Origin of the sequence: Fluviicola taffensis DSM 16823 (assembly GCF_943372375.1) — a bacterium.
GTDB lineage: Bacteria > Bacteroidota > Bacteroidia > Flavobacteriales_D > Crocinitomicaceae > Fluviicola > Fluviicola taffensis_A.
Window position 1 is genome coordinate 2,501 of record NZ_CALRYJ010000003.1, and the last position, 230,686, is coordinate 233,186.

193 protein-coding genes (2 of these 193 cut by a window edge) are annotated in these 230,686 nt (G+C 40.1%); 89 read left to right on the forward strand and 104 right to left on the reverse strand.

The window, feature by feature from the left end:
• The 4 genes from AAG807_RS05830 to AAG807_RS05845 form a co-directional block, all read right to left on the reverse strand.
• A protein-coding gene (locus AAG807_RS05830) for a hypothetical protein (protein ID WP_341901549.1) crosses the window boundary here: on the reverse strand, nucleotides 1-426 show its 5' portion. 168 nt of this gene lie to the left of the window's left edge; the window shows 426 of its 594 coding nt (coding positions 1-426); its start codon is at nucleotides 424-426; its stop codon lies beyond the left edge, outside the window.
• A 22-nt stretch (nucleotides 427-448) separates the two neighbouring features.
• Nucleotides 449-2,101, reverse strand: coding sequence for a peptide MFS transporter (locus AAG807_RS05835; protein ID WP_341901550.1), 1,653 nt, complete (start codon nucleotides 2,099-2,101; stop codon nucleotides 449-451).
• An 18-nt stretch (nucleotides 2,102-2,119) separates the two neighbouring features.
• Nucleotides 2,120-3,841, reverse strand: coding sequence for a peptide MFS transporter (locus AAG807_RS05840; RefSeq protein ID WP_341901551.1), 1,722 nt, complete (start codon nucleotides 3,839-3,841; stop codon nucleotides 2,120-2,122).
• Nucleotides 3,842-3,969: 128 nt separating this feature from the next.
• Nucleotides 3,970-5,871 (reverse strand): peptide MFS transporter, encoded by a 1,902-nt coding sequence (locus AAG807_RS05845; protein ID WP_341901552.1) that lies wholly within the window; start codon nucleotides 5,869-5,871, stop codon nucleotides 3,970-3,972.
• A gap of 90 nt (nucleotides 5,872-5,961) precedes the next feature.
• Between AAG807_RS05845 and AAG807_RS05850 the strand changes: the two genes are divergently transcribed.
• The 4 genes from AAG807_RS05850 (at nucleotide 5,962) to AAG807_RS05865 (ending at nucleotide 15,036) form a co-directional block, all read left to right on the forward strand.
• On the forward strand, nucleotides 5,962-6,612 hold the full coding sequence (locus AAG807_RS05850; RefSeq protein WP_341901553.1) for a TatD family hydrolase: 651 nt from the start codon (nucleotides 5,962-5,964) through the stop codon (nucleotides 6,610-6,612).
• Nucleotides 6,605-7,342: a tRNA threonylcarbamoyladenosine dehydratase gene (locus AAG807_RS05855; protein WP_341901554.1), complete on the forward strand. Its 738-nt coding sequence runs from the start codon at nucleotides 6,605-6,607 to the stop codon at nucleotides 7,340-7,342. Before AAG807_RS05850 ends, AAG807_RS05855 begins: the two co-directional genes overlap by 8 nt.
• 48 nt (nucleotides 7,343-7,390) lie before the next feature.
• Nucleotides 7,391-9,310 (forward strand): M1 family metallopeptidase, encoded by a 1,920-nt coding sequence (locus tag AAG807_RS05860; RefSeq protein ID WP_341901555.1) that lies wholly within the window; start codon nucleotides 7,391-7,393, stop codon nucleotides 9,308-9,310.
• A 179-nt stretch (nucleotides 9,311-9,489) separates the two neighbouring features.
• On the forward strand, nucleotides 9,490-15,036 hold the full coding sequence (locus tag AAG807_RS05865; protein ID WP_341901556.1) for an MG2 domain-containing protein: 5,547 nt from the start codon (nucleotides 9,490-9,492) through the stop codon (nucleotides 15,034-15,036).
• A 130-nt stretch (nucleotides 15,037-15,166) separates the two neighbouring features.
• Here AAG807_RS05865 and AAG807_RS05870 read toward each other — a convergent pair whose 3' ends face one another.
• The gene (locus AAG807_RS05870; RefSeq protein WP_341901557.1) at nucleotides 15,167-15,460 is read right to left on the reverse strand and encodes a hypothetical protein; all 294 of its coding nucleotides are present in this window, start codon (nucleotides 15,458-15,460) and stop codon (nucleotides 15,167-15,169) included.
• Between the two features lie 14 nt (nucleotides 15,461-15,474).
• Entirely contained in the window at nucleotides 15,475-15,759 is a 285-nt protein-coding gene (locus AAG807_RS05875; RefSeq protein WP_341901558.1) for a hypothetical protein, read from the reverse strand.
• Between the two features lie 853 nt (nucleotides 15,760-16,612).
• Between AAG807_RS05875 and AAG807_RS05880 the strand changes: the two genes are divergently transcribed.
• A complete protein-coding gene (locus AAG807_RS05880) occupies nucleotides 16,613-17,077 on the forward strand; it encodes an Mpo1-like protein (protein WP_341901559.1) in 465 nt (154 codons plus the stop codon).
• 114 nt (nucleotides 17,078-17,191) lie between these two features.
• Here the strand turns inward: AAG807_RS05880 and AAG807_RS05885 are convergent, their stop codons facing one another.
• Nucleotides 17,192-17,935 (reverse strand): LytTR family DNA-binding domain-containing protein, encoded by a 744-nt coding sequence (locus AAG807_RS05885; RefSeq protein WP_341901560.1) that lies wholly within the window; start codon nucleotides 17,933-17,935, stop codon nucleotides 17,192-17,194.
• The gene (locus tag AAG807_RS05890; RefSeq protein ID WP_341901561.1) at nucleotides 17,936-20,968 is read right to left on the reverse strand and encodes a two-component regulator propeller domain-containing protein; all 3,033 of its coding nucleotides are present in this window, start codon (nucleotides 20,966-20,968) and stop codon (nucleotides 17,936-17,938) included.
• Nucleotides 20,969-21,127: 159 nt separating this feature from the next.
• On the opposite strand from AAG807_RS05890, the gene pbpC reads away from it, so the two are divergent.
• Together pbpC and AAG807_RS05900 are read left to right on the forward strand one after the other, a co-directional pair.
• Nucleotides 21,128-23,458 (forward strand): penicillin-binding protein 1C, encoded by a 2,331-nt coding sequence (gene pbpC / locus AAG807_RS05895; protein WP_341901562.1) that lies wholly within the window; start codon nucleotides 21,128-21,130, stop codon nucleotides 23,456-23,458.
• Nucleotides 23,459-23,590: 132 nt separating this feature from the next.
• Nucleotides 23,591-23,896, forward strand: a complete 306-nt coding sequence (locus AAG807_RS05900) for a hypothetical protein (RefSeq protein WP_341901563.1) — start codon at nucleotides 23,591-23,593, stop codon at nucleotides 23,894-23,896.
• Here the strand turns inward: AAG807_RS05900 and AAG807_RS05905 are convergent.
• The 4 genes from AAG807_RS05905 to AAG807_RS05920 form a co-directional block, all read right to left on the reverse strand.
• A complete protein-coding gene (locus AAG807_RS05905; protein WP_341901564.1) occupies nucleotides 23,858-24,436 on the reverse strand; it encodes a transposase in 579 nt (192 codons plus the stop codon). The two genes, AAG807_RS05900 and AAG807_RS05905, sit on opposite strands and share 39 nt — an antisense overlap.
• 128 nt (nucleotides 24,437-24,564) lie before the next feature.
• Complete coding sequence (locus AAG807_RS05910; RefSeq protein WP_341901565.1) at nucleotides 24,565-26,019, reverse strand: hypothetical protein; 1,455 nt, start codon at nucleotides 26,017-26,019, stop codon at nucleotides 24,565-24,567.
• A gap of 3 nt (nucleotides 26,020-26,022) precedes the next feature.
• Nucleotides 26,023-26,307 carry a hypothetical protein gene (locus tag AAG807_RS05915; protein ID WP_341901566.1) on the reverse strand — a complete coding sequence of 95 codons (285 nt, stop codon included), beginning with the start codon at nucleotides 26,305-26,307 and terminating at the stop codon, nucleotides 26,023-26,025.
• A gap of 205 nt (nucleotides 26,308-26,512) precedes the next feature.
• Nucleotides 26,513-29,143 (reverse strand): valine--tRNA ligase, encoded by a 2,631-nt coding sequence (locus AAG807_RS05920; protein ID WP_341901567.1) that lies wholly within the window; start codon nucleotides 29,141-29,143, stop codon nucleotides 26,513-26,515.
• Nucleotides 29,144-29,342: 199 nt separating this feature from the next.
• On the opposite strand from AAG807_RS05920, the gene AAG807_RS05925 reads away from it, so the two are divergent.
• Nucleotides 29,343-30,026, forward strand: a complete 684-nt coding sequence (locus AAG807_RS05925) for a TIGR02117 family protein (RefSeq protein ID WP_341901569.1) — start codon at nucleotides 29,343-29,345, stop codon at nucleotides 30,024-30,026.
• A gap of 196 nt (nucleotides 30,027-30,222) precedes the next feature.
• Here AAG807_RS05925 and AAG807_RS05930 read toward each other — a convergent pair whose 3' ends face one another.
• Complete coding sequence (locus tag AAG807_RS05930) at nucleotides 30,223-30,693, reverse strand: hypothetical protein (RefSeq protein ID WP_341901571.1); 471 nt, start codon at nucleotides 30,691-30,693, stop codon at nucleotides 30,223-30,225.
• Between the two features lie 39 nt (nucleotides 30,694-30,732).
• The gene (locus AAG807_RS05935) at nucleotides 30,733-32,844 is read right to left on the reverse strand and encodes a Tex family protein (RefSeq protein ID WP_341901573.1); all 2,112 of its coding nucleotides are present in this window, start codon (nucleotides 32,842-32,844) and stop codon (nucleotides 30,733-30,735) included.
• A 255-nt stretch (nucleotides 32,845-33,099) separates the two neighbouring features.
• On the opposite strand from AAG807_RS05935, the gene AAG807_RS05940 reads away from it, so the two are divergent.
• The 3 genes from AAG807_RS05940 to AAG807_RS05950 are packed head-to-tail and all read left to right on the forward strand — an operon-like array spanning nucleotide 33,100 to nucleotide 35,003.
• Nucleotides 33,100-33,480: a septal ring lytic transglycosylase RlpA family protein gene (locus AAG807_RS05940; protein WP_341901574.1), complete on the forward strand. Its 381-nt coding sequence runs from the start codon at nucleotides 33,100-33,102 to the stop codon at nucleotides 33,478-33,480.
• A 21-nt stretch (nucleotides 33,481-33,501) separates the two neighbouring features.
• On the forward strand, nucleotides 33,502-34,563 hold the full coding sequence (locus tag AAG807_RS05945) for a CoA transferase (RefSeq protein ID WP_341901575.1): 1,062 nt from the start codon (nucleotides 33,502-33,504) through the stop codon (nucleotides 34,561-34,563).
• On the forward strand, nucleotides 34,560-35,003 hold the full coding sequence (locus AAG807_RS05950; RefSeq protein ID WP_341901576.1) for a GNAT family N-acetyltransferase: 444 nt from the start codon (nucleotides 34,560-34,562) through the stop codon (nucleotides 35,001-35,003). Before AAG807_RS05945 ends, AAG807_RS05950 begins: the two co-directional genes overlap by 4 nt.
• Here AAG807_RS05950 and AAG807_RS05955 read toward each other — a convergent pair.
• Nucleotides 34,986-36,488, reverse strand: coding sequence for a histidine kinase dimerization/phosphoacceptor domain -containing protein (locus tag AAG807_RS05955; protein ID WP_341901577.1), 1,503 nt, complete (start codon nucleotides 36,486-36,488; stop codon nucleotides 34,986-34,988). The genes AAG807_RS05950 and AAG807_RS05955 overlap by 18 nt on opposite strands.
• A 298-nt stretch (nucleotides 36,489-36,786) precedes the next feature.
• Between AAG807_RS05955 and AAG807_RS05960 the strand changes: the two genes are divergently transcribed.
• Nucleotides 36,787-38,565, forward strand: a complete 1,779-nt coding sequence (locus AAG807_RS05960; RefSeq protein ID WP_341901579.1) for an acyl-CoA dehydrogenase family protein — start codon at nucleotides 36,787-36,789, stop codon at nucleotides 38,563-38,565.
• Nucleotides 38,566-38,768: 203 nt separating this feature from the next.
• Nucleotides 38,769-41,132, forward strand: coding sequence for a choice-of-anchor J domain-containing protein (locus AAG807_RS05965; RefSeq protein WP_341901580.1), 2,364 nt, complete (start codon nucleotides 38,769-38,771; stop codon nucleotides 41,130-41,132).
• Nucleotides 41,133-41,270: 138 nt separating this feature from the next.
• On the opposite strand, the gene AAG807_RS05970 is transcribed toward AAG807_RS05965, so the two are convergent.
• Entirely contained in the window at nucleotides 41,271-41,630 is a 360-nt protein-coding gene (locus AAG807_RS05970; RefSeq protein ID WP_341901581.1) for a hypothetical protein, read from the reverse strand.
• A gap of 87 nt (nucleotides 41,631-41,717) precedes the next feature.
• Between AAG807_RS05970 and AAG807_RS05975 the strand changes: the two genes are divergently transcribed.
• The 3 genes from AAG807_RS05975 (at nucleotide 41,718) to AAG807_RS05985 (ending at nucleotide 47,019) form a co-directional block, all read left to right on the forward strand.
• Entirely contained in the window at nucleotides 41,718-42,326 is a 609-nt protein-coding gene (locus AAG807_RS05975) for a ribonuclease HII (protein ID WP_341901583.1), read from the forward strand.
• A gap of 81 nt (nucleotides 42,327-42,407) precedes the next feature.
• Nucleotides 42,408-44,576 carry a hypothetical protein gene (locus tag AAG807_RS05980; protein ID WP_341901585.1) on the forward strand — a complete coding sequence of 723 codons (2,169 nt, stop codon included), beginning with the start codon at nucleotides 42,408-42,410 and terminating at the stop codon, nucleotides 44,574-44,576.
• A gap of 10 nt (nucleotides 44,577-44,586) precedes the next feature.
• Entirely contained in the window at nucleotides 44,587-47,019 is a 2,433-nt protein-coding gene (locus AAG807_RS05985) for a DUF5723 family protein (RefSeq protein WP_341901586.1), read from the forward strand.
• A 71-nt stretch (nucleotides 47,020-47,090) separates the two neighbouring features.
• On the opposite strand, the gene AAG807_RS05990 is transcribed toward AAG807_RS05985, so the two are convergent.
• Nucleotides 47,091-47,429 carry a helix-turn-helix domain-containing protein gene (locus tag AAG807_RS05990; protein ID WP_341901587.1) on the reverse strand — a complete coding sequence of 113 codons (339 nt, stop codon included), beginning with the start codon at nucleotides 47,427-47,429 and terminating at the stop codon, nucleotides 47,091-47,093.
• 116 nt (nucleotides 47,430-47,545) lie between these two features.
• Here AAG807_RS05990 and AAG807_RS05995 point away from each other — a divergent pair, with 116 nt between their 5' ends.
• The gene (locus AAG807_RS05995; RefSeq protein ID WP_341901589.1) at nucleotides 47,546-47,941 is read left to right on the forward strand and encodes a DoxX family protein; all 396 of its coding nucleotides are present in this window, start codon (nucleotides 47,546-47,548) and stop codon (nucleotides 47,939-47,941) included.
• 55 nt (nucleotides 47,942-47,996) lie between these two features.
• Here AAG807_RS05995 and AAG807_RS06000 read toward each other — a convergent pair whose 3' ends face one another.
• The 4 genes from AAG807_RS06000 to AAG807_RS06015 form a co-directional block, all read right to left on the reverse strand.
• The gene (locus AAG807_RS06000) at nucleotides 47,997-50,414 is read right to left on the reverse strand and encodes a PKD domain-containing protein (RefSeq protein ID WP_341901590.1); all 2,418 of its coding nucleotides are present in this window, start codon (nucleotides 50,412-50,414) and stop codon (nucleotides 47,997-47,999) included.
• A gap of 23 nt (nucleotides 50,415-50,437) precedes the next feature.
• Nucleotides 50,438-50,791 carry a hypothetical protein gene (locus AAG807_RS06005; RefSeq protein ID WP_341901591.1) on the reverse strand — a complete coding sequence of 118 codons (354 nt, stop codon included), beginning with the start codon at nucleotides 50,789-50,791 and terminating at the stop codon, nucleotides 50,438-50,440.
• A 177-nt stretch (nucleotides 50,792-50,968) separates the two neighbouring features.
• A complete protein-coding gene (locus tag AAG807_RS06010; RefSeq protein WP_341901592.1) occupies nucleotides 50,969-57,859 on the reverse strand; it encodes an Ig-like domain-containing protein in 6,891 nt (2,296 codons plus the stop codon).
• Between the two features lie 2 nt (nucleotides 57,860-57,861).
• Nucleotides 57,862-58,221, reverse strand: coding sequence for a hypothetical protein (locus AAG807_RS06015; protein ID WP_341901594.1), 360 nt, complete (start codon nucleotides 58,219-58,221; stop codon nucleotides 57,862-57,864).
• Nucleotides 58,222-58,423: 202 nt separating this feature from the next.
• Here AAG807_RS06015 and lnt point away from each other — a divergent pair, with 202 nt between their 5' ends.
• Nucleotides 58,424-60,022, forward strand: a complete 1,599-nt coding sequence (gene lnt / locus AAG807_RS06020; RefSeq protein ID WP_341901596.1) for an apolipoprotein N-acyltransferase — start codon at nucleotides 58,424-58,426, stop codon at nucleotides 60,020-60,022.
• 6 nt (nucleotides 60,023-60,028) lie between these two features.
• On the opposite strand, the gene AAG807_RS06025 is transcribed toward lnt, so the two are convergent.
• Together AAG807_RS06025 and purB are read right to left on the reverse strand one after the other, a co-directional pair.
• Nucleotides 60,029-61,441: a hypothetical protein gene (locus AAG807_RS06025; protein WP_341901598.1), complete on the reverse strand. Its 1,413-nt coding sequence runs from the start codon at nucleotides 61,439-61,441 to the stop codon at nucleotides 60,029-60,031.
• Nucleotides 61,442-61,606: 165 nt separating this feature from the next.
• The gene (purB, locus tag AAG807_RS06030) at nucleotides 61,607-62,959 is read right to left on the reverse strand and encodes an adenylosuccinate lyase (protein ID WP_341901999.1); all 1,353 of its coding nucleotides are present in this window, start codon (nucleotides 62,957-62,959) and stop codon (nucleotides 61,607-61,609) included.
• A 243-nt stretch (nucleotides 62,960-63,202) separates the two neighbouring features.
• On the opposite strand from purB, the gene AAG807_RS06035 reads away from it, so the two are divergent.
• The 4 genes from AAG807_RS06035 to AAG807_RS06050 all read left to right on the forward strand — a co-directional run bounded on the left by AAG807_RS06035 (nucleotide 63,203) and on the right by AAG807_RS06050 (nucleotide 69,718).
• Nucleotides 63,203-64,054, forward strand: a complete 852-nt coding sequence (locus AAG807_RS06035) for an EI24 domain-containing protein (RefSeq protein WP_341901599.1) — start codon at nucleotides 63,203-63,205, stop codon at nucleotides 64,052-64,054.
• A 184-nt stretch (nucleotides 64,055-64,238) separates the two neighbouring features.
• Complete coding sequence (locus tag AAG807_RS06040) at nucleotides 64,239-65,600, forward strand: hypothetical protein (RefSeq protein ID WP_341901601.1); 1,362 nt, start codon at nucleotides 64,239-64,241, stop codon at nucleotides 65,598-65,600.
• 67 nt (nucleotides 65,601-65,667) lie between these two features.
• Nucleotides 65,668-67,680 carry a mucoidy inhibitor MuiA family protein gene (locus tag AAG807_RS06045; protein ID WP_341901603.1) on the forward strand — a complete coding sequence of 671 codons (2,013 nt, stop codon included), beginning with the start codon at nucleotides 65,668-65,670 and terminating at the stop codon, nucleotides 67,678-67,680.
• 37 nt (nucleotides 67,681-67,717) lie between these two features.
• Nucleotides 67,718-69,718: a mucoidy inhibitor MuiA family protein gene (locus AAG807_RS06050; RefSeq protein WP_341901604.1), complete on the forward strand. Its 2,001-nt coding sequence runs from the start codon at nucleotides 67,718-67,720 to the stop codon at nucleotides 69,716-69,718.
• A 362-nt stretch (nucleotides 69,719-70,080) separates the two neighbouring features.
• On the opposite strand, the gene aroA is transcribed toward AAG807_RS06050, so the two are convergent.
• Together aroA and AAG807_RS06060 are read right to left on the reverse strand one after the other, a co-directional pair.
• A complete protein-coding gene (gene aroA / locus AAG807_RS06055) occupies nucleotides 70,081-71,322 on the reverse strand; it encodes a 3-phosphoshikimate 1-carboxyvinyltransferase (protein ID WP_341901606.1) in 1,242 nt (413 codons plus the stop codon).
• Complete coding sequence (locus tag AAG807_RS06060; RefSeq protein ID WP_341901607.1) at nucleotides 71,319-72,401, reverse strand: chorismate mutase; 1,083 nt, start codon at nucleotides 72,399-72,401, stop codon at nucleotides 71,319-71,321. Before AAG807_RS06060 ends, aroA begins: the two co-directional genes overlap by 4 nt.
• A gap of 397 nt (nucleotides 72,402-72,798) precedes the next feature.
• Here AAG807_RS06060 and AAG807_RS06065 point away from each other — a divergent pair, with 397 nt between their 5' ends.
• The 8 genes from AAG807_RS06065 to AAG807_RS06100 are packed head-to-tail and all read left to right on the forward strand — an operon-like array spanning nucleotide 72,799 to nucleotide 80,249.
• Entirely contained in the window at nucleotides 72,799-74,178 is a 1,380-nt protein-coding gene (locus AAG807_RS06065; protein ID WP_341901609.1) for an anthranilate synthase component I family protein, read from the forward strand.
• Nucleotides 74,175-74,741 carry an aminodeoxychorismate/anthranilate synthase component II gene (locus tag AAG807_RS06070; RefSeq protein ID WP_341901611.1) on the forward strand — a complete coding sequence of 189 codons (567 nt, stop codon included), beginning with the start codon at nucleotides 74,175-74,177 and terminating at the stop codon, nucleotides 74,739-74,741. Before AAG807_RS06065 ends, AAG807_RS06070 begins: the two co-directional genes overlap by 4 nt.
• Nucleotides 74,738-75,718 (forward strand): anthranilate phosphoribosyltransferase, encoded by a 981-nt coding sequence (gene trpD / locus AAG807_RS06075; RefSeq protein WP_341901613.1) that lies wholly within the window; start codon nucleotides 74,738-74,740, stop codon nucleotides 75,716-75,718. Before AAG807_RS06070 ends, trpD begins: the two co-directional genes overlap by 4 nt.
• Nucleotides 75,715-76,488 carry an indole-3-glycerol phosphate synthase TrpC gene (locus AAG807_RS06080; RefSeq protein ID WP_341901615.1) on the forward strand — a complete coding sequence of 258 codons (774 nt, stop codon included), beginning with the start codon at nucleotides 75,715-75,717 and terminating at the stop codon, nucleotides 76,486-76,488. Before trpD ends, AAG807_RS06080 begins: the two co-directional genes overlap by 4 nt.
• Nucleotides 76,485-77,084: a phosphoribosylanthranilate isomerase gene (locus AAG807_RS06085; protein ID WP_341901617.1), complete on the forward strand. Its 600-nt coding sequence runs from the start codon at nucleotides 76,485-76,487 to the stop codon at nucleotides 77,082-77,084. Before AAG807_RS06080 ends, AAG807_RS06085 begins: the two co-directional genes overlap by 4 nt.
• A complete protein-coding gene (trpB, locus tag AAG807_RS06090) occupies nucleotides 77,081-78,271 on the forward strand; it encodes a tryptophan synthase subunit beta (protein WP_341901619.1) in 1,191 nt (396 codons plus the stop codon). Before AAG807_RS06085 ends, trpB begins: the two co-directional genes overlap by 4 nt.
• Nucleotides 78,268-79,011, forward strand: coding sequence for a tryptophan synthase subunit alpha (trpA, locus tag AAG807_RS06095; protein ID WP_341901621.1), 744 nt, complete (start codon nucleotides 78,268-78,270; stop codon nucleotides 79,009-79,011). Before trpB ends, trpA begins: the two co-directional genes overlap by 4 nt.
• Before the next feature lie 35 nt (nucleotides 79,012-79,046).
• Nucleotides 79,047-80,249 carry an MFS transporter gene (locus tag AAG807_RS06100; protein ID WP_341901623.1) on the forward strand — a complete coding sequence of 401 codons (1,203 nt, stop codon included), beginning with the start codon at nucleotides 79,047-79,049 and terminating at the stop codon, nucleotides 80,247-80,249.
• Here AAG807_RS06100 and tsaB read toward each other — a convergent pair.
• Both tsaB and AAG807_RS06110 read right to left on the reverse strand, forming a co-directional pair.
• A complete protein-coding gene (tsaB, locus tag AAG807_RS06105; RefSeq protein ID WP_341901625.1) occupies nucleotides 80,246-80,917 on the reverse strand; it encodes a tRNA (adenosine(37)-N6)-threonylcarbamoyltransferase complex dimerization subunit type 1 TsaB in 672 nt (223 codons plus the stop codon). The genes AAG807_RS06100 and tsaB overlap by 4 nt on opposite strands.
• A 22-nt stretch (nucleotides 80,918-80,939) precedes the next feature.
• Nucleotides 80,940-81,632 carry a response regulator transcription factor gene (locus tag AAG807_RS06110; RefSeq protein ID WP_341901627.1) on the reverse strand — a complete coding sequence of 231 codons (693 nt, stop codon included), beginning with the start codon at nucleotides 81,630-81,632 and terminating at the stop codon, nucleotides 80,940-80,942.
• A gap of 584 nt (nucleotides 81,633-82,216) precedes the next feature.
• On the opposite strand from AAG807_RS06110, the gene AAG807_RS06115 reads away from it, so the two are divergent.
• Entirely contained in the window at nucleotides 82,217-82,888 is a 672-nt protein-coding gene (locus AAG807_RS06115) for a response regulator transcription factor (protein ID WP_341901629.1), read from the forward strand.
• A gap of 58 nt (nucleotides 82,889-82,946) precedes the next feature.
• Here AAG807_RS06115 and AAG807_RS06120 read toward each other — a convergent pair whose 3' ends face one another.
• On the reverse strand, nucleotides 82,947-84,161 hold the full coding sequence (locus AAG807_RS06120; RefSeq protein WP_341901630.1) for a porin: 1,215 nt from the start codon (nucleotides 84,159-84,161) through the stop codon (nucleotides 82,947-82,949).
• Between the two features lie 381 nt (nucleotides 84,162-84,542).
• Between AAG807_RS06120 and AAG807_RS06125 the strand changes: the two genes are divergently transcribed.
• The 19 genes from AAG807_RS06125 to wecB all read left to right on the forward strand — a co-directional run bounded on the left by AAG807_RS06125 (nucleotide 84,543) and on the right by wecB (nucleotide 102,910).
• Nucleotides 84,543-85,190, forward strand: coding sequence for a DUF47 family protein (locus AAG807_RS06125; protein WP_341901631.1), 648 nt, complete (start codon nucleotides 84,543-84,545; stop codon nucleotides 85,188-85,190).
• Between the two features lie 25 nt (nucleotides 85,191-85,215).
• The gene (locus AAG807_RS06130) at nucleotides 85,216-86,691 is read left to right on the forward strand and encodes an inorganic phosphate transporter (protein WP_341901632.1); all 1,476 of its coding nucleotides are present in this window, start codon (nucleotides 85,216-85,218) and stop codon (nucleotides 86,689-86,691) included.
• 104 nt (nucleotides 86,692-86,795) lie between these two features.
• Nucleotides 86,796-87,698, forward strand: coding sequence for an SUMF1/EgtB/PvdO family nonheme iron enzyme (locus AAG807_RS06135; protein ID WP_341901634.1), 903 nt, complete (start codon nucleotides 86,796-86,798; stop codon nucleotides 87,696-87,698).
• 119 nt (nucleotides 87,699-87,817) lie between these two features.
• A complete protein-coding gene (locus AAG807_RS06140) occupies nucleotides 87,818-88,210 on the forward strand; it encodes a nucleoside triphosphate pyrophosphohydrolase family protein (RefSeq protein ID WP_341901637.1) in 393 nt (130 codons plus the stop codon).
• Between the two features lies 1 nt (nucleotide 88,211).
• Nucleotides 88,212-88,646 (forward strand): NUDIX domain-containing protein, encoded by a 435-nt coding sequence (locus AAG807_RS06145; RefSeq protein WP_341901639.1) that lies wholly within the window; start codon nucleotides 88,212-88,214, stop codon nucleotides 88,644-88,646.
• Between the two features lie 446 nt (nucleotides 88,647-89,092).
• Nucleotides 89,093-90,070 carry an SDR family oxidoreductase gene (locus AAG807_RS06150; protein WP_341902001.1) on the forward strand — a complete coding sequence of 326 codons (978 nt, stop codon included), beginning with the start codon at nucleotides 89,093-89,095 and terminating at the stop codon, nucleotides 90,068-90,070.
• 3 nt (nucleotides 90,071-90,073) lie between these two features.
• The gene (locus AAG807_RS06155; protein WP_341901641.1) at nucleotides 90,074-90,670 is read left to right on the forward strand and encodes an acyltransferase; all 597 of its coding nucleotides are present in this window, start codon (nucleotides 90,074-90,076) and stop codon (nucleotides 90,668-90,670) included.
• The gene (locus tag AAG807_RS06160; RefSeq protein WP_341901643.1) at nucleotides 90,657-92,087 is read left to right on the forward strand and encodes a lipopolysaccharide biosynthesis protein; all 1,431 of its coding nucleotides are present in this window, start codon (nucleotides 90,657-90,659) and stop codon (nucleotides 92,085-92,087) included. The genes AAG807_RS06155 and AAG807_RS06160 overlap by 14 nt, the downstream gene beginning before the upstream one ends.
• The gene (locus AAG807_RS06165; RefSeq protein ID WP_341901645.1) at nucleotides 92,084-92,797 is read left to right on the forward strand and encodes an acyltransferase; all 714 of its coding nucleotides are present in this window, start codon (nucleotides 92,084-92,086) and stop codon (nucleotides 92,795-92,797) included. The genes AAG807_RS06160 and AAG807_RS06165 overlap by 4 nt, the downstream gene beginning before the upstream one ends.
• Complete coding sequence (locus AAG807_RS06170; protein ID WP_341901647.1) at nucleotides 92,794-93,906, forward strand: glycosyltransferase family 4 protein; 1,113 nt, start codon at nucleotides 92,794-92,796, stop codon at nucleotides 93,904-93,906. The genes AAG807_RS06165 and AAG807_RS06170 overlap by 4 nt, the downstream gene beginning before the upstream one ends.
• Complete coding sequence (locus AAG807_RS06175) at nucleotides 93,899-95,053, forward strand: glycosyltransferase (protein ID WP_341901649.1); 1,155 nt, start codon at nucleotides 93,899-93,901, stop codon at nucleotides 95,051-95,053. The genes AAG807_RS06170 and AAG807_RS06175 overlap by 8 nt, the downstream gene beginning before the upstream one ends.
• Nucleotides 95,050-96,336, forward strand: coding sequence for a hypothetical protein (locus AAG807_RS06180; protein WP_341901651.1), 1,287 nt, complete (start codon nucleotides 95,050-95,052; stop codon nucleotides 96,334-96,336). Before AAG807_RS06175 ends, AAG807_RS06180 begins: the two co-directional genes overlap by 4 nt.
• On the forward strand, nucleotides 96,333-97,274 hold the full coding sequence (locus AAG807_RS06185) for a polysaccharide deacetylase family protein (protein ID WP_341901653.1): 942 nt from the start codon (nucleotides 96,333-96,335) through the stop codon (nucleotides 97,272-97,274). Before AAG807_RS06180 ends, AAG807_RS06185 begins: the two co-directional genes overlap by 4 nt.
• Nucleotides 97,271-97,900, forward strand: coding sequence for a hypothetical protein (locus tag AAG807_RS06190; RefSeq protein WP_341901655.1), 630 nt, complete (start codon nucleotides 97,271-97,273; stop codon nucleotides 97,898-97,900). Before AAG807_RS06185 ends, AAG807_RS06190 begins: the two co-directional genes overlap by 4 nt.
• Entirely contained in the window at nucleotides 97,887-98,861 is a 975-nt protein-coding gene (locus AAG807_RS06195; RefSeq protein ID WP_341901657.1) for a GNAT family N-acetyltransferase, read from the forward strand. Before AAG807_RS06190 ends, AAG807_RS06195 begins: the two co-directional genes overlap by 14 nt.
• Entirely contained in the window at nucleotides 98,861-99,934 is a 1,074-nt protein-coding gene (locus tag AAG807_RS06200; protein WP_341901658.1) for a glycosyltransferase family 4 protein, read from the forward strand. Before AAG807_RS06195 ends, AAG807_RS06200 begins: the two co-directional genes overlap by 1 nt.
• A complete protein-coding gene (locus AAG807_RS06205; RefSeq protein ID WP_341901660.1) occupies nucleotides 99,927-101,132 on the forward strand; it encodes a delta-aminolevulinic acid dehydratase in 1,206 nt (401 codons plus the stop codon). Before AAG807_RS06200 ends, AAG807_RS06205 begins: the two co-directional genes overlap by 8 nt.
• Nucleotides 101,122-101,817 carry a WecB/TagA/CpsF family glycosyltransferase gene (locus AAG807_RS06210; protein WP_341901662.1) on the forward strand — a complete coding sequence of 232 codons (696 nt, stop codon included), beginning with the start codon at nucleotides 101,122-101,124 and terminating at the stop codon, nucleotides 101,815-101,817. The genes AAG807_RS06205 and AAG807_RS06210 overlap by 11 nt, the downstream gene beginning before the upstream one ends.
• A gap of 1 nt (nucleotide 101,818) precedes the next feature.
• Complete coding sequence (gene wecB, locus AAG807_RS06215; RefSeq protein WP_341901663.1) at nucleotides 101,819-102,910, forward strand: UDP-N-acetylglucosamine 2-epimerase (non-hydrolyzing); 1,092 nt, start codon at nucleotides 101,819-101,821, stop codon at nucleotides 102,908-102,910.
• A gap of 43 nt (nucleotides 102,911-102,953) precedes the next feature.
• On the opposite strand, the gene AAG807_RS06220 is transcribed toward wecB, so the two are convergent.
• The 4 genes from AAG807_RS06220 to rsgA form a co-directional block, all read right to left on the reverse strand.
• Nucleotides 102,954-104,147 (reverse strand): hypothetical protein, encoded by a 1,194-nt coding sequence (locus tag AAG807_RS06220; RefSeq protein WP_341901664.1) that lies wholly within the window; start codon nucleotides 104,145-104,147, stop codon nucleotides 102,954-102,956.
• Between the two features lie 72 nt (nucleotides 104,148-104,219).
• Nucleotides 104,220-104,549 (reverse strand): nucleotide pyrophosphohydrolase, encoded by a 330-nt coding sequence (locus tag AAG807_RS06225; protein ID WP_341901665.1) that lies wholly within the window; start codon nucleotides 104,547-104,549, stop codon nucleotides 104,220-104,222.
• Nucleotides 104,549-105,001: a D-aminoacyl-tRNA deacylase gene (gene dtd / locus AAG807_RS06230; protein WP_341901666.1), complete on the reverse strand. Its 453-nt coding sequence runs from the start codon at nucleotides 104,999-105,001 to the stop codon at nucleotides 104,549-104,551. The genes AAG807_RS06225 and dtd overlap by 1 nt, the downstream gene beginning before the upstream one ends.
• A 212-nt stretch (nucleotides 105,002-105,213) precedes the next feature.
• Nucleotides 105,214-106,176, reverse strand: a complete 963-nt coding sequence (rsgA, locus tag AAG807_RS06235; RefSeq protein ID WP_341901668.1) for a ribosome small subunit-dependent GTPase A — start codon at nucleotides 106,174-106,176, stop codon at nucleotides 105,214-105,216.
• 269 nt (nucleotides 106,177-106,445) lie between these two features.
• Here rsgA and gldA point away from each other — a divergent pair, with 269 nt between their 5' ends.
• Nucleotides 106,446-107,348: a gliding motility-associated ABC transporter ATP-binding subunit GldA gene (gene gldA / locus AAG807_RS06240; RefSeq protein WP_341901669.1), complete on the forward strand. Its 903-nt coding sequence runs from the start codon at nucleotides 106,446-106,448 to the stop codon at nucleotides 107,346-107,348.
• 77 nt (nucleotides 107,349-107,425) lie between these two features.
• Here gldA and aqpZ read toward each other — a convergent pair whose 3' ends face one another.
• The gene (aqpZ, locus tag AAG807_RS06245) at nucleotides 107,426-108,136 is read right to left on the reverse strand and encodes an aquaporin Z (protein ID WP_341902003.1); all 711 of its coding nucleotides are present in this window, start codon (nucleotides 108,134-108,136) and stop codon (nucleotides 107,426-107,428) included.
• A 277-nt stretch (nucleotides 108,137-108,413) separates the two neighbouring features.
• Entirely contained in the window at nucleotides 108,414-109,091 is a 678-nt protein-coding gene (locus AAG807_RS06250) for a queuosine precursor transporter (RefSeq protein WP_341901671.1), read from the reverse strand.
• A gap of 165 nt (nucleotides 109,092-109,256) precedes the next feature.
• Between AAG807_RS06250 and tyrS the strand changes: the two genes are divergently transcribed.
• The gene (gene tyrS / locus AAG807_RS06255; RefSeq protein ID WP_341901673.1) at nucleotides 109,257-110,537 is read left to right on the forward strand and encodes a tyrosine--tRNA ligase; all 1,281 of its coding nucleotides are present in this window, start codon (nucleotides 109,257-109,259) and stop codon (nucleotides 110,535-110,537) included.
• Between the two features lie 63 nt (nucleotides 110,538-110,600).
• Here tyrS and AAG807_RS06260 read toward each other — a convergent pair whose 3' ends face one another.
• Nucleotides 110,601-112,643 carry a transglutaminase-like domain-containing protein gene (locus tag AAG807_RS06260; protein ID WP_341901674.1) on the reverse strand — a complete coding sequence of 681 codons (2,043 nt, stop codon included), beginning with the start codon at nucleotides 112,641-112,643 and terminating at the stop codon, nucleotides 110,601-110,603.
• A gap of 170 nt (nucleotides 112,644-112,813) precedes the next feature.
• Nucleotides 112,814-113,572, reverse strand: coding sequence for a tRNA pseudouridine(38-40) synthase TruA (gene truA, locus AAG807_RS06265; protein ID WP_341901675.1), 759 nt, complete (start codon nucleotides 113,570-113,572; stop codon nucleotides 112,814-112,816).
• Nucleotides 113,573-113,739: 167 nt separating this feature from the next.
• Here truA and AAG807_RS06270 point away from each other — a divergent pair, with 167 nt between their 5' ends.
• Entirely contained in the window at nucleotides 113,740-114,429 is a 690-nt protein-coding gene (locus AAG807_RS06270; protein ID WP_341901676.1) for a response regulator transcription factor, read from the forward strand.
• Nucleotides 114,426-115,511, forward strand: coding sequence for an ATP-binding protein (locus AAG807_RS06275; protein ID WP_341901677.1), 1,086 nt, complete (start codon nucleotides 114,426-114,428; stop codon nucleotides 115,509-115,511). Before AAG807_RS06270 ends, AAG807_RS06275 begins: the two co-directional genes overlap by 4 nt.
• A 98-nt stretch (nucleotides 115,512-115,609) precedes the next feature.
• On the opposite strand, the gene AAG807_RS06280 is transcribed toward AAG807_RS06275, so the two are convergent.
• Together AAG807_RS06280 and AAG807_RS06285 are read right to left on the reverse strand one after the other, a co-directional pair.
• Nucleotides 115,610-116,512, reverse strand: a complete 903-nt coding sequence (locus AAG807_RS06280) for a hypothetical protein (RefSeq protein ID WP_341901679.1) — start codon at nucleotides 116,510-116,512, stop codon at nucleotides 115,610-115,612.
• A 3-nt stretch (nucleotides 116,513-116,515) separates the two neighbouring features.
• Entirely contained in the window at nucleotides 116,516-118,504 is a 1,989-nt protein-coding gene (locus AAG807_RS06285) for a KUP/HAK/KT family potassium transporter (RefSeq protein ID WP_341901680.1), read from the reverse strand.
• A gap of 111 nt (nucleotides 118,505-118,615) precedes the next feature.
• Between AAG807_RS06285 and trmB the strand changes: the two genes are divergently transcribed.
• Entirely contained in the window at nucleotides 118,616-119,296 is a 681-nt protein-coding gene (gene trmB / locus AAG807_RS06290; protein WP_341901681.1) for a tRNA (guanosine(46)-N7)-methyltransferase TrmB, read from the forward strand.
• Between the two features lie 67 nt (nucleotides 119,297-119,363).
• Here the strand turns inward: trmB and clpX are convergent, their stop codons facing one another.
• From clpX to topA, 13 genes are all read right to left on the reverse strand, one after another.
• On the reverse strand, nucleotides 119,364-120,584 hold the full coding sequence (gene clpX, locus AAG807_RS06295; protein WP_341901683.1) for an ATP-dependent Clp protease ATP-binding subunit ClpX: 1,221 nt from the start codon (nucleotides 120,582-120,584) through the stop codon (nucleotides 119,364-119,366).
• A 77-nt stretch (nucleotides 120,585-120,661) separates the two neighbouring features.
• A complete protein-coding gene (clpP, locus tag AAG807_RS06300) occupies nucleotides 120,662-121,330 on the reverse strand; it encodes an ATP-dependent Clp endopeptidase proteolytic subunit ClpP (RefSeq protein ID WP_341901685.1) in 669 nt (222 codons plus the stop codon).
• Between the two features lie 107 nt (nucleotides 121,331-121,437).
• A complete protein-coding gene (locus AAG807_RS06305; RefSeq protein WP_341901687.1) occupies nucleotides 121,438-122,235 on the reverse strand; it encodes a DUF2797 domain-containing protein in 798 nt (265 codons plus the stop codon).
• Between the two features lie 85 nt (nucleotides 122,236-122,320).
• Complete coding sequence (locus tag AAG807_RS06310) at nucleotides 122,321-124,258, reverse strand: ABC-F family ATP-binding cassette domain-containing protein (protein WP_341901689.1); 1,938 nt, start codon at nucleotides 124,256-124,258, stop codon at nucleotides 122,321-122,323.
• A gap of 104 nt (nucleotides 124,259-124,362) precedes the next feature.
• Nucleotides 124,363-126,105: a hypothetical protein gene (locus AAG807_RS06315; RefSeq protein ID WP_341901691.1), complete on the reverse strand. Its 1,743-nt coding sequence runs from the start codon at nucleotides 126,103-126,105 to the stop codon at nucleotides 124,363-124,365.
• Nucleotides 126,106-126,201: 96 nt separating this feature from the next.
• Nucleotides 126,202-127,200, reverse strand: a complete 999-nt coding sequence (gene gldN, locus AAG807_RS06320) for a gliding motility protein GldN (protein ID WP_341901692.1) — start codon at nucleotides 127,198-127,200, stop codon at nucleotides 126,202-126,204.
• A 117-nt stretch (nucleotides 127,201-127,317) separates the two neighbouring features.
• Nucleotides 127,318-128,328 (reverse strand): gliding motility protein GldN, encoded by a 1,011-nt coding sequence (gene gldN / locus AAG807_RS06325; protein ID WP_341901693.1) that lies wholly within the window; start codon nucleotides 128,326-128,328, stop codon nucleotides 127,318-127,320.
• A 29-nt stretch (nucleotides 128,329-128,357) separates the two neighbouring features.
• Entirely contained in the window at nucleotides 128,358-130,094 is a 1,737-nt protein-coding gene (locus AAG807_RS06330) for a GldM family protein (RefSeq protein WP_341901694.1), read from the reverse strand.
• Nucleotides 130,095-130,168: 74 nt separating this feature from the next.
• Nucleotides 130,169-130,993: a gliding motility protein GldL gene (gldL, locus tag AAG807_RS06335; protein ID WP_341901696.1), complete on the reverse strand. Its 825-nt coding sequence runs from the start codon at nucleotides 130,991-130,993 to the stop codon at nucleotides 130,169-130,171.
• A 59-nt stretch (nucleotides 130,994-131,052) separates the two neighbouring features.
• On the reverse strand, nucleotides 131,053-132,597 hold the full coding sequence (locus AAG807_RS06340) for an SUMF1/EgtB/PvdO family nonheme iron enzyme (RefSeq protein ID WP_341901698.1): 1,545 nt from the start codon (nucleotides 132,595-132,597) through the stop codon (nucleotides 131,053-131,055).
• Nucleotides 132,598-132,711: 114 nt separating this feature from the next.
• Nucleotides 132,712-133,689, reverse strand: a complete 978-nt coding sequence (locus AAG807_RS06345) for a PorP/SprF family type IX secretion system membrane protein (protein ID WP_341901700.1) — start codon at nucleotides 133,687-133,689, stop codon at nucleotides 132,712-132,714.
• Between the two features lie 188 nt (nucleotides 133,690-133,877).
• Entirely contained in the window at nucleotides 133,878-135,035 is a 1,158-nt protein-coding gene (locus AAG807_RS06350) for a formimidoylglutamase (RefSeq protein WP_341901701.1), read from the reverse strand.
• A gap of 162 nt (nucleotides 135,036-135,197) precedes the next feature.
• Nucleotides 135,198-137,705 carry a type I DNA topoisomerase gene (topA, locus tag AAG807_RS06355; protein ID WP_341901703.1) on the reverse strand — a complete coding sequence of 836 codons (2,508 nt, stop codon included), beginning with the start codon at nucleotides 137,703-137,705 and terminating at the stop codon, nucleotides 135,198-135,200.
• A 249-nt stretch (nucleotides 137,706-137,954) separates the two neighbouring features.
• Here topA and miaB point away from each other — a divergent pair, with 249 nt between their 5' ends.
• The 7 genes from miaB (at nucleotide 137,955) to groL (ending at nucleotide 144,754) form a co-directional block, all read left to right on the forward strand.
• The gene (miaB, locus tag AAG807_RS06360) at nucleotides 137,955-139,394 is read left to right on the forward strand and encodes a tRNA (N6-isopentenyl adenosine(37)-C2)-methylthiotransferase MiaB (protein WP_341901705.1); all 1,440 of its coding nucleotides are present in this window, start codon (nucleotides 137,955-137,957) and stop codon (nucleotides 139,392-139,394) included.
• Between the two features lie 23 nt (nucleotides 139,395-139,417).
• A complete protein-coding gene (locus AAG807_RS06365; RefSeq protein ID WP_341901707.1) occupies nucleotides 139,418-140,659 on the forward strand; it encodes a sigma-54 dependent transcriptional regulator in 1,242 nt (413 codons plus the stop codon).
• Nucleotides 140,656-141,168: an LPS assembly lipoprotein LptE gene (lptE, locus tag AAG807_RS06370; RefSeq protein WP_341901709.1), complete on the forward strand. Its 513-nt coding sequence runs from the start codon at nucleotides 140,656-140,658 to the stop codon at nucleotides 141,166-141,168. The genes AAG807_RS06365 and lptE overlap by 4 nt, the downstream gene beginning before the upstream one ends.
• On the forward strand, nucleotides 141,168-142,334 hold the full coding sequence (locus AAG807_RS06375) for a hypothetical protein (RefSeq protein ID WP_341901712.1): 1,167 nt from the start codon (nucleotides 141,168-141,170) through the stop codon (nucleotides 142,332-142,334). Before lptE ends, AAG807_RS06375 begins: the two co-directional genes overlap by 1 nt.
• Before the next feature lies 1 nt (nucleotide 142,335).
• Nucleotides 142,336-142,641, forward strand: a complete 306-nt coding sequence (gene secG / locus AAG807_RS06380; RefSeq protein ID WP_341901713.1) for a preprotein translocase subunit SecG — start codon at nucleotides 142,336-142,338, stop codon at nucleotides 142,639-142,641.
• A 158-nt stretch (nucleotides 142,642-142,799) separates the two neighbouring features.
• Nucleotides 142,800-143,078, forward strand: coding sequence for a co-chaperone GroES (locus AAG807_RS06385; RefSeq protein WP_341901715.1), 279 nt, complete (start codon nucleotides 142,800-142,802; stop codon nucleotides 143,076-143,078).
• A gap of 44 nt (nucleotides 143,079-143,122) precedes the next feature.
• The gene (groL, locus tag AAG807_RS06390; RefSeq protein ID WP_341901717.1) at nucleotides 143,123-144,754 is read left to right on the forward strand and encodes a chaperonin GroEL; all 1,632 of its coding nucleotides are present in this window, start codon (nucleotides 143,123-143,125) and stop codon (nucleotides 144,752-144,754) included.
• Nucleotides 144,755-144,836: 82 nt separating this feature from the next.
• Here groL and AAG807_RS06395 read toward each other — a convergent pair whose 3' ends face one another.
• Complete coding sequence (locus tag AAG807_RS06395) at nucleotides 144,837-146,234, reverse strand: hypothetical protein (RefSeq protein ID WP_341901718.1); 1,398 nt, start codon at nucleotides 146,232-146,234, stop codon at nucleotides 144,837-144,839.
• Nucleotides 146,235-146,446: 212 nt separating this feature from the next.
• Nucleotides 146,447-147,889 (reverse strand): hypothetical protein, encoded by a 1,443-nt coding sequence (locus AAG807_RS06400; RefSeq protein ID WP_341901719.1) that lies wholly within the window; start codon nucleotides 147,887-147,889, stop codon nucleotides 146,447-146,449.
• An 82-nt stretch (nucleotides 147,890-147,971) separates the two neighbouring features.
• On the opposite strand from AAG807_RS06400, the gene AAG807_RS06405 reads away from it, so the two are divergent.
• A complete protein-coding gene (locus AAG807_RS06405) occupies nucleotides 147,972-148,295 on the forward strand; it encodes a 2Fe-2S iron-sulfur cluster-binding protein (protein WP_294860907.1) in 324 nt (107 codons plus the stop codon).
• Between the two features lie 73 nt (nucleotides 148,296-148,368).
• Here AAG807_RS06405 and AAG807_RS06410 read toward each other — a convergent pair whose 3' ends face one another.
• The 4 genes from AAG807_RS06410 to AAG807_RS06425 form a co-directional block, all read right to left on the reverse strand.
• A complete protein-coding gene (locus AAG807_RS06410) occupies nucleotides 148,369-149,193 on the reverse strand; it encodes a hypothetical protein (RefSeq protein ID WP_341901721.1) in 825 nt (274 codons plus the stop codon).
• Nucleotides 149,183-151,438 carry a M48 family metallopeptidase gene (locus tag AAG807_RS06415; protein WP_341901723.1) on the reverse strand — a complete coding sequence of 752 codons (2,256 nt, stop codon included), beginning with the start codon at nucleotides 151,436-151,438 and terminating at the stop codon, nucleotides 149,183-149,185. Before AAG807_RS06415 ends, AAG807_RS06410 begins: the two co-directional genes overlap by 11 nt.
• Nucleotides 151,435-152,211 (reverse strand): NAD(+) synthase, encoded by a 777-nt coding sequence (gene nadE, locus AAG807_RS06420; RefSeq protein WP_341901725.1) that lies wholly within the window; start codon nucleotides 152,209-152,211, stop codon nucleotides 151,435-151,437. Before nadE ends, AAG807_RS06415 begins: the two co-directional genes overlap by 4 nt.
• An 81-nt stretch (nucleotides 152,212-152,292) precedes the next feature.
• Complete coding sequence (locus AAG807_RS06425) at nucleotides 152,293-153,162, reverse strand: outer membrane beta-barrel protein (RefSeq protein WP_341901727.1); 870 nt, start codon at nucleotides 153,160-153,162, stop codon at nucleotides 152,293-152,295.
• Between the two features lie 67 nt (nucleotides 153,163-153,229).
• Here AAG807_RS06425 and AAG807_RS06430 point away from each other — a divergent pair, with 67 nt between their 5' ends.
• Both AAG807_RS06430 and gldC read left to right on the forward strand, forming a co-directional pair.
• Nucleotides 153,230-154,255, forward strand: coding sequence for a hypothetical protein (locus AAG807_RS06430; RefSeq protein ID WP_341901729.1), 1,026 nt, complete (start codon nucleotides 153,230-153,232; stop codon nucleotides 154,253-154,255).
• An 89-nt stretch (nucleotides 154,256-154,344) separates the two neighbouring features.
• Nucleotides 154,345-154,695, forward strand: coding sequence for a gliding motility protein GldC (gldC, locus tag AAG807_RS06435; RefSeq protein WP_341901731.1), 351 nt, complete (start codon nucleotides 154,345-154,347; stop codon nucleotides 154,693-154,695).
• 116 nt (nucleotides 154,696-154,811) lie between these two features.
• Here gldC and AAG807_RS06440 read toward each other — a convergent pair whose 3' ends face one another.
• A complete protein-coding gene (locus AAG807_RS06440) occupies nucleotides 154,812-156,932 on the reverse strand; it encodes a S46 family peptidase (RefSeq protein ID WP_341901733.1) in 2,121 nt (706 codons plus the stop codon).
• 160 nt (nucleotides 156,933-157,092) lie between these two features.
• On the opposite strand from AAG807_RS06440, the gene AAG807_RS06445 reads away from it, so the two are divergent.
• Nucleotides 157,093-157,671, forward strand: coding sequence for a hypothetical protein (locus tag AAG807_RS06445; protein ID WP_341901735.1), 579 nt, complete (start codon nucleotides 157,093-157,095; stop codon nucleotides 157,669-157,671).
• A 256-nt stretch (nucleotides 157,672-157,927) separates the two neighbouring features.
• On the opposite strand, the gene coaE is transcribed toward AAG807_RS06445, so the two are convergent.
• The 7 genes from coaE to AAG807_RS06480 all read right to left on the reverse strand — a co-directional run bounded on the left by coaE (nucleotide 157,928) and on the right by AAG807_RS06480 (nucleotide 163,927).
• Complete coding sequence (gene coaE, locus AAG807_RS06450; RefSeq protein ID WP_341901737.1) at nucleotides 157,928-158,503, reverse strand: dephospho-CoA kinase; 576 nt, start codon at nucleotides 158,501-158,503, stop codon at nucleotides 157,928-157,930.
• Between the two features lie 37 nt (nucleotides 158,504-158,540).
• Nucleotides 158,541-158,924, reverse strand: a complete 384-nt coding sequence (locus tag AAG807_RS06455; protein WP_341901739.1) for a DUF1987 domain-containing protein — start codon at nucleotides 158,922-158,924, stop codon at nucleotides 158,541-158,543.
• An 8-nt stretch (nucleotides 158,925-158,932) separates the two neighbouring features.
• Entirely contained in the window at nucleotides 158,933-159,490 is a 558-nt protein-coding gene (locus tag AAG807_RS06460; protein ID WP_341901740.1) for a SiaB family protein kinase, read from the reverse strand.
• Nucleotides 159,491-159,730: 240 nt separating this feature from the next.
• Nucleotides 159,731-160,903: a hypothetical protein gene (locus AAG807_RS06465; RefSeq protein WP_341901741.1), complete on the reverse strand. Its 1,173-nt coding sequence runs from the start codon at nucleotides 160,901-160,903 to the stop codon at nucleotides 159,731-159,733.
• Nucleotides 160,904-160,915: 12 nt separating this feature from the next.
• Nucleotides 160,916-161,839, reverse strand: coding sequence for a glycosyltransferase family 2 protein (locus AAG807_RS06470; protein WP_341901743.1), 924 nt, complete (start codon nucleotides 161,837-161,839; stop codon nucleotides 160,916-160,918).
• A 1-nt stretch (nucleotide 161,840) separates the two neighbouring features.
• Nucleotides 161,841-163,100, reverse strand: coding sequence for a hypothetical protein (locus tag AAG807_RS06475; protein WP_341901744.1), 1,260 nt, complete (start codon nucleotides 163,098-163,100; stop codon nucleotides 161,841-161,843).
• Between the two features lie 2 nt (nucleotides 163,101-163,102).
• On the reverse strand, nucleotides 163,103-163,927 hold the full coding sequence (locus AAG807_RS06480; RefSeq protein ID WP_341901745.1) for a hypothetical protein: 825 nt from the start codon (nucleotides 163,925-163,927) through the stop codon (nucleotides 163,103-163,105).
• A 201-nt stretch (nucleotides 163,928-164,128) separates the two neighbouring features.
• Between AAG807_RS06480 and AAG807_RS06485 the strand changes: the two genes are divergently transcribed.
• The 7 genes from AAG807_RS06485 (at nucleotide 164,129) to AAG807_RS06515 (ending at nucleotide 171,152) form a co-directional block, all read left to right on the forward strand.
• A complete protein-coding gene (locus AAG807_RS06485; protein ID WP_341901746.1) occupies nucleotides 164,129-164,944 on the forward strand; it encodes a methyltransferase domain-containing protein in 816 nt (271 codons plus the stop codon).
• Nucleotides 164,941-165,678 carry a ZIP family metal transporter gene (locus tag AAG807_RS06490; RefSeq protein ID WP_341901748.1) on the forward strand — a complete coding sequence of 246 codons (738 nt, stop codon included), beginning with the start codon at nucleotides 164,941-164,943 and terminating at the stop codon, nucleotides 165,676-165,678. Before AAG807_RS06485 ends, AAG807_RS06490 begins: the two co-directional genes overlap by 4 nt.
• Nucleotides 165,679-165,740: 62 nt before the next feature.
• A complete protein-coding gene (locus tag AAG807_RS06495; protein WP_341901749.1) occupies nucleotides 165,741-166,397 on the forward strand; it encodes a hypothetical protein in 657 nt (218 codons plus the stop codon).
• Nucleotides 166,398-166,491: 94 nt separating this feature from the next.
• The gene (locus AAG807_RS06500) at nucleotides 166,492-167,598 is read left to right on the forward strand and encodes a helix-turn-helix domain-containing protein (protein WP_341901750.1); all 1,107 of its coding nucleotides are present in this window, start codon (nucleotides 166,492-166,494) and stop codon (nucleotides 167,596-167,598) included.
• Nucleotides 167,599-167,742: 144 nt separating this feature from the next.
• On the forward strand, nucleotides 167,743-168,735 hold the full coding sequence (locus AAG807_RS06505) for an alpha/beta hydrolase (RefSeq protein WP_341901752.1): 993 nt from the start codon (nucleotides 167,743-167,745) through the stop codon (nucleotides 168,733-168,735).
• The gene (locus AAG807_RS06510) at nucleotides 168,732-169,397 is read left to right on the forward strand and encodes a hypothetical protein (protein ID WP_341901754.1); all 666 of its coding nucleotides are present in this window, start codon (nucleotides 168,732-168,734) and stop codon (nucleotides 169,395-169,397) included. Before AAG807_RS06505 ends, AAG807_RS06510 begins: the two co-directional genes overlap by 4 nt.
• A 141-nt stretch (nucleotides 169,398-169,538) precedes the next feature.
• A complete protein-coding gene (locus AAG807_RS06515) occupies nucleotides 169,539-171,152 on the forward strand; it encodes an ice-binding family protein (protein ID WP_341901756.1) in 1,614 nt (537 codons plus the stop codon).
• A 195-nt stretch (nucleotides 171,153-171,347) separates the two neighbouring features.
• Here AAG807_RS06515 and hemH read toward each other — a convergent pair whose 3' ends face one another.
• Nucleotides 171,348-172,367 carry a ferrochelatase gene (gene hemH / locus AAG807_RS06520; protein ID WP_341901757.1) on the reverse strand — a complete coding sequence of 340 codons (1,020 nt, stop codon included), beginning with the start codon at nucleotides 172,365-172,367 and terminating at the stop codon, nucleotides 171,348-171,350.
• Between the two features lie 212 nt (nucleotides 172,368-172,579).
• Nucleotides 172,580-173,983: a dihydrolipoyl dehydrogenase gene (lpdA, locus tag AAG807_RS06525; RefSeq protein ID WP_341901758.1), complete on the reverse strand. Its 1,404-nt coding sequence runs from the start codon at nucleotides 173,981-173,983 to the stop codon at nucleotides 172,580-172,582.
• Between the two features lie 425 nt (nucleotides 173,984-174,408).
• Here lpdA and AAG807_RS06530 point away from each other — a divergent pair, with 425 nt between their 5' ends.
• From AAG807_RS06530 to AAG807_RS06545, 4 genes are read left to right on the forward strand one after another with little or no spacing between them, the layout of a single operon-like run.
• Nucleotides 174,409-175,095, forward strand: a complete 687-nt coding sequence (locus tag AAG807_RS06530; RefSeq protein WP_341901760.1) for a TetR/AcrR family transcriptional regulator — start codon at nucleotides 174,409-174,411, stop codon at nucleotides 175,093-175,095.
• Nucleotides 175,076-176,698, forward strand: coding sequence for an ABC transporter ATP-binding protein (locus tag AAG807_RS06535; RefSeq protein ID WP_341901762.1), 1,623 nt, complete (start codon nucleotides 175,076-175,078; stop codon nucleotides 176,696-176,698). Before AAG807_RS06530 ends, AAG807_RS06535 begins: the two co-directional genes overlap by 20 nt.
• Complete coding sequence (locus tag AAG807_RS06540; RefSeq protein WP_341901764.1) at nucleotides 176,695-178,011, forward strand: HlyD family efflux transporter periplasmic adaptor subunit; 1,317 nt, start codon at nucleotides 176,695-176,697, stop codon at nucleotides 178,009-178,011. Before AAG807_RS06535 ends, AAG807_RS06540 begins: the two co-directional genes overlap by 4 nt.
• On the forward strand, nucleotides 178,011-179,378 hold the full coding sequence (locus tag AAG807_RS06545; RefSeq protein WP_341901765.1) for a TolC family protein: 1,368 nt from the start codon (nucleotides 178,011-178,013) through the stop codon (nucleotides 179,376-179,378). The genes AAG807_RS06540 and AAG807_RS06545 overlap by 1 nt, the downstream gene beginning before the upstream one ends.
• Before the next feature lie 22 nt (nucleotides 179,379-179,400).
• On the opposite strand, the gene lipA is transcribed toward AAG807_RS06545, so the two are convergent.
• A complete protein-coding gene (gene lipA, locus AAG807_RS06550; protein WP_341901768.1) occupies nucleotides 179,401-180,282 on the reverse strand; it encodes a lipoyl synthase in 882 nt (293 codons plus the stop codon).
• Nucleotides 180,283-180,419: 137 nt separating this feature from the next.
• A complete protein-coding gene (locus tag AAG807_RS06555) occupies nucleotides 180,420-181,028 on the reverse strand; it encodes a hypothetical protein (protein WP_341901769.1) in 609 nt (202 codons plus the stop codon).
• A 164-nt stretch (nucleotides 181,029-181,192) separates the two neighbouring features.
• Between AAG807_RS06555 and AAG807_RS06560 the strand changes: the two genes are divergently transcribed.
• The 3 genes from AAG807_RS06560 to AAG807_RS06570 all read left to right on the forward strand — a co-directional run bounded on the left by AAG807_RS06560 (nucleotide 181,193) and on the right by AAG807_RS06570 (nucleotide 183,041).
• A complete protein-coding gene (locus AAG807_RS06560) occupies nucleotides 181,193-181,597 on the forward strand; it encodes an OsmC family protein (RefSeq protein ID WP_341901771.1) in 405 nt (134 codons plus the stop codon).
• The gene (rlmB, locus tag AAG807_RS06565) at nucleotides 181,590-182,417 is read left to right on the forward strand and encodes a 23S rRNA (guanosine(2251)-2'-O)-methyltransferase RlmB (protein WP_341901772.1); all 828 of its coding nucleotides are present in this window, start codon (nucleotides 181,590-181,592) and stop codon (nucleotides 182,415-182,417) included. Before AAG807_RS06560 ends, rlmB begins: the two co-directional genes overlap by 8 nt.
• Nucleotides 182,418-182,489: 72 nt before the next feature.
• The gene (locus AAG807_RS06570; RefSeq protein ID WP_341901774.1) at nucleotides 182,490-183,041 is read left to right on the forward strand and encodes an RDD family protein; all 552 of its coding nucleotides are present in this window, start codon (nucleotides 182,490-182,492) and stop codon (nucleotides 183,039-183,041) included.
• A 99-nt stretch (nucleotides 183,042-183,140) separates the two neighbouring features.
• Here the strand turns inward: AAG807_RS06570 and AAG807_RS06575 are convergent, their stop codons facing one another.
• The 7 genes from AAG807_RS06575 to AAG807_RS06605 all read right to left on the reverse strand — a co-directional run bounded on the left by AAG807_RS06575 (nucleotide 183,141) and on the right by AAG807_RS06605 (nucleotide 191,479).
• The gene (locus tag AAG807_RS06575; protein ID WP_341901775.1) at nucleotides 183,141-184,718 is read right to left on the reverse strand and encodes a C1 family peptidase; all 1,578 of its coding nucleotides are present in this window, start codon (nucleotides 184,716-184,718) and stop codon (nucleotides 183,141-183,143) included.
• A gap of 192 nt (nucleotides 184,719-184,910) precedes the next feature.
• On the reverse strand, nucleotides 184,911-185,672 hold the full coding sequence (locus AAG807_RS06580; RefSeq protein WP_341901777.1) for an SDR family oxidoreductase: 762 nt from the start codon (nucleotides 185,670-185,672) through the stop codon (nucleotides 184,911-184,913).
• 171 nt (nucleotides 185,673-185,843) lie between these two features.
• The gene (locus AAG807_RS06585) at nucleotides 185,844-186,761 is read right to left on the reverse strand and encodes a helix-turn-helix transcriptional regulator (protein ID WP_341901779.1); all 918 of its coding nucleotides are present in this window, start codon (nucleotides 186,759-186,761) and stop codon (nucleotides 185,844-185,846) included.
• A gap of 152 nt (nucleotides 186,762-186,913) precedes the next feature.
• Nucleotides 186,914-188,644: a DUF885 domain-containing protein gene (locus AAG807_RS06590; protein WP_341901781.1), complete on the reverse strand. Its 1,731-nt coding sequence runs from the start codon at nucleotides 188,642-188,644 to the stop codon at nucleotides 186,914-186,916.
• A gap of 31 nt (nucleotides 188,645-188,675) precedes the next feature.
• Nucleotides 188,676-189,542: a DUF6265 family protein gene (locus AAG807_RS06595; protein ID WP_341901783.1), complete on the reverse strand. Its 867-nt coding sequence runs from the start codon at nucleotides 189,540-189,542 to the stop codon at nucleotides 188,676-188,678.
• Nucleotides 189,543-189,815: 273 nt separating this feature from the next.
• The gene (locus AAG807_RS06600) at nucleotides 189,816-190,265 is read right to left on the reverse strand and encodes a KTSC domain-containing protein (protein WP_341901785.1); all 450 of its coding nucleotides are present in this window, start codon (nucleotides 190,263-190,265) and stop codon (nucleotides 189,816-189,818) included.
• Between the two features lie 71 nt (nucleotides 190,266-190,336).
• Entirely contained in the window at nucleotides 190,337-191,479 is a 1,143-nt protein-coding gene (locus AAG807_RS06605; protein ID WP_341901787.1) for a DEAD/DEAH box helicase, read from the reverse strand.
• Between the two features lie 183 nt (nucleotides 191,480-191,662).
• On the opposite strand from AAG807_RS06605, the gene AAG807_RS06610 reads away from it, so the two are divergent.
• Nucleotides 191,663-192,343 carry a hypothetical protein gene (locus AAG807_RS06610; RefSeq protein WP_341901788.1) on the forward strand — a complete coding sequence of 227 codons (681 nt, stop codon included), beginning with the start codon at nucleotides 191,663-191,665 and terminating at the stop codon, nucleotides 192,341-192,343.
• 4 nt (nucleotides 192,344-192,347) lie between these two features.
• Here AAG807_RS06610 and AAG807_RS06615 read toward each other — a convergent pair whose 3' ends face one another.
• The 4 genes from AAG807_RS06615 to upp form a co-directional block, all read right to left on the reverse strand.
• Nucleotides 192,348-193,295: a hypothetical protein gene (locus AAG807_RS06615; RefSeq protein ID WP_341901789.1), complete on the reverse strand. Its 948-nt coding sequence runs from the start codon at nucleotides 193,293-193,295 to the stop codon at nucleotides 192,348-192,350.
• Nucleotides 193,296-193,392: 97 nt separating this feature from the next.
• Nucleotides 193,393-194,109: a YjjG family noncanonical pyrimidine nucleotidase gene (locus AAG807_RS06620; RefSeq protein ID WP_341901791.1), complete on the reverse strand. Its 717-nt coding sequence runs from the start codon at nucleotides 194,107-194,109 to the stop codon at nucleotides 193,393-193,395.
• The gene (locus AAG807_RS06625) at nucleotides 194,109-194,579 is read right to left on the reverse strand and encodes a hypothetical protein (protein WP_341901792.1); all 471 of its coding nucleotides are present in this window, start codon (nucleotides 194,577-194,579) and stop codon (nucleotides 194,109-194,111) included. Before AAG807_RS06625 ends, AAG807_RS06620 begins: the two co-directional genes overlap by 1 nt.
• An 11-nt stretch (nucleotides 194,580-194,590) precedes the next feature.
• Nucleotides 194,591-195,238 carry a uracil phosphoribosyltransferase gene (gene upp, locus AAG807_RS06630; protein ID WP_341901795.1) on the reverse strand — a complete coding sequence of 216 codons (648 nt, stop codon included), beginning with the start codon at nucleotides 195,236-195,238 and terminating at the stop codon, nucleotides 194,591-194,593.
• A gap of 166 nt (nucleotides 195,239-195,404) precedes the next feature.
• On the opposite strand from upp, the gene AAG807_RS06635 reads away from it, so the two are divergent.
• Both AAG807_RS06635 and AAG807_RS06640 read left to right on the forward strand, forming a co-directional pair.
• Nucleotides 195,405-197,171: an ABC transporter ATP-binding protein gene (locus AAG807_RS06635; protein ID WP_341901796.1), complete on the forward strand. Its 1,767-nt coding sequence runs from the start codon at nucleotides 195,405-195,407 to the stop codon at nucleotides 197,169-197,171.
• Entirely contained in the window at nucleotides 197,168-198,034 is an 867-nt protein-coding gene (locus tag AAG807_RS06640; RefSeq protein WP_341901797.1) for a substrate-binding domain-containing protein, read from the forward strand. Before AAG807_RS06635 ends, AAG807_RS06640 begins: the two co-directional genes overlap by 4 nt.
• Nucleotides 198,035-198,124: 90 nt before the next feature.
• Here the strand turns inward: AAG807_RS06640 and AAG807_RS06645 are convergent, their stop codons facing one another.
• A complete protein-coding gene (locus tag AAG807_RS06645; protein WP_341901798.1) occupies nucleotides 198,125-198,400 on the reverse strand; it encodes a hypothetical protein in 276 nt (91 codons plus the stop codon).
• A 26-nt stretch (nucleotides 198,401-198,426) separates the two neighbouring features.
• On the opposite strand from AAG807_RS06645, the gene AAG807_RS06650 reads away from it, so the two are divergent.
• Complete coding sequence (locus AAG807_RS06650) at nucleotides 198,427-198,849, forward strand: hypothetical protein (protein ID WP_341901799.1); 423 nt, start codon at nucleotides 198,427-198,429, stop codon at nucleotides 198,847-198,849.
• A 104-nt stretch (nucleotides 198,850-198,953) separates the two neighbouring features.
• Here the strand turns inward: AAG807_RS06650 and AAG807_RS06655 are convergent, their stop codons facing one another.
• The 3 genes from AAG807_RS06655 to AAG807_RS06665 form a co-directional block, all read right to left on the reverse strand.
• Nucleotides 198,954-200,456 carry a glycosyltransferase family 39 protein gene (locus AAG807_RS06655; RefSeq protein ID WP_341901800.1) on the reverse strand — a complete coding sequence of 501 codons (1,503 nt, stop codon included), beginning with the start codon at nucleotides 200,454-200,456 and terminating at the stop codon, nucleotides 198,954-198,956.
• A gap of 181 nt (nucleotides 200,457-200,637) precedes the next feature.
• Nucleotides 200,638-201,951, reverse strand: coding sequence for an adenosylhomocysteinase (ahcY, locus tag AAG807_RS06660; protein WP_341901802.1), 1,314 nt, complete (start codon nucleotides 201,949-201,951; stop codon nucleotides 200,638-200,640).
• Between the two features lie 96 nt (nucleotides 201,952-202,047).
• Nucleotides 202,048-202,824, reverse strand: coding sequence for a hypothetical protein (locus AAG807_RS06665; RefSeq protein WP_341901803.1), 777 nt, complete (start codon nucleotides 202,822-202,824; stop codon nucleotides 202,048-202,050).
• A gap of 71 nt (nucleotides 202,825-202,895) precedes the next feature.
• Between AAG807_RS06665 and AAG807_RS06670 the strand changes: the two genes are divergently transcribed.
• The gene (locus tag AAG807_RS06670; protein WP_341901804.1) at nucleotides 202,896-203,507 is read left to right on the forward strand and encodes a TetR/AcrR family transcriptional regulator; all 612 of its coding nucleotides are present in this window, start codon (nucleotides 202,896-202,898) and stop codon (nucleotides 203,505-203,507) included.
• On the opposite strand, the gene AAG807_RS06675 is transcribed toward AAG807_RS06670, so the two are convergent.
• The 5 genes from AAG807_RS06675 to ftsA all read right to left on the reverse strand — a co-directional run bounded on the left by AAG807_RS06675 (nucleotide 203,508) and on the right by ftsA (nucleotide 208,743).
• On the reverse strand, nucleotides 203,508-204,212 hold the full coding sequence (locus AAG807_RS06675) for a hypothetical protein (protein ID WP_341901805.1): 705 nt from the start codon (nucleotides 204,210-204,212) through the stop codon (nucleotides 203,508-203,510). It abuts the gene before it with no gap.
• Between the two features lie 62 nt (nucleotides 204,213-204,274).
• Complete coding sequence (locus AAG807_RS06680; RefSeq protein WP_341901806.1) at nucleotides 204,275-205,117, reverse strand: alkaline phosphatase family protein; 843 nt, start codon at nucleotides 205,115-205,117, stop codon at nucleotides 204,275-204,277.
• Nucleotides 205,118-205,309: 192 nt separating this feature from the next.
• On the reverse strand, nucleotides 205,310-205,762 hold the full coding sequence (locus AAG807_RS06685) for a GatB/YqeY domain-containing protein (protein ID WP_341901807.1): 453 nt from the start codon (nucleotides 205,760-205,762) through the stop codon (nucleotides 205,310-205,312).
• Between the two features lie 84 nt (nucleotides 205,763-205,846).
• Complete coding sequence (gene ftsZ / locus AAG807_RS06690; RefSeq protein WP_341901808.1) at nucleotides 205,847-207,385, reverse strand: cell division protein FtsZ; 1,539 nt, start codon at nucleotides 207,383-207,385, stop codon at nucleotides 205,847-205,849.
• A 71-nt stretch (nucleotides 207,386-207,456) separates the two neighbouring features.
• Nucleotides 207,457-208,743: a cell division protein FtsA gene (gene ftsA, locus AAG807_RS06695; RefSeq protein ID WP_341901809.1), complete on the reverse strand. Its 1,287-nt coding sequence runs from the start codon at nucleotides 208,741-208,743 to the stop codon at nucleotides 207,457-207,459.
• A 457-nt stretch (nucleotides 208,744-209,200) separates the two neighbouring features.
• On the opposite strand from ftsA, the gene AAG807_RS06700 reads away from it, so the two are divergent.
• The gene (locus tag AAG807_RS06700; RefSeq protein ID WP_341901810.1) at nucleotides 209,201-211,096 is read left to right on the forward strand and encodes a tetratricopeptide repeat protein; all 1,896 of its coding nucleotides are present in this window, start codon (nucleotides 209,201-209,203) and stop codon (nucleotides 211,094-211,096) included.
• A complete protein-coding gene (locus AAG807_RS06705) occupies nucleotides 211,097-211,756 on the forward strand; it encodes a response regulator transcription factor (protein ID WP_341901811.1) in 660 nt (219 codons plus the stop codon).
• Between the two features lie 103 nt (nucleotides 211,757-211,859).
• On the opposite strand, the gene AAG807_RS06710 is transcribed toward AAG807_RS06705, so the two are convergent.
• The 13 genes from AAG807_RS06710 to mraZ all read right to left on the reverse strand — a co-directional run bounded on the left by AAG807_RS06710 (nucleotide 211,860) and on the right by mraZ (nucleotide 228,309).
• Nucleotides 211,860-214,997: a hypothetical protein gene (locus AAG807_RS06710; protein WP_341901812.1), complete on the reverse strand. Its 3,138-nt coding sequence runs from the start codon at nucleotides 214,995-214,997 to the stop codon at nucleotides 211,860-211,862.
• A gap of 156 nt (nucleotides 214,998-215,153) precedes the next feature.
• Entirely contained in the window at nucleotides 215,154-215,960 is an 807-nt protein-coding gene (locus tag AAG807_RS06715) for a hypothetical protein (RefSeq protein ID WP_341901814.1), read from the reverse strand.
• Nucleotide 215,961: 1 nt separating this feature from the next.
• Nucleotides 215,962-217,326 carry a UDP-N-acetylmuramate--L-alanine ligase gene (murC, locus tag AAG807_RS06720; protein WP_341901815.1) on the reverse strand — a complete coding sequence of 455 codons (1,365 nt, stop codon included), beginning with the start codon at nucleotides 217,324-217,326 and terminating at the stop codon, nucleotides 215,962-215,964.
• Between the two features lie 176 nt (nucleotides 217,327-217,502).
• Nucleotides 217,503-218,606, reverse strand: coding sequence for an undecaprenyldiphospho-muramoylpentapeptide beta-N-acetylglucosaminyltransferase (gene murG, locus AAG807_RS06725; protein ID WP_341901817.1), 1,104 nt, complete (start codon nucleotides 218,604-218,606; stop codon nucleotides 217,503-217,505).
• Entirely contained in the window at nucleotides 218,603-219,778 is a 1,176-nt protein-coding gene (locus AAG807_RS06730; protein ID WP_341901818.1) for an FtsW/RodA/SpoVE family cell cycle protein, read from the reverse strand. Before AAG807_RS06730 ends, murG begins: the two co-directional genes overlap by 4 nt.
• 3 nt (nucleotides 219,779-219,781) lie before the next feature.
• Nucleotides 219,782-220,249: a hypothetical protein gene (locus tag AAG807_RS06735; RefSeq protein ID WP_341901820.1), complete on the reverse strand. Its 468-nt coding sequence runs from the start codon at nucleotides 220,247-220,249 to the stop codon at nucleotides 219,782-219,784.
• A gap of 11 nt (nucleotides 220,250-220,260) precedes the next feature.
• On the reverse strand, nucleotides 220,261-221,604 hold the full coding sequence (murD, locus tag AAG807_RS06740) for a UDP-N-acetylmuramoyl-L-alanine--D-glutamate ligase (protein WP_341901822.1): 1,344 nt from the start codon (nucleotides 221,602-221,604) through the stop codon (nucleotides 220,261-220,263).
• Nucleotides 221,604-222,854 carry a phospho-N-acetylmuramoyl-pentapeptide-transferase gene (mraY, locus tag AAG807_RS06745; RefSeq protein ID WP_341901825.1) on the reverse strand — a complete coding sequence of 417 codons (1,251 nt, stop codon included), beginning with the start codon at nucleotides 222,852-222,854 and terminating at the stop codon, nucleotides 221,604-221,606. The genes murD and mraY overlap by 1 nt, the downstream gene beginning before the upstream one ends.
• Nucleotides 222,854-224,314 carry a UDP-N-acetylmuramoyl-L-alanyl-D-glutamate--2,6-diaminopimelate ligase gene (locus AAG807_RS06750; protein WP_341901826.1) on the reverse strand — a complete coding sequence of 487 codons (1,461 nt, stop codon included), beginning with the start codon at nucleotides 224,312-224,314 and terminating at the stop codon, nucleotides 222,854-222,856. Before AAG807_RS06750 ends, mraY begins: the two co-directional genes overlap by 1 nt.
• Nucleotides 224,311-226,416, reverse strand: coding sequence for a penicillin-binding protein (locus tag AAG807_RS06755; RefSeq protein ID WP_341901828.1), 2,106 nt, complete (start codon nucleotides 226,414-226,416; stop codon nucleotides 224,311-224,313). The genes AAG807_RS06750 and AAG807_RS06755 overlap by 4 nt, the downstream gene beginning before the upstream one ends.
• Entirely contained in the window at nucleotides 226,409-226,942 is a 534-nt protein-coding gene (locus AAG807_RS06760; RefSeq protein ID WP_341901830.1) for an FtsL-like putative cell division protein, read from the reverse strand. Before AAG807_RS06760 ends, AAG807_RS06755 begins: the two co-directional genes overlap by 8 nt.
• The gene (gene rsmH, locus AAG807_RS06765) at nucleotides 226,932-227,858 is read right to left on the reverse strand and encodes a 16S rRNA (cytosine(1402)-N(4))-methyltransferase RsmH (protein WP_341902004.1); all 927 of its coding nucleotides are present in this window, start codon (nucleotides 227,856-227,858) and stop codon (nucleotides 226,932-226,934) included. Before rsmH ends, AAG807_RS06760 begins: the two co-directional genes overlap by 11 nt.
• Nucleotides 227,848-228,309: a division/cell wall cluster transcriptional repressor MraZ gene (mraZ, locus tag AAG807_RS06770; protein WP_294858292.1), complete on the reverse strand. Its 462-nt coding sequence runs from the start codon at nucleotides 228,307-228,309 to the stop codon at nucleotides 227,848-227,850. The genes rsmH and mraZ overlap by 11 nt, the downstream gene beginning before the upstream one ends.
• 406 nt (nucleotides 228,310-228,715) lie before the next feature.
• On the opposite strand from mraZ, the gene AAG807_RS06775 reads away from it, so the two are divergent.
• On the forward strand, nucleotides 228,716-228,934 hold the full coding sequence (locus AAG807_RS06775) for a hypothetical protein (protein WP_341901833.1): 219 nt from the start codon (nucleotides 228,716-228,718) through the stop codon (nucleotides 228,932-228,934).
• Between the two features lie 106 nt (nucleotides 228,935-229,040).
• Nucleotides 229,041-229,238: a hypothetical protein gene (locus AAG807_RS06780; RefSeq protein WP_341901835.1), complete on the forward strand. Its 198-nt coding sequence runs from the start codon at nucleotides 229,041-229,043 to the stop codon at nucleotides 229,236-229,238.
• Nucleotides 229,239-229,279: 41 nt separating this feature from the next.
• Here the strand turns inward: AAG807_RS06780 and AAG807_RS06785 are convergent, their stop codons facing one another.
• The gene (locus AAG807_RS06785) at nucleotides 229,280-230,269 is read right to left on the reverse strand and encodes a hypothetical protein (protein WP_341901836.1); all 990 of its coding nucleotides are present in this window, start codon (nucleotides 230,267-230,269) and stop codon (nucleotides 229,280-229,282) included.
• A gap of 39 nt (nucleotides 230,270-230,308) precedes the next feature.
• Nucleotides 230,309-230,686, reverse strand: partial view of a hypothetical protein gene (locus AAG807_RS06790; RefSeq protein WP_341901838.1) — the 3' portion only. 642 nt of this gene lie beyond the right edge of the window; 378 of the gene's 1,020 nt are visible here — the last part of the coding sequence; its start codon lies beyond the right edge, outside the window; it ends in the stop codon at nucleotides 230,309-230,311.

Consider the following 230,686-nt stretch of genomic DNA (forward strand, 5'->3'; position numbering starts at 1 on the left):
AAAGACAATCATCTTCCCTTTAAGGGATCTATAAGGTTCTTTATATACTGTCAAAATCTGAAACAAAGCATAAGATAACATCTCTTCGGCATTTAATTCTTCGCGAGTGGTATCATCAAATTTCAAATCTGCCAACAATTTTCCCATTCGCTTTTCCAAAACCTTCTTTTCACCTTTTGGCATATACCTATATATAGGACTCACTTCATCCAGATAATAACGATGATTCACATTGAATTTGATAGAATCCAGGGAAAGCTTTTCCCTTATCGCTCTTCTCAACCAGATACGAAGTGAAATAGTTGTTAGCAGAATCAATACAACTCCAACAATCTTTGCAGGCAGAATCATTCCCTGATTCAGTAAAATCGGAATCGACACCAGTAGAATGATAATAGGAATTAAAAGCGCAAGAAAACGTTTCATATTATAAAGACTGTATTGAATTTTATTTCTTCTGCTCCCTGAATACTTTCAATAACCAAGGAAGTAAAACGATTAGTATAAGCGTTGCTCCCATCATCAGATAGAAATTCAACATGAAGAAAGACGATTTGTCATCGTACTGATCCCAAAGTGAAGCAATCACTCCGCTTAATTTATTTCCAATGGATGTGGAAATGAACCACGCCCCCATCAATAATGCCGTCAATCTGGCTGGTGCTAATTTTGAGACCATCGATAATCCAATGGGAGACAAACACAATTCACCAACGGTTATTACTCCATAAGCACCGAAGAACCACCAGTAACTCGATTTCATTTCTCCATTCATGGAAGCATTTGCAGCCTGAACCATCACTAAACAGGATAATCCTGTAATGAATAAACCCAAAACAAACTTGATCGGAATGGAAGGTTCCAGTTTTCTCAATCGAAGAAACCTAAAAATCCCTACAATTAAAGGTGTCAGTACAATGACCCAAAACGGATTTACTGATTGAAAGATATTGGTATTAAAAACAACTACCTGATCTTTTTCCTTCAATTCCGGAGTTCTTTCGTAGTTTTTAAAATAACTCGGATATTGAATTGCTTCCTCCTCACCCACTTTTCTAAAGTGCTTATCCAAAACCGGAGTTGGCTCGTCGGATTTTTTGTAATCGATCACATCTGCCAGATACATACTTTTCAATCCATTCTTCATGGAATTTGGCACATCCCGATTCGTATAGTTATTCGCCCAGGTGGTCAGCACCGTTCCATTCTGTTTAAAAATGGCCCAAAAAGGAATAACCGCTATGCATACAACCAGAATTGCGCTTACTACACGACGTTCGTTTTTAGGGGAAGTAAACAAGACATACCCAAAAAAGAAGATCACCGGAATACAGGCAAAAAGGAATGCATCCGTCACATCATCCTTCACCAAAAACGAATGTTCATTTGTTTCCGAGGGCACACCATTAATAAAGTAACCAATAACTGCAAACAAGATTGCAGGAACCACAACTATCATTAAATCGATCCACCAAGGTTTTTCTCCCGGAACGGATACTTTCTTCACATCCCCGCCCGTGTAGTGCTTGTTACCTAAAAGGAACACCACAACTCCAACAAACATTCCGATACCGGCACCAACAAAAGCTATCGAATATCCGTATTTGTTAATCAGAAAAGCCGATACGATATTACAAGCGAAAGCCCCTATGTTAATCCCCATATAAAAGAGGTTATATCCTTCGTCTTTTTGATCCCGGTGCTCGTCATTATTATATAGGTTACCCAAAAGGGTGGAAATATTCGGTTTGAACAATCCATTTCCCGCAATAACCAAAATCATTCCTGAATACAACATGGAAAAAGAATGAACTCCCATCATGCAATAACCGACTCCCATCAGGATTCCACCGATGACAATCGGAAGCCGGTAGCCCAACACGCGATCTGCAAGCAAACCTCCAATGAAAGGTGTAAAGAACACGAGTGCGATGAATGTTCCGTATAAACTTGCCGATTCGGCCTCCGTCATTTCAAACCCTTGATTTGCATCTTTCAAGTACAAGGTGAAAATTCCGATCATCAGGTAATAACCGAAACGTTCCCACATTTCGGATAAGAAGAGGTAAGGAAGTGCTTTGGGGTGTTTACGTTGTTTCATTGATTTTCTCTTATTCTATTATTTTACACCACCCATCTGTTTCTTCAAGATAGGTGAAATCAAGATCAGTACAACTCCGGAAATAACCGAGATGATACCAATGGTCTGGTATCCTTCCGTGTATTGCATCAATTTTTCCGTATTTGTCAAATTCTTGTCTGATCCACCGCCTGAAGCTAATGCCGCACCAATCAGTCCTGCACCATATTGACCATAAGCACTTGCCAAGAACCACGTTCCCATCATCATACCGGTCAATCGTTTCGGAGAGAGTTTTGTAATCATCGACAATCCAATTGGGGAAAGGCATAATTCACCCAAACTAACTACTAAATACGCAAAAACGAAGATCCACAATGGAGTCAACCCATTTGAATCTGCAGAAAACCGACTGGATGCAAAAATCAAGAATCCAAGTCCCAGAATGGCGAATCCTAAACCGAATTTCACACTTGTATTTGGTTCCGCTCTTCTTTTATTCAACCAAACCCACAAAAACCCAACTAATGGAGCCAATAAAACTACCCAAAGTGAATTCAAGGAATTATTCACCGAAGTCATATTCAGTCCATGACTGGAAACATTTCCAACTGCAAAATAGTTCAGTGACCCTCCCCCCTGCTCAAAGAAAGACCAGAATAATGCTGAAAATATAATGAGTACCACAGCAACCAATAACTTTCCGAATTCTTCCTTTTTCACTTTTGTAAGTACAAAAGCCAAATACCCTAAAATTACGGCAGCCAAAACGATCATGAACAAATCACTGAATTGAACCAGATATGGAATCAGTTTTCCATCCTCCAATTTAACCGACCCCATTAAAAAGGTGAAATCAATATCAAATGGATAATAAACCATCAGAAAGAAGAATGGAATCATTAGAAGCGAAGCCAAATAAACGGTCAGATTTTTAGATAAACCCAATTTATTCTTCTCCACCAATTTTTCAGGGAAAGGAGGCATACCAATTGGTCCCAACGTTTTTTGAGTTTTCAGGAACAAAGCAAGTCCCAGGAGCATACAAACACCAGCCAAAGCAAATCCTAAAGACCAGCTTACAGAAGTTCCAATGTATGCAATTGTCAATCCGCTCAATAAAGCCCCGATATTGATTCCCGAATAGAACAAAGAGAATCCCGAATCTCTTCGAGGGTCATTATCCTTATACAAATCGCCCACCATAGTAGAGATATTCGGTTTGAAAAATCCATTACCTACAATGAGAATACTTACCCCGAGATAAAAAGTGAATGCCCCGGGAACCGCCATTAGAAAAGTTCCTAAAGCCATTAAAACACCACCCCAAAAGACCGATTTCCTAAACCCGAAGATTTTATCTGCAAACATCCCTCCCACAAATGCCATAGCATAAATAAAAGCTTGAATGAGACCATATTGTTTACTAGATGAACTTTCAGCCGCATCCCTATTTTTTTGTTGGGAAGTCTCAATATAATAGCGCGGATGATCTTTAGTCAACTCTTCTTTATTATTCTTTAAAAATTCTGTTTTCTTGGCCTCCATTTCCCCTTTGGAAATCGGATTGTAATCACTCGTTAAGATCAGGTGAGAAATGTACATGGCCAAAAGTGCCCGCATTCCATAGAATGTAAAACGTTCCCACATCTCCACCAGGAAAAGGTACCACAGTTGTTTCGGGTACTTGCCCTTGAAATTCCGAATATTTTCTAATGCTGCCGCATCCGTTGGATTTAGATCCTTTTCTACCAAACTCATAAATCTGCTTTGTTAACGAATCGTAAAAATGATAAATTAAATCGGATGATTGATGAAATAAAGGGCACAAAAAAAATCCCCTGCATTATTTTGCAAGGGATTTCAAATTATTTGTTCTAGACGCAAGACTATCGAACGCCGTGCATCATTTTTTTCAATGTCGGAATCAACAAGAACAGAATCAATGAAGCTACTCCAGTCAAAACAACGAAAACCATAAAGAATTCAAAAAGTCCATGAATCGTGAATCCTACAAATGTCGGGTAACTTACCGTAATCAGTTGCTTATCTCGAATCGTGTTGTATTCCGCAGCAGTAAAGGTCGTATCTGAAACCTGATGCTTATCCACAAATGGCAATTTCTTTTTCGCAGCTAGCTCTCTTTCCGTTTTGATTTCTGCAGCTGTCTTGATTTTCTTAGCAATATCGATATGGTTTGCTTTTGCTTTCTTAGCGTCCACACTAGCGATATTCAATTTAGCAAGGGCGAATAATTCTTCTCCGTTAGCCACTTTCTTTTTATCCAAGATGGAACCTAGATCCACATTTACCGATTGTGCCGCTTGGAACTTATCTCCAGTCGGTGGCAAAATGGAACCCAATGAACCTGACAATGCGTATCCTGCAGCATTTGACAAGAAGAAAACTCCGAACAATAAAGACGAAAAACGTTTTGGAGACAATTTGCCTACCAGGGAAAGTCCGATTGGTGATAAACACAACTCTGCAAATGTTTGGATCAGGTACAATAAGATCAACCATTTAACTGCCAACAATCCTGAGTTACCCAAATCTTTCACGTTGTAAGCAATGATAAAGTAACTTACCGCAATCAATAACAATCCGATAGCTTGTTTAGCAGGAGAAATCGGCTCTCTTCCTTTTGCTCTCAATTTATCCCATAGGATACTGAATGGTAATGCAAATGCAAATACGAATACCCCATTGAATACCTGAACCATGGAGGCTGGCATTTCCCATCCGAAGATATGGCGATCGGTTTGGTTACTCGCAATAAACGTCAACGACGAACCGGCTTGCTCAAACGCTGCCCAAAAGAAAATAATAAAGAATGCAACGATATAGATTACAAGGATTCGTTGTAGCTCAACCTTAGTCAATGATTTATCAGAAATGATCAATAGTGCAAGGGTAATCCCTGCCGAATAAATAATCGGATAGATCAATGTTTTAATAAAGTTGTCACCATCTAATAAATAGCGGAAAGTAAAGAACAAAGCAACGAATACAACAACTGAAAGCAATAAATTCATTTTTGAGAAAACAGCCTTTTGAGCCTCCCCTTCTTCGTAATCAGAATCATCGTTTTTAGATGGCAATCCTCCTAAAGGTTTCCCTTCCGGAGTGACAACATATTTGTTTTTCAAGAAGTAAAACACCATTGTTCCGATCAACATTGCGATGGAAGCAGCAAGGAATCCCCATTTGAATGCAAATACGTTTTGTACACCTCCAACTTTCACATCTCCAACGATCGGACAAATTGTTTGTCCTAAAAATGCTCCAAGGTTGATACCCATGTAGAAAATAGTAAATGCAGTATCCAACTTGCTTTTCTCTTGTTTTGGATACAAACTTCCAACCATACTTGAAATGTTCGGCTTAAAGAATCCATTTCCGAAAACGATAACTCCTAAGGCAGTCCACATTAATGTGTTTGCAAGACCGAGGTTCGACGGGAATACGGTAGCACTGAAGAACAATAACGCCTGTCCGGCAGCCATCATAAATCCTCCGATCATGATACAGTTTCTATTTCCTAAAAAGCGATCCGCAATGAAACCTCCCAACATTGGTGTCAAATAACAAAGTCCCAAGAATCCTCCATAAAGCAATGAAGCATCTTCTTCCTTCATCATTAACGAGTTCACAAGAAACAAAGTCAGAATTGCACGCATACCATAGAAGTTGAAACGTTCCCACATTTCAGTTCCGAATAGCACCCATAAACCTTTAGGATGCCCCTTCTTAGCTTGCGTACCCTCTACAAAATCAATATTATTTTCCATTTTAATTCCTTTTTTGAAGTGGGTGAAAATAGACAAAAAATAGTTGATTGATTCAGATTGTTTTAATTTTAACGCATCGATTAACGCTTAATGTCTGATTTAGAGAACCTTTTCGATTCACACACACACAATTTTGATACAAAAAATCGTGGAATTGTTCAATTATCCAAATCCTCCTTTGATCAATTGCCTGCCTTTTTTTCATTTGGAATTCACCCGAAAGAAAGCGAAACAGATTTATTGGAAATAGCAAAAATTTGCGAAGAACTTAGTCTCAAACAAGGCTTCCTGGCAATCGGGGAAATCGGTCTCGACAATCGGTACAATAATTTCGCGGAACAGGAAGAACGCTATGTCTTTCAGCTGAAACTTGCTGCAAGGTTCAATAAACCGGTCATTCTGCATTGTGTGAACTCCTGGGACAGATGTCGTTTCCTGCATGAAAAGAATGCTCCGGCAACGACACTCATTTATCACGGATTCAATAAAGCTTCCATTATCGGACATGTTTTGGATTATCCCAAAAGTGTTATCAGTATCGGAGAATCCATTTTATCAAATCCACAACTTCAAACGGCTATTAAACTGATTCCTTTAGATCGACTGCTGCTTGAAACAGATACTGGCAAAGGAGAATTGATTGACACCTATCGCATGGTCGCTGAGATAAAAAGCCTATCTTTGCACTCCCTAATCGAACAACTAAATCAAAACGCAAAACGAATTTTTAAGTATGAGTAAGTGGTTGGAGCGTACAGAGTTGATTCTTGGACCGAAAGAAATGGACCGTTTGAAATCAGCTCATGTACTCATTGTTGGACTCGGAGGAATCGGATCCTTTGCAGGAGAATTTATTGCCCGTGCAGGAGTTGGAACCATGACCATTGTAGATGGTGACGTTTTCGACATAACCAACAAAAATCGTCAATTGACAGCTTTGGATTCCACGATCGGAAAAAACAAAGCTGTTGTATTAGGAGAACGGATCAAGGATATCAATCCGGATATTCAATTAAATATTGTAGAGGAATTTGTGCTTCCTGAGCGTGCCTGGGAATTATTGGACCAATACAAACCCGATTACGTCATGGACTGTATCGATAGTGTCACTCCGAAACTGGAATGGATCATCGCATGCAAAAGCAGAAAAATCAAAGTGATCACGCATCTGGGAGCCGGAGGAAAAATTGATCCAAGCCGTGTTCATGTTGCGAAACTACCGGATAGTCATAATTGCAAATTAGGGGCACATATTAAAAAGAGACTCAAGAAAAAGAATGTGGGTTTTGAAAAAATTAAATGTGTTTATTCTTCCGAATTACAACTAAAAGATTCATTGAAAATGACCGATGGAGCCAACTACAAACGCTCATTTTACGGGACTGTCAGCTACATGCCGGCATTATTTGGGTTACTGGGTGCAGCGGAAGTGATTCGCTACCTGACTAAAAAAGATGAAAATCCAAACTAGGATGAAGTTCAAAGAAAAAAGTATATTCGCAAACCTCAAACTGAAAAAATGAAATTAAAATACCTGTTCAGCATTGCTGTACTAACTCTCTTTGTATCTAGTTGTGGCAATGACCCAGACCCATTGGACAAGGATCAATCCATCAATGGAGCAGTTGCTGGTAAGGATGCGCATTCTTACTCCAACACAGATGAGATTCGGACAAAACACCTGGATTTGGAAATCGATGTTGACTTCGATAAGAAAACCATCTATGGAGTTGCTCGTCACCGCATGGAGCGATTAAAAGATACGGATACCGCAGTTTTTGACATCAATGGACCTGAAATTCAAAAGGTGACTTTAGGAAAAAAGGGACAGGAAAAAGAAACGGATTTCATTATCGGGTCGATGCAGGAATTCATTGGTCAGCCTTTGAGCATCAAGATCGACAAGAAAACGGAATACATCAATATCTACTACAAGACCACTGAAAATGCCGGTGCTTTGGATTGGATGGATCCTGAATTGACAGAAGGAAAAGAACATCCTTATTTATATACTCAAGGTCAGGCGATTTTAACACGCACTTGGATTCCGGTTCAAGGAACACCAGCAAACAGAATCACTTATAGTGCTGATGTGACAGTTCCATCTGAGTTAATGGCAGTCATGAGCGCGTCCAATCCTCAGGTGAAAAATCCGGAAGGAAAATACCATTTCGAAATGAAACAACCGATTCCGGTTTACCTGATTGCATTGGCAGTTGGTAATCTGGAATTTAAAAGCCTGGGAGAAAACTGTGGTATTTACACAGAGCCGGAAATGATCGACAAAGCTGTTTGGGAATTTGCAGATCTTCCAAAATTGATTGGTGCTGCTGAGAGTTTATACGGACCATATCAATGGGAACGATACGATGTGATTGTCTTGCCTTATTCTTTCCCTTTCGGAGGAATGGAAAATCCACGTTTAACCTTTGCTAATCCAACCTTGATTGCAGGTGACAGAAGTGCTGTATCAGTAATTGCACACGAGTTAGCTCACTCCTGGTCAGGAAACCTGGTTACCAATGCAAGTTGGAATGACTTCTGGCTGAACGAAGGCTTTACGGTTTATTTTGAGAATCGGATCATGGAGGAACTTTATGGAAAAGAGGTTGCCGACATGCTTGCTTTAATTGAATTCCAGGAACTTCAAACAGAAATGGAAGATTTGGATGAAGAAGACACTCATTTGAAATTAAAACTATCCAAAAGAAATCCGGATGATGGAATGACCTCCATTGCCTATGTAAAAGGCGCTTTCCTATTGAAAACATTGGAGCGCGATTACGGAAGACAACGTTTTGATGCATTCCTGAAAAGCTATTTCAAGGATCACGCTTTCAAAACATTAACAACGGAGCAATTCAAGAAGTACCTAGAAGATAATTTGATCAATAAAACAGATATCAAATTCAATGTAGACGAATGGTTATACAAACCGGGATTGCCGAAAAACTGTTATGCGGTAAGTTCTCCAAGATTTGAGAAAATCCAAGATTTAGCGCGTGAGTTTGCAAAAGGAAAAGATATCTTTAAAAAACCGGCGAAGAAAAAAGGAAAAAAACAACTTCCTGCTTTGAGCCGCGATCAATATGTTCCACAGGAATGGCAAGCATTTATCCGCGCCCTACCTAAAAAAATGGATCCGGAACGTTTGGCGATCATCGATGAAAAATTACACTTCAATAATTGGGGAAATGCGGAAGTAGCAACGGAATGGTACGTCCTAGGAATCAATTCCAACTACACGGAAATCCGTCCGGATATTGACCGTTTCATATCAAAAGTAGGTCGAAGAAAATTCCTATTACCAATCTATACTGCATTGAATAACAATCCAAAAAGTAAAGATTGGGGAATGAATGTTTACAAACGCGTAAGAAACAATTATCATCCCGTTTCAATCATGACATTGGATGATTTGTTGGGATATAAGCCGTAATTATTTATAATTCATAAAAACAGTCGGGGCGGAAAATTTTCCGCCCCGACTGTTTTATACCAGATCAAATAATCCCCTTTCAACCACGAATAATCAAAAGGTGTCCTCGACTCCTAAAACGACCTCTTTTCTTCTTTTTTAAGCATTCATCTTTGACATAACAACAAACAACAACAGTTATGTCACGCTTCATTATTCTTCTATCCCTTGCTACGAGTATTCTGGCTACCATCTTCGCTTGCTCTGGCAATAAAGTCATTTCCGTGGATCCCAAATTCAGGAAATGGGTTTCAGGATACACTTCCGGTATCATTTCCAATTCCGATCATATCGAGATTGAGCTTCGGAATCAATTGGATTCGACTAAACTCATTGAATTGGGAATGAAAACCCGTATGGACGAAAAAATCCTGAAGGAAATCGTTGAGATCAGCCCGGAAATCGATGCCGATATCCAATGGGTTGATTTCAGAACCATTCAGATTGTTCCTAAAAAACCCTTGAACTCCAATCAGATCTATACGGTGAGTCTGGACCTGGACGAAATTATGGAAGTCGAAAACGGATATGAAGAATTCAATTTTCAGTTTGCAACCAAACCTCAAAAGATTGATGTGACCGATCCAAGTTTGGTCGAATACGATTCATATAACCTGGAATGGTACTCCTTGCGTGGAAATATCGTCATGACTGATCATTTTGATACGACTAAGTTGAAAGAACTACTCTCTGTCAAGCTAGGAGGTGAGAAGCAAAAAGTTCATTTCGAACAGAACTACGGTGAAAACGATTTTGTATACATCGTTGACAGTATCAAACGCTCAACAAAAGAAAATACGGTAACCGTTGAGTGGAACGGCGATGCCATTTCCTCTTTCTCCAATGGTTCCACCAGCATCAAAGTACCTGCCTTGGGTGACTTTGATTTGAGTTCTCACAATGTAAGCGATGAAGACGATCAAAGCATTCGTCTGACCTTTTCGGAGCCATTGTCCACCAACCAAGATTTAAATGGTCTCATCGATTTGGAAGGCGTGACTGGTGAAACTTTTTCAATCTACTACAATGAAGTCACTGTCTTCATTCCCAACCGCATTGAAGGAAATTACAAACTGAAAATCAATCCGGGAATCAGGAACATCAAAAACTATCCGATGCTAAAAGGAACGGAGCGCACCCTTCAATTTTCAGCGTCCAAACCGAAGGTTCGAATTGTTGGAAGCGGCTCCATCCTACCCGACTCAAAGGGATTGATCTTTCCGTTCGAAACGATCGGTTTGAAATCCGTAACGGTTCGAATCATCAAGATTTACGAAGAAAATATCCATCATTTCCTCCAAGTGAATGAATTGAATGACTCCGAAGCTATCTTCCGATTTGGAAAGAAAATTGCAGAAAAGAATATTTCCCTGGGAGTTAAAAAGGAAGACAAAAGTGATTGGGCTTCCCACGTCCTGGATTTGGAAAAATGGATTCGACCGGAACCGGGAGCAATTTACCGCATCTCCATTAAATTCGGACAAAAAGATGCTTACTGCGATTGTGAGGCAGCCTCCACAGAAGAAAATGCAGAAACTGCAACCACCGAAGAATCCAGAGAAGAATGGAGCGAACGACCTTGGCATTTGGATGATTGGGATGATGGTTATGAAGATTGGGGCGGCTACAGTTCCGAATCTCCCTGCAGTTCAGATTACTATTATGGAAAAGCGGTTTCCCGAAACATCCTTGCGTCAAATATCGGTGTGATCTATAAACTCGATGCTAAAAAAGAAGCCCATGTTTTCCTAACAGACATGATCACCACACAGCCCATTCCAAATGCATCCGTAACATTTTATGATTTTGCAAAGCAGGTCATTGCTTCCGGAACAACCAATTCAGAAGGGATGTACACGAAAAAACTGTCCGAAAAACCATTCTTATTGATAGCAAAGAATGGAAAACAGCGCGGATATTTGAAAGTGAGCGATGGACATTCGAATACGCTTTCGGAATTTGATGTAGAAGGTGAAGAAGTCCAGAACGGTTTGAAAGGCTATATCTATGCGGAACGTGGAGTTTGGAGACCCGGAGATTCGATTTACGTGAACTTTGTATTGCGTGATTATGAAAACAAACTTCCTTTAAATCACCCGGTGAAATTCACTTTAACAGATCCTTCCGGTTATGAATCAAGCAAAATAACCAGATCACAAGGAGTTAACGGACATTATGATTTCCGGACTTCCACACGCTTTGATGCCAAAACCGGAATCTACACCGCACGAGTAATGGTTGGATCGCGTGAGTTTATCAAGTATTTGAAAGTGGAAACCGTGAAACCGAATCGCTTGAAATTGAAATTGACCGTTCCTAAAAGTTCCGATAGCTTATTGCAACTGGAATCTTATTGGCTCCACGGCGCACCGGCAAAAAACCTGCGCGCAACAGTGGACGTCGAATATCAATCTACTAAAACCATCATTCCGGGATTCAAGGGTTTTGAATTCGATTCTCCGATTCGCAAGATCAACTCCGACAAGAACACCTTGTTTGATGACGATTTGGATGCAAATGGAAAGGCTTCATTCAAGCAAGAAGTTTCCTCTTTATCTCAAGCTTCCGGAATGTTGAATGCCATTTATACCATGCGTGTGTTTGAACAGGGAGGAAACTTTTCAATCGACCGATTCTCACAACTCTACTCGCCATACAAGCAATACGTCGGATTTAGAACTCCTGACCTAGAAGCTGACAACTCTTTGATTTCCGGAAAGAAACACACATTCGATGTCGTAATGGTGAATGCTGCCGGAACAATTTTGAAAAAACCATCGAAAATCCGTGTGAAAATTTACCGCATGGAATGGAGATGGTGGTATGAAAGTGGCGACGATGATTTAGGAAACTTCATGGCTCGAAACGGCACCATGTTGGTCTACGATTCCTTGTTAAATTCTTCCGATGGAAAAACTGCTTTCAAATTCGGTTTGGGCGCTACGGATTACGGACGATTTTTGGTCACTGTAACGGATGAAGAAGGCTTTCATCAATCCGGAAAAATCATTTCCATCGATATTCCTTATTGGAGTCGTGGAAACCAGAAGAACAACGAATATGCTTCCATGCTGAACTTTTCCACGGATAAGAAAAGTTATGTAAAAGGTGAAGTCGTGAAATTGAGCATTCCATCACCTGCTTCCGGAAAAGCCTTGATTTCTGTGGAAACACGCACGAAAATCGTGAAGAAATTTTGGGTGAATACTACCAAAGGCGAGACAACCTGTTCATTCGAAACAACGGAAGAGATGGCTCCGAATGCTTATGTGCATGTCAGTCTGATTCAGCCACACAGCGCCACAACCAACGATCTACCTATCCGTATGTATGGAATTGTTCCAATCACAGTGGATGATCCGGCAACGCATCTTCACCCGGAAATCAGTGTTGCAAAAGAATGGAGACCCGAATCAACCGCTAAAGTAACTGTGAAAGAAGAATTCGGAAAAGGAATGACTTATACCTTGGCAATCGTCGATGAAGGATTACTCGATCTGACACGTTTCAATACGCCCAATCCGTGGAATACATTCTATGCAAAAGAGGCGCTCGGAATTAAAACCTGGGATATGTACGATGCGGTGATCGGGGCTTATTCCGGAAAATTGAACCGCTTGTTAAGCATCGGTGGAGACGGCTCGGCAGACGATGGTGCCGGTCCGAAAGCAAACCGATTCAAACCCATGGTTTATTTCTTAGGTCCATTTGTTCTCCCTGCCGGTGCTTCCAAAACACATCAGATCGAATTACCGACTTACATCGGATCCGTGCGGGTCATGGTTGTAGCGCACTCTGCAACAGCATTTGGAAATGCAGAAGAAACCGTAACGATTAAAAAACCTTTGATGGTATTGGGAACTCTACCACGTGTAATCGGACCAAGTGAAACAATCCAATTGCCGGTTGATGTCTTCGCAATGAAAGATAACATCAAAAATGTGGATGTTCAGGTGACTTGCAATGACCTTTTGGTTGTAAACGGGGCTAAAAATCAGGGAATCAAATTTGCAGCAGAAGGGGATCAAATCGTGAATTTCGAACTGAAGGTTGCCAACAAACTTGGAATTGCGAAAATCAAGATCTTTGCAAAATCAGGAGCAGAAACGGCAACCCAGGAATTTGAAGTCGATGTCCGCAGTCCGAATCCGCTTGTACTCGAAAGTGAAACCAAGGTAATCGATCCGGGTTCTTCGGTCAGCTTTATCATGGAGCAAGATGGAATTACCGGCTCTCACTCCTATTCTTTGGAAACAAGTGTCTTTAGCTCCATCAATTTAAGTGGTCGAATGAGTGATTTGATCAATTATCCGCACGGATGCATCGAACAAACCACTTCTGCCGTATTTCCACAACTCTTTGCCATGGATGTGATGCAATTCAACGAAAAAGAAAAAAAGGAGTTGGTTTCCAATATCAAGGCAGCATTGATCAAGTATCAAAGCTTTCAACAATACGAAGGTGGTTTTGCTTACTGGCCGGGAAATCGTGAAGCAAGTGATTGGGGATCCAATTATGCCGGGCATTTCATGATTGAAGCAGAACAGCATGGATTTACCTTACCCTCAAATTTGAAATCGCGTTGGTTGGAATACCAGAAAAATCAAGCAAACAACTGGACTCCGGATTCTTATTCCAGTTATTCCATTCATGCGGAAGAATCCGATCAATTAATTCAGGCTTATCGCTTATACACCTTGGCATTGGCCGGAAAACCGGAACTTGGCGCCATGAACCGTTTGAAAGAAAATTCCAAATTGGGAGTTACCGCTAAATGGAGATTGGCTGCAGCTTATTATTTAGCCGGTCAGAAAGACTTGGCGAAACAAATGACACGCAATTTAAGTTTCGTTCCCGCTTCTTACCGTGAATACGCTTATTCCTACGGTTCCACATTGCGAGATAAGGCTATGAACCTAGAAGCCGGTCTCATGATCGATTCGAAATCAACCGACCAGGTGGAGAAGGAAATTGCGGATGTGTTGAAATCAAATCAATGGTTGAGTACACAGGAAGCGGGTTACTGTATTTTGGCTTTGACTAGCGGAAAAACCAAGAACAGCGGAGCACTCCAATTTGAAATCAATTCGGAAAAAGTAACCGCTACCAAATGCTTGATGACAAAAAATTATACAGAAGCAGATGGTACCAAATTGAAACGATTGTCCGTTAAAAACACTTCTTCCAAGAAATTGTACGTGACTTTCTGCACCAAAAAAGTTCCGCAAATCGGTAAAGAGAAAAAGGTTCGAAGCAACTTGGAAATGACAATCGCTTATACCAATTTATCCGGTGTTTCAATCGATCCTTCTAAAATCATGCAAGGAACGGATTTCATTATGGAAGTGAAATTGAAGAATCCGACCAAAGATCAGTTTTATCGTGAAATGGCATTGAATCAGATTATGCCAAGCGGTTGGGAAATTCATAACGCGCGTTTGTATGACGAAGAAAGCACACCGAATATCGATTATCAGGATTATAGAGACGACCGAGTGTATAGCTATTTCAAACTCGCTCCGAATGAAACCAAGATCTTCAAGATCCAGCTCAACGCCTCGTATCTAGGAAGATTCTACTTGCCGGCAGTATTTACAGAAGCGATGTACGATCATTCGGTGAATGCGCAAGAAAAAGGCAGATGGGTCGAAGTGACTAAAATTGTGAAACAACCAAAATCATCCTAATAATTAATAGCTAAAAGGCTGTCCGGAATTTGGACAGCCTTTTAGTCAAATCTCACTTTTCCTCCTACTTTTTTCCAAGGCAAAAGAATGAGCATTGCTCATGAAGACGAAGTATGACTTTCTCAAAAAGTCAAATACTGAGGTAAGTAGGCAAAAATGCCTTTTCCCGATTACAGCATTCAAGCAGCCTTCCGTTTCGGGCCGATTCACGGAAAGAAGGGATCAGGATCCCAAATGACAAGCACTTTCCGGTATCGGCAACCGAAACGGAAGGCTTTTTTCTTCGACCGAACGGCTTGAAGGACGGGTGATGATTTTCAAACGGAGTTGAGATCTTCGTGTCGCGTAATCGGGATGATGAACGCGGCTTGAAATGCTTCAAATAAGCAGTAATTTTCGTTACGAAAGGGATTGGTTCCCACATGTAATTTGTCAGAGCTAAAGATTTGCGATCAACAAACCGTAAATCTTCAAAGCTAATCTGCTTTTTTCGCCTTTTATCTGAAGGTCTAAGTACTGAACTTGTTTGATTAAATCAAAATACTTTTTGTAAAGTTCCTCCGTCCTATTTTCTTTCCGGATTCCAATAAGGACAAAAACGACTTGTGATGTATCTGTCAAATAATCACTCGCCTCAATTCCGATATGCTGTAAGGTGAATATCAGTTTAGAGTTTGTAATCTCATTCTCTATTAAAGTCAAAATTTGTCTTCTTTTGCCCATGATCATTCGATGTTTTCTAATTCTTGTTTTATACAAAAATGTAAGGAAGACATTGAATAATTGCAATTTTAGATGTTTTAAGGATTTGAGGTATTTATCTGTGTATCTCAAATACATAATCTCTTTGATCAACAAAGCAGAAGTTGCGCGTAAAACAGGTTTAAGTACAAAACGTCTAAGTGAATTAAGCCTGAACGAAAGCACAAAATTAAAAGCCAGTGAACTTTATTTGATTGCCTTAGGTTTCCCCAGCAGAACTTTTAGAAGAAATGTGCGGTGACTTGAAGTTGATCGATTAGTCAATGAACATTTTATGAATCCTGAATCAGTTTATAAATAAGGATCACAGGTGATAGACAACCTTTTCTGGTAGAAAATCAGAATGAAATTAAAACATCAAATAACTAATAATCAATTAATTAAATTTAAATCTGTTCGTATCTTTGCGAACACGCGAATTCTAAAATTCTGAAATTCTATGTTTCCAGGTTTGAAATATCGAAACAGCGGACTCATGCCCAATTACACGACCAGAATATCTCCAAGAAAACAAAAAATCATTACCCGTACTTCCGAATATTCGCAGGAGTGCTAACCAGCCGATGCAGTTACCAATCCCGGAAAGTGCTAATCCTGTAGTGTTTGCAAAACTACTACAGGATTGCATTTTGAATCCTGATTCCGTCTTTCCATGGATTGGTCGGCAGCGGTTGGTTGGCTGAGGGCTGTAATTGGGCAAAGGCGTTTTTGCCTACTTTTTGGGTCTTGGCAAAAAGTAGGAATGAAAAAGAGGATGTCAATTTATCATTGCAAAAAACCGACTTATTTCGTAACTTGTTTTCAAAACACATCCATGAAAACGCTCGAAGAATGGTTTGCAGAATATGCTGTCAGTCACCAAAACAGAACCAACAAGAAAATTCATTATATCTGTGTTCCGGCTATTTTCTTTTCGGTGGTGGGATTGTTAATGAGTATTCCCAATCGGGGATTGATCAGCTTGGTGCATTCGGATAACTTTCTTTATGTCAATTGGGCGGTCGCTGCACTTATTCTCGTGATCTACTTTTACCTGCGCTTATCACTTCGGATGGCATTTTACATCTTGATTTTCGCCACATTATGCGTAATTGGAAACTTCTATTTGGCGAAAATTGGTTCCTTGTGGCTTATTTCCCTGACCATTTTCGCAGTAGCTTGGGTCGGACAATTCTACGGACACAAACTAGAAGGAAAGAAACCTTCGTTCTTTAAAGATTTGCAGTTTTTACTGATCGGTCCCGCATGGATTTTGGATAATTGGTTTAGCAGAAAATAACGGGGTTTCGACTACGCTCAACCACCTTATTTTCATTAAAAATCATAATCAAAAGGACACTGAATGCTTGCGCAATAGCTACAGCATAGGCGCAGCGGAGTCGAAGTGACCTTTCTAAAGTTGTTCCAACATCTTCACCACATCTGCGCGTTTTCTGGTCGAAACAGGAATCATTTTTCCATCCGACATAATCAGATGTCCTCCTTCCACCTTCACAAATTCCTGAATCATTTTGGTATTCACCAAATGCGATTGATGTACCCGGAAGAAACCCAATTCTCCCAAAATATCCTCGAAATCCTTCAAGGTTCTTGAAACAACTATCCGCTTGGAATTGGTAAAAAAGAACTCCGTATAATTGACATTACTTTCACAACGGATAATATCTGCAATTTGTACAATGTGAATCTTATCCTGCGCATGCAAAGCCAAGCGTTCCTGTACTTTATTGCTTTGTTTCAAGGATTCATTCAACAACCGATAATTGTCTTGCTCGTTGTGATTGTGATTCCGGAATTTCTTCAAGGCTTCAATTAATTCGTCCGGATCAACCGGTTTCAACAAATAATCAATCGCCGCATAACGAAAAGCCTTGATTGCATGAGCGTCACTTGCTGTGATAAAAATGATTTTGAACGGAATTTCCGGCAAAATATCCAACAGGTCGAAACCGGAACCATCCTGCATTTGAATGTCGAGGAATAAAATATCAATCTTCGTATGCTTCAAGAGCTTGGCTCCTTCTACCACTCCGGAAGCTTCACCCACCACTTCAATATCCGGCGCATACACTTCCAAATCCTTTCTAAAGGTAATTCGTGCCTGTTCGATATCATCAATAATTACAGCTTTGATCATTTACAAGGGTATAAAAAGTTGAACTTCCGTTCCGATAACAGTTCCGTCATCGTCATACAAATCTACCATTTTGACTTTATGTCCGTTCGAATTGGTACTCAACAAATCCAATCTTTCTTTCGTCACGTTAAAGCCGCGTGAAACATGTTGCGGTTCATTACTCGCCTGCTGAATTTTTCCTGCAGCTTCCCGTCCAATTCCGTTATCGCGAATAATGCAAGTAATTCCATCGTTTTCTTCCCGGAACCAGCAGGTAATCTTTCCAGTTCGCGAATCACTCGCATCGTATTTGAATCCGTGCTTGATGGCATTTTCCACAAACGGTTGAATGAGCATAGGCGGAATTTGGATGAAACTCAACTCCGTTTCCAAATCCACTACAATTTCGTATTCGAAGCGATTTCCATTGCAAAACTGCTCGATCAACAGGTAATTTTCCAAGGTAGAGATCTCTTCTTCCAAGGAGATGGTCGTATTTCTCGAGTTATCCAGGATTTGGCGCATCAATCGGGAAAACTTCGCCAGATAGTAGCGCGCTTTTGTTTCATTTTCAGTCCCAATCAAACCTTGGATTGAATTCAAGGCATTGAAAATAAAATGTGGATTCATTTGCAAACGCAGGGCTTTTTGTTCCAATTCTAAGAGATTCCGGGCAAATTCAGCTTCCTTCTGAGCCTGTTTCGCCTTTCTTCGAATGCGGGAAGTTTGAATCCGGATAATGAACCAAATCAGCAATCCACCGGCTATCAATTCCAATAAAATAAACCAAGTCGTCTTCCAAAAAGGAGTGGATATCGTAAACGAAAACCGTTCCGGATTGGGATTGATGAATCCGTCTTCGTTGCGTGACCGCAATAAAAAAGTGTACTTTCCGGGCGACATATTGGAATAAACGATCCGTTGCTCTTTTGTCCAAGGCGACCAACGATTTTCAAACCCACTCATTTTCCAGGAATATTCAACTCCTTCCGGATTCTTCAGATTAATCCCTTTAAACAAGAAGCTCAGATGATTTTGATCAAAGGGCAAATGAAGGGTTTTATAACTGCTCCACGGCAAAATCACATCACTGTATTTGGTTTTCGAAAGTGATTCATAGAACAGCTGAACATCCAGAATACTGAGTATCGGTGCTGTCCGATTGACCTGTAGGTTGGACAAATTGTAGCAACTTGCTCCATTGATGGTTCCAAACCAAATTTTCCCGTCCTCGTCTTTCCAAACACTATTCTGGCAGGTTTCAACACCCAAAAAACCATCACTTTTCCCGTAATGTTTGATACTCTTGATTTGATTCGTCTCATTCAAATCCAAGATGTCCAATCCCGATTCGGAACCCACAATGAGATTCTGATTCGCATCAAAAACCATGAGATATACATTCGAAGAATGCATTCCCGATTCAATGCTGATTTTCTTGAGCACTTTCAGTTTCGGACCATAGTCGATACAATTGATTCCCGCACCGGCAGTTCCAACCCAAATCCTGCCTTTCGAATCTTCAATGATTGTCCGAACTGCATCTGCACTCAATCCGGAATCTTTGGTTAGAATTTTGGTGCTTCGAGTTTGCGGATTGTAGCAAGCTAAACCGGCCGATTCTGCTCCATACCAAATCAAGCCTCTCGAATCCACAAAAACAGACGTCAAACGCATGTGCAAAAGACCTTCATCAAATGAAACACGTTCAATTTTCTTCCCTTGCTCCGAAATACAAATCAAACCGGAACCAGATGTCGCCACCCAAATTCGACCTTGCTTGTCCTTAGCCATCTGCCGAACATAGTATTTCCGGGTTTCATCCAACCAGGAAAAACCGCCTGCCGACAGCATTCCGATCCCTTGACCTTCCGTTCCGAAATACATCAAACTATCATCGTCTTCTATAATTGCCTTTACCTTAATCGCTTCAAACCCGTTTTGGACATTTAACTGACTAAAGACTCCGTTTTCGTAGACACTCACTCCATTTTGAGAAGTCCCGAACCATAACTTATTGCTTCGATCCCGGTAAATGGAATAAATGAAATTTCCTCCCAAACCGGCAGAAACAGAATAATGCGAAAACAACTTTCCGGCAAATTGAGACACTCCACCTCCGGAAGTCCCAATCCACAAATCACCCCAATTGTCTTTGATAATGGAACGGACATGGTTATTCCCTAATCCGTTTTTCTCGCTGTAATTGGTGAATTCCTTCGTTCGTTGGTCGTATTGAATCAATCCGGCATTCAATGTAGCTATCCAACAGACATTCGCTTCATCGAAGAAAATGTCGAAGACCGTTTGTTTATATAGTTCATGGTTCAAATCTACCCGATAGTAGTCTTTCCGATTGTAAACATAGGCTCCATCACCGTAAGTTCCAATCCAGATTTTCCCATTTTGATCTTCACTCAGGCACGTAATTGCATTTCGCATCACCCGCGCTTTCTTTCCATGATTGATCAAAATACGCTTGCCCCCTTTTTGTTCAGAGGAAAGAAGCCCTGTTCCGGTTCCCATCCAAATGATTCCTTTCGAATCCACAAAAATGGCATTGATTGTTCCTTCGTCAATTCCCAATATCCGGTTCATGGAAACCAAAGAATCACCTTTCACATTAAAAACTCCGTGATTGGTCGCGACCCACAATTTTTCCTCTGCATCCAACGCCAAACTGAAAACGGCAAAATGATTCCCATACTTTGGGTGTCTGTAGGTTTTAATCTTTTTTCCATTGTAAGATGAAAGCCCGTCATTGGTTCCAATCCATAAAATATGTTTCCGATCTTCTTTTAAGGAATAGATGTAGTTGTTTACCAATCCTTGTCTGTCGGTAAAGGATTCGAAATTCTGCCCGTCAAAGCGAGACAATCCCCCACCTCGTGTTCCGAACCACAAATAGCCTTTATGATCTTGAATCACACTATAAACCTGAGACTGACCCAATCCATTTTCCACTGAAAAATTCCGAAAACTAGCCAATTGGGAAAATCCCTGATTCACCAAAAGCAGTAAAAAGAAGAAAAGTAATCCGTGTTTTTTTTGCATCAATCCGCTCAAATCTTGTCTGGTTGAAATTAGCAAAAGTCTGTAAACATTCGCTGTTTAAATAATCAAAAAGAACCCGCACTTTTCATTCCGATTGCTACGAATAATAAAGTGCTATTTATTGTTCCGTCCCAGCCTATTACTTTCAGTAAAAAAACGATGAGAGAGAAACTTTTTTGGTGGAGAGAACAATGGCGCTGGAAAAAGCGATTCATCAAACGTATTCTCTTTTATTCTTTTCTGATCTGGTATATTCAAGCATTGCCTTCCGACTTATTCAATGATCCTTACTCGACCGTTTTGGTGGGTAAAAATGGTAAATTATTAGGGGCTCATATTGCTAAAGATGGTCAATGGCGCTTTCCACCAAGTAATAAAACTCCTCATAAAATTGCCGTTTGTCTGGTCACATTTGAGGACAAAAACTTCTATTATCATCCGGGAGCAAGCGTGAAAGGAATTTGCCGCGCATTTTATCAAAACATCACGCGTGGAAAAATTGTTAGCGGAGGAAGTACCATTACCCAGCAAGTGATCCGGTTGATGCGAAAAAATCCTTCCCGAACTTATTCCGAAAAGATGCACGAAATCATTCTCGCAACCCGTTTGGAGTTCAGTTATTCAAAAGAGGAAATTTTGAATCTCTATACAGCAAATGCTCCATTTGGAAACAATGTAGTTGGCATCGATGCTGCTTCCTGGAGGTATTTTGGTCGTGCACCGGAAAATTTAAGTTGGGCAGAAAGTGCAACCTTAGCTGTTCTCCCCAATGCTCCGGGATTAATCTATCCGGGGAAAAATCATCAGAGTTTGCTAAAAAAACGGAACCGTTTATTGAAAATGCTTTACGAACAAGGTGAAATAGACAAACTGAATTATTACCTGGCCTTGGAAGAGCCGCTTCCGGACAAACCACTTCCACTTCCTCAAGAAGCTCCACATTTATTGCAACGCTGCATTCAACACGGACAAAAAGAGCAATTGATCCAATCAACGATCGATGAAGAAATCCAAACAATGGTCAATAATGAAACGGAACAATATGCACTGAGAATGAATGAATCCGGTGTTTTTAATGCTGCTGTACTGATTACGTCTGTGGAAACCGGAGAAGTGGTCGCTTATAAAGGAAACTTGAATCACACCGATGACAATCACGCGTTTGATGTAGATTGCATTCAATCATCGAGAAGTACCGGAAGTATTTTAAAACCCTTACTCTATGCGAAATCATTGGAATCGGGATTAATCACTCCAAAGCAATTACTTTGTGATTTCCCCTCGCGATTCGGAACATTTGCTCCCAATAATTTCAATCGTCAGTTTTCCGGAGCAATTCCAGCCAATAAAGCCTTGTCGAAAAGTTTGAATATCCCGATGGTTTTTCTTTTGCGCGAATATGGTCAGGCAAAATTCCACAATGATCTGAAACAATTCGGTTTCCGGCACATGAATAAACATGCCAGCCATTATGGATTATCCTTGATCCTAGGCGGTGCTGAAGCATCTGTTTGGGAAATCAATTCCTGTTACAACTCCATGGCTCAGCATCTCCAGAATTCAGATCTGGCAAAAATCCATTATACCGGAACAGCCGAAAAAGCGCCGAAATTAAATCTAAATAAAGCTTGTATTTACTCCACTTTTGATGCTCTGATAGATGTTAACAGACCGGATGAAGAGAATAATTGGCGTGCTTTCGAATCTTCACAGAAAATCTCCTGGAAAACAGGAACCAGCTTTGGGTTCAGAGATGCTTGGGCGGTTGGTGTTACTCCAAAATATGTGGTTTCAGTTTGGGTTGGGAATGCCGATGGAGAAGGAAGACCCGGTTTAACAGGAGTGAAAGCTGCTGCACCCTTACTTTTCTCCATTTTCCGGAACCTGGAATCACCACGAAGATGGTTTCAGAAACCTATCAATCAACTAACCCACGCGGAAATTTGTAATGAAAGTGGTCAGATTTCGAATCGCTATTGTGAACAAACTCATTTTGAATATATTCCGAAAAGCTGTCTGATAAGTAAGAGCTGTAGCTACCATCAATTGGTTCATTTGAATCAAAAAGGAACATTCCGGGTAAACGCAGATTGTGAAAGCACCAGTATAATGATTCACAAATCCTGGTTTATTTTGCCTCCGAGCATGGAAAAATATTATGTGCAGCAGAACCCGAATTATCATACGGTTCCACCTTTTGATCCCAAATGCACTTCGAATAAACCTGAAAACATCATGAGTTTCATCTATCCGAAGCGACAAACTAAAATCTATATTCCACGAGAATTGAGTGGTTTGAGGGGAAAGGTTATTTTCGAGGTTGCTCACACGAGGCAAAACAGTACACTGTATTGGCACATTGATGATGAATTTGTCGGAACTACCTCCGATATCCATCAAATTTCTGTTCAACCCGAAAAAGGTAAGCACAAAGTAACTGTGGTAGATGAAACCGGGGTCGTTTTAGCAGAATTGTTTGAGGTTCTTTGATTTTTCACTTGCCAAAAACGACTGTTTAATCCATGAAAGATACAGTTAAGATTTTTTAAGGATTTTCATTACAACTATCCCCTTTTTGTTGCGTTAATTGAATAAGAAACAACACACAAAACTTTGTCACTCATGAATACTTCAACAATCAATCAATTGGAAACTTACAAAGCTATCGAAGCTGTTTGTGTCAAAAACCATTCAAATTGGACTGATGTGAAAGAATTTCGCGGTGCTTTTTCAAGATTTGCATTGAAGGTGGCGCAATTAGATCTTCTCTCAGAGAATGCTGGTTCTTCATTGAGTCCGCGTTTAGAGAATCTAATCAAAGAGATTGAACAAATTTTGAAAGTTCATTTTGATCGTTATTTCGACTATTTACAGCAAAAAAACAGCGAATTATACCAAATATACAATCACATTCGGAGAAGCAATTAATTGGTTTTTATCTATTAGATTTTGTAGCGCAGGGTTGTTAGGTAAACCATGCTTCTTCCGATTATTTCGAATATAATTGATGGTGTTTAGTAATTGATCCGAATTACGAATCACTTTACAATGGTACTTCTGAGTCCAAAAAGGAATCGATTTATCCTTTAATGTTCTCGGTTCGTATTTTCCTCGTGTCGCGTCAAGGGGATTAATCCCCTTGGCCGCGCGATGCGCGTTACACGCACGAGCAGTTCTCCCCTTTATGCGATGCATAATCTTCGGAACCTCATCTTCTTCGCAACAAATCAATAAATGCATGTGATCCCGACAAAGATTCAATGCAATAATTGCGAAATCCAATTCATTAGACAACCGAAAAATCTCCGAGGCAATAATTGTTTCTTCTTCCATACTCATGTAATAAACCTCAGGATAAGGAAGTGTTCCATGAAACCTTCTTTCTCGAGCTTTATAGATTAGCATTCTATTAGACGTTCGGCTATCGTGCAGGTTAGTTGTTAGATGAAAATAAGCTTGATGATTCATACAAGAACAATTACTTTCTTATATAAGCTAAGAAAAAAGTTGATTTGAAACAAACCAGTTCGCAAAAAATGGCACAAAAAAAGAGTCCACCGTGGCGGACTCTTCCTCATATCTATTTTTCAGATTCTTTACTGTTGCATCAGCTGAACCAGTTTAATACGCTCAACACCTCCATTGTAACCAATAGTTTCCAAAATGTAAACCCCGTCTGGCAGAACCATACTTGAAAAGGTCGATTTAATATCCAAATCTTCACCATTAGCTTCCTTGATCAAACTTCCACTCTGATTATAAATACGCATTGTTTTAATTCTCAACGCATCCAGACTGAAATTGCAAACCGTCATATCAAAAGTTGTTTTTTCACCATTCAAATCTACTTCAGTTAAACGATAGTAGTTTGCTCCAACTACCGGTTGGTTGTCATAGAAAAAGTAATCTGTTGGTGTAGTGCTTTCCCCTTGTGCCTTAGATTGGACCAATGGAAAAAAGTTAGATCCATCCTCGCTCTTCTCCAGAATAAAATAATCACTGTTTTTCTCTGTAAGGGTTGTCCAGGCAACAGCCAATGAACGTTCATCTTGCTTGCAAAAGAAATCTTTTAATTCTACAGACAAGGGAGTACAGTTCAATGAAGCACCACCTGTCAAGTTCCAATCCAGGGTAAATCCGGCAGCTGTCGGTGACCACTGATTTACCATGAGGTAAAAGACTTGTCCTGCCGTAACCGCCAAGGTACTAACCCATGCATCTCCGGCTACATCCTCAGATGCATCAGCGGCACCATTGCCAAGTCCGGTATTACCAGAGTTAGCTGCATAAGAACAACGAATCGGACTTCCTAAAGCTCCACATGCAGCTCCCGGACCGTAAAGCGCAAAATCATAGTCATCCGCATTATTCGTCGGATCTATTATCAGACCAAGCGTTCCGGAATTTGCAACCTGAAATTTATACCAGCTGGAATATACTTCACCACCGGCGCCAGTACATCCAACGCAAGACTCTGATGCCAATCCCGGACCAGATACGGTTGAAGAGAATGGCGAGTCAGCACAAATCTGAACAGCATTCACACAATCCTGGTTCGATGTTCCTGTTGGACCGCCCGCACAAGCTACACACGAAAGTGTTGCTGCCCAGCCGCCCAACTGGACACTACCATCAGTGGTGTGACGAAAGGTTAAACAACCACTTGCTGATGTCGAAGTAATGGTCCCGGGAGAGGTTGTACAATTATTATACAACGCGGGTGAATTTTGCGCCGGTCCATTCAAAACCTGCAAATAATCACAGCAACTGCTAGGACCAGAACAAAGGAAATAAGTATCATTCATACTAAATGCAGTGAAAGTTGCTCTCACGCACATTCCTGCCGTACTTGGACAAAACGTACGATAAATGGCGTTAATATTTGCAGCATAATTCCCTCCGGCACCACCATTGTCATAGTAAGTCCCGGAACAGGTATTCACCATACATGCACCGGCATAAGTACTTGCAATACCTGTAGTAGGATGCGTATAGGTTTGAGCCAGCAACATACCCGGTGCCAGCATCAAAATGATAAAGAAAATTTTCATAATCTAGTGCTTGTTTTGTTGACACTTGACATCCGAATACAGCACGATGGTGTAGTTACTCGCAGGATCAAAGATCTCTACATCCACTTCACGGGCGCGATGAGCAGTAAGTTCAACGTACGGAATCAGTAATAGACGATTGTTATCTGGTTGCGGAACATCCTTGACCTCATATTCAACACCCAATAATTGTTGAACCGGATATTCTAAAGGAATTTGTTCTTTACTCGTTTGTGCTTTTGCTTGGAGAGAACAAATGGATAGTAGTATAAATGCCAATGTTTTCATACGCATTATTAAGTTGTAGTTCCGGTCAAAATTACTCAATTGACTTGATATGAACTACTTAAATGGCAATTATTTTTAATTACAACTAATAATTTTCTATTTCTTCAAAGCAAAATATCAGAACTAAAACGTTTTTTAAAAGGCTTTCACAAAAAAAATGAGGTACCCGTCTAAACGAATACCTCATCCTGTTTTTCTTTGAATTCTAATTCAAACCTGCCAATTTTTCTTCCAAAATGGCGATTTTCTGTAAAGCATCAGCCTCTTTTTTACGTTCGCTGGCCAAAACTTGTTCCGGTGCTCCGTTAACGAATTTTTCATTGCTCAATTTACCTTGAACACTTTTCAAAAAGCCTTTGGTATAATTCAACTCTTCTTCCATCTTTTCCTTTTCGGCAGACACATCAATTACATCTCCAAAAGGAATAAAATATTCGTTTGAATGAACCATGAATGAATTCGCATTCACTACTTTTTCAGTGGTGTATTCCATCAGGGAAAGATTTCCCATTTTAAGAATTACCGAATCAAAAGAAGGATCGATCTCCGTATTCTTTTTCACGAATAATTCAATGCGAACCTTATTTGCAATATTGTTCTTCTTGCGAATGTTGCGAATATTGGTAACAACGTCCTCCGCAAGTGTGAATTGCTTCAAAACAGAACCATCGAATGATTCAACAGTTGGCCATTTAGCAATGATGATATCTTCACCTTCTTTGCGTTCTCTCAACAAATGCCATAATTCTTCGGCAACAAATGGAGTAAACGGTTGTAACAAACACAACAATTTCTCAAAGAAAACAATGGTTTGATCCAATGTCGCCTGATCGATTGGTTGTTCGTATCCGGGTTTGATCATTTCCAAATACCAGGCACAGAAATCATCCCAAACCAATTTGTAGATTGCCATCAACGCCTCGGAAATCTTGAATTTATTCATCAACTCATTGATGTTCTCCAATTCCTGGTTGAATCGGGCATGAAACCACTCAATCGCTTTAATGGATGCCTTTGGTTGTTCAATAGGCTTTACTTCCCAGCCCATTACCAAACGGGCAGCATTCCAAATCTTATTCGTAAAGTTTCTTCCTTGCTCACACTGACTTGAGTCAAAAGGCAAGTCATTTCCAGCCGGGGAAGAGATCAAAATTCCTAAACGAACACCGTCTGCTCCGTATTTTTCAATCAACTCAATCGGATCCGGGGAATTCCCCAAAGATTTAGACATTTTACGTCCCAATTTATCGCGAACAATTCCGGTGTAATAAACATTTCTGAAAGGCAATTCTCCCATGTATTCATACCCCGCAATGATCATACGAGCAACCCAGAAGAACATGATCTCGGGAGCTGTAACCAAATCATTGGTAGGATAATAATACTTGATCTCTTTATTTCCAGGTTGAGTCAATCCGTTGAAAACAGAAATCGGCCACAACCAGGAAGAGAACCAGGTATCCAATACGTCTTCGTCTTGTTTTAGGTCTGCTGCTGAAAGTGAGTTGTTTCCTGATTTGACTTTTGCCAATTCCAAAGCTTCCTCCATCGTACGGGCAACCACAAAATCATCCGCATCAGATCCATAGAAAAATGCAGGAATGCGATGTCCCCACCAAAGCTGACGGGAAATACACCAATCCTTTACATTCTCCATCCAATGACGGTAGGTATTCTTGAACTTATCCGGGTGGAATGAAATGTTTCCATTCATTACATTTTCCAATGCAGGTTGTGCCAATTCTTTCATGGATACAAACCATTGCAAAGACAAACGTGGTTCAATCACACAATTCGTACGTTCGGAATAACCGATCTTATTGATGTGGTCTTCCACTTTCACCAGGTAACCTTTGTCATCCAATTCTTTGGCGATTTCCTTGCGAACATCGAAACGATCCATTCCTGCGTAATGCAAGCCGTTTTCGTTCACGATTCCGTTATCGTGGAAAATATCTATTGTTTCAAGTCCGTATTTCTTACCCAATTCATAATCATTCACATCATGGGCAGGAGTTACTTTCAAACATCCCGTTCCGAATTCCATCTCCACGTATTCATCACAAATAATTGGAACCGTGCGATTAGCAATTGGAACAATGGCATGTTTCCCATGCAAATGCTTGTAACGCGGATCCTCCGGATGAATACAAATTGCCGAGTCACCTAAAATTGTTTCAGGACGCGTTGTAGCAATGGTTAACCATTCGTCATCCGTTCCTGCAATTTTGTAGCGAACATGGAATAATTTCGAGTTTACTTCTTTGTGAATTACCTCTTCATCAGAAAGTGCCGTACGAGCTTCCGGATCCCAGTTGATCATTCGAACACCACGGTAAATCTTTCCTTTTTGAAATAAGTCTATAAACACATTGATTACAGAATCGGAATATTCCGGATCCATTGTAAATGCAGTTCTTTCCCAATCACAAGAAGCACCTAACTTCTTCAATTGCTGTAAGATTACACCTCCGTATTTTTCTTTCCAGGCAAAAGCATGTTTCAAAAACTCATCACGGGAAAGATCTGATTTTTTGATTCCTTCCTCACGCAATTTGTGAACTACTTTTGCTTCCGTAGCAATGGATGCATGGTCGGTTCCGGGAACCCAACACGCATTTTTACCTTCCATTCGCGCTTTACGAACCAGCACGTCCTGAATGGTATTGTTCAACATGTGTCCCATGTGTAAAACACCCGTCACATTTGGCGGAGGAATGACGACGGTAAACGGCTCACGATCATCTGGTTCTGAATGAAAGTAACCCTTAGCCATCCAATGGCTATACCATCGTTCTTCTGCTGAACGGGGTTCGTACGTTTTTGGAATTTCCATGTTGTTTTATTTAATTTAAGTTGCAAAGGTACTAAAAGAGGGCAATTTATCAATGGCATAAACGCGTCGTTGTCAATATTTTTATGCTGACTGAGCTATTGGTTTCCCAAATCACTTTCGCACTAATCCCGTATGTAAGAGATTCTGATTTGGTCTTCAAAAGCTACGCTTTTTCTTCTATATTTGTTCAAACGACCTTATGAAAAAATACTTAAAAATACTTGCCGCAAGCATGCGATTTTTCTTCGAACTGCTCTTTGCATTTATCTGTATTTATATCCTCGTTTTTCTTATCATTTCTCCATTTACCCTTCAAGCAGAAAAAACAAGTGATCCCAAAACGGAAATCATCTACCTCTCCACCAATGGGATTCATTCGGATGTGATTCTCCCGATTCATCATCCACTAATGGATTGGAAGAAAACTTTGAGTATGGAAAAAGGGTTGGCTGTAGACACTTTTCAAACGCATTTGAAGTTCGGTTGGGGAGATAAGAACTTCTTTCTAAGAACCAAAGAATGGAGTGATATGGAGGTTGGAACAGTTGTAAATACGGTTTTTGGAAGAGGTCCGGGAGCCATGCACCTGATTTTGTGCACCCCAAAAGATTTGGATAAAACGAGTTTGGTAGAAATCCATCTGACTAAACAACAGTATCAGAAACTCTGTGCTTTTATCAGATGTAGCTTTCAATTCAAGGACGGAAAAGCAGAGGTTATTGAAAATCATCCTTATGGGACATATGATTTTTTCTATGATTCCAGCATTGAGTATAACATGACCTATACCTGCAACACCTGGACAAATAATGCGTTAAAGCGCGCAGGGCAAAAAGCATGCGTGTGGACGCCGTTTAAAGGAGCTATTTTTTCGAAGTATTGAATTAGTCTTCTATAAGTCAATAAAAACAGTCGGTTCGCAATATGGCAAATTTGCGAATTGACCCTCCATTTGTTTATCATTGAGCATCCAAAAACATCATCAAAAAGATGGATAGACATGTGTCTATTTACTCAGTGAATTCAGGTGTTTCCTTGTTCATCAAAACAAAAAAGCCCTCTTTCAAGGGCTTCATCTATTATTTTTTACCTTTTCCATTCGAATTGCCTGAATTACCTTTCGACTTTCCATTTCCGTCAGATTTTCCTGAATTCCCTTTCGATTTGTCTTTCGCTTTCCCTTTCAAAGCATGGAATTCTGCAGAACCTGGTTTAATCCCCAGTTCTTTTGCCATTGCACCCCAACCTTTGGATTTACTTTTCTTGTAAACCGAAATCACATCTTCAAGAGGTCTTTTTACGATGGTAGAAATTTGACATGCCATAAATGCATCACCTGCATTCATTCCCACTTTGAAACAAGCTTCCACTTTAGGAAGTGTGACATTGAATGTTTTGGTTAAACTCAACTTGAAAGAAGCCAGATCTTTATTTCCATCCGTATTCACAATCTTCAAACTGGCATCCAATTCGGTGTCACCGGATCTGTAATCCTGACCTAAAGCGATACCTGATACGAACATCAACGCTAAAAGAATAGTCTTCTTCATAATTATTTAGTTGTTTTTAAGTAAGTATACGCTTTTTTATTAAGTCAACCGCTGTAACCCAACTCTTTTGCGGGCCTCGTCGATTTCCATTACCCGCACTTCTACGTGCTCATGCAATGAAATGACCTTCGTAGGATCTTCCACATAATGATCCGCCAAATTGGATTTATGAATCAACCCATTCTCCTTAATTCCGATATTGACAAAAGCTCCGAAATTGGTTACGTTGGTGACAATTCCGGTAAGGATCATTCCCTCTTTCAAATCAGCTATTGTGCGAATCCGCGTATCAAACTCCAAAACCTTGGCTTGCTTTCGCGGGTCACGACCCGGTTTCTTTAATTCTTTGATAATATCTGCAAATGTAAACGAATCGATTTCAGAAAAATCTGCATGCTTGATTTCATTCAATTTCGCCTCATTTCCAATCAGGTCTTTCAGTTCAACACCCAGTTTTTTAGCCATTTTATGGACGAATTTGTAGCTCTCAGGGTGAACAGATGAGTTGTCCAATGGATTTTCACCTTCACGAACCCTTAAAAATCCGGCAGCTTGCTCGTAAGCCTTATCTCCTAATCGTTTTACTTTCTTCAACTCTTCACGCGATCTGATTCCGCCATTTTCTGTCCGGTAAGCGACGATGTTTTCAGCCAGTCCAATTCCCAAACCGGAAACATAACTCAACAAATATGGGGAAGCTGTGTTCAGATCGACTCCAACAGCATTCACGGCAGAAACAACCACATCATCCAAAGCGTCTTTTAAAGATGTCTGATTCACTTCATGTTGATATTGACCGACACCAACCGATTTCGGATCAATTTTCACCAATTCGGCCAAAGGATCCATCAAACGGCGACCAATGGAAACTGCTCCACGAACCGTTACATCGTAATCCGGAAATTCCTTACGCGCAATGGGACTTGCAGAATAAATCGAAGCACCATCCTCTCGCACGGCATATACTTCCAAATCCCGGTCAAAACGAATGTGTTTGATAAATGATTCGGTCTCTCGACCTGCTGTTCCATCTCCGATGGCAATCGTTTCTATTTTATAAGCCTGAACCAATTGAAAAATCTTGGAAGAAGCCTTATCTTTTTCGTTTTGAGGGGCGTGAGGATAAATCGTCACATTCGTCAGCAGTGTTCCATGTTCATCCAAACAAACCACTTTACAACCTGTTCTAAATCCAGGATCAATAGCCAATGTGCGTTTATTTCCAACCGGAGGAGCCAATAATAACTGTTTCAGGTTCGTAGAGAAAACAGAAATCGCTTCTTTATCCGCCTTTTCTTTCGCTTGAGCCAATAATTCATTTTCCAAGGACGAACACATCAGTCGGGAATAGGATTCCTTACAAGCCTTAGCCACCAAGTCTCCACATTCGTCGTCTGTTTTTACAAAGAAACGCTCCAGGGATTCCAATGCATCGTCTTTTTCAGGTTGTGCCTTCAGGGATAAGATTCCTTCCCGTTCTGCACGAACAATTGCCAAAAAACGATGCGAAGCCACTTTGTAAAGCGGTTCTGAAAAATCGAAATAATCACGGTATTTTGCTCCTTCTTCCTCTTTCCCTTTCATCAATTTGGACACGAAAACTGCTTTCCGCTGAAACAAGGTTCTGACACGTCCGCGGGCAATCGCATTTTCATTGATCCATTCCGCCATGATATCCACAGCACCTTGAATTGCCATATCTTCATCCACTACATCGCCTTTCAAAAAGCGCTCGGCCATCTGTTCGGGATCACCACCACGCTGCGACATGATCATGCGAGCCAAAGGTTCCAAGCCCAATTTCTTTGCTTTATCCCCTTTTGTCTGGCGTTTCTGTTTATAAGGCAAATAAATGTCTTCCAATACGATGGAATCAAAACAAGTCAAAACCTTTGTTTTCAATTCGTCGGTCAACTTTCCTTGTTCCTCTATGGAGCCAATAATCGTTTGCTGACGTGCAATCAATTCATCGAATTTTTTAGCCAGATCCCGGATCTGTGCAATTTGAACCTCATCCAAACCACCCGTCATCTCTTTTCGGTATCTTGAAATAAACGGAACGGTTGCTCCTCCTTCCAATAATCCGATAGTATTTTGAATTGCCTTTTCTTTTAATCCTGAGGCATTTAGTACGAATTCATTTTTTTGCATAGGCACAAATATAAAAGTTCGGAAAAACTCTCCGGTACACTGTTGAAAAAGAAGTCTGAAATTCGACCCGATACTCAACCAAATTATCTGTTTATCAAGTTGTTTTGAAATCTGAAAGGCACGCTCTTTTTTGCGACGCGCTAAAACCTATCTGGCATTGAAAGCATTGTTTTCTCATGTTAACATATTGTAAATCCTTGGTTCAGCCCATCCAGTTTCCCTATCTTAGCTATCCAACTTTTAATTTTAGACAGTTTGAGATATTGGATTTTTGGAATAATTGCAGGTGGTTTTCTAGTGAGTTTTCAACTCCAGAACCCTTTTACACAAACAGGTAATGCGAGTTATTACTCGAATAAATTTCAAGGTAGAAGAACGGCTTCCGGTGCAACATATCACAAAGACAGTATGTATTGCGCCCATAAATCCTTGAAGTACGGAACTATTCTGAAAGTGACCAACTTGAAAAATGATTCCATCATCATGGTCAAGGTCGTAGATCGCATGGGGAAATCCTCCCCGCACATCATTGATCTAAGTATGGCAGGAGCTCAGAAATTGAATTTTGTACGAAATGGAATTGCAAAAGTGAAAGTGGAGGAAGTTATTCCAATTCCGATAGCAAAAGCAGACTAAGATTTTTCATACTTTTACTTCATGTTTGAAGATTTAAAGGTCATTGATTGCTCTACCGTACTAGCTGGTCCATCTGTTGGAACCTTTTTCGCTGAACTGGGTGCTTCCGTAACAAAAATCGAAAACCCAGCCATTCCGGACGTAACGCGCACGTGGAAATTGGCATCTGAAGATAAAAACACTTCGGTTTCCGCCTATTTTTCATCTGTAAATTACCACAAACACTATTTAAAACTAGACTTCAAGAACAAAACGGATTTAAACCAATTGGTTGATTTGATTAAAACCGCGGATATCTTCTTAAGCAATTTCAAAAAAGGTGACGCAGAAAAATTCGGTCTAACGGATTCGTTTCTGCTTTCCATCAATTCGCGTTTAATCATCGGGAAAATATCCGGATTCGGGGAGGAAAGTGACCGGGTGGCGTACGATTTAATCCTTCAGGCAGAAACCGGTTTCATGTCCATGAATGGAACTTCCGATTCGGGACCGGTAAAAATGCCCGTTGCCTTGATTGATGTTCTCGCTGCACACCAATTAAAAGAAGGTATTTTAACCGCCTTGTTGAAGCGTACAAAAACAAATCAAGGATCAGTCGTTTCCGTTTCCTTATACGCTGCGGCCATTTCTTCATTGGCGAACCAAGCTTCCAATTATCTGATGGAGGGATATACTCCCCAACGAATTGGTAGTTTGCATCCGAACATTGCTCCTTATGGGGAAATATTCAGAACCAATGACGGAAGACTCATCACTTTTGCAATTGGAAGCAATAAGCATTTTCAAATTCTGTGCGACTTTCTTGGGCTTTCAAAACTGACCTCTGACGAGCGCTTTTCCGGAAATGTGGAACGGGTTAAAAACAGGACTGAGCTTCAGGAAATCATTCAGGAAATCATTTCGCGCTGGAATGCAGATGACATCATGGAATTTATGCACGAACATTTTGTTCCGGCTGGTCTTATCCGGGATTTGGAAGAAGTTTTTAAAAACCCGGAAAGCAGAAAGCTGATTCGGACAGAGCCTATTGAAAATATCCAAACAAAACGGGTATCACAAATCGCATTTCAACTGAAATCATGATAGAAGTAAAAATTCCAAAAACTCAGGAAGAGTGGGATTCGTATTACGATCTTCGCTACCGCATCTTAAGAGAACCGCTGGGAAAAGAACGAGGTTCCGAACGAAATGACGGAGATGAAAATGGAATCCATTTCGCATTGGTTGATGGCAAGAAGTTCATTGCAGTTGCACGATTAGATCACGTAGACCAAGCAATCTGTCAAGCTCGTTTCGTTGCCGTTGAATCCGATTTGCAAGGGAAAGGATATGGAAGAGAAATCATGACTGCCTTGGAAAATAAAGCGGAGAGACTCGGTTACAGTACCATGATCCTTCACGCAAGGGATTATGCACTTGCTTTCTATGAAAAATTGGGGTATAAGCTGGTAGGTCCTTCTTATAAGTTATTTGATGTCCTGCAACATTTCGAAATGTTCAAACCATTAACGCATAGAGAATGAAACACAAATTTTCATTCCATTCGTACCATCAATGTCCAAATTCCCATTCAGGTGTTCCACCATACCACGAATGATTTCAACGCCACTTCCGGTCAATTCACGGTTATCTTTAACACCTCTTCCATTATCGGAAATTTCCAACACCCCTTTTGGTCCGTGCATTTGAAAATCAATACGGATCACACCGATTTCATTTTCTCCAAAAGCATGTTTGTACGAATTCAGGACAGCTTCATTGATAATAATTCCGATGGACATTGCCAGTGAACTTTTGACCTCACAACTATCGATACTTGTCAATAGTTGTAATTGTTTCTGCGGAAAAGAAAGACTCTCCCGTAAACTTTGAACCAACCTGTTCACATATTGATTCAACGAAATACGCAAGTTCCTGGAATTCTCGGTCAACATTTCATGCAAATTCAAGATACTCTGAACACGATTCACCGAATCCAACATCAAATTTTTATGATACGAATCCCGGGCCTTACTCACTTGGATATTCAATAAACTGGTCGTGATCTTCAAATTATTTACAATGCGATGGTTTGTCTCGATCAACAAACGTTTCTGTTGACGCAAAGCAGCTTCCAATTCTTGTTGCGCCAATTTTCGTTTATGTGTTTCAACAGCAAGAGAAACCATCTGTGCAGCAATCAATCCGAACTTCTGATCATTCAAAGACCAGTTCCTTGTCTGTTTGATCTGTTCAAAACAAATAACACCTATGATACTCCCTTCTGATCGCAGTGGAATATCCATCAGGGATACAATTCCATTTGGCACCAGATACGCATCATTCAACTCGGATGTGTAAGGGGAAGTTTGGGCATTGGCTGTCAGAATGATTTTTTCTGTTTCGAACAGCATGAAATAAGTAGGCATTTCAATAACAGGCAACGATTCCTGAGGGATCATTTTACCAACTCTTGTATCGTAATTTCCGATACACTCGATATGTTCATGTAAATCATCAAAAAGCCATGCATTTACGCGAGTTACCCCAACAGCTTTTGATGACATTTCCAATATTTCATAAATGGCATCATGCAGCTTCCCGTTCCGTATCTTTTTCGACTTGGAAAGCGACTCAATGGTCAGTGTTTTACGGAGCAGATCTCTTCTTTTTCGTTCAATATGAGTTGCATCCACCAAACTTCCAAGTACCAGGTAATCATTCTCATCGACTTTCCAGGCTGCCATGCGCATTCGTGCGTTGAAAATACTTCCATCTACTTTTTTAAGCATCACTTGCAAATCCACATAGCGCGAAGTATTCAAATCCCGAAGAAAAAGTTCTATCCGTTCGTGTTCATAGGTCAGATGATTAAAAATGGTTGTTCCAACCAAAGACCCTTTACCGAGCAGCTTTTCCAAATCAAAAGATGCGTGTAAAATCCTGCCATCCTGATCAAATATCACCAGGCTCTCATCCATCCCGGAGATTAGTTTTCGAAGTGTAGAAAGAATATCTTGTTGTGCCATAGCAGTTTACAGTAGTCAAATGTAGTCGATTTTTTATTACCCAGGTGACAATCAGGACTAAGTTTTTACTAAATTTATCGTATGATGCACTACAATGAGTAAACGGCTGTTTTTATGGGTAAATTCACCATGACTGCGCTCGGCGAACTTTATAATTGATATAGCTATCATTTTAGCAGCTTCGAAACACTCAATCTTTAAATTGAGTCCCATTTAAAATAAACTATTATTATGCTTGCATAGTATTAATTTAATTTTTATTTTAGCAACAGAAACGAACTTAAAACAACATAAAATTATGTCACAAGCTATCAAAGGCGGAGAATTCATCATCCGCGATGTTACCCACCAAGAAATCTTTACACCGGAAGAATGGTCAGAAGAGCAGCACATGATTGCTCAGACTTGTGATGATTTTATTGAACAGGAAATCACTCCCCTTTTGGACAAAATTGATAAGATGGAAGAAGGTTTAATGCCTTCATTGATTCAGAAAGCGGGTGAATTGGGAATGCTTGGCTTATCTGTTCCTGAGGAATTAGGTGGAATGGGTGTGGATTTCAAAACCTCGCTTTTGGCAACGGAACGCCTTGGAAAAGGGCATTCATTCTCGGTAGCATACGGTGCACATACAGGTATCGGTACCTTACCTTTGTTGTATTACGGTAATGCAGAGCAAAAAGCAAAGTATATTCCAAAATTGGCCAGTGGTGAATGGAAAGCAGCTTATTGCTTAACTGAACCAAGTGCGGGGTCGGATGCAAACTCCGGAAAAACAAAAGCGGTTCTTTCAGCAGATGGAAAACACTATGTTTTGAATGGTCAAAAAATGTGGATCACCAATGGAGGATTCGCCAATTTCTTCACTGTATTTGCAAAAATTGATGAGGACAAAAATCTTTCTGCATTTCTGGTGGAAGCAGATTCGGAAGGAATCAGTCTGAATCCGGAAGAAAAGAAAATGGGGATTAAGGGCTCATCTACTCGTCAAGTATTCTTTAATAACGTGAAAGTACCTGTTGAAAACATGCTTTCAGAACGGGAAAATGGGTTTAAGATCGCTTTGAACATCCTAAACATCGGTCGGATAAAATTGGCTGCCGGTGTCTTAGGTGGAGCCAAACAAACCATTACGGATTCCATCCGCTATGCAAACGAACGCGAACAATTTGGAAGAATCATTTCAAAATATGGAGCAATCCGCTTCAAAATTGCGGAACAGGCAATCAAAACGTATGTAGCTGAATCCGCTATTTATCGTGCAGGTCAAAATATAGACGATGCGATTCAGGCATTAGTTGCCGGTGGAATGGAAAAAGGAGCTGCAACCCTAAAAGGAATCGAACAATTTGCCCCGGAATGTGCCATTTTAAAAGTTGCGGGATCCGAATGTCTGGATTACGTTGCTGATGAAGGTGTTCAAATTTTTGGAGGTATGGGATATTCAGCGGAGTCTTCTGTAGAAAGAGGTTACCGTGATTCAAGAATCAACCGCATTTTTGAAGGAACAAATGAAATCAATCGCCTATTGATTGTTGACATGGTGTTACGTCGCGCAATGAAAGGTGAATTGGATTTGATGGGTCCGGCAATGAAAGTAGCTTCCGAGTTAATGAGTATTCCGGAAATGACGGAATTAGGTTCCCATCCGTTGGCATCCCAAAGACAAGCATTATCCGGATTTAAGAAAACGATTTTGATGGTTGCAGGTTCAGCCGTTCAAAAACTGATGCAAACCATGTCCAAGGAGCAGGAAATCCTAATGAACATTGCTGACATTGCTATTTGGGTTTACCAAGCGGAATCTGTATTGTTACGTGTAGAAAAGTTAATCGAAAAACAAGGAGAGGCCGCTGCTGCAGTTCCAATTTCGATTGTAAAAACATACTTCTATGATGTCGCAGAATTGATCGAAAAAGCAGCGAAGGATGCAATCTATAGCTTTGCTGAAGGTGATGAATCCCGCATGATGGTTACCGGAGTGAGACGTTTCACGAAAATTGATCCGATCAATCCGAAAAACGAAAGACAGACAATTGCTCAATACCTTATTGACAAAAACGCATATACTTTGTAGTTCCTTTCCCGATAGAAATCGGAACCCATTTGGTATTACATTAAAAAGCCATTCGTTATTTGACGGATGGCTTTCTTGTTTTCCCCGAATTATTAAGCCCCTAATCAAATATACATTTCACTCGTCTCCAAAAACTTTATCTACCAATTAGTTTTTTCAATCAGGTATTATTGAATATCTTCGCCGTTCCATTAATTATAATTATGAAAAAACACATCCTATTCATTGCCTCATTTCTGAGCTTTTTCAGTTTTTCCCAAACCTATTATCTTGAAGATTTCGACGGTGTTGGTGGTCCAACCGCCGGTGGTGCAGGAACATACACTTTCGCCCCTGGATTTTTGCTTCGAAATGTTGACAACCGAACACCTGATGCTCAAGTAGCTTATGTGAACGAGGCTTGGGAAAGACGAGAAGATTTTGCCCAAAACGTTTCTGATTCTGTTGCATTTAGCACTTCATTTTATTCTCCTACCGGAGCTGCAGATGATTTCATGTGGACACCCGCGCTAACCATTCTGCCTAACACTACGCTGTTTTGGAATGGAAAAGCTTATGATGCTACTTATTCGGATGGATATGAAGTTCGAATCATGACTACTCCTCCAACAGGTGGTAACGCAGTTCTTGGAAATCAAGTAAGTAATTCGACAGTTATTTTTTCAACGGCTGCCGAAAATTCAACATGGACGAATCGTTCCGTTTCATTGAATACATACGCCGGACAAACAGTTTACATTGGTTTTAGAAACACTTCCAACGACAAATTCATCCTGGTAATTGATGATATTGAATTGCGAGTGATTAACAATTTTGATTTAGAGGTGATTACACCAACTCAAAATCCTTATACGATAGCACCTGCCAATCAATTGACAACTGCTCAAAACTTCAAATTGGAAGCTGTTATTAAGAATCAAGGAATACAAGCTATGACCAATGTAGCATTAGGTTGTCAGGTCATCAAGGATGGAATTCTGGAAACTACGGTTATGAGTAGTTCCATTCCGTCATTGGCATCAGGAGCTACTTCTGCAGCTATGACCGCAAGTTATACACCAACTTCAAATGGAGTCTACACTTTCAAATATTTCCCGGTTGCAACAGAGACAGATGAAGCCACATCAAATGACACGATTCAGTCTGCGATTCCAATCACCGTTACAGATTCTGAAATGGCAAGAGATAACGGGATCGTTGTGGGGCAGCTCGGAATAGGAGCTGGTACAGTTGGATACATCGGTCAGGTATTCAACATTGAAAACACGACTTCGTTAACGAGTGTGAATGTTTACTTCAACAGAGGATATGTCGGCAAAAGACTTGCTACAGCTATTTACAATACCAATGGAAGTGGAGTGCCAGTCACATTGCTAACCTCCACAGATACGCTTCTTTATATTGACGACAGTGCGAGAATGTATACCCTTCCGATTCATGGAGGTCCATTGACCCTTGCTCCCGGAAAATACGGTTTCATGCAAATTGAATTTGATTCCACTCTTGCTCTTGGTCAAACATCTGCAGTATTTCAAAACAATACAGTTTTTGTTCAATGGGCAGCGAATGGTCCGAATTTTACTCCAGTTGAAAGTTTTGGAGTAAATTTTGCAAAGTCTTATTATCTAAGACCTCAATTTGACATTTGTTTCGGGGAAATCGGTGGCGTTTTGTCTTCATCCAATAATTCAACATGTGAACTGGCAAACGGAGATGCTACAATAACTTTAGAACCTGGCTATTCTGTAGAATGGGAAGATTCAACTACGAATACCACCATTACAGGTTTAAATTCAGGTTTCTATACCTATACTATTTCGAATGCAGATTGTTCGTTTAGTGATTCGGTTGAAATAACTACGACTCAAATCCCTGACGCCTCATTGGTTTCTTCCACAAATCCATTGTGTATCGGTGATTCCGGACAAATTGAAATCGGGATTCAAAATGGTCAAGCTCCTTATACAGTTAGTTGGAACATTGCCGGTAATTCAACAATCCTGATTGCTCCGGCCGGAACATATACTGCAACAATCACGGATGCTGGAGGTTGTACGACATCCATTTCAGGTACATTGAATGACCCTGCTCCGATAGTGGCAAATTCATCTTCTACAAATAGCACTTGTGCAACATGTCCGGATGGAAGTGCAAGCGTTACTCCAACCGGCGGAACTGCTCCTTATTCATACCTTTGGAGTGATGGCTCAACAACCGGTTCCATTACAAATGCGCTTCCCGGAACCTATAATGTAACCATTACTGATGCAAATGGCTGTGAAATGGCGGCATCGGTCACCATCAATTTCTCTTCTCTTGGAATTGATGAATTACTGCAATTCGGGGTTACGGTTTATCCAAATCCGATGACTGATTTCATCAAAATCGAATCTGCAAAGGATGCCATTGAAAGTGCTCAATTAATTGACAATTCCGGTCGTTTAGTATTGGAAAGCACCATTAACAGTAAAGTCGGAACAATTGAAACATCCCAGTTGGCAAAAGGGAATTACCAACTGATTCTGAAAACAGGAGATCAGACTTTCAAAGTTCAAGTCGTTAAGTAATCTGAAAAGACGAAGCATAAAAAAGCCCCGATCCACTTATGGAATCGGGGCTTTTTAATTTATAGCAATCAGTTTTCCTACGCATGAAATGTTGTACTTCCGCCACGGCGGATTCATTTTCGAAAGCGATGCTTTCTCTTACTTCAAATACTTGTCTTTCATATCCTGGAAAGTCATGTTTTCACCTCCCACAGAAATGGTACGCAAATCCAAGGCAACCAATAAACGGTTAACCACATTCAGATTTGACTCTTCATTTTTCAATAAAGTCACTTTTAAAACATCTGTTGATTCATTGAAAGCTACTGAGAAATAATCTTTATAATAACCTTTCACAGCATCTACTTTCTCAGAAGTGATTGATTCAGGAACCGAGAACTCGTATACGCCGTTTGATTTTCCAGTTTTCAATTGAGCTTCACTGATTGAAGCTGAGTTTTGACTAAATGCAAAAGAACTTGCTAAAGACAAAACAAATATCATAACTAACTTTTTCATAATTCTATAACAGTTTATAAGTAGACGTTAAAAAAACCTAAAGGTTGTATGAGCTAAATATACAACTATTTTGATAACATTTGCAGTATGCAATTATTAGACCATTTCGATAAAAACAAACTGGAAGCCGGCTGTGATGAGGCTGGAAGAGGCTGTCTTGCAGGTCCGGTGGTTTGTGCCTCAGTAATCCTACCCAAAGGTTTTTCGCATGAGTTGTTGAATGATTCTAAACAACTTTCCGAAAAAAGTAGAAATATCTTACGTCCGATTATTGAACAGGAAGCACTTGCTTATTCCGTTCAGTTTTTGCAACCTGATGAAATAGCTGAGTTGAATATTCTGAAAGCTTCATTGACCGGAATGTATCGTGCGGCAATGGCTTTACAGGTTCGACCGGAGCTACTGCTTATTGATGGGAACAAGGCCCTGCTCTCAAACGAGATCCCTTCCATTCCGATTATTAAAGGTGATGGAAAATATAAAAATATTGCGGCAGCTTCGATTCTTGCAAAAACGTATCGGGATGAGTACATGGAACAACTTCATCATGAATTCCCGCATTACGACTGGAAGGTGAATAAGGGGTATCCAACCAAAGCACATCGGAAAGCAATTGAAATTCACGGAGCTTGTATTCATCATCGTCCCGGGTTCAACCTACTGGGAAAAGGACAATTATCGCTATTCATGGAGTAAACACTCAGCTGTTAACTACTTCATGAGAAAGATGTGAACCACACTAAGCGAAGTACTATTTTTGATGAATAGTCAGGTAGTATGTTCAATCGTTCGGTAATTGTTTTTTTGGTAATCTGCTCTTTGAGTTGGATCAGCTATGTTGGTTTCACACTTGTTGAAGGTTCAAGCGCTCCGCCAACTCCGGAAAATGCCTTTTCTCAAAAAGATGATACGATTATTGTAGTTCACAATTCTTCGGAAATCGATTACACCAATTCAATCGTTTCTTCTCTTCAGAAAAATAGTTTTTTCGCCATCTTATTAAACCAACCCGAACGAATTCAACATTTCTATTTTTCAACAAGTCGGGATTTGGTGTTATTGGAACGAAGTAAACCTTGGACAAGTGAAATCGTGAAAAATTATGTGGAAGGACTCGCTTTATCTTCCACTATTTCAACTCAAAAACATCTCTCCCTATCCAATAACTGGAAGGGCGAATTTCATGGGAAATACCTGCTACTCTATCTTGGAGAATGGGGACCGGCTTCAAAAAGTGTTGTTTCCTGGAAGTATCTGGACCGAAAAAGCAGCTTGTCATTGGTTTATAAGACAAGCGATAACACCTATGAAATTGAAGATTCCTATTTTATTTCCAGCTACAACACCAAATCCATTACTCATACCGGGACTAAAGCTTTACCATTAATAAACGATCAGGAATTATTTCAAGAGCTCATTCCAGCCGATTTTGACGCCTATACTTTTTACGAAAAGAATTACTTCCTTTCAAAATTCCCGAAAAAATCAATCGCTTACGAATGGATGGATTTTGGTTTGGCGCTTGTCGTTAATCAGAAAGATAGCTGCCTGATTACAGATTATAAACCCGGTCAGGATCCGTTGGCAATTTTAAGTGAATTGGATCGCGTTGAGCTTTCAGACAAACAAAAACAAGCCATCTTAAAAGGTCATTCCTTTCCATTCCTTCGATCGGATAAAAAGATTTACCTGGAACTATTCAATAATAGTGTTCTCATTTCAAATTCCCAACAGAGTATCAATCGCATTATCGGAGCTTATGAAACGGGAGCAACTCTGGAGCAATCCACCACACTGAAATTCAAACTATTCAATAACAGTCCGCAAAAAGTGTCTTATCGCCATTTTGATCGGAACCAGCAAATTACCTTAAGTCGACTCACAGGAGCAAATCATGGTACGATTCAACTGCTCAATGAAGAGGAATCTGATTCTGAATCCGATGCAAAGGAGCTTCCAACATTGAATCCATTGCGTTTGGATGACAATTTACGCAACTTAAGTCCAATTCCCGGTTCAAATAACCTGGTTGCGATTACTCAATCCAATACCCTCTACTTTATCGGAAGCAAACAAATCCTTTGGAGTAAAAATCTGGAATCAGAGCCTATTGGCAATCCGGTATTCATCGGAAATGGATTGTTTCTAACCACAAAAAATGGTGTTCAAGGTTTTGACCGGAACGGAAATAATCTTGCCGGTTTCCCGATTGTCTGCAATGAGGTGACCAGTAACCTGTTTTCTTATTATTGGAATGGAAAGGATTTTATTTCTTTCGTTGCGGATGGACAAATTCAGTCTTACGGAACCAACGGAAAACAAGGTTTCAAGATTGGTGTGAACGGACCTTTACAAAAAGAATCCCAACTGGTCATTCAAGGAAAAAAGGGGGAACTGATCGCTCATGTTTGCACCAACTCCAATTGGTCTAGTATCTCCGTTAAACGAAGACGTTTGATTAAATCTCACAACTTAAGTGAGGGAGAATGGCATTTGGTGAAAGTGAACAGTACCATCAGCCTTTTGGGATTAGTGAAAAAGCAATTCATCCGAATGAATGAAAATGGAAACAAAGCGATGTTGGTCGGGAATGTATCTGCCATATTAAACACACAGAATTTCGGAGAAGAAAAGCTATTCTTTTTAAATCAACAGAGTACCATTTATGTCATTACAAGCGCCGGAACTATTTTAAGTCAATTCAATTCGACCATTGGAAACATAGATGATGCAACTATTATAAAGCTACCTAACAATAAAACTCTTGTTGGAATTATCGATGGGATTGCCAATAATTGTTATATTTATTCCACACGTGGAAATGAACTGAATAAAGAAAGCTACGAAGGTTCAAATAAAATAACGTTCCAGAAACAAACAGATGGAACCATTTTATTAGTTTCGCAGGCAAATGGCTATTTGATTCGTTATCCATTAAACTATTAAAAGACTACTTATGAAGAGACAGTTACGCAAATTAACTTTCATTGCTTTTTCATGTTTTACTACGATCACTGCATTCTCTCAAAATTATTTGGGAGTTCACAGTAGTAATTATGCAGGAGTTATGGGATTGGATGTGCAACCTGCCAGTTTCGTTGACGGAAGATTTATCGTCGACATTAACCTTGCAAGTGCCAATGTGGGTGCGTGGCAAAATGCCAAGTATTTCAAAACAGATGTGATGCCCAAATGGTGGTTGAAGTCATTCAAAAAAGACACGATGTGGATGAAGCCGGACAGTACGCTGTACGATCGCTCCATTTTTGATTTATATGACTATAGCAAGCCAGGAATTAAAACACGTGGTGTTTATCTGAATTATCAGGTGGACATCTTGAATTTTGCATTCCACATCAATCCGAAAATTGCAATTGGTTTTGCTGCAAAAAGCAGAATGATTACAAACGTGGATGACATCGATCCGAAATTGGCAAAATTGGCTCAGGAAGGGTTGGATTTCGCATCACTTTGGAATCTGCAATTGAAAGATAAATTGGTGACTACGAATATGATGGCATGGAATGAATATGGCATTAATTATGGTCAGGTTGTTTTAGATGAAGGTCAGCATTTTCTAAAAATTGGTGGACGTGTCAAGTTGCTTCAAGGAGTCGCTTCGGCGTATGCATACACGGACGAATTGGATTATGAGCTTTTAAACAAAGACACTGCAACTACTTTGAAAGGGAACTTCAAGTATGGTTATTCTGATAACCTGGACGACGATTTGAAAAACTTCAATGCGAAGGATTTCTTCAAGTCTGCTTCGAAACTTGGATTCGGTTTGGATTTAGGGGTTGTTTACGAATGGCGTCCGAAATACAAACAATACAAATACGACATGGATGGAGAAACCGATCTTTGGATGCGTAACGAGAACAAATACGAATTACGTGCCGGAGTTTCCGTTTTGGATATCGGTGGAATGAAATTTACAAAAGGTGGACGCAGCCGTGATTTCTCTGTAAATACTTCCACTCTTGATTTACGGATTTTTGATAAAGCGACTTCTTTCGCTTCTTTCGATTCAATCATTGACAGTTTGGTTACGAATGATGCAGGATGGAATTCCAATCAAGGGATTGGTGAAACTTATTATATGAATACTCCAACTGCATTGAACATTCAATTGGATTACCATATCTGGAAATGGTTCTATATCAACGCGACGGGGAATATCAATATGATTAGTAAGAAAAACCCTTCCCGTGTGAAAACACCTAATCAGTTTGCCATTACACCAAGCTTTGATTACGCATGGTTTGGATTATATGTTCCAATATCCGTAAATAATTACTCCGGATGGAAAGCTGGTATTGCTTCCAGATTAGGACCAATCACAGTAGGTGTGGTTGATTTCAACTCGCTTTTTGCAAGAGGGAAAGTTCGTGGTACGGAGTTCTTTGTTGGACTTCGCCTTCCGATCCTTTACACAAAACCTGATGATAGAGACGGTGATAAGGTATCTGACAAGAAAGACGAGTGTGTCGATATCCCGGGAGTTTGGTCTTTCAAAGGCTGTCCTGATACAGACGGTGATGGAATCAAGGATACGGAGGATTTATGTCCTGAGATCCCTGGATTGTTAGAGTTCCAAGGTTGTCCTGACCGTGATGGAGATAAAATTCCTGATAAAGATGATGCTTGTCCGGACTTAGCTGGTCTTGCAGCTTACAGAGGTTGTCCTGATACGGATGAGGATGGAATTATCGATCCGAATGATAGCTGTCCTACTGTAAAAGGTCTACCTGCATTCAACGGTTGTCCTGATAGAGATGGTGACGGAGTTCAAGATTCGGAAGATGATTGTCCGGATCTACCTGGTCCATTGGCAAATAAAGGATGTCCGGATACGGATAACGACGGATTGTTCGATAATGTAGATAAGTGTCCTACTGTTTACGGTTCGAAAGAAAATGACGGTTGTCCTTGGCCAGATACAGATGGTGACGGATTGTATGATAAAGATGATGCTTGTCCTACTATCCCTGGTCCGGTTGAAAACCGTGGTTGTCCTAAGATTGCAAAAGAAGAACAGGAAATTTTGAATACTGCGTTTGAGAACTTGGAGTTCCAATCAGGTAAAGCAATTATCCTTGCAACTTCGTTTAAATCATTGGATGACTTGGCAGCATTGTTAATCAAAAAACCAGAGTGGAAATTACAGATCGCTGGTCACACGGATAACAAAGGTGATGCTAAGAAAAACATGACACTTTCTAAAAACCGTGCTGAAGCAGTTAAGAAATACTTAGCTAGCAAAGGTGTTGACGCAACTCGATTGAAAGCTGAATGGTATGGTCAGACTAAACCGATTGCAACAAATGCAACACCGGAAGGCCGTCAGAAAAACAGACGTGTTGAAATGAATGTTCTTTTTGAATAAGAATCATCAATAATAAAACAAAATGGGGGCGCGATTAATCGCGCCCCCATTTTGTTTATACTAGTTACCAATTATTTCCCGAGAACTTCCTTCCGATGAGCCAAACCCCAATAATGTAATTCTTCGATCACCTTTTCCAATGATTTCCCGTGCTCGGTAATCGTATATTCTACGGTAGGAGGAAACGTATCAAAGACTGCTCTTGTAATCAGTTTATTGGATTCCAGAAGCTTTAATTCACGTGAGAGTGTTTTATCTGTTATTCCGGAAACGACTCGTCCCAACTCCCTGAATCTTTTAGGTCCTGTTGACAAAGCAAACAGGATTAATAACTTCCATCTCCCCTCCACTGCTTCCAGTGCATCCTTTATCGATAATATATTCTTAGGGCAACCTCCTGTACTAAGCATAATTCCTTATTTAATCCATTACTTCCCAATCGGATAGTGCTATCCAAACGGATAGTGCTTTCATTTGGATAGCAAAGCTAACTACTTTTATCCAAGAGTTAAAATCAGAATGTAAGATGAAAAAAATCGCGAATATCTTCTTGTGGATTGCACAAATCCTCCTCGCAACAAGCCTAATTTGGGCTGCAAGCGTCAAATTGTTTCAACCAATCGAAAAACTGGAAATCATGTGGCCGTGGACAGGAGATATTTCACCGGCATTTGTCAGACTGACAGGCGTCATTGATTTGCTGGGAGCTTTGGGGGTGATTCTCCCTTCCCTATTCCGTTTCAAACCTGCACTGGCACCAATTGCAGCTATCGCAATTATCTTGTTAATGATTGCGGCAAGTATTTTCCATATTTCTCGTGGAGAAGGTTCACAAATAGGATTCAATATCGTATTCGCTGCGATTGCCGCTTTTGTAGCATACGGAAGATTGAAACTTGTCCCAATTCAAACGAGATTATAAAAAGAAGGGGCGTGAAGCATCACGTCCCAACTATTTTTTTTAATATCGTTTGATCCTATTTCAACAAGTTCACATGGCCAATATACTCATGATGATTATCCTTGTTACGCTCTTTAATTAGAATCTTCCAGGTGTAGGTTCCTTCTTTACATAACTGCCCCATGTAGGTTCCATCCCAACCAAAAGCCAGATTGTGCGACTCAAATAACACTTCTCCCCAACGATCAAAGATCAATAAGGTATAATTCTGTCCGTCAAATCCCGAACTGAATACCGGGAAGAATATATTGTTGTGTTCATCCCCATCAGGAGTGAATGAATTAGGCACATAGAAAATCAATTCGTCAATCACAGAAACTACTGCAACCGCACTGTCATTGCAACCTGCTGCATTGGATGCATATAAGATTATGTGATATACTCCCGGAGTTTCGGCATACGTATGGGTCGGACTTGTTTGTGCAGAAATTGTTCCATCTCCAAATTCCCAGATATAGGACGTCGCATTCGTTGAAGTATTGGTAAAATTAAATACCGGATACAAGATGGATTGCTCGTAGACATTGACTCCAAAAGAGGCATTCACTTCCGGATAAATCGTAATCATGTCGCTTTGGGTCAATGAACCGGTACAACCGTTCACATCTGTAACAGTCAGGGTTACATCATAGGTCCCTTCCGAATTGTATTGTTGAGTAACCGATCCGCAGCCAACTTGAGTTCCTCCACCTTCGAATGTCCAGACACAATTGACCGAAGTCGGGCTGTTGTGTGTAAACGTAATAGAAGCCGGGGCACACCCTTCGGACAAATTACTGGTAAAGTCAACAGGTAAACCAGTGTATGCAACAGTAACCGGTTCAACATCAAAGCATCCAGCCGCATTTCTGAGACGAATATAATATGTTCCGGCCGTGGTAACAGCATTCGGAGATGCAAGCGGAATAGTACAGGCTGCATCTATAAAATACTCAAGTGTTCCGGTTCCAGAATTAATTGTAACTACACCAGGAGCTGTCAAATCAACCGTTGCAGAACAATCTGCCGTTGGATTGGTAACCGTAATTGATGGACCTGGCACTACCGTTACGGTAGTCGTTACGGTAGAATTACACCCAACGAGTGATGTCAGCGTACATTGGTAGGTAAACGTTCCCGTTGTTGTTGGAGTAATTGATAAAGTATTGGATGTTCCGATTACCGTTCCCGGCGCAGAAGTTTCCACCCAGGAATAACCTGCTGCACCCACCGGTGCAGTGAGTACGGAAGTTTGGAATTGACAAACATCAGGTGGTGAAATAATCTCCATTGGCGCACAAGTCGCATCCAGATAAGCATAAGAATAATGAGCACCCTGTGAACAATCACCTACCGTAAATCGGATCGTAATACATGAACCAATGTAAGGAGTTAAATCCAACATGACCGGTGTCCAGTTTTTCCAAAACACCCCCGAATTACCAATTTGAGTAAACCCGGGAATTCCAGGACCACCTGTAACCAATAGATTTCCGCAAGCTATCGGGTTCCCGAAACAATCCTCCGCATCAATCTGAAAATAAGGTTGTTCCTCAGCTAAATGTGGTACAGTATCTGTTGATATTCCATCACCATCAAGATCTTCAATCGTATAGGCATTTTGCAATACTGCAGCATAATAATAGGTAAACAAGGCATTGGAAGACGTTATCTGGAATTTTTGTTCAATCCTGGATCCACCATATGCACCGTTTGGACCATCTCCCAAACGAATGGAATTAGTATTTCCCGGAATTAACGGACAAACTTGACTGATCGGTGCCTGAATATCCACTCCTCCTGTTGTAATATCGTGTTGACCCGAGTTCATTGTAAAGAACATCGGTGTATAGATTGGTGTTAAATCCCCGGTTGCACCGATTTGCATGGAATGTCCCCAAGAACCTTCCCATCCTGAAGTCGATCCTGAATCAAACCCGATGTTCGTGCATGCAGGTTGCGTAGGAGTTGCAGGATGTGCGGGAACTATATTCGTTATCTGAATTGCATAATCGAATCCCGTGAAATTTGCGTTATCAATCCAAAAAAAATAACACTCCCCTGCCACCGGCTCAAAGGGAGCTCCCATGGTACCCGAATTATCCCCGGCTACTTGTGTAATCGCCACTACATCCAGGGTTGTTGCATTATAAATGACAATCTGCGGAAATACCGGATTAGCTAAACCTCCAGGAGTAAAGCTGATAGTTGTCCAGATAGTAGCACTGGAAGTAGCACAATAGTAATAAAACCAGTCAGGTCCATCGTCAAATGCTGATGTAACATCATCGAAATCATTGTTTGCAAACACTGTTGAACCCAAAGCATTAAATGGCAGTGTAATGGGGGAAAAACTAGCAGTTATATCGTCATCACCACCCTGTGAAAAGGCTGAGAGACTTAGGAGGAAAAATAGAGGTAAAAGGATATAACCTCTAAAAATATTTTTTTTCATAACGAAGAAAGGTGGTATTCGATTTAATTTGATTTTGAATTTTTGTAGACATACAACATTTCCATCCGTTGAATAAACAGATAGATCATTTGATGGGTAGTAGCCTGTTTGAACCCGATGGAAATATCCTGCCCGTTGATATCGACCTGAGTAATTGCTTCAAGGGATTCCATATAAACCTCCAGATCACCTAAAACAGTAGTTTCCAACGGATGATTTAAGTGGTAAATAATGGTCGAGGATCCAACTCCTGAAACATTTGGATTCGCATAGACATGATCTTCATGCCTTTCAAACTGCTGACTATAAGCTGAAAACGTAGAAAAAAGGAAAAACGCAGCAGTAAAGTACAAACAGTTAATGAAATTCTTGTTCATTAAATGATTAATTTAGTTCAGTGCAAAGTTGACGAAAAAAAATGCGCTTTGGTTGTCTCCCTTTTTAAATTAGTTCTTTTTTAACATTCATAAGCGATTGAGAATCTCCGATTCCTGTCTAAATAAAACATAAAAGGTCGACTCAACTGAATCGACCTTTGTTTTTATTTTTTCTTTCTACTTAAAGAGATTCACATGACCAACGTACTCGTGGTGTTTATCCTTGTTGCGTTCCTTGATGAGAATCTTCCAGGTGTAAGTTCCTTCTTTACATAACTGACCGATATAGGTTCCATCCCAACCGAATTCCACATTGTGAGATTCAAATATGACTTCCCCCCAACGATCAAAGATCAACAAAGTATAATTCTGTCCGTCAAATCCGGAACTGAATACCGGGAAAAATACGTTGTTGTGTTCATCCCCATCCGGAGTGAATGAATTAGGCACATAGAAAATCAATTCATCAATCACGGAAACTACTGCAACCGCACTGTCGTTACAACCTGCTGCATTGGAAGCATACAAGATGATGTGATACACACCCGGTGTTTCTGCATACGTATGACTAGGGCTGGTTTGGTTCGAAGTCGCCCCATCTCCAAATTCCCATGAATAGGAAGTAGCATTGGTTGAAGTATTTGTAAAATCAAATACCGGATACAAAACCGATTGCTCGTAGACATTGACTCCAAAAGAAGCATTCACTTCCGGATAGATTGTAATCATACCTGGATTTGTTAATGAATTGGTACAGCCGTTTCCATCGGTGATTGTCAAAGTAACATCAAAAACACCAGCTGAATTGTATTGTTGAGAAACGGATCCACAACCAACCTGAGTTCCGCCGCCTTCAAATGTCCAAACGCAATTCACTGAATTTGCACTCGCATTTGTAAAGCTGATCGAAACCGGGGCACAACCACTAGCCACAGGACTATTAAAACTAACTATCGGCAATGGATTGATTGTAACCGAAACTACATCTGTTGATTGACAACCCAAGGCATTCGTAACAGTGACTGTATACTGAGTTGTTCCGGCTGTCGTCGTGTTCACAGTTGGATTTGAAATTGCTGCGTTGCTTAAGTTTGTAGCCGGATTCCACAAATAGGTGTTTCCAACTACAGAAGCTGATCCAATTTGATTTCCTGTCAATGAATTGATGCACAAACCAATATCAACACCCGCATTTGCTGACGGATTATTGCTGACTCCAATCGTAAATGTCACACTGGAACCAATACAACCATTCAAAGTTGGAATCACTGTCACAGAACCACTGATCGGCGTAGTTCCTGCGTTCAAAGCAACAAAAGTCGGAATATCACCATTTCCACTAGCTCCAAGTCCGATAGCTGTATTCGTATTTGTCCAGGCATAAGTCGCTCCGGTCGGATTTGATGCAAAAACTGGAATCACCACATTATCTCCCGGACAGACAACCGTATTCGCTACGGGATTCATAACCGGAATTGGATTCACTGTTATTGTAACGGATCCGGTAAGCGTATTGCTGCATGATGCCGGAGCTGCCGATTGTGCAGATACCAGAGTATATGTTGTCGTTGTGTTTAGAACACCTGTGTTTACTGTTGCATTTCCAGCCGCATTCAGAACTACATTCGAATTACTTGCTCCGTTTGAATAAACCACCGTTGCATTTGGCGTTCCGGAAATAGTGAAGCTCGCAGTAGAACCGGCACAGATTGTTGAAGCGCCGGCAATTGTCGCTGTTGGCAAAGGATTAACCGTAACAACTGCTGTTATGGAACAACCATTGCTGTTCACATAAGTAATCGTGGATGTACCTGCAGAAACTCCTGTTACCAAACCGGTATTTGAAACGGTAGCTATAGCAGTATTGGATGATGTCCAAGGAGTTGTTGCATTTGCAGTCGGTGAACCCGTCAATTGTGTCGTTGATCCTGCACATACGTTTAAAGTTCCTGTAATCGTTGGAAGTGGGTTAATCGTGACAACAGCCGTACTTTGACACGAAGATGAATTCGTAAATGTAATGGTTGCTGTTCCAGCTGAAATTCCTGTAACAAGTCCCGTATTCGACACAGTTGCTACTGCAGTATTGGATGATGTCCATGGATTTATAGCATTTGGTGTCCCGGTTGCAGACAATTGTGTGGTTGCACCTACGCAGGCACTCAATGTTCCACTAATTGCCGGGTTTCCAACCACATTTAATGTCATGGTATTTGAACAACCATTGGAGTTCGTGTAAGTAATTGTTGTAGAACCCGCAGACACACCTGTAACTAAACCGGTAGCATTAATCGTTGCCACTGCCGTATTGGAAGAAACCCACGGATTTGTTGCATTCGCAGTTCCGGATCCCGTTAATTGAGTTGTTCCACCAATACACACATCCGAACCGGATACAGTAGGCAATGGATTTACAGTAACTATCTGATTATCCAAACATCCGCTTGAATTTGTATAGGTGATTGTTGTAGTTCCTGCACTTACCGAAGTAACCAACCCCGTATTTGAAACGGTAGCTACGGCAGTATTGGAAGAAACCCATGGATTTGTTGCATTAGCAGTTCCTGAACCTGTTAATTGAGTTGTAGCTCCGACACAAACGGTTAAGTTTCCGGAAATTGTTGCCCCGGAAGTGATGGTAACTGCCTGTGTTGCGGAACATCCATTTGAATTCGTGTAAGTAATCGTGCTCGTTCCAGGTGCAACTCCAGTTACCAAGCCTGTTGATGAAATGGTTGCAACTGCTGTATTCGAGGAGGTCCACGGAGTTACCGCTGCAGGAGTCCCGCTTCCGGTTAGTTGGGTTGTAGATCCGGCACAAGCAGTGAACACACCACCAATCGTTGGTGACGGATTTACAGTTATTGTAAAATTCTGTGGAGTTCCAACACAACTATTCAAAGTTGGTGTAACGGTAATGGTAGCAACAACAGGCGAAGCTGTAGCATTGGTAGCTGTAAATGCAGCAATAGTTCCGGATCCGCTTGCTCCCAATCCGATGGAAGTCGTATTATTCGTCCAGTTGAAAGTAGTTGTTGCAGTATTATTTCCTGTGAAAGCTACCGCAGTCGTTGTCGCATTCGCACAAACTGTTTGAGGGGTCGGTGCATTGACCGTTGGAATTGGATTTACTGTTATTGTAAAGTTCTGTGGAGTTCCAACACAACTATTCAAAGTTGGTGTAACGGTAATGGTAGCAACAACCGGTGAAGCTGTGGCATTGGTAGCCGTAAATGCAGCTATAGTTCCAGTTCCGCTTCCTCCCAATCCGATGGAAGTAGTATTATTCGTCCAGTTGAAAGTCGTTGTTGCAGTATTATTTCCTGTGAAAGCTACTGCAGTGGTTGTTGCATTGGCACAAACCGTTTGAGGTGTCGGTGCATTGACTGTTGGAGTTGGATTTACCGTTATTGTAAAATTCTGTGGAGTTCCAACACAACTGTTCAAAGTTGGCGTAACGGTAATGGTAGCAACAACCGGCGAAGCTGTCGCATTGGTAGCAGTAAACGCAGCAATAGTTCCGGATCCGCTTCCTCCCAATCCGATGGAAGTAGTATTATTCGTCCAGTTGAAAGTCGTTGTTGCAGTATTATTTCCTGTGAAAGCTACCGCAGTCGTTGTCGTATTCGCACAAACTGTTTGAGACGTCGGTGCATTGACTGTCGGAATTGGATTTACTGTTATCGTAAAATTCTGTGGAGTTCCAACACAACTATTCAACGTTGGTGTAACGGTAATGGTAGCAACTACAGGTGAAGCCGTGGCATTGGTAGCTGTAAATGCAGCTATATTTCCAGTTCCGCTTCCTCCCAAACCGATGGAAGTCGTATTATTCGTCCAGTTGAAAGTCGTTGTTGCAGTATTATTTCCTGTGAAAGCTACTGCAGTGGTTGTTGCATTGGCACAAACCGTTTGAGGTGTCGGTGCATTGACCGTTGGAATTGGATTCACAGTTATCGTAAAATTCTGTGGAGTTCCAGTACAACCACTCAAAGTTGGCGTAACGGTAATGGTAGCAACAACCGGTGAAGCTGTCGCATTGGTAGCAGTAAATGCAGCAATAGTTCCGGATCCGCTTCCTCCCAATCCGATGGAAGTAGTATTATTCGTCCAGTTAAAAGTCGTTGTTGCAGTATTATTTCCTGTGAAAGCTACTGCAGTGGTTGTTGCATTGGCACAAACTGTTTGAGGTGTCGGTGCATTGACTGTCGGAATTGGATTTACTGTTATCGTAAAGTTCTGTGGCGTTCCAACACAACCATTCAAAGTCGGTGTCACTGTAATAGTAGCAACAACCGGTGAAGCTGTGGCATTGGTCGCGGTAAATGCAGCTATAGTTCCTGTTCCGCTTCCTCCCAATCCGATGGAAGTCGTATTATTCGTCCAGTTGAAAGTCGTTGTTGCAGTATTGTTTCCTGTGAAAGCTATTGCAGTCGTTGTTGCATTGGCACAAACTGTTTGAGACGCAGGTGCATTGACAGTTGGAGTTGGATTTACTGTTATAACGGCTGTTCCGGATTGATTTTGAGAACAACCCATCGCACTTGTCACACTAACTAAACTGTACGTAAAAGTTCCGGCAGTTGCCGTTGGTGCCGTGACAGTTGCTGTTGTTCCTGCCCCGCTGCTCACCGTCTGATTTGCTCCTCCATTGATATTGTAAGTGAATGTATAAGGCGCGGTTCCATTGGCACCAGTGAAAGTAATCGTTGGTGCAGCAGCATTCTGACAAACAGTAGCATTCGATCCGATAGTTGCAGTTGGTAATGGATTCACAGTAATTGTAACCGGATCACTTGCTGTACAGCCACCTGTAGCGCTGGTACCTGTAAATGTATATGTCGTAGTTGCAGTGGGAGTAACTATTGGCGTCAGGGTTGTTGAACCCGTCATTGCGGAAGTTGGCGACCAAGCATAGGTTGTCGGCACGAAATTATTGAACGTAATAGACCAATCTAAGAGTGTCCCTACATCTCCCGTTGCTAAATCATAAACCTGTAAAGTCCAGGTTCCATTTACTCCGCAACCGTTTAATAATGAAAATGCTTGCTCAGGAGTAAAATTCCCGGTAAAAGGAGCAGTTCCGGTAGTAATCGATGGCGAACCGGAAGGCACAAAAGCCGTATTGGTATAATTCTGTCCGGATCCACCATTATCTGATGACAAATCAATCGTACTTCCATTGGGACAAATCAACCAAATTGTTAAATCTTGATCGTATGTATGATTGATGTTCACATTAACAGAAACGATTGGCAATACACCGGCAGTTTGTGGAGTAATTCCAGTTACGCTAATCGTAGAATTGGTAGGTGTAACACTCCCGTCAATAATATTAAAATCAGTAGTATTCGTAAACGTTACAGGGATATTAGTTCCTGTAGGTGAAATCGTTGCGTTTAAATTCACACTCTGTCCTATACAAATTGTTTGATCTGCTGTGGTAACATTAACCGTTGGAGTTGAATTCACAACAACCGTAACAGGTTCTATTTCGTAACACCCATTGGCATTTAAAATGCGAATATAATAGGTTCCACTTACTGAAATGGTATTCGGAGATGCGATCGGAACGGTACAAGCTGCATCAGAGAAATATCCGATAGTTCCGGTTCCGGAATTAATAGTAACCACACTGGCACTAGTTAAATCTACCGTTGAAGGTGAACAAACAGCCGGTGGATTTGTAACCGTAATTTGCGGTGTTGGTAAAACTGTTACCGTAGAAGTCAATGTTGAATTACAACCGGTTACGGAAGTCATGGTACATTGATAAGTAAATGTCCCCGTTGTAGTCGGTGTGATCGATAAAGTGTTTGCTGTTCCAAGAACTGTTCCCGGAGCGGCAGTATTTACCCAAGAATAGGTTGCTGCACCAGCCGGAGCTGTTAGTGTGGATGTTTGAAATTGACAGACGCTTGGTGGAGCAACGATACTCATTGGTCCACAGGTTGCGTCCAGATATGCATAGGCAAAATGGGCACCACGTGCGCAATCACCAACCGTAAATTTAATAGTGACACATGAGCCGATATACGGAGTAAGATCCAGCATCACAGGTGTCCAATCCCTGTAATACACAGAAGTTGTCCCCACCTGGATGAATCCGGGAATTCCCGGACCACCGGTTACCAAATAATTACCGCATACAATTGGATTTCCAGCACAATCAAGCGCTTCAATCTTGAAAAATGGTTGTTCAAAGTTTGCGTGATCAGATCCCGCATCCTGCATTACGGCTGCATAATAATAGGTCAATAGTGCATTTGATGCAGTCACAGAAAACTTCTGCATTAGCTGGGCGCCACCATAACTGGCATTCGGTCCGTCACCTAGCATCATGGAATTTGTATTCCCAGGAATTAATGGACAAACCTCTTGAATTGCCCCAAGATAAGCATCCAATCCCGGAGTTGTAACATTGTGATGTCCTGCATTGGTTGTTCCCAAAATGGGTGTGTAAATGGGTGTTTGAGCTCCAGCCAAACCGTTCACGATACTGTGTCCCCAATTTCCTGTCCAGCCACTTGTCGTACCATTATCAAAACCCATATTGGTGCACCCAGGTTGAGTAGGTAAAACCTGAGTAGGAAGAGGTGTCGATGTGATATTTATGTTGTAATTGAACCCTCCGGAATTATTATCCACTACGAAATAGACACAAAGTCCAGCCGGGATATTGTACGGAATTCCAACTGAGGGATCTGTATCACCGTTAACGGCACCTTGAGCCAGTAATGTCCAGCTTGATGTTAACGTATTAAAATAATATGCAGAAATACTCGGGTAAACCGGTGTTGCAATCCCTCCGGGCGTGAATTGAACGGTTACGTAAACTGTCGTTGTAACCGCCGGACAGTACATATAAACCCAGTCAGGACCATCGTCAAAAGTGGTACCCGGATCGTTTACATCGTTTGTTGTTCCAATGGTTGTTCCTGCAGCCGAAAAAGGAAGACTAATCCCTGCGCCGGGAGCCGTCAAGCTTTCACCTCCTTGAGCAAAAGACAAATTCGAGCACATCAGAAAAAGGGGCATCAAAACCCTGCAAAGTATCTTTGTTCTCATGATTACCTGATTTTACTTTTTGTAGGAACTTGGATGTAGAGCATCTCGACACGATCGAAAATCATATTGATTTCCTGTCCATTGATAATCTCTTCAAAATGAACGGTGATCGCTTCATTGGTCACTTCGACACGATCGATTCCATGAATTCTTCCGAGATAGGTTTTAATGTCCTGAGCACTCGACACTATATAATTAGGTAATAGATGATAGATAATCGTTGGAGATCCGATTCCCGTTATCTGCTTATTTACATAAACATCATCATTCTGTCTTTCAAGTTGTTGTCCATAACTAGTAAACGCAGAAAAGAGAGAGAGCGTAGTAGTAATGTACAAACAGTTAATGAAATTCTTTTTCATTAAATGAGTATTTTAGTTCTTGACAAATGTGACGAAAAAAACCTTTGACGGTTGTCTTTTTTTCAAATAAAACCTATTTTTTAACAGTTTATTTTCAAATTTATGTGTGATAATTCACATTGCTAAATCGATATTCATCTGTGTTTTCAAGGGATTCGTCGAAATAAAATTACCTTCAACAAACAAATCGTAATTTCGTACTATGATAGAAAAAATCATTCAAAAAAGACTAAATCGTTGGTTATTAAGTATCTTATCCGGGATTCTTTTAACTATTTCGTTCCCCGAAACAGGAGGTTTGACCCCATTAACTTTCATTGCCTGGGTTCCATTGCTTTTGGTAGAGTCCTATTTTCATACTCAGCGCAAGGCGTTTAGCCTCTTTTTTCAAGCATATCTGGTTTTTTTCATTTACAATGTGGGCACTACCTGGTGGATCTATTATGCTAGTCCGGAAGGTGCATACATGGCTTTCTTTGCAAACAGCTTATTGATGGCTCTTGCCTTTCTGTTCTATCATCTGTTGAAACGGAAATTGGGATCAAAATGGAATGGTCCCATCCTTATCTGTGTTTGGTTAAGTTTTGAATTTTTGCATTTCCATTGGGAATTGTCGTGGCCTTGGTTAACATTAGGAAATGTATTCGCCTCAAAACCTATTTGGGTTCAGTGGTATTCGATGACCGGAGTTTTGGGAGGGTCGCTTTGGATCCTGATTCTCAATTTACTATTCTTCAAAATGTTAATTCAACCTAAGAAATGGTTTAAGAGCAGTTATTCCGTCTTGGCAGGAATCATTCTTGCGCTGCCAATCGTTTTTTCGTTGATTTTATACGCTGCAAAGGACACCAAAGGAATTCCTTACAATGTAGCCGTACTTCAACCAAACCTGGATCCTTATGGAGAAAAATTTGTCTTGGGTAATGAAGCTCAATTGCAATTGTTACTGGATCAGGCAGATAAAGCCATTTGCAAGGAAACACAACTTGTAGTAGCTCCGGAAACGGCACTTTATCCCACTTCCAAAATTTACGAAGATGGCCTGCGCAAAGAAACGTTCTTTCATCTGATCAATGAACATCGGGCGCGATGGGCTAATGCAGGTTTACTCATTGGTGCATCGACCTATCAATTATTTGATCACAAGAACTCATCTGCCAGTAAGTTTTACCAACCACTCAATTCATTTGTGGAAGATTACAATTCTTCCATTTTATTTGACAACACCCCTTACCCTAAGATCATCCATAAATCAAAATTGGTACTGGGCGTAGAGAAGATCCCATTTGTAAACATGTTCCCATTCTTAGAAGAACTGGCACTCGATATGGAAGGTGGTTCCGGAACGCTCGGAATTGAACCTGAACCCAAAATTTTTGAGAAGAACCGCGTGAAATTTTCCCCGGCGGTTTGTTACGAATCCATTTATGGCGGCTTTCTGGCAAAACAGACAAAAAAAGGATCACAATTCATTGCAATCATTACCAACGATGGCTGGTGGAGAGATACTCCCGGCTACAAACAACATTTCCAATTCGCCCGATTGAGAGCAATTGAGAACAACAAATACGTCGTTCGATCTGCAAATACCGGAAAATCCGGAATCATTTCAAATCGCGGGGACATCCTGATGGAAACAAAATGGTGGGTGAAAACCGAATTCAACTATACGATCCAATTGAACTCCAAACAGACTCTTTATCAGATTTTGGGTGATTTCATCGGATATTTTGCACTTGTCGGATTCGGAATGTTTGTTGTTTTAAGAATCCTTCGAATTTTCAAACGGAGCAAGCAGTAATCCAATCTATTCAAAAGCCAGAAAACCGTATTTATCGCGCTTGTTAGATGCTGCAAAGATCACCTGATGTGATTTGTAATTTACACAAGAAAGCTTCAGACAGACAAATGCCTCAATGGCATCATAGGATGAGAACATCGCACGATTCGTTTCTCCGCTTTCCAGATTTACGGTAGCTTTTGCCAGACAATACTCCTTGTATCTCAACGAATTTGAAAAGGGAATCCGTGTACCCAGATAAGTTCCGATCGGATCATAATTTTGAATATTGTCGTTGAAAAACAATACCAAATTTCCATTACTGAAATAACTGATCAAAGAAGAATATTGCCCGAAGTCGTTTACTGATTCCTGTTTCTTTGGAATTTTCCGAAACCAATTGAGTTCTCCTGCCCTCGAAATGGAATAAACGATACAATCATTGTAATTATAATAATTCGTCACCTGACTCATTCCTCTGGAATCAGTGGAATTCACTTCATAGATATAATATTGCTCAGCCAATACATTAATCGATCCGTCGGGGAGTAAAAGAATATCACGGAAGGCATAATTGAGCAATTCACCATTGATATTCTGATAACTGTAGATATCATCCGATTGGGGGTTTTCCTGTTCCAGAATCTCTTTCGGGAACTCTAAAAATTTGGGTAATTCAATTTTATTCAATACCAATGAGAAGGTGGAATAAAAAATGCCTTTGGCCCCTTTGGAATCTTCATCTCCCCAGGTCCCGGTGATTACCGCCGTGGAATCATTCGAATCAATGGAGAAGTTATATACTTTTCGCTGCTCGATATCCAGTTCGTACATTCTCATCGAATCCTGGGCACTCATGTGGATCAATACAGATTTATCAACCAACCCGAAGTCTTTCCAAATACTGTAATATGCTTTGGAAAAAACGGACACTCCTAAAAAGTAATCACCGTCGTCGGTCACATGTCGCGCCTCAACCGCAGAAAGTTTGGAATCATAGGGGATTTCATACTCCCCTTCCCGAACAGAAACCATTTTCTCATTCAGGATATTGTATCCGAACCGGTCATATGTTTCCTTCTTTGCAGGAATGAGGTAATCAACAACCAAAAAATTGCTTTTAGGAGAAACTTTTGTCGTTACCAGCACATTTCTGCTCCATCCTTTCGGAATGACATAAGATGCCACGATCAATGGTTCGAAAACAGGATCCACATCATCGTCGTACTCTTGCATGTACAAAGTGACCGAAGCTCCGACTTTATCCGAGAAAAGACCAAACAGGCGATTCGAAAACATGAAGACATCTTCCAATGTTACCATTTTCTCTCCTATCCTCGGCTCAATGCGTTTAGAAAGAATTTCCTTTCCATTCTCGAACCGGGAAACTTTTGCAGATGGCATCAGGGAAGCATTCCCATAATGAAATGTGAAAAACACACTACTATCCTTTGGCAAAATAGCAAGGGTATTCTGTCTGGAAAGATTATCCGGACCCCAATCAATTTGTGGGGGTAATTGCCCGTATAAGAAATTACTTAGTAATAGAAAAAAAGTAAGTTGAATAAATCGCAAGGCTTTTTTTCTGTAATATACTAAAAGATTCTACACTAATTTAACTCCGGTATAATTTGAAGGAGTAATTTTTTTCAGTCTTTCTTTCATCGAATCATCGACTGCAAGCGTATCAATAAAATCATGAACGGTTTGCTGGGTTACTTTCTCATTCTTACGCGTCAATCCTTTCAATGCTTCATACGGTTTAGGGAAACCGATACTTCTTAGGATGGTTTGAATTGCTTCCGCTACAACTGCCCAATTGTCTTCCAGATCTTGCTGAATTGCTTTTTCATTCAACAATAGCTTATTTAATCCGGCAATAGTTGCTTTAAATGAAATCAAGGAGTGAGCCAAAGGCATTCCAATTGCTCTCAAAACGGTTGAATCGGTCAAATCACGCTGCAATCTTGAAACAGGTAATTTTGCAGCAAGGTGTTCATACAATGCATTTGCAATTCCGATATTTCCTTCTGAATTTTCAAAATCAATTGGGTTCACTTTGTGTGGCATTGCTGAAGAACCAACCTCCCCTTCTTTCAATTTCTGTTTGAAGTATTCCATTGAAATATACGTCCACATATCCCGATCCAAATCCAAAATGATGGTATTGATCCTTTTCAGGCAATCAAACAAATTAGCCAATTGGTCGTAATTCTCAATTTGAGTGGTCAATTGACTTCTTGTCAATCCCAATTGCCCGTTCACAAATTTATTTGAAAATGCTACCCAATCCGTATCCGGAAATGCCACTTGATGCGCGTTGAAATTCCCCGTAGCTCCACCAAATTTAGCCGCATAAGGAATCGTTTTCAAAATCTCCAACTGCGTTTCCAAACGGTATACGAAAACACCCACTTCTTTCCCCAAGATGGTTGGAGAAGCCGGTTGACCGTGCGTTCTTGCCAATAAAGCAATCCCGGACCAATCTTTTGTATATCTTTTCAATACGTCAATTAACTCATTCAATGAAGGAATATAGACTTCGCTCACTGCTTCTTTTAAGCTAAGCGGAATAGAAGTGTTATTGATATCCTGAGATGTCAAACCGAAATGAATGAATTCCAAATAGTTCTCCAATCCCAAATTTTGCATCTTGTCTTTCAAGAAATACTCAACCGCTTTCACGTCGTGGTTGGTCGTTTTCTCGATATCCTTGATTGCCAAAGCATCCGCTTCAGAAAAAGCAGTAACGATCTCTCTCAATTTTGGGAAAATGGAAGAAGAAACTTCCTTCAAAGGACCAATTCCTGCCTCAACCAAAGCAATGAAGTATTCAACTTCCACATGAACCCTGTATTTGATCAATCCGAATTCGGAAAAATAAGGCGCCAATTCGCTAACTTTTGAGCGGTAACGTCCATCAACCGGACTAATTGCTGTTAACGATGTGAGAGACATTGAATTACTCATAGTTTCATTTTTTTGGAAGGTGCAAAGATAAGTGTTAATTGCGAATTACGAATGCCGAATTACGAATTCGTAATGCTCTATAAAATGGCAACCACAGTTATTTCATTTTAATCACTGAAGTCATTACACATATTCGAGAAAAGAATTTGTTTTTGATTGAAATCAGCAATTGTTGATTAACTCAGATCCAATAATTCGGAATTCGTAATTAGGAATTCGTAATTTTGAAACATGCGATTTCTCAAGAACCTCTTTATCGGTTACAAAGCTTACGTCAAGGCATTTCGCTTAATCATTGATTACAAACTGTATTTCTATATTGTTGTTCCGGCCATCCTGATGTTGGGAATTTACAAGATCGGATTCATGATTCATCTGCACGAGCCAAAAGCTACGGTCACCAGTATGAATGGCATTATCTGGTACCTGATCAAATTGATGTTTGAAATATTGGTCGCCACCACCTTGATGCGCTTTGCAAAATACCTGGTAGTGATTCTTCTAGCTCCTTTGTTTTCGAAAATCTCCCAAAAAGTGGAGTTCATTTTAACGGGAAACCGCTACCGATTCAATTTCACCCAGTTGGTGAATGACATCAAACGCGGACTCAAGATCGGGGTTCGGAACATCATGTGGGAAGTCTTCTTCTTCACCATTATTTTTCTCATTGGAAGCATCGGCTGGGGGGATTTCAGCATCAGTCCCATCCGACATGTCTTATTCTTCATCAGCTTTTATTACTACGGTTTTTCCTTCATGGATTACATTCACGAACGACTTCAAATGAATGTTCAGGAAAGTACCCAACTGGCTCGTGAAAACCGTGGAATTGCACTTTCCATCGGATCCGTTTACTCCATTCTCATTTGGAATTTCATCGATTTGAATACCTTATTTGATTGGTCCGGTTTTGGAGCAGACCCTTGGCAATTCATCACCATTTTTCTGACGAACCTCGGACTTTGGATTTGTGCTTCCTTTGCTCCCATCTGGGCGATTGTGGCAGCAACCATTGCAATGCATGACCTATTGGATCTAAAGACCAGATCCAAAAATGAATTTTCAGAGAACACTTTGAATTAATACTTCGGGACTTCGACTACGCTCAGTCACCTAAGTAACTATTGAATTCTGAATACAAGGTGACTGAATTGAGCCGATAGAAGCCTCTTATTGATTGGATTTTGAATTTAAAAAAGGATACTGAGCGTAGTCGAAGTATGAATTTTTTATATTACTTTGTCTTCGAATTATACAACATCTACATATGAAAATCCTATTTGGAACTTTGTTACTACTACTTTGTGCAACTAAATCATTTGCGTTTAATACTGAATCAAAAGACAGTGTCACCGGAATTATTGACAAATCTGCGGCTTTGATTAAAATTGATCAAGGAAAACAGTTGGTTGCAGAGAATAAAATTCGTGAAGCATTATTGGTGTTTCGTGAAGCAGCTATTAAGGATCCGAACTCATGGAAAGCTTCCTATTGGATTTCTTATTGTCACTACCGTTTGAAAAACTTCGGATATGCAAAACAATATGGTTTGGAAGCCATTGCAAAAGGACCGGACGATGTGGATGCGGAAGTGTATGATATTTTGGGAGTGGCAAGTCACAATATGAATGAATTGGATAGTTCCGAGAGCTATTTCAAACAGGCATTGATTCACCTTCCCAAAGCCCGGGCGAAAGAATTGAATACGGAAGCTAAATTGGCATCCGTTCAGTTTGCAAAAGCAAATTCAGGAACTGCAAACCTAAGAATGTCTTTAATGGGTGATGTGAACTCCGGATACAACGATTACGCTCCTATTTTTACCGCAGATGGAAAACGCATCTATTTCACTTCCCGAAGAGCAAATACAACCGGAGGAATGATGAACCCGGATGATCAGGAATATTTTGAAGATGTCTATACCGGAGTTTGGGATCCGAAAATGTTGAAATTCGACAGTATCAACAATAAAGTTGAGCGAATCAACGGTCCCGGTTTTGAATCCATGTCATGGCTTTCCAAAGATGGTTTACATGCAATTGTTACCATTAATAACACGGCAACGAATGCAAAAAAAGTAACTGGTTCTTCTGATATTTCCGAAGTGGAGTTCACTAAAAAAGGAAAATGGAATGTTCCGAAAGTGATTTCGAATAAATCAATCAATACCAGTTTCTTTGAAGGTTCCGCAACATTAACCGCCGACGGAAACACCATGTATTTCGTTTCGGATAGAAAAGGTGATAAGCGCTCAACAGATATCTACGTAGTTCAACGTAACGGAAAAACATGGGGAGAGGCAAAAATCCTAAGCGACAGTGTCAATACATTAATGCGCGAAACAACTCCTTACATTTCACCGGATGGACGTTTCTTGTTCTTTAGCTCGGAAGGTCATCTTGGAATGGGTGGATTGGATGTCTTTGTTTCTGAAAACACCGGTACAGGTTGGACAAAAGCAAAAAACCTCGGACCACTTGTCAACTCGGTGAATGACGATACACACTTTGTCATCTACAAGGAACTGGGAAAAGCTTATTTAAGCGGACTTACGGTTAACGAAAAGAAAAGTAGCATTGATATTTTTGAAATAGATTTAAGCAAACTGGTTTTACCAGTAAAACTTTAATCACCCATTGAACGAATTGAATACTTAAACGTACCTGATTGGGTACGTTTTTTTTTACTGCATATTTATGAAAAAGATACTAGTGATTTTATTCCTTCTACCCATTTTCGGATGGAGTCAGAAAGAAACCAAGGCGCAAGCCTCCATCCAAAAGGTGACGGTTTTTAAGGAAGGAGCCCAAGTGGAACATTCCAAAGAATTATCTCTTGGTACGGGAAAACAAGTCGTCGTTTTTCAAAAAATGACCGACTTCCTGGATCCGAGTTCGATTCAGTTGAAATGTTCTGAAGGAGCAACCATCTTGAGTGTCCGGACCAGAAAGAACTTCGATGACAAATCCATTGCCGAAACCGAGTTGACAGAAAAGAATGACCGCAAGAAGGTTCTGGAAAAACAAGAACGTGCCTTACGCGATGAGTACAAAGTTTTACTACTCGACGAACAGCTTTTGTTGAAGAACAACAGTTTAAGCAGTCAGCAACAAGCCATGAAAATTGCAGAATTGAAAGAAGCATCCACCTTTTTCCATGCAAAGTTGTCGGAGATCAATACCCGTAAATCGCAATTGGATTCGGAGATTGAAGCAGTTGTCCGCAAGATCAATACGATCGAGCAGGAGATCAATACCCGAAAAGGTCTTCCGGTGATTAACTACACGGAAGTCGAAGTGGAATTGGATGTGGAAAAAGCGGGAACGGTAAATTTCGATTTCACTTACATCACGCACAAAGCTTCCTGGAAACCGTATTACGACATGCGAAGCAACGGCGTTGGAGCACCTGTTTTACTGGAAGCAAAAGGCTTGGTGACCCAAAGCACCGGAATTGATTGGAAAGATGTGAAACTGATTCTTTCAACAAACGATCCCTACGACAACACATTGGAACCAACGATTAATCCGTGGTATGTCAATTATTACACTCCGGCTCCACGAAAACAAATCATCAATCGCTATGTTCCGGAATACAATTTCGACGGAGAAACCATTCATGGTGAAATTACAGATGCGACTTCCGGTGAACCTTTGGCTTTTGCAAAGATTTCCATGAACAACAATCCACTAAACAGTTTCACGACGGATGCTGTCGGACATTTCTCATTTGCAGTTCCAAGAGGTGAGCGCAGCTATACGATCTCTTATCTGGGATATCATTCCCAGTATGTGAATATCACTGCGCCTTACATCAAGACACAACTTTACCCGGAAACCGTTGCAATGGAAACATTGAATAATCCGTATGGTGGTGTCGTAACAGCAGGAGATGGACTATATAAAGACCAGGATTTGAATGACAATATAAGCCTGCAAGAGATTACAGTAAGTGAGGGATATTCCAGAAAATCTCGAAATGATGCATACAGAAGTACCGCCAAAGTGAGCAAGAAAGAAATAGAGCGAACTCTAAACAATACACCTGGTGTCGTTTCTACAGGTGGGTATTCGAATTCAATCGCAACTCAAACAGAAAAAGACTTGCGCATGGAATTCCAGATCGAAACACCATTCTCTGTTCCTTCGGATGATGCGGATCACCGCGTGGCAATTGCTACCTATCAAATGAAAGCAGATTACGAATACCATGCAGTTCCCAAGTTAGATGAATCGGTTTATTTGGTAGCACAAATTTCAGGATGGGAAAAATTGAACCTCTTGAACGGTGAATCCAACTTGTACTTTGACGGAACTTATATCGGGAAAAGCTTCATTGATGTGAATTCTTCCAAAGACACCTTGAGTTTCTCCTTAGGAAAAGACAAGAAGATCGTAATTAACAGAAAACGCAGCGAGGAAATGAGTAAAACACGTTTACTTGGAAATCGTTACAAATATGAAGTGACTTGGGATTTCACTGTCAGAAACAACGGTGGTGCAGCCATTCCGATTATCGTAAAAGATCACTTCCCTATCTCTATCAATGATGACATCAAGGTGAAACAAGGAACGTATGTCGGTGCAACTTTGGATGAAAAAACCAGAATCCTGACCTGGAAATTCACCACAAACAAAGGTGAAACAAAACAATTCAAGTTCGATTACCAGGTGGATTACGGGAAAACGCAACCTGTTTATTTAGAGTAATCCATTTGTCAGTTAGAAATCAAGAAATAGATCATAGATGAAAAAAATAATCTTTATGCTACTCCTTCTACCCGTTTTCGGATGGAGTCAGAAGGAAACTAAAGCAGAAGCTTCAATCCAAAAGGTGACGGTTTTTAAGGAAGGAGCTCAAGTGGAACATTCCAAAGAATTGTCTTTGGGCACAGGAAAACAAGTCGTTGTTTTTCAAAAGCTAACCGACTTCCTGGACCCGAGTTCGATTCAGTTAAAATGCTCCGAATCGGCAACGATCTTAAGTGTCCGCACCAGAAAGAACTTTGACGACAAATCAATCGCAGCAACGGAACTGACTGAAAAGAATGACCGTAAAAAAGTCCTGGAAAAACAGGAACGTGCCTTGCGTGATGAGTACAAAGTTTTGTTGCTGGACGAGCAGCTTTTGCTGAAAAACAACAGCTTGAGCAGTCAGCAACAAGCCATGAAAATTGCAGAATTGAAAGAAGCCTCCACCTTTTTCCATGCGAAGTTGTCGGAGATCAATACCCGCAAATCGCAATTGGATTCGGAGATTGAAGCAGTTGTGCGCAAGATCAATACGATCGAGCAGGAAATCAATACCCGCAAAGGTCTTCCGGTTATCAATTATACGGAAGTAGAAGTGGAACTGGATGTCATCAAATCCGGGAACATTGATTTCGATTTCACTTACATCACGCACAAAGCTTCCTGGAAACCGTATTACGACATGCGAAGCAACGGTGTTGGAGCACCCGTGTTACTGGAAGCAAAAGGGTTGGTGACCCAAAGCACCGGAATCGATTGGAAAAATGTAAAACTGATCCTTTCCACAAACGATCCATACGACAATACTTTAGAGCCAACCATTGATCCATGGTATGTCAATTACTACACTCCGGCTCCACGGAAACAGCTCATCGAACGCTATGTTCCGGAATACAATTTCGACGGGGAAACCATTCACGGTGAAATTACGGATGCGACTTCCGGTGAACCTTTGGCTTTTGCAAAGATCAGCATGAACAACAATCCACTAACTAGTTTTACAACGGACGCGACCGGACATTTCTCATTTGCAGTTCCAAGAGGTGAACGCAGTTATACGATCTCTTATCTGGGATATCAACCTCAGTATGTAAACATCACTGCTCCTTATATCAAAACACAACTTTATCCGACGGCAATTGCAATGGACGAACTGAAAGCAATGGATGACGCAGAGTATGGAAATTACGTAATAGATGGAGTGGTTATCTCTGAAAACACAAACAGTATCCTATCTCGAACACCTGGCGTTAATTCCAATGACAGAAAATCCCGTTCGAAAGGAAAAAGAGATAGCTATAAAGGAGAGGAAACAGAATATGAAATTGCTCAGGATCTGACAACTAGCGGATTGTACGATGCTTCGATTGCCGAACAGGTGGAGAAGGATTTACGCATGGAATTCCAGATCGAAACACCGTTCTCTGTTCCTTCGGATGATGCAGATCACCGGGTGGCAATTGCTACTTACCAAATGAAAGCGGATTATGAATATCATGCTGTTCCCAAGTTAGATGAATCGGTTTATTTGGTAGCACAAATTTCCGGATGGGAAAAATTGAACCTCTTGAACGGTGAATCGAACTTGTACTTTGACGGAACTTATATCGGAAAAAGCTTCATTGATGTGAATTCTTCCAAAGACACCTTGAGTTTCTCTTTAGGAAAAGACAAGAAGATCGTAATCAACAGAAAACGCAGCGAGGAAATGAGTAAAACCCGTCTACTTGGAAACCGCTACAAATATGAAGTTACCTGGGATTTCACCGTTAGAAATAATGGTGGAGCAGCTATTCCGATTATTGTGAAAGACCACTTCCCGATCTCCATCAATGATGATATCAAGGTGAAACAAGGATCGTATGTCGGTGCAACTTTGGAGGAGAAAACAGGAATTCTGACCTGGAAATTCACTACAAACAAAGGCGAGACAAAACAATTCAAATTCGATTATCAGGTGGACTACGGGAAAAATGAACCTGTTTATTTGGAATGATCAGTCGCTTCTTCGGATAGGTATAAAATTCAAAAGCATCCGTCAGCTGACGAATGCTTTTACCTGATTATGAAGAAAAATTACTATTGCTTCACCAACCGTACCTAACCAACCTCTATAATAGAAAACAAAAAACCTCACGGCGTTTTGAGTTGTATAGTCAAACACAGTAAATGTGGCAATATTAAATATTGCTGTAACATGAAATAATACTCTATGGAACTTAGTAGTAAGTTGTAGTAGGGCGTTTTTTAGTGTTTCAGCCTCACGAATGTAAAAACTAACTTTTAATTTTCAAAATTAGTCTATTGAATAAATGGATTAAATGATAAATGGTTAATTTTCAGTCTAAACGGCAAGTGTTAATTCTGAGAATCAAAGGTTTTCCAAAAATCAGGATAACTTTTCGCTACCGACTCTGCATTGGTAAGAACTGTTTCACCGGTTGCTATGGTTCCGGCTATTCCCAAGCACATTGCAATGCGATGATCGTGATGCGAATCAACTTCCGCTCCTTGAAGTTTCCCCGATCCGTGAATCAGCATGAAATCATCTTCCAGATCAATTCTCAATCCCATTTTGGCAAACTCACTTTGGAGGGCAATTCCCCTATTGCTTTCCTTGTGAATGAGTCTTTTCGCACCATGTATTTTGGAAACACCCATGCATTTAGCTGCCAAAACAACCAAAGCCGGGAATAGATCCGGGCAATCCGTTGCATCGAATTCAAAAGGGCGAATCTCCAAACCGTCCACCTGGATCAACTGACCTCCGAATGTGACTTTACATCCGGCAACCATCAGTGCCTCCAACAAGGCTTTATCTGCCTGCAAACTGCGCATATTCAATCCCGAAACTGCAATCGGATGACCTAGCGCTGCCGCAACCAGCCAATAACTCGCCGAACTCCAATCCGACTCGATTCCGTATGCTGCGGCCTGATAGGATTGATTACCGGCAATTCCAAAAACAGTTTTTTCATTCTCAATCAGAACTCCGAATTGCTTGAGCGTACTTATCGTCATTTGAATATACGGTCCCGATTTCATATCACTAACAGTCAATGAACTGGAACGTTTGCTCCGGGGCAAGACCATTAACAATCCGGAAATGAATTGGGAACTCAAAGAACCATCTACCTCCAGATCGGTTCCTTCAAGCGGTCCCTTGACTTTAATGGGCAAATAACCTTCATTTGTTGACACAACACACCCGAATTCGGGTAAAACTTCATCAAAAAAATTCATCGGCCTGGAAAGCAGACTTCCTCTTCCTGTCAAGGTGATTTCCCGATCAAAACTGGAAGCAACACAGGTCAGCAAGCGCAAACCCAAGCCCGATTCACCGGCAGACAATTCCAAATTTTCAGGAAGATGGGTCGTTCCGGTAATTTCAATTTCGGAATCGGAAATAGGTGTCACTTTCGCTCCCATTTCGACAATCGCTTTCAACATGGCTTGCTCATCATCGCTCTTTCCAACTCCGGATAAAACCGAAGTTCCGTCAGCCAAAGCAGCACACAAAATAGCCCTTTGCGAATCACTTTTGGATGCAGGAATTTGAATGGTACCTGAAACCAAACCTGGTCGAATCACCCGTTTCATTGCTCTTCCTTATCTGTGGAATTATTCATTACCCGCACTTGGTGTCTAATTGACTCCTGATGAATCGCGTCCATTACCTGACGTACAAAACGATCACTCAATTTATATTCGTCCGCTTTATTCAACCTGGCGGAAATCAACTTTTTCCAATGTTCGGGCTGTAAGATCGTTATATTGTTTTCTTTTTTGAAAACTCCCAAATCCTCACTCAGCTGCATGCGTGCGGTCAAAATATCAAATAAACGATCATCCAGATCACCTATTTTTTCGCGGATCACGGAAATATGCTCGGTATCCAGTTTTTCAGAATTCTGAGATCGCAAAACCAATGAATCCAATAAAATCCCAAGATTCTGTGGAGTCAGTTGTTGCGCTGCATCCGACCAGGCAGCATCCGGATTCCGATGTGTTTCAATCATTAATCCATCAAAATTCAAATCCATGGCCTTTTGGGAAACCTCCAACAATAAATTGCGATTTCCGGTAATGTGACTGGGGTCGTTGATAATGGGCAAATCAGGAAGTCGTTCGTGAAGCGCTATCGGAATTTCCCAGTTAGGGACGTTTCTGTATTTCGCATGTTTGTAAACTGAAAAACCGCGATGAATTGCTCCCAATTCGGTAATTCCCGATTTTTCCAAACGCTCAAAAGCGCCAATCCACAGTTCCAAATCCGGATTAACCGGGTTCTTGACCAAAACCGGAATTTTCACTCCTTTCAATGAGTCGGCAATTTCCTGAACTGCAAATGGATTTACGGTTGTACGAGCTCCAATCCAAAGTACATCCACTCCGGCTTTCAACGCTTGTTCCACATGTTTGGCATTGGCAACTTCTGTTGTCGTGGGAACTCCTAATTCCTTCCCGGCATTCACCAACCAACCCAATCCGATCTCTCCGACTCCCTCAAATGAATCCGGTCTTGTACGAGGCTTCCAAATCCCCGCCCGCAAGATGTCTATTTGACAAAATTCCTTGATTTGAAGTGCTGTTTCCATCACTTGTTCTTCCGTTTCAGCACTACAAGGTCCTGCTATTAGAATGGGTCTCTTCCCTCCTTTTTGAATGATGCTACTCATGATAGAACCAAATTACTTTTTTTAATTCATATTAAAACAAAAATCCCACTCCAAAACGAAGCGGGATTGAGAACTATTAACATCCTTTGCCTCGAACTCAATGAGCTCCAGGACACCAATTAAAATTCAAACAAAATGCGGTATTCTTCATCTTAAGAAACAAAACTACTGTTATTTATTAAACAATAATGGATTGAATAAAATATTTTTTTCACAATTATTCTTGGAATTGTCATTTATGCATGTAAATTTGCAACATGATTTTTCAACAAACAATGAAATTTTGGTGGTGTGGGTTAACTGAAACAGTGACTCTCGCATAATTCATTATATCTATTTTTTTGAACGGCTTGTCACTTTTGGCAAGCCGTTTTTTTATTTCCAAAAATCTCATTTCATGCATATTTACACACAAGAATACGCTTTCAACGCTGACAACTTTACTCCGGTAGGACTCTATTTGTCTTTCAAAAATCGCTTTCGGTCCCCATGCTTATTAGAGAGCAACGATTACAGTGACCGGACTTCGAGCAAATCGTTTATCGGATTGAATCCCGTGATTGACATTCAGGTTTTTCAAACAGAGATCCGGATACAGGAATTGGATTCTATTGATCAAATTCCAATTGACAATCCACAGAAAATAACACAACAAATTCAAGGATTACTCGCTAGTTACTCCTTCCAAAATGATTTCGAAGACAATGGATTTCTGAGCTATTTCAGTTTTGAATTCGCCCATTTTGAAGAGAGCATCGTCACTTCACAATCCCAATTAGATCTTCCTTTGGCTCGATTCATTCTTTTTGAATTCCTGATCATACTGGATCATTTTCACGACCAGGGACGCATTCTATCGAACACATTCAAGCCCGAGACAAAAAGTGAGTCCGAATTTCAGGAGTTACTTCGATTTAACAAGGCTTCCGATTTACCTTTTGAACTATCTAATCCAGAGCAAGCACTTGTGCCCGAAACGGATTTCCTGAAATTGGTTCAACAAGCAAAAAAACACATTTACCAGGGAGATGTATTCCAATTAGTGGTATCACGATCCTTTGAGCAAGAATTTTTCGGAGATGATTTCCAGGTTTACAGACAGCTAAGAAGACTCAATCCCTCCCCTTATCTTTTTTATTTGGATATGGAATCCTATCGTTTATTCGGTTCTTCCCCTGAAACACAAATTCAATCGAAGAATGGAATCGTCGAAATTCACCCGATTGCAGGAACTGTTCGAAAAACCGGTGATCGAGCTATCGACGCCCAACTCGTTCAACAATTAATCCGGGATGAAAAAGAAAACGCGGAACACACCATGTTAGTCGATTTGGCTCGAAATGATCTAAGCAAATACTGTCATACCGTAAAAATTGAATCCTTCAAAGAAGTGCAATATTTCTCACACGTGATTCATTTGGTTTCCAAAGTAAGGGCGCAAAGCGAAGAAAATCCGCTTTCATTGTTTAGCGGAACCTTTCCTGCCGGAACACTTTCAGGCACGCCCAAACCAAAAGCATTGGAATTACTCAATTTATATGAAAAAAATGAACGTGGCTTTTACGGTGGAGCTGTTGGGTTCATAAACACGAATGGAAATATGAACCTGGCGATCATCATCCGAAGTGTTTTGAGTTGCAACAACAAGCTTCGTTATCAGGCAGGAGCGGGAATCGTATTGGATTCCATTCCCGAAAATGAATTGGAAGAAGTAACAAACAAACTTGGTGCAATTCGCTCAGCGATCCGATGTGCCTCCAAACCAAATTCACTATGAAAATTGCAGTCATTGACAACTTTGATTCCTTCGTATTTAACCTCATCCGGTATATCAAGGAAGAAGAGCATGAAGTTCTTATTCAGCGGAATAATCAAATCGATTTTGAGCTCCTCGAATCCGCTGATGGGATTTTGCTTTCTCCCGGTCCGGGAATCCCCTCGGAAGCAGGTCAACTTTTAGAAGTAATCCAACGATTTCACGGAAGAAAGCCCATTTTAGGTGTTTGCCTGGGACATCAGGCAATTGCCGCACATTTCGGAGATACTCTCGTCCCTTGTCCCGAACCGATCCATGGAAAATCCTCTCGCATTACAATTACCGGACACTCCGACATTTTTCAGGATCTCCCAAAAGAAATCGAAGTGGGAAGATATCACAGTTGGCAAACAGAAATTTCTCCCTTAAGTGAATTGGAAATTACCGCTATAACACAAGATGCGGTTGTCATGGCCATCCAACACAAAGTATATCCCACTCTCGGAGTGCAGTTCCATCCGGAATCGATCCTTACTCCACTTGGGCGAAAAATGATTCAAAACTGGTTAAAAATAAGCAAATGAATTACCTGAAAAAATTGATTGATAACGGAGTATTAAGCCGCCAAGAGGCCCGGTTGTGCATGATCCAGATCGGGAGAAATGAGATTTCAGAAGCACAGATTGTCGGGATCATTACAAGCATCCAACTGCGTGGATTACAACTTTCCGAACTGGAAGGATTTCAAGACGCCTTGATTGAATTGGCAAAGCCTGTCCATCTTCATGTAGAAGAGAGCATTGATTGCTGCGGAACCGGTGGAGATGGAAAAAATACTTTCAATATTTCCACCCTGACTTCTTTCATCCTGGCATCCATGGGTTACAAGGTAATCAAGCACGGAAACTATGGAGTAAGTTCACTCTGTGGCTCTTCAACTGTTCTGGAATATTTGGGATACGAATTCTCCTCTGATTCACACGAATTGCAAAACCAATTGGATCGGAACAACATCTGTTTCCTTCATGCTCCTTTGTTTCATCCTACACTTTTGCAGGTAGCTCCTTTGCGAAAATCCCTGGGAATCACAACACTTTTCAATAGTCTCGGACCTTTGGTGAATCCACATGATTCTACGCATCAATTGACTGGAACCCATTCTTTGGAACTTGCAAAGCAATACCAACACATTTTGAAATCAAAACGGACAAATTTCACGGTTCTCCATGGGCTTTCCGGGTATGACGAACTCACTTTTATCGGAGGAACCCGGGTTTTAAAAGCAAAAAGCGATGAATTCATTCAGGATGCGCCGAATCAATTCCAGATCAGGTCAGAACAGATTTCAGGAGGAAATTCAGTCTCGGAATCCGCACATATTTTCACTTCCATCTTGCGTGGAGAAGGAACAAAAAGTCAGAATACAGTACTTGCCGGAAATGTTGCTTTGGCACTCCAAACCTTTGATCCGGAATTAACCTTCGATTCTGCATTTGAAAAAGCAAACGAACACATTCAAAGCGGAAAATCTTTTTACACATTCAAAAAAGTCTGTTTATGATGACTATTTTAGACGAAATCGTTGCCAACAAACGCCACGAGATTCAACAATTAAAGCAAAGGTTCGGATTGTCGGATTACATCCAAAGTCCGCACTTTAACCGATCCGTTTTTTCTCTCAAGGAACGGATTCAAACTCATTTTGGAATCATCGCGGAAATCAAGCGAAAATCGCCAAGTGCCGGTGAGATCAATTCCGGTCTGAATATTCTTTCTCAGGTTGGAATCTATGAGCGTTTCGGTACAGCCGGAATATCTGTTTTAACAGATCACCCCTATTTCGGTGGTTCAATTGAGGATCTGAAGCAAATTCGTCCTAAAACCAATTTACCACTACTTCGAAAAGAATTCATTGTAGATGAATACCAATTATTCGAAAGCAAAGCAGCAGGTGCGGATTCCATTTTACTGATCGCTTCAATCCTGGAAAAAGAAGAGGCACATCACTTGACCATTGTGGCAAAAAGCTTGGGACTGGAAGTAATCTTTGAAATTCACTCCTTTGAAGAATTGGATAAACTCAATGATGAAATTGACATTTTGATGATCAACAACCGGAACCTGAAAACTCAGGAAACCACATTGGAACATTCCTTCAAATTGGCTTCTTACTTACCCAGAAATACAGTGAATGTTTCGGCTTCGGGGATTTCTAATCCGGATGAGTTGAAGAAATTAGGTGACCTGGGTTTCAACGGAGCATTAATTGGTGAAAGTTTGTTGAAAGGGGAATTCAAATTCGAAGAACTTTCCAAAATGACTGCCTCATGAAAATCAAAATTTGTGGTTGCAGCATGGGGCAATTTTACCCCGAGTTGTTCAACCTGGATGGAGTTGATTATTTCGGGTTCATCTTTTATCCCGGTTCTCCTCGTTATGTCACACAAACTCCAACAGTTTCCAAACAGAAAGTGGGTGTTTTTGTCAATGCATCTTCAGCGTTTATTCAGGAGAAAATCAAGCAGGAAGGATTGGATGTGATTCAATTTCATGGAACAGAATCGCCTGATGACATTCAAAAAATCGGTCCCGGAATCGTGAAATGGAAAGCTTTCGGTATCCAAAACCCAAGTGATTTCGAGCAATGTACCGATTACGAAGGAATCGTGGACGCATTCCTGTTTGATACCAAAAGTCCTCAATTCGGAGGATCGGGAAAAGTGTTCAATTGGGAACTGTTGGACGAATACAAAGGAAAAACACCTTTCATCTTAAGTGGTGGGATTTCTCCGGAACATGCACAGCGATTAAAGAAACTGGATCACCCAAAACTCATTGGGATTGATCTGAACAGTCGATTTGAAATTGCGCCAAAACAAAAAAACGTTCCATTGATCGAATCATTTATTAAACAATTGAAATCATGAAAATTGCTAAAGCCATCCATCCGGATGAATTCGGGTTCTATGGCGAATTCGGTGGTGCATACATCCCTGAATTGCTTCGACCTGCAGTAGAAGAATTGGATACTTCTTTCAAAAATTACTGTTTCACGGAATCCTTCAGATCGGAATACCTGGATTTATTGAAGAACTATGTCGGAAGACCGACACCTTTGTATTTCGCTAAAAACTACTCCCAAAAATACGGTGCGAAGATCTATTTCAAACGAGAAGATCTATGCCATACCGGTGCGCACAAGATCAACAATACGATCGGTCAGATCTTACTGGCAAAACACATGGGAAAGACCGAAATCATTGCTGAAACCGGAGCGGGTCAGCACGGTGTCGCAACTGCAACCGTCTGTGCATTAATGGGATTAAACTGCATGGTCTACATGGGCGAAAAGGATATGGAACGCCAATCTCCGAATGTGCAGCGAATGAAAATGTTGGGAGCGGAAGTCCGTTCGGCAACTTGTGGCAGTAAAACATTGAAAGACGCGACCAATGAAGCAATCCGACATTGGATCAATTTTCCCGATTCGTATTATCTAATCGGTTCTGTTGTCGGACCTCATCCCTATCCAGAAATGGTTGCCTACTTTCAATCCATCATTTCGGAAGAAATAGCGAATCAGATACAGGAAGTTGGATTTGCATCACCGACAAGAATAATTGCTTGTGTGGGAGGCGGAAGTAATGCTGCCGGAGCTTTTTATCATTTTTATTCTGATCCGGAAGTCGAGTTGATTGCAGTTGAAGCGGCAGGAGAAGGACTGGAGTCGGGAAAAAGCGCTGCAACATCGGTTCTGGGTTCTCCCGGTGTGCTGCATGGAAGCTTCACCTTGTTAATGCAAGATTCTTTTGGCCAGGTAACCGAACCTCACAGCATTTCTGCCGGATTGGATTATCCCGGAATCGGTCCACTTCATGCCCATACAATATCTACCGGAAGAACCAAATCAATTGCCATCAGTGATTCGGAAGCGTTACAAGCAGCTTTGGAATGCAGCAGATTGGAAGGGATCATTCCCGCACTTGAAAGTGCACATGCAATTGCGGCGCTTGAAAAATTAAAATTCACACCGGAAGAACGAATCATTATCAATCTTTCCGGAAGAGGCGACAAAGACATCAATACGTATCAAAAAGCATTTCAAAACCTATGAATCCATTCAAAAAAAACGGGAAATCCCTCAGTTTATTTATTACAGCCGGTTACCCGGAAAAAGAGAGTTTAGCACAACAAATCCTCTTCCTGCAGGACCAGGGAATTGACTTTTTGGAAATCGGAATTCCTTTTTCAGATCCGATGGCTGATGGTCCAGTAATTCAGGAAACCAGTTCAATTGCCTTGAAAAACGGAATGAACCTGGATCTTTTGTTTGAGCAGCTATCAGCAATAAAACATCGGGTTCGGATTCCTTTAGTTTTGATGGGCTATCTGAATCCCATTCTTCAATTTGGCTTGAATTCCTTTTTGGAGCGATGTGAATCCCTTGGAATTTCAGGATTGATCATTCCGGATCTTTCTTTTGAATTGGTTCAATCGAAGTATCGAAGCACTTTCGAATCTCATCAAATTCCTTTGATTTATCTGGTCACTCCAACCACTTCCGATACTCGGATTAAGCAGATCGCTCAAGTCAGTCAGTCATCTTTCATTTACCTCGTCGGACAAAATAAAATTACCGGCTCTTCCTATTCCTTATCAGCACATGCAAAGAGATATTCGGAAATAAAATCACTCTGTGGTGAAGTTCCTTTATTCCTGGGTTTTGGAATTTCAAGTTCTGCTCAAAAGAAAGAGGCTTTCACGTACCTGGATGGTGTGATTGTCGGATCTGCCTATTTGCAAGCACTTTCCCTTGGAAAAGAAGAAGAATTTATTGAAAACCTCGTGAGTTAACAACTCCATAACGATTGAAGCGTTAATTTTGGGGTATGAAAGCGGATACAAAATCGTACGACTCAACCAAAACCGCCTATCCGATTCTTTTTGCAATTGCTTTCGGGCATTTACTGAACGATTTGATCCAGGGAGTCTTACAACCTTTATTCCCTTTAATCAAGGAAACCCAGCATCTGGATTACGGACAGGTCGGATTCATCATGTTTGCATTTCAGATCACCTCTTCGCTTTTTCAACCTATTGTAGGTTCCATTACAGACAAATACCCACAACCCTATTCATTCAGTTTCGGAATGTTGTTTGCCATTGTCGGAATCATTGTTTTGTCCTATTCTGAGAATTTCACCATGACCCTGACAGCCGCCTGCTGCATCGGTTTGGCATCATCGGTTTTTCATCCGGAAGCTTCCCGTGTTGCCTATTCTGCATCCGGGGGAAGACGAAGTCTCGCGCAAGCCATTTTTCAATTAGGCGGAAACGGAGGTACGGCTCTCGGACCTGTTCTGGTGGCGCTGTGTGTTCTGCCTTTCGGACAAAAATACACCTTGCTTTTCGTCATTGCCGGAGTAGCCGGATTTGGAATCCTGCTTTTTGTCAGTCGCTGGTACAAAGGTTATTTGCAGGAACATTTGAAAAACACAAAAGCCCGAATCGTAAGCCATCAACTTTCCAAACAACGCGTTTACATCTCAGTCGGAATCCTGCTGGTATTGCTTTTTTCCAAATACTTCTACACGGCCAGCATTTCAAGTTACCTGATTTTTTATGCCAAAGAGCGTTTTAATCTCGTTGGAAGCCAGGGACAATTATTATTAGCCGTCTATCTTTTTGCAATTACCCTTGGTACGGTAATCGGAGGATTGGCGGGCGATAAATATGGTCGCAGGAATATCATCTGGTTTTCAATTTTGGGTGCCGCGCCTTTCACGCTGCTTCTACCATATATGAACCTTACAGGAACCATTGTTTGTCTGGCATGTGCAGGTTTCATCCTCGCTTCCGCTTTCCCGTCTATTCTCGTGTATGCACAGGAATTACTTCCGGGAAGAATCGGAATGATCTCCGGAATGTTTTATGGTTTTGCTTTCGGAATGGGCGGAATCGGTGCTGCTTTCCTGGGAGATTTGATTGATAAACGCGGAATTATTGAAGTCTACCACATCTGTTCCTTCCTGCCTCTGATAGGAATAATAGCTGTTTTCCTGCCTTCATTCCGTGTAAGGAAAGAAGCTTAAGCTTTTTTAGGCGGCGCCTGATAAAACTCTTTCAGATAAGCCGGCTCAAAATACGCGACATCTTCAAATTCCTGTTTTAAAAACTTGTGGTATGCGATCGAAATTTGTCCTTTTGCTGAAGGATCCAGATCCAAATCAAACTCAATATTTCTGTCCTCCCAAAGCTCTTCCATCTTTTGAGCACCATCACCAAAACAGACAAAGGGTTCAAAATCCGAATAAGAACTCTCATCCAGGACATCCGCACTTACCGGTTTCAGAATCTCCGCATCAAAATTGGTGACCAATGAAAAAACTTCCATTCTTCGCGCATCGATCATCGGACAAAGATTAGATGTCGGGTAGCAAATTCGGGCAACTTCAGCCATCGCTTGAAGCGTATCAACTGAAATAAGCGGAATATTCAAGGCATAACACAAGCCCTTAGCTGTGGAAACTCCGATTCGGAGCCCGGTATAAGAACCCGGTCCTGCTGAGATAGAGACTGCAGACAAATCCTGCGCCGTAATCCCTTGCAAATCGAATGCCTTTTGAATCAAAACCGTGAGTTGTTCTCCATGAGAATACCCTTCATCCTTAAATTCTTGAATTTGGACCATTTCCCCATTCAAGGACAATGCAACAGAACATACTTTCGTTGCCGTTTCAATATGTAAAATCAATGCCATGTTATCTTATTCGGATTCGACTTTAAGGAAGAACTTCCAATTTGAAACCGATCCCATGAATATTTGAAATCGCGATCTTATCATCCATGGAAAAGTACTTTCTCAGTTTGGTAATAAAAACATCCATACTCCTGCCTGCAAAATAGTCATCCTGTCCCCAAACTGCCGTCAAAATATTTTCCCGGGGAACAACTGCATTTTTATATTTACAAAGGATTTTCAAGACCATAGCCTCCTTTTTTGTCAGTGTTTTTTCAAACTCTGGGTGCTTTAACGTGAAGTTCTCCGTATCGAAAACATAGGAACCGATTTGAACGATTTTTTCTTCCGGTTCATCCTTGATGTTGACCCGTTTAAGGAGCGCTTTCACGCGTACTGAAAGTTCGTCAAACGAAAAGGGTTTTGTCAGATAATCGTCTCCACCGGCATTGAATCCTGCGATCTTATCTTCTGTCATTGCTTTTGCCGTGAGGAAAATGATCGGAATATCTTGATTCATCGTGCGAATTTCACGGGCTAGGGTAAATCCATCTTTCTTTGGCATCATGACATCAAAAATGCACAAATGAAACTCATCTTCGGAAAAACGCATATGACCATCCATTCCATTGGTGCATAGCACTACCTGATAACCTTCTGATTTCAATTGATCGGAGATAACAAATCCCAAATTGGCGTCATCCTCAACCAATAATATTCTAGCCTTTGGTTTCATTCTAAAATGATTGTTTTTGTGAAGATAGCAAGAAATAGTTTCGGGATAAATGATCTCTAAAAAATAGATGAACTGAACTAAAAAAGATAAGAGCTCAAGACGGGCGCCTCAAGCTCTTATCACACTAATCAACCTAACCTACTACTACTGCATCAAAGGTAAGGCATAAACACATTGGTTTTGCACTTTTGAAAGAGACTTACAAAAAAGGACAATTAAAGGATTTAAAGAATGGATTAAACGAATGTCTAATGCTTACGTTAAATAATTCACTGATTAGTCAATTACATCTAAAATTGAACAGATTAGGCGCTAATTAGGTCAGTTAAAATAAACCCTAGTCAAGTATCCTGCCGAATTAAGATTCCAAGAAAGCGCATTTTTTTGATAAAAAAAAGAACCGCTTTTTAATGTTGAATGGATGAAATGATTGATGAACGGATTTTTTAACAATTTCAATCTGAAACACTTGATACAAGCCATTATTTTTACTACCCCGTTTTAGTCGACTGAATATAATTCAGGAATCACCGGTCTACTCAAAATACTTTCTTACCTTTGAAAGTATCTAGAACTGATTAAGAATGGATAAAATTTTAATAGTTGATGATGAAGAGGATATCCGAGAAATTCTTGGGTACAATCTAAAGAAAGAAGGATTCAAAGTCTTTCTTGCCGAAAACGGTCAAACCGGCATTAGCATATGCAAAGAGGAGAAACCCGATCTGGTGATTCTCGATGTGATGATGCCCGGTATGGATGGAATCGAAGTCTGCGACCAAATTCGAAATACAAAAGGTTTGGAAAATGTATTGATCTGTTTTTTGACAGCTCGCAACGAAGACTATAGTCAGATCGCCGGGTTGGATGCAGGAGCAGATGATTACATCTCAAAACCGATCAAGCCACGGGTTCTAATCAGTCGTGTTCATGCACTATTGCGAAGAAAGGAATCTGTTCAGGCTAAACCTACAGGTACACCTGATTTGGTTATCAACCGGGAGAAGTATCTGGTCATTAAAAATGGAGAAACACTTCACCTTCCTAAAAAAGAATTTGAACTACTTTCCCTTTTGGCTTCACGACCTGAGGTTGTCTTTGAACGGGATGTAATCCTGGAACGTGTTTGGGGAACCGACATCGTTGTTGGTGATCGAACGATTGATGTTCATGTCCGAAAACTGCGTGAAAAAATCGGGGATGACTATATCCAAACCGTGAAAGGAATTGGATATAAATTCAGAGGCGATCGATAAAAATGGGGGCATCCTGATAGACTCACCCCCAACTGATTTTTTATACTCCCAGTTCGATCTATATTCCTAGTTCGATTTGAAAAATTGCACCAAATTTCCCCGCTTCTGTTTTTGCACGCAAATCATTTGTAAGCTGATACAATAAGTTCCCTTGTACTTTCACTCTATGTCCGTATAGATATTTTGTCACTCCCAATTGAAATTCTTGGTTCTTTTTGAGATTGACTCCGGTGAAAACAGGATCATTATAAACAGAAGAGAACGGAGTCACTTCAGCATATCTTAAAGCTATTTCCCAGTTTGATTTAAACAAATAGCTGATTTGCTGTAAAAAACCGTTACCTGCATAAATCGGTTGGACACTCAAACTATCTGAAGTATAGGTTATCGGATTGGAACAATCACGTTGCATGAATTCGCTATAAAGTGCAAAACCCTTATACTTAAACAATAAATCGAGGGATAATGTGGTCATATCGGTTTTGGTATATAAATCTCGTCCCAATTGTCCTCCTGCGCGCATTGCATCGTCATTGAAATTATACGATACACCAATAGACAACTTAGGTTTTTGCTCACGTTCCAAATCTCCTTCCTGATAGTCATTTTTATCTGTAAACGATCCAAAAGGTAAGGCCTCAACTCTTCCTGTATAACTCAAACCACTATTCGATCCACTGCTATTTCTTCCTTCTCCTGAAGTCAATGATCCCAAAACCGCGAAATACTTACTTTTATATGAACCGAAGAATCCAAAATCACGGTCAATTGTAAAGGTCGCATTAACAATTGAACGATCTGCAAACTGTTGATCTCCGGATGAAATAACCCGTTGTCTGTTTCCAGGTAGCTTTGTTTGACCGAAACCAAACTTTAAATTTTTAAGTGGTTCATAATAAATTACAGCATCCCGAACAATATTCACACTGGTATTAACTGCAGATTCTTGTGTCATATCCCAATCCATATCTCCTCTTGAGAATGCCAACTGCACTTTGTAAGTCAATTTCGGACTGTAAACGAATCCTTCCAGTTTCAATCTTAGTCTTCGCACTCGAAATTCGTATGAACCGGCAGAAAAATCTTCATCACTCCTAGTTAAAAATGCCGCTCTGTTTTGCATACGGAATTGAAGCCGCATTGAAAACAGGGAGTCTTTTCCCACAAACTCAATACCCTTCTGTGGTTTAGTTAAGATTGAAAGGTCGATTTTCTTTTGGGAAAAAATCACATTACTGGCAAATAATGCGCTTAACAGTAAAATTTGTTTCATAAATGAAGGCTTAATAAAGAAGTTTCTTTTATTTTTTCGGCAAAACTAATGGCTTCACATTAAATTAACACATGATAAATAATAGTTTAATTTTTTGGTAACATATTTAACATTCACTTAACATACTGATTCTTTTTACTCATTTTTCCAATCCAAATCCTCCATTTTAAATCCGTTTCTTTTCTTTCTAAAAACCACTTCTTAATATTCCCTTAACATTAAGAACATCTTAAACATCTCAAACACTGACACTTTAGGTAATAAGGCATCACAAAAGCATCGAGATATCTCAACTTTACCATTTCGTTAACATTTGCTTTCCGGGAAACATCCTCAATAAACTAGGATTACATTTGCGGCAACAATATTAAGTTTAGTAAAATGGCATCAGGATTTTTAAAGTTTTTCTTACCAAAAGACAAAGTGTTTTATTCCCTATTTGAAGAGGCTTCTCAAAACTTGGAAGCAATCGCTGGGAAGTTGGTATTATGTGTAAACGAATCTGATTACAATAAAAGAGCATCCATTATCAAGGAAATGGAAGATTTGGAGCATCAAAATGATGATTTAACACACAAGATCTTTGTTGAGTTAGGAAGAAATTTCATTACCCCTTTTGATCGTGAAGATATTCACGCACTAGCTACATCTTTGGATGATATCGCTGATTATATTTATGCCTCTGCGAAAAAAATCAACTTCTACAAAGTGATTCCAAATGATGATCAAGGGATTTTGAAGATGGCTGATGCAATTCATGATGCGGTACTAGCAGTAAATGCAGCTGTGAAAGAACTTCGCAACTTGAAAAACACCCAAAAAATCGTTGAGTGTGTCATCAAAATCAATTACGTTGAAAACCAGGCAGATGATATTTTTGATTTAAGTATTGAAAAATTATTCGATTCAGATGTGGATGCAAAAAGCCTGATCAAGAAACGTGAGATCTACCAAACGATGGAGGTTGCAACGGACAAATGTGAGGATGCTGGAAATGTAATCGAATCCATCGTTGTAAAATACGCTTAATACTAATTGTAAACCAATTAAAGACATGTTTACACTATTAATTGTCATCATTATCATTGCCTTATTATTTGATTTGGTAAATGGTTTCCATGATGCAGCAAATTCAATTGCTACAGTTGTTTCCACCAAAGTACTGACTCCTTTTCAAGCGGTTGTTTGGGCAGCTGTTTTTAACGTAGTCGCTTTCTGGGTATTCGATATGAGTGTCGGAAATACAGTAGCAAAAACAGTAGACAATAGTGCTATCGATTTATATGTAATCTTAGCAGGATTAATCGCAGCAATGATCTGGAACCTACTAACCTGGTGGTTAGGAATTCCATCCTCTTCATCTCATACCTTAATTGGTGGATTTGCAGGTGCTGCTGTAGCCCATGCAGGATTTGATGTGATTGCTTCTACTGAAATCATCAAAGTTACCTTATTCATTTTCTTGGCACCATTTATCGGGGGTATCATTGCCTTTGTGATTGCCATGATTACCGTAAGCAGGAGCTTTGCTAAAAAGATGATCTCCATTCTGATTCTTTCTACAATTACTTTTTTCATCATGGATTACATGGTGGAATACTTAGATGTAAAGCCTGTAATGATGTATATCGTCATGGGAATGATCATCCTATTTATCCTGACCTACACTTGGTACCAGATTGTGCATGGAAAGCGTCAAACTGCGATGAAGGAATCGAATATGTACAAGAAATTGCAATTACTTTCATCTGCTGCCTTTTCATTAGGACATGGTGGTGCGGATTCTCAAAAAGTAATGGGAATTATTTGTGCGGCTTTGATGGTATTCGCAAATTCGCAACGCAATGAACAGGGGCAAATTACAGGTGATATTCCTAAAATGTTCCAAATCTCCGAAGTGTTCCAAATTGAATTTGAAGATGCTGATGGTAGAAAGGCGAAATTCAAACCTGAATACACAAAGAATATTGATTCCTTGAAGATTGAAAAAGAAGACCACATTTTGATCTATACCAAAGGTGAAGATATCTACGATGCAAAAACGCATGATGCTATTTTTAAAGGAAAACAGCTGAATAAGGAATATATGGAGGCTGCGATCTTTGACGATTACGTTGACAAAGAAGGGAAACTCCTGAGTGGTCACAAGCTCAAAGACAAAGTAAATTCGGAAACCATGCCGGGTTGGATTGCATTCTCTTGTTACCTGATGATTGGTTTAGGAACCATGATGGGTGGTTGGAAAATTGTAAAAACAATGGGAACAAAAATCACCAAGGTAACTCCACTGGAAGGTGTTTGTGCTGAAACAGCAGGTGCTTTGACTTTGTTTACCGTATCTAACTTAGGTATTCCGGTTTCAACGACACATACTATTACCGGATCCATTATCGGTGTAGGGGCGACAAAACGTTTGAGCGCTGTTCGATGGGGTGTGACAATCAACTTGCTTTGGGCATGGATCCTAACGATTCCGGTTTCAGGATTGTTAGCAGCAGGTATTTATTACATCACGAAGTTGTTTCATTAAACTTCAGATAATTTACGAAAGAAAACTCTCATCACTTCATGTGGTGAGAGTTTTTTTGTAACTAGCTTTATGCATTCACGTTTACAAAAGCAAAATTTACTCTTATGAAAAACTCCCTGATCTTTATTTCTATTCTTGCAAGTATCGCATTCTTCTCTTTTTCAAAGCCCAGAAAACCTGTTTTGGATTTGGAAGGATTAAAGAATGTAACGAAAGTCGGATTCTCTTATATTCCTCCAGGGAAAACAATTATAGATAATGATACAATCGCTTGCGAAGGTTTTTTCATGTCAAAAATGGAAGTTTCCAATTTCAATTATCAAGAATATCTGGATGATTTAAAAAAGGCAGGCAAAATGGATGAATATAAATTGGCTCTGGTTGATTCAGCGAAATGGAATTCAGCATACTTTCAAGGAGATAAATATGTTCAACACTATTTCAACCATAAGGCATACAAAAATTATCCGGTGGTAAATCTGACACGTCAACAAGCGGAAAAATATTGCGAATGGCTCACCCAGGTATGGCGCAAATACACCCAAAACCCAAGCCTTGTTTTTCGTTTACCCAAACGGACCGAATTTCTTCGTGCAGCGAATGGAACCAGTTTGTACAGACCTTACGCATGGAATGCTCCTTATTTAAGATCGCAAAAGGGAAAAATGATGGCTAATTTCTTACAAATTGACGGCGGAGTTATTACCAGAGATACCGTAACAGGAAAATTCAGGATAGCAATTAATGATTTCGACTTCCTGGGAAATGGAGCTGAATATGCAGATGTTACGGCACCCGTTCAATCCTATTTGCCGAATGAATTTGGCGTTTATAACTTGAATGGAAACGTTTCCGAAATGGTTCAAGAGAAAAACATTGCCGTTGGAGGTGACTGGAATTCTCCGGGATATGATATCCGTAATCAAAGCACCAAAAAGTTTACAGAAGCAAATCCGATGGTTGGTTTCAGACCCGTGATGACCTTTACAGAGAGTTCAAAAAAGTGAGACTTCGACTTCGCTCAGTCTCCTTGATCCCTAATGAGAAATACCAAAAGGTGGCTGAGCGAAGTCGAAGCCCCTTTTGAATTTCAATTTGATTTATATTTGTAAAAAACACAAGAACAATGACACTCAAAGAAACCATTTCAGCAGTTGAAGCTTTTCACAATGCGTTCAACATTTCAAATAATTACGAGCCTACAGCAAAATTGTCTGAAGCTGACATCACCCTGCGTTACAACTTGATGAAAGAAGAGAATGAGGAGTATTTGGAAGCTGCTAAAAATGGTGATCTGGTCGAAATTGCGGATGCTTTGGGTGATCAGTTGTACATTCTTTGTGGAACAATCCTAAAACACGGATTACAAGATAAAATCGCAGAAGTATTTGAAGAAATTCAACGTTCAAACATGAGTAAATTGGATGCTGACGGGAATCCCATTTACCGTGAAGACGGAAAAGTATTGAAATCGGAATTGTATTTCAAACCGAACATCTTAGCTGTTTTGGACAAATAGGATGCAGCGTTTCAACATTCGTGTTTACGGCATTTGTATCAATGAAAGGCAGGAAGTTCTGCTTTCGGACGAATCGTACCGGAATCTGAATTTCACGAAATTTCCCGGAGGCGGACTGGAATTTGGAGAAGGAATGATCGATTGCCTCAAACGTGAATTTCAAGAAGAATTTGAGCTGGAAATAGAAGTCGGTGAGTTGTTTTATCTAACCGACTTTTTTCAGGTATCCGCCTTCTCTGAATACGACCAGGTGATTTCTGTCTATTACCGGATACAAGCCGATCTTCAGGCACTGGATCAATTGACTAAGGACCAATCCCTAAAAGAGAACCTTCACTGGGTCAATCTTTTGGACTTAAGTGAAGAATCGGTGACTCTTCCGATTGATAAAATCGTTGCACGGAAACTATTCGCAATGATGGGTGATTCCTTTTGAGTAGTCACCATTTTCATCACATCCAAATTGTTTGGTATCCATTCGGATGAACCATACCTTTAGATCGATACCGAGAAAGCATATTGATTTTCCCCATCTGACATCTTCGAAGCTGCAACTTTTATTTCATTAGCTGAATAATTTGCCCGAACTGAATGGATATTAAAAAATAAGTTATCTTTAACTTAATACACATACTATAACCTTTAGGTCTCTTGCTAAGCGTAAACTCTGAATGGAGTTTTTATTAAATTCAGTTTAATGAAAAAAGTTACGTTAATTGCCAGAATTACAATGCCAGACAATTCTTTCCTGTCCGAATTTCTTATAGACTTTCATGGAATCATTCGCAGAGTTTCTTACTTTAATGCTAGTAGGATTAAGCATCTGTATCTCTTAACAACAACTCCATTTGTTCATCCGACAATAAAATGTTAAAAGAAATGATGTATCAAAAAATTCAAAATAAAAGAGTGTTGGTTACCGGGGGAGCAGGTTTTATTGGCTCTAACTTATGTGAGGATCTTTTAAAGTATGACAACAATGTCATTTGCCTTGACAATTTTTCAACGGGTTACCGGAAGAATATTATTCCTTTTTTATCTCACCCGAATTTTCACCTCATAGATGGAGATATTCGCAATGTTATCGATTGCCAAACTGCGGTGCAGGATGTTGATATTGTTTTACATCAGGCAGCTTTGGGATCTGTTCCAAGATCATTAGATGATCCTGCCACAGCCAATGAGGTAAATATTACCGGATTTTTGAATATGCTTATTGCTGCCAGAGATGCGGGAGTCAAACGCTTTGTATATGCTGCCAGTTCTTCTACATATGGTGATTCTGAGGATTTGCCAAAGGTGGAAGACCTGATTGGAAAACCACTATCACCTTATGCTGTAACAAAGTACGTCAATGAATTGTATGCTCACGTCTTTGGATTAAGTTATGGAATGGAGACAATAGGATTGCGTTATTTTAATGTTTATGGTCCTCGCCAGGATCCTGATGGAGCCTATGCCGCGGTTATTCCAAAATTCATTCAGCAGTTTATGCGATTTGAATCACCCATAATTAATGGAGACGGTTCATTTACTCGTGATTTCACCTATATTGACAACGTCATTCAAATGAATCATTTGGCTGCTACGACAGAAGATAAATCGGCTATTGGACAAGTATTCAATACTGCGGTTGGAGAGCGAACCACATTGTTGCAAGTTACACAACTTATCCAGCATCATCTGGGTGAGTTTGATCCTAAAATTTCAACTGTTGAGATTAAATTTGGACCGAGTCGTCAGGGAGATATCCCTCATTCTCTTGCTAGTGTGGATAAAGCAAAAGAACTGCTTGGATATGAGCCCAGCCACGATCTGGCATCCGGATTAAAAGAAAGTTTGAAATGGTATTTCATATAAGGGATGAACAATATCAGATTTGAAAATAAACTTGTTGAACTTAAGATTGAATTACTAAGTCTGATCCGATCGTTTTTTCTTTTTGGAAATCCGAAAAAAGTTCGTTTTGGCAGACGCGTGCGATTAACGGGGAAAATCCGTTTCGGAAACGATGTAACAATTCAGGATTACAGCCGAATCAGGGGCAGAAATATTGAAATCCGGGATCATGTGTTTATTCATGAGAATGTTTTTATCCGTTCTGCTGTGACGGTGCAAATTGGACGGGGAACTACCATTAATCGCAATACGTGTATTTTGGATCATGTGATCATTGGAAACGATTGTTCTATTGCTCCAAATTGCGTCATTGTAGGATCAAATCATCAGTTTATGGATGGTTCCAAAACGATTAAATCTCAAGGATCTGAAATAGTGGGAATCGTGATTGAAGATGATGTATGGATTGCTGCAAATGTTACGGTATTGGATGGTGTAACCATTGGGAAAGGAAGCGTCGTTGCTGCCGGAGCTGTTGTAACTAAATCAGTGCTACCATACACAATTGTTGGTGGCGTTCCCGCAAAGGAAATTAGTAAAAGAAATCATGTCCTCGTTTAGTCATTATAGATGGAGTGCAATTAATCGATTCGGGGTTCAACTGATCGGTTTTATTGGAAATGTACTGATCGCCAGGCAGCTATCTCCTGATGATTATGGATTGGTAGCCATGCTTTCCATTTTCATTGGTATTGCATGGAATCTGACTGAATCCGGGTTTGCCGATTATCTGATTGTAAAGACCGATGCGGATAAAAAGGACTTCTCGACGATTTTTAGTCATAACATGTTCATTAGTATTGTACTATACGGTTTACTGTATTTCACAGCACCTTTAATAGCCGCTTTTTTTGAACGATCGGAATTGGTGGATATTACTCGTGTCATCGCGTTAAGTATCATTCTAAAAGCACTTACACTGACGGAATTCACTAGAATGAGAAAGGAATTGCTATTCAAACACTCAGCAATTATACAACTTTCCAGCAGTATCGTTTCAGTGGTTATCTCCTATATTCTCGCACTTCATGGTTTTGGCTATTGGGCTATCGTCTGTCAGACTCTTGTAATCGCTGCAACTAATTTAATCATGATTATTCTTCTGAATAAATGGCGTCCTGATTTCCATTTTGATTGGACGAGATATAAGACCATGCGAGGATTCAGTAACAATATGTTGTGGTCCTATTTTACCAATCAAATCGGGCAGAATATCTACACGGTATTCATTGGTAAATTTCAATCGAGCGTTCTATTGGGGTTTTACAATCAGGCTTCAAAGATTAATGATGCCTGTTTTCAGGGAATTAACGCAGTCATCCTTACCACATCGTACCCCTTATTAGCAAAGGAAAAAGACAAAGCAATTCGGAAAGGTATGTATGACAAGGTTCTAAATCACTTTTTATTCATTCAGTTCCTTTTGTGCTTTTTCATAATCGGTTCGGCATACCCTTTAATGGAGGTAGTATTTGGTCTTAAGTGGGTGGAAACAGCACCTTATTTGCAGTTATTGACTTTGTCCTTGTTATTTTATCCGCTGACGACATTGAATGCAAATATCATTAAAATCGAAGGTAAATCTGCTCTTTATCGAAATCTGACCTTTCTGAGAAACGGATTGAATTTGGCAGCAATTCTGTGTACCTTCCTCCTATCCATTGAAATGATATTGATCGGTCAGTTGATCGCAAGATACATCTCTGTGACAATTGATGTACTGGTATGTGGCCAATTAATCGCATTCAAACCAAGCCAACAATTAAAAATCGTATTGCTCCAAATTATTGCTCCCACAGCCGCAATGATTGTGGCCTTTGGATTAAGTCTCATGATAGAAAACACATTACTTAAGCTCATTGGATACACCATTAGCTATTTTCTTTTGTTTTTGTTCTTTAATGCCTTCATAAAGAATGATACACAAGGGTATTACATAGAGAAGGGAAAGGTACTCATTAAAAAAATCCGGTCATGAATGTAGGACGATTTTTGAAAAACAAATTTAGCAATCTCGAGTTGCGCTGGGCCAGAACATCTCCCAAGCGATACGTGGCTTATCTGCGAAAAAGAGGGGTTGTGATCGGGGAAGGATGCAAGTTCTATTCCGGACTTAAAACGATTTCAATAGATACTACGAGGCCTTCATTAATCGAGATTGGTAATGATGTAGCGTTTAATAAAAACTGTAAACTGGTTACCCATGACTATGCTACAAAAGTGTTTTTGGCTACACACCAAGAGTTTATTGCTTCTTCGGGGAAAATCAAAATAGGAAACAATGTGAGTTTCGGTATGGATTGCACAGTACTTAAGAATGTTACCATTGGAGATAATTGTTTCATTGGTCTTGGTTCTGTTGTAACTAAAAATATCCCTTCCAATAGTGTTGCTATCGGTGCCCCGGCGAAGGTGATTGCCACTATTGACGAGTATTTTACGAAACGAAAAGAGGAATCGGTTCAGGAAGCATTGGAATACGCCAGAAGTATTCAGGAACGATTCAACAGACGACCAAAGATTGAAGATTTTTGGGAAGAGTTTCCATTGTTTTTGAATGGATCAGATGAATGTCCGGAATTACCTATTAAAGCTCAATTGGGACCAGCATACGAAAACTACAAAAAGAATCATAAAGCCCGGTTTAATGGCTTTGATGATTTCTTGAAAAACGCAGGTATTGAATGAGAAAGATTGTGTTTTTACATCCTGCTCACTATGAACAATCCATGGGTGGAGCTGAATATCAGATTTCGCTTTTGATGGAGTTTCTTAAGAAGCAATCTGATCGTGTCGAGATATATCACATCTTCGAAGATAATCGAACGCCCATTAAAAATGGATTAAACATCCAGTTGGTCCCATTAAAGAAAATTAAATTGAATAAGCGCTTTGGAGACAGATGGTTTCTTTACAAAAAAAGAATCATCACGGAACTCGAAAGAATCCAGCCGGATGTTATTTACACCCGATTTTTTTCTTCCTGGAGCGGTATCGCTGCCGATTTTGCGCGTCAGAATAACTGCACACATATCTGGGCTTTGGCTTCTGATAATGATGTGACCAGATTACAACAGCGGGTATCTCTAGTGAAACCCTTGGACTTTATTGAGAATAAATGGGTGAAAAAAGCCTTTCGTTCTGCTAACTATATTCTGACACAAAACCGCTACCAACAGGAACAGCTGCAAACGGTTTATCAGCGTGAGGGCATACTAATTAGGCAATCCACTGAAGTTTGTCAGGAAGACACCATTGTCAAACCCAATTCACACATTGCTATTTGCTGGATTGCGAACCTGAAAGCCATTAAACAACCCGAGTTGTTTGTTGAATTAGCTGAAAGATTCAAAACAAATCAGTCCATCAGTTTCACCATGATAGGAAGGCCTAACAAGGATTATAAGGAGTTGCTTCAAAAAGCAGCAGATCACATTCCGAACTTTCATTACTTAGGGGAAATTCCTAATTCCGAGGTCAATAAGCAGTTAAGTCAAAGTCACATCTTGGTGAATACCAGTCAATACGAGGGTTTTTCTAATACGTTTGTTCAGGCGTGGATGAGAAAAGTAGTGGTGGTCAGTTTGAATTCCAATCCGGATGGTTTATTGACAGACAAAGAAATCGGTTTTGTGTCCGGAAATCCGGAAGAACTCGAAAAAACCATTGGTCAACTGGTTGGTAACACAGATACTATAGAGAAAACAGGAAAAAAAGCCTTTGACTATGCACAAGCGAATCACTCCTATGCACTGAACATGGCAATACTTACTAAATTAATGGGAATTGATGAGTAATAGACAAATTCATTGGTTTGAGGCCAAACAGTTGGATCGCGTTACGAATTTCTCTACAGAGATTGAAGTGGTTAAAGCTGCCATTCGAGCTGGAGTCCCGATGACCTATTACTGCACTTTTAAGGAGAGAAAGGTGTACTTCGGGCTCGATGGACATATCCGTTACTTGGGAAGATTTAAGAACAGATACCTCAAATCAATCGAATTTCAACTATTGGTGGTTATTCGAAATTTGAAATTAGTAGTGTCCGGATCGAATCATGTTATCATCGTGAATCAGGATTTGGTAAATCATGTTTTACCGGCTTTGTTCATTAATAAGTTGTTTCGTAAGGGGAATAAATTTGTCATTGACATCCGCACAACTCCAACCAATCCGGATTCCTTTCAAGCGGATATGAAACGTTTTCACAGGAGTTTCAAAAAGGCAGTAAAGTACTTCGATGGATTGAGTTTTATTACCCCATTCATGGAAAAATACCTCATGAAGGACTATCACACAAAAAAGCCTACAGTTCATTGGAGCTCCGGAGTTGATATTGAATTGTTCGATCCCAAGCGATACCCGAAATCCGAAACAGATCGACCCTTCATCATTTTTTATCACGGTGGAATTTCTGAATCCAGAGGGAACCTTCATTTAATTAAAGCCTGTGAAAGGTTAGTTAGCAAAGGTTATCGGATCGAATTAGTACAAATTGGAATTTGTGTCGATAGTAGTATTCCAAATTACATTTCGGATCAGAAAATCCATACATGGTGCAAGTTATTGCCGGCAATACCCTTGGGTGAGATTCCCCAAATTGTTTCGGAGATTGACTTGCCCGTTTTACCATTTCCGGATTTCTTAGCATGGCGTGTTTCCAGCCCTATTAAATTGATGGAATACCTTGCAATGGGGAAAAAAGTTCTTGCACCAAGAATCGAAGCATTTACGGATGTGTTTATAGATCGACCGGATTTAATTTTTTATTTTGAATCGGGGAATGCAAATCAAATTGATGAGCTCAGTGACAAAATAGCCGAAATTATTGATGCCGATCTTTTGAAAAAAGTAGACCAACAAGCATGTATCGATTTTGTAAGTTCAACCTATACGTGGGATAAGCAAGCAAATCACTTAATTGATTTCTGTACACAATTATGAGCAAAGTAAAATTGAATTTATTGTTTCTGTGCTTATTCTTTGTCTATACGCAAGGTATGTGGGAACGCACCTTGTTTTTTCTGCCCGACGCAACGTATATCGTTGATGTAGCTATTGTTGCATTTATAATGTTTCAATTTAAATGGAATCCAAGAACCCCCGGATCTAAAGTGTTTTTTGCTTTTTTGTTGACGGCTTTCTTAGTAGGAATCACAAATTCCGATTCTATTACAGAAACATTTTTATACACAAGGTTCACTATTTATACGTATCTGATTTATGTCCAGGTTTATAATTTAGGCTTGGATACAAAGACCTGGTTTAGACTACTCAAATTTTCCGTGTGGATGATTATCATTCAAGTCCTTGGATCATTGTATACGATTTTCTTTTTGGGGGAACAAATCGAGGGATATGTTGGTTTAATGTCCAGCTCAGGTGGAACTACAGCCACCATTTTTCCATTATTCGTTTCAAGTATTGCGTTCCTGTATTATTTATTCCGGTCTCAAATGCTATGGAAAGAATGGCTAATCCTCTTATTGGTTTTTCTAAGTGCATTCTTAGTTGGGTATGCAAGTGGAAAACGAGGAATTTACTTTACCCTTCCTGTTTTCTTTATTATCGTTCTAATTATGGCATTCCCGATCTTAATTAAGAGTGGTTTTTTTAAGCGAAAATTAATTGGGATTGTTTCAATAACGATATTGCTTATTCCGGTGTTGATTTTCGGAATATTCAATTCAAGGGGATTGAATTACTCGTTATCCGGAAATGAATCCTATTCTGAAGTAGTTTCAAATTCTTTCAGTTTTGCTGAAGAGTATGAATCCGCTACCGATGAATACGGGCGTACAATCGGACGCTCGAATACAACCACACAGATTATCGATAAATCCTTATCTGACCCGACATTGTTTATCTCTGGTGTTGGCTATGGAACGACTAAAGAAGAATCCACCATGCTTCGATTAGGTTATGGCTATGGATTGGTTGGATTTACCAGAGACCTCATCTCTGCCGGTTGGATTTTCTCTGTGTTAGCAGTCATTTTTATGTCGTTAATCATTTCAAGGAATCATTCGGTGAAATTGGGACTTACAAAAATTCTCCGGCGTTTGATCCTTTTCATTTTTTTGTACACGCATTTTTTCTACTCGTCCGATTTCACCGTTAGTCTGAAAATTAATTTACTGATGGTCATACTCTTGGCATTGATCAATAGTCCTTTGCATAAAAATGCCAGTCTAGAAGTGTTCACATCAAACAGGCTAATTAAATGAGCAGGCTAAAATCCATATTGAATTATGCTCTCAAAGAACTTGTAGGATACGGTTTCCGTCTGGTTGGATTGGTGTATCTACTGAAATTCCGCAATCGCAATACGGCGGTCTTAGTGGTTCTCAATTATCACAACTTTTCGGATTATTCAAATTATGCTATTCGCAGAGGAAGTTTATTGTCTTCAGGTCATCGAGCAAATTTTGAAAAACAAGCTAAATGGCTTAAAAAGCATTTCAAGTTTGTAAACCCGGCTAATTTCTATGAACACTCGACAGATAATGGACTACAGGTGTTTTTAACCTTTGATGATGGGTATAAAGATAATATCGAAATAGCCTTCCCTATTTTGGACAAGTATAACCTGTTAGCAGCATTCTTTATTGTCAGCAATATTCCGGATAGCAATCAATGGCTATGGCACGATAAGATTCGGTATTTAGTGAGCACAACCAGGTTGGAATCTGCTAAATCTGAATTGGTCTTGAAAAATTTGAACCTGGGTAAGGAGCCTGATCCAGTTTTTCTGAAAGAAGTGAAGGATCTGGAATCAACCCTTCCCCATCACAGACTGATGATGAACTGGGATGAAATTCAGCATTTGAAACAGCATGGATTTATTATCGGATCACACACCCACACACACAGCCCATTCAAGTTCCTCTCACCGGAGAAACGGATAGAAGAAATGGATCTTTCTCGTCAAACAATGGCTTCTAAATTGAATGGAGACATCTCGTTTTTTGCATATCCGAATGGACTGTATGATGACGATTGCCATTCCCTTATGAAAGAATATGGAGTAAAATATGCTTTTACAACCAACCCGGGATTCAACCGACAGAATGAATCTCCGCTTGAAATTAAACGCATAGGTATAAATGCTTCCGATAGTATTGGGGTACTCTTGATAAAACTTTTTCTAAATTCCGGAAAATGAGTATTCGGGATACATATAAGCAGTATGGGTGGAAGTTCTTTCCGCGATTGATCAAATCCGGTTTGAGACGTTTCGGGATTCAGCACGAGGTATTTTATTTACTGGAATGGAATGTGAATGCGGAGGAGTTAAACAGAAAGATGGAGGGGTATGATTTTTCCGATATTCAAGAATTGACAATAGCTGATTTTCAAAGCTCCGACTCGTTTTCCGAGCAGAAAAAGAATTTGTTTCAGGCGCGCCTGAAATCGAAGGAATATTCCTGCTATGGAATTAAGCTTGGGGATGAAATCGTTTATTCAACCTGGATCTCATGGAATATGATGGGATATCCGTCCTATTTTAATAAGACGGACAAGTTACAGCAAAATGAGGCGCTTTTGGAAGACTCGTTTTGCCATCCAACCCAGCGGGGGAAAGGTTTACACTCTAAAATGAACCTGTTCCGTATGCAACTAATCAGTGAAAGGGGTCGTTCAGCAGTTTTGGCTTTGGTGCTTAAAGAAAATACGCCAGCTTTAAACGTACAGTTAAAAAGTGGTTTTAGAATAGTAAAGGAAATCAGATTCTTTAAAGTCGGGAATCTGAGAAAAATAAAAGAAATCGTTGTAAATGGTAATTTGTAAAGATCATATTCGTTTTTTTGAGCTTCAAGCTGAGTTTGATCGGATTCCCTTCAGTCAATCTGAGGCATGGTACAATTATATCCGTTCACAAGGTAAAGAAGTGATCCTTTTCATGGATAAATTAGAGTCCCCTGCAATTTTGACCTGGGGATTTATTGAAAATGTCCCTGTCTTTCGGAAGAAAATTCTTCGGATCGAAGGTGAGTGTTACAAAAAGGAATCGGGAGAAGCTATTCAATCTTTTTATAAGGCACTTAGAGGTTTGGACTATGCCGGAATTGAATTGAATTCTAACACAGTATCTGATTTAGAGTTCGAAATTTGTCTAAGAAGGGCCGGTTTTTTGCGTCCGATTGGTATGTTCTCTTGTCCGTTGACCATAGAAATTGATCTGGAAGGGGAATTAGATACCAACCGAAACTGGAAGCGCAATGTAAAATTGGCTGAACGAAATAACCTGAAATGTGATGCTATCCTCCGACCTACTCCTGAAATCGTGAATGAAATTGTTTCCATGTTCACAGAAATGGCGGAATTGAAAAAACTTGGTTACCAACTTTCTGCCAAGTCCATTCAAGAACTGATGCAATCACCAGGCATTAGAACACTATTGGTTTCGAATGAAGACGGAACCCCAATAGCCGCGCGAATCATTCATATACATGAAAAACATGCCTCTGATGTTTTTGCTGCCAATTCCAATTTAGCTAGAGACTGTGGAGCAACATTTTTATTGATGCAGTATATTTTTGAAAACTTAAAGACTGAAGGCTTGCGGGACTTTGATTTTGGTCGTATCCCACCAAGTAGCCATGCTTCTGATAATGTCTATGTTTTTAAAAATTCTGCCAGAGGTAAGAAAATTCAATACAATGGAGAGTGGTGCAGCTATCGAAGTAAATTCTTAGAACTTTCGATTTTTATATATAAGTGGTTCAAGCTAAAAAAACAACGGTATTGATGGGACTCAAGATTCTAGTTGTCACGCCTTCTTTTAGTCAAAAAGGCGGAGTAGTTGAATTCAATAAGCTACTCGTGAAATACGGTAAATCCGACTTTTCCGTGTTTGAATTACGCAGTGGTCTGAAACAAACTACTCCCGGAAAAGTTGTGGTTATGCTGAGCGATTTTCTAAGGTTTACTGCCCGCTTGATTTTTACTTCTATTGATGTCGTACATGTGAATCCATCTCTGGGGAAAAATGCAGTTTTTCGAGATGGAAATTTGATCCGGATAGCCAAAGTTTTTAATAAAAAAGTATTCGTTCAATGGCATGGTTGGAACCCGGACAATGAACACCTGCTTGAAGGAAAAGGTAAAACATTCTTTCAGAAAACATTCTTTAAAGCGGATCAAATACGCGTGCTTTCTAATCATGTCGCCATGAAGTTCACGGAACTCGGTTTCAGGAACAAGATCACACTCGGAAATACCTTTATTGATGACGAATTATTGGAAAGTACTTCCGGGTTAAATACAAATGATGGAGTTTTCAGTATTCTTTTTTTATCAACTATTTCCAAAAACAAAGGCATTTATCTCGCAATTGAAGCCTTCCAAATCCTTCAAAGTAAAGGTGTGAAGTGTGAATTGATCATTGCTGGAATTGGCGAAGAGCTTGAAAATAGTAAAAAGTATGTAACTGAAAATGAACTGAAGAATGTTGAGTTTGTAGGTCACGTAGAAGGACAATCAAAACAGCATGTTTTTAGAAAAAGTAATGTATATCTATTCCCATCTTATTATGAAGGTATGCCCACTTCTGTTTTGGAAGCTATGGGATTTGGATTACCCGTTGTTTGCAGCAATGCAGGAGCACTAGCAGAGTTCTTTGAAGATGGAGTGATGGGATTTCGGATCGAAGAGATGCATGCTCAACTGTTTGCAGACGCACTATTGAAGGTAAGTAGTGATCCGGAACTAAGCCAAACCATGAGTGCCTTCAATGCGAACTATGCGAGGAGTCGCTTCCTTGCTTCGGAATCGGTGGGAGCTATAGAACGAGATTATCAATTGTTGTTGGGAAATGAATAAGGCTGTAGAGGTGGAAAAGGTGTTTAAATCACTGAAACAATATTGCGAATCACAAGAATTCAAAGGTTGGGATCCTTACGATGGACTCAATTCAAAGATTTTTAAAGCACTTCCTTTTAAGTATTGGGATTTAGCTCGTTTGGCGTGGATACAAGGTTTCAAGCGAAGCCCGATTAATTTCCGTCGGTTGTTGTTGGTACCGAAAGAGCATAATGCCAAAGGCATAGGACTTTTTCTTTCAGGATATTGTAATCTCTATAAGCTGGCATCGAAAGGAGATGATCGATTTGGTAAACCGGACGAAATCAAAATGAAAATCAATGAATTATCGGAGTTGCTATTAACGATGGTGAATAAAGACTATTCCGGTGCTTGTTGGGGATATAACTTCGATTGGCAGGCAAGACGATTATTTCTGTTCCCGAAGAATACTCCTACAGTTGTCGCAACGACGTTTTGCGCATCGGCATTGTTTGAGGCATATGAAGCAACCGGGAATGAACAGTATTTGAATACAGCACTTTCTTCAGCTAATTTCGTGTTGAATGATTTGAACAGAACTCCCGGCAAAAAAGGCTTTATTCTATCTTATAGCCCATTAAAGGGAAATGACACCGTTTACAATGCATCCTTATTAGGCGCCAAGTTGTTAAGCATTTGTTACTCATACCGGAAGAATGAAGCATATAGAAAGGTGTCAAAGGAAATTGTTGAGGCGGCTTGTGCAGGTCAGGCAGAAGATGGTTCATGGGTCTATGGATTGTTGCCCGTCCAATCGTGGATTGACAGCTTTCATACGGGATATAACCTGGATGCAATTGCACATTATTCCAAGAATTTTCAGGATCATGATTATGATGCCTATTTGGAGAAGGGAATGGATTATTATCTGACTAACTTCTTTCTGGAAGATGGGACCCCAAAGTATTACCACAATAAAACATATCCGATAGACATTCATTGTCCCGGTCAACTTTTCGTGACTTTGAATGCACTGCAATCCTGGACCAAACATGAAGAACTCGCTGATCGGGTAGTGAAATGGACATTGGAGCATCTGTTTAATAAAAAGGGATTTTTCTATTACCAGCTGAAAGAAGGAGTAAGCTCAAAAATCCCGTATATGCGATGGAGCAATGCTTTCATGTTCAACGCACTCTCGATTTACTTGCTAAACAATACAAAAGATGGAAAGTAGATTGACTAATAATGTACGTTGTTTCGCTCCTGCTTCACGAAAGGAGTTAATGGATTATGCTTTTGAGCAACGATCTATTTTGGTTGCTGTCAATGCTGAAAAAATCCTTCATGCAACCGAACAGTCAAGAGCAATAATAAACCGAAATATTGGCTATCCCGATGGCATCGGTGCAGTTTGGGCATTGAAGAAAAAGGGCTGCAATCCTGTAGAAAAAATACCCGGATGTGAATTGTGGCTGGATATCGTAAAAGAATACCATCCAACTAAAAGTTTTTACCTCTTGGGCGGAACAAATGAGGTGATTCAGGAAACAGTTGATCGATTAAGGAAGGAATTCCCAGGAATTAATATTCTAAGCTATAAAAATGGCTATTTGTCTGATGACGAACGGAAGGATCTGATATTGGATATTGCTGAGAAAAAACCAGATATCATCTTTGTTGCAATGGGATCACCTAAGCAGGAGTTGCTCATGGAGGAAATGTATCGTCATCATCCTGCCGTTTACCAGGGATTAGGCGGAAGTTTTGATGTATACACCAATAAAGTAAAACGTGCACCAAAATGGTGGGTGAAGAACAACCTGGAGTGGGCATATCGATTGGTAAAACAACCTTCTCGCATTAAACGACAAATTCATTTGATCCGCTTTTTCGTATTACTTCAATTTAATAGACTTTGATATGCATATTACCCTCATTGCCGGAGCACGGCCCAACTTCATGAAAATTGCACCGATTATTCATGCTATCCATCAGATTCAAGCTGAAGGAAGCTCGTTGCGCTATAGTTTAGTGCATACCGGTCAGCACTATGATGAGAAAATGTCCGGACAATTTTTTGCCGAATTGGAAATTCCGGAACCCAATGAAAATCTGCAGGCCGGTGGAGGAACTCAAGCAGAACAAACCGCCGCCATCATGATTCGTTTCGAAAAATACCTGGAAACAAACCCAACTGATCTTGTTTTAGTGGTCGGAGATGTAACCTCTACTATGGCATGTGCAATAGTGGCGCAAAAAGCACGAATAAAAGTTGCCCATGTTGAAGGAGGAATCCGTTCAAATGATTGGACCATGCCAGAAGAGATCAATCGCTTGGTAACAGATGCTATCAGTGATTATTTCTTTACCACATCCGAAGTAGCAAACGAAAACCTCCGGAAAATTGGAGTCAAGGAAGAAAAAATACACTTCGTCGGGAATACGATGATTGATACACTTCTCAAACAAATGCCACGTTTCAAAAAGCCTGAATTGTGGGATAAACTTCAATTGATCGACAAAGAATACCTTGTATTAACACTTCATCGTCCGAGCAATGTAGATGAGGAAACAAAGCTTAAGACTTTGATTGATCAAATCATTAGCTCTTCAGAAGATTGTCCGATTGTCTTTCCTGTACATCCTCGAACAGCGAAAATGATTGAACTATTAGGAATTTCACATCCTCGTTTGCACATGGTTGACTCAATGGGTTATCTTGAATTCAATTACTTGGTGCAAAGAGCAAAACTAGTCGTTACAGATTCCGGAGGGATCACAGAAGAAACCACCGTTATGCAAGTTCCATGTATGACTTTAAGAGACACTACCGAACGGCCTGAAACAGTAACTGACGGCACGAATGAACTTGTAGGAACAGACCCGAAGGAAATTGAAAAAATGTTGAAAAAATGTTTCTCCGGAAATTGGAAAACGGGCTCATTACCTGCTCTTTGGGATGGGAAAACTGCAGAACGAATTGTTGAAATACTAACCAAGCTGAATCATTAAACTGCAGCAGGATTTAACATACTAGACCTTATATTCAAAAAACTTATTCGTTCCGGAGCACAAAATATTTATCCTTCAACCGGTCATAATCCGCAAGGAAGTAAACTTTCAATAGCGCTGTGTAATAATTATATGGCTTATGTTGCAGTAGAACCTTGTCCTTTTTGTAGAGACTTTTCTCTTCAAACACACCGTTTGCGTCCCGTTTATAGATTCTCATCAGGGAATCATTCTGCAAGATGCTCGAATCTTTCAATTCCAACGGATACTGGGTTGGTGGTAACAAAATAGGATCGGATGTATGCATGAAATTGGATTCTTTCCGGTATTTCGGCATACGGAAATCTCCCAAAAGCTTAACTAGCTGACCTTGTACATTAGTTGAAATACCATTATTGAATTTCCCTACATTACTTCCCATCATACTCAGTAAACCTTCTTTCACACTTCCTTTAAAACTGAAATTCTCACGATCGAACAGCATCGTCTGCAAGTTGCTTTTCCAAAAGGTAGAATCGTTATACGAAACGGGCATTTTCGGAACAATATCTTCCGGATTATGAATTAAGAAACTATACCCCGGATCAGCAAAACGCCTTTGATATTCTTGCGCGAATGCCTTGTTTCCGATCATCGGATTTGCAAATGCATAAACTTTAAACGCGTTCTTAGGATCCAATTTAGATTTAGGCAAGAAGTATAAATAGGCTCTTGTCATTTGCGCCAAAGCACCTCCTTGAGAATGTCCCGTAATATAAATCGTGAAAATTCCCTGTTTGTTCAGATTCCGGATCTGTTTCAAAACATCATCTGCACAATAAGACAATCCCAGAATGTATCCTGCATGAATTGCGGCAGATTCATCCTCAGCACATTTATACAAAAAGGCAGTTTCTCCTTTGAATATCGTGTCTTTTGCCGGAACCAAAGACGAATACATATTCTCCAACCAACTTGATTTTTGGTCTGTAGAACCTCTGAAATTTAGTACTGCCTTTGTTTTCGATTGATTTACATAAACCTGAAACAGGTTATCCATTCCAACTGCCGGAGATGTGTAAATCCTCGTATATTCCTGGGGAATAATGGCATCATCGGAATCATGTAAATCCAAATAGGTAAAAGAATTGCAGATTTGAATGAAATCCCGAGCCTCTTTGGCATCAAATCCGGGGGAGTGCTGGGCATAAGAATCCACACACAGCAAGGCAAAAAGCATTATTAGCAACTTATTCATGGAGAGTTGAGTACTTGGTTCTATCCGAATAAAGCAAAAAGTATTCCTGTGTTACAGATTCCGGATGATTGATTAATCGCGAAGTTTCTTGTTTTCTTGATGTCTGGTTGCATCCCTACCCGTTTTCTTAGCCAGGTTTTTCTCCAATGCTTCCTCCAAATCGACACCGGTTTGATTCGCCAGACAAATCAATACAAAAAGCACATCTGCCAATTCATCTCCGAGATCCTTGCCCTTATCACTTTCTTTTTCGCTTTGTTCGCCATACCTGCGCGCAATGATCCGGGCAACTTCCCCCACCTCTTCGGTAAGCATCGCCATGTTGGTCAGTTCATTAAAATAGCGAACACCAACTTCTTTGATCCATTGATCCACCTTCTTTTGTGCTTCCGAAATTTCCATTACTCTTTATTTTTTGAATCAATGATGATAGTGACCGGCCCGTCATTCAGTAAACTTACTTTCATATCTGCTCCGAAAGATCCTGTTTGAACTGATTTCCCCAAAGCCACCTCGGCCTTCTGAATGAATGATTCATACAAGGGAATTGCCTGTTCAGGTCTTGCAGCAGCTATAAAACTGGGTCTGTTTCCTTTTTTTGTGGATGCGTGAAGTGTAAACTGACTCACTACCAATAATTCGCCCTGAATATCTTGCAGCGAACAATTCATCTTTCCTTCTTCATCCGGGAAAATGCGCATTTGAATGGTTTTTTGAATCAACCAATCCACATCTTCTTCCGAATCGGCGTGTTCAATACCCAGAAGTACCAATAAACCGGAGCCAATTTGACCGATAACCTGATTTTCTACTGTTACACTTGCTTGGGAAACCCGTTGAATGACTAGTCGCATCCTCAAATTTAATATAATTCCGAATGTCGAATTCCGAATTCCGAATTATCTGAATTGAACTTCCCACGGAGGAACACGGATCCGCTGAAGCGGACACGGATGAATACCAATTTATTAACTACTTATTTTTCACAATACAATCCTTCAGTGTCCATCCGTGCTCGTCTGTGGGAAAATAAAAATCACCAATTCTCACAAAGTATTCAATTACATTATTCCAATCCGCGCTTGTTTCTTCGGTGAACATCGTCATCATCGCCGGTCATTAACTGCAAATACGTGAAATAGCGACTTTCGTATATCTCTCCGGTTTTTAAAGCTTCCTTCACTGCGCAAGCCGGCTCATTCAAATGCTGACAATTATGGAACTTGCATTGCCCGATCAATTTGCGCATCTCCGGAAAATAATGTGAAATCACTTCCTTGTCCAAATCCACGATCCCGAAAGCCCGAATCCCCGGTGTATCAATGATAAATCCTCCCGATTGCAAAGGATGCATTTCTGCAAAGGTGGTGGTATGTTGCCCCTGGTGGTGTGCAGAAGAAATTTCTCCGACACGCAAGTCCAAATTCGGATCCAGAGCATTCACCAAGGTACTTTTTCCGGTTCCGGAATGACCTGCGATCATCACTTGCTGATCTTTGATTTCTTCCCTAAGGAATTCTATATCTTTTTGGTTGGTAGCCGAAATAGCGTGACAAGAGTAACCAACGGATTCATACATGAACATGATTGCCTTCAAATCCAATAAGCCTTCATCATCCAACAAATCAACCTTATTAAAAATCAAGGTTGTAGGAATCCGAAAAGACTCAGCTGCCACTAAGAACCGGTCGATAAATACAAAATGAGTTTCGGGATGTTTCAAGGTCACCATGAGGTATGCACGATCAATATTTGCAGCCAAAATGTGCATTTGCTTGCTCAGGTTCGTGCTCTTCCTTACGATGTAATTTTCGCGCAATTCGTAATCCACAATTACGCGTTTTCCTTCTTCATCGCCTTTGGGATCCAGAATAACAATATCACCAACCGCTATCGGATTGGTGGTTTTCAATTCTTGCAATTTCATTTTTCCACGGACCCTGCACTCCACAACTTCTCCGGTTGGCATCAGAACCTGGTACCATTTCCCTGTAGATTTCAAAACCCTTCCGCGATGTTCATCACTCATGGAACAAAATTACCGAAAGGGATTGTAAAATGATCATCAAAAATCATTTATCTGCTAGTGTAAAAAACACTTCACACTATGCATATCGCTAATTTTGAACCGCAAAGAATGGAGGAGCGCAGAGTTTTGTTCATTCCTCCTTTGCTTCTTTGCTTCTTTGCGATTAAATTTCAAAAACGGATTTTTGCCGGATCATTTCATCGTGTTTGTTCTGTAAAACCAACTTTATTCCATTCCCATTCGTTATCTTCGTAGCCAAAGTTTTCATTATGTCAATTGAAGTAAAAAACCTTTCCAAATATTACGGTGAACAAGCAGCAGTGAACGATATTACTTTTTCAGTTGGGAAAGGTGAAATCATTGGTTTCTTGGGACCAAACGGAGCTGGTAAATCAACAACAATGAAAATGATTACCGGTTTTATTCCTGCATCTCAGGGAGAAATCAGTGTTTGTGGAATTCCTGTTTCCGTAGACTCCATTGAAACGAGAAAACGCATTGGTTACCTTCCTGAAAACAACCCTTTGTATCTGGACATGTATGTCAAAGAATACCTGGAATTTGTAGGGAAGATCTACAAGATAAAGAACTTGAAGGAGCGCGTAAAGGAAATGATCAAATTGGTTGGTCTGGAAGTCGAGCAAAACAAAAAAATCGGAATGCTTTCCAAAGGTTACCGCCAACGTGTGGGACTGGCTCAAGCAATCATACACAACCCGGACGTGTTAATTTTAGATGAACCGACTTCAGGTCTGGATCCAAACCAATTGGTGGAGATCCGTGAACTGATCAGACGTATCGGAAAGGAAAAAACCGTGATGCTTTCCACCCATATTCTGCAAGAAGTAGAAGCAATTTGCGACCGTGTAGTCATCATCCGACAAGGGAAATTGGTTGCGGATAATTTATCTTCGAACCTGCAACATGCAACCGATACGCAAGTGGTCTATGCAGAATTTGACGGTGCAGTCACCAAAAACTTACTTCAGAAAATTCCGGGTGTTTCCAAAATTGAACGCGTTACGGATTCCAAATACCTCATCGAAAGCCAATCTTTGGATGATTTACGTAAAACTGTTGCCCAATTTGCTCAGAAAAACGACTTACTTGTTCTCACTCTAAGAACAGAAGAAAAATCATTGGAAGAAGTCTTCAAAACATTGACGAAATAAATTGATCGATACTTTAATGAACTAAAAAGGCTCCGAAATGATTTTCAGAGCCTTTATTTTATATAGTGCTATTGATTTTACTCGTTATTCGGTGCCAGGTACTTGTATACCAAACCGGCTATAATTGCTCCTGCAATCGGGGCTACCCAAAACAACCACAATTGCTCCATCGCCCAACCTTGCACAAAAATTGCCTGACTTGTGCTTCTAGCAGGATTTACAGAAGTATTGGTGACCGGAATACTAATTAAGTGAATCAAAGTTAATCCCAAACCGATTGCCATTCCTGCAAAACCGGCAGATGCTTTTTTATGAGTCGTTCCTAAAATGATGATCAAAAAGGCAAAAGTCATGACGACTTCGGTTATCAATGCGGATTGCATGTTATAACCTCCGGGAGAATGCTTGCCAAAACCATTCGCAGCAAATCCACCCAATTCAAAATCCGATTTTCCGCTTGCAATCAAATACAAAACCCCGGCTCCGGCTATTCCTCCCAGCACTTGTGAAGCGATGTAAGGAAACACATCCTTTCCTTCAAATCTGCCACCAACCCAAAGACCAACAGTCACAGCAGGATTCAGATGACAACCGGAAATATGTCCGATTGCATAGGCCATCGTCAAAACGGTTAAACCAAAAGCGATGGAAACTCCAACAAATCCGATTCCCAGTTCAGGAAACCCTGCTGCCAGAACAGCACTTCCGCAACCTCCCAATACCAACCAAAAGGTCCCAATAAATTCAGCGATTAACTTCTTCATAAATAGTGTTTTAGTAAATAAAATCCCTTCATCATTTCGATGAATTCGCACTAAATATAAACTTTTCGTTGAAACAATCTGTTAATTATCTAACTATTAGCTGGTTTTTCACCCAATATTTTTCGGGCTAAATAATGCATCAAATAAATCAAGGGTGTAAGGCAAACCGCGATCACTAATTGTGTCAAAAAGGGAAAAAACATTCTTCGTGTCCTTTGTGCTCTTAGTGGTTATTTTCACCACGAGGTGCACAAAGATCACGAGGTTTATTCATATAATCAATTAAAAAGAGTTGTTTTGCTTAATTCGTATCGGGAATAACATGCTCTTTTCTCTCTCCCAGAATACTCTTGGCTAAATAGTGCATGACATAAATCAAGGGTGTGAGGCAAACTGCGATTACTAATTTGGTCAGGTATCCGGTAATTGCCAGAATAAGTACCATTTTCAAGGGATAAGCCCCGGAAAGATATAATCCGATCAGTGCGACAATAAAGGAATCTACCAATTGCGAAACGACAGTTGAACCGGTACTTCTCAACCAGATCATTTTTCCTTTGGTCAGCTTACTGAAAAAATGGAAGAGCTGTACATCCAGTAGTTGGGATACAATGAATGCACAAATACTGCCAATCATAATCCAAAGGGAACCACCGAATGCCTTGGCAAACTCCTTGTCGGATAACCACGATCCTTCTGCGGTAGGAAGTTGAACAGCAATATATACGATCAGGAAACAGAATGCGATCAAACCTGTTGTAATCCAACTCAATCTGCGAACAGCCTGCTTTCCGAAATATTCATTCATGACATCCGTCAGTAAAAAAACAACCGGCCAAGGAACAATTCCGGCAATCATCGGTGCCAAATACGATCCCATGTAAACTAATTTTGCCGAAATTAATTCAGCTACAATGGCACTGGTGATGAAAATCCCGGCCATCACCAGAAACGCTATTTCTTTTCGTGTTTGAAGCATGGTCGAAGATACTCTTTTTTAGTTCTTTTGATTTCCACTAAGCGAAATTCACATCCAAAAGCTACTCTTTTTTTAATTTAATTCTCTTCGCTGAACTGCACTAACGCTTGTTCAGTTATCAAAAGCTACGCTTTTTCTTCTATTTTTGCGCATAAATAAGAACACATGAAAAAGAATGTCATTGAAGAATTAAGATGGAGAGGAATGGTACAGGATATCATGCCCGGTTTGGAAGAACAACTACTTAAGGAAATGACATCCGGTTATGTGGGCTTTGATCCGACTTCCGATTCACTGCACGTAGGGAATTTACTTCCGATCATGTTATTGAAACATTTCCAATTGGCAGGACACAAACCTTACACCTTGGTTGGTGGGGCAACCGGAATGGTTGGAGATCCTTCCGGAAAATCTGCAGAACGCAATTTATTGGATGAAAAGACCCTCAATCACAACGTGGCTTGCTTTGAAAAACAATTGCGCAAGTTCCTGGATTTCGAAACCGGTGAAAACAAAGCGGAATTGGTAAACAACTTCGATTGGATGCGTCATTTCTCATTCCTGGAGTTTATCCGTGATGTAGGAAAACACATCACCGTGAATTACATGAGTGCGAAAGATTCCGTAAAAAAACGCATTGAAACCGGAATTTCATTTACCGAATTCTCTTACCAATTGATCCAGGGATACGATTTCTTGCATTTGTACAGATCCAATAATGTGAAAGTACAATTCGGAGGTTCAGACCAATGGGGAAATATCACTACCGGAACTGAATTGGTACGCAAGATTGCAGGTGGAGAAGCATTCGCATTTACTTGTCCTCTATTAACAAAAGCAGATGGTGGAAAGTTTGGGAAAACAGAATCCGGAACGGTTTGGTTGGATCCGGAAAAAACGAGTCCTTACGCATTCTACCAATTTTGGTTAAATGCAACTGATGCTGATGCTACCAAATTGATCCGTTTCTATACCTTGAAAACAAAAGAGGAAATCGAAGCAATTGAAAAAGAGCACAACGAAGCTCCTCATTTACGCATTTTGCAAAAAGCAATTGCAGAAGAAGTAACCATTCGTGTACATGGAAAAGAAGCCTTGGATATGGCTATTGCAGCTTCCAATATCTTGTTCGGAAAATCAACATCTGAAGATCTGAAGAAATTATCAAATGATACCTTCCTAAGCATTTTTGATGGCGTTCCAATGGCAACGATTAAGCGTTCCGAATTAACCGAAGGAATTAGTATTGTTGACCTACTTTCTGCTAAAACCGGATTTCTTCCTTCCAATGGAGAAGCAAAACGCGAATTAAAGGCAAATGCTATTTCTTTAAACAAGGATAAAGTCAGTGAAGGAACATTGGTTGGTCCAAGCGACCTGATCAATGAAAAATTCATCCTGCTAGGCAAAGGAAAAAAGAATAATTACATTGTAATTGTAGAATAAATAAACATCCAAAAAAATGTGGGCACGCGATTAATCGCGTGCCCACCAAATTTTACAAGCAAATCATCTTGGTCTACTACCTAATGTTTTCTGAAAAAACTCTTCTGTTTTTTCGCTGGACTTCAAAATTTTATCGAACATCTCATCCGTGCGTTTCTTGTTCTTTTCAAGCACCTCAAAATTGTGTTCGGCATTTTTCTCCTTGAATTCCTTTTCTTTCTCCAGGTTTTTTTGGATCGTATGATAATGTTCTTCGTAATAATCTTCCAATCTCACCAGTTCTGCCCGATCCGAATAAAAGGTTCTCAAATCCGTTTCTATCAATGTCAAAACCTGATAATTTAAGCCATTCAGGTATTTGTTCATCTCCCCATATTTGTAATTCGGATTCTTCTTTCCATAGCCTTTCAGTCCGATTGTACCTCTTTTGATCAATTTTTCCAAGGTCTTGTATTCCTTATTGATCTCAGCAGGATACATCAATGAATCATACGTTTCTTTGTGAAAGCGGTATAGATTTGTCAAACCATCCGCAATTTGAGAATCATAAAGAATAATGGAATCACTGTAGTAAATCGGAGCTGAATTGAGAATTTGTAGATTCGTATAGCTCATTTCATAAGCAACTTTCAATGATTTGAATCGGTTTTCATAAGTTTTATCCTGATGAGCCAATGCATCCCAATTCTTTCTCAAACTGTCAATTCTCAGAATGGAATGAAACAAACTGTCTTTCCATTGACCAAAAGAAGGAGGAACCAGAGTCGAATCAAAATTAGAAGGGGTCGAATAGCTACTTGATTCTACCATCAATTTTCCCATTTTCTCCCGAACAAACGCGATGTCCTTTGAAATTCTGGATTTTTCCTTTCCTAATTGCGTCACATTTTTCTTCTGTTCGGACAATACTTTTTTCACCATGCTATTCGCAGCTTTGTCGGTGGTTTTAAAGATCTTTGTCTCATTCGAGATGATTCGCTTGCTTATTCCGTAAGCTGTCTTATTGATTTTCTTCGACATTTTACTGTAAAGCGCTACGCTATCATTGATATCCCGAAGGTTTACAAACTCTTCGTGCAGTTGATCCTTCTCGATAATCTCAAAAGATTTCCGAAACTTCTCATTTAAGTGTAAACCCAAATAATTGAAGTGATGAACAGTCATGGAGCTGTAATTAGCCGGATTAAACTTCAACCCATCCTTCGCAACTTTGATCCATTTGTCATTGAGGTTCAACGAGCTGTAATCGGAAACGTAACTATCAAAATCCACCGACTTTCCTTTTTCACGCGAAAGAATCGTATCCCAATCTTTTGTTCTTCTGGTGAAGTCCTCTATTGAAACAGGGTATTTTCTCAATTGAAATTCAGGTTGAGAAGGCAAATGGGATTGAACAAACAAATCCGGTTCGACCATGAAATTTTCAAGAGAGGGATAACGCACAAATCCAATATCCGATTTATACGATCCGCGCATTTTTTCAGCCTTTTCTTCCTTCTTCTTATCTTTTTTGTCCCACTTGAACTGTTTTACCTTCTTGCGCTTCTCTTTCTTAATTTTCGCCAGTTTCTTCCCTCTTTTCAAGGTGATCTTTTCCTTTTTCAACAGGTCCTCCTTATATTTTGGAATGCGTCCAATATACCCTGCATCCCAAGTCGGATCGGACAAATACCAACTGCGATCTATCTTAAAAGCAATCCATTCATGATCTGAACTTGCTATCAAAGGAATTGAATCAGATAGAAATTGGGCGGTATACCCTTCAACCGTTGTTGCCTCAATACCTGCATTTTTCAATAATTCCACTGTCAATGCACTATAACCTTGACAAACTGTGTTTTTAGCTTTCAAAACCGCACCGGCAGATTTATATTCCAGTGGTTTCCCACTTTCAATAGCTTTGTAATCGTATGAAATATTGTGAGTGACCCATTGATAAATATGTGCGGCTTTCGTGCTGTCATCCACCAAATTTTTGGTCAGATAGGAGCTCAATGCTTTTGTCGTTTTCTGGGCGTCTTTGGGAACTTTCAAGAACTCAATTTTCTCTTGAGCAAACAAAATATTCCCAAGAAAAAGGGTGATAATTAGGCAGTAAAGTTTCATTCTTAAGGTTTCAGTTTTTCTTCGGCGCAAAGTTATTTCTTTTTTTAGAACTACCTTGTTAATTAGCGCCAAATTCGGCCCTTTAATTAATCGCGTCGATACTTGCTGAATATCGGAATAGAAATCGTTACCTTGGTTCCACTCACCTCTTATATCACAAGATATCCAACTTACTTTTTACTCACTGAAAAATCCGGATACCGGATATCCACCAAAAATAAACCGTGAGCCGGAACTGAAAGTTTCGCTTTCCCACGATCCTTCGATTCTATAATAGTCAAAAGTTCGCTTTCCTGTAGGTTTCCATAACCAACTTCAAGCAGCGTTCCTACGACTGCCCGGACCATATTTCGTAGAAACCGGTCCGCTTTTATTTCAAAACACCAGGTATCTTTCGTGATTTGACTCCAACTTGCTTCGGAAACCGTACAAATATTTGTTTTCACATCTGTATGGAGTTTTGAAAAAGAAGTGAAATCCTGCTTCCCCAACAAGTAATTAGCCGCTCTATTCATCGCATCAAAATCAAGCTCCGATATGACATGAAGACTGTCTAATGAAAACGGGTTTTTCTTTTGATGAATAAAGTAATGATAGGTTCGTGAAAGTGCAGAAAATCGTGCATGAAAATCTGCTGTCATTTGCCGTGCTGAAAAGATGGAAATATCGCCCGGAAGCATCTTGTTCAATTTATACGCCAACTGATTCACATCCAGCTCTTTATCACTATCAAAATGCAATACATAATAAGAAGCATGAACCCCCGTATCCGTTCTTCCGCAACCAACCACGGAAACAGGTATATTGCCCATCAATTGGGTCAATCTTTTTTCAATTTCTTCCTGCACGGAAGATGCATTCGGTTGGATTTGCCAACCATGATAATTCGTACCGCGATAAGCGAGTTCTAGGGCATATCGAAATGTCATACTGCAAAGTTAATCAATCCTTTTTCTTCGTAAGAGCTTATTCCAATGAAGCAAATCCTTAACATTAAAATAATTCGTCCGGTATTAATTAATTATTTCGTAACACATCAGTAATTATTAAGGAAACTATCAAGGATACTTTTGCTCAAACATTAACAAGGAGCACAATGCAAATAAGTAAGGGACAAACCATACTTTTAGTGGATGACGAAAAAGATATTCTGGAATTTTTACAGTATAATCTGGAGCGGGAAGGATATAAAGTATTTGTTGCCAACGATGGACTTGAAGGAGTTCAGATGGCACAGAAAGTTTCTCCCGATTTGATTTTAATGGATGTGATGATGCCAAGAATGGATGGAATTGAAGCTTGTCAGACTATTCGACAAGATCTTCAACTGAATTCACCATTAATCGCTTTCTTAACTTCAAGAGCTGAAGACTATTCACAAGTAGCCGGTTTCGAAGCTGGAGCCGATGATTACATCACCAAACCGATCAGACCACGTTTATTGGTTTCAAAAGTGGAAGCCTTGCTTAGAAGAGCTGGACGTATCAATGGCGGTGAAGCGGAAATCAAGACATCTTCCATCACTGTGAACCGCGAAAAATTCCTGGTATACATGAATGACGAAGAAATTCAATTACCTAAGAAGGAATTTGAATTGATTGAATTGCTTGCTTCAAGACCTGGAAAAGTCTTTACACGTGAACAAATTCTGACAACTGTTTGGGGTGACGAAACAATTGTAGGTGAACGAACGATTGATGTTCATATCAGAAAATTAAGAGAGAAACTAGGAGAATCGTATATTCGTACCATTAAAGGTGTTGGTTATACATTTTCTGAAAAGTGAAAAAATTAAATCCGTTTACCATTGTTCTTATAGGAAGTGTCATTGTTGCAGTTTGTTTAACACTCATTCTCCTAATTATTAACTTCTTTTCTCCCATTCCGGTTGGACCTTTTATTTCAATCGTTCTTTTCGGGTCATTGGCAACTTTTACTGCCTTTCATTTTCTTTTTCGCGAATTCATTTACAATCGATTACGCATTCTTTATCGTTCCATTCGGAAGGGAAAAACATCCTCTGAAGAAAAACTATACATCAATATGTCGAAAGATATTATTGGTAATGCTGAAAGTGATTCTAAAAAATGGAGCGAACAACGTAAATCTGAAATCACCCAGCTTCAGGAACAGGATAAATTCAGACGGGAGTTTATCGGAAACCTGGCTCACGAGTTAAAAACACCCGTATTTTCAATTCAAGGATATGTTTTGACCTTATTGGAAGGCGGATTGGAAGATGAAAGAGTCAATCGTATGTTTTTGGAAAGAGCTTCCAAGGCGATTGATCGCATGACCAATATCCTGAATGATTTGGATGAATTGACCAAATTGGAGGTCAACGACCTGAAAATGGATTTGCGCCCGTTCGACTTGAAAGATCTGGCGAAAGAAGTAATGGACGGGTTAGAATTACGCGCTCAGGAAAAGCATATTAAATTGCGGTTTGCCAAAGATTACCACAAGGAAATCATGGTGAAAGCAGATCGTGGCAAAATAGCTCAGGTACTTACTAATTTGATTAGCAACTCCATATCATACGGAAATGAAAACGGCGAAACTCAAATTCGTTTTTACGAAGTAGATGATATCATTTCCATTGAAATATCGGATAACGGTCCCGGAATTGAACCACATGAACTGCCACGCCTATTCGAACGTTTTTACCGCGTTGAAAAAAGCAGAAACCGAAACGAAGGCGGCTCCGGTCTTGGACTTTCCATTGTGAAGCACATCCTGGATTCACACAACCAAACGATTTCTGTTCGCAGTACGATTGGTGTCGGAAGTACCTTTACGTTTTCATTGGATAAATTCGAAGGCAACTCGAATACGCTGATTTCTTCGCGGGGAGTTACGATCAAGTAATGATGGTTTAAGACCATTAGAAATTGGTCTATGTGAATCGAAACAATATTCCAAATCAGGATAGCTTTTACCAATCCCGAATACACATAGACATGTGTCTATTTGCCCAGTGGCAGTGCGGCTAAATACTCCTGCTCCAACTGCCCTGGTGTAGGAATCAGAATGGCTTTTTTCTTCAGGAATTCCAAATCCATCAAGGTCGAATAGCCATTTCTGGAAACGATTGTTTCTGAAGAAGCAATTTCAGCATCAGCCAGTTTCCAATCCGTAATGATCTTGATATTCTCAGGAACTTCAGCATATACTCTCGGAGAAATCAAAACCAGGTTCTCTGCCCCATACTTTTCAATAATCCAATGAAAAAATTGCTCGGAATAGGGTTCCGGACCACTTACAATTCCTACGATCTTATGCGGGACAACTGTAATCTCCTGATCCTGGAAACGGGAATAAAACCCGATGTAGTTTGATTTCTTGTTCGATTCGCTCAATTTCCCAGCCAAGCGTTTTTCAGCTTTATCCATGATCCAGATCTCTTGGAATCGATTCATCCATTTCCGATGAATGCACTGGGCGATCCAACCTGCTTTAGGAGGCAGTGAAACCTGGTGTGTAATGAAAATGGAAGGTACTTTATTCGAATGAAAACCGTAGCAATGATCGGATAAAACGAGAGAAATCAGATGTTCTGAAACAAGCCTTTCTGTTTGTTTTTGTTCCCGCCTGATCCAATGCGAAAAACGAAGTGCATTCCGTCTCATTTCCGAAGTGAAATTACCATCTCCTTTGAAACGAAACTGGAAGCCACCCGAAAGGATATACTTCGCCGGAATTCCGTATGATGTAAAAATAGATTGCTGTTTTTCCGTGCAGCAAATAACCAATTCATTTCCTTGATCGGCTAACTGCTTCAACAACGAGATCGATCTGGCTACATGTCCACTTCCCCAATCGAGGCATGCAAATAAGATCCGTTCCTGAGTTAGTTTAGCCGGAACCATTAGCTACTCACTTCGTTTCAGATTGATTGGAGCTGCTTTCGAGAGTACATAAGGGAAATTCTCTTCCACATACGAACTCGGATCCAAACCGAACTCATTCTTTTCCGACAAACTTCTGCTTTTGATGAAGAAATAAGCATTCATGATTAATTTATGGAACCAAGGCAACTCATTATCATTCGACAAGAATTTACGGATTACAATGAATTTAAAATCACCGATGTGATCACTGTGATGGTACTCACAAGCATATCTGGAACGAATTTCAATCTCCTTATTCTGAACCAATTCTTCCACCACTTGTTTGAACATCGTATCCAATTTCGGCTGAATCCGGAATCCGAGTTTGAAATCAATTCGAATCAAATCATTTTCATCATGCTTGGTAACTTTGTATTCTTTCGTGTATGGTTCATCTGTTGTGATAACATGCACAAACCAGTAACGTTCGGCACGTTTCGGTTGCTGCTCCAAAATGGAATAGAATACTTTCGATTCCACTTCATCAATTCGTTCAGCACTGGTCAGGTAAACCAAATGGGTTGCATAGGTAGGAATTTGATCATCTATTGAAAGCTTCTGCAAAATCGGCAGGTAACTTTTCACCTTCACAAAATCGATAATACTATTCCGAATGATCTTGCTTTTAAAGATGATGTACATAACTGCAATTAACAAGGATGCAATCATCAAGGTGATATAACCTCCATCCGGGAATTTTTCCACTTGCGCGACAGCAAATCCACCTTCGATAAAAAGAAATATGGTAATCATCAGATACCTGAATATCGGGTTCCAATGTTTCTTAGCCATATAGAATATCAACAAGACGGAGGTACTGATCATTGCCAATACGATTGACAGCCCGTAAGCAGCTTCCATGTTTTCAGACTTCCTGAAAACCCAGACAACTCCCAAACAACCAAACATTAAAAACCAATTGATTGATGGGATGTACAATTGTCCTTTGATATCCGATGGGAAATTCACTTTCACGCGCGGCCAGAGATTCAATCGAATAGCTTCATTAATTAGCGTAAATGATCCGGAGATCAATGCTTGGGATGCCACAATAGCCGCAGCAGTTGCAATGATAATCGCCGGTAGTTTAAACCATTCCGGCACAATCATATAAAATGGATTCTCCTCGAAAATATACTGATCACTATGCTTACTCAACAGATAAGCCCCTTGCCCAAAGTAATTGATAATCAACATACTTTTAACAAAAATCCAGCTCACCCGAATATTTTCCTTTCCACAATGTCCCAAATCTGAATACAATGCTTCCGCTCCGGTTGTACATAAGAACACCGCTCCCAACAACCAAAAACCTTTTGGATAATGAGTCAATAAATCATAAGCATAATATGGATTCAGCGCCTTTAAAATAGACGGATCGGCACTCAAAGACAATATCCCGACCAGACCCAACATCAGGAACCAGATCATCATCACCGGTCCAAAAGCCCTTCCAATGAATTTAGTACCAAACTGCTGTATGACAAAAATCAAGACAATAATAGCCATCACAATCGGTGTGATTGGAATATGCTTCATGGAAGGAATGTAAGCCAATCCCTCAATAGCAGAAGAAACCGAAATCGGTGGGGTAATGATTCCATCAGCAAGTAAGGCAGCTCCCCCGATCATTGCCGGAATAACCAACCATTTCTTTTTCCGACGAACCAATGTGTACAATGAGAAAATTCCTCCTTCACCTTTATTATCTGCACGAAGAGTAATAATCACATACTTGATGGTTGTCTGTAATGTCAATGTCCAAAAAATACAAGACAAAGCACCCATAATCAGTTGATCGGTAATCAATTTACCCCGCTCAATCAGGTGCCCATGGGCATCTCTGATAGGATCTGCGTTTGTTATTGCCTTTAGAACATAAAGTGGTGAGGTACCGATATCTCCGAAGATAATCCCGACTGTGATAATCAATCCCGCGAACGAAAGCGCGTGATGATGCTGCTTTGACATAAGATGTTTGTATTAAAGTGTAAATGTACATATTGCACCGATTACTTGCTACGGTTTGAGAAAAATTCAACAAAAAACTTTGACTTGGAATGTGTATTTTTGCACCGATTTATGGGAAAGAATAAACTGAGACGCTTTGCGGAAATGAAATTGTGGAACAATGTGTTCGAACCGACTTTGGAACCAAACCCGCAGGAAGCATTTCCATTGAAAGGAAAATGGCAGCAAGATTACTTTAAAAATGATAATCCGATCGTTTTGGAATTGGGTTGTGGAAAAGGCGAATATTCTGTTGGACTGGCAAAACATTATCCAAACAAGAATTTCATCGGTGTGGACATCAAGGGTTCCCGTATGTTCGTTGGCGCAAAAGAAGCGATCGATGAAAACCTGACAAATGTGGCATTCCTCCGAACTAAAATTGATTTTATCGATTCTTATTTTACGGAAAATGAAGTGGATGAAATCTGGCTGACCTTTTCAGATCCGCAACCTCTTAAACCGAGAAAACGATTGACTTCAGAACAATTCATCTCGCGTTATAGACGCATTCTGAAACCTGGAGGGATCATTCATTTGAAAACGGATTCCGATTTGTTGTTCGAATCAACCGAAGAACAGATCCAGGAGCATAACTATCAATTGATCGAATCGACTTGGGACCTGTATCAATCCATGCCTGAAGATCTGGACCCGACTATCCGGGATATCTTACATATCAAAACACATTATGAACAGCTGTTTACCGCGAAAGGTTCGGTGATCAAGTATTGTTCGTTTAGAATCCATTAAAAAAAATAGTTCTAAAACACGTAGGGACGCGATTAATCGCGCCCCTACGTGTTTAGTATAAAATTCCTTAAGCTACTTTCAATCGAGCAACTTTACTCTTGGAGAATTGTGCTTTTGCATATTCCAGATCGACTCTGAACTCGGTTTCATTTTTAGATGGCAATTCATACATCGCATCGGTAAGGATCGCCTCACAAATGGAACGCAAACCACGAGCTCCCAATTTGAATTCGATTGCCTTTTCAACCACAAAGTCCAATACATCCGCATCAAATTTCAAACGAATTCCATCGATTTCAAATAAACGTATATATTGCTTGATAATTGCGTTTTTAGGCTCTGTGATGATTCGTTTCAAGCTTTTTGCATCCAAAGGTTCCAAGTAAGTCAATACCGGGAAACGACCAATCAACTCCGGAATCAATCCGAATGATTTGACATCTGTCGGAGTGATGTATTTCAGGAAATTATCTTCGTCCACTTTTTCAGTAACCTGGGAACCGAAACCGATTGTCTGTCTGTTTACACGATGTGCAATAATGCGTTCAATCCCATCAAAAGCGCCCCCGCAAACAAATAAGATATTCTTCGTATCGATAGCGATCATTTTTTGCTCCGGATGCTTTCTTCCTCCTTGTGGTGGAACGTTCACAACGGAACCTTCCAATAGTTTCAAGAGCGCTTGCTGAACCCCCTCACCGGAAACATCCCGTGTGATTGATGGGTTGTCACTTTTACGCGCGATCTTATCGATTTCATCAATGAATACAATTCCATGCTGTGCTGCCTGAACATTGTAGTCTGCCGCTTGTAATAAACGGGAAAGAATACTTTCCACATCTTCTCCGACATAACCCGCTTCCGTCAGTACCGTTGCATCAGCAATACAAAATGGAACATTCAACATTTTCGCAATGGTCTTAGCCAACAATGTTTTTCCTGTTCCCGTTCTTCCTACCAGAATCACGTTCGATTTTTCAATCTCAACATCTTCGATCTTAGTTTGGTGCAAACGCTTGTAATGATTGTATACTGCAACAGAAAGGGTTTTCTTTGCATCATCCTGACCAATCACATATTCATCCAGACGTTCTTTGATATCTTGTGGTTTCAAGACATTCACTGGAGCTGTTTCAGGTGAGATTTTAGTGGATTGATCTTCTTCAATGATCACTTTTGCCTGTGCAATACAGTGGTCGCAAATATGACCGGACAATCCTGCTATTAATAAACCTACTTGACTTCGGGGTCTTCCACAAAACGAGCAAGAAGTTTCTTTTTTTGACATATTCTACTTTTTATAGACAAAAAAGTCATCCCAATCAGTTAATCGAGATGACTTAGATAATATGATGCAAAGTTAGACTATTTTGGATTGCGAAGCAATATCTCGTCTACCATTCCGTAATCTTTTGCTTCAGCAGCTGTCATCCAGTAATCCCGGTCTGAATCTGCCCAAACTTTTTCATAAGTTTGTTTCGAATGGGTTGCAATAATGTCGTACAATTCTTTTTTCAATTTCTGAATTTCACGCGCTGTGATCTCGATATCGGAAGCTTGTCCTTGAGCTCCTCCAAGCGGTTGGTGAATCATTACACGTGCATGTTTCAAAGCTGAGCGTTTTCCTTCAGCACCTGCACACATCAAAACAGCTCCCATTGAAGCAGCCATTCCGGTACAGATCGTTGCAACGTCTGGTTTGATATACTGCATCGTATCATAAATCCCCAAACCTGCATAAACAGATCCTCCCGGTGAATTCAAATAGATTTGGATATCTTTCTTGGAATCAGCTGATTCCAAAAATAACAATTGTGCATTGATGATATTTGCGACTTGATCATTGATACCCGTTCCCAGGAAAATGATCCGATCCATCATCAGACGAGAAAACACGTCCATTTGTGTCATATTCATCTGACGTTCTTCAATAATATAAGGTGTTAATGAAGATTCGATGTAGCTTTCTAAATGCATGCTAGAAATTCCGACATGCTTTGTTGCGTACTTGTTAAATTCGTTTTTGTCGAACATGTTTGATAGTTTTTATACAAGTATTAAAATTAATACGATTCAGAAGATTTGATTCCTTTTTTGGCAGAAATTAACGAGAATAATTACAACATTCAAAAGTTCAAAACTTAATCGTGTGCAAATTCGATTTCGTAGCTCGTATGTTTCCGGATATTCAGTACAGTTTCGTCGTCGAAAATCAGATACTGACCTTTGATTCCCACTAGTTTTCCGCGAATGACCGGTGTCTTGTCAAAACTCACACTTTTCACCTTTACGGGATATTTTTCAACCGGATAATTCAATGAAATAATGGTGTCATCCATACTCACAAAATCACGCATATCGAATGGCAATAAATCCTCCACTCTTCCCTTTTCATCCAACAGATCCAATTCGTCATTGATCTCATTCTTTAGCATACGCTGCCAGTTTGTTTTATCCGTCATGTACGACTTCAAAGCAACCTCGATGATTCCTGCTTCATAACGATTCGAAGTTTCGGCAAGAATGATTGCACTGGAAGCGCCCTGGTCGATCCACCGTGTCATTGTTTGTTCGGCGCGTGTTACTCCGACTTTGATACTATCTGAAGCTGCGAGATAAACAATATGCGGTTGATTGTGGTGCTTATTTTCCCATTCGATATCTCTTCCTTCACCCAAATGAGCTCTGCATAATTCCGGATTGATGATACATGGGGCGGCTTGTGGTGCAGATTGAAAACAAGGAAAACAAAAACCTTGTCCAAAAGAGTTCTTCGTTTGCTTTCCGCAATTGGAACAGGTAATTTTCCCGGTCCAGGTCAATTGAATTTCACTTCCAATCAAATCATTCATGCGAATTTGAGGTTCCCCATTCAAAATCAACTGATATTGAATCGGTTCTTCAAAAGAAACACGCATTTTATCTAATAATCCTTTCATCTCTCTTAGATTTTAAGACTGAAGACAAAAGACTATGGACAGATTTGTCTTTAGTCTCCCATCTTTTGTCTAATGTCTCAAAATATTAATCTTGTATACTTTCCAATTCTTCCGTTGCTTCCATCCATAAATCCGAATAATAATCCAATTTGGATTTTACTTCTTCGAATGCTTTCAGAACCGGAGCAGTTTTAGCAGAGTCCGTGAAGTCCATAGTAGCCAATTGATCTTCCAATAATTTCACTTCTTTCTCCAATTCCTGAACACGGTCTTCGTGCTGTTTCACTTTCGTTTGAAGCTGATTCTTCTTGCGTTTTTGCTCTTTCCGATCTTCCTGGGATTGTGCTTTCACCGGTTGCTCGGCAACCACTTCCTTCTGAACGATTTTTGCCTCGGACTTTTTAGCAGGTGCCGCTAAAGCCATTTTACGTTGCAGGTATTCGTAAACCCCAAAATGGTGAATCTTCAATGTCTGATTTTCAATATCCCAGATACGATTCGTCAAACCATCCAAAAATTCCCGGTCGTGAGAAACGATTAAGAACGTTCCCTCATACTGCAACAATGCTTTTTTCAGTACTTGCTTGCTCTGAATATCCAAGTGATTCGTCGGCTCATCCAGAATCAAAACGTTTGAAGGGCTCAAAAGCAATTGACAAAGTGCCAGACGCGTTCGTTCTCCTCCCGACAAAACACCTACTTTCTTATCGATGTCTTCTCCCGAGAACAGGAATGCTCCCAAAATGGATCTCAAGTCTTTTCTTACTTCACCGGATGCAACCAAATCAACAGTTTCATAAATCGTCAAATTCTTGTTCAGACGCTCCGCCTGATCCTGAGCAAAATAAGTAATCTTGACATTGTGTCCATATTCCACTTTTCCTTCAAAATCAATTTCCTTGGTCATGCATTTGAACAGCGTCGATTTACCGACACCATTCGGTCCAAGAAGTGCAATTTTCTCTCCTCTTCCAACCGTAATCGAAATGTCCTTGAACAAGGTTCTGCCATTGTACCCTTTCCCCAAATGTTCCATTTCAAGCACCCATTTTCCGGGTTGTACATTCAATGGGAAGAAGATATTCATCTTGGCAACCGCATCGCTTTCCAGTTCAATCCGTTCTGTACGATCCAATTTCTTGATCAAGGATTGAGCAAAGGCTGCTTTATTCTTTTTCGCACGGAACTTATCAATGAGTTCCTGTGTTTGTTTAATCTCTTTGTCCTGCTGTTTTTTTGCATCCGCCAAGCGATCCAATTCTTCCGAACGCAATTCCTTGTACTTGGAATAAGCATAAGGGAAATCCAAGATCTTTCCGAAAGAAATTTCCCAGGTTCTATTCGTAACATTATCCAAAAACAAACGGTCGTGGGAAATGACGATTACAGCACCATCAAATTTTGTCAGGTAATTCTCCAACCACTGAATGGAAACAATATCCAAGTGATTCGTCGGCTCATCCAGCAGAAGCAAATTCGGTCGATTCACCAAAATCTTAGCCAACTCGGCTCTCATTTTCCATCCACCTGAAAATGAATTCAAAGGTTTTTCAAAATCTTCCTTGTGGAAACCCAATCCATCCAATACCGATGCAATTTTCTCTTCCCACTGGAAGCCATCATGGATATTGAACAAATCGTTGGTTGCATTCAAATCATTCAACAATTCCAAATAGGATTCAGTTTCGTAATCCTCTCGTGTTGTCAATTGATAGTTAATTTCCTCGATGTGTTTTCTCAAATGATTCAATTGTTCGTTGGAAAAAAACAAATAATCAAAGACACTTTGGGTTGTATCGATCACGATATCCTGAGTTAGGAAACCCACTTCCAAACCTCTCTGACGGTGGATTTGACCCTCAGTAGCCTTTTCAGTTTGAGCGATTAATCTCAACAGGGTTGATTTCCCCGCACCGTTCTTACCCACTAAACCAATTCGATCTCCTTGATTCACCTGAGCTGAACAATCCTCAAATAAATAACCCTGTGGGAAATGCACTCCCAATTTTTCCAAAACAAGCATGTGCAAAGGTAGGCAAAGTCTGAGAAATATGTTCAACAGTTCAAAGAGTTCAAACAATTGGATAAAAAGTAGGGCCGAAAATTTTCAGCCCTTACTTTTTCATCTTAAAGAACAAATGATGCCAGTTTCTTTCTTAGAATTTGATCTGGCCCCATGATTTCCGTCTTGAACGTAACGATTGTTCCAGTTTTTCCCTGTCTTAATAATTTGGTTGCTTCAGGAGAAATTTGATTTCCTTTTCCCTTCTCAGTTCTTGGAGCTGTGTTCATAGACATTTCCCAATTCATAATCGTAAATTTCGCGTCCAAGGGACTATTCGTATACTTTACAAATAAACGGGTTTCAGCAGTTGAAATCTTTCCTCCTTCCGGAACTGCACCAAAGAAAAATTCCGGATTTGGAAGCATCATCACACGAAACGAGTAGCTTCCCAGTTTTACTTTTTTCTTTGAAAGCGAATTCACCCCATAAATATCTATAGCAGCTGTTTTACCAGCTCCTGTGACTCTTGCAATATGCTGATTCGGATTCACCGATTTTGTCAGATTTACTCCACTTCCAACCAATACTGTTTGATCATAACCGGATGCCACACCTTCAATCACATTATCAAAGCCTTTGTAAAGTACATTCAATTTAGGCAATGACACTGTTCCTTGCGGCTTCATGATCTTTACAGTGTGCGTCCAGTCTTCCGTTTTCACCTGACCGGATTTGTTCTTGATGGAAACCGTTCCTTTCAACACCATTTCACCACTAGCACCCACTTTTGTTCGAATCTGTCCTTTTCCTTCCGAACCTAAGAAGGATGATCCATTGTAAGTCACTGTCGGTTGATTATCTGAATCAAAAGCAGCCATCATCACATTCAACTCCACTTCGTCGCCTCCATTTGCGATCTCCGGTCCGTAAACCAGCCCTACAATTTTATTGAAGGAATATTCTCCGGTAGAGACTTTTGACTTCAAATGTGCCAAAGCCAAAGAACGAGCCGAAAGAACATCCTGCTGCATGGAAGAAAGGGAAGCCAAAGCAGCAACCAAAGGAGCATGATCAAAAGTCTGTCCGATCCAGTGAACTCCCGATATCTCATTTTGTGTAACACGTTCCGGCTTGGTCAGATTCATATAAATGGAAGCAAGGACTTCCTCATCGTCTCTCAAATTTGCTTTGGATGATTTAAGCATCTGATCAACCTGCTTTTTCAAATCTTTATTGTCCTTAAAATCATTGATTGCTTTCGGATTAATTGAAAATGATTTATTTCCTTCTTTGTAAGTTCCGGTAGTTTGGATCAATTTGGAGCGGAAACTATTGAAATCATCCCAAATATTCTTTCCTTTTCCTGTTGGATTTTTTATGTCATCACCAATCAGAATGTGCATTGGAATATCGTATTGATCCTTTGCCTCAACAGCCATCAGGTTCATGCGGGTAGGTCTGCAATCTTTTCCTTTCTCCCAAATGATGGTTTTTTGGTCGTCACGTTTGATTTGAGTGATATCTTCTCCGGACTCTCTCAACAGTTCCATTTTCACCTGGTCTATTTCCTGGATCAAGCTAGCGGAAAGTTGATCAACCGCCTTCATTTGCTTCATCACCTTTTTCAGTTTCCGAAGCTTTTCAGCGTTCTCTTTGCCATTAGTAGATGCAATTTCATCCGAGATATCCGAAATAAACTCGGAACCTCTGTCCACTTGCATTCCATTTGATTTTTGAGTATTCTCCTCAATCGCAACAAACGCATCCAGGATTGTTTTTGATACGTTCAATGCCAAAAGTGCGGTGAGTACCAAGTACATCATTCCAATCATCTTTTGTCTCGGTGTTTCTTTTCCTCCAGCCATGATTTAAATTTTAGGGTTATACTAATCGAATGTCATTTTTTCGATAAGTAACATGGAGGCAAAAAAAATGTCCGCCGAAGCGGACAGTATTGCTATTTAAAAATTCCAGACATCCTGCTCAAAGGTCCGGATGCTTTCAATGATATCGGCAGACTCCTGCAAGGCATCCACTCCTGTCCGGTAGCTGTCTATCGACCGGTCGAACACATTACTTTCCTTATAGACCGTGCTGGAAAATCTTCTCTTCCAAAATAAGTCATCGTAACTCATCCATTGAGCATCATTCTTATCGTTATACACATAATAATTCGTCAACAGGTATCTCAGATGCGGAAAGTAAATCCAAAACTTGGTTTCCAATCCAGAAATCATCTTTTGACCATTCGGTGCTATTTCTTCTTTCAATACCACCGGTGCAATTCCCATGATTCGGACATCCATCACAGAACGCTCCTTATCGAAAAACCAATCTTCCTTGATCAGGTATTTCACAATGTGTTCCGAATCTATCCAGGATGTATCTCTCGGAGGATAAATGAACTGCTCGACTCCATTTATAATAGCAGTGGAATCATCTCCATAAATAGTCGAGTAAGGTCTTTCGGGTTCCGGTCCTAATTTGCCCAAGTAGTAAAAAATCTCGTTTCTGAATATAGAGTCATTACAATAGTTCCCCCCAGCTTTCGGAGCAATCGGATATTTAAACTGGTCACCATCCACCACATCGAATTGATAGGGATTATAAGCTGAAAAGATCTTTAATTCACCTTGCATGATATGATGGCGCATGATTGTCCACAAAGACCAACAATTCGTGTTTCTGACGTACTGTCCGGACGGAGTGTGGTAATCAAAAGGATAATACAAGGGATGATTGATTTTCTCCCGCAGGTCTATTTCCCGCCAAACACGTTTACTCCAGACAACATCCGCTTCACGGACATACTCATAAGGAATCGTTCTTTTGGTCAGGATGTGTTCTTTCACATAAGGGTAATCCAAAACCGGTGTTAAGGACAGAAAATCGGTTGATTCGCATTGCGCATTCACTTGGTTGATTGCGGCGAGCAAGAGGATAAAGGTATATTTTCTCATGGCTTGGGTTTTCATGATAGCGCAAAACCCGGAGCTTGGTTACATCTGTTAACCAATTAGTTATAAACAAAAAGCCCCGACTCGCATTTGCAAATCGGGGCTTTTCTATTTTTTCAATTAGAAGTTCCAAACATCGTGTTCGAAGTTTCTAATCTCTTCTGTAATCTTTTCAGATTCCATTAGTGCATCTACACCCGTTTTGTAACTATCAATCTCGCGATCGAATACGTTACTTTCTCGATATATCGTACTAGTAAAACGACGTTGCCAGAACAAATCATCAAAGCTTTGCCATTGCGCGTCATTCTTTTCATTGTACACAAAGTAGTTAGCTAAAATGTAACGACAATGAGGGAAGTACAACCAGAATTTCTCATCCATTCCGGTAATTGTTTTACCTCCTGTTGGAGAAACCTCTTCTCTGTATACAACCGGTGCAATTCCTAAAATACGCACATCCAATACAGATCTTTCCTTGTCAAAGAACCAATCTTCTTTAATGCGGTACTGAACAATTTGCTCAGAGTCAATCCACATCGTGTCAGCTGGCGGGTATTTGAAAGTAATCGTTCCATCAGGAAGTGTGATTTCAATCGGATCTCCAAATTCGTTTGTCAATGGAACATCACTTTGCGCACCTAATTTTCCTAAATAATAGAATACTTTGTCACGGAATAAAGAATCAGTATAATAATTCTTACCCGCTTCAGGTACGATTGGATACTTGAACTGATCTCCATCTAACATATCAAACTGATATGGATTATAAGGTGAAAACACTTTCAAATCTCCATTGACGATATGGTGACGCATAATTGTCCACAATGACCAACGGCTCGTATTTCTTACATACTGACCTGATGGCGTGTGATAATCAAACGGTAAATAAATCGGGTGATTCATTTTTTCACGCATATCAATCATGCGCCAAACACGATGACTCCAGACTACATCAGCTTCTCGAACAAACTCATAGGAAATCATTCTTTTGGTAGGTATATGTTCTGTCATATACACCCCATCGATTACATCCGCCTGAGGAACATTCACTGGTCCACCATTGATCTCTTGCGCGTTCGTTAACAACGAACCAGCAAACAAGGTACTTAATAGAACTAAACGTTTCATGATTGACACTCTATTATTTATTTATTTTATTAAATGGTAAACACACCACTTTTCTTACGTAGGATTCCGTCCGGCCCTTTAACCATAGTCATAAAGCTGATACTAGATCCTGGTTTTGCTTGTCTCATTAAGCTAATTCCATCCGCGTTCAAAGTGTTTCCGGATCCTTTAGCAGGACGAGGAGCACCAGCAACGTTTAATTCCCAAGATTGAACTACGAATTCAGCCTTCAATGGACTATCAGAATAACGTGCAAACAAACGTGTTTCTGCTTTAGAAGCTTTACCACCATCTTCAGTAGCTCCGAAGAACAATGATGGAGGAGGCAAGTTCATTACGCGGAATTCAAATGATCCCAAAGAAACCGTTTTGTTTGTTTTTGTACTTTTTCCTGAGATGGAAATCTTAGCTGTTCTTCCAGCACCACCTACACGACCGATGTATCCTTTTCCTGATTTAGTTAAAGTCACACCTTGTCCTGTCAAGATTGTTTGATCATACCCGGAAGCAACACCTTCTACAACGTTGTTGTATCCTTTGTACAATACATTCAATTCAGGAAGGGAAACTGTTCCTTGCGGTTTCATAACCGTAATTTTCTTTTCCCAAGGCAATGTTTTCGGAATACCTGATTTGTTCAGGATTGTAATTGTTCCGCTCAAGTTCATTTCAGTAGAACCTGATTTTGTTTTGATTGTCGCCTTACCGTCGCTGATGTCACTTTTCGGTACGTTAGCACCTCCAATAGTTACCATCGGTTGTTTGTCTGAATCGAAAGCAGCCATCAATACTTGAACTTCTACTTCTTCATTTTGATTCACAACTTCAGGACCGTAAGCCAATGCCATAATCTTGTTGAAAGAGTATTCACCTCCACCTACACGACCACGAATCAAAGCAACTGCATCTGCACGAGCCGTCAAAATCTCTTTTTGCAAAGAAGACAAAGAAGCAATAGCAGCTACCGAAGGAGAGTGGTCAAAAGTACGACCGATCCAGTGTACATCTTTAATTTCACCTTCATGCATGTCAGCAATCTCTTGCTTAGTCAATGAAGAATAAATTTTAATCAATGCTTCCTGATCATCCGGAGCAACTGTTTTCAATGCAGGAGCCAATTGTTTTTTGATATCTGCGAAATCTTTTGAATTTCTGATATCCGGGTCCTTAAACGAGTACTTTTTCTCCTTTGAAGTTGACGATGAAGCAATTAACTCCGACAAATCTCCACGATACTTCAGGTAACTATCCCATAGTTTCATACCGTTACCTGTCGGTTTCTTGATATCTTCAGCGATACCCATTACTTCCATTGGCTCATCGTATTTATCCTTTCCGTCAACTTTCATCAAGTTCATTCGGATTGGTTTCAATGGATCCTTCGTATCGTAAGCCTTTGTAATCAAAAATTCAGGACCTACTTCTTTCGTTTTTTCACCACATTTCTCTAAAATTTCGATTTTCAAGTCGTCAATTAACTTAACTTGTTCTGCGGTCATTTTATCGATTTGCTCGACAACCTTCATCAAAGCGATTGCCTTTTTCATTGCTTCCGGATTTGATTTATCCTCAGCAACTTCTTTTAAGTCTGTTTTTTTCTCTTGACCACGACCATATTCATTCAAGTTTGAAATTTGAATATTTTCTTCGATGGCTACGAAGGCATCCAGAATAGCCTTTGATACATTAAGTGCCAGAAGTGCGGTAAGTACTAAGTACATCATACCGATCATCTTCTGTCTTGGGGTTTCTTTTCCACCTGCCATGACTTCTAAATTTTATTGGTTTACTTGTTAGTAATATTCAATGTTAATAAAGTAACTATCGACTAACCGATTGATTAGTCTCTAGAAATTGTCATAGCTTTCAACATGTTGCCATAAACTGCATTCAAATCAGTTAAGTTTTTAGACAACATTGCCATATTTTCTTTGTATAGACGAGTATCTTCAGCTGAATCAGATAAGTTCTTCATCATTTCAGTTACTTGACCTTGGAATTTCTCAGTTGCTTCCAAATGTGCAGAAGAACCTTTCAATTGTAATTCGTATACGTTGTTCAAAGCTGCCAAGTTTTTAGAAACTTTTTGCATTTGTTCTCCGAATGATTCACCTTCTTGCGTGTTTGAAGTCATACCTGAAATAGAAACAGATGCTCTTTCGTATGCTTCAGACAATGAAGAAACTTTATCAGATGCCGCTTGTAATGAAGAAACATAAGAGTCAGTTGCCGCTGCTGCTGATGTTACACCTTTCAATTGAGAAGCATTTTCTCCTAATTGGCGCATTCCATCTCCTAAACGCTCTAATAATTGACCGTCGATTTTTGCTTCCTCCAACATTTTGTCCAAGTGCTCAGTAATTCCAGATCCGCCAGAATTTCTTCCTCCTCTTCCTCCTGCCGCAGGTAAAGCATCGTGATCTAAATCATCACTGTGTGCGAAAGCCAATTCCGGGTAAACAAGCTCCCAATTTGGATCTTCATGAATCGGTTCAAATGCCGAGAAAATGAAAATCAACGCTTCCGTACCAAGACCAACGATCAACATCGCTGATGCAAATGGCCAGTGTTGAATTTTAAATAAGGCTCCTACGATTACGACTGCCGCACCGAAACCGTATAATTTCGCCATAAACTTTTTCCATCCTTTACTTCCTGGTTTCATAGTTTTCTTTGTTTTTTAGGTTTAACCAAATTTATTGTTTTGTAATTGTTTGTTTATTCCTAGCGAAGTTGGATATCGCTACGAATTTCTTCGCCACCTTCTTTGGAGAAGTCACGTCCACCACGACCTAAGTGTGTTGCCACATTTCGGAACCCGACGTACGATTTAGCCGTATCTTGATACTCGTAAGTACGAGTTGATGTTTGCAAATAATATCCGACATCTTTCCAAGAACCACCGCGGATAACTTTACGTTTCATTGCTGGCGGATCCCAGTCCATTGCATCATATCTGTATTCCGTATTCAAGTCATGAGAGAACTCATACATTGCTTCGTCATAAGCTGTTTCACACCATTCTGAAACGTTACCTGCCATACAATACAGACCCCATCCATTCGGATTATAAGAGTAAGCTTTTACCGTATGGAAACCTCCGTCTTCAAAATAACGACCTCTCATTGGTTTAAAGTTACCCAAGAAACATCCACTTTGGTTACGGATATAAGGACCTCCCCAAGGATATGGTGAATTATTCAAATCACCACGTGCTGCTCTTTCCCATTCTGCTTCAGTCGGTAAACGGAAGTCATTCACGAATAAATCTCCCATTGCCTGCAACCAGTTGTTTAGCAATTGTGTTCTCCAGATAGAAAATGCTTTTGCCTGAACCCATGTGATACCAATAACCGGGTAGTTATCGTATGCTGGATGCCAGAAATACATATTCGTCATTGGATCGTGGAATGCATAAGTAAAGTCACGAACCCATACCAATGTATCCGGATATACGTTGATCTCCTCATCAATGATAAAACGTTGACGATTCTCATGACCACGAAGACCTGTACTTTGACCTTTCTTATTGAAATAACTCAAATCCTTATCCAAACCTTGAGGCTCTTCCGTAAACGGATGCTGAGGTGTATTCAAATCACGGTGTTCCGGACTGATCTCATTTCCATCCTTGTCTACTCCATTGTGAACAATCTCAATACGACCTCGTTTAGCAGCCTCTCTCAAATCGATCCAATAATACTTGAAATTCAATTTTCGCGTATCAAATTCACGACGTTTGTAGAAACGCTCCGGTTGCGGATAGTACATATCAGCCAATAAAGGCATCAACTCCGGATCATCGTAGGAAAATCTACGATCCCAGTTCAATGCAAATATCGCACGATTGACATCACGGTCAGAAGGCTCGAATTCGACAGTTTCCAAAGCTCCTTCATCAAAATACATATCTTCGTAATTGATGTAACGGGAAGCTTCTTCGTCTTCCTCTAATCCGGAGTAAATACGTTCACGCGCCATTGAGTCTCTAACCCACTCCACGAATTGACGATACTCGTTATTCGTGATCTCAGTTTGATCAATATAAAACGCCTGAACCGAAACCGTCTTTGCACGAGTTTGGTGCAAGAAAGGCACATCCTGATCATTTTCCCCCATGATATAGGATCCCGATGGAATATATACCATTCCAAGAGGAATCTCAGGTTGATAGACTCTACGTCCTGAAGCACCCATTAAGTGACCAGTACGTGAGCTACAAGAGGCAATGAAGGCCCCAATTAAACCGATAAACAACAGTTTTTTCATTCTAGTTCAATTTTACAGTTCCGGATTTATCGTTAACATTCTACAGGATCAATTTTGCGATATAACGGAATCGAATAAAAAATGGTTACAAAGATTTGTAATTTTTTTTTGATTTTACAACCATTTTGGATGATGTGCCTTCGTAATTGGTATAATAGGAATATAACAAAACTTAAGCGCAATCTCATGAGTACCATTCGAAATCTTTGACAATCTTCCAATTGTGATATCATAAGAATAACCAACCCACATAAACATTCGTGCTTTTTGTTTTCTGATATCAAAAGGTCTATATCCCAATAACACGGAAACAGCATCGCTATTTCTAAAACCTAATCCTCCGTAAAGAAAGCCATCATAAATATAGCGTGCATTAAGATTACCTGAATATTTCAATAAATCTGTTTGCAATGTACCTTGCACATCGATTGAACCTTTTTGCCCAATACCTCTGAATGTATATCCACCCATTGCATAGTAGTGACGTGCCAAATCGTAAGGAACAGTACCTGTACCACCTGTCAAAGGAGGAACTGAACTTGTCAAATTCAAAGCCGAAGCTTGCAAGTGACTTGACGACAATCCGGCGAACCAATTCTGAGCACGGTAATAGATACCAAAGTTCAAATCGAATGTAATTGCAGAACTAGCACCTGGGAAAGTCGGGTCAATTTGTGTCTGAGGCCCAACCCAAGTCGGATTCATACCAAAATTCACCATTCCTACACCCAATCCGATACCTAGCTTACCATCACCCAACGGAAGATGATGCGAATAATTCAGCATCACATTGTTTTGACGGTTAAAACCAATAGCATCGTGCGTGAAGTTCAAACCAAAACCTCCGGTCCATTTACCAAAGCTCTCCATGTTTACCTCAGCATTAAAGACTACAGAATTCGGTGCACCATTCACTTTATCCCACTGATTGCGATAAATCAAATTTCCACACAACCCTTCTTCTATACCAGTCGCACCCGGGTTGATGGCGAACTTATTGTAGATAAAATGTGTAAGTGCGATATCTTGCTGAGCAGAAGCTCCGAAAGAACACAACACGAACGCTGATAAAATACGTAACGTTTTATTCATATTAAAGGGTCCTAATTATGGTTTTAACATGCTTGGCTTTAACAAATTTTAGCCAATTGGCGACTAAAATAAGTATTTTTTAGAACAAACAAAATTTTTTAATGCAATCAATCCATCTTTTCCACAATGAAATGTTGAAGAGATAAATATTTAACACAAACTCCTGTTACGAAACAACTGAGAAAAGGTTACCCCAGTTTTTGATATGTCTTCCACCACAGGTTGGGTATGTCGCCATTCAATGCGTTGCTATACTGCGACTTATCGCATGGAACCATGTGGTGTCTTTCGTATTTAATTCCTTCTTTCGGAGGATAAGGAACCTCCATCCACCAGCGTTCAGAACGATTGCTGCGGTAAAATATAATATCGTGATTTATTTCGTCTAAAAAAACGGTGAACTTGGTATATTCCTTTTTTGAACCGATTGGAAAGTCTCCAACCCGCTGTGAATATCCATCAATAAAGTACCAGATGATCTGTGCAATTTCCGCATGTGCACTTTCGGCAATATCACCGGGTAATAAGTTAAATAACCCGATTGAAGTCAATTTATCTGAAATCCCTGCATACTTTGCAATCTGGCAGATATCCTGATTATCCAACCCATTTGGTTGAGAGAAATATTTCCCCTTGAAATCGGATGCTTTGATGGCCTGTAGGTCGATGCTCAACAAATCCGTATTGCGAAGCAATGGTTCCGCTATCCTGAAATCCGCCTTGAATTCCCCTAAACGAACCGCATCAAAAAACAATTTTTCAAACAGATCTATTTCCGATGCCTTCACAAGCGGAGTCTGATAACCAATCACAGATAAATTGAAGAGGTAGCAAGGTCTGTGCATCAGCAATTTACTTACATAGGCATCTTTACCGATCGGAAGCTCCGGGTCTCCCAGATCCAGCTTAGAATCGATATTCAGCACATTGATGAGCTGTTCCAATTCCTCGTACCCTTGATACATGGCATAAGTCAAATCCTGAGAACCACCGATGACAACTGGAACGACTGATTTTTTAACCAATTCCGCTACCACTTGTCTCAAAGCGAAATAAGTGTCTTCCACTCTTTCTCCCGGCATCAGATTTCCTAAATCATAGATTTTAAAGTTCCAATTACTTCCGGGAAAATAAGAGTTGAGTTGATTTCTGAAACGATCATCTGTCTCGCCATGCAGGGATGACTCACCATTTCTGAATTCAGGAACATAGATCAATGCAAGTCCTGCCTTATCTATTTCAGGGAAGCCTGATTCATCATTTCGGACAATGAACTCGCCCAAAGATTCTGAAACCGGACTTTCATTGGTATCAATCGGACTGAAATAAATAGAGAGATCCTTCATTCTAATAGGTCTTTTGACAAAAATAACCGAATGAGGAATAGCCGAAACCACTCTTTGAATTAAGAATAAAGAGTCAAAAGTTAATAACTCAACGAATTGAAAAAGGAAAAGGTAGCTTCGACTACGCTCAGCTACCTTTTCTCATTCTATTTTCAATAATGTTTACTTCTTTTTAGCGGCCGCTTTCTTAGCAGGAGCTTTCTTTTTCGCTGGCGCTTTCTTCTCGATCATCTCTTTCACTTTATCAAGAGTAAGAGCTGCTGCATCGACAGTACTTGCCAGTTCAATCTTTAATTTACCTTTCAAGATAACCGATTTTCCCCAACGTGCCTTTTCAACACGAATACCTTCTTCTTTCCAATCGTGAACCACTTTATCAATATCCTTTTGAATCTTTTCAGCAACCAGGATTTCAATGTCCTGTTGGGTCAAATTATCAAAATCATATTTCTTGCTGACATTGATAAAGATCCCGTTCCATTTGATAAATGGTCCGAAACGACCTACCCCTTTTTGAACAGGTAAACCATCCACCATTCCAATTGGTGCATCCGCCTGTAATTTTGAATCAATGAGTACCATCGCTTGATCCATTGAAAAACTCATCGGGTCATCGCCTTTTGCAAGCGAAATAAACTGCTCACCAAATTTCACGTACGGACCAAAACGACCTACATTAACTTCCACCGCCTGACCTTTATATTCACCCAAGCTTTTAGGTAATTGGAACAGATCAAGTGCTTCCTTCAGCGAAATGGTATGAATACTCTGAGTACTTAACAAAGAAGCAAAACGCGGCTTATCTCCATCTTCTTTTTCGTCACCGATTTGGATCATGGGTCCGAAACGGCCGATACGTGCAATCACTTTCTTATTTGAATCCGGATCAATTCCCAACTCGCGCTCACCTGTAGCACGATCAGAATTTTCCAGGGTATCTTCCACATTGAGATGAAACGGTTTGTAGAATGAAGACAACATGTCTGTCCATTCCATTTTTCCACGAGCGATCTCATCGAATTGCTCTTCCACTTCAGCTGTAAAGTGATAATCCATGATTCCACCAAAGTGATCCACCAGGAAATCCGTCACCACCATCCCGATATCCGTCGGGAATAATTTGTTTTTTTCTTTACCGGTAACCTCTGACTTTAGTTGCTTCTCCACGAATGTCGGAGTGCTCATTTCTAAAACGATATACTCTCTTTTTTCTCCCTCACGCTCCTGCTTTTCAACATACCCTCTTTTTTGAATGGTCGAGATTGTCGGTGCATAAGTGGAAGGACGTCCAATCCCCAATTCCTCTAATTTCTTTACCAGAGACGCTTCCACATAGCGAGCTGAAGGTCTTGAAAAACGTTGAGTTGCTGTGATGTGATCTTTAACCAACTCCTCACCAACCTGAACTGCGGGAAGTAATCCTTCTGTTTCACTATCGTTTTCGTCTTCGTCTAAGCTAGTTTCCAAATAGACTTTCAGGAAACCGTCAAATTTGATGACTTCTCCTTTTGCCTGGAAAACTTCTTTCATATTTTCGTTTCCAATAGAAATCGTTGTCCGCTCCAATTCCGCATGGCTCATTTGAGAAGCAATCGACCGTTTCCAGATCAGATCATACAAACGCACTTCTTCCCGTTCACCATAGCTTAAAGCATGCATGGCAAAATTGGTCGGACGGATGGCTTCGTGAGCCTCTTGTGCATTCGAATTCTTATTGGTGTATTTAGTCGGATGGGAATATTCTTTTCCGTAAGCCGAAAGGATTTCATTTTTCGCACCGGTCATTGCCGTTTCCGATAAATTCACGGAATCAGTTCTCATGTAAGTGATATGTCCAGCTTCGTATAGTCTTTGTGCAACCTGCATGGTTCTTGAAACGGAGAATCCCAATTTCAAAGAAGCCTCCTGCTGTAAAGTCGACGTTGTAAATGGCGATGCGGGAGTTTTCTTTGCAGGTTTCTTTTGTACATCCTGAACAGAAAGCGGGTAAACCGCACATCGAGTTAAAAATTCCGATGCATCCGCCTCTTTATCAAACGTTTTTGAAAGTTCTGCCTTGATTCGTTCTTTTCCTTTTAAGAAGTCTCCTGTGACACGGAAATAGCTTTCCGCATGAAAATTCTGAATTTCCTTTTCTCGCTCAACAATCAATCGCACTGCAACGGATTGTACGCGACCTGCAGACAAACTCGGTCTTACTTTTTTCCACAAAACCGGAGAAAGTTCGAAACCAACCAAACGGTCCAATACCCGTCTCGCCTGCTGTGCATCCACTAATGGTTTATTGATTTGACGCGGATTTTCGATTGCTTTTAAAATCGCGCCTTTCGTAATTTCGTTGAATGTGATTCGTTTCGTATCTTTTTTATCTAATCCTAAAGTCTCGTATAAATGCCAGGAAATAGCTTCTCCCTCACGGTCCTCATCGGTAGCGAGCCAAACCACATCTGATTCCTTCGCTAATTTCTTCAATTCTGCGACCAGCGCCTTCTTATCGGAACTGACTTCGTATTCAGGGGCGAAGTTATTCTCAACATCAATCGCCAATCCTTTCGATGCCAAATCACGCACGTGTCCAAAACTTGATTTTACAGTAAAGTCCTTTCCTAAATACCCTTCAATGGTTTTTGCCTTTGCAGGTGACTCAACTATTACTAAATTCTTACTCATGCTAACTAAGGTTTTCCGGATCGAAACAATTCGAATCGGTGCAAATATAAACGGTTTTAAAAACAAAAAACAAGATAATCCGGTTTGAAAAAATTCGAAGCTTCTATTAAACTATAGTTTATATTTTTTTGAAAACCCAAATTTCACAGAAAAACAAACTTCATTTTCGAAAAAATTAACACAGATAACGCCATGACATTTTGACATGTCTGTCATAAAAACTATTTTTGCACTCTTTAAAATTCAAGCATGTTAGAGGATCACGGTGTAAATAAAGTTATTGACGAGAGCAGACAGGGAGAAGCAATCATTTTGGAAGGCGGAACCGGCTCCAAAAAGCTTTATGTGGAAAGTTACGGTTGTCAGATGAATTTCAGTGATAGTGAGGTTGTGGCTTCCATTATGACGAAAGAAGGCTATACGACCACCCGAAACATCGATGAGGCAGACGTTGTTCTGATTAATACTTGTTCTATCAGGGAAAATGCAGAAACACGCGTTCGCAATCGCTTGACGGAATTCAAGAAGCGCAAAGCAGACCAGCCCAACCTGGTTGTTGGAATTTTAGGTTGTATGGCCGAGCGTTTGAAACAATCCTTGCTGGAAGAAGAACAATTGGTTGACCTGGTAGCTGGTCCGGATGCTTACCGCGACTTACCGAACCTGATAGACGAAGTTGGAACCGGTCAGCGAGCTGTGAATGTGTTACTTTCTCGTGAAGAGACTTATGCAGATATTTCTCCTGTGAGAATGGATCAAGGTGGAGTAAGTGCATTTGTCACCATTACTCGTGGTTGTGACAACATGTGCTCTTTCTGTGTCGTTCCGTTTACCAGAGGAAGAGAACGTTCCAGAGATCCGCTTACGATTGTTCAGGAGTGTAAAGATTTATTTGCCAACGGATACCGCGAAGTCACTTTATTGGGACAGAACGTAGACAGTTACCGTTGGAATATGAGCAGCAAAGGTGTAATCAAGGATGAATCTATCCCAACTACAAACTTTGCTCAATTAATGGAACTGGTTGCTTTGATCCACCCGGATTTACGCATTCGTTTTTCCACTTCCCATCCCAAAGACATGACGGATGATGTGTTGGAAATGATGGCGAAATACGAAAATATCTGTCCTTACATTCATTTACCGGTTCAATCCGGGAACTCGAATGTATTGGAACGCATGAATCGCGGGTATTCACGTGAGTGGTACCTAGATCGCATTGCAGCAATCAAGCGCATCATTCCCGATTGTGCCATTTCAACGGATATCATCACCGGTTTTTGCGGTGAAACAGAGGAAGAGCATCAGGAAACGGTTTCCTTGATGAAGGAAGTCGGATATGATTTTGCTTACATGTTCAAGTATTCGGAAAGACCGAAAACATTGGCTGAGCGCAAATTCGCGGATGATATTCCCGAAGAAGTGAAAGGTAGACGCCTGGAAGAGATTATTGAGTTGCAGTTGGAAAACTCGGCAGCTTCTCATAAAAATCAAATCGGAAAAATCGCTAAAGTATTGGTTGAGGGACCTTCGAAGCGTTCTGCAGAGCATTTTTGCGGTCGTGACGCCAGAAATTCGAAAGTGGTATTCCCTAAAGGAAATGCAAAGAAGGGCGAATATGTCCTGGTTAAAATTACAGATTCCACTTCAGCAACCTTGATGGGAGAATTGGTAAATCACGTCAACTAGTCTAAATTTAAATGATGAGTAACATGTCACTTCAACAAATCAAACAGCGATTTGGGATCATTGGAAATGCTCCTCAGCTGAATCGTGCGTTAGAAGTTGCTATGCAAGTGGCACCAACAGATATTTCGGTTCTGGTAACCGGTGAAAGCGGAACGGGTAAAGAAATTATCCCACAGGTCATTCATCAGTTGAGCACACGCAAACACAACGAATACATTGCTGTGAACTGCGGTGCGATTCCGGAAGGAACGATTGATTCCGAGTTATTCGGTCACGAAAAAGGATCTTTTACCGGAGCAACAGGAAGCCGACAAGGTTACTTTGAAGTGGCGGATGGAGGAACGATTTTCCTGGATGAAGTTGCGGAATTACCAATGCAGACGCAGGTTCGTTTACTGCGCGTATTGGAAACCGGTGAGTTTATCCGCGTAGGTTCTTCCAAAGTGATCAAGACCAATGTCCGCGTAGTTGCAGCTACGAATGAAAATATGCACCGAGCAATCCAATCCGGAAAATTCCGGGAGGATCTATTATACAGATTAAGTACTGTCCCCATTCCATTGCCTCCTTTGCGTCAGCGACAGGAAGATATTTACTTGCTATTCCGGAAATTTGCCAGTGATTTTGCTGAAAAGTACCGCATGCCGGCAGTGAAATTGACAGGAGATGCAGTTGAATTACTACAGGCATATCATTGGCCGGGAAATATCCGTCAGTTGAAAAACCTGGTAGAACAGATTTCTGTAATCGAGCAGGAACGCGATATTGATGGTCCACGCTTACAATCTTATTTACCGCAGGCAGAAGAATTTTTTCCCGCAGTGGTTGGTGCTCAAGAAACCAAAATCGATGAGCGCGAATTGATGTATAAGTTCCTCTTCGACATGAAGAACGATTTGAACGAACTGAAAAAACTGGTCGTTGAATTATTAAATAACCAAGGAGAATTCAGTTTGTCGAATGATCAGGCAGCCGTTGTGAATCGTTTGTATCACGATATCAATTTGGGCGAACAGCGTATCTTACCTCCTACTCCAATTAAAACTGAAGCGGTAAAACCCGTTCTTTATGAAGATCCGGAGACAGAGGATTATGAAGTTCACGAAGAAGTACAGGAATCGTTGTCTTTGGAGGATCGGGAGAAGGAATTGATCCAGAAAGCATTAGACAAACATCGCGGGAGAAGAAAGTACGCTGCGGAGGAATTGGGGATTTCGGAACGAACTTTGTATCGTAAAATTAAAGAATACGATATCCAAGGATGAAACAACTCTCGATCATACTCATTTTACTAGCCGGTTTGACTAGCTGCTGGCCGAAATCCTTCATGAACCCCATCGATAACTCGATGCCTGAAGAATGGAAAAAATTCTACATCACTCCGTTGGAACTCACCGCAACAACGGCACCATCCAATTATCCCGCAAATCTCGCCGAAGAACTAAGAAGCGGTGTTCAAAACAATACCCGTCTAAGACTGGCTTCCAATTTGGAAGATTCACAAATCAAGATCAGTGGAATCATTTCCGGTTATAACACCACCCCTATTGCAATCCAACAAGGAGATTTGGCAGCCAAGAACCGTTTAACAGTGTCAGTTAATTTCACTATACTTACACCTACAAAAGGTTTGGAGAAAATGGAGTTTACAAGTTCGCGTTTTGCCGATTACGAATCCAGCGAGCAATTGGTGGATGTGGAAACACGTTTATTGGAATCCATTAACCAGCAAGTGGTTCAGGACGTAGTGAATAAATTGTTATCCAACTGGTAATGCTGAATACAGAACAAATAGCCGAATTCATCCTGCGCCCGGAACTCATGCGTTCGGAAGATGTGGATGTATTGCGCGAATTATCTGAAAAGCACCCGTATTCTTCCGTTTATTCACTTTTATACCTGCAGGGAGTTTCCCGTTTTCAATCCGTTCACCTGGATGAAGTCCTACCGAAACAAGCCTATAAATTATCCGACCGTTCGCGTTTATTTCACTTATTGCATTCCGCATTTGAAGGCGAAGCACTCATTGAGAATGAGATGGAGAAGCAGAATGAGGAAGAAACCCTCACTCCTTTCATTCAAGCTGAACAGAAAGAGGAAAAAATTATTCCTGTTTTAGAGATTGTTCGAGAGGAGGAGAAAGAGCCTGTTATAGAAAAGATTGTTGTTGAAGCAAAACAAGAGAAAACAGAGATTTCGGAGACTGAAGTTCCATCTGAAAAAGAGGAAGAGTCCGCGCCAACGATTGACGAAATCTCAGAAGTTGTAGACACTCAAGAGGTAAAAGATATTTTCGATTTTGAAACCGTTGCCGCAACCTTAGCTCAGGATTATCTGCATCAGAATGAGAAACAGAATCAGAATGAGAATGAGGATGAAGAAATCCCATACTCAAAACTCAAACTCACACCAATTGAGATTGAGAACGAAGAAACAATAGAAGAACCATACATTGAACCTCATACGCACGAGGAAATACCAACTTCCAGTGTTATTCAACCTGATTCAAAGCGTTCTTTCACCAGTTGGTTGAAAGCAGGTAAGCATGAAGAAGGGGATCTGTCAGCTAATGGACCGAAGACTGAAGTTTCATCCGATCAGGATGAAAAGCTGAAGGGCGAAACGATTCTTAAAACGCCAATCCTTGAACCGAAATCTGACGCAAAAAATGTGCAGCAGGAAATCATCGATAAGTTCATAGAAAAGAGCCCAAGCATGCCCAAACCGAAGACCGAATTCTATTCTCCTTCGAAAAAAGCGAAAGAAAGTTTGGACGATGATAAGATTCCGGTTTCGGAAACTTTAGCCAAAATATATGCCGCACAGGGAAATTTTCCCAAAGCAATTCACGTTTATCATCAATTAAGTTTGGCGTTTCCAGAAAAAAAGAGTTTATTTGCACTCCAAATAGAAGAATTAAAGAAAAAAATTACCTCATAAAATGATCCCATTAATTTCAATTTTACTAGTATTAGCAAGCGTTTTATTAATCGTAGTTGTGTTTGTTCAGAACCCAAAAGGAGGAGGTTTATCTTCTGATTTTGGTGCTGCACAGCAACTTGGCGGTGTACAACGCACAAATGATTTTATCGAAAAAGCAACATGGACACTTGCAGCAGTAATCTTGGTTGCGAGTATTGGATTGACAACGATGATGAAACCTGCGAAAGTAAAGGAACAACCGAAAAAAGAACAACCGGGTGGACCAGCTACACAAGGTCAGCAAGGTACTCCGCAGCCGAAATAGTCAATCGATTATAAAAGAATTTGAAATGTCAGTATGTCACACATACTGACATTTTTTTGTTTATATCCCCCGTAAAAATGAAAAATTGACACAATACCTACATTGGCACAATCTTAGCCGATAGGAATCGTCAAATTTTATCTAAATAGAATAACAATATGTCAACAACATTTAAACCTTTAGCGGATAGAGTGCTAATTGAGCCTGCAGCAGCAGAGCAAGTAACAGCAAGTGGTATTATCATTCCTGATACAGCGAAAGAAAAGCCATTAAAAGGAACAGTTATCGCAGTTGGGGTTGGTAAAAAAGACGAGCCAATGCTGGTAAAAGTGAACGATACGGTTATTTACGGTCAATATTCAGGTACTGAAATCAAAATTGACGGGAAAGACTACCTAATCATGAAAGAAGGTGATATCTACGGAATCATTGGGTAATAAGAACTTCGTTTAGACACAAACAATCATTAAGTAAAAGGAAAATGGCAAAACAAATCTATTTTGATGTTGAAGCTCGTGAGAAGCTTAAAAGAGGTGTTGATTCATTGGCGAATGCCGTGAAAGTAACTCTTGGACCAAAAGGAAGAAACGTTGTAATCGGAAAAAAATTCGGAGCTCCACAAGTAACAAAAGATGGTGTTTCTGTAGCTAAGGAAATTGAATTGGCTGACCCTATCGAAAACATGGGGGCTCAGATGGTGAAAGAAGTAGCTTCAAAAACAGCAGATATTGCAGGAGACGGAACTACAACTGCAACCGTTCTGGCTCAAGCAATCATTACAGCGGGATTAAAGAACGTAGCTGCCGGTGCAAACCCGATGGACTTGAAAAGAGGAATCGACAAAGCAGTACTTTCTGTTGTCGCTGATTTGAAAAAAATGTCCAAAGAAGTTGGTTCTGATAACGACAAAATCAAGCAAATCGCAACTATTTCTGCTAACAATGATGAAACGATCGGTTCATTGATTGCTGAAGCAATGAAAGTAGTTGGTAACGATGGTGTAATCACTGTTGAAGAAGCAAAAGGAACGGAAACTGACGTAAAAACAGTAGAAGGAATGCAATTCGACCGCGGTTATTTATCTCCTTATTTTGTGACAAACACAGATAAGATGATTGCTGAAATGGAGCATCCTTTGATCTTGATCTACGACAAGAAGATCAGCAACATGAAGGAATTGCTTCCGATTTTGGAACCGGTTGTTCAAAATGGTAAATCATTGATCATTATCGCAGAAGATGTAGATGGTGAAGCATTAACTACACTGGTTGTAAACCGTTTACGTGGATCATTGAAAATTGCGGCTGTAAAAGCTCCGGGATTCGGTGACCGCAGAAAAGCTATGTTGGAAGACATCGCAATTTTGACAGGTGGACAAGTTATCACAGAAGAGCGTGGTTTGACATTGGAAACTGCAACTTTGGACATGTTGGGAACTGCTGAAAAAGTAGAGATCGACAAAGACAATACGACGATTATCAACGGTGCAGGAGAAAAAGAAAATATCCAGGCGCGTATCGGTCAGATCAAAGCACAAATGGAGTCTACCACTTCAGATTACGATCGTGAGAAATTGCAAGAGCGTTTAGCTAAATTGGCTGGTGGTGTCGCTGTTCTTTACATCGGAGCTCCTACGGAAGTTGAGATGAAAGAAAAGAAAGACCGTGTTGACGATGCTTTAGCTGCAACAAGAGCTGCCGTAGAAGAAGGAATTGTTCCGGGTGGAGGTGTTGCATTGATTCGTGCAATGGATGCATTAGAGACCTTGACAGGAATTAATGACGACGAAACAACAGGTATCGCAATTGTAAAACGTGCTATCGAAGAGCCGTTGCGTCAAATCATCGCGAATGCAGGTGGTGAAGGTGCAGTAGTTGTTCAGAAAGTTCGTGAAGGAAAAGGTGACTTCGGTTACAATGCCCGCACAGACCAATACCAAAACTTGTATGAAGCAGGTGTAATCGATCCGACTAAAGTGACTCGTATTGCAATAGAGAACGCAGCATCAATCGCAGCAATGCTATTGACTACAGAATGTGTCATTGCAGATGAGCCGGAAGTGGAAGGTGCACATTCACATGGTATGCCAGGTGGAATGCCGGGAATGATGTAATTTCGACAGATAAAAAAACAAACAAGTCGGGGCGAAAAATTTTTCGCCCCGACTTGTTTTATGAAATGTCTAATCTATTGAGTTACAAAGGCAGTTTAATAACCTCCAGCATATAATCCGGTTTTCCGTTTGTTGCTCTCCAATCATAATGGATCAGCATCAACTCATTCCCTACTTTACGGGACGTAACTCCTGATCCTGTATATAGATAATTCATTGCAGATTTTTTCAAAAGTGGTTCACCCAATTTATCCAATTCTTCTTTGGTGAGCTCATGATCCAAAGCATAATTCATATATTTTTCTCCGTCCAAATAACCAAGCATCCATGCCTGTACGTTACTGTGCAGATCTTTAAACGTTACCTCTCCACCTTCGTTCAAAATCACCAAACGATTTCTGATCGTTTTATCTTGTTTTGTTTTCGCAAAATCTCCCTGGATATAATAAACTATACCTCCATCTTTCATTTTATGACTCGAAGGAATTAAAGGTGCACCCGGAAATTTAAGTGAAACCACATCTGCAGGAAAGCTGATTTTATCTTCAGACCACTCACCATTTTTATAGCTCGAAGTAGAAGCAAAAAGAGCGAAACTATTTGATTTGGGAAGTTCCTCCGTCCAAATAGTATAAATATTACTTCCAAAGAACACATAACAATACCTCGTTTTATCGGATGTCTTGACAGGCACTTCCGTAATCATACTTTCTTCTTTTGATTCCAGGTCAAGTTCCCATAGCTGGTAAGTCCCTTGTACTTTGGTCTTCGGTTCATACTCACCTCCGACAGAACTTCCAACAAACACTCCGAAATTCACTTTATTCCCTTCCAATCCATTGATTTTAACTCTAACGTCAAACTGTTTAGCCGGACCGGTGATTTTATCGATAAAATGGAAGGAATCTTCTACTTTCTTTGTTTTTATATTTGCCTTAATCACACGAATAAACGAATTATAAACCCCTTTGGGAGTCTTTGCTCCTTTGTGTGAATTTTCAGATCGGGCAGCGTACCCAAGGATAAGAACCACATTTTCATCGTCTACAAATTCAATCACCCCGGAAGCTTTACTCAAAACATTTCCTACAGATTCCAGAGCTGGAAAAGAAAAGTCTATCAATTCATTAGGACTATTGCTATTCAATCTATATAAAGATAAATGTCCATTCCCATCATAATCGTACACCATGTTTTGTTTTACTGCATATCCTGAAATCGGATCAGATGTTCCATTTTTATAGGATGCCTGAGGTGTTTTATTTTCTTCCGGCTGTCCTACCGGCTTCCCATCCGAATTAAACTTGTAAAAATGTTCCTGTGTGACCAATTGGAATGAACCATCTTCCTGAATATAGATCTGATTCATACTAATATTATCGCGTTTCTCGAGAAGAATATCCGATAAATCGATTACGGAATTTTGGGCAAATAAAGCGCCAACCATTAAAATAAAGGTGCTGGTTAAAATTGTTTTCATGTTGATTGTTTTTTCGCAAATCTAACGATAAAATGAACCAAACAGACAACAAGTATCGTCTCACCTTTCAAAAGTTTGTAAATTTGAATCAATTATAGTTTCCGCCTCGGCGGAAGCTTTCCGATCCTCCTTCCCCCGACGATACTGCCGGGGATAGACAGGAACGACACTATATAGAGAGGTAGTCATTGCAAAATGTACTACCTCTTACTTCATAAGGAGATTTTTCCCGTCTTTAGAAACAATTTCTGGATTTTCTCCACATGCCCCGTCTCGACCAATTTATTCAATGTCTCCATGTGCAGATAGAAAATGGTATTTCCCACTTTTCTGAACTTTAAGGTTCGTTTATGCAGGGAAGTTGACGGAATCGATCCGGGCAAATCAGACAAGGGCTTCAACTCATCTGCTGGAAATTCCCGTAAACAAGGTAGACACAGTATTTCCGAGTCGGACAACACATAATCCTTGTTCAAATCCCATTTCAAGGTACTATTATCCCTTACTTCGAGCTTTGAATGCTCATCCATGATAAAAACCGAAGGATAATTCGGAACTTCCAGGCAAAATAACTTTTGACCATTCAGCCCATCAAAAATGCGCAGGTTAGGTGTTTGTGGTTTCACAAGCTTTAAATCGGGGGATGGAAAATGAATGACCGTTTCTTTGATATCGTAATCCGCATCCAATTGGAAACAACGTGCATGAAAGGTGAAATAATCTTCTTTTGCCTCCGTCCAGGTTAGCATCCATCCATTGTTCCCGGAAGTGAAACTAACTGACTCAGCTTTCAGTGGCGATTCGATCAAAGTCGAATATACTTTCTTTTGGGAAAAATCGGTTAGACTGATTGACCAAATATCGGCGTTCGCTTTACAGTAATCCACACTTTTATAATCACTTAGGGAAAGTGGTGGTGCATTTCGATCCTTGAAAGCAGTTTTGCTGATACTGAATAACAATTCTTGTTTTGAATTCATCCCGATACACTTGAAATCAAACAGATCCAGGACTTCCTTCTTCTTCCCGAAAGCGGGATTAAACACATCGATTAAAAGGTATTCGTATGAAACAGTATAATCCTTCAAATTCACAATGCTCAATCTCAAATAAGTGTTGATTCCTTTCGGCTTGAATAAATCGGGATGTGTATTTGCGGATATGGCATAATAGGTCTGATACAAGATAATTTTGCCTTCCAATGAAGTGATGATTCCCGCATCCACATGATTGGAATTATTCGAGTACTCGTCCCACACACTTTTTACTACGTGTTCCTGTTTCTCAAGCGGGATTGCTTTGTACTCGTTCTCCCTATCCGGGAACATCTGTTCTATGTGAATGATATTATCGGCAAGTGTATACCGGATATTGTTTTTCATGTCATAAGCGGTACAGCCGCTCATTTTCTGATCGGAATCAGCTTCTTGCGCCGTAATTTCCTGCACCAATTCCTTATTCAGAATTCCTTGATTGTTAAACTTGAACCGATAGTTTCCTTCTGTTAATTGAAAAGATCCATCTTCAAAAAGATAAGGACTTAATTGATAAGGGGATTTGTCTTTAAAGTACTCTGAATTTTCAACCCACTGGTTTGACTGAGCCGAAACCACAAAGCAAAAATGAACAAAGAAAAGGGATATCAGCAGTCGCATGAAAGGGGGATTTTATTTAATCAAATATAGTGTTTTCGGAATTATCACTTGGAATAGTTAGTACCTTTGCAAAAAAATCCCAATGGCTGATATTACAGTAACGATTATTGATAGAGAAGGGTTGGCACATGAATTGACTGCTCCCACAGACATGAACATGAATATCATGGAACTTTGCAAAGCTTACGAACTTCCGGTGAAAGGTGAATGTGGTGGAATGGCCATGTGTGCGACTTGTCAATGTTATTTGGAATCCGACACGCCATTGGATGAGCAAAGTGATGCGGAATTGGACATGCTCGACCAGGCTTTCTTTGTGAAGTCGAATAGCCGTTTGGGATGTCAGATTCACATTTCAGAGGAAATTGATGGGATTGTTTTGAGATTGGCTCCGGAAGCGGAGTAATTTTTGAAATCTCCACACTCAAATCTCAAACTCCAAACTTAATAGTGTGAGTTGGAGTGCGAGTATTGAGAGATTACAAAGTAAACGTCAATCCTGTTCCGAAACTGAAGATTCCGAGTTGTCTTCTCAAATTCACTTTCGACCACACTTCTCTTCCGGAAAACCAATATTCGGATTCATCCATTCGTCTGAATTTCTTCTTGCTGAATTGGATGGCATACTGGTAACGGAAACCGATGTGGAACAATACCCGTTTCGTAATCGGATAATTCATTCTGAAACCATACATGAAAACCATTCCGCGGAATTCCTCAGCACGTGAATCCAATAGTTTTTCTTTTAATTGGGATAGTTGGTTGGGATCTTGTGAATCCACTAATTCAACAGCTAAATTTCTATTTGGAAGCTGAATCAACGAATAACCAATTCCTATCTCACTGGCGAAACCACAAGGAATGCGGCTATCGTTCAATGAGATCAATACTTTCGGCATGAAAACACTTTCCCGAATGGGAAGATAAGCCACTTTTGCAGCTAGGTATTCCGAAATCATGTTTCCGCTGGTATCTTTAAAATTCCGTGTAATTTCATCTACTGACTGTAAATTCACCTTGTAAAAGCGCTGTGAAAATTCCACTCCAAACCCTACCGACTCAGAAATCGCGACATTCAAACTCGCTCGATAAGCCAGATCAAGCAAATTATACGAACTATTGAGTGTTCCATTCTTCGAAACATACCCTTTCCGTTCACCAAAAACATTCTGTAACAATGGAATTTGTCCTTGTCCATCCAATTCCAAAAAAATGCGGTGTTTGTAGTACCCGACTTCCTGGGCATTCGAAAACAAGCTGCCAACCAGAATCAAGCAAAAAAGGAATGCTTTCTTAATACTCATTTTTTGCTTGTTTTAATTGATGGAACATTCCATTCAACCGGGAACCGATATTGTGTTTCGATGCAGGCTCATTGACATAATAAGACCGGTCTAAGACCAATTCCCCTGTTTTCAAATCCAACACATAGAATTGCCAATCCGAATAATGACCTGAAAGGATCGCAATGGGAAAATAGACCAGTCCTACAGGAAGCAATACCGTAAACAAAGCCACATTTCCAAAATACAGATCAGGAGCATAGGTATGCTGGTATTCCAGAAACAATAATTTTTCTGTTCCGAATTTGGTTTTCACCCGATTCAGATCCACTACATCGAGCACAAAATAATCGTTCTCATAATCACTGATAGCGCGCGTCAAACTGCGTTGCAGCATCGAATAATTATTCCAATCCTCTGCTCCCAAAATTTCGAGGTTTTTGAGACTGAGGCTTTCCACATGAATATTCAGGTCGCTTGCGTTATCGTAAATCTCCTTGAAAACCAAATCCCTTGTTTTAAAGGTCTTGAATACATCTATCTCACTTGAATTGGTTGTTTCAAAAATTGCCGGCTGGAACAACAGAACGGAATCCATCTTCAAATGAATTTCTTCATCATACTTGAAGTACTCCAGATTCAACTGCTCTACGTCTGTCATGAGATTGAATTCATCTTTATCCTTATCAAGGACGCTTTTCTTATCGGAGAACTTCCTGAATGTTTTGGTAAAGCTGCTATCGCGGATAATATCCGAAATTCCATACATATAGAACTTAGTGGAATCAATCCCAAAATCTTCTGTCATTCCTTTGGACTGATTTTCAATTACGGCATACTTATCCCATTCTACGGCATGTAATTTTGATTTGGAGGAGGTATCTTGTTTCAATTCATGGAGATAAGCCAATGTCTGTGAGAAGGTCTTCGTTGAAAATTTACTCATCTCAAAATCATCGCTTTTAACCAACAGATGGATGGCTGTCTCATAACATTTCCGGGCGATCACATTCGTCGTATCCACATGATAGGAATCATAAATGATCCGCAATCCCATAGTCAGTTTCCCTGCCTTTGGAAGCACTGTAATAAACTGATTCAGGATGGAGATCTGCCCCTCGTAGTATTTCACCCTTTTCCTGTTCAACGAAGAAAACGAGGTATATAAAGCGGTTTCTTTCTTGATGGAAGCCTTCATGATATCCAACCAAGCCTGAGACTTATAGTTTCTAAGAAATTCAGATTCCGGATATTTCTTTTCGAGAATATAAATGGCATAAAGAGCTTCTACCGGTTCTTCGGAGTAAACTTTATTCAGGACATACTCAAATCGGGAAATATCCCGGATATAAAAGAACTGAAGGCTATCTTCATACAACAATTCTTTTTCCCAATCCTTAAATTTGGATACCTGATCTGTAACCTGTTCCTTTCTCTTAGCCAGATTCGGATGAGACATCAGGTAGTCGTTGTATTTGAATTTCGCTGAAATTTCGTTCCGCTTGAAACGGAAATACATTTCCGGGACGTACATTTCATCGGTGTTGAAATAAGCTGCGTCCAATTTCATTTCCTCAAATGGAAGATAAGAGTAGAGCAATACGTCAAAGGTCTTATTTATTTCACTCGATTTGTATCCGGCATCGTGAACCATCTTAACTGCCAAACGATCCGCTTCCAATTCATTTTCCCGTGAGTAATTACTCAGGAATCGTGCTTTTTCATTGTAGGAATAGAACTTTTCTTTGGTTGCGTATTCAAACAAATCCAGTACGTGGTGTTCCTGATAATGGATAATCTCGTGTGACAATACGAAAGCCAATTGAGCTTCCGAGGTAAGTTGCGCAATCAATCCGGTGGTTACGAAAACAATACCCTGTCTTGTGGAAAACGCATTCGCTTCAGTTGAATTGTAGACATAGAACCTCAATTTCCCTCTCAGATCTTCTTCTCCGGCAATCAGTCTGTCTCCTAAACCCTGAATATACTTGCTGATGGTATCTCCAAAAGTGACGTTTCCCGAATGCAGGATCTCATCTATGGAATAATTGATCTGTTCTACAAAAAACTCCCTTTTTCTGCCATTCAAGGATTTCAGGTCTTCCCTGTTGTCCTGCTTGATCTTTGAAAGGGTGGAATTTGAAAAATCTTTGGGTACAGCTCCCTTGCTGCAAAGAGGTTGGTATCGATTAAAATCGGTTTGTGCAACTGATTGAAGTAAAACAATGCAAGAGCATAAAAAAAGTAATGTCCGTTTGTTGATCATTTGATGCCTTCCGGAAGTAAACAAACTGGAATCGGTTCCATTTTGTGCTTATTTGCCCTATTTAATTTACGGTAAATTGCAAGAACTTCTTTCTGTCTCGGATTCAAGGTCTCTTCATTTCCACTGAAATCCATAGCCCATTCCAATTCGGGATAGGTTGCCCCCATCTGATCTTCATCGGAGCGACCGTCCTCCCACAAACCATCCGTTGGTTTTGCTATCAAAATGGATTCGACAATATTCAAGGATCCGGCCAATTCAAAAACTTCTGTCTTGGTCAGGTCAGCTATCGGGCTTATATCAACTCCTCCATCGCCGTATTTGGTAAAGAATCCCACTCCAAAATCTTCTATTTTATTTCCTGTACCTGCTACCAAAAGTCCATGTGTCTGACCCAAAGCATAGATGGTCGTCATCCGTAAGCGCGCTCTGGAATTCGCCATTGCCAAGTGATTTCCCACTGTTTGTGCCGGAAGTGTTTTCTCGAGTTGATGAAACGTATCCGTCAGGTCAATTGTATGGGCTTCTACATTTGGAAAATGAGTCATTAACCAATCGATGTGTTCTGTTGCTCTTGCAAACTCCGCTTTTGTTTGGCGGATTGGCATATTCAAAACAAGTACCTGCAGTCCGGTCTTTGCGCAAAGAGTTGAAGTGACAGCACTGTCTACCCCACCGGATATTCCAATAACAAACCCGTTAACTCCTGCATTCAATGCATATTGCTTCAACCAATTTGATATATAATCGATTACTTGTAGTTCTTTTTCCATAAATCTCGATAGTAAAAATAAAAAAAAATCCCGTCTCGGCTTAGCCAAAACGGGATTTATAAGAAGGATTTCCGTATTTATTTAGAACAGAATACCGATTTTCAAACAAAACTGAGTTTGAGTCGTTTTCAAACCGAAATAATCGCTTGATCCAGGAGCACCCGGATTTCTATTGAATAATGTTTTATTTTTTCCACTTCCTTCAATATTAATTGGAGTCAATCCGTAGTAAAACCCTAATTCAGCAAACAACATCGTGTTTCCTGTAAAGTTCCACTGTGCACCACCTGCCAAACCTAATGAGCAACGGATAATGCTTACATCGTTTCCATAAGGAGTTTTCATCCCTTCCATTTCTGAAGTTGTTGAAGGGTAAATTGACGATCCTAATTCAATCGCGTCAATAGCTGTCCCATCTGCTCCGTTTCCGAAGATATTCCCTTGATCTGTTTTAGTAGATTTCACCAGGAAACTTGTTCTTGCTCCGAATTTTCCGTAGTAACGGAAATCACCCAAAGCATTTGTACGGAACATCAACATGGTTGGGATCGTTGCATAAATGTTCTTGTACTTTCTACCTGTCAATTGGAATACTTTATCTGTATTGGGATCTTTTACGTCCTCCTCCTGAATGATTGTTTTATCATTGTAATAGTAGTACGTATTTCCATTGATTGCATTCACTGCTATTTTATAGGATTCAAAATCAAATTCCAAACCTGTAGCAAAACCGATGTTGTCATTGAAATTGAAATTGATATTCAATCCAAATGCGTTTTGAACACCAACACCATCTTTCTCGATAACGTTTGTTCCCGGTTTAGTGAAGTTTAAACCCAATTGATAAGCAAGACCCATGTTCACTTTTTTATCTGAACTAGCGGGTTTGTCTTGAGCGAAAGTTAAAGCTGAAACACTTACAGCCAAACATGTTACTATTAATCTTTTCATAAGTTATATAAAAGTCAGCCAAATATAGTTTCTTTCATTGAGACTAGAATGATTATTTTTGACCAATATGAAATTTACACGAAAAATCGGATTGCTTCCTTTATTAGCTTCGGGATTGCTTGTGATACAATCCTGTTCCAATGATGCGTTAAACGTAGACATTTCAAGCAGTAAGTACCAATTGGAGAGCATTCAACTGGACAGTATCCTCAAGCACACTCCTGACGAACAATTAGGTTCCGAACTCTTTGAATTATCTCAGGAAATTCCTGAAATCATTGATTATCAATTCTATTATTGTTACAAGACCGGCTTACCGAAAGACACTGCTTTTCAGGCGAATTGGTCAGATTTTACACGCAATCCTTATTATAAGCGGTTATCCCTGCGAATTGATCAAAAATTTACCAAACTGGCAGATTCCAAGAAACTGATCGCTGATGGTTTCAAACGCATTCAGGTTCACTTACCCAAAGCCAAACTGCCAAAAAAATTGGTTTTTATGAATTCTTTTTTCTCTTCAAGTATGTACTGTACAGAATCCGAAATTGGAATCGGGCTGGAACGCTATTTGGGAGCCAGGACGGATGTTATCAAAGAACTTCCGGGTGATGTTTTCTATGAATGGATCAAGAAAGCAATGGAACCTGAATATCTTGAACGCGATGCCATTTGCTCCTGGGTCCTGACTCATATCTGCGAACCGGGAAAAGACATGAATAACATAGAAGCCATGATTCAATGGGGAAAAATCCTGTACATCACAAGAGCAGCTTTACCCGAACAGGAAGAACGCATCTTACTGAGATATAATCCCGCTGATTACGACTGGGCATTGAAAAATGAACGTGCTTTTTGGGAGCACCTGGTAAAACAGAACATGTTGTTTGTCAAAAGCGAAACCGATCAGGCAGGATTCTTACAGGAAGGTCCTTTCACTTCCGGGTTTTCTCAAAAAGGAGCCGATCGTCTGGGACAATTTTTGGGATACCGCATTGTTTGTAGCTACATGGAACAATATGATGTAACTTTGCAGCAATTGATCGACAAACCATACAACGAATTATTATCAGAATACGAAATCGACGATTAGCGATCAGTTAAAGGTTGTATAAACTTCGGTTTAAGATGCAACTTTGCACGCTAATGACTAATTTTGCAAACATTCGTAACACAAGAAAAATGGAAGAAGAAATCGTACGCAAACAATCTTCAATAAAAGTACAAATTGGGCTTAACGCAAACAACTTACCTTTAGAAATGCATTGGACCGCAGATGATGGCGGAATTACAAATGCCCCGGCAAAAGCAATGATGCTTTCATTGTGGAATCCGGAAGATAACAACACCATGAAAATCGACCTTTGGACGAAAGACATGTCGATTGAGGAAATGAAACAATTCTTTCATCAAACCTTGCTCACAATGGCGGACACGTTTGAAAAAGCAACGGGAGAAAACCTGATCGCTGAGGATTTGAGAGATTACTGCTTTCATTTTGCAGAGAAGATGGATATTATGCCTGAGAAATGATTCAGGATTGAAATTAAAAACAAAGGGCGTACCGGATATCCGGTACGCCCTTTGTTTTTTTTGTATGATTGTAGGCATGCGAAGCATCGCGTGCCTACAAATTTTATATCAATCCGTTATTTAACCAATACCATTTCGTCGACCAGATTTTTCGCGCCACAGTACACATCCATTACCCACATCACATAGCGGATATCTACAACGATGTTCCTACAACGGTTCGGATCGAAATAAAAATCACTCATGGTGCTTTCCCAACTTCTATCGAAATTCAATCCCATCAGATTCCCGTTTGCATCCAATACCGGAGAACCTGAATTTCCACCTGTCGTGTGATTCGAACCTGTAAAGCAAACCCACAACTCTCCATTCTGAGCGTAATTGCCGTATTTCTTGTCTTTATACAATTCTATCATTTTAGGATCCAGATCGAAATCAGGATTGCCTGTATTGTACTTATCGATCATTCCTTTCAATGTCGTATGCTCTGTATAAGCCATTCCATCAACCGGTGCAGAACCTTCCAATAAACCGTACGTCACACGCAAAGTTGAATTCGCATCCGGCCAGTTTTTTCCATCAGGGAACATTTTTAATTTTCCTTCTACAAAATCCTTCAGTAAGGCATCCATCTCCAGGTTGTAATCATTAGAGCCTGCTGCAATTTCGTTGCGCATGACGTTGAAGCTTTCCACAAACAATTTGTATCCGGGATCTTTCGCCAACTTCGCAAATGATTTTTCAGTCAATTTGTTGAGAAAAGCCACATATTTTTCCTTGTTTACAAAAATCGATTTGGAATAGATCGCTTCCGAAAGTTTGGAAGTAGCCAAGGAAGGAACCACAAAACGCTTATCCAAATAATTTTTGAAGGTCGGTGTAAGTACATCGAAAATTCCCTTGTCGACGGCTATGTCGTAATTTTTGAAGAACCCATCTGCTCCTTTTATCATGGCTTTAACCTTCGCGTCCAATTCATTATTCGTGCGGTATTTGCCATAATTCCGTTCCAAATCTTCCATTCCTCTTGCCAAACGGAAATACTCAGGTCCAACAAACAAGTATTCTACAAAAAGTGTATAGTTGAATTCATACACCCCTTTTTCATCCACCAATTTATTCATGCGGTCGATCAAAGGAGCATACCTACTCCATTCTTCTTTTGAATTCGCTTTTGCAATATACTCCGCTTCAAACTTCTTTTTTAATGAAACGGCATCCAATTGTTTCAAACCGTCAATTTGACCGATGTATTTCTTCCAGGCATTTGCAATCCGCGCTTGTTTTGCCATATACTGGATTCGTGTCAAATCAGACTTCGTCATCGCTTCATTGATCACCGCTAAACTTTTCGTACGCATGTCAATTTCCATCGGACGTTGCTTCTCAATGTAGTATTTCAGGTTTCCTGAAGTCAAATGCTGTTCTGTTTGACCTGGAAATCCATAAACCATGGTGAAATCGCCTTTTTTACGGTCATTGAATGCAATTTTCAAATGTTTGATCGGTGTGTATGGAACATTTTCCGCGTTGTAGTCTGCAGGTTTGTTATCCTTTCCGGCGTAAATGCGGAACACCGAAAAATCTCCCGTATGTCTTGGCCAAACCCAGTTATCCGTGTCGCCACCAAACTTTCCGATCGAACTTGGAGGAGCACCAACCAAGCGCACGTCTGTAAATACTTCTTTTACCATTAAGTAAAAACTATTTCCATAATCAAAAGCCTGAACATCTCCCTGATAATGCGTTCCTCTTGTTGCATCCTCAATCAATTTCTTCATGTTTCTTTTCAAAACCTCGCCGATCTTATTTCCATCTTCCAATCCCTGGATTCCAAACATCATTGCTTCAGTTACATCTTCGATTCGAACGATACGTGTTGCTGTAAGTCCTGCATTTGGAAGCTCATCACTAAATTGCTTTGCCCAAAAACCGTTTTTCAGGTAATCGTGCTCTGTAGATGAATGTCTTTGAACGGCATCCAAACCACAGTGATGATTGGTCAATAACAATCCCTTTTCTGAAACTAACTCCGCAGTACATCCACCACCAAAATGCATGATCGCATCTTTCAGGGAAGCATTATTCACCGAATAGATATCTGCTGCTGAAAGTTTCATTCCTTTTGCCTTCATGTCGGACTCAAAAGCCTGAAGCAAAGATGGAATAAGCATCCCCTCTTCGGCATGAAGGGCATAGCCTAGAAACACAATAAAACCAACCAAAACATTTTTCATACGTACAATTTTGCCCAAATATACCAATACGCTGCTAAAACAAGTTGTTAGATTCATCTCTTTTTCCCATTTTTGCTCTGTGGAATTTATCAGTTTAATCTTTCGACTGGGTGTCATTTTAGCGATCTTCAGTTTTATTTGGGGAATTTTAAAATTCGGGGTGGTACTTCTCCGAGGCGGAATCCCCCTGTCATACCCACTGGGGTTGGCTTTTAAAACCGTTCAATACCTGCTTATTGCAGATGTTGCCATTCTTTTTTGCACAAATAATCCCAACGGGAATTTGTCTACTTCCATCACAACGGGACTCATTTTACTGATGTATTTTATCGGGAAAGTTCAAAACATGCAATTCAGAGCCATGATGTCGATTCAAATTCAAGGAAGGAACCTGGCAGAAAAGCAAGGACCCAAACCTAAAATGGGAATCGAATTTGGGATTGTTGCTTTGGCAATGGCGGTATTCTGTTTTTTGCTTTGGAAACCTGAATTTAGAGAAAATGCAATTTCCATTTGGTTTTATACCAATATCATGGATATTGAAAACACTCCCATTTTTGGCTTCATCTTTAAAATCGTCGGTTTCTTCTTCACTATCGGAATGTTGCTTCGCATGTTCAATGCCTTAAGCGTCATTTTCTCAGGACAGGCTTTTGGAAAGAAAGGGATTGATGATGATAAGCCAAGCAAAAACGATCGCTCTGACAATCACTTCGACGATTACGAAGAGGTGGAATAGATCATTTTCTACCGGAGATTACGCAAAATTAATAACCACCAAATAATGAGGTGGTGAATTTATGCTAATCAACCTCCATCCAACGCAGAACTCTTTTTTTCGATAAACCGCAAAGGAAATAAGAGCGCTGAGGATATAAATAAAACTTTGCGTACTTCTTAGCGGCTCAATTACTACCCTGAATTTTCATAGCGAAGAACGCAGAGGAAGAGTAAACTAATCAGTTGATAAAAAATCGTCTAAACTCCGGAGCAAGTTATATTTTTCTCAATAAATCCAGAATTTGCGGAACTAGCAATTGATTCCCATCATTGGAGATGATGTAATCGGTCAATTTCATTTTTTCTTCTTCGGATAATTGTGCGTTGAATCTTGATTGAACTTGTTCATCTGTCAACTGATCCCGCTCTTTAACTCGCTGCATGCGCACTTTTTCAGGGGCAGTTACTAAAATGATTCCATCAAAGGTTTTATAGTTTCCCGTTTCAAATAACAAAGCTGATTCCTGAAATACGATGGGTGATTTTTGGTTTTTTATCCAATTTTGAAAATCTGCCCTCACCGCCGGGTGCACCAAATTATTCATCGCTATTCGTTTAGAATCATCTTGAAAAATACGGTTTGCAATGTAAGGGCGATTCAAGGTTGAATTTGTGTAGGCTTCTTCTCCGAACAAGTTTTTCAAACCGGCGACAATCGACTGGTCTTCAGTCATGAGATCTTTTGCCCGCTGATCGGATGAGTATACAGGATAGCCCATCAATTGTAAAATTTTAGACACAATTGACTTTCCTGAACCAATTCCTCCTGTAATTCCTATTGTTTTTGACATAAAAAAAATCCCTTCGGCTAAGCCGAAGGGATTTGAATTAAATTTCTTCTACTTCAATGATATTGAAGGGCAAACTGATGATTGCCTGGTAATCCTGACCAGCTTCCTCCATATCCTCATCATCTTCTTCAAAGAACCAGTTCACGACAACTTTTGTTTTAGAACCGGAAATAGCTTCCAATTTCTTAAACAAGTCCAAAATGCACTTGGAAGAAGAGGTGTTAAAATATTCTAGCTTCACATCCACAGATGTTTCTCCGATCGGATCCTTTCCATAGGCATCGATCCAATCATTCAAGGGTTTGTAAAATTCCACTGAGTTTTCAGGAATAGAACGACCTTTCAACTCAAGTTTTCCAGTAGTGGCATCAAAATGGATCGAAGGTGTTTTTGCTGATCCTTCTAGGTGTAAATTTTCCATATTCTTATTTAATCGATTTTTATATTCAAACAGAAAAAACTATTTACATCATTTATTGGTAAAAACTGATATTCCAGTTTGTTTCCTGATTTTCTTGCAATATCAATCATTCCAAGACCTGCTGTTCCCTTCTCCGATAAGGTTCCGTTACTAAGCACTTCCTGGTAATACTTTTTCAATTCTTCCTTGTCCATTCCATTGATGGTATCCAAACGCTTTTCCAAATCAACTGCGCTTTCCTTATCAATGTAATTCCCAGTTCTAATGACAAAATGGTCGTCGTTCTTGGCAATCATAAACAACGCTGATTTTACCTCAATTCGTGTAATATTTCGGTCTTGATCTTCGTTGGAATCTATGTGATGATACAAATTTTGTAAACATTCAACCAAAACATTGAAAACTTTCTTCTTCAATTTTGGAGACTCGTCCATGTAATCCATCTTGGACTCCATGATTGAAAGAACAGACGATAATAATTCCGAAGTAACTACACCTTTAAATGATAACAAGATGTTTTCTCGTTCCATTGTTTGGTATAGTTCGTAGATATCGTTTTTTATCATTGCTAGTTTTCGAAGTGCAACAAATATAATAATCCTATCGAACTAAATTCGCTATTCGACGGAAAAAATGAGCAGATGGTAGAATTTTTCGTGAGATTTCATCAGCTGGGTACTTCACCAACTTCCAGCTCTAAAATCCCTGTTGTTGTTCCCCATCCTGAAAGGAAGGGTTTATAAGGATTTTTAAGCAAAACGGTTCTTAAAAGACGTGGCTCAGCGTGGTTGATTGGTGACCGGAAACTAATTTCTAAAATCAACAATCCATGGGGTTTTGGAAGTGGTTGGATTGATATACAATGCGTCTTCTGCCACCAACTCTACATCTATAGCTGCAAACCTCGGATCCCATTCGATAATCTGATCAATTCCATCTTTAACTTGTTGGATCAATTTCTCTCTTTCAGCCAACGAAACTTGTGGCTTCACCAATAAGAAACGTACCTGAGTGAGCAGATCTGTTTTCAAAGATAATTGTATCTGGAAACGGTCGATTCCTTGTAGCAAAGGTTCGAAATCATGCAAAAAATAAGCGCTTTCATGAAGTGAAAAGGACTTTTGTTCCCGCTCTTTCAGCAGCAATACTTCCCGGTCGTTTTCCACCACAACTTTACCAATATCTCCCATACGGTAGCGAAACAAAGGAAAACGTTTACGGATCAGGTTAGTTACGACAATTTCACCGTACCCTTCCGAATCCGGATTGAAAATCTCAACAACTACTTCTTTCAGAAAATGAAACGCACGGGGGTTTTTAGAGTAATGTGCCCAGGCCCAAATGCCCGTTTCGGTTGAACCATACATCGAATAAATGGCTTTGGGCTGAAATACTTCAGAAAGAATTTCCTGTTGTGAAGGAAGCAAGAACTCCCCTGCAAACAAAACACTGTCAAAGAGACACGAAATTCCTTCTTTTTGCAGAAATCTGGCAAATAAGACCAATTTGGAAGGCGTTCCCATTAATGTATTGGGCTGAAAATCGGCACATACTGCTGCCATGGTCTCGTAAGTCGAAGTTGCACTCAAAGCCAGAGTAGTTGCCGAACATCTGTCTAAAATATCATCCATAATAGATGCTGTACGATACATATCCCCATAGCTAAATACGTTCAATGCAATCGTACTTGAGGAGAAAACACCATTTGCAACCAATTCATTGGCCAACAATTGACGCTGAGCCAAATTTTCCTGTATATCTACCGGAAACACCAAAGGTTTTTGCGTAGATCCACCGGATCTCACGAGATAAACTCCTTTTTCTTCCTGTAAATTGAATTTAGAGACCAGCGTTTCCCGCAATACTTGTTTATCTAGCACCGATGCTAGTGAAAAATCTTCCGTTTTGCTATAATAATCGCTCCACAAAGCGGACATTCTGACGTGTTGAAAATGCTCCTTTAAACCTATTATATCCATAGTTACATTCTTTTAATTGATTTTGCTCAGGATGAGATAATACAATTGGCGTGGAAACAAAGCGGCATAGCGAATTATAAAGCGGATTTTCTGCTTCAGGGAACTCAAATTTCCGAACGAATGTGCGATCCATCGTGCGCCTACAACTCCCATGAGCAATTTATCGTAGCGATCACGGCTCTTTTTATAACGAACCAAAACCGGTGGAAGCGTCAGTTCCCTGAAGCTGTGGTATTTTTTCCTGGATAAACTTCCATCTACTTCCCGCACATGCAAATAATTCCCCATAAGCATTCCAACTTTCGGATTCGGAGCACTCAACACTTCCTTCAGGACTCTATACCAAAAATCAATTCCTTCGTAAAAACGCGCGTTTTCGTCAAACTGAACGCCCTCCATCCACTTTCGTTTGGCGACTACATTGCTCCCCACTCCCATTACAAAATGACGAGAAGTAACTGTTTTTAACGGATTTTTCATGAGATAAGCATTTGTTTCCACCTCCTGAAGACCGGGCACTATTTTTCTGAAATTCGGGTAACAAATTCCGCTTGGAAACAATTGAATTCCAAGCACCAGAAAATCCATTCCATGACCTTCCATCAATTGGGTTGTCCGTCGGATAAATTCCGGAGCATATAAATCATCCGCATCAATAAAACTAATGATGTCTCCGCTTGTCTTAGAAAAACCGAGATTGCGGGCATAACTCACTCCGCGATTTTCTTCCAATACCACAATTTCGACCTGTACCGTTTTGAATCTTTCGGGGACCTCTTGAAAAAAACGCTTCACCAATTCCAAACTTCCGTCTGTACTTTTGTCATCTACGATGATCAGTTCTGAAGGCAATACCGTTTGGTCAACAATGGATTGCAGCGTCTCACAAACGTATGGCGCCTTGTTATGTAGGGGAATGACGATAGAAAAGGTCATATTACCCGTTTTTTTCAACCACACAAGGCAAAAAGACTCCACGTCCCTCATGCATATTGATCACTTTTTCAGTTGATCCGCGAAAGATTCCCGGACCATAAGACCATCCATCCTTACACAGTAAAAGCCCCACTACATTGATTGGTTCGTTTTTTCCTTCAGAGTAAAAGTCAAAGTATTTCTGATCGACATAATCCTGTACCATGTACTTCGACCATTCACAGGTCACAATCCGGCTCCAGAGTTCCGGATCACAATCATCCTTGACATACATCCCGATCCCTCTTCCTCCACTATTGTTTTTCAGTACCCGGTTCTTTGTTGAGTCTATTAGTTCATTCCGTTTCTCTTCGGTGTCAGGGATAAATGACGGAATCAAAAAACGGCTTAAAAAAGCATAATCCGTCTCCGAAAGATAATCCCTCATGATTTGCTTATTGCACAACACAGCTAAAACACGTTTATCGTGAACCAAAATCAATGAACGAACATCATTCGTACATTTACCCGATGCGATCAAGCTTTCCAACACAGAAAGATGAATCTGTTTTAATTCTTCACGGTCCATTTCCAGAATAAACTGCTGAGCCTCAGCTTCTCCTACAAACATGCGCTTTTCTTTCAGGTATAGATCAGAGGAACTGATGGATTCTGCCCGGATATTCCGCTTTTCCAGTTCGCGAAACAGGTAATTGACTTCGGTTCCTTTTTCCTGATCATGGATCCAAAACAAAGGTTCCGAGGGATTCAAAGTCCTTACGTAATCATCCAGGAAATCATTTAACCCGAATACCTCCGACCAATTATCAAAATCTGGTTGAACGAGTTTTGCAATGACCTCATTCAGGTAATAACTGAACATCCAGCCATTGAACGGATACCGACAGCCGATTTCACAGATTTTCTTTTGTCCTGTGAAATCAATGACAAAATCCGGGCGATACATCCCGACTTGATAAGGATACGGATGAGCCATCTTTAAAATAGCTTCCAACTCCGTATCCAATTGATAAATATCCCGAATGCGTTCGTCTGAAAAATAATGCTGAACGATCTGAATGAAAGCCCGGTTCAAGACTTCAGACAAGTGCTGAAATTCGCTCAAATCGCCTTCGTTTATCAAAACAGGCAAATTGGAAACACTGTAGGATAACTCTCCTAAAAATTGCTTTAGCTGAAAATTTACCTGATCCTGATCCAATCCATTCATAGCAAGTTCAATACCACGCCCTTGCCATTCTGCCGGTTCTGTCTTGTTCACTATCATTGCATCATTGCCCCCGAACGCACCAATTGATTATTCAAGGTACTCATCACTTCCGCTTTTAAAGTCAGATAAGTCGTGATGATTTCCTTCAGATCGTAGTCTTCGACAGACAATCCGGTTGCTTTCGCAAAGGAATAAACCGCATCTACCGCATGGAAGAAGTGATTCTTCTCAGTTGGTCCGCAATGTACTGCAATCCACGCCAGGGAAAGCTGAATATCCTGCTCCGATAAATCGCTGTTTGTTTTCAACCAATTTTCAAAAAGCGGTAAGATGAACTCCACTTCTCCGTGTGTGTATATTTCGTGCACCAAAGTAGTCAGCAAACCAATCATGATATCTTTATTGCGTAAGGAGTTTTTGTCCTTCCATGCCTTAAACTCTTTTGCCTCCGTACACAAGTAACGATGTGACAACCAACTGTCATCTCCACTGATATTCGTTGCCATACGATAAAACAAAATAGAATGTAAAATCTGACCAACTACCGCCAAATCTTCATCAACAATGCGATTCAGACTGGCAACCGATTTAAACAAATCATGTTCACTTAGTACCTCTTGATTTTCATGAACCATCATCGTGATACGATTACTCAATCCGGCAACGGTTACTGCACTGTTGTTCGTCTGACTCCAGCTATGAAAAAATGATCTCAGTGTTTCAGGATCCTGTTTAACCGCTGTCAGGGCTTGAAACGTATTTTCAATAATTGAAAATTTTTCTTCCTGCAACGGAAAATAGGCTAAAAGTTGTTGTTTAATGTGTGACTCTTTCATGTCAGAGATCACCGGCATTACAATTGCGCTTAGTTTCTTCATAGATAGTGATTTTTTTGTGAATAGCTTAATTCTGAGTTTTAACCCACAAACAAAAAAATAACGATCCAGTTGGATGGATCCGAAGAATCAACTTATTTCAGTGAGTGGAGGTTAAACATTCAAAACCTGTTTAACAAAAATAGATTAATTCTGAAATCTCGCAATACCGCGAAATAAAAATTCGTCCTAATTCGTCGTAAAATGCCATTATTTCCAAAGGAATTTGGAGTCATTCTTAAAAACGTTTGGCAAAAAAGAATTACTTTTGCAACAATGATGCATTTAGATAAGCAAAAAGAATGGTTTTCCACTTGGTTCGATTCCCCGTTCTATCATGTATTGTATGATGAACGAAACGATCAGGAAGCTAATGAGTTCCTAAACAACTTGGTGGCATTACTAAATCCGGAGCCAGGATCTGGTGCTTTGGATCTGGCGTGTGGTGCGGGAAGGCATTCCAGAGCTCTCGCTTCCCATGGATTGAAAGTTTCGGGTTGTGACCTGTCACCGAATAGTATTGAGGAAGCCAAAAAACATTCTGATCCGGACCTTATCTTTTTTGTACATGACATGCGTGAAAAATTGGATGAGAACTATCAATACGTTTTCAATCTGTTTACGAGTTTCGGGTATTTCGAAGATGTCTGCGAAAATGCGAAGGTTCTGAAAAGTGTCTACGATGCATTGATTGAACCTGGAATTCTGGTAATCGATTTCATGAATGCACATAAAGTGGTTCGCGATTTGCGTTCCCGCCAGGAAATTAAAAAATGTGATATCCTATTTCACATCAAGAAAGAAGTGGTGAATGGTCGGATCATCAAGACCATCGCTTTTGAATACCAAGGAGAATCCTATTTCTTTCAAGAAAAAGTCCAGGCATTGGAACTGGGTGATTTTGAGAAATTACTATCCGAAGCAAACTTTGAAATTCAGCAATTGGCTGGGAATTACAAGTTGGAAACATTTGATTTGGAGCAATCTGATCGCTTAATCCTTATCTGCAAAAAGAAATGAACGAGTCAATTGCAACCATTTTCTTTTTGATCCTATCTGTCGTAATAGGCGGTGTTCTGGTCGTGTTCCTTGAAAAGAAGAATCAGGCAACATTTATTAAATTGTCACTGGCATTCAGTGGTGGTTTTCTTTTGGCTATTGCCTTCATTCATTTTTTACCGGAATTATACGCAGAGCAACACACTTCTATCGGGGTTTGGGTTCTGGTTGGTTTCCTGGTCCAATTATTCCTGGAATATTTTTCCGGTGGAATCGAACACGGACACATCCATGCGCATGCAAACAAGAAGATTCCTTATGGCATGTTGATCTCTTTAAGCATCCACTCATTTATAGAAGGAATTCCCTTGGCAAACAATACCATACATGGTCATGATCACGATCATCTGATCGGACAGCACCACAATTCACTTTTACTGGGAATTATCCTGCATCAACTTCCGGTTGCCATTGCGCTGATGACTTTATTGAGGCAATCACTCATTAAATCAAGCACATCCTGGATTCTACTGATCGTGTTCGGTTTAATGACACCACTCGGATTGATTTTCGGTAAACTCATCCCGATGGATTCATCGATTCCATTCATGGATATCCTACTCGCATTGGTTGTCGGAATGTTCCTGCATATTTCCACCACCATTATTTTCGAAACAAATGAAAACCATCGTTTCAATCTCGCAAAATTGACTGCGATATTATTGGGAGTCGGTTTAAGTGTCGGACTTATATAAAAGTTCAAAGGGTTACATTTGAACGAACCATATATTTTTTAATTTTACCAAAAAATCAACTCATGAAGATTCTCTTCTCTCTTGTACTAATCATCTGTGGCATTACGCTATTCACTTTTAAATCTTTTGAATCAAGCTTATTGGACAGCGGTTTTTCCTGGACCATGTCGAAATTATTGCCTTACCTGACTCTTGCAATCGGCGGAATCTTGTTGGTTTATTCTTTCATTAAAGGATTTAAGATCAAATCACGCATTGTGAAATTGGTTGTCGGGTTGGTTTTATTTGCCACTCCATTTGCAGTCGGGTTTGTTTTACATCCGATCTACCAGGGAGATTTTAGTTCGGAAGGAACAGAAGTAAAAGAAAGCACTGTAAAAGTGGATGAAAAGTATGACTTGTTAATTGTTACCATTCCAAATTGTCCTTATTGTTTGGAATCTATCACTCGCTTAAAATTGATCAAAAAGCGCAATCCCAACATCAAAATGCTCTTTTCAGTTTGTGCGGAAGAAGAACAAAGATTGAGTTTATATCGCGAATTGATTGCAGGTGATTTTGATATCGCATTGGCAAAAGACATCGAAGCTTCTGTGAAATTGGCAGAAGGTCATTTCCCTACATTCGTAAAGTTAAAAAAGGGACTTCCTACTTATAAATGGTCGAACGACCAATTCGGAGCTGGAGCGATTGATGAATTGGAAGGAGATCTAAAATAAATTGAATCCCGATAATTATCAGGATGAGCATGCAGAAGTGAAAAGGATTTGATTGAACTTTGAGAAAATTCATATCGGAAATTAATTCAATGTTATGTTTTTTATCACGGGTTTTAGCATTACATGTTTTCTTCTTATTCTCTTCTCATTCAAAAAGGAAAAGAGGATACATGACTATGTGCTTGCCTTTTGGTTGGCTGTGATTTCCCTTCATATATTATTACATTATCTTCATTACAGCAGACTTGATTATGAATATCCGTGGCTTCTTGGAGTAATTCTTCCTTTACCAATGTTGCATGTGGTCTTTCTCTATTTTTACACCATTGCGCTCACTGAAAATAGGATTCCGCGTATATCTGCAATTATACTTCATCTGATACCTTTCTTTATCCTATTGGGTTTGGCTATCCCATTTTATCAGTTATCCAATGCTGAAAAGATCACTGTTTTTAAAACCGGAGGTGAAGGATTCGAATGGTATTCTCTTGTACAATTGACATTCATTCTACTATCTGGTGCTTTTTATTCGGTTTTAACTCTTTTGAAAATCCGGAATCATCGAAAAACAATTCAGGATCATTTATCGAATACAGATAAAAAAATGCTTCGGTGGCTGGAGTACTTAACTTTCGGATTGGGCTTTATTTGGCTGCTTGCGTTATTTTTTGACGACAATATTATATTCGGAGGAGTTACCCTATTCGTCTTATTCATCGGTTTTTTTGGAATCAATCAAGTGTCCATTTTCATCCCAATCCGAATAGAACCGCATACACCCATTTTGGAAACAAACCTGAATTCCATTTCGGATCCGGAAGAGAAAAAAGAAAAATACGCCAAATCAGGACTTGATCAAGAACAGGTTTCCGATATCATGAAACGACTGGAAGAACTGATGGTTGATGAAAAACCTTTTAAGGAAAGTGAATTGACTTTAAATGAACTGGCCAAAAGAATGAATCTGAATCCAAATCAGCTTTCTCAGGTCATCAATTCCGAAACAGGCAAAACATTTTATCATTACATCAACACTTACAGGATTAATGAATTTTTGTGCCTGCAATCACTGCCAGAAAACAAAAAATTTACTTTTCTCTCACTAGCTTATGATTGTGGTTTCAATTCTAAAACTACATTCAACAAATATTTCAAAATTCAAACAGGGAAAACACCCTCAGAGTATTTCCCTCAAGGATAATCCAATCATTTCCTGTTCTCACGAACACAGGCTCAACCAGTTGATTTAAAGCCGATAATCCGTTCGCGTACTTCGTCCTGTGTATTTCCCTATAAGCACGCACGCCTGTTTGGAATTCTTCCACTTGTTTTGCATCAAAAAATTATGAACAGACTAATTATCACTATCCTTCTATTCAACTTGTGTTGGATGTCGGCATGTCAGAAAGTGGATATGTCAGAACCAGGTGCCTTAGTGCCACGAACTGTCGATCAAGACCCGTCATTACCTTCACTTTCCATCAACGCAACCCTTCTTCATGTGGAAACCCATGGAAATCCTTCGGATCCGTTATTGATTATGGTACATGGAGGACCTGGAGGAGACTATCGCTCACTTCTAAATGCAACGGATTTTGTCCAAGACGGATTTTTTGTGATCTTTTACGATCAACGCGGAACAGGCCTCTCTAAACGGGAAGATAAAAGCCAATACGAAAACAAGGATGCTGTTCAACTCTACATTGATGACCTAGACGCATTAATCAATCATTTTCAGCAAGCACCTTCGCAAAAAGTTTTCTTAATGGGGCATTCCTGGGGTGCAATGCTGTCAACAGCATATGTAAATCAGCATCCGGAAAAGATTAGTGGAGCTGTACTTGCTGAACCGGGAGGTTTTACCTGGACGCAGACCAGTGATTATCTGAGTCGTTCGAATAAAATCAAATTCTTTTCAGAAGCTTTGAATGATGCTGTATTTCCGGAACAAATTATCTCGGGTCGGGATGAGCAGGAAATATTGGATTACAAAGCCAGTTTTTTTTCCACATTCGAAAATGCTCCGGGAAATACCATTGGAAATCCCGGGTCTTATCCCTTTTGGAGAAATGGAGCAGTTGTTTTTGAAAAGTTGATTGAAAATGCAGAAAAATACAATTTCGATTTCACTACAAATCTCCATTCCTTTTCAACAAAAGTGCTTTTTCTATATAGTGAACGAAATCAGGCATACGGAGCGGAATGGGCATCTACTGTTTCATCTGCTTACCCCAATACACAATTAGAAATAGTTAAAGACTGCGGGCATGAAATGCTGTATTTCGGCTGGACAGATCTTTACCCAAAAGCAGCTACTTACTTAAATGAATTAAAATGAAATCAATTATATTCTTTATTTTTTCGGTTTGTATTCTCACCAAAACAATTGCACAAGATGTTAACTGGCGTTCGATGAATGACCAATCGAACCATTTAGCATCCCTTTATCTTGGAGCTGATTTTAGCTCCTATTATGGGGTTTCTTATGCATATTCCATTAAAAACAAATACAAGCCTGTTTTTATCGGAACAGAACTGACTCTCCCTTTTGGAAAAGAGCTTATCGATGACTGGCGCTGGAACCTGAATATTCAAACCGAACTGTGGCATAACGATCACTTATCTTTGGGAACTAAACTTTCATTTATCACACGTAGGTATTCCTCACCCATGGCAACGCTTTATAACACGGCTGCTGCTTTCTCGCTAAATTTCGGTTATCTGAGACCGAAAGTCGGAGTAGTTCTGGTAGCTGCTTATGACAAAACGATGGCTACGCATATTGAACATCATTTATTGAAAGAATATTATCCTCAAATCAGGGACGGATGGTATAAAGCTTCAGGCGGAACTTTCAAATTCGGAGTTCGTGGAAACTGGTCATATCACTCATGGAGCACTTTCCTTACAGTAGGAAAAGCTTACGCGCAGAATTTCAAAGATAATCCTACGCTGCCGTTTTTCGCTGAATTATCGGTACAGAAAAGATTTGGAAAATAATAGACTGGTACTTCATCCAGATACCGAACATTCTGTAATCAGTGATTTATGTAACTTATAATTTCTTTTATATAGTTATTAAGAACAAAAATAGACTACTTTCACCTAAGGCGAATATTCTTTTGCCTTTAATCCAACTTTATGATAAATAAGTTACCCTCAATACTTACAGGTATTGCTATATGGGCGTTCGCATCTATGACAGAAGCACAAGCACCCACTCTTGGCACTGCCGCAAACTTTTCTCTTTTCTCCACTTCAGGTGCTATAACCAATACCGGTTTGTCACAAATTACGGGTAATGTCGGTTCAAACAATGGTCCTGTAACCGGTTTCGGCAATGTAAATGGTGTTATGCACAGCAGTGATGGAGCTACGGCTCAATGCGCTACTGATCTTTTGATAGCATATGGTCAACTTGACAATGCAGTTACTACCAATTCACCGGCACCTTCACTTGGAAGCGGTCAAACACTTTTGGCAGGAGTTCACTCGATTTCAGGCAACACAACTATCAATGGAATATTGACCCTTAACGCACAGAATGATCCGAATGCTGTCTTTATTTTCAGAATTCAGGGAACATTGTCTTCCGGAGCTGCAGCAAAAATAAATCTGATCAATGATGCAAAAGCATGCAATGTTTTTTGGAAAGTGGAAGGTGCAGTAAATCTGGCTTCAGGAACTTTTATGTGCGGAACTATCATTGCAAATAATGCCGCGATTGACATGACGATTGGAGATACGCTTCAGGGACGTGCATTTTCTACAGCAGGAGCAATCACATTAAATGGAACGATGGCTTATACGCCAATTGGTTGCGGAAGCCCTGCTCTTAACGGTCCTACCGCACCGCAACTTGGTGCTACTGCTTGTTATGGATTATTTTCTTCCAATGGAGCTATTTCCAATACCGGAGCAACATACGTGACCGGTGATGTAGGTAGTAATTCAGATGATCCGACTGGTTACAATGCGGCATTTGTTAATGGTACAATCCATTTATCACCTGATGGGTCAACTGCACAATGTGCTTCCGACCTGCTACTGATGTACAATTATGTCAATGCTCTTCCTTATGATATTGAGTTATTGTATCCTGCACAGTTTGGAAACAACCTGGTTTTAACCCCTCATACCTATTTGATGAATGCAGCAGCCACATTGACAGATACGGTGTATCTCAACGCAATGGACAACGCTGATGCCATATTTATTATCCAGATAAATGGTGCACTCACCACCGGTACAAATTCGAATATTGTCTTAATGAACGGTGCGCAATCCAAAAATGTTTATTGGAAAGTAGAAGGAGCGGCAGACATCAGCACCAATTCCATCTTCAGAGGAACGCTCATTTGCAACAATGCCGCTATTGGGAATTCCGGTGTTTTACTTGACGGTAGAGCCTTGATAACAACCGGTGCTTTATCGACTAATGCATCCATAGCGATCGCAACAATGATCCCAACGAATTGCGCCACTTTAGGACTTACATCACTGGAAACGGCAAATATCATCTCCGTTTATCCCAATCCTTTTTCAAGCTATACAACGGTTGAATTTACCGATGCAAGCCTGGTAAGCAATTCTGAATTGGTTATCTATGACATGCTGGGAGCGGAACAGTTCAAAACGACAATTACAGGTAAGGCAACAAGTTTGGATACGAGTCGATTTCCATCCGGTGTTTATTACTACAAGCTAATGAATAGCGGTGTGATCATTCAGACTGGGAAATTGACAGCAGAGTAATGCCAATTAACATATTAAAAAAAAGCCATCCTTCGCAAAAACGTAGGATGGCTTTTTTAGTATAATCTCCTTATTAGATTCTTACAGCTCAAAATACACGCAACACCTATCAGCGTTGGGCAAATCCCGCACGTGCGGGATGTCTATCTGTATTTTTGAGGTTTGTAATGAGGGTTTATCTGAGGGGGAAACCGATTACGCTTTTCGGATCAAATCTTCCAAACAGTCAACAAAACGTGGGTGATCATTTGAACTTGGAACCAATTGCACTTTTTCGCCTCCGTGTTCTTCAAAGATCTCCTGGTATTCCCCACCGATCTCGATCAATGTTTCCAGGCAATCTGCAACGAAAGCCGGACTGAAAGCAAGGATTCGTTTTTTTCCTTCTTTTCCCCATTGCTCAATGATTTTATCAGAGAAAGGCTCAATCCATTTTTTGTCTAACCGAGACTGAAAACTGACAATATATTGCTCCTCACTTAATCCAAGCTTCGCCGCAATCAAACGCGTTGTAGCATAGCAGGTAGCTTTATAACAAAATTTGTTATGGTCGTTCACCTCCGATTCACAAGGTTGATCCGAACACAATCCGTCGTCATATACTTTATCCACCTGGCGTTCAGGCAAACCGTGATAGGAGAACATGATCTTATCATAAGAAGCCAAATCAAATTCCTTCGATCTTTCCACAATAGAATCGATATATCCTTCGTGATTATAGAATTGAGAAATAATTTTGATTTCAGGAATCACCCACCATTTACGAATGATATCCATTGCTTTTTCAACTGCAGACCCCGTTGAGGCACTTGCGTATTGCGGAAATAATGGGAGAATAATCAATTCATCATAGTTTGCTTTGTGCATGCGGTCTAAAACAGATTCCATGGAAGGATTCTGATAACGCATCGCCATTTCCACGGTCACATTATCCGAATCAAATCGCTTCTGAAGCAAACGCTTCACTTCTTCGGTATGTGTCAAAAGAGGTGATTTCCCTTTTCCCAGATCCCAAAGCTCTTTATAAATCTTCGCTGATTTGGGTGTTCGAAACGGAACAATGATTCCGCGAACAAGTAGCAAACGAGAAAAGAATGGAATGTCAATCACCCGAGGATCCATCAGGAATTCTTTCAGGTAACGACGAACATCACTATTTTGGGGGCTATCCGGAGTTCCCAACTGAATCAATAATACACCAATCTTTTTACTCATCACACTAGTTTAAGGCACTGCAAAAATACATAAAAGTGAAGAACGGAAAATGACTCGATTCATTATTTCCCGCAGATTTCACGGAAGGACGCAGATTTAAAATTTGATTGGCAATTCAAGCTGCAAAAAATCCGCGAAATTTGCGTTATTAGCGGGTAAAACCAAAAAGCCCTCCGAGTTTCGGAAGGGCTTTTCAAATTTTGATTTATTTCTTAAATATGTAATGCTCTGTTGTCAGTTGCAGCAAGTGCCGCTTCCTTGATTGCTTCTGAGAATGTCGGATGTGCGTGACAGATACGGGAAATATCTTCTGCAGATGCACGGAATTCCATCGCAGTAACTGCTTCCATGATCATATCCGCAGCACGTGCAGCAATCATGTGTACTCCCAATACCTCATCTGTTTTAGCATCAGCCAAAATTTTGACAAATCCTGCAATATCCATGGAAGCTCTTGCTCTACCCAATGCTTTCATCGGGAAAGAACCTGCTTTGTATTCAACACCTGCAGCTTTCAATTCTTCTTCCGTTTTACCAACTGAAGCGATTTCAGGCCAGGTGTAAACGACTCCGGGAATCAAATTGTAATTGATGTGCGGTTTTTGTCCTGCTAATTGCTCAGCGACCATCACTCCTTCTTCTTCCGCTTTGTGAGCCAACATTGCTCCTCGAACAACATCTCCGATCGCGTAGATATTTGGAACGGTTGTTTGCAGGTGATCATTCACATCAATTTGTCCGCGATTGTTTGCAGTCAAACCAATGTTCTCCAATCCCAATCCTTCTGTATATGCTTTACGACCAACAGCTACCAAACAATAGTCTGCTTCCAGCGTAACTTCTTCATTCTTTTTGTTCAAAGCCGTCAATTTCACACCCTTTCCGGTGTTTTCGACTTTCTGAACTTTATGCTCCAAATGGAACTTGAACCCTTCCTTTTTCAAGATTTTAGTCAATTCTTTTCCTAATGAAAGATCCATTGTTGGAAGAATAGTTGGTGCGAATTCAACGACATCTACTTCAGTTCCCAAACGGGCATAAACAGATCCCAATTCCAAACCGATAACTCCACCTCCGATAACAATCATTCTTTTAGGAATTTCTGTCATTTTCAACGCTTCAGTTGAAGTGATGATTCGTTTTTTATCCGGTTCCATTCCCGGGAAGAAGTTTGGTTTCGAACCGGTTGCGATGATGGTATTCTTAGCTGTGATATTGGTCGAGTTCCCCTTTTCGTCCTTGATTGATATGGTAGTTTTATCTACAAAAGAACCAACACCCTGATAAACTGTCACCTTATTTTTATCCATCAAGAATTTCACTCCGTTACACGTTTGTGCAACAACTTCTTCTTTACGGGCAATCATTTGAGTGATATCAGCTTCCAAATTCTCGAGCTTAATACCATGAGTTGCAAAATTGTGCTTCGCATTGAAAAAGTGCTCAGATGAATCCAACAAGGCTTTTGAAGGAATACATCCCACGTTTAAGCAAGTTCCTCCCAAAGTTGGGTATTTTTCGATCAAAGCAGTATTCAATCCTAATTGTGCACAGCGAAGAGCAGCCACGTATCCACCTGGACCTGAACCGATAATCGCAACATCAAACGTACTCATAGTTTCAATTTCTAAAATGTGGGTTAAAGGTAAGTATTAATTGAAAAATGAGAATTGAAAAGTGAAAAGAATGTGCTAAAAAGGAATAGTTATAAGAATCATAGAATGCCTATTGAAAATGCAATCCCGATAGCTATCGGGAGCAAAATGCAAAAGAATGTGCTAAAAATCTATAGCTGTGAGAATGGATAAATTTTAGAAATTGATCTAAACGTTAAGGTAAGAATTCATGCAGAATGCAAAAGAATGTGCTAAAATTTGCTAAAATGCACTAGTTAATTCTGAACATCAGAAAAACATCCGATTCCAATAGGAATGGTATATCTATATAATACTAAAATTAAATTTTCATCAAAAAATGTTAAAGTGAACTAATCCTAAAATAATAGTAATACATTTGACAATAATAGCATTACTATCAAAAAATGATTGTTCAGTTTAAAATTGCCCAACCAAAGTGCACGTATTTGCGAGACCCTCAAGAAACCAAACTGGGGCTTTCCATTATTCAGCATAGCATACTCTTAATTCAAGAGATTGGTTTTGAACGTTTTACACTCAAAAAGTTAAGTGAATCAATCGGATGTACCGAGGCCAGTGTTTACCGTTACTTTCAAAGTAAACACCAATTGCTATTGTTTCTATTCTCTTGGTATTGGGGATGGATGAATTACCGTATACAACACGAAATTGATCCTTTAAGAACTTCTCTTGAGCGACTTGAAAAAGCAATTTCCCTATTAATTGAACGTACTTCAGATGATCAACGCACACCTTTTATAGACGAGGCTAAACTACAGGAAATTATTGAGCAAGAAGGAGTTAAATCCCTACTAACAAAAGAGGTAGATAGCATCAATAAAACGGGGGCATTTGAGAACTACAAAAAACTCGTAGAGTATTTGGCGGAACTCATTCAACAGATCAATCCCAATTATTCCTATCCGAATATGCTAATCACAACTATCATTGAAGGAGCTCATTTACAACATTTTTTTGCCGATCATTTGCCACGTTTAACCAACAGAAGTGAAAATCATCAGTCAATTAGTTCATTTTATCTCCATCTATTAACTTCTTCATTGCAAACAAATGGAAAAATCAACGATTAATCCTTTGAAACATTTGAGTAACTTACTCAAACTGGAAAAATCAGACATTTCAGCACTCTACTTCTATGCAGTCGTAAGCGGAATATTAAGCTTAAGCTTACCACTGGGTATTCAATCCGTGATTCATTTCATCCAAAGTGGGCAAATCACCACTTCCTGGATGTTGCTGGTAATTCTTGTAATTCTCGGAGTTATCCTAACGGGAGTGATGCAAATTATGCAATTGCGTATCACCGAAAACATCCAGCAGCGCATATTTGTTCATTACTCTTTTGACTTTGCTCATCGCTTTCCCCGGTTCAACCGTCAGGCACTCTCCGGGAAAATTCCCGCAGAACTCATGAATCGCTTTTTTGATGTTATCAGTTTACAAAAAGGCTTTTCAAAAGTTTTATTGGATTTTACTTCCGCACTTTTACAAATCGGTTTCAGCCTCTTTGTATTATCACTTTATCATCCGTTTTATATTGCCTTTAGTTTTTTACTGATTTTACTGTTGGTGGTCATTTTCCGTCCGATTATAAAAAGAGGCTTGGAAACTTCCCTGAAGGAATCGAAACACAAATATGCGAGTGCTTACTGGCTACAGGAAATTGCGCGGGCTGATTGGAGTTTTCGTTTAATACCCAATGAAAAACTGTCCTTAAATCGATTGGATGAACATGCAAATGCCTATCTGCAAAGTCGGGAAGATCACTTTCAGATTTTATGGAAACAATTCATTTGGATGATTGCTATCAAAGCTTTAATTGTTGCTTCGCTGCTTGGTCTGGGTGGTTACCTGGTAATCTCACAACAAATCAACTTAGGACAATTTGTGGCAGCTGAAGTACTTATCTTATTGTTACTCGGCGCAGTGGAAAAAATCATTCAGTCACTCGAAACACTTTACGATGTATGTACTTCTTTGGAAAAACTGGAACAAGTTCGAGACATCCCGGTTACGTTCGATGAAAATGTAACAGAAAAAACAATCGAGCTGTTTCCCATAGAACTCATTCAGTTGCACACCAACGAAAACGGAGCAATTATTCACTTCGAAAAAGGTCAAAACACGCAACTAATCGGAAACAATCAAATAAAAGTCAATACCTTTTTACGCCAGCTTATTGACCCGACGATCGACATGAACTTTGCTCCCCGCTGGAATTTCCACATTCCGGATGGAAATCAACTGACTGCCGGATTTGATCAAATCGGATGGTTCGCAAAAGGAACACATTTAATTGAAGGAAGTCTACTCGAAAATGTACAGTTCGGAAGAAAGGCTATTTCCGATGAGCAAGTGCTGGAAGTTCTCAAGCTGGTAGATCTAGCCCACTTGTACAAATACCGACAGGAAGGATTAGACTCCCGAATCAGTAAATCGGATAAATTCCTATCGGAAGAAGAACGGGATCGTTTGTTAATTGCGAGGGCTATCGTAAACAAACCGAATCTCTTAATCATCTCGTTTATTGGTTCACCAATCACAGCCAAAGACCGTCTCAAGTTGATTGAAGACATATCTCAATTCAACCAAAAAACAACCATTTTACTAGCCACGGAAAATGTACTTCCCGTAAACTGGAATAAAATTGATTTTAATGATTTAGGATTATGAAACGATTTGAATCTTATCACTCCATACAAACAGTCAAGAAATTAAAAACTCCTTTGCGCTGGAGACGATTGAGTTTATACTTCTTCGGAATACTGCTTATTATTCTGTTTTTACCTTGGACTCAAAACATTGATTCTCCGGGAACAGTGACTGCTCTTAGCCCCAATAACAGACCACAAACTGTTCACGCAATCATCGGAGGAAGAATAGAAAAATGGCATGTCAAAGAAGGACAATTTATTAAAAAGGGAGACACTTTAGTTTTCCTCAGTGAAATCAAAAGCGAATACATGGACCCAGCGCTGATTCAGCGATCAGAATCTGCCATGCGATCGAAAGAAAACAGTGCTGAATCCTACATGGCAAAAGTAAAATCACTGGACAGACAAATCGACGCCTTGATTGACAACCGTGTATTAAAACTTCAGCAAGCGCGCAATAAAGTCAAGCAAAGTAAATTAAAAGTGACTTCAGACAGCATGGATTACAGCGCCAACTCCAAGCAGCTCGAAATTGCGGTAAAGCAATATGAACGAACGGAAGAATTGCATCGACAAAACCTGAAATCACTTACAGAACTGGAGAATAAAAGGCTGAAAGTTCAGGAAATGGAGGCAAAAGTAGTGAGCCTGGAAAACAAGTTGCTTTCATCACGCAATGAATTAATCAATGCGATAACCGAAGTTCAATCCATTGATGCAGATTACCGGGATAAAATTGCAAAAAGTGAATCCGAAAAATCAACTGCACTTTCCGGATTATACGACACGGAAGCAACGGTAACCAAAATGCAGAATGAAATTACCAACTACAGCATCCGATCCGGATATTATTATGTGACGGCACCGCAAGACGGATATATTTCGAAAGCACTCAAAAATGGTGTAGGAGAAACCGTAAAAGAAGGAGCAGAATTAGTCAGCATCGTTCCGAATCTCTCTGATTTTGCCGTTGAAATGTTTGTATCACCCGTAGACTTGCCTTTAGTGCATGTAGGAAATGAAGTGCGTTTGCAATTTGATGGATGGCCAGCAATCGTCTTTTCAGGATGGCCGATGGTAAGCTATGGTTCGTATGGCGGAAAAGTAGTTGCTATTGACAATTTTGTAGGTCCGAATGGAAAATACCGCGTATTGGTTGCTCCGGACACAAAGGATCATCCTTGGCCCAAAGAGCTTCGAATGGGAGTTGCCGTAAAAACGATGACGCTTCTTGACAATGTTCCCGTTTGGTATGAATTATGGCGAAAAATCAATGGATTCCCTCCAAACTATTACCTATCCGATAAGGTTTCGACAAAAGACAAAAAATAATGAAAGTAGTTTTCCTCTTTATCTTTACACTTGGCACAAGTTGGGCTCAAGACACCATTCAACAGTTTACCTTGGATCAATTTCTGATGCATGTAAAGGAAAATCATCCGGTAGCACTTGTAGCCACCAATCAGGTTGAAATGGCAGAGCTCTTTATTCGTCAGTCTAAAGGTAGTTTTGATCCGGTTTTATTGGGCGGTGTTGACCAAAAAGTATTCAATGGAACAACTTATTACAGCACCCTTTCCACTGGAATTAAAATTCCTACACGTTTAGGAATCGATGTAAAAGCTATGGGAGATTGGAATCGCGGGACTTACCTGAATCCGCAAGATCGTGTGCCGGATGGAGGATTGACTTATTTGGGTTTCGAGGCGCAATTGGGACGTGGAATGTTTACTGATGAGCGCAGAACGCAAATAAAACGTGCTCAAATCGCATTGAATCAAAGCTACGTTGAACAGCGATTAACCCTGAATGAATTGTTGTATGAAGCGGGACAGGCATTCATCCAATGGCAAGAGCAGGAAGCGCAATACCAACTCGCTAAAGAAGGACTGGATTTTGCCGAAACCCGTTTTGACCAACTGCTTTCAAATGCTGCACTGGGAGACCGACCTTACATTGATACCGTTGAAGCATCCGCACAATTATTTTTGCGAAAAATGGAAGTGGAACAACGCAAATTAACCCTTCTCAATGCGCAAATAGCCGTTGAAAATTTTCTTTGGGAAAAAGGGATTCTCCCATTACAATTGGACAGTAGCATCGTCCCTGAACTGCTCTCCATCAACAAACCCAAACTAACATTCGCTGATTCCATGGGAACACACCCGGCTGTTCGCTATTACGATTGGAAATTATCCGATTTGAAATTGGAACGCAAATTAAAAGTGGAACAACTCAAACCTCAACTGAGCGTCAATTACAATTTGCTTACTCCGGCATCCGATTTTATTTCAACCAATTACACATGGTCTAATTACAAATGGGGAGCAACCTTTTACATGCCTATTCTCTTGAGAAAAGAACGCAATAGTTTAAAGATGACCAACGTGAAAATTGAAAACACCCAATTGGAACAACAATTGAAGCAACGGGAATTGCGCACCAAGCAGCTTCAAATCAGAAATGAATGGAATACCGCTGTAACTCAGGCTCAAATGGCGGAGACCATTGCTTCCAGATACAGGCAATTGACTGATGCAGAACGAACCCTTTTTCTTAATGGAGAAAGCTCCCTTTTTCTGGTTAATGCGCGCGAAATCTCCTACCTATCGGCACAAGGAAAATTGATTGAAACACTCTCAAAAACGAATAAATTGAATCTATCCGAACAGTTTATCGCCGGGAAGTTGGGACTTTAAAAAGGGAATGAAAGTCTGTTTCTTACAAATCAAAAATATGCTTTTCAGCATGGTAGGAAGAACGCACCAAGGGACCGCTTTCTACAAAACGGAAGCCCATTTCCAATCCTAGTTTTTCGTATTTCTGGAAACGCTCCGGCTCCACAAACTCAACGATTGGTAAATGTTTCGGAGTTGGTTGCAAGTATTGTCCGAGTGTCAAAATATCCACTCCTACAGCTCTCAAATCTTGCATTGTTTCGATGATTTCCTCGTCTGTTTCTCCTAAACCAAGCATTACTCCTGATTTAGTCCGCATCCCCCCTTTTTTCAAGCGGAAAAGAACTTCCAAACTGCGATCGTATTTTGCCTGGATGCGCACTTGTTTGGTCAAACGGCGAACGGTTTCCAGGTTATGAGAAACGATTTCAGGAGCTACATCAATAATTTGTTGCAAATTTTCCCATTTTCCGGCAAAATCGGGAATCAGGGTTTCCATGGTCGTTCCGGGACTTTGATGACGAACTGCTTTTACGGTCTGAACCCAGATTCCGGAACCTCCGTCTTTTAGGTCATCGCGGTCTACTGAAGTAATCACCGCGTGCTTGATCTGCATGGTTTTGATTGAATGCGCCACTTTTCCTGGCTCGAATTCATCTACCTCATCCGGTTTCCCCGTTTGCACAGCACAAAAACCACAGGAACGTGTACAGATATTCCCTAAGATCATAAATGTAGCGGTTCCTTCCCCCCAACATTCCCCCATATTCGGGCAAGAACCACTTTCACAAATGGTATGTAATTTATGTTCATCAACCAATGCTCTTACCTTGCGGTAATTCTCACCAATTGGGAGCTTTACACGCAACCAGCTTGGTTTTTTGATGCGAACTTTGTTATCTGCTGTTGTTATTTCTTCTGACATAGTCGTGTCTTTCCGCTATTCAAAAATAGATCTTTTCAATCACTCTAATTTTGATTCTACAAAAGTACGAAGAAGCAATCAATTTAATTGAAAATTGAGAATTGAAAAGTTTCACAGCTTGAAGAATTTTTAATCGTTCAACTTTGCTTAGAATAGTCTGTATTAACAAGGATGATTAAAACTTCATTCTTCATTTCAAATTTCTTCAAATATTCCCTAAGCTTTTTAAGTATTATTTTCGAATAATAATTAGACCAGATATTCCAGTAAACAACGAAAGTGAATTTTTTACCACTTGCCTTTGCCAAAATTTCTTGTCGATCAGAATCAGTAATATTCCATAGATCAAAATCATCCTTAAATCGCAAATCAAAATTAGTAGGTAGATGGTTGAAACTTTTAAAAGGCTTCTCTGATAAAATATTTAGTTTTTTAAATTCTCCATAGCATTGAACGTACCCATTTACCAGTGCTCCAAGTGAATCGTAAATTCGCAATTGAATGGTTGATTGCTCAACGCCATGTTCAAATTGCCATAAATTTACAGCGTGTTTTTTATTGGATAATGAATCAATTAACTCATCCTTTATAAAAAGGTTGTAATCCTGAAAAGTAACTTTATTCTTGACAAGATAATTCTCAACTTCCAATTTTGATTTATCAACTGCACTCTTAGTTCCCGTGTAATGCACAAAACTACAGGATGAGATAACGATCAGACTAAAAATAATTAGAATTCGTCTCATTTTATTTGGTCACGGGAAGGGGAAAACATCATTTATACTTACAAATTACTTTTCATGTTGATTCCTATTTATAAACTTAAAAAAATCTATTGAAAAAACTAAATAAAATTTCATTGTACTCATCCATCCAATAAACCCTACATTTGCAGTAATATTATTTTTCTATGGCAACAGCAACAGTAAAATACCTTGGTGGATTGAGAACGGAATGTACGCATCTTCAATCCGGCACAGTCATTCATACGGACGCACCAACAGACAATCATGGAAAAGGAGAAAAGTTCTCCCCAACGGATTTGGTGGCAACAGCTTATGCTTCCTGCATGATCAGTATCATCGGGATTTACTGTAAAGAACACGGTTACAATTACGAAAATGGCTTTGCAACAGTGACCAAAATTATGGCTGCTTCTCCGCGAAGAATTGGAAAATTGGTGATTGACATCGACCTGAGAAACAATGGTTGGGACGAAACAACCATCGAAAAAGTAAAACGTGCTGCTTTGGCTTGTCCGGTGGCAAAATCAGTTAGTGAAGAACTCGAACTTGAAATCACATTCAATGTATAATAAGAAAAACGACCGCGAAGAAAGAGGCGGAGGATTTAACAAAGACAACAATCGCGGCTTCGACCGTAAACCGAAAGAAGATCCGTCGGATATCATCTATGGGATTCGTGTAGTGATCGAAGCGATCAAAAACGAAGTGGAGATCAACAAGATTCTCATTCAAAAAGGGATCGATAAGGATCTGTTTGAGGAATTAAGAACTGCTTTGATTGGCAAAGAATACCAATTGCAATTTGTTCCTGTTGAGAAATTGAATAAACTGACAGTGAACAATCACCAGGGTGTGATTGCATTTACTTCTCCGGTTGAATACAAAAATATCGAGGAATTGTGCGACCAGTGGCTTTCAGAAGGGAAAGAACCATGTGTTTTGGTACTGGACCGCATCACAGATGTGCGTAATTTCGGTGGAATTGCACGTACTGCAGCTTGTATGGGAGTGGATGCTATTTTGGTTCCGTCAAAAGGAAGTGCCTTGGTTTCTGCTGACGCAATTAAAACTTCAGCCGGAGCACTGCACAGTATTCCAGTTTGTAAGACAGACTTATTGAAAAACAGTTTGTTTTATTTGCAGCAAAGTGGTTTTCAAATCGTTTCATGTACGGAAAAAACAAAGGTTTCTGCGGAAAGTTATTCGTTCTTTGGTCCAACAGCAATTATTGTCGGATCGGAAGAAGATGGTATTTCCCATGACCTACTAAAAATGTCGGATGTACGCCTGAGCATTCCAATGGCTGGAGATATTTCTTCCCTGAATGTTGGAGTAGCGACAGGAATGATTCTATACGAACGCTTGAGACAAGTAAAGGCAGCAAAATAAGACTTAAGACAGAAGACTAAAGACTGATACAGTCGTCTTCTGTCTTATAAATTTAAACTTTAAACCATCGAAATGAAAACCATCGAAAATCTAAAGGTTGAGAAAACAACCTATAAAAAAGAAACGGATGAAAACGGAAATACCATTAAAGTTCCGGTAACGAAAATGGTTGCCAGACCACCGGTTGTTGTTGGTCAAGGTGTTCGCTTCGGATATTACTTAATTGACCTTGTCTTTGTTTACATTTTAGCTTTCCTTATTGGTGTTATTTCCGCATTTGCCGGAGTATTTGAGATTTGGGATAATCCGATTACATCACGCCTACTTGGAATACTGATATTTGTGAGTTATTATTTTATTCTGGAAGCATCTTTCGGAACCACATTGGGAAAATTGATATTAGGCTATACAGTAATTGATGAATATGCTGAAAAACCGAAAATCGCAACTCTTTTAGGTAGAAATTTTGCTCGTGCAGTTCCTTTCGAAGCATTTTCCTGTTTAGGAGAACGCGGATGGCATGACTCTTGGTCAAATACATATGTGGTGAAAAACTCTGAAAAAGCAGAACTTCAAAAGTTGCTCGGAACTTTTTCCAATACGAAAGAAGATATTTTGGATTAACCTTTTTTAGACTTTAGGACGAAAAGATATTAGGACAAAAAAAGCCTTCTGAAATTCAGAAGGCTTTTGTCTTATCTACCTAACTCATATTCAATGAATTTACCACCCCAATTCGTCACACATATCGATAGTAATCATTTCGGTTGTTCCGTCATCGAAATAAATAGTTGCAATCAATCCGCTAAGGCATCCCCAGCCATTGTAACCGGTTTTATAGCTATCGTTGCCATCGGTAACCGTCACGTAACGGGTTGTAAACGATTCGTGATTGTAATCGTAAACTACTTTTTCAATCTGGTCTTTATAAGCACTTAGCCCTACTAATTGAATATCAAAGTGAAAATTGCCGGAATCGTCGTCTAGCGATTGAGCTGTAACAACCGGCCGGACATCAATATATTCGTATTCTTCACCACCATCGTCAACGTAATTATCCTCTTCGTCCAGTACCTGACAACCATCAAAAGTTAACTGAACAGTTTTCCCGTCTTTCAGGTAAACAATCGCCTGCATTTCTTCCAAACAATAAGGTCCTTCGTATGCAGTCGGAAAGTAAGGAGCTTCATCAGAGGATATGTATTGCTCCGGAAAATCAGGATCGTCGAAAATATAAATCACCTTCGCAACCTGATCCTGAATATTTTTATTTATTGCCAATGCATAGGAAACGTAAAAATAATTACTATCGATTTCTTCGGAATAACCGTAAATTTCAAATTGATCAGCAGTAATGGTTTCCGAAGAAGGCAAAACCGGATTAACTACAACCGGATTATTTGTTCCACCACCTATTTCGTAATCTTTACTTACAACGTAAGCTTCTCCACCGGAACCTCCCATCATGAGTTTGAAGCAATCATAATCCACCCAAACATGTCCTTGATCACCCCAGCTATTTCCCCATGAATTCATGATCTTGAATGCTTTTCTTTCATCGTCATAACCAGTCATCAGCATTGCATGTCCGCCATTTTCAACCTGGGTACATTTAAAAATCCCGGTCGAATTTGCTCCAATACCGTCAAATCCTTTCCCAAGAGGTACACCAATAATAATGGGAACATCGTTACTCAGGTATTGCTTGTATTCGTTGAAATTCATTTTGTTCGCCAAACGATTGTAGCCTTTGATCTTATAATTTCCAGCTACGGAAAATACTGATTCCATTGGTTTTGTGCAGTCATCATCGCTATAAGGCATCGTTTCCCATGGAACAATCCCTTTCGTTTTTAATAACTCCAATGCATCAGCGATATATGATCCGCAATCAGGACCGCAATTACATTCACGAATTCCGTTGTACACATAGGCGGGACTCATTACTTTGGAATAGTTCACCGGTTTTCCCCATTGGTTTTTAGCTGAAAAATAAAAAGATGCGAATGCGTATCCGGTTGACCGGCCAACACAAGACCCCATATTACCCTGATCGCCAGGTTGAGGAAAGTAATCCGGGGAAATCACGTATGCTTTTGGTAGTTCACCATCACTTTTTGTGGAACGGAAGGGAACTCTTGTTTCTTCGTATTTCCCATCCGGCATAGGTAAATAACCTGTGGCTTTTTGAGCAAAAACATTAGAGCAAGCAAGTAGTATGATTATTAAAAAGCCGACATTTTTCAAGCTTGGTTTCAAGGCATAAGGAATCATCAATGTGTGTGTGTTTTGAGCTGTCAATATTTGCCGATAAATGTATTCACTTTTTTGGAACAAAAATGAGGAATGGTTTTTTTTTGATGAGGAGTGAGTCTAATTAGGAATTGAGCATGAAATTGGAGTTTAGATCCGTGAAAACACCAAGCAAAATGGGCTTTCAACACAATTTTATAAAATCATGCGAAAGCCCACCAACTCGATCAATTCATCTTTCTACAAATTGGCTCCGCCTGAAACCTCAATGCGTTGCCCATTGATCCAACGTGATTCATCTGTACAAAGGAATGCAACCACATCACCGATATCATCCGGCAATCCTGCTCTACCCAAAGCGGTTGTATTAGCAATCATCTTGTTGTAATCTGCATTGTCGCGCACAGCTCCTCCTCCGAAATCTGTTTCGATAGCTCCTGGCGCCACACAATTTGCGCGAATCTGGCGTATTCCCAGTTCACTTGCCAAATAGCGGGTATATTGCTCGATCCCTGCTTTCAGCGAACCGTAAACGGAATAACCCGGAGCGGTGAAACGTGCCAAACCGCTTGAAATATTTACGATTCCACCTCCATCATTCAGAATTGGAAGAATTTCCTGTGTCAGGAATACCGGTGCTTTGAAATGAATATCCGAAAGCGTTTCAAAAACGGTTAATTCCGTAGCTCCGATCGGAGTGCCTAATCCAATTCCGGCGTTGTTTATCAGAAAGTCCATTTTATCCGAACCGAATTTATCTGTAAGCGCTGCACGCAAATCTGTTCCAAATTGTTTGAATGTATCCACCTTGCTCACATCCAATGCAAGCGCAAGTGTCTTCACCCCTTTCGCCTCAGTTTCTGCAACAACCTTATCCGCTTCTGCTTTGTTTGTATGATAGGTAATCACCAAATTGATTCCTTTATCGGCCAATTTGTTTGCCATGCTTCTTCCCAGACCGCGGCTTCCTCCTGTAATCAATGCTAATTTGTTTGTTTTCATGTGATTTAAATTTGATAAGACAAAGGTATCCAGAGAAAACGCCTTTCCCTTTGCATGAAGCAATCCAACAGTTGCGAAATTCAAACAATAGAATGGAATTATCAAGTGGGTTTTACCAGAAAAACAAAATCCACTTGATAATTGATAATTAAACCATTTATAATTGAATCATTAATTTCTAAACGAATTCGGAGTGATTTGGGTGTGTTTCCGGAAGAAATTAGAAAAGTGGGCAACCTCTTCAAACCCCAGACAGTAAGCAATTTCTGAAACAGTCCAATTGGTCTGCTTCAATAAGATCTTCGCTTCTTGAGTGATTCTATTTCCGATCACTTCTGTTGTAGTTCTTCCTGTATTTTCCTTCAATACTTTATTGAGGTGATTGACGTGAACAGCCAAACGATCCGCATAATCTTTTGCCGTTCTCAAACCAATGCGCTGACGATTGGATTCAATGGGGAATTGGCGCTCCAATAATTCTACAAACAAAGAGCTGACGCGCTCAGATGCAGTATGTTTCGGATACAGGATGGATGCAGGTTGCAGTTTTTGACCCAAATGGACGAGCTCCATGACGTAATTGCGAATCAAATCGTATTTGAAAGCATAATCAGAAGCTTGTTCCTTTCGCATTTTTGAAAAGACCGTTTCCAAATACTGGAATTCACTTTCTGATAATTCAAAAATCGGAACGGATCCCGGACTGAAAATCGGTAATTCATCCAAGACAAATCCCGTATTCGATTTGTTTATGAAATCCGAACTGAACACACAAAATACCGCATTGTGGTCTTCATCTTCCGAAGTGTAATTGTAGGGAACTTTCGGTGTCGCAAAAAGCAAGGCATATTGCTCAATTTCAATCACTTTGTCGGCATATTCCGCCTGACTTTTCCCTTTAATCAAACTGATCTTGTAATACAAGCGCCGGTTGTAAGGCATTTTCCCTATCTTCCCGTTATTCTGGGCGATCAATTCATTGGTATCAAACACATTGAACTGCCCCAATTCCTTACTGATCCCTTCCGGAACCAAAGACGAACCATTACCGATTGATTGATAAAACTCTTCTAATGTGAGAAACTCCATGGATTGTCGAATTGCAAAATTCAAATATACGGAGATTAATTATCAATTAACAACGGAGGAATTATCAAGTAGGTTTTAGAAAAAAAGGGATTTCGACTACGCTCAATCACCTATTCCCTTCTGTAAATAGGATACTGAGCGCAGTCCAAGTATCAATTATGAATCATCAACTCCCGAATATCTCTAACCGGGGCGCTTCCGTAACTGAGGAATTTTTCATGGAAAGCTTTCAAATCAAATGCCGTCCCTTGTTTCTTCATCAGTTCTTTGCGCAGATTACAGATCTCTGTGAAACCGGCAAAATAACTGCATAATTGCACTTGACTCAACGTTGCTCTCTTCCACTTACCTTCTGCTTCTGCCTGTTGCTGATATGCTTCATTCACCAATAAATTCAGTGCTTGTTCTTTGGTGAAATTCAAATTGTGAATCGAGTAATCCAAAATGGTATTGCAAGTCGTTCTCAAATTCCATTTGTAATACATCAACCACATCTCCGGGCTGTCGTTACCGTAACCATTTTCGAGCATCATGAGCTCTGTGTAAACAGCCCAGCCCTCAACCATGGCACCATTCCCAAAAATCGATTTGATGATACTTGGAGAATTGTTACTGTAAACCAGTTGTGTATAATGACCTGGAACTGCTTCGTGGATATTCAGGATTTGCAACACGTAATCGTTGTATTCACGCAGGTAGCTTTCCGATTTTTCTACCGGCCAACCATTCATGCTTCCCACATTGTAATAGGTATTCCCTCCTTTATCGTAAGGACCAGGAGCAGAAATGGAAGCACCCGCCACTCCGGCCATGTAATCCGGTTCTCTGCGAACAACCAATGGTTTCTTGGGATCCAAGTAAATCAGGTTCTTCGTTTTTACGAATTTCTCCAGTTCCGGAATTTGCTTTTCGATGTCCTTCTGAAAGTTTTCAGGTTGCGTATGCTGCAGGGAAATCTGGTCGATCAATTGTTTTACCAGTTGGTATTCATCTTTCGGCATTGGCTTTTGTCCCATGTGCTTATCCCAGATTTGCTTTGAAATCTTCACCATTTTTTGATGCAATTCCTTTTTATGGGTTAATGCACTTTGGTAAATCTCTTTTGCCGAATTATTTGATTGGATATCGAATTCGAATTTCTTCGAATACAATACACTTCCCAACCGGAAGCTTCTCGGATTCGGATTGGACAATTTTTCCAACCAAGATGCGTAATCACTGATGGCTTTCTGAGCAGCTTCACTTCTTTTGATCAATTCCGCTTTCTCTTCTGCACTCAATTTGGACTTCTCCAAACTTGCCGGTAAATCGGAAGTGAAAACAGATAAACCACCTCGGTTTTGCTCAATGGCTAATTGCGTATGTTCCTTTGTTGGATTTTTGATAGTTGCTTTCGCAGCTTTATAATAAGCCGGAACATTTCTGAGGCGAAGGGAGAAATTTCTCAATCGTTCATCCAACGGAGCATAATTATTTGCAAGCATTTCTGCAAAACCACCACACACATTGTAATTGGATGGATTCCATTCTCCTGACTTCAAAGAGTTTTGCTCCCAGCCAGAACCATTCAAATAGTTCTTGATCAATTTATAATCGATCTTGTTGGCATCAGAAAGCTCCTCTATTTTAAATTCAATTAGCTGAAAGGATTCTTTTTGGATGAATTGCTTTTCTTTTTCTTTCCGCGCATCATTCGGCACAACCAAAACAGAATCGAATTTGTGATACCCCATTCCGCTTGCCCAACCCGGATTCATTTCCCATAAACGCAATACAAAACCTTCTTTGTATTTATCGAATTCAGCATCTGTATTTACTTTCTTTTCCTGACAAGCAGTTAGAACACAACTAATAATCAATATAAAGGCACCATATCTTTTCATAGGAAACATTTTAGATCAAGAATACGAATTATTAAAACTTTTTACGCCAAATTTTATCGGAGGCATCCAAATATTCGGGAAGTGCCGCTGAACCATACCATGGAATCAGCTCGTATGCAAGAAGCTTTGAATTAACGGCCGGATCTGTCTTAAGCAGTGCTTCAGCTTCTTCTACTGTTGTAACATTCAAAATGAACAACCCTCGATACGTCAAGTCATTCTTGCCAAAAGGTCCTGCAACGATTAATTTTCCATCACCCACCAGATGCCCAATATTCGCCATGTGTCCGGCAAAACAACTATCGATGTATTTTTTATCCGTTGTTGAATTTGTTCCTGTTTTCAGAGCAACAAATACATACTTTTTCATTCCGTAATCATCACCCTTTAGTTTTTCTGCTAAATCACTATTAAAGTTCGGATTATCCGTTGTATTCTTTTCATTCCTTGTTTCACTCAGCGGCTCCTTCTTCTTCATTTTAAAACTGAACCCCTTGTTTTTCTCTCCCGAAACCTGCACAAAAATCTCTGTGGAAGAAAGCTTTTTGTAACTGATTTTCTTTGGAAAATCGTGGGCTTTATTCTCAAAAAAGAAGGTGGAATCAGAAGATGTCAATTTGAATTCTACTGGATTTCCGCTGTTCTGACCAATAACAGTAGGTATGTAGAATGTTCCATCTTTTCGTTGTACCAGATCAAGGTATTCACTCACCTGAATCTGCCCGTTTTTTACCTGATAAGAATAGCCTTTCAGGAAAGTCGGAGATAGTTTATCCCAATGTTCATAAGTGTTTTGATCTTCAGAGAACCAAGTTCCAACAAGGAATTCAGGAAATTTATTTTGTGCGAAAATTGAACTCGAAACAACAAGAGTCAATAGGAATAATAGTTTTTTCATAAGTACAAATCTGTCTTATCAAAAATAAGGATTTTAACGAGGAATCGTTTGTCATTTTTTTCAGTTCAACGGAGGAAGCCTTCTCGAGCAGAATAAATAGAAATTCCCCACGGACGAGCACGGAATTACACAGAAGTCAATATTTTGAAAATCTGTGTTGTTGTAATAATAAATTGCAATTCCACTGTGTTCACCGTAGGTGAATCCGTGTTCCTCCGTGGGAGAAAATCCGGAGGATTCCCCAAGCCAAAGAAAGAGAACTAACGTGATAAACTAAGCCTCTACCATTCCTTTGCTCGCCATACGGTAGGTATGCGAAGAGAAAATGTGTCTGCGTGCGAAACGTTCCGGCGTAGCTGATTGTGTCAACTTCTTGTAAACGTTGTTCGGAACAGCGAAATATTCAAATACTTGTCCGTTCAGGAAAGTCACTTTCAAAGTCAACCCTTTGTAATGAAAATCAGCGATCATCGAAGTATTGATCGTCTCTTGATACTCTTCCATATTTTGCTCCAAAGTTTCAGGAGCAATGCTCACCAGGAAATGGTAAGCATCAATGATTTCCAAACTTCTTTTTTCCGCTTCCGCTTTCAATGGATCTTCTTCCTGAAATTTATCGGGATGCCATTCTTTTACCAGTTTGCGGTAAGTTGTTTTCAATTGAGCTAAGCTGATTTCCTCTTCCACCTGGAAAAGTTTCTTGTATGATGCAATACGTTTCATGTTATGGATTTTAAGACTATAGGATTTCAGGATATTAGGACTGAAACTCCTGACTTGTTATTTAAAGAGAATTAATAACCGTTCAGATTGAGTTCGTCTGTTTCTTCAAACGGAACCTGTTTTCCCATTTTCTTTTGAATAATTTTAAAATGATGTTCGTCTTCCGGCGTTACAAAAGTTAATGCTTCACCGGTAGATTCAGCTCTTCCCGTGCGACCGATTCGGTGAACGTAGTCTTTGGGAGAACGTGGTAATTCGTAGTTGATGACGAAAGGCAGAAATTCGATGTCGATTCCGCGAGAGATCAAATCGGTAGCTACCAATACTTTCAAATGTCCTGCTTTGAAATTTCGAAGGACTTTATTTCGGGCATCCTGGCTTTTCTTACTGTGAATAGCCTGAGCATCGATGTTGTTCTTGCGCAATTTGTCAACTACCTGATCTGCTTTGAATGTAGAACTGGTAAAAATCAGTACTTGTTTCATCTTTCGTTCGCGAATCAGATAACGCAACAAAGGTCCTTTCCGTGCATCCGAAACCCGGAAAGCAGTTTGCTGGATCAAGTCAACCGAATCTTCTTCGTTCTCAATCTTGAGCACAATCGGATCGTGCAACAAAATTTGGTTGATTTCCGAAACTTGGTCGTTCAGAGTTGCAGAGAACAACAAATTCTGACGTTTCTTCGGAAGCAGCTTGATGATCTGTTGCATTTCCTCCTGGAAACCGAGATTCAACAATTTATCCGCTTCATCCAGGACAACTGATTTCACCGAGGTCAAATGCACCGCATTGGATTCTGCCAATTCAATCAAACGACCCGGAGTTGCAATCAGAATGGAAACACCCATCATGGCTTTCATTTGCGGATTGATAGAAACTCCACCATAAACCGCTTTGACTTTCAATGGCTCTGAAAAAGTATGCGCAAAGGTTTTGAACACTTCTTCCACCTGGATAGCCAATTCACGTGTCGGAACCAAGATCAAGGATTGAATGTGTCGATTTTTTGCTTTCTCTGCCTTCGCTAACTGGGTTAAAATCGGCAATACATAACTGGCGGTTTTACCTGAACCTGTCGGAGCAATTCCCAGCACATCTTTTCCTGTCAAGATTGCCGGAATAGCAATTTCCTGAATGGGATATGGACGTTCGTAATTCATTTCGGTTAAGGCTTGAAGTAAATTGGGCGCTAAGCCGAAAGAAGAAAAAGACATCCGTTTTTTTATTTGAGGGTGCAAAGATAGGGAATTAGAATTTAAGACTTTAGGATTTTGAGACATTAAGGCTCCAGACCGAAGACAAAAGACTTGATTTGTCTTCGCTATGAAGATACTCCCCATTGGCAATCGATGTAACCTTTTTCTTCTCTTCGTATTCTTAATACTACTTTTGAAACTATGACTCTATTGAAATCGACGGGTTGTTTTCTCTTCATTCTAATGACCTATTTATCTTTTGGACAGAATTCCAGAAGTAAAGTCAGTATTGAGCTCTCTATTCCACATACGCAGGAGTTTGCTCATATCAATAATTGTTCAAGTCTGAAAAAAACATCTGTTATCATTCATAATAATACCGATAGTATACACTACTTCTATGAAGATTGGAATTCCTATGGCTATTACAATATCACATTTGAGATTAAAGCTAAAGATTCTATCTATGAGATTGTCAGACCAAGAAAATACTGGTACCGCAATTATAAATCGCATTTCATTCTAAACCCTAACGAATCAGTGGTATTTCCATACCTTTTGGTCGATACTGCCTGCTCTAATAAATTATTTGAAAATCGCGTTTTTGAAGATGGCTGGATTGGATTTCCTTCGATTTCAGACACTGTGGAAATCCGGGCAATTTATCAGCTCTGTGATTTAAATGATACCATTACAGATGAATGGATTAGTCGATTAAATTACGGACGGGATTTCTACATTGATTTCCTGGATGACGATATTAAAGTAGAATTAGGTCTAAATGAGAAATCAAAACAAGAACCTAAAACAAATGAAAAGGTAAAAATCATTTTCCACGAACCACTAGTTTCTTCCTGGCAGCGGGTGATTTTGAGACATTAGTATCTCAAGGTCCCCAAAAATCATTTAACGGTCCTTGATTTAATTTGAATGTCAAAACTACTCCATGCCTTGAAAGGTAGGGATTCTCATACCTGGTAAGCGGATAGCTGTAACGGTAATGCAGGTAAATGAAATTATTGAATGAGATTCCCACTTTTCCTCCTATCCGGAAATCATTCTTATCGTTGTGTTCTATGAAAACATGAAAGTCGGGAGAAGTTCCCTCTACGTTGATTCCCAAATCAATGCGTTGCCCCAAGGCTGAAATACGATTGTAGAACAAACCGGTTATTGTTGCATCAACCGTATAATTGATACTTCTGCTTCCAATGAATGGACGAAAGGATTCAGAAATGAAGTTTGCACCGATTCCGATGCTATGCGCTTTCAGATAGGAATATTCCAGGTGAAACCCAAAGCTAGTCCAATTGCTCAGCGTATATTCTTTGATATAATGTCCGCCGTTCGGATGTGGAAATTGACAGTCACATGTCAAGACTTTCGGGCTTTCGATCCATCTTCCTCCCAGCCGGTCTTCCCATTGACGCACCTCTTTTTGAAAGTGTCTCCTATGTGAAATATCTTCACGCAAGTAGTTCCAATAAGCACAATAACCGCAACCGTCCTTGTCAAAAGGAACTCCAAGCAATTGAAATGTGGGAATGTCCGCAATGATTTCCTGCATGACGACATAAGCCACATCAGCTATGGTGTAATAACCTCCAAAATAGGGAACTGAAACTGTTGTTTGAGTGGTGTCATCCAATTTGTCCATCAGGAAGGGAATGATCGATTTTTTTTGCTGAACTGCTCTCCAGAAAATCCGATCACCACAACCTGGGGCATAATTACTGTAAACAGAGTCTCTGCATATATATGGTAGATCGGTTACGTATTTCAAACTGTTGGTCAACGCTTGCAGTTCTTTCTGTTCCAATCTTTTCTGTGACAAAGCATTGAATGAACCGAAGAAAAAAAACAATAAAAAAGTCCATCTTAAAAAGATACCAATGGATTTTCTATTTCGATCGTTCGGCAAATTTCAGGAGTCAGTTTGCAACGATTGGCAATAAATTAACCACCGAAGGAATCTCAGATAATTCGCGGATTCTAGGAACATTGCGTTCTTTCTTGTATTTGTAAAGTGGATCAAAATGAATGGCTGTCCAGCCTGCATTCAATGCACCGATGATGTCTGCCTTAAAATCGTCCCCGATCATGATTGCGTGTTCCGTTTTACAGTTGGTTAGACGCTGAGCCTCCTGAAAAATCTCCCGATGTGGTTTTGTAACTCCGATTTCTTCGGAACAAAGTACCGTGTCGAAGTACTTACTAATTCCACTTTTCGCCAATTTAATGTGCTGAACTTCCTTGAAACCATTCGTAATGATATGCAAGGAATAATCTTGCTCCTTGAGCGATTCCAGCATTTCAACTGCTCCTGGAAAAAGTGCTGTCTGTTGGGGTGAAAGCTCTATATATCCATCACTCATTTGTTGAGCAAGCTCATTATCATGAATTCCGTGATGTGCCAAAGCCTTTTTGAACCGATTATCCCGTAATTCCTCTTTGGTCAACTTTCCATTTCCATACTGGTTCCATAAATCCGCATTGATCCGGATATAGGTATGATGGAAATGCATAAAATGTTCGATTGTTTCTCCCAGTTTCAGATTATCGTACAGATGCTGTAGTGCGAAACGCGAATTGGTTTCAAAATCCCACAGGGTTCTGTCGAGGTCAAAAAAGAGTTGACGAACTTTCATTAAAACAATGCTTTGATTCCGTAGGCAATGCCTGTTGTGATTAAACCATTGATACAAATTCCAAGCAAAATCAATGGGAATGTGCGTTTTTCCTTTCCGTAAAACTTCGCTGTTACAATTGATCCAACCGGAACCGATAAAAATAAGGGTGCATAAAACGCAATCCCATAAATTCCAAGACGGCGTTTCAATCTCACAATCAATTTATTGAAACGGGTGAATTTAGGTTTGTACTTTAGAGGTGTTCCATTTGTAATGGATGCATGCAATAGCGCTTTTCGTTTATTGTGTGCCCGAATCATGAAAAATTCGCTCGAAAAATAGAAAATAAAGGCTGCTGCGAATGCTCCTGCAACGCATGAAAGATATGTTTCGAAGAAATTCAATTTCATTGCTGGTCCACCAAAAGGAGCAAACATGAATTTGATCATCGATAAACCAAAAAGTGATATATATAGGTGCCAGTGCATAGTTTATCTCCTTAACATTTTACTCCGTAAGCCAAATCTCCCGCATCACCTAATCCGGGAACGATGTAAGATTGAGCGGTTAATTCCTTATCTATTGCGCCAACCCAAATCTTAACGGTGCTTGGTAGATGTTTTTTCAAAAACTCAATCGCCTCCGGGGCTGCAATCGCTGATACGATATGAACTTTGGCAGGTTTCCCTTGTTTTAACAGTGCTTTATACACCATTACCATCGAACTTCCTGTTGCCAACATCGGATCTGAAATGATCAAGGTTTTTCCATCAATTGAAGGAGAAGCCAAATATTCCACATGGATATCAAAGTCTTCGGCAGTAGTATGTTTTCTGTAAGCAGAAACGAATGCACTTTCCGCACGGTCAAAATAGTTCAATAATCCTTGATGCATAGGTAATCCGGCACGTAAAATAGTTGCCAGAACTGGTTGTTGTTTCAAAGTGGAAACCTCTGCTTCACCCAATGGAGTTGTCACCAATTCGGTTTGGTATTCCAGCTGTTTACTCAATTCGTACGCCAACACTTCTGCAACGCGTTCCAGATTGCGTCTGAAACGCATGGGATCAGTTTGAACCGTGCAATCTCTTAACTCTCCTAAAAAAGTATTGAAGATGGATGTGGACTGACCTAAATTGTGAACCATAGTATAGAATATTGTGAGGTTAATTTTGTGCTTTTTTATTGGGTCTCATGCCTCTTCACAAAATAAAGGAATAAAAGCAAACAATGGAAATAAAAATGTGTTTTGTTAGTGAATTTTAGCACTTAAAAATAAGCCATATCCCAATCCTTAGATGTAATTTTGCGTTATGGCCAAACAAAGCAAAATTGATTTTAGGATTTTTAGACGGTTATTGAAGTTTGCAAAACCTTATTCTGGGTTTCTGATTTTGGCTTTTATATGTACTGTTTTGCTTTCCACTATCGGTCCTTTGCGTCCAATGATTATTGGGAATATGGTACAGAAATATGTCGTTGAAGAAACAACAAGAAGTCAACCTTTATTTTTAACATGGACCTTGATCGTTGCAGGAATACTTCTTTTGGAGGGATTGCTTCAATTCCTGACGGCCTATTTCTCCAATTTCATGGCACAATCCGTTATTCGGGATATCCGAATCAAGGTATTCAATCATTTGTCGACCTTCCGGATGCAGTTTTTCGACCGTTCTCCTGTAGGTGGTTTGGTAACCCGGGTAGTTTCAGATATTGAAGCAATTTCTGAGGTCTTTTCTTCCGGTCTGATTGATATTTTGGGCGATTTATTGATGCTGATTGTCGTTCTGGTCCTGATGTTCGCTTCCAACTGGCAGCTTTCTTTACTTGTCCTGATCCCGATCCCTATTCTCATTTTCGCCACCCGTATTTTTGCAAAAGCAATGCGGAAAAGTTTCCAGCAGGAAGGTACAGCGGTTCATCGCCTGAATTCATTTGTTCAGGAGCGATTGACAGGAATGAACATTGTCCAGATATTCGGAAGAGAAAAAATGGAATATGCAGCTTTCCAGGAAGCAAACAAAACGCATCGGCAAGCGCATGTAAATGCAGTTTGGGCATTTTCCATCTTCTTTCCTGTTGTTGAGTTCTTGAGTTCGCTTTCGATGGCCTTACTCATTGTGTGGGGAGCTTTTTCAATGACCGGACAGGATCTTGGGAACACCAAATTATTCGGTACGGTATTCAGTTTCACGCTTTGGATTCAGATGTTATTCAGACCAATTCGTATGCTGGCGGATAAGTTCAACATCCTTCAACGTGGAATTGTCCGTGCAGACAAAGTGTTTGAATTGCTCGACACCAACGAACATGTTCAGGAATCGGGAACAATCACCACTTGTGATTTTGAAAAACCTTTAAAATTCGAACATGTTTATTTTGCGTATAAAGATGAGGATTGGGTACTAAAAGACATTAACCTGACAATTCAACCTAAGGAAACCATCGCATTCGTTGGGGCAACCGGAGCGGGGAAAACTTCAATTGTGAACTTATTGAGTCGCTTTTACGAATATCAAAAAGGAACTATTCACATCGGTGAGGTCGAACTGCGCGAAATTCAGATGGACACTTTGCGGAAAAACATCGCCATTGTACTTCAGGATGTATTCCTGTTTTCCGATAGCATTCACAACAATATCACCTTAGGTAACGAAGAAATCACGAGAGAACAAGTCATTGCAGCAGCAAAAGCAGTTGGAGCTGACAGTTTCATTGAAAAATTGCCGAACGGATATGATTACCAGGTTGGTGAACGGGGTGGCGTGTTATCCGTCGGACAGAGACAATTACTGGCTTTTATCCGTGCCTACGTTTACAATCCCCACATTCTGATTTTAGATGAAGCGACCTCCAGTGTCGACAACGAATCGGAAGTATTGATTCAACGCGCCACGGAAGAACTTACCAAAGGAAGAACTTCCATTGTTATTGCACACCGATTATCTACCATACAAGCAGCAGACAAGATCATTGTTCTGGATAAAGGTGAAATCCAGGAAATTGGATCTCACGAAGAATTATTACGTAAAGATGGAATGTACAAAAAGCTGCACTCCATGCAATTTTCGAAAAAATGACAAACGAATTAGGGCTCAAAATCGGTGGTGTCCCGGAACATTTTAACTTGCCCTGGAGATTGGCAATTGAAGAAGGAAAATTTCAACAGATCGGTTTAAATCTGCATTGGTCGGACATGACCGGTGGTACGGGTCAGATGATTCGCGGACTGGAAACCAAATCGATTGATATTGCAGTTCTTCTAACTGAAGGAATCTCCAAATCGATCTTACAAGGATTGGATGCGAAAATTCTTCAAGTATATGTCGTTTCACCATTAAGCTGGGGAATCCATGTCCCGATGAACGGAGATATCAAAAAACCGGAAGATATCGAGAACCAAACATTTGCCATTTCCAGATATGGCTCGGGATCCCATTTAATGGCTTACGTTATGGCAGATCAATACGGCTGGAATTTGGACGGGCTGAAATTCAATGTTATCGGAGATGTTTATGGCGGTTTATGGGCTTTGGAAAACAATGAAGCGCAAGCATTTTTGTGGGAAAAATACACCACTTTCCCTTTTGTAGAACAAGGGAAATGCGATTATGTCGGTGACGTAGTTACTCCGTGGCCTTGTTTTGTCATTGCAGCCAGAACAGAAATTGCAGAAAAACATCCCGAGTTATTGAAACAAATGTGTGCTATTGTGAATCAGAAAGCACTGGAAGTGAAGGAAAGTCCGAATTCTGCCGAAATTATTTCCTGGCGCTATAATTTGGGATTAAATCAGGTAAAACAATGGTTATCTGAAACGGATTGGAATTACAAAGGGATCGATTACCCACTTGCTTTTGAGAAGACTACTCATTATTTGAAGAAACTGAATTTAATTTCGGAAGAGGAAGCTGAGAATTGGAGTGACAAGCTATTCGCTTGAAAGGTTCATTTCGACTCCGCTCAATGACCTTTTCAATATTATTTTGAATCAAAATCACTCGGAAGCAAAGGTGACTGAGCGTAGTCGAAGTCACCAACCTTTCGAATTCCTTGCAGCTTTTTTCTGGCGTTTTTGATTTCTCTTGACGCTTTTCTTCGCTTCTTTGGATTGTCTCGCCCAAAAGGCCTTCTTTGATTTTTTGGCTTCTTTCTTGGCTACTTTAGCTTCTTTTTTTCTGCGTTTTGCAATTGTTTTCTCCGCTTTGGCTATGGATCCATCCTGACTGAATGACGGAGGAACGGAGCCACCACCAAAAATAAACAGTCCACACAATACAAACAGTTGTAAAAACGTTCTTAACTTCATACTTTTATTATTCGAACTAAGGTAAAGTGAAAATACGAATCTTTTTATTGATTTTGATACTGGCAGGTGTTTCTTGTAAAAAAAACAGAACTCACCCTGTTCCAAGTATTGCATTCGATTTTCAAATAGATCTTACGCTTCCCTCTTATCAGGAATTGAATAATGTTGGTGGATATAGTTATGTTGCAGGCGGAATCAAAGGCATTGTTGTTTACAGACAATCCACGGATGTTTTTGTAGCATGGGAACGCATGTCACCTGAAGATCCTGATAATGTTTGCGCAACCGCATTAACAGCTGACTCCACGAACTTCCTTCAACTGAACGATGCGTGTTCCGGAGCTGTTTTTTCCATGTATGATGGTTCACCCATTTCCGGTTCCAGCTGGGGATTGCGCAAGTACCAAACTGAATGGAATGGAAGTAACCTATTGAGGATTTACAATTGATCCGTTCAATAGTTCAATTACTAATACCTTTTGAACTCTTTACCAAATCATTTCAGATACAAATACCCATTATTAGTACTTTATTCGAAATGAGAAAAAGACCTTCATTTTTTCTTCACCTCTGTCTTCCAAATCTCCACATAGGAATTCGAATTTCTCGGATTGATCCCATGTAAAAATTTATCTACAAAACCCGGTTCAATTTGGGCTTCCAAATGCATCTTTGGGTAAATCACCTTGAAAGTGTCAATACGCTGATCCAAATTTTTCTGTCCAAAGAAGAAAATATAATCTTGTGGCTCTACGGTATAGAAACTTGCAGGATTAACGGTGTCCATATTCCAACGTTCCAAGACCTTGTAATTCCATTTCCCCGAATAGAAAAAAGGCATCATTTCCGGATTGGTTTCCCCGGTTGCTTCAATCAGGATATGTTCGCCACCATGAACTTTTCCATGTAAGGCATACATGGTATTCACACGTGACTTCTTGGATGGCATCACCGTAACAATACAAAACAAAGGAATATTCAGGATCCAAAATACAACCCAGGAAACTTTCCAGAATCCATTCCAGAATTTACGCACTCTCAATTGTTCGATCCCCAGGAAAACAAGTATGACTACCAATGGGAATATCGTCAAAATGAACCGTTCCTGCCGATTAGGGAAGATCGTATGAAACAATAAGAAAACGAATGTCGGAATAAATAATATCAGGTACTTCCGAGCCGATTTGAAATAGGCCACCAAGGCTAAAATACCAAGTGGGAAAAGTAAGAATCCGAAAAGCACATAGAAATACATGAAGTAGTTTGCGTTTTTCATGTAGCGCGTTCCTTCATTCATATTGTAGACAACATATCCTTTAAACTCTGCGAAAGGATAACCCCAGATGAAGTAATCCACCAATCCCTGCGTCAATAAAAACATGACAATGGAACCTGCACTCATGAGGAACAGCTTTCTCCATTCCAATTTAATGAGGTAAAAAATTCCCAGACCAACAGCATAAATTGCAATCTGATAACGGAAAGAAATGGCCACTCCTATCAACAAACCAGCATAAAACAATGCCCATTTGCGATTGTCCTGAAGTGTCAACCAAACAGCCCACATCAAGAATGGAATACTCACCACTTCCACTAAATTTCTTACGGAAAGGAAAGGCATTGCCCATAAAAGAGCGAGCATCCAACCGACATAACTTGCAGTTTTTTTATTGGATAGTTTTTCTGTGATCAAATAACCGAAACGGATAACAAGCAGCGAAAACAGTGCATGGATAATCCGGTTGATCAACATCAATGTCTTAGGATCCGAGATTCCAAAGAATTTCATACATGTAAAGAACAGGTAGTTCAATCCGACATACGTAAAACTATGTCCTTCAGGAGCAGCATCTGCTGCTTTATTCCATGGCAACCAATTGTTGTAATCAAAACCATCAGCCCAAGATCCTGCAGCTTCAATAACTAAAAAATGGTCATCGTGCATGCTATAACCTTCAGAGAAAATTGCAGCTATTAAACGGACGATCAGTCCAACAAGTAAAATTGTCTTAAGCGATGACCAATCTATGGATTTAATTCTTTCAGAAAGTTGCATAAACGAAATTAGCGATAATTCAAAATTAAGCAAGTTCTGTTACTTAATGATTAAATAGATAAAAAAGTAGTGTGCAATGCACATCCAAGGGGATTAATCCCCTTGGAAACGCGTGTGCGTGAAACGAAAAAAGGAATCCCTTTCGAGATTCCTTTTCCTATTTTTATCCGGATACTAATTATTAGTATCTGTAAGCATCTGATTTGTAAGGACCATCAACAGTTACTCCGATATAAGCTGCTTGCTCATTTGTTAATGTTTCCAATTCAACACCAATTTTAGCCAAATGTAAACGAGCTACTTTTTCATCCAAATGTTTTGGTAAAACGTATACATCATTCTCATAGTTCTTATGGTTTTCCCACAATTCCAATTGAGCCAATGTTTGGTTTGTAAATGAATTAGACATTACAAATGATGGGTGACCAGTTGCACAACCCAAGTTCACCAAACGACCTTCAGCCAAGATAATCACATCGTGTCCTTTTACATTGTAAATATCCACTTGTGGTTTTACTGTTGATTTTGTAGAACCGTAATTTGCATTCAACCATGCCATATCGATCTCATTATCGAAGTGACCGATATTACAAACGATCGCTTTGTCTTTCATGTTCTCGAAATGACGACCAACGATAATATCTTTGTTTCCAGTTGAAGTAACGATGATATCCGCATTTCCAATAACTGAATCCAGTTTTCTCACTTCATATCCGTCCATTGCAGCTTGCAAAGCACAGATCGGATCAATCTCAGTAACAATTACACGAGCTCCGGCACCACTTAAAGAAGCAGCAGAACCTTTACCAACGTCTCCGTAACCACAAACAACTGCTACTTTTCCAGCCATCATAACGTCTGTTGCACGACGGATTGAATCTACCAACGATTCTTTACATCCGTATTTGTTGTCGAATTTTGATTTTGTAACTGAATCGTTTACGTTGATTGCAGGCATTACCAAAGTTCCGTTTTTCTTACGATCGTACAAACGCAAAACTCCGGTTGTAGTTTCTTCAGATAATCCACGGATTCCAGCAGTTAATTCAGGAAAACGGTCGAAAACCATATTCGTTAAATCACCTCCGTCATCCAAGATCATGTTCAAAGGTTGTCCTCCTTCGAAAGCGAAGATTGTTTGCTCAATACACCAATCAAATTCCTCTTCATTCATGCCTTTCCATGCAAAAACAGGAATTCCTGCAGCAGCAATTGCAGCAGCAGCGTGATCTTGAGTTGAGAAGATGTTACATGAAGACCAAGTAACTTCAGCTCCTAATTCAACCAATGTTTCAATCAGAACAGCTGTTTGAATGGTCATGTGTAAACATCCTGCGATACGTGCACCTTTCAAAGGTTTCTTTGCACCATAATCAGCACGTAATGCCATTAATCCTGGCATTTCAGCTTCTGCTAAAACGATCTCTTTACGACCCCATTCTGCAAGCGAAATGTCTTTTACTTTGTAAGCTAATTTTTCTGTTGTATTGTTCATAAATGATTGTTTGCTCGTTTTTTAGACAACAAAGATAATGCATAGGTTTGGGAATTAAAAATTGAAAAGACTTTTTATATTCTCAATTTTCAAATCTTAATCCTCTTTCGGTTTACCAATCAAATAAAGGATACTCGCGGGTCCTGATTTTTGCCTGCCTACTTTCCAATCGAAGTTTTCATGTCCCTTTACACGGGAGATTAATTCATTCATTTCCGGAATGGTGTATGTTCTTAATGCAGACAAAATCCCATCCAATAGAACAAAAAGTGGAACCAATGGAATCAAATAGGTGAAAACAATTCTTCCAACTGAAAACGGACGAATAAAAGGAGTCATCAACAAGACATTGATCGGAGAAAAAATCATGGCGAGAACACTTTTCACATTGCGCTCCTGTGATTCGAAAATTGCAATCGAACTTTTCGAATCCACTGCATTTTGCAAGATTAGAACGGCGTCTTCTTCTTTGAAATGATGGAGCGACAAAAACTGTGTGCGGACACCTTTCAAGTGCCCCGGAACATTTCTGGCGTCAACCGGTTTTGTTTCATACTTAAAATTGGCAGCCTGTTTACTAGCATAATCAAAGGCTTTCAAATTCGGATAATAATCCGTGAGTACAATTTCCAGATTCGGATGCTTCTCTTCCAAACGTTTGGATAGTTTGAATAAACCACCTCCACCACCGGAAGCTAAATCAATGATTCGCTGCTCCCCACTATTCTCAATTGCTTCTGATAAAAGCGGTGTAATGGCTTTATAAATATCAAACTGATTGGATATAAACTGCAGAAAATCTGTCAAATAATTTCTTAGAAAGCCAGGAAACCAAGATTGATCTTCAAATTCAAATAATTGTTTACGCTTCATAATGGAAATATTTAGTATCTTTAGGTCAAAGGTACTAAAATTATTTGAATTAGGTCAAGATTACTAAAGAAATGAAAACACGAGATAAAATATTACAGACAGCCTTGAACTTATTCAATACTCATGGAGTTCCGAACATAACATTGCGCCGAATTGCCGCAGAGATGTTTATCAGTCAGGGAAACCTAAACTATCATTTCAAGCACCGGGAAGACATTATTGAAGCTCTTTTTTTCCAGTTGATGGAAACATTTGAAGAAGAAAAAGCCAAGTTAGATACCGAGAAAATGGATTTTCAATTTGTCATGGATTCTACCCGAAACGGAATGGAAGCATTGTTCAAATTTCGCTTCTTAATGATTGATTTCAACCAAAATATGCGCGAGAATCCAAAACTGCATGAGCACTTCAAGCAATTGGAGGAAGTTCGAAGAACAACTTATCTCTATTCGTTTGATTTGGCCATTAAAGCTGGAATTATGCGTGCACCCGCTTTTGAAGGTGAATACAATGGATTGAATGAACGCATTCGTGTTTTCAGCGATTACTGGATTGCTTCTGCAGAGGTGTACAACGAACCGGTTGAAACAACAGTTGAAAAATACCACAACTTGTTGGTGGAAATGTTCTTTCCCTATTTCACGAAAGACTCTCAGCGGGAGTTTTTGTTGAAGCGCTTATGATTATTGCTTCTCCAGTTCTTTATAGTTAACATCGTCCGGCCAAAGGTATTGATAATTCGACCAATTCCCGTGTTCCAACTGCTCCAAATCATTCCTTACAATTGTAGAGTCCTCAATAAAAATTTGCAACATAAATTTATCTCTTCTTTCCAAAGTTCTGAAATAAGCTGTTTTCTTATTCAAATCTTGCCGAATACTTTCCAATAATTCTTCGGCTTGTTTCTTATCACCTTCCTGATAAAGAATATAAGCCAGACGATGCACTACAAATACAGGAGAATCATTTGGGTTATCAACCGACATATTGTGTTTGAAGCAATAAAACGTAGATTCCTTCATGAAAGAAATACTTGCTAATAGGATGAACATGAATCCGGTAATCAGCTTTCTAACAAAAGCCTTTTTCTTTAGCTTAAAGGAAAGAATGATTCCCGGCAGAGCCAGTACCAAGCAAAGCCATGCATTCAATTTCATTGCCGGCCAATCCAACCACATAAATAGGTAACCAACACTTAAAAAGCAAAGAGAAAGTGATAACAGTAGCAACTGATAGCTTGTTTTCTTCATCGCCAACCGAACAATCTGGATAACAATATCAGTCAACAATAAAAGCATTCCAAAGATAATTGTCAGGTTACCAAATGGCCAGTGAACCTGAGAAGCTATAAAGGAATAAATAACCAGAATGAGATAAATGATCGGCATAATTTCAAGCTTAGTATACGAAAATAGAAATTCCTCTCAAACCAATGGAATTTTTGTTGAATCTACCTAAACAAATCGACCATAACCTCTCCTTTTCCGGTATCAAAGGAAAAATGAAGCAGTTCCCGAATTGTTGCAGAAATATCAACCTGGTCATATCCTGTATTCAACTGCACATTCCTTTTAAAATCCGGTGACAAAGCAAAAAGCTCGATATGTCTGCAACCTTCACAATTATCTCCATGACTGGTATATCCGCCGGAAATCCCATCGAGGTGTCTTCCATGATCATTTGTAACAATAAGCGTCGTTTTGTCTTTATAATTGGATGAATTCTGAATATAGTTCCAAATCACTCCAATATACTCATCCGTTTTTCGAATAGCATGGATATACCCTATGGAATCGCTTTGATGTCCGAAATAATCCGGATCCTTAAATGCAATCAGCATCAATTTCGGTTGGTTAACTGTCAATGTATTCAATGCAATCTCGAGTGTTATTGAATCCGCCCGGTAACCTCCGGTACCGTCGCCATTAACCCCACAATTGAAAAACGGGCGATAGTGATCCTGGTAATCCGGATAAAGACAGTTCGACAATACCCGCAATTTATCTTTTGATCCGACAATGCAAGATTTCGTGTTCAGTTCATTGGTGCTTTTCAACCATTCCTGAAAAATGGAAGGATAATCCGGGATTTGTGATCCATCATTTGCAATGGATTGATAATTCCCTGTACAAATCGCGGTATGTCCGGGAATAGTCCGTGTTTCACCCAGATTCCTGAAATTGGTGAGTAACACTCCGTATGCGGATAAACTATCTCTGATAGGGATATTGACTCGTAAAGGATCGCCCCAGGTTTCAGAGTAACGTGGACCATCAATTGCAACAATAATCACATATTGGGTTTTGTATTCCCTATATTGGGGCGCTTTTTCGTGTGTACAAGCTATTAACAACACTAACGCACATAAAACCGAAAAAAAACGAAATGTCATACTACAAGATACAAAAAAATCCTCTCAGCTATGGCCGAGAGGATTTTCCAACAATAAAAACAGAGTCTAAGGAAACTCTTGTTTAACAATACATTATAAGTTAGCCAAAGCTTCTTTTACCAACTCGGAAACGCGTTTTCCATCGGCTTTACCAGCCAACTGACCGTTTACCGGCCCCATAACTTTCCCCATATCCTGAGGTCCACTTGCTCCAACCTCAGCAATTTTAGCTGCGATAATTGCACGAACTTCGTCCTCAGACATCATTTTCGGTAAATAGTCTTCTAATACTTTCGCTTGAAACAATTCTTCTTCTGCCAAATCGTTTCTTCCTTGTTCAACATAAATCTGGTAAGTTTCCATGCGTTGCTTGTGAAGTTTCAAAACGATTTTATTCGCTGCTTCTTCTGTCAACTCACCCGAACCACCTGATGTTGCTTCCAGTAATAATTTACTTTTTATATCACGCAAAACTGCCAGGCGTTCTTTCTCCTTAGCAAGCATTGCCGTTTTTATATCCTGATTTATTTTTTCTGTAAAATTCATTTTTTTTTAAAGATTTAAGACTGAAGACACAAGACCATAGACGATTTGTCTTTAGTCTTAAGTCTCTTGTCTATTAAGTCTTATTTAATCTACGTTATCGTGTAAGAACGAGTTGTTTGTCTTGATTCCATCATCGGAAAGTCCGAAACGGCTTACATTGGATTCTTCGCTTTTTACTACCTGATCCAAATGAATGTTTCTTCTAACGAATGCCGGCTCATCTTCCAATTCTTTCAACCCTTCTGCTTTCTTCAATTTGCTGTTGTAATTCTTGATACGTTCCATACGTTCCATATTACGACGTTGCAATTCTTCCGCACTAACAGGAGCTTTTTGAACCACATTTTCCAAATCAACTTTTGTTTCAGCTTCGTCTTCCAAAAAATAACGTTTCGGCTCTTCTTTTTCTTCAACTGAAGGGGTTGACATAGGTGAAGTCATTGGCTTTGCCTCTGATTTCACTTCCCAATCAAATTCAATTGTTCCCGCAGTTGTTGATTTGATTTCTTCCACTTTCGGTTCGGATTTCAAAAAAGGCTCTTCCTCTTTTTTCTCCGCAACAACCTGATGAGTCGGAGATGTCAAAGGAGTTTTGATTTCGTTTTTAGGCTCATCTTCCAAAACAGAAACTGTTCTTTCAGGAGCCTTTTCAAAACCCGTGAACGGCAATGAATTGAATCCGGTTGCAACCAAGGTTACGCTCAATTTGTTTCCTAAGCTTGGATCGTAACCATGACCCCAGATAACATCTGCAGATGATCCGGCTTCTTCCTGGATGTAATCCGTAATCTCACCGATTTCGTCCATTGTTACCTCGATATCACCATATGTGATGTTCAATAAGATATATTTCGCTCCTTCAATATTGTTATCATTCAATAATGGAGAATTTAATGCTTCTTGTACCGCATTGATTGCACGACCTTCACCTTCAGCGACTGATGATCCCATAATTGCGACACCGGAGTTACGCATTACCGTATTCACATCGTTGAAGTCAACGTTGATTGCTCCTGTTGTAGTGATCACATCTGCAATTCCTTTTGCAGCAGTAGCCAATACATTATCCGCCAAAGCAAATGCCTGAGCCAATGACATATTTCCACCGACTTCACGCAAACGCTCATTGTTGATCACCAATAAGGTATCAACACATTGGCGCATCACATCCAATCCTTCTTCTGCCTGTTGACGACGACGACGACCTTCAAATGCGAAAGGAATCGTTACGATACCGACAGTCAATATATTTAATTCTTTAGCTACTTGTGCAATTACCGGTGCGGCACCTGTTCCGGTTCCACCACCCATTCCTGCAGTAACGAAAACCATTTTCGTACCGTTTGAAAGTAAGGCACGAATATCCTCGATATTTTCAACTGCAGCGTTTCTACCAATTTCAGGAATCGCACCCGCACCACGTCCTTCTGTCAGGCTAGGACCTAACTGAATTTTATAAGGCACCGGAGAAATATCCAAAGCCTGACGGTCTGTATTACAAACGATGAAATCAACACCTTTGATTTCTTGATCGAACATGTGGTTTACAGCATTACTTCCACCACCACCAACACCAATCACTTTGATAATTGACGTTGTTCCTTTTGGCAAATCGAACTCCATATGCTTTCTTTTATTGTTGTTGTTATTGTTGTCTTTTTCTATGTCAGAATTTTAATCTTACATAGTTAATACTATTCCTCTTCTGCGAAGAAATTTTTACTCTTTGTTAACAAAGTATCAAAGAAACTTCCTCTTGTTTTTGTAGAATGACCTTTTACCTGTCCTGTTACAGCTTCAACCTGTTTTTGTGGGATATCATTCTCAAATCCTTTCATCACCAACCCGATACCTGTTGCGTACATCGGGGATGTAATTGCTTCAATGGTATTGGTAGATGCCAAATGTTCTGTTGGAAGTCCAATTCTCGTAGTCATCCCTGTCATGTATTCAAACAGTTGAGTGATGTGTTTCAATTGAGACCCACCACCGGTAACTACAATTCCTGCAATCATCTTTTTCTCATATCCGGAATTCACGATCTCGTAATGAACGTGCTCAATGATTTCCTCCATACGGGCTTGGATGATACTAGCCAAATTGCGAAGTGTGATCTCTTTCGGGTCTCTTCCTCTCAAACCAGGAATACAAACCACTTCCGTTTCCAAACTTTCAGAAGCAAGAGCAGAACCGAATTTCACTTTCAACGCTTCCGCATGACGGCGAAGAATCGTACATCCCTCTTTAATGTCATCTGTAATCACATTACCTCCAAATGGAATAACGGCTGTATGACGAATCACTCCTTCATGGAAGATTGCCACATCAGTCGTTCCACCACCGATGTCAACCAAAACTACACCTGCTTCTTTTTCCTCGTCATTCAAAACAGCATCAGCGGAAGCAATAGGCTCCAGGATGATATCTTTCACTTGAAGTCCGGCTTTGTCCACACAAACCTTAATATTTTTCGCTGCATTGATCTGACCCGTGATAATGTGGAAATTCGCTTCCAAACGAACACCCATCATTCCGATCGGATCAATGATTCCCTGCTCATTATCAACAATATATTCCTGTGGCAACACATGGATAATTTCTTCTCCTGGAGGCATTACCAGCTTGTACATGTCATCGATCAATGCATTGATATCTTTCTGAGAAATCTCTGCTTCCGAATTATTCCGGGTATAAATTCCTCTATGCTGTAAACTTTTGATGTGTTGTCCTGCAATCCCAACATTCACTACGCGAATGATCAAATCTGCATCCACACGGTTTTGAGCTTCTTCTACAGCTGACTTGATAGACTGCACGGTTTTCTCAATATTGGACACGATTCCTCTGGCAACACCCAAGGACTCGCTTTTTCCCATGGAAATAATCTCGATTTTCCCATGTTCATTTTTCGTACCAACTAAACATGCAATTTTAGTGGTTCCAATATCCAATCCAACTACAATCTTTTTTCCCGCTGACATATACTCTTCTTTTTCTTCAAGTTACATCCCGATCCGCCGCGGCGGATCGAAACCAAAACCGACCGTTTAGCACTAGTTAAATTGATTTTTATCCAATTAAATCCTGCATTTATCGAATGAAAACCATCACATATCGATGTTTTGGTTCTCACCCATAATACGGTATGTACAAACTTAAATTTTATTTTGCCGTGTTTCCCGTGAATTTAGAATACTTATTAAACAAGTATTGTTAATAAAGATGAGGCGATTTTTCAGTCAAAAACGCTCTTAACCCCAGCAAAAACAACCCTTTTCAACTACATCCTTAATTATCAATCTGTTCACATTTTTTTAAATAAAATTTTTACTTAATTTTAAATGCTACACACGAATGATTATTATCATGCCAAAACGACTTTTAGTTGGCCTAATATTCTTTTTAAATCTGCATCAATTGCATGCTCAAAAATCCGATGTGCAAAGACTTGAGGATTTGAAGATCAAAATCAAGCAAGCAACCTATTATGACAGCTCAACGGTTTTCTCTCTTGGAAAAGAATGCATCCAATTGGCGAAAAAGCTTCGCAAAGAAAATGAAATCGGATATGTCTATCAGTATTACGGAAGCTTTAACTACTATGCAAACGACTTAAAAGAAGCGAAAAAATACTACTACAAAAGCATAGCTGTCGGAGAAAAAACAAAGGATCCGGAACTAGTCAATTCCACCAAAATCCGGCTCAATTTCATCACATTGGATCAAGACGTATTGAAAGCGGAAGATGGTTTCAAAGAACTTCTGCGGGTTGCACAGAAAGGCAAATACATTCAGAACCAATTGGAAATTCACAATGGATTCGGGATCATGTATGAAATGCGGCTGATGTATGACAAAGCCACTGAAAGCTACCTGAGAGGTCTGCGCATTGCTGAAAAGCACCATAAGAAATTTGCCAATGGTTACTTGCTTAACAACCTGGCTTTAATCAAATTGAAAGCAAAAAAATACGACGATGCCAAAAAGGATTTGGAACGCGCCTTGATACTTGCCACGGAAACCAATGAATCAAGATTGCGCTTGAACGTACTGAATAATTTAGGACTCGTCACCCATCAAATAAAGGATTTCAAAGGTTCCATCATTCATTACAAACAAACCGTACTGGAAGCAAAAAAGAATGGTTTTCCGAATGGCATCATAGCGGCTTATGTCAATTTATCGTCTTCCTATTTGGATGACAAACAACTGATTGAGGCTTCTAAAACCAGTGATTCGGCGCTTGCAATTGTTCAAACATATCGCGATCCACTTTATCTCATTACCGCATACACCATGCGAGGGATGGTTTCCACGGAGCAAAAGGATTTTAAAACAGCAGAGCGATGCATTGATTCCATTCAATTTTTTCTTAAATCATATAAGGATCCGAATTTTCGAAAAGACCTAATCGGTTTACAGTCAAAATTGGCTTCTGCTCAAGGAAACTACAAATTAGCGTATGAATTGGAACGTAAATTCAGCGATCTATCTGACAGTATCCGGGAAGTTTCCAACGAAAATGAGCAAACCAGATTACAAACCATTTACGGAAAAGAAAGACTTGAAAATGAACTCACTCATTCCAAACAAAAAAACAAGATCCTGCGAACAAAAGGGGAACTGAAATCAGCAAATTACCGATTTACATTTCTTGTAATTCTATCTATTTTCCTGCTGGCCCTGGCATCTATCTACATCTATAATGTTCGCAAATCCCGAAAAATAAAATCTGTTTTTTCACAAAAACTAATTGAACAAATCGACGAAGAACGCTCCCGGATCTCCAAAGATCTGCATGATGATATCGGTCAGAGTTTAGCCGTCGTCAAATCAAAACTAAATTTATTCGCCACCGGAAAAATTACCAAACTGGAAGGTGTTGATTCGGAAATAGGCGACATCCTGGAACAGACAAGGGTTCTTAGTCATCAGCTTCATCCAACAGCATTGGAAAAAATAGGATTGGAACGTGGCTTGCACTCCATTATTGAAAAAACACAATCGGCAACAGATATGGTCTGTAATTTTGATTTTGACATCGAAGGGAAAGCGATTGATCTGGAAACCAGTTCACAAATCTATCGCATCATTCAGGAGTGCATTTCAAACACCATTAAACATGCTCATGCAAGTGCTTTGAAAGTAAGTGTGGAGCGGAAAAATGGAGAACTCGTCGTTCAATACCGTGACAATGGAATCGGGATTTCAGATTCGCAAGACAAATTAGGACTCGGACTTTTAACGATTCGGGAAAGAACAGCAATCATTGGCGGGCGCTTGGATTTGAAAACAGGAACTAACAAAGGGATTTCTCTGACAATAACCATTTAGATGAAAGTAATTTTAGCAGATGACCATCCCATATTCAGAAGCGGCTTGAAATTCCTTCTGGAATCTTCATTCGACCATGTTGAAATTCAAGCTTATGAAAATGGCTCGCAAGTAGTGGAAAACATCCCACTATTCAACCCGGACATTGTGTTACTCGATATTGATATGCCGGTTCTAAACGGACTGGAAACCTGTTCTATTATCAAGCAGCAATATCCGGATCTGGCAGTTATCATTCTTTCTATTCATAAAACCACCGATGTAATCAAGCTGGCATTTTACAATGGGGCAAGAGGCTATTTGATCAAGGATAACACTTCGGAAGAAATTGTGGAATGTATCAACTGGGTTCTAGAAGGAAAAACCTACTTACCGCTTGTATTGAGAAACCAACACGATAAGCGGGAAATCGACCCTCGGATGGAACTCATTACGGACGAGATTACCTCATTAACCCCTACTGAACTCAAGGTCTTAAAATTGGTCAGTAAAAAATACTCCAGTAAAGAAATTGCCAACCTGCTTTTCGTATCTCCCAAGTCGGTCGAAAATTACAGATCACGTATTTGTAAAAAACTGAATCTGGATGCCAGAAACAACAGTCTGATCCTTTGGGTAATGGAAAACAAATTCCTATTGGATTCCGACCAACTTCAATAAAACAACAAAGAGATCCTATTTTCATAAAATCTCTTTGTTTCGGGGCATAGTTGTGCGTGCTTACGCAAGTAGTAGTAAGTAAAGTAGTGGTAGCGTAATAAATCTAATCCTCCAACATAACTCTTTCCGAAGTCCCGTCTTCGTAAATCAAAATAATCAGTCCTCTTTGGTTTTCAGAAACCCTCTGACCCAATAAATTCGTTCTGCATACAATCGTCTTAGACTGAGTTCTGTTATCAATTGACACCATTTTATCAGCCATTACTTTTTGTCCGTTATTTTCTTTTTGTATTAAACGGTAGTAATTGATCGCGTCGTGATTAAATGAAATATCACGAACAAAATAATAGTGCTTCAATTCATTTGGATCATCACTTGGCTCAACGGTAGAAACCACATCCCAATTAATCCCATCACTACTTCTTTCAAGAATATAGTAATCCAAGTCAATTTCATTCTCAGTAATCCAATACAGGTCATTTTCCGAAGCTTTCTTCTCTCCTTTGAAATCTAATAATCCAACAGGAAGTGGATTACAATCAATCACTGCAATTGAACTCGCAATCGGACATCCATCACAGCGGGTTGCCGTCATCGTATAAGTAGTTGCCGCAGTTGGACTAGCAGTCGCATTCACCGTACTTGCAGTAAATCCGGCTGGTGAAGAAACCCAGGAATAGCTATAAGTTGTATTATCCGTTAACACCACATCATCTATACACGCTGCCGGATTAGCTACCGTTGGACCTCCAATTAACGAATAGCCTGTATTCTTCCATTGATAAACGATCCGAACAGTTTGTCCTCCGTAATTTGCTAAACTTAAAGAGACATTTGAAAATGTTGTTGTTCCAATATAAGGACCTCCAATCAACACATTGGTTGCGCTTGCAGTAATTGCAGTACCAGCAACGGGGGTGAATGAAGTTGGAACCGCCCAAACAGTTAATTCCGCTTGTGCTGACTGTCCATTACATCTCCAATTAAAACTTAAAGTCGGACTGCAATAACTTGTCACCGAATAGTCCTTGTATGCAAAATTGGTAGCCGCCTTTGATCCGAATAAATTCCCAATATCATAATTGTTATTTCCAGCAGCCGTTCCTATGTAGATTGCTTTTGTTCCATTGGCCGCTGCTGCAGTTCCATAATACCATTTATTGTTCGCTCCATTAACTAAAGTAAAAGAATTTGCACTTTCAAAATTTTCAGTTTGCGTTACATAGGTTTCAGCAGGTGCATTGGACGTTAAATTAACAGGAACTCCGGGACATGCATTCGTCGGATTTGCATTGGTAGTCAGTGATGTCAATGGATGAACCGGAACGGTTACATTTGCGGACCCGGTGCAACCAGCCGTTGTACTTACAGCTGTATAAGTTGTCGTTGTGGCAGGCGAAACGGTCAAAGCAGTATTTGCTGTTCCAACAGGAGTTCCAGCCACATTCCAGGTATATGCTGTCATACTTCCTGGTAAAGTCAATGTAACTGAAGAACCTTGACAAACAAACGGAGGAGCTGTAATGCCAAATGTTCCGGAACCAATTGTCACTTTGATATAATCACTTCCCGTACAACCTTGCGCATTGGTGACATTCACCTGATAATAAATCGTTCCTGTTGGACTTGCTGTAAAAGAAGAATTAGTGGCACCACCAATATTTGCCCAGCTTTGTGGCGCTCCCGTTAGCCAATTGGTACTTGTTGTCGATTGCCACTGATAAGTTCCCCCTCCACTCGCATTCAATGTAATTGGAAATCCGGAACAAATCGTTTGATCAGGACCCAAGTTAGGGGTCGGAGAAGCTGCAACTGTAACATTTACTTGATCCGTTGAAGAACAGTTTCCAGAAATAGCAGTCAATGTATAGGTTTGATTTGAACTGGGTGAAACAGAAATAGATGAACCGGTTTGACCTGTACTCCATATGTAACTAGTTCCTCCTGAACCTGTCAATGTAACAGAACCATAACTAGTAATTCCAAATAAGCCGATTGTAGAACACGCTACTTTATCCGGTCCTGCATTCGCGGTAGGAGTGACTAAAGTATTAATCGGATATACCTGATTCAATGGATTTCCGCACATATCATTCATATTGCTGACTGTCATGGAATAATTTCCAGGAGCCATAGCCGGCGAAACCCCAATAACCACGCTATTTGTTTTTCCATTGATACAATTTGTTGTAATCAACGTAACGGTATAACCGGGGATTGCAAAATCGGAAGCCTGCAAGGTATTACAGTCAATATATTCTGAAAAGTTGATTGTAAAAGAAGTGGCAGCAGTACAATTTCCACTATAGGCACTTGTAATGGTTGGCGGAGTATTGTCAACAATATTTACTGTGGATGCTAAATTGTGGAATCCTAAAGTAAATCCGGCATTTGTACCACCATAGTAATTGATACAAAGTGCATATACATGCGTTGTTTGAACAGCTACTAACGAATTGTTTGTAGTACCGGATGCATCTTGCGAATTACTTGACCCGGATGAGTTTAAACCAGTAGCTCCCTGAGTTGCAGAAAAATTACAAGAGAGCTGTGTCTTATTTGCACAACCGGTTGTAATATCCCATAACACAAAATCGTAATCCGTAGATCCTGTGGGGTTAATCATGAAATCCAAATTCCCATTCGTTTGAGGGGAAAAAGAATACCAAACAGAACCACCGCTTCCTGTACCTGAATAACATCCTCCGTTATCATCATTTACATTTCCGGTATTTTCATATTGATTTGCAGAAGTATTCACCGTCAGGTTACTACATAATGGAATCGCTCCAATACAATCACTTTCTGGTAATGTTACTTTTTCAAGTGCTTCCTGGATCGGAATCGGTTGAACAATTCCTGAAAATCCGGCTGCTGATCCTACAGATGACTTGGGGTCATATACAATTGTAAATGACTTCCCATAAAAATCCATCGGTTTATATATTCCGTCGTAAAGTCCGATTAATTGGAGCGTGTCTTCTCCTTTGTAGATTCGCAACTCGCCCCCACTGGGAATATCAATCGCTGTAAAAAAAGCGTGAATATAACCAGTAGGAGCCTTAATAGTTGCTTGCAAATATTCATTTGGCATCTCTCCATTTTCACCTCCTTGATCAAAGAAGCGTCCACTACCAAGTTGAATGGTTTGCAGATGATTTAACGTAACATCTTGTTGTGCTACAGAACTAAAATACACAACAGTAATAAAAAAAAGTAGTAGTAGATTATTACGTTTCATCTATGCTTTACAATTACTTGACTTAAGTTTAATAAGGCAAAGCTAAACGCACAACACTACATAATAAAGAGGGCTAGCCCCTCAAAAAAAAGTTACTAAAGTTTAGTAATAGAAAATTCCCACAATAAGTGATTACTATTGTGTAAAAATAAACAATTAAAGGGTGTCTCGGAGGTAGGTACACACCACTTGGTTGCGGTATTTGAGATTAATTGTCTTGTATTTGTTCCATCCCACGTATGGTAAACCATTGGTATAAAACACGACCAGTTTCTTCAATTTTTCGGTAATATCTCTTTCAGATGGAGCTGGTCCCAATACAATTCGTTGAGCTCCCACTCTAGGTATCAAAATGAAATCTCCCCACCTGTCACGATGCACCTGACTTATTTGAGCAGTTAAAAACGCATTCTCGTGAATCACTTTTGCGATGTGAAAGATCTCGTCCAGATTACGTTCGTTCTTCAATTTCGGATTCGCTTCAATATCACTAACAAGCAGTGTATCTGATTTATCTTTGATATTCCCTGTAAAAACGAGTATTCTGGCAGTGAAATTAGGTGAAGGATTCATGGTTGCTCCTTTTGAATCCACATAAAAGCTTTCCCCAAATTGGTTAAAGATGCGCGCGTAAGGCTGCCTCACTTTCAATTTGATTCCCCAATTTCCTCCCAATTGTTTGAATACATTCACTTCCTCGACTTCATGCATCTTCCGGATATTCTCCTCGATCGCTGTGGTATTCAGATTTTTCATTTGCTGATTCGGATAGAAGAGATTCAACCTTTTCAAACGGACAAGTAGTTCAGTTTCGGTCAAAAAGGCATTTTCATCCACTACCGAAATAGAAATATTCGGATTTTTAACGATTGCCTCATTCTGATTTTTGCGCGCCAAAAACAGTACCGCAATAACGGCAACAGCAAACAAAGCCCAAGCTACTATTTTCAGTTTTCCTTTCAAATCAGTTTTTTTCCAATCTCTTTTTCATTTCCGGAACAATTCGGTCTATATCTCCTGCACCAATCGTCAGAACCACTCCATCTTTAATCTCGTTTGCAAATTCAAGTACTTGCTCCGGAGTTTTCAAACTTGCTTTTGCACCGATCTTTCGCACCAACTCATCGCTGGTAACACCTGGAATCGGTTCTTCCCGTGCAGGATAAATCGGTAGGATGATCGCCTCATCCAATTTAGCCAATTCCTTCACAAATCCATCTTCAAAATCCCGGGTCCGCGAAAACAAGTGTGGCTGGAAAATTCCAATCACCTTCTTAGTCGGATATAATAGACGAATAGAGGAAACCAATGCAGCAATTTCAGTTGGATGATGTGCGTAATCATCTATGTAAATCAATTTTTCACTTCGAACCTGATATTCAAAACGTCTTTTGACTCCTTTGAAATCTTTCAATCCCGAACGAATTTCTTCTTCTGAAAGCCCTAACTCTTTACACATGGTTGCTACCGCCAAGGCATTTTCAGCGTTGTGAATACCCGGAAGTCCGAGTGACACTGCTTTCCATATTTCCGAGCCAAAGTGAATATCTAGATAGAATTCACCTTTTTCATAGTGAAGGTTCGTTCCAAAAACCTGCGCTTTTGGCTCATTAATCCCATAAGAAATCCCTCTAAATCCAGTCTGATGAAGTGGCAGACCGTATTTATAAACCAGCAAGTGATTTTCCTTGTGCTTATCCGCATATTCCTGAAATCCTGCAATAAAGGATTCGGTTGTCCCGTAAATATCCAGATGATCCGGATCCATTGCCGTAATAATACTTGCAACTGGTTTCAAGCGGAGGAATGAACGATCAAACTCATCCGCTTCAATGACTGAATAATCAGCTGAAGGGTTCACCAGGACGTTCGAATTGAAGTTGGAGGAAATTCCCCCCAAAAAAGCAGAGCATTTCAAATGTGACTGACTTAATACATAAGCCAACATGGTGGAAGTGGTGGTCTTGCCATGCGTTCCGGCAACTCCTAATCCTTTGCTAGTTTGGGTAATCAATCCCAGTACTTCGCTTCTCTTTAATACTTTATGATTTTGCTGTACGAACACCAACTCCCCCATATTTTTGGGAATTGCCGGTGTATAAACAACGAGTGTCGAGTCAATATCCTGATATGCGGTAGGAATGTTGTTCCCTAAATCTTCAAAATGCACTCCTATTCCTTCCTTCTGTAATTCATCAGTCAATGGAGAAGGCGTTTTATCATAACCAGCCACATCAAAGCCTTTCGCTTTGAAATAACGCGCCAAGGCAGACATTCCGATTCCGCCAATGCCTATGAAATAAAAGCGTTTTATGTTATCCAATTCCATTTTTTCAAACTTCCCCCTTTGGAGGGGGACTGAGGGGGAGGATTTATCAGATCATCTTGACAAAATTTCTTCCCGCCGGTTAACCAATCATTCTATTTATCAATTTTTCAAGTTCGGAAAACAATAAACATTTCCTCCCCCTTTATCCCCCTCCAAAGGGGGAAACAAATTCGTCCCTACGCCAAATTTTCAATTACGTCTACAATATCTGTTGTTGCATTTGGTTTTGCCATGCGTTTAATCGCAATGCGCAACTCATGCATCTGATCTTCTTCTTTCAATAATTCAAGCGCCTTAGAAATCAACTGGTCTTTCGCTACCGAATCCTTGATCAGGATTGCAGCTTTTGAATTTACCAGGGCCATTGCATTCTTCGTTTGGTGATCATCGGAAACATTCGGAGAAGGAACCAAAATAGTTGGTTTCCCCACAATGCACAATTCGGAGATTGACAATGCGCCGGCTCTCGAAATAATGACATCCGCAACACCATAAGCGGCATCCATCCGCGCGATGAAATCGGTTAAATAAATCGGAGCTTTTTTATGTGCTTCCAACTCTTCCCGCATCGATTCAAAATAGTATTTTCCGCACTGCCACAAAATTTGTGTATCTGCTGCATCCAACAAATTCATTCCATGAAGAACCGCTTCATTCAGTGTCCGTGCACCTAAGCTCCCTCCCATTACCAGAATGGTCTTCTTAGCGGGATCCAAACTCGGGAATTCCCTGAAGGCATCTTCCCTATTGCGGGAAGTTTGATTGAGTTCCGCCCGGACCGGATTCCCTGTCAAGCGAATAGTTGCCGGAGGAAAGACGCTTTCCAATCCTTCGTAAGCTGTGCATACTGCTTTCACTTTTTTAGAAAGCAGGCGATTTGTTTTTCCCGGATAAGAATTCTGCTCTTGAATCAGTGTCGGAATACCTAAACGCTGCGCCATTTTCAAGGTCGGACCGCTTGCGTAACCACCCACTCCAATCACCACTTCAGGTTTAAAGTCCTTCAAGATTTTCTTTGCCATTGAGAGGCTTTTCATCAATTTGAAAGGAAGAGCCAGATTCTTCAACGTTAACTTCCGTTGCAAACCTACAATGGGCAACCCTACAATCTTATATCCTGCAGCCGGAACCCGTTCCATTTCCATTTTCCCTTCCGCTCCTACGAAAAGGATTTCCACATTCGGATTGCGTTTTTTGATCTCATTGGCAATTGCCAATGCCGGAAAGATGTGTCCACCTGTTCCACCACCTGATATCACTATTTTTTTTAATTCTTTCATGCAAAAACACTTTCAGATTCCACAGAAACTTTTTCTTCTTGTTTTTGGGCAACTCCTTGCACAATTCCAATTCCTATACATGCCATAATCATGGCAGATCCTCCCATTGCAAGGAATGGCATGTTTTGACCCGTAACCGGAAAAATCCCGGTACAAACCATCATGTTCACTGCTGCTTGGGAAAGGAGCAAAATTCCGATTCCCAAACAGACATAGGTCTCAAAGAGCTGTTCCGACCGGAGGGCAATCCGCATGATGCGATAAAGCATAATGAGGTAAAGCAGAACCAGAATCATTGCGGCAAACGAACCGAACTCTTCCACAAAGGATGCGAAGAAAAAATCGGCATAAGCTTCCGGGATAAACTCCTTTACTTTTCCTTTCCCAACTCCCTGACCAAAAAAGCCTCCCAAATAAATGGCTTGTTCTGCACTTTTAGCCTGCATATTTCCCGGAGCATCAATATCATCCGCATTTTCATAGCGGTTCGTAATACGATTCATCCAGGTTTCGTAACGTGGTAAAATATTCAGATCCGGCAAAGCCTTATGCAATCCAACTGCCATTACGAATAACAGTATTCCTGCAAAAATGACTGAAAAGAGCTTGGAAAAAGGTACCCTTCCGAGGAAAAGCAACATAAAGCTGATCATGAACAGTATGGCAGCCGTTGAAAAGTTATCCTTAACAATCAACCCACAAATAATAACTATCGGTGCCATAACCGGTAAAAAGCCTTTTTTCCAGTCATTCATCTCGTCTTTCTTTTTGACCAGCATTCTTGAAACATAAATCAGCAAAGCTAATTTGGCAAAATCCGAAGACTGAAAGGTCAACCCCACAAAAGGGATCTTCACCCATCGACCCGCTTCATTCACCTTGGTTCCGAAGAAAAGTGTAAAAATCAACAAGGCAATTGAGCCGTAATAAATGATTTTGGACATTTTGGAAATGTACATCGGATCCCGTTTATGAACCCAATACATCGCCAAAACAGCCAAGAGTATATAAATAAAATGCTTGAACAAATACTTGAATGGTGTTCCCCCTTCAATCTTCACTAAGATCGGAACGAAACTGTACACAGAAACCAACGAAAACCCAAGCAAGATGAGTGTAATCACCCAAATCACCAAATCTCCTTTAAAGTGTTTTCTTAGAAACTGTACCATTTTTTATTGATGTAGCTTAACAAAGTTTTCAAAAACCTCCATTTTTGTCTTCCATTCATTTCCCTGAACGGTAAAGAGTAAAATGTGTCTTGCTTGTTTTGTTTTTTTCAAAAATTCCAAAGCATCCTCCAATGATTCAGTTCCTGTAACCAAAGGCATCAAGGAAATGATATCGGATGGAATTGAAAGTTGCGGATTGTCAAATTGAGCACACCACTGAATGGAGCGCAACGTTTCCGGATCCACTTGAGCCATTTCTTGAATGCTCACTTCATTCGATAACCAAAAAACAGGAAATGGAAATGTAGAAATTGTTGCAGAAAGTTCAACAACCGATGGTTTATACCATGTAAACACATCCATTCCCCAGAGTTTCCCCAATGGTCTCAGGGCCATTCTCTCAGCTGCTTCCAGGGACTCCTTTCGAGCTTGAAGCAGTTGAGTCTGCTGATCAACCTTTTTAATTTCCATGACTTACCGTTTTAAAGTGAACGAACTGCCTCTTTAAATTGATTTCCTCTGTCTTCGTAATTTTCGAACAGGTCAAAACTTGCACAAGCCGGAGACAACAAAACTGTTTCGTCCTTTTTCGCCAAGCGGTAACCGTATGCAACAGCTTCCATTGCCGAACCTGCTTCAACGATTGTTTCTACATGCCCTGAAAAAGCGTCAATGATCTTTTGGTTGTCCTTTCCAAGGCAAATAATTGCTTTCACCTTTTCCTTTACCAATTCCACCAATTCGGAATAATCATTTCCTTTATCAACACCTCCAACAATCCAGATTGTCGGTTGCTCCATACTTTCCAACGCAAACCACGTTGAGTTGATATTGGTAGCTTTGGAATCATTGATAAATTCAATGCCACACACTTTGGCTACAAATTCCAAACGGTGTTCCACATTTACGAAGTCAGACAGACTTTCGCGTACGATCTCCTTGCGAATATCAAGGATTCTTCCTGCAAGCCCGGAAGCCAGGGAATTTTGGGTATTGTGCTTACCCTTCAAAGCTAGATCATGAATAGACATAGTGAATTGATTGTTAAAATTTATGATGAGTTGTTTGTTTGCCACGTATGCTCCCTGTTCAAATTCTTGCGTCAATGAAAAAGGAAGTTTTTTTGCCGAAACGGAGCGTTTCTCCAGTTCAGCCAATATTGTTTTATCGTCTGCGTTGTAGATGAAATAATCATCCGCAGTTTGATTGTTCAGGATGCGGAACTTCGAATTCACATACAATTGCATGTTGTACTCGTAGCGATCCAAGTGATCCGGAGTAATATTTGTCAGGATAGCAATTTCCGCTTTAAAATCTTCCATGTCATCCAACTGAAAGGAACTCAATTCCAAGACATAGATGTCATTGTTTTCCAATGCTACTTGCTTTGCGAAACTGTATCCTACATTTCCTGCTAATCCGACATTCAGACCTGCTTTCTTCAGCATGTGATGAATCAGCATAGTCGTAGTTGTCTTACCGTTACTTCCAGTAATGCACACTTTTTTAGCCGTCGTGAAGTATCCTGCAAATTCGATTTCAGAAATGACTTTAATCCCTTTTTCCCGGATAGCTTTCATCACCGGTGCTTTCTCAGGAATTCCCGGAGATTTGATGACTAAATCGGCCTCCAAAATGCGATCCATCGTGTGTGAACCTTGCTCCCACTCCAATTGATGCTCATTCAATTCGGACTGAAAAGAATCCTTGATTGTTCCAAAATCTGAAACAAAGACTTTTGCACCCTGCACTTTTGCAAGAATGGCAGCACCGACACCGCTTTCGCCAGCGCCCAAAACAAGGACTATTTTGTTTTGAATATTCATTAACGCAGTTTCAGGGTTACGATGGATACTACTGCCAACAGGATTGCTACAATCCAGAAACGGGAAACAATTTTTGCCTCATGCAATCCTTTTTTCTGGTAATGGTGATGCAAAGGTGCCATTCTGAAAATGCGACGTCCTTCTCCAAATCGTTTTTTCGTGTATTTGAAATAACCTACCTGCATGATTACGGATAAGTTCTCAACCAGGAAGATTCCACACAAAACCGGGATTAATAATTCCTTACGAATCGAGATAGCAAATACTGCGATGATCCCGCCTAAAGCCAAACTTCCGGTATCTCCCATGAAAACTTGTGCAGGATAACTGTTATACCATAAGAATCCGATACAAGCTCCCACAAATGCCGCAATAAAGATCACGAGTTCTTCTGCGTACGGAACATACATCACATTCAGGTAATCCGCGAAATGGACATTGGAAGTGACATAAGCCAGAACTGCCAAAGCTATTCCCGCAATCGCACTCGTCCCAGTAGCCAAGCCATCCAATCCATCGGTCATATTTGCACCATTGGAAACGGCAATTACCACAATAATCACAAACGGGATAAAGAGTGCCCATCCGTAAGATTTATCGATATCACCGATCAACCAGTTATAATTGAATTCGTTGTTCTTCACAAATGGAATTGTTGTTGTCATGTCACGAGTCACAATCCATTTGGAAGGAATGGTATCAATCACATCTTTCGAATGCTGATGTGTTACAAATGATTCGCCGGCTTGTAAATGATAATTTGAAGCGACCTTCTTATGCACCTGTACATCGGGATGGAAATACAAAATCGAACCAACGATGATTCCCACTCCGATCTGACCAACCACTTTGAATTTTCCTTTCAGACCTTCCTTGTTTTTCTTGAATACCTTGATATAATCATCAATCAAACCAATTGCTCCCAACCAAACTGTTGCCAACAACATCGTGAATACATATACGTTGTGCAGTTTCGCGAATAAAAGTGTCGGGATCAAAATCGCAGAAAGAATGATAATCCCACCCATTGTCGGAGTTCCTGATTTCTCAATCTGACCTGCCAGACCCAAATCACGAACGGTTTCACCAATTTGCTGACGACGCAACAAGTTGATCAGACGTTTTCCGAAAATAATGGAGACAATCAGCGAAGTAATCAACGCCATTGCCGCTCTGAATGAGATGTAGTGGAACAGTCCCGCTCCCGGGAAATCCATTTCTGCTAAATAATTAAATAAATAAGTCAGCATTACTTTTTCAGTTTAGTGAAGTAATTTTTTACAACATCGAAATCATCGAAAGGGTGTTTCACCCCATTGATCTCCTGGTACTTTTCATGTCCCTTTCCGGCAATCAGAATAATATCTTTCGGCTGAGCCAGGGAAACTGCAGTTTTTATAGCTTGGTCGCGATCCAAAATGGATAGGACCTTCATACTTTGGTGCGCTCCGACACCAGCTTCCATCTGTTTCAAGATTTCTGTCGGGTCTTCTGTTCGAGGGTTATCTGAAGTTAAAATGACCTTATCGCTCAATTCACAAGCTATACGAGCCATTTCCGGTCTTTTCAACGCATCGCGATCACCGCCACACCCAACAACGGTAATGACTTGTTCGTTTCTCGTTCGAATATTTTCAATCGTCTTCAACACATTTTCCAATGCATCCGGCGTATGCGCGTAATCCACAACTGCCGTAATATCTGTTTCGCTTTTGGTAAACTGGAAACGACCATCAACAGCCTCCAATTTGCTTAAGACTGTAAGGACTTCTGTCGAATCGGAACCAAGTAACTGACTGATTCCATAAACGGTTGCAATGTTGTAAGCATTGAAATCCCCGATCAGCCTGGTCCATAACTCAATTCCGTTCATGGTCAGAAGCAAACCGCTAAAGCTGTTCTCCAAAACTTTCACCTTAAAATCCGCATGGGTTTTCAACGCGAATGTGGAAACTTTGGCTTTGGTATTCTGCACCATCACCATTCCATTCTTATCATCCGCATTCACCAAGGCAAAAGCGCCTTTTTCCAATTCATCAAAGAAGGTTTTCTTCGCTTCAATGTATGCTTTGAACGTACCGTGATAATCCAAATGGTCGTGCGTAATATTCGTAAATGCCCCGCCTCTAAAAACCAATCCGGCAATTCGGTGCTGACTTACTGCATGGGAACTGACTTCCATGAAACAATAAGAACAACCTTGAGCAACCATATCAGCCAACAGCGCATTCAATGCAATTGGATCCGGTGTGGTGTGTGTGGAAGGAATCGCTTCTTTCCCAATCAGATTCACCACCGTGGAAATCAATCCTACTTTATACCCCAATTCAGTATACAAATCGTGCAAAAGTGTCGTGGTGGTAGTTTTTCCATTTGTTCCGGTTATACCAACCAACTCGAGCGATTGCGACGGATAATCATAAAAGGCATGCGCCAATTCCCCTAAAGCCAATGCCGAATTCGGAACTACCAATAAGGTTACATGCGGCGGAACGTCAACAACGCGTTCCGCAATAATCGCAGTACAACCCTTTTCAATAACCTGTGGAATAAAATCGTGCGCATCCACTTTTGTGCCTTTCACAGCAATGAAAAGCGTTCCCGAAACCGCTTTCCTGGAATCTGAAACAAGCAGGGAGACAGGCACATCAGTTGGACCAATCCACTGTGTGACTTTCGTTGCTTTTGCTATTTCATTTAACGTTTTCATTCCAATATCAATTCCATTAATCCTCCCGGCACCACTGGTGATCCGGCAGGAACTGTTTGTTTTACTACTTTTCCGCTTCCACGGATATACACATGCATTCCCAAATCTTCAATCAGAGCAACCGCATCTTTTGCTGTTAAACCTGCGAGATTCGGAACTGTAGTTGAAGAAATTTTGCGCGGAACAATGGAGATATTCGAACCTGAAGTTCGAACCCGCGACCATTCGCTGTACGCATCCATTTGATAAGGCAAGTGCAAACGTTTCAACACCACCAATAAATCTGTGATGTTCCCATCCTTGATCAATGGCGCATCTTTCACCCGTTTTTTCTCTTCATTAATTGCCTTGTGGTAGCTCAAAGAATTGGAATACACTTTATTCGCAATTGCAGAAAACACCGTTCCCGAAACCGTTGCTCCGTAAATATCTTTTGAGGGCGCTGCAACCACAACGATACAAGAATAAAGCGGTTCATCCGCCGGGAAATACCCGACAAAAGATGCTTGATAGGTCTTATTCCCATCTTTACCATAACGGCCATCCGCATTCTGAACTACCGCTGTTCCTGTTTTTCCGGCAATATCGAAAAGGGCAGATTTCAAAGCACTACCGGTTCCACGTTTCACTACTCCTTTCAAGCATTCCTGCATCAGGCGCAAGGTTTTATCGGAGCAGATTTTCGGACGAAGTACAATCGGTTTAAAAGTCTTCACAATGCGTTGCCCGCGGCGGATATGTTCTACAAACTGCGGACGAACCAGGGTTCCATTATTTGCAACTGCATTATAGAAAGCCAGGGTTTGTAAAGGTGTTTGCCGCACTTCGTAACCGATCGACATCCACGGAAGTGAAATTCCCGACCAACTTTTTGTTCCCGGAGAAGGCAAGGTAGGTCTGGGCTCCCCCTGAATATCAACCCCTAATGAATCTGCGATTCCAAATGAACGCAAACGATCGATAAACACCTGCGGCTCTTTGCGGTATGCGCTGTTGATGACCCGGGCAATGACATTCGAAGAGAGTTCAAACGCCCTTCTGATTGTGATACGACCATAACCGTATGGATTCGAGTCCTTTAATTTCAAATCGTAGAACTGATATTCACCATCCGCATTCACCGTATCGTCCAGACTGATCTTCTGATCTTCCAAAGCAGCCATTAAAACGGCCAATTTGAAGGTCGACCCGGGAACTTCTTTCGTTCCGATCGCATGATTGTACAACTCGTAATAATCACCGTCTGAAGCCATTTGCAGATTTGCCATTGCGCGAACAAAACCGGTTTTTACATCCATTACGATCACACAACCACTTTTCGCTCCCTGGTTCTTCAACTGGCGGTACAATTCCGCATGAGCAACTTCCTGAATCTCCATATCGATTGAAGTGATCAGATCAGCTCCTTCGATTGGCTCTCGAATCATTTTCCCCGTCTTTTTCCATCCGGAAGAAATGCGTTGTTCGATCTCCTCTCCCGGCTCACCGGCTAGCACATTGTTGAACGCTCCTTCGATTCCCACTCTCAATTCTTTCGATCCTCCTTCACTGGGACGATAATACCCTAAGGTCCGTTTCAGAATTTCACCATGAGGTCGCTTCGGCAAAAAGGTTTCGTCCGTATCAATCAATCCTCCTTTGTTTCTACCCAATTTAAAAATGGGCAATTCGCGCAATCGGTTCCGCTGCTCGTTTGTCGCCTTCAGTTTAATGGTAATAAAACGCCTTCCATTCACTCTTCCTTTGCGAATGTAATTCTCAAAATCACGCGCAGAAGTTTCCGGAAACACGCGGCTTAAACCTACCGACAAATCATTGATCTCCGCATTAAAAACCTCATCATCCACTACAGTAGGATCCATGTGTATGTCAAAGAACGACACTGATGTAATCAGCGGTATATAATTTCTATCCAATACCTCCCCTCTTCTCGGGTAACGTTTTACCGTCCGTGTGGGAATTTTTTCTTTCGTACTATCAAATAAGGAAGCGCTTCCTTCAGACTGTATCATGATTGTTTTCACAACCACCACAATCAAGGCAATGAAAAAACCTATGTAAACCAGGTAAGCCCGCCACATCAAGTCTTTTTTATCACTCATTATCTGCTCGTTTTAATCGTATCACTTTCGCAGGATTGACCGTCTCTTTCAATCCTCTTTTCTCCAATGTCTGAACCAAGCGGTAACGCGAAGTCGATTCTTCCAGCCGCGCCTTGTTCTCGATATATTCTGCGGTTCGCGCATCCACATCCGCTTGTAAATCCGTAATATCTTTCTGTAGTTGTTTTCCGTAGTATCCTTTCGCAACCATCAACATCAACAACAATAGGATGAAGAAAATGAAGGTCAGATTGTTCAACACAAAATCCCGGGTCAAAATCTCTCCATTCAAGACCTGGATCAAAATATTCTGGCGACGCGGCTTGGAAGCTGCAGCAGGCTTTACCTTCACCTTCGGATTTGAACTGTTCTCAACCTGCGGTTTTGCAGCCGTTTTCTTCACCGACTCCTTTTTAACCGCTTTCTTCTCTTCAGGCATTTCCGTTGAATACTTTTGGCGAGCCGATTTCCCCCGTACAGCATCCATCGGATTCACATCCTCCCGTTCTCTGTACTCATTTTCCATCTTCTACCCGTTTAGCAATTCTCAACTTCGCACTTCGCGCCCGCGTATTTCGCTGAATTTCCTCTTCACTCGGAAGAATCGGCTTTCTATTCACTTCCTCAAAAGGCTTCAACACCTTTCCGAAGAAATCCTTTTCGATTGAGCCATCCAAACTTCCGCGCTTCATCAGGTTTTTCACCAAACGATCCTCCAGGGAATGATAAGACATCACCACCAAACGCGCATCCGGTTTCAACACATCCGCAGTCTGCAACAGGAACTTCTCCAACACATCCATTTCCTGATTCACTTCAATACGAAGCGCCTGGAATACCTGCGCAAAGAATTTATGATCTTTAAACTTCGGTGCAACCGGCATCAACGCCTCCATCAACTCGCCCGTCGTCTTGATTCTTGATTTATTACGTGCCTTCACCAGCTCAACAGCCGTTTTGAAGGGATGATCCAATTCACCGTATTTCCTGAAAATAGCCGCCAACTGTTCTTCATCATACGTCTGAACAATTTTCGCCGCCGTGAAATCACCCGCCTGATTCATTCGCATATCCAACACTTCATTGGAACGAATGGAAAAACCGCGCTTCGCATCATCAAACTGATGAGACGAAACACCCAAATCAGCAAGAATCCCGTCAACTGCCGGAATTCCCATCACACGTAAATGATTTTTTAGAAAAGCAAAATTAGCCGCTACGAAATGGAAATTGGGAGCCTCCCAAGCATTCGCCTTAGCATCCGGGTCCTGATCAAAAACGATCAGTTTTCCTTTTGAAGAAAGTTGTTCGAAAATTGCGCGCGAATGACCGCCACCACCAAAGGTAACATCTACGTAAATTCCATCCGGATTAATCACTAATCCATCCAGACACTCCTGCAACATGACAGGCACGTGGTATGCAGCATCGTTATTCGTCATCATTCCCCAAATCACCCATTACTTCATCTGCCAAATCAGCAAAATCAGCCATGTTTCCATCAATCAGTTGGAAGTACTTAGACTTGTCCCAGATCTCAATTCGGTCGTTGTATGCGATCAGCATCACATCCTTATCCAAACCCACACGCTCCATAAGCATTACCGGAATCAAAACGCGACCAGCATTATCCAGCGCGATTTGCTTTGCTCCCTGATGGAACAAGCGGTAAAACATTCGGTTCTGTGGTTTGAACAGATTCAACTTTGACAATTTCACTGACAATTTTTCCCATTCGTTCATGGGATAGAGTGTCAAACATTCCTCAAAGCCTTTATTCAACATGAATTGTTCCTGAGCTTCCGGAGAAAGTTGCTTGCGTAAACCAGCAGGAAAAAGAAATCTTCCTTTTCCGTCCAGCTTCACCTCAAATTCTCCTACAAGTCCAGCCATAGCTATTAATAATGGGTAAAATTAGGGGAAATAACCCACTTTTTACCACTCAATTACACTTTGTTGATAACTTCTAACGTTAACAACACCCACAAGGTTACAACAATTTATTCAAATTGGTTGATTTCATTGATTTTTTAAGATTTAAAGGCTTAGTGGTAAAAAGTGGTAAGTAATGAGAGATTGTGGAAAAATAGTGGTTTTAGTAATTCAACTGTTGTTGTCAATTACAAAAGGAAATGAGAAAATCATAGAAGTTAGTGAGAAAAGCACTTAAACGGAGGAATAACACTAAACATACACGCCTCTATTACTAGTAAACATCCCATTGTTCAACTATAAAAATCTGTTGAATTTTGTATTGAATTTTGTATTGAATTTTGTATTGAATTAATAAATACAATTTATGTCAATATTTACACCAAAAGCAGAGCTATTTTATCAAGATGGCTCAACTCCAAAGCACTACTGTGTAGTAGCATCGTTTAAAGAAATAGAAGTTTACGGATTTATCACTGTTTCAGATGTGCAAAGTCTGATATTGGAAGTTATTACAAACACCAAGAGCTATATAACATTGCACAAAAATATTTCAAGAAAAGATCCCAAATTCTATTTCCATTGATCATGAAAACCGTACATTACGTATCACACGTAAAAGGAGCAAAAAATCTTCGACACTCGATCTGAATTCAATTTCATACGCATATCATATTACTACACTATTTTCTGTGATTGAGCTTCAACGATCATTCAGATCTTCAAGAGGACATGTACTTCAGAAACGCTTATCCTCTATAATTGATCCGAACAACGGACTTTCATGGGATAAAAAAGTGCTTAAAGAAATTGTTGAAACATTGGATGAATTAAAAGTGTCGGAAAATAATGCCAGCCCGCGAGGATTCTGGGAATATATTTACGATTAGGAACTTAAAGCTCACACAAATCAGGATGCACATCGAAATTTCTACGGGATTGCTATAATCAAGTACGTCACTTTATTGCTATCAGATTCATTTTTTGTTTTTGTTGAATTGCTCATTTCGAACATACTTGCGTTGGAGGTGATCGTTACTTTCTTCTTGTCAATTTTTATGGCAGGGTTGGCTCCATTTATATCAGCGGATCCAGACAGGTATTTGGTATTGTCCCATTTTGAAGCTCCGACCATGATGGTCCCAACGTTGTGGGTATCCGCTCCTTCGTATTTCATTTCAAATCCCGTAATTAATGCAATGGCACTTACCACCTCAAAATCAAACTCAACTTCTTTGGTAGAATTAAGATGTGCAACTCCTGCTTTTCCAGACGTGAAATGCACCGTGCGCATGGCCAATCCTGCATTCAAACCTGTCGCAATTCTGATGATATTCAGGTCTAATCTTTTCGTGGTGGATACGGTTTCCGCATTTTGTTTTATCAGGATATTGGCATTCAGAAGAGCGCTTCTGTTCTGCGGTTCTGCGGAGCATGAAGCACCAATAGAATTGATGTTATGATCGACTAATTTATTAGATGAAGAAAAGAAGTGAGAATGGAAGGAACCCAGGCATGCTGAAACTGAGATTAGATTCTCTTGAAATTCATCAACTTTTGTTTTATATTGTTCACCAGTCATACCAATATTACCGAATGACACATTCGAATCAGTCATGTTCATCTGTGCGATTACAACTACCTGCACCCATGATTCTGTTGTGTCTAGAGCATGACTACTGGCATCGTTTAACGTTTGCGTTAGCTCTACTTGAATTATGTTGCCATCCTTCAGTGATGATTTGAATTCAATTCCCAATTCACCTACACAATGATGACTGTCACCCTTATATTTGGACAGAAACGCTTGAATCCCAACAAAGTGCTCATTCATCGTCCCTTTTGAAAATATGAAGTCTTCACTTGTCTTCGTTTTTCCGTTACCAATTATCATTTTCTTTGAAATCCATTCAACTGCCATGTGTTTGTTTTTTTGATTAATCAGTTTCTCTACTTTCTATTATTTACTTGTGTTTTTTGCGAGTACTAGATAGGTAACACTACTATCTTGAGAGTAGACATTGTAGCGCTGACTAATCCTGCCATCGTATCCAAGGTAGTCTGAGTGCATCGATGCATTGGAGAATATGCTCACTTTCGAACCATTTTCGTTATTCTGTATTTCAATAGCATTCTTCGGCTCACCATAAGAGTTTCCGGAATAGATCATATTGCCTGCGACAATACTATTGAGTGTGCATGAATTAGAATCATTTAATTGTAAGTTGAAATCGGAAATGAGCGCAACGGCATCTCCTTCTTCCACCCTTGACTTAAAATCCTCACCCATTGTAGTATTAAGCGTGGCCGCCTCTTTCCCACTTCCAGAGTTAATTTC

Coding starts and splice junctions, on each gene's coding strand:
- AAG807_RS05835 (WP_341901550.1), bottom strand. CDS start 2,101: ATGAAACAACGTAAACACCCCAAAGCACTTCCTTACCTCTTCTTATCC.
- AAG807_RS05840 (WP_341901551.1), bottom strand. CDS start 3,841: ATGAGTTTGGTAGAAAAGGATCTAAATCCAACGGATGCGGCAGCATTA.
- AAG807_RS05845 (WP_341901552.1), bottom strand. CDS start 5,871: ATGGAAAATAATATTGATTTTGTAGAGGGTACGCAAGCTAAGAAGGGG.
- AAG807_RS05850 (WP_341901553.1), top strand. CDS start 5,962: ATGTCTGATTTAGAGAACCTTTTCGATTCACACACACACAATTTTGAT.
- AAG807_RS05855 (WP_341901554.1), top strand. CDS start 6,605: ATGAGTAAGTGGTTGGAGCGTACAGAGTTGATTCTTGGACCGAAAGAA.
- AAG807_RS05860 (WP_341901555.1), top strand. CDS start 7,391: ATGAAATTAAAATACCTGTTCAGCATTGCTGTACTAACTCTCTTTGTA.
- AAG807_RS05865 (WP_341901556.1), top strand. CDS start 9,490: ATGTCACGCTTCATTATTCTTCTATCCCTTGCTACGAGTATTCTGGCT.
- AAG807_RS05870 (WP_341901557.1), bottom strand. CDS start 15,460: ATGTGGGAACCAATCCCTTTCGTAACGAAAATTACTGCTTATTTGAAG.
- AAG807_RS05875 (WP_341901558.1), bottom strand. CDS start 15,759: ATGGGCAAAAGAAGACAAATTTTGACTTTAATAGAGAATGAGATTACA.
- AAG807_RS05880 (WP_341901559.1), top strand. CDS start 16,613: ATGAAAACGCTCGAAGAATGGTTTGCAGAATATGCTGTCAGTCACCAA.
- AAG807_RS05885 (WP_341901560.1), bottom strand. CDS start 17,935: ATGATCAAAGCTGTAATTATTGATGATATCGAACAGGCACGAATTACC.
- AAG807_RS05890 (WP_341901561.1), bottom strand. CDS start 20,968: ATGCAAAAAAAACACGGATTACTTTTCTTCTTTTTACTGCTTTTGGTG.
- pbpC (WP_341901562.1), top strand. CDS start 21,128: ATGAGAGAGAAACTTTTTTGGTGGAGAGAACAATGGCGCTGGAAAAAG.
- AAG807_RS05900 (WP_341901563.1), top strand. CDS start 23,591: ATGAATACTTCAACAATCAATCAATTGGAAACTTACAAAGCTATCGAA.
- AAG807_RS05905 (WP_341901564.1), bottom strand. CDS start 24,436: ATGAATCATCAAGCTTATTTTCATCTAACAACTAACCTGCACGATAGC.
- AAG807_RS05910 (WP_341901565.1), bottom strand. CDS start 26,019: ATGAAAATTTTCTTTATCATTTTGATGCTGGCACCGGGTATGTTGCTG.
- AAG807_RS05915 (WP_341901566.1), bottom strand. CDS start 26,307: ATGAAAACATTGGCATTTATACTACTATCCATTTGTTCTCTCCAAGCA.
- AAG807_RS05920 (WP_341901567.1), bottom strand. CDS start 29,143: ATGGAAATTCCAAAAACGTACGAACCCCGTTCAGCAGAAGAACGATGG.
- AAG807_RS05925 (WP_341901569.1), top strand. CDS start 29,343: ATGAAAAAATACTTAAAAATACTTGCCGCAAGCATGCGATTTTTCTTC.
- AAG807_RS05930 (WP_341901571.1), bottom strand. CDS start 30,693: ATGAAGAAGACTATTCTTTTAGCGTTGATGTTCGTATCAGGTATCGCT.
- AAG807_RS05935 (WP_341901573.1), bottom strand. CDS start 32,844: ATGCAAAAAAATGAATTCGTACTAAATGCCTCAGGATTAAAAGAAAAG.
- AAG807_RS05945 (WP_341901575.1), top strand. CDS start 33,502: ATGTTTGAAGATTTAAAGGTCATTGATTGCTCTACCGTACTAGCTGGT.
- AAG807_RS05950 (WP_341901576.1), top strand. CDS start 34,560: ATGATAGAAGTAAAAATTCCAAAAACTCAGGAAGAGTGGGATTCGTAT.
- AAG807_RS05955 (WP_341901577.1), bottom strand. CDS start 36,488: ATGGCACAACAAGATATTCTTTCTACACTTCGAAAACTAATCTCCGGG.
- AAG807_RS05960 (WP_341901579.1), top strand. CDS start 36,787: ATGTCACAAGCTATCAAAGGCGGAGAATTCATCATCCGCGATGTTACC.
- AAG807_RS05965 (WP_341901580.1), top strand. CDS start 38,769: ATGAAAAAACACATCCTATTCATTGCCTCATTTCTGAGCTTTTTCAGT.
- AAG807_RS05970 (WP_341901581.1), bottom strand. CDS start 41,630: ATGAAAAAGTTAGTTATGATATTTGTTTTGTCTTTAGCAAGTTCTTTT.
- AAG807_RS05975 (WP_341901583.1), top strand. CDS start 41,718: ATGCAATTATTAGACCATTTCGATAAAAACAAACTGGAAGCCGGCTGT.
- AAG807_RS05980 (WP_341901585.1), top strand. CDS start 42,408: ATGTTCAATCGTTCGGTAATTGTTTTTTTGGTAATCTGCTCTTTGAGT.
- AAG807_RS05985 (WP_341901586.1), top strand. CDS start 44,587: ATGAAGAGACAGTTACGCAAATTAACTTTCATTGCTTTTTCATGTTTT.
- AAG807_RS05990 (WP_341901587.1), bottom strand. CDS start 47,429: ATGCTTAGTACAGGAGGTTGCCCTAAGAATATATTATCGATAAAGGAT.
- AAG807_RS05995 (WP_341901589.1), top strand. CDS start 47,546: ATGAAAAAAATCGCGAATATCTTCTTGTGGATTGCACAAATCCTCCTC.
- AAG807_RS06000 (WP_341901590.1), bottom strand. CDS start 50,414: ATGAAAAAAAATATTTTTAGAGGTTATATCCTTTTACCTCTATTTTTC.
- AAG807_RS06005 (WP_341901591.1), bottom strand. CDS start 50,791: ATGAACAAGAATTTCATTAACTGTTTGTACTTTACTGCTGCGTTTTTC.
- AAG807_RS06010 (WP_341901592.1), bottom strand. CDS start 57,859: ATGAGAACAAAGATACTTTGCAGGGTTTTGATGCCCCTTTTTCTGATG.
- AAG807_RS06015 (WP_341901594.1), bottom strand. CDS start 58,221: ATGAAAAAGAATTTCATTAACTGTTTGTACATTACTACTACGCTCTCT.
- lnt (WP_341901596.1), top strand. CDS start 58,424: ATGATAGAAAAAATCATTCAAAAAAGACTAAATCGTTGGTTATTAAGT.
- purB (WP_341901999.1), bottom strand. CDS start 62,959: ATGTCTCTCACATCGTTAACAGCAATTAGTCCGGTTGATGGACGTTAC.
- AAG807_RS06035 (WP_341901599.1), top strand. CDS start 63,203: ATGCGATTTCTCAAGAACCTCTTTATCGGTTACAAAGCTTACGTCAAG.
- AAG807_RS06040 (WP_341901601.1), top strand. CDS start 64,239: ATGAAAATCCTATTTGGAACTTTGTTACTACTACTTTGTGCAACTAAA.
- AAG807_RS06045 (WP_341901603.1), top strand. CDS start 65,668: ATGAAAAAGATACTAGTGATTTTATTCCTTCTACCCATTTTCGGATGG.
- AAG807_RS06050 (WP_341901604.1), top strand. CDS start 67,718: ATGAAAAAAATAATCTTTATGCTACTCCTTCTACCCGTTTTCGGATGG.
- aroA (WP_341901606.1), bottom strand. CDS start 71,322: ATGAAACGGGTGATTCGACCAGGTTTGGTTTCAGGTACCATTCAAATT.
- AAG807_RS06060 (WP_341901607.1), bottom strand. CDS start 72,401: ATGAGTAGCATCATTCAAAAAGGAGGGAAGAGACCCATTCTAATAGCA.
- AAG807_RS06065 (WP_341901609.1), top strand. CDS start 72,799: ATGCATATTTACACACAAGAATACGCTTTCAACGCTGACAACTTTACT.
- AAG807_RS06070 (WP_341901611.1), top strand. CDS start 74,175: ATGAAAATTGCAGTCATTGACAACTTTGATTCCTTCGTATTTAACCTC.
- trpD (WP_341901613.1), top strand. CDS start 74,738: ATGAATTACCTGAAAAAATTGATTGATAACGGAGTATTAAGCCGCCAA.
- AAG807_RS06080 (WP_341901615.1), top strand. CDS start 75,715: ATGATGACTATTTTAGACGAAATCGTTGCCAACAAACGCCACGAGATT.
- AAG807_RS06085 (WP_341901617.1), top strand. CDS start 76,485: ATGAAAATCAAAATTTGTGGTTGCAGCATGGGGCAATTTTACCCCGAG.
- trpB (WP_341901619.1), top strand. CDS start 77,081: ATGAAAATTGCTAAAGCCATCCATCCGGATGAATTCGGGTTCTATGGC.
- trpA (WP_341901621.1), top strand. CDS start 78,268: ATGAATCCATTCAAAAAAAACGGGAAATCCCTCAGTTTATTTATTACA.
- AAG807_RS06100 (WP_341901623.1), top strand. CDS start 79,047: ATGAAAGCGGATACAAAATCGTACGACTCAACCAAAACCGCCTATCCG.
- tsaB (WP_341901625.1), bottom strand. CDS start 80,917: ATGGCATTGATTTTACATATTGAAACGGCAACGAAAGTATGTTCTGTT.
- AAG807_RS06110 (WP_341901627.1), bottom strand. CDS start 81,632: ATGAAACCAAAGGCTAGAATATTATTGGTTGAGGATGACGCCAATTTG.
- AAG807_RS06115 (WP_341901629.1), top strand. CDS start 82,217: ATGGATAAAATTTTAATAGTTGATGATGAAGAGGATATCCGAGAAATT.
- AAG807_RS06120 (WP_341901630.1), bottom strand. CDS start 84,161: ATGAAACAAATTTTACTGTTAAGCGCATTATTTGCCAGTAATGTGATT.
- AAG807_RS06125 (WP_341901631.1), top strand. CDS start 84,543: ATGGCATCAGGATTTTTAAAGTTTTTCTTACCAAAAGACAAAGTGTTT.
- AAG807_RS06130 (WP_341901632.1), top strand. CDS start 85,216: ATGTTTACACTATTAATTGTCATCATTATCATTGCCTTATTATTTGAT.
- AAG807_RS06135 (WP_341901634.1), top strand. CDS start 86,796: ATGAAAAACTCCCTGATCTTTATTTCTATTCTTGCAAGTATCGCATTC.
- AAG807_RS06140 (WP_341901637.1), top strand. CDS start 87,818: ATGACACTCAAAGAAACCATTTCAGCAGTTGAAGCTTTTCACAATGCG.
- AAG807_RS06145 (WP_341901639.1), top strand. CDS start 88,212: ATGCAGCGTTTCAACATTCGTGTTTACGGCATTTGTATCAATGAAAGG.
- AAG807_RS06150 (WP_341902001.1), top strand. CDS start 89,093: ATGTATCAAAAAATTCAAAATAAAAGAGTGTTGGTTACCGGGGGAGCA.
- AAG807_RS06155 (WP_341901641.1), top strand. CDS start 90,074: ATGAACAATATCAGATTTGAAAATAAACTTGTTGAACTTAAGATTGAA.
- AAG807_RS06160 (WP_341901643.1), top strand. CDS start 90,657: ATGTCCTCGTTTAGTCATTATAGATGGAGTGCAATTAATCGATTCGGG.
- AAG807_RS06165 (WP_341901645.1), top strand. CDS start 92,084: ATGAATGTAGGACGATTTTTGAAAAACAAATTTAGCAATCTCGAGTTG.
- AAG807_RS06170 (WP_341901647.1), top strand. CDS start 92,794: ATGAGAAAGATTGTGTTTTTACATCCTGCTCACTATGAACAATCCATG.
- AAG807_RS06175 (WP_341901649.1), top strand. CDS start 93,899: ATGAGTAATAGACAAATTCATTGGTTTGAGGCCAAACAGTTGGATCGC.
- AAG807_RS06180 (WP_341901651.1), top strand. CDS start 95,050: ATGAGCAAAGTAAAATTGAATTTATTGTTTCTGTGCTTATTCTTTGTC.
- AAG807_RS06185 (WP_341901653.1), top strand. CDS start 96,333: ATGAGCAGGCTAAAATCCATATTGAATTATGCTCTCAAAGAACTTGTA.
- AAG807_RS06190 (WP_341901655.1), top strand. CDS start 97,271: ATGAGTATTCGGGATACATATAAGCAGTATGGGTGGAAGTTCTTTCCG.
- AAG807_RS06195 (WP_341901657.1), top strand. CDS start 97,887: ATGGTAATTTGTAAAGATCATATTCGTTTTTTTGAGCTTCAAGCTGAG.
- AAG807_RS06200 (WP_341901658.1), top strand. CDS start 98,861: ATGGGACTCAAGATTCTAGTTGTCACGCCTTCTTTTAGTCAAAAAGGC.
- AAG807_RS06205 (WP_341901660.1), top strand. CDS start 99,927: ATGAATAAGGCTGTAGAGGTGGAAAAGGTGTTTAAATCACTGAAACAA.
- AAG807_RS06210 (WP_341901662.1), top strand. CDS start 101,122: ATGGAAAGTAGATTGACTAATAATGTACGTTGTTTCGCTCCTGCTTCA.
- wecB (WP_341901663.1), top strand. CDS start 101,819: ATGCATATTACCCTCATTGCCGGAGCACGGCCCAACTTCATGAAAATT.
- AAG807_RS06220 (WP_341901664.1), bottom strand. CDS start 104,147: ATGAATAAGTTGCTAATAATGCTTTTTGCCTTGCTGTGTGTGGATTCT.
- AAG807_RS06225 (WP_341901665.1), bottom strand. CDS start 104,549: ATGGAAATTTCGGAAGCACAAAAGAAGGTGGATCAATGGATCAAAGAA.
- dtd (WP_341901666.1), bottom strand. CDS start 105,001: ATGCGACTAGTCATTCAACGGGTTTCCCAAGCAAGTGTAACAGTAGAA.
- rsgA (WP_341901668.1), bottom strand. CDS start 106,176: ATGAGTGATGAACATCGCGGAAGGGTTTTGAAATCTACAGGGAAATGG.
- gldA (WP_341901669.1), top strand. CDS start 106,446: ATGTCAATTGAAGTAAAAAACCTTTCCAAATATTACGGTGAACAAGCA.
- AAG807_RS06250 (WP_341901671.1), bottom strand. CDS start 109,091: ATGCTTCAAACACGAAAAGAAATAGCGTTTCTGGTGATGGCCGGGATT.
- tyrS (WP_341901673.1), top strand. CDS start 109,257: ATGAAAAAGAATGTCATTGAAGAATTAAGATGGAGAGGAATGGTACAG.
- AAG807_RS06260 (WP_341901674.1), bottom strand. CDS start 112,643: ATGAAACTTTACTGCCTAATTATCACCCTTTTTCTTGGGAATATTTTG.
- truA (WP_341901675.1), bottom strand. CDS start 113,572: ATGACATTTCGATATGCCCTAGAACTCGCTTATCGCGGTACGAATTAT.
- AAG807_RS06270 (WP_341901676.1), top strand. CDS start 113,740: ATGCAAATAAGTAAGGGACAAACCATACTTTTAGTGGATGACGAAAAA.
- AAG807_RS06280 (WP_341901679.1), bottom strand. CDS start 116,512: ATGGTTCCGGCTAAACTAACTCAGGAACGGATCTTATTTGCATGCCTC.
- AAG807_RS06285 (WP_341901680.1), bottom strand. CDS start 118,504: ATGTCAAAGCAGCATCATCACGCGCTTTCGTTCGCGGGATTGATTATC.
- trmB (WP_341901681.1), top strand. CDS start 118,616: ATGGGAAAGAATAAACTGAGACGCTTTGCGGAAATGAAATTGTGGAAC.
- clpX (WP_341901683.1), bottom strand. CDS start 120,584: ATGTCAAAAAAAGAAACTTCTTGCTCGTTTTGTGGAAGACCCCGAAGT.
- clpP (WP_341901685.1), bottom strand. CDS start 121,330: ATGTTCGACAAAAACGAATTTAACAAGTACGCAACAAAGCATGTCGGA.
- AAG807_RS06305 (WP_341901687.1), bottom strand. CDS start 122,235: ATGAAAGGATTATTAGATAAAATGCGTGTTTCTTTTGAAGAACCGATT.
- AAG807_RS06310 (WP_341901689.1), bottom strand. CDS start 124,258: ATGCTTGTTTTGGAAAAATTGGGAGTGCATTTCCCACAGGGTTATTTA.
- AAG807_RS06315 (WP_341901691.1), bottom strand. CDS start 126,105: ATGGCTGGAGGAAAAGAAACACCGAGACAAAAGATGATTGGAATGATG.
- gldN (WP_341901692.1), bottom strand. CDS start 127,200: ATGAGAAAATATACCTTTATCCTCTTGCTCGCCGCAATCAACCAAGTG.
- gldN (WP_341901693.1), bottom strand. CDS start 128,328: ATGAAACGTTTAGTTCTATTAAGTACCTTGTTTGCTGGTTCGTTGTTA.
- AAG807_RS06330 (WP_341901694.1), bottom strand. CDS start 130,094: ATGGCAGGTGGAAAAGAAACCCCAAGACAGAAGATGATCGGTATGATG.
- gldL (WP_341901696.1), bottom strand. CDS start 130,993: ATGAAACCAGGAAGTAAAGGATGGAAAAAGTTTATGGCGAAATTATAC.
- AAG807_RS06340 (WP_341901698.1), bottom strand. CDS start 132,597: ATGAAAAAACTGTTGTTTATCGGTTTAATTGGGGCCTTCATTGCCTCT.
- AAG807_RS06345 (WP_341901700.1), bottom strand. CDS start 133,689: ATGAATAAAACGTTACGTATTTTATCAGCGTTCGTGTTGTGTTCTTTC.
- AAG807_RS06350 (WP_341901701.1), bottom strand. CDS start 135,035: ATGAAGGATCTCTCTATTTATTTCAGTCCGATTGATACCAATGAAAGT.
- topA (WP_341901703.1), bottom strand. CDS start 137,705: ATGAGTAAGAATTTAGTAATAGTTGAGTCACCTGCAAAGGCAAAAACC.
- miaB (WP_341901705.1), top strand. CDS start 137,955: ATGTTAGAGGATCACGGTGTAAATAAAGTTATTGACGAGAGCAGACAG.
- AAG807_RS06365 (WP_341901707.1), top strand. CDS start 139,418: ATGTCACTTCAACAAATCAAACAGCGATTTGGGATCATTGGAAATGCT.
- lptE (WP_341901709.1), top strand. CDS start 140,656: ATGAAACAACTCTCGATCATACTCATTTTACTAGCCGGTTTGACTAGC.
- AAG807_RS06375 (WP_341901712.1), top strand. CDS start 141,168: ATGCTGAATACAGAACAAATAGCCGAATTCATCCTGCGCCCGGAACTC.
- secG (WP_341901713.1), top strand. CDS start 142,336: ATGATCCCATTAATTTCAATTTTACTAGTATTAGCAAGCGTTTTATTA.
- AAG807_RS06385 (WP_341901715.1), top strand. CDS start 142,800: ATGTCAACAACATTTAAACCTTTAGCGGATAGAGTGCTAATTGAGCCT.
- groL (WP_341901717.1), top strand. CDS start 143,123: ATGGCAAAACAAATCTATTTTGATGTTGAAGCTCGTGAGAAGCTTAAA.
- AAG807_RS06395 (WP_341901718.1), bottom strand. CDS start 146,234: ATGAAAACAATTTTAACCAGCACCTTTATTTTAATGGTTGGCGCTTTA.
- AAG807_RS06400 (WP_341901719.1), bottom strand. CDS start 147,889: ATGCGACTGCTGATATCCCTTTTCTTTGTTCATTTTTGCTTTGTGGTT.
- AAG807_RS06405 (WP_294860907.1), top strand. CDS start 147,972: ATGGCTGATATTACAGTAACGATTATTGATAGAGAAGGGTTGGCACAT.
- AAG807_RS06410 (WP_341901721.1), bottom strand. CDS start 149,193: ATGAGTATTAAGAAAGCATTCCTTTTTTGCTTGATTCTGGTTGGCAGC.
- AAG807_RS06415 (WP_341901723.1), bottom strand. CDS start 151,438: ATGATCAACAAACGGACATTACTTTTTTTATGCTCTTGCATTGTTTTA.
- nadE (WP_341901725.1), bottom strand. CDS start 152,211: ATGGAAAAAGAACTACAAGTAATCGATTATATATCAAATTGGTTGAAG.
- AAG807_RS06425 (WP_341901727.1), bottom strand. CDS start 153,162: ATGAAAAGATTAATAGTAACATGTTTGGCTGTAAGTGTTTCAGCTTTA.
- AAG807_RS06430 (WP_341901729.1), top strand. CDS start 153,230: ATGAAATTTACACGAAAAATCGGATTGCTTCCTTTATTAGCTTCGGGA.
- gldC (WP_341901731.1), top strand. CDS start 154,345: ATGGAAGAAGAAATCGTACGCAAACAATCTTCAATAAAAGTACAAATT.
- AAG807_RS06440 (WP_341901733.1), bottom strand. CDS start 156,932: ATGAAAAATGTTTTGGTTGGTTTTATTGTGTTTCTAGGCTATGCCCTT.
- coaE (WP_341901737.1), bottom strand. CDS start 158,503: ATGTCAAAAACAATAGGAATTACAGGAGGAATTGGTTCAGGAAAGTCA.
- AAG807_RS06455 (WP_341901739.1), bottom strand. CDS start 158,924: ATGGAAAATTTACACCTAGAAGGATCAGCAAAAACACCTTCGATCCAT.
- AAG807_RS06460 (WP_341901740.1), bottom strand. CDS start 159,490: ATGATAAAAAACGATATCTACGAACTATACCAAACAATGGAACGAGAA.
- AAG807_RS06465 (WP_341901741.1), bottom strand. CDS start 160,903: ATGGATATAATAGGTTTAAAGGAGCATTTTCAACACGTCAGAATGTCC.
- AAG807_RS06470 (WP_341901743.1), bottom strand. CDS start 161,839: ATGACCTTTTCTATCGTCATTCCCCTACATAACAAGGCGCCATACGTT.
- AAG807_RS06480 (WP_341901745.1), bottom strand. CDS start 163,927: ATGAAGAAACTAAGCGCAATTGTAATGCCGGTGATCTCTGACATGAAA.
- AAG807_RS06485 (WP_341901746.1), top strand. CDS start 164,129: ATGCCATTATTTCCAAAGGAATTTGGAGTCATTCTTAAAAACGTTTGG.
- AAG807_RS06490 (WP_341901748.1), top strand. CDS start 164,941: ATGAACGAGTCAATTGCAACCATTTTCTTTTTGATCCTATCTGTCGTA.
- AAG807_RS06495 (WP_341901749.1), top strand. CDS start 165,741: ATGAAGATTCTCTTCTCTCTTGTACTAATCATCTGTGGCATTACGCTA.
- AAG807_RS06500 (WP_341901750.1), top strand. CDS start 166,492: ATGTTTTTTATCACGGGTTTTAGCATTACATGTTTTCTTCTTATTCTC.
- AAG807_RS06505 (WP_341901752.1), top strand. CDS start 167,743: ATGAACAGACTAATTATCACTATCCTTCTATTCAACTTGTGTTGGATG.
- AAG807_RS06510 (WP_341901754.1), top strand. CDS start 168,732: ATGAAATCAATTATATTCTTTATTTTTTCGGTTTGTATTCTCACCAAA.
- AAG807_RS06515 (WP_341901756.1), top strand. CDS start 169,539: ATGATAAATAAGTTACCCTCAATACTTACAGGTATTGCTATATGGGCG.
- hemH (WP_341901757.1), bottom strand. CDS start 172,367: ATGAGTAAAAAGATTGGTGTATTATTGATTCAGTTGGGAACTCCGGAT.
- lpdA (WP_341901758.1), bottom strand. CDS start 173,983: ATGAGTACGTTTGATGTTGCGATTATCGGTTCAGGTCCAGGTGGATAC.
- AAG807_RS06530 (WP_341901760.1), top strand. CDS start 174,409: ATGATTGTTCAGTTTAAAATTGCCCAACCAAAGTGCACGTATTTGCGA.
- AAG807_RS06535 (WP_341901762.1), top strand. CDS start 175,076: ATGGAAAAATCAACGATTAATCCTTTGAAACATTTGAGTAACTTACTC.
- AAG807_RS06540 (WP_341901764.1), top strand. CDS start 176,695: ATGAAACGATTTGAATCTTATCACTCCATACAAACAGTCAAGAAATTA.
- AAG807_RS06545 (WP_341901765.1), top strand. CDS start 178,011: ATGAAAGTAGTTTTCCTCTTTATCTTTACACTTGGCACAAGTTGGGCT.
- lipA (WP_341901768.1), bottom strand. CDS start 180,282: ATGTCAGAAGAAATAACAACAGCAGATAACAAAGTTCGCATCAAAAAA.
- AAG807_RS06555 (WP_341901769.1), bottom strand. CDS start 181,028: ATGAGACGAATTCTAATTATTTTTAGTCTGATCGTTATCTCATCCTGT.
- AAG807_RS06560 (WP_341901771.1), top strand. CDS start 181,193: ATGGCAACAGCAACAGTAAAATACCTTGGTGGATTGAGAACGGAATGT.
- rlmB (WP_341901772.1), top strand. CDS start 181,590: ATGTATAATAAGAAAAACGACCGCGAAGAAAGAGGCGGAGGATTTAAC.
- AAG807_RS06570 (WP_341901774.1), top strand. CDS start 182,490: ATGAAAACCATCGAAAATCTAAAGGTTGAGAAAACAACCTATAAAAAA.
- AAG807_RS06580 (WP_341901777.1), bottom strand. CDS start 185,672: ATGAAAACAAACAAATTAGCATTGATTACAGGAGGAAGCCGCGGTCTG.
- AAG807_RS06585 (WP_341901779.1), bottom strand. CDS start 186,761: ATGGAGTTTCTCACATTAGAAGAGTTTTATCAATCAATCGGTAATGGT.
- AAG807_RS06590 (WP_341901781.1), bottom strand. CDS start 188,644: ATGAAAAGATATGGTGCCTTTATATTGATTATTAGTTGTGTTCTAACT.
- AAG807_RS06595 (WP_341901783.1), bottom strand. CDS start 189,542: ATGAAAAAACTATTATTCCTATTGACTCTTGTTGTTTCGAGTTCAATT.
- AAG807_RS06600 (WP_341901785.1), bottom strand. CDS start 190,265: ATGAAACGTATTGCATCATACAAGAAACTTTTCCAGGTGGAAGAGGAA.
- AAG807_RS06605 (WP_341901787.1), bottom strand. CDS start 191,479: ATGTCTTTTTCTTCTTTCGGCTTAGCGCCCAATTTACTTCAAGCCTTA.
- AAG807_RS06610 (WP_341901788.1), top strand. CDS start 191,663: ATGACTCTATTGAAATCGACGGGTTGTTTTCTCTTCATTCTAATGACC.
- AAG807_RS06620 (WP_341901791.1), bottom strand. CDS start 194,109: ATGAAAGTTCGTCAACTCTTTTTTGACCTCGACAGAACCCTGTGGGAT.
- AAG807_RS06625 (WP_341901792.1), bottom strand. CDS start 194,579: ATGCACTGGCACCTATATATATCACTTTTTGGTTTATCGATGATCAAA.
- upp (WP_341901795.1), bottom strand. CDS start 195,238: ATGGTTCACAATTTAGGTCAGTCCACATCCATCTTCAATACTTTTTTA.
- AAG807_RS06635 (WP_341901796.1), top strand. CDS start 195,405: ATGGCCAAACAAAGCAAAATTGATTTTAGGATTTTTAGACGGTTATTG.
- AAG807_RS06640 (WP_341901797.1), top strand. CDS start 197,168: ATGACAAACGAATTAGGGCTCAAAATCGGTGGTGTCCCGGAACATTTT.
- AAG807_RS06645 (WP_341901798.1), bottom strand. CDS start 198,400: ATGAAGTTAAGAACGTTTTTACAACTGTTTGTATTGTGTGGACTGTTT.
- AAG807_RS06655 (WP_341901800.1), bottom strand. CDS start 200,456: ATGCAACTTTCTGAAAGAATTAAATCCATAGATTGGTCATCGCTTAAG.
- ahcY (WP_341901802.1), bottom strand. CDS start 201,951: ATGAACAATACAACAGAAAAATTAGCTTACAAAGTAAAAGACATTTCG.
- AAG807_RS06665 (WP_341901803.1), bottom strand. CDS start 202,824: ATGAAGCGTAAACAATTATTTGAATTTGAAGATCAATCTTGGTTTCCT.
- AAG807_RS06670 (WP_341901804.1), top strand. CDS start 202,896: ATGAAAACACGAGATAAAATATTACAGACAGCCTTGAACTTATTCAAT.
- AAG807_RS06675 (WP_341901805.1), bottom strand. CDS start 204,212: ATGCCGATCATTTATCTCATTCTGGTTATTTATTCCTTTATAGCTTCT.
- AAG807_RS06685 (WP_341901807.1), bottom strand. CDS start 205,762: ATGAATTTTACAGAAAAAATAAATCAGGATATAAAAACGGCAATGCTT.
- ftsZ (WP_341901808.1), bottom strand. CDS start 207,385: ATGGAGTTCGATTTGCCAAAAGGAACAACGTCAATTATCAAAGTGATT.
- ftsA (WP_341901809.1), bottom strand. CDS start 208,743: ATGTCAGCGGGAAAAAAGATTGTAGTTGGATTGGATATTGGAACCACT.
- AAG807_RS06705 (WP_341901811.1), top strand. CDS start 211,097: ATGAAAGTAATTTTAGCAGATGACCATCCCATATTCAGAAGCGGCTTG.
- AAG807_RS06710 (WP_341901812.1), bottom strand. CDS start 214,997: ATGAAACGTAATAATCTACTACTACTTTTTTTTATTACTGTTGTGTAT.
- murC (WP_341901815.1), bottom strand. CDS start 217,326: ATGGAATTGGATAACATAAAACGCTTTTATTTCATAGGCATTGGCGGA.
- murG (WP_341901817.1), bottom strand. CDS start 218,606: ATGAAAGAATTAAAAAAAATAGTGATATCAGGTGGTGGAACAGGTGGA.
- AAG807_RS06730 (WP_341901818.1), bottom strand. CDS start 219,778: ATGGTACAGTTTCTAAGAAAACACTTTAAAGGAGATTTGGTGATTTGG.
- AAG807_RS06735 (WP_341901820.1), bottom strand. CDS start 220,249: ATGGAAATTAAAAAGGTTGATCAGCAGACTCAACTGCTTCAAGCTCGA.
- murD (WP_341901822.1), bottom strand. CDS start 221,604: ATGAATATTCAAAACAAAATAGTCCTTGTTTTGGGCGCTGGCGAAAGC.
- mraY (WP_341901825.1), bottom strand. CDS start 222,854: ATGCTGACTTATTTATTTAATTATTTAGCAGAAATGGATTTCCCGGGA.
- AAG807_RS06750 (WP_341901826.1), bottom strand. CDS start 224,314: ATGAAAACGTTAAATGAAATAGCAAAAGCAACGAAAGTCACACAGTGG.
- AAG807_RS06755 (WP_341901828.1), bottom strand. CDS start 226,416: ATGAGTGATAAAAAAGACTTGATGTGGCGGGCTTACCTGGTTTACATA.
- AAG807_RS06760 (WP_341901830.1), bottom strand. CDS start 226,942: ATGGAAAATGAGTACAGAGAACGGGAGGATGTGAATCCGATGGATGCT.
- rsmH (WP_341902004.1), bottom strand. CDS start 227,858: ATGACGAATAACGATGCTGCATACCACGTGCCTGTCATGTTGCAGGAG.
- mraZ (WP_294858292.1), bottom strand. CDS start 228,309: ATGGCTGGACTTGTAGGAGAATTTGAGGTGAAGCTGGACGGAAAAGGA.
- AAG807_RS06775 (WP_341901833.1), top strand. CDS start 228,716: ATGTCAATATTTACACCAAAAGCAGAGCTATTTTATCAAGATGGCTCA.
- AAG807_RS06785 (WP_341901836.1), bottom strand. CDS start 230,269: ATGGCAGTTGAATGGATTTCAAAGAAAATGATAATTGGTAACGGAAAA.